This is a genomic window from Qipengyuania xiamenensis, assembly GCF_019711495.1.
In the GTDB taxonomy this organism is placed as follows: Bacteria; Pseudomonadota; Alphaproteobacteria; order Sphingomonadales; family Sphingomonadaceae; genus Qipengyuania; species Qipengyuania xiamenensis.
The window spans coordinates 54,743-280,087 of the sequence record NZ_JAIGNM010000001.1 but is presented as its reverse complement, the minus strand read 5'-3'; the positions used below and the strand labels follow the sequence as shown (position 1 = coordinate 280,087).

The window sequence follows — 225,345 nt, the reverse complement described above, 5'->3', positions numbered from 1 at the left end:
TGCGACCAGTTCCTTACCCGTTCCGCTTTCGCCGGTTACCAGCACCGTCAGGTCATTGCGCAGGACCCGCGTGATCATGCGGTAGACGTCCTGCATCGCCCGGCTGCGCCCGATGAGGGGGAGTTGTCCCCCCTCGCCCGCATCTTCCGTTTCGGCCTTGCGCGGCGATCGCTCGGCCGCCTGCCGGACGGCTTGCGAAAGCTCGTCCAGATCGAAGGGCTTGGGGAAATATTCGAAGGCTTCGCTGTCGCTTGCGCGCACTGCGGTATCAAGCGTGTTCTGTGCCGAAAGGACAATGATCGGCATGTCCGGCGCGGCCGCACGAACGGTCCCTATCGCGTCGAGGCCGTCGCCGTCTTCGAGCATGACGTCGGTCAGCATGACGTCAAAGCTGCGCTCTGCAAGCAGCCGGTCGCGCTCGCTCACCCTGCTGCAGGCGGTGACCTCATAGCCTTCTTCGCGCAGAGCCTCGGTTATGACCGTCGCAATACCGCGATCGTCTTCAACCAGCAGGATCGAATGGGTCATGGCTCAGTTCGTCCCTTGTGCGACGGGAAGGTTGATGCGGAAATGGGTCAGCCCTGCTGCGTGGTTGCGTTCGTGTGCGATACGCCCGCCCATGTCGCGCAGCAGCTTGCGGACCAGCGCAAGGCCGAGGCCCTGACCGTGCGGCTTGCCTGAAACGAAGGGTTCGAAAACGTGGTCGCTCAGTTCGGGAGGCAGGCCGGGCCCCGGGTCGATTACACTGATTTCGATCGGGAGACGTGTGGCCTTGCCCAGCCTGATTGCCGTAAAACTGAGGCCGCTCACAAATCGGGTCCGAACGACGACTTTTGCGTCTTCCTGCCCGCTACAGGCATCACAAGCATTGGCGAGCAGGTTGATGAGCACCTGTTCGAGCGCGCCTTGATCCGCCTCCACCGGCGGGAGCGAGGGATCGAATTCCTCGGCGAGTTCGCAGCCATCCTCGCGGCCAGCGCGAACTGTCGCCATGGCATTGCGAATGGCCTCGTGCAGGTTGCAGGGCCCGGTGACGACTTCCTTCCGGCTGCCGAGTTGCTGCATCCGGTCGATCAATTGCGCGATACGGTCGACCTCGCCTTCGATCATGGTCGCAAGCGGGCGATCCTTTTCCGACGCACGGCGGGCAAGAAGCTGGCTCGCCCCCCGGATAGCGGACAGGGGGTTCTTGATTTCATGGGCGAGTACTGCGGGCGCGCGCAGTTCGACACGCTCCTCGTCATCAGATTGATTGTCGTCCTGTCCGACCTCGGAAAGGGTGACTACGCGCCATCCCGGGTGGCTGTGCATCGGAGAACTGGTGATGTTCACCCGTCTCACGCCCTGGCCCGTATCGACGGCAATACCCCGCGCGATCACCTGGACTTCGCACTGCTGGATGCTGTCGCGCAGCCGATCATTGTCGAAGTCGATGATTTCACCCAGCGCTTTGCCGAGCAATCTGTGGGCACTGCGCCCAAGCAATTCCTCCGCAGCGGCATTGGCCTCGACGATCCGGTCCTGCTGGTCCAGCAGGAGCACGGCAAAAATCAGCCCGGATATCTGGGCCGCCGCATCAGGCGCGGCAGAGGGTTCATTCACGCCGCACGCCGATGGAGGAAGGGTTCGTAGAAACGCTCAAGTTCTTCAAGAACTTCAGGAGCATTGTCGACGAAGTTAACCCGGTTCCGGAATTCAGCCGACCCGTGCATTCCCTTGGTGTACCAGCCAAGGTGCTTGCGAGCGATCTTTACACCGACCTGCTCGCCATAAAGTTCGAGCATGTCGCGGTAATGTTCGACGACCACCTCGTACTGTTCATCGAAGCTCGGGCTCTCGAGCTTTTCGCCAGTACGCCACCAGTGCATGACCTGCGCGAGCAGCCATGGCTTGCCGTAGGCACCGCGTCCGATCATCAAACCGTCTGCACCCGATTGCTCGAGCGCCTTTCCGGCATCTTCGATCGTGCAGATATCGCCATTGACGATGACGGGAATGGAGACCGCGTCCTTCACCTTGCGGATGAATTCCCAGTCCGCGCTGCCCTTGTACATCTGGTTACGCGTGCGGCCGTGGACCGTGACCATCTTGACGCCAAGGTCCTCGGCAATCCGGGCCAGTTCGGGGGCGTTGAGATCAGCATGATCCCAGCCCATCCGCATCTTCACGGTTACCGGCACATCCACTGCCTTGACGGTCGCTTTCATGAGCTTGGTGGCGAGGCCTACTTCGCGCATCAGGGCCGAACCAGCGAGCTGGCCGACGACCTTGCGAACCGGACAACCGAAATTGATATCGATGATGTCGGCGCCATTCCCCTGCTGCAGCTTGGCAGCTTCCGCCATGCTTGCAGGGTCGCAACCCACCAGCTGCATGGAAACCGGCTCTTCGATCGGGTCCCACGCCGCCTTCTGGACCGACTGACGCGTTTCGCGGATGGCCGCTTCGCTGGCGATCATCTCGGTGACGTTGAGGCCCGAGCCGTATTTGCGCACCAGCTTGCGAAACGGCAGGTCCGTGACGCCCGTCATGGGCGCCAGGATAACTGGCGTATCGATGGCGACATTGCCGATCTGGATCGGCTTCGGAGGCGCCGGAGGAGTTGGTTGCTCGGTCATGACTGGAGATGTGCCTAAATATTGGGCAGGCACATAGTGCGTTGCAGCGCAAACAGCAAGCGGCTAGCGCGCGGCATAGCTATGCAGGACACCTCCCCCCTCCCCCCGTTTTCAGCGGTCGTCGTCGCTGCCGGCAAGGGTATGCGGGCAGGCCAGCCGCTGCCCAAACAGTTTGCCAAGTGGCGCGGTAAACCCGTGCTTCGCCATTCGGTGGAGGCGTTGCTGGATGCCGGTGCGGCACCGCTTGTGATAGTCATTCCCGACAACGGCGAAGAAGCCACTGCCGCCGCACTATCCGGTCTCGATGGCTGGACCTGCGTCACTGGCGGCGAGACGCGCCAGCAGTCTGTAGCCAACGGCCTGGCGGCGGTCGGCAATTGCGATCGTGTGCTGATCCACGACGCAGCGCGGCCCGTATTGCCGCGTGCGGTAATATCCCGTCTCCTGAATGCACTGGAAGATCGCCCCGGGGCGATACCGGTTCTCCCGGTCGTCGATAGCCTTGCTGTCGACAATGCAGGGGTAATGGCAGGAAGCGCCCAGCGAGATGCGCTCCGCCGCGTCCAGACTCCCCAGGCATTTCGCTTTGGAGAAATCACGGCCGCACATCGCGCGTGGCAGGGCGATCTCCTCGCAGGCGATGATGCGCAGGTGCTCGCCGCAGCGGGCGGCAGTATCGCCCTTGTCGAGGGTGACGAGCGCCTCAAGAAACTGACTTATGCGGAGGATTTCGTGTCGGAATTGCCCCCTGTCCGGATCGGGTCCGGCTATGACGTACACAAGCTGGTCTCTGGAGAAGAGCTGTGGCTCGGCGGCATCAGGATCGAGCATGACAAGGGGCTTGCTGGCCACAGCGATGCCGACGTGGCGCTGCATGCGATCGTCGACGCGCTGCTGGGTGCAATCGGTAATGGAGACATCGGCAGTCACTTCCCGCCATCGGATCCGCAATGGAAGGGAGCCAGCAGTGACAAGTTCCTCTCCCACGCGGCGAAACTGGTGGACGAAGCCGGGTATCGCACCGGTAATGTCGACCTCACCATTATCTGCGAAGCTCCTAAGATCGGCCCCCACCGCGATGCCATGCGAGACCGCATCGCGAACCTTCTGGGCGTTGACACCGGAGCCATATCGGTGAAGGCGACCACCACCGAACGGCTCGGCTTTACTGGCCGCGGCGAAGGCATTGCGGCCCAGGCGGTCGCAACCGTGATTAGAAATTGACGCTACCGAGGTGAGCATGACGCTCCAGACGCTTCTCCCGAAGGATATCGATGACCTCGCCCAGCGGGTGATCGACGAGAACAAGGCTGCGGGCCGCAAGGTTGCCGTGGCAGAAAGCTGCACTGGCGGCCTCGTCTCGGCTGCGCTTACAGAAATTCCCGGCTCGTCTGCCGTGTTCGACCGGGGTTACGTGACCTATTCGAACGAGGCCAAGATGGAGGCCCTGGACGTGCCGCTCGATATCATCGAGACCTTCGGTGCGGTTTCGATTGCCTGCGCATGGGCCATGGCAAAAGGTGCGCTCGCGAAGAGCAAGGCCGATGTGGCGGTGGCTATCAGTGGTGTGGCGGGACCAGATGGCGGCACCAAGCTCAAACCGGTTGGTACCGTCGTGTTTGCGCGTGTCGTACGCGGCGAAGAAGGCGAGCCGGAAGGCGAGCTGAAGAAGTTCGAGCCGACCTCACGCGCAGATATCAGGCGTGAAGCCACGGTATGCGCGCTTGAGCTGTTGCTACCCTAAAGATTGGCGGCGGCGTTTTCGCGGCCGTAGAGTTCGTCGGCGCGCTTCTCGAAAGCTTCGACCATTTTCCTGAATGCGCGGTCGAAATACTGGCCGGCAAGCGCTTCGAAGACAGCGTTGCGGAAACTGAATTCCACGCAAAAATCGATCTCGCACCCACCGTCGGGAAGGCAGGTGAACTTCCAGTTGTTGTCCAGGTCCTTGAGCGGTCCGTCGACGTAGAAGACCTCGATGTGCTCGGGCCGGCGCTTGATGACCTTCGAGGTGAACTTTTCGCGGATCGCCTTGAAACCGACCAGCATATCCGCGGTCATTTCAGTCTCGCTGTCGCTGCGGACGCGGGTTGCGACGACCCACGGAAGGAACTTGGGATAGCTGTCCACGTCCGCGACGAGGTCGAACATCTGCTCGCAGCTGTAGGGCAGCCGCCGTGTTTCGCGGATGCCGGGCATCAGGCGTTTTGCCTCGCCTGCTCCTTCGCCAGCTTTTCTTCGCGAGCCGCTTTCATCACCGCGAAATCGTCACCGGCGTGATAGCTTGAACGGGTGAGCGGGCTGGAGGCAACCTGCAGGAAGCCCTTCGCCCGCGCGATCGAACCGTATGCAGCGAATGCCTTCGGCGTCACGAAATCCTCGACCTTGGCGTGCTTCGGCGTCGGCTGGAGGTACTGGCCCATGGTGATAAAATCGACATCGGCGCTGCGCATGTCGTCCATGACCTGGTGCACTTCGAGGCGCTGCTCGCCGAGGCCGAGCATGATGCCCGACTTGGTGAAGATCAGCGGATCGTGGGCCTTCACTTCCTCGAGCAGGCGCAGCGAAGCGTAGTAGCGCGCTCCTGGACGGATCGTAGGATAGAGACGCGGTACGGTCTCGAGGTTGTGATTGTAGACGTCGGGTCCCGCCTCGCAGATCTTTTCGACTGCAGCGCGCATCTTTCCACGGAAATCAGGCGTGAGGATTTCGATGGTCGTGTCGGGCGTCTCCCGGCGCAGAGCCTTGATGACCTTCACGAACTGGTCGGCACCGCCATCGGGCAGATCGTCACGGTCGACGCTGGTAATGACGATGTGGTTGAGACCCATCTGTCCCGCAGCGATCGCAACGTTTTCAGGCTCCATCGGATCGACCATGCGCGGCATGCCCGTCTTCACGTTGCAGAAGGCACAGGCGCGGGTGCAAACGTCGCCGAGGATCATGACCGTGGCGTGCTTCTTGTCCCAGCATTCGCCGATGTTCGGACAGGCCGCTTCCTCGCACACCGTGTTGAGCGAGAGATCGCGCATCAGCTTGCGCGTCTCGTGATAGCCCTTGCTGACCGGCGCCTTGACGCGAATCCAGTCGGGCTTGCGCTGCCGCTTGGGCTGTTCGCCTTCGGGCTTCGGAGGGGAGGAAAGGTCGTTCATTGCGCGGCCCATCTAGGGAAAGGCGAGTATGTCTGCAATGGTGCAGCTTGCTCTTTCGCGAAGCTGCGATTACGCGGCGCGCTATGGAAACGATGGGCATCCAAGCGCTGACCTCTCCGGTCATCTTGTTTTTCGTTCTTGGACTCTTGGCGGCATTCGCAAGGTCCGATCTTGCAATCCCTGAAGCCATTGCGAAGGGCATGTCCCTTTACCTGATGGCGGCGATCGGCCTCAAAGGTGGCATCGAGGTGGCCGAATCCGGCCTCGACGGCACAGTGCTTGCCGCACTTGCAGCGGGCATCGGCGCCGGTTTCGTAATGCCGATCTATGCCTACTGGGTGCTCAAGGGATTTGGACGCCTCAGCCGAATCAATGCCGGCGCGGTTGCTGCGCACTATGGTTCGATCAGCGTGGTAACGTTCGTCACCGCTGTGGAAATCTACACTATCCAGGGCACTCCGCCCCAAGGGTACATGGTCGCCGTTATGGCTTCCATGGAAAGCCCCGCGATCCTTGCGGGCCTGCTGCTGGCACGCGGCCTGGGTTCGGAAGGGGGACAGAGCCGAAAGGAACTGGCGCATGAGGTGCTTCTCAACCCCTCGGTCGTGTTGCTGCTCGGCGCCTTCATCATCGGCATGATCGCGGGCCCCGAGGGCTTTGCCGATGTCAAACCGTTCTTTGACGGCCTCTTCAAGGGCATCCTCTGCCTGTTCCTGCTGGATATGGGTCTCATCGCGGCGCGCCGCATTCTCGATGCGCGCTCGCTCACTTGGCGACTGGTCGCCATCGCCATCGTGCTGCCGCTGGTAAACGGCGCGATCGGCACCGTCCTCGGTGTCTCGATCGGCCTCGATACCGGCTCCGCAGCGGCGCTCGGCGTGCTGTGTGCAAGCGCAAGTTATATCGCAGTACCGGCGGCCATGCGCCTCGCCCTTCCCGAAGCTGATCCGGGCATTTATCTGACGATGTCGCTGAGCATCACTTTCCCCTTCAACGTGTTGCTGAACATTGGCCTGATCGGGGCCCTTGCTGCGACGCTGACCGGCGCAGGAGCCGTGACCCCATGATCGAAACAGTTATCCGCAAGCGTATCGAAATCCTTGCCGATCAGGCGCAGGTGAAGCGCGTGACGTCCATTATCGACGAGGTCGGCATCACGGGCTGGACTGTACTCCCCGTTTCATCCGGTCGCGGTCGCGAGGGACGTTGGCGCGAAGAACGCGTCATGGGAACCGACAAGAACCTCGTGGTGACTATCGCTTCGCAGGAAAATTCGCAAGCGCTGGCCCAGGCGCTCGCTCCTATCCTGACATCACACGGACTGCTGCTTACTATGTGGGACGTCGAAGTCATCCGTGGAGAGCGTTTCTGATGCCCGAGTTTGCCGAGTTGCTGCATGGCTATCGCCGCTTTCGCAAGGAAGGTTACCCACGCCAGAAAGCCCGCTACGACGACCTCGTCAGCGAGGGCCAGAGCCCGAAGCTCATGATTATCGGCTGTTCCGATAGCCGGGTCGATCCCGCACAGATCTTCGATGTCGATCCGGGAGAAATTTTCGTGGTCCGCAACGTGGCCGCACTGGTGCCCCCGTTCGAGACATCTCCGGGGCAGCATGGCGTGTCTGCCGCGCTTGAGTTTGCGGTCCAGTTTCTAAAGGTCCGCCAGATTGTCGTCATGGGGCACGGAATGTGCGGGGGGTGCAAGGCCGCACTAACCCAGGACCTGCATGGCAATCCGCTCGGCGAAGGGGGCTTCGTCGCAAATTGGGTCCACCTTCTCGACGAGGCGCGCGAACCGATCGCGGAGAAATACGGTACCGAAAGCCGCGAGGCTGAACGTGCCATGGAAATGGCTGCGGTCGGTGTGAGCATCGAGAATTTGCGGACCTTTCCGTGCGTTCGTGAAAAGGAAGCAAGCGGCGAACTCAAGCTGCGTGGCGCCTTTTTCGCGATCTCGGATGGCGTGCTTCACGTGCGAAACGAAGATACCGGGGAGTTCGAACCGGCGGACTGACTTGCGCTCGCGGCCTGCCCGGCCCATGTGAGCGCGCATGTCAGAAAAAGAACTGAAAAACATCGCCCTGCTGATCGACGCGGACAACACCACTCCGCGCGGCATCGACCCCGTGCTCACCGTCATGGCCGAGCTGGGTCAGGTCAATATCAAACGGGCCTACGGCAATTTTACCAAGAAGAACCTGTCCGGTTGGGACAAGTATTCACACAAGTTCGGTATCCTGCCCTATCAGCAATTCGACATGACGACGGGCAAGAACGCTACCGACATGGCGATGACGATCGACGCGATCGATCTGCTCTATCAGGGCAAAGTCGACGGCTTCGGGATCATGAGCTCCGATAGCGATTTCACCCCGCTGGCCACGCGCCTGAGGCAGGACGGACTGATCGTTTACGGTTTCGGGAGCAAGAACAAGACCCCCGAGGCATTCAAGAGTGCGTGCACGCGCTTCATCGATATCGACGCGTTGATCGCCGGTGCATCCGATGATGCCGCACCCTCGAAGGACAAGAAGTCCAAGGACAGCGGCAAAATCGATGAAGATCTCGTCGAATTGCTGGGGACGGCCTGGAAGGCGGCTAACCGTGACGAAGACGGCTACGCCCAGTTGGGTGAAGTCGGGAGCCTCGCCGGCAACCGGTCGAGCTTCGATGTCCGCAACTACGGGTACAAGCGCCTGTCGGACCTCTTCCAGGCCATGGACCAGTTCAAGGTCGAGCGCCGCGACAACACGCTCTACGTCAAACGCCTCCGCTGAATACAAGAACGGCGCGGATCCCGGGGGAACCGCGCCGCCTTTTTCTTTGGTGCTCCTAGAGCTTACATCGCGCCCTTCTGAGCCGCATGGATCGCCCACAGGTTGGCGAGGTCACGACGTGCGCCTTCGACCTTGCCGAAAGTTTCGATAGCTTCGGCGTACTTGCCCTGATCGTACTGGGCGATGCCAAGACGGGTCAGGACCATCGGAGTTTCGACACCTGCCATCGTCAGCGCCTTGGCATAGAACTCTTCCGCTTCGGCCGGCTGGTCGTAGCTGAGGAAGGTGTCGCCAGCGACCACGAGGGTTTTGACGTCCGCGCTCGGCGAACGGGCTTCGCTTGCGAGGTTGGGCAGGTCGGCCTTGTCACCGGCGATACGGCCAGCGGCTTCGCTGCGCGTCTCGATCAGATAGGGATCGGTCTTGTCGGCAATGCCACTGGCGAAACCTTCGTCGATGACGGCAACGACTTCACCCGGGTAACGGCGCGGGTCGAGGACTTCGACATATTCCGAAAGCACGCGCTGGTCGTTGTAGACACCGGTGCGGCGCGACAGGCGCAGGAGGTCGAGAACTTCCGGGTTTTCGTAGTTGTTGCCGTTGAGCGTGATGATCACGGCATCGCCCCAGGCGACATCGCTCGGATACGACTCAACGAGGTAAGCCGCGTACTTGATGGCGTCCCTTGTCAGGTTATTTTCGTAAGCCTGTGCCAGTCCCTGACGCACCCAGGTTTCGGGAACCACGCCACCTTCAGCCTTGCGGGCTTCGATCAGGCCCGAAAGGTAATTGAGACCTTCGGCATAGTTGCCCTGGTCGAAGTACAGGTCCGAAATCAGCCAGCGCATGCGGTCCGGGCCGAACTGCTGGGTGCTGCCGTCGGTCATGGTCGCGTTGAAGCTGTAGTTCGCAGCGATCGCGTTCTCGAGCGAGGCGCGCGCGTTAGCGACATCGTTCATGTCGCGATAGGTCTGGTAAGCAGCGAAGGACAGCTGGCCCTGCGTTGCCGCATCGAGCTTGCCGCTTTCGATCATCATCGCAATGCCCTGAAGCTGCAGTTCATCATCGCCCATGTCGTTGGCGAGGTTGAAAATCATGCCGCCAGCAGCATTCTTCTCGTCGTCCGACTTAACGGTCGCAAGCATGGCCGGAATGAGCGACTTTGCCTTGGCGTAATCCGGGGCGTCTTCCTTCTGGATGTCGGCAATCGGCTGGTACGCAGCGAGGAACTCCTTCGAGTACTCGGCCTGCTCTTCCTTTTCCTTCTTCTTTTTCTTGTCGCGCTGCGCGTAGGCAGGCGCTTCGATTGCGGTCGCGGTCAGCATGCCACCTGCAGCAAGCGCGATGGCCATTGCGAGGGCGGATGTGGGGCGCGAGGCCCGATTGAGGCGGGTGAAGATCATTTATGAAGCTCCCAAGAGTGGATGGGGTAAAAAACGCATGAGACGTTCGAAAACGGCATAAACGGCGCCATTGCCGTGTCTGCGTTCTCATTGCAAATTCTTGTAGCCGAAAGCCGCTGAATGGCGATTGAATGCGGGTCTGTCCCGCCGTTCAGGCTTGGCAGCCCCAAAAGGGCCATCGACATGTGGAAAAAGCGCATGAAAGGGGTGTGTGGTTCCCGCTTCGAGTGGCGCGACACAGGGCTTTCGCCTACGGTGGATGCCTTGAAGTCCATAAAACACCAACAGACGGAAATACCGCGTTTTGGCTGACGAAACCGACCTGATCGACACCCCTCCCCCTGGCGGCGACGAATATACTCGCATCGACATCGTCGACGAGATGAAAACGAGCTATCTCGATTACGCGATGAGCGTGATCGTGAGCCGCGCGCTGCCCGATGTGCGTGACGGCCTGAAGCCGGTCCACCGCCGTATCCTTTTCGCCAGCAACGAAGGCGGCTTTGTAGCCGGTCGCCCGTTCCGCAAGAGCGCCAAGATCGTCGGCGACGTGATGGGTAACTACCATCCGCACGGCGACGCGGCGATCTACGATGCGCTTGCCCGCATGACCCAGAACTGGTCGCTCCGGGTTCCGCTGATCGACGGTCAGGGTAACTTCGGCTCGATGGACCCCGATCCGCCCGCATCGATGCGTTACACCGAAGCTCGTTTGGCTCGCGTGGCGAACTCGCTGCTCGACGATCTCGACAAGGATACAGTCGACTTTGCGGACAACTATGACGGTTCGCGTCGCGAACCCACTGTCCTGCCCGCACGCTTTCCCAACCTGCTGGTCAACGGCGCCGGCGGTATCGCGGTCGGCATGGCCACGAACATTCCGCCGCACAATCTCGGCGAGGTGATCGACGGCTGCTTCGCCTATATGGATAACCCGGCGATCACGAGCGAAGAGCTGTTCGAGATTATCCCTGGACCGGATTTCCCGACAGCACCGCTGATCCTCGGCAAATCGGGCGCCCGCTCGGCCTACACCACGGGTCGCGGCTCGATCCTGATGCGTGCCCGCCACGAAATCGAGGAAAGGCGCGGTGATCGCAAGTCGATCGTCCTGACCTCTATCCCCTTTCAGGTCGGCAAGAGCGGCCTTGTCGAGAAAATCGCCGAAGCCGCCAAGGACAAGCGGATCGAGGGTATCTCGGACATTCGCGACGAATCCAGCCGCCAAGGCGTGCGTGTCGTCGTCGACCTCAAGCGCGATGCCTCGCCCGAGGTCGTGCTCAACCAGATCTGGCGGTACACCCCGGCCCAGTCGAGCTTCCCGGCCAACATGCTGGCAATCAGCGGCGGTCGTCCCGAAGTCCTGACGCTGCGCGAGTTCATCCAGGCGTTCATCTCCTTCCGCGAGGAAGTGATCACCCGCCGGACTAAGTTCGAGCTCAACAAGGCCCGCGACCGCGCGCACATCTTGCTCGGCCTCGTCGTGGCGGTTTCGAACCTAGATGAAGTAGTCGCCATGATCCGAGGCGCTCCCACGCCTGCAGAAGCACGCGCTCGCCTGCTCGCCAAGGAATGGCCGATCGGCGACATCGCGAAATATATCGCGCTGGTGGAGGCGATCGAACCCTCTTCCGAGCAGGAAGGCGGCACCTACCGCCTGTCCGAACGCCAGGTGAAGGCCATCCTCGACCTGCGCCTGCACCGCCTGACGGCACTGGGCCGCGACGAGATCGGGGACGAACTCAAGGAACTGTCGCTTTCGATCGAGGAATATCTCTCGATCCTCGCCGACCGCGTAAAGCTTTACGGCGTAATGCGCGGCGAGCTGGAGGAAATCCGGGCGGCCTATGCCACTCCACGTGTTTCCGAGATCGCGCCCGCCTGGGACGGTATCGAAGACGAAGACCTGATCGTGCGCGAGGAGATGGTCGTCACCGTCACCCATGGCGGTTACATCAAGCGTACTCCGCTCGACACGTTCCGTGCACAGGCCCGCGGCGGCAAGGGGCGCAGCGGCATGGCGACGAAGGACGAAGATGCCGTCGTCGAAATGTTCGTAACTTCGACGCATAACCCTGTGTTGTTCTTCACCAATACGGGCCGCGTCTATCGCATGAAGGTCTGGAAGTTGCCCGAAGGCGGTCCGCAGACCAAGGGCCGGCCGATGGTCAACCTTCTGCCGCTTGGCGACGATGAGCGGGTCACCAACGTCCTCGCCCTCCCCGAGGACGAGAACGAATGGGCGAACCTCAACATCGTTTTCGCCACCGAACAGGGCATGGTCCGCCGCAACTCGATGGACGCATTCACCAATGTCCCTTCGAACGGCAAATACGCCATGGGCTTTGTCGAAGGCAGTGGCGACCGCCTCATCGGCGTCGAACTGCTGAACGAACAGCAGGAAATCTTCCTCGCGTCGGATTCCGGCAAGGCCATCCGCTTCTCGGCGACCGATGCTCGTGAAACCAAGAGCCGCACCGGCATCGGTGTTCGCGGCATGAAGCTGAAGGACGGCCAGAAAGTCGTTTCGATGGCGGTCCTCGACGCGGGCGAGCGCGATACCGAAATCCGTGACGCATACCTGCGTGCGGCAGACTGGAAGAACAACGAGAACGAGCACACTCTCGATGCCGAGAAGGTCACGGAGATGGACGAGGGCGAGGAGTTCATCCTGACCCTTACCGCGAACGGGTACGGCAAGATCTCGTCGGCCTACGAATACCGGACCATCGGTCGCGGCGGCATGGGTCTTACCAACATCGGTGAACCCTCGAGTAACCCCGATCGTAACGGCCCGGTGGTCGCCAGCTTCCCTGTGAAGCACGGTTCGCAGCTCATGCTCGTTACCGACCAGGCGAAGCTCATTCGCTTGCCGATCCACTTCCGCCACATGGTCGAAGGTGGGTTCGAAAACCACGAGGGTTACTCGATCTCCGGTCGTGGTTCTTCCGGTGTTCGCATCTTCAATGTGGCGACGGGCGAACAGATCGTCGGCGCTGCACTGATCGACGAAACCGAAGAACCAGAAAACGAAGCCGAAGAGCTGGTTCAGGACGAAATCGCAGCTCGTGGCGGTCTCAACCAGACCACTCCGCATACCACGGCTCATTCGGACAAGAACATCGACGGCGAGCCCGGCGGATGACGCTGAGGGTCGAGCCTAGCGATCAGGCGTGCGGTGCACGCGTGAGCGGGCTCGACCTTTCTAAACCGATCCCGGCAGAGCTGGCGGCTGAAATCCGCGAGGTCTGGCTGGAGCACAAGGTTCTGGCTTTTCCCGACCAGCACTTGGACGATGATGCGCTCGAGCGTTTCACTCTTGCCATGGGCGGGTTCGGGGAGGATCCGTTCTTCGAGCCAATCAGCGGTCGCGAGCACATCGCTGCGATCCAGCGGGAAGCGGAGGAAACCAGCCCGCTTTTCGCGGAAAACTGGCACAGTGACTGGAGCTTCCTCGAGCGTCCGCCTGCGGGCACCTGCCTGATGGCTTTCGACATCCCCCCGCGCGGCGGAGACACGCTGTTTGCCGACCAGCAATCGGCCTTTGCTGCCCTTCCCGATGATCGCAAGGACGAGCTACGCAAACTCACGGCCATACATAGCGCACAACTCGCCTATGCTCCCGAGGGCACCTATGGCGAAAAGGACGCAGGACGCTCCATGGCGATCCGCCCGAGCGAAGCTGCACGAGACTGCCGCACCCACCCCTTGATCAGGAAGCATCCCGAAACAGGGATCGAAGGATTCTTCTCGACCCTCGGCTACATCATCGGGATCGAGGGAATGGAGCAGGCCGAGGCGATTGCCCTCCTCGCGGAACTCGCCCAATGGCAGTCACGCGATGAATTCGTCTACCGCCACCAATGGGAGGACGGCATGCTCGTCATGTGGGACAATCGTGCGGTCCTGCACAAAGCGACCGGTGGCTACGAGGGCTACCGGCGCGAATTGCACAGGACCACGATCGCCGCCTGGAACGGTTAGCCCCGGCAGAATTCGCCGGGGTTGAACCACCTCGGATGCAAGCCGAACAAGCGGAATACCGCAGCGAAGGTCTGGGTGAAACCAAGGCCGTCGCTGTAATCTTCGTTCAGCCCGGAGTAGGAGCATTCCGATGCTCCGTTGGCACCGCCCGGCACATAGCTGCCGTTACCGCCGACTTCGCCTGCCGAGAGCGGGGAAGCCGCCAGCACTACTGCACCGGCCAATACGATTGCTGCCTTTTTCATGATCATCTCCTTCGTGTGTTCAAAGAACGCGGCCCGAAGGATGACTGGTGGCAGCGTATTTACACTAGGCAGCAGTATTCGGCAAATGTGACCGGTGTCGGATTGTCTGGACGACCCCCGTGGCGATCAGGAACTGTCCGCCGTAGTACATTGGCCAGACGAGCCATTCGGCAATGTCGCGCGACAGGTGTCCGGCCTCCCGGGCGAAGATCACGAGGTCGCTGACCACGAAAAGGATCGCCCCGATCCCGACACGATACCTGGGAAAACTGCTGGTCCAGGCCGATGCCCCCATCGAGCCGACGACAAGTGCGTAGATTGCCACCAGATGCCAGTTGTCCAGCGGATAGGTCAGCATCGCAGCAATCAGGGGTGTTCCCACCAACAGGGCGAGACCCGCGGCCTTCTGGCTTCCCGTTGTCCTCTCCCGGCGATTGCCGAGGTAGAGCGCGATGGCCACCAGATGCGCAACGGCAAACAGGGCACCACCTCCCATGAAGCTGAATTCCAGAATGACATCGGCCAGCGAACAAAGGAACAGGAAGACAGCGATCAACAGTCCGTCGCGGCCGCTCGCACGGTGGGCAGCATAAATCGCGAGAAATCCGACCCCTGCTCCCTTCCAGATCGACAACCAGGCGCCGCCAACCTTTCCGTCCATCGCGAAGAAATAGGTCACCGCGAACAGCAGGCTCAGCAGCAGATATGGTCGATGCTCGACAAGAGCGCGCTTGGGCATTTCGGGTTTCCCTCCTGATCCCGCTCGCATCGCGCAATTGCGCCAGCGTTGCAAGCGGCCTGCCTCGGGACTAGATGGCGCCCGTAATGACACATGACATCCAGATCATCGGTGGCGGCCTTGCCGGAAGCGAGGCCGCTTGGCAGCTGGCGCAACGCGGCTTCAAGGTTCGCCTGTCCGAAATGCGCGGCAGCGGCGAAACCACCCCTGCTCACCAGACGGACGGCCTGGCCGAACTCGTCTGTTCGAACAGCTTCCGCTCCGACGACAGCGACAAGAACGCCGTGGGCCTGCTTCACCACGAAATGCGGCGGCTCGATAGCCTTGTCATGAAGGCAGGCGAGAAAGCGCGCGTTCCGGCGGGTAGCGCAATGGCCGTCGACCGAGATGTCTTCTCGGCCGAAGTCCAGCGAACGCTCGAGGAGCATCCGAACGTTACGGTCGTTCGTGAGAAGGTCGAGGCCCTCCCTTCTTCCGGACCGACCATCGTCGCCACCGGTCCGCTGACTGCCCAGTCGCTCGCCGAGAGCATCGTTAGCGCGACCGGTCAGGACCGCCTCGCTTTTTTCGACGCGATCGCCCCGATCGTGCACCGCGACAGCATCGACATGTCGAAATGCTGGATCCAGAGTCGCTGGAACAAGCGTACCGAGGCTTCGAACGAAGACGGCGACTATATCAATTGTCCCATGACCAAGGAGCAGTACCTCGCCTTCCACCAGGGATTGATGGACGGCGAGAAGACCGAATTCCGCGAGTGGGAAGCCGATACCCCTTATTTCGACGGGTGCATGCCGATCGAGGTGATGGCGTCGCGCGGTGTCGAAACGCTTCGATACGGCCCGATGAAGGGCGTCGGACTCGACAATCCCTACGACAAAACCGAGGAGCATCCGCAGGGCCGCTGGCCCTATGCGGTCGTCCAGCTGCGGCAGGACAACAAGCTCGGCACGTTGTGGAACATGGTCGGGTTCCAGACGAAGCTCAAATACGGCGCGCAGATCGAACTTTTCCGCACCATCCCGGGTCTTGAGAACGCCGAATTCGCCCGGCTCGGCGGCTTGCACCGCAACACTTTCATCAACTCGCCGCTCGTCCTCGATCGCCAGCTGCGTCTGCGCGGCGGCGAGCATATCCGCTTCGCCGGCCAGATTACCGGATGCGAAGGCTATGTGGAAAGTTCGGCAGTCGGCCTGATGGCAGGCATGATGGCTGCCAGCGAATTGGCGGGTCGGGATTGGACACCCCCGCCCCGTACCACCGCTTTTGGCGCCCTCCTCTCCCACATCACGGGAGATGCAGAAGCCGACACGTTCCAGCCCATGAACGTCAATTTCGGCCTGTTCCCGCCGCTTCACGAAGTGAAGAAGAAGCAGCGCAAGGAAGCCTATACTTCGCGCGCCAAGCAGGAATTCGGCGATTGGCTCGAGCGGCTCGAACCGGTTCCTGCCTGATCAACAGGCGCAGCGCCGAGAATTGGATGGCTTCGGCTTGGTGGTGGCGAACTCGCCGGGAGAAAGCTCCCGGTCGCCGTTCGCATCGGCACCTTCGAACTTCTCCACGGTGGCGACCGCGCACTCCTCGAAGGTCAGCAGATTATTGCCATCCTTGTCGAGTTTGCGGAAAGCCTCGCTCCGGGTCGACAGCATTTCGCTGCGCCTGATGCGCCAGTCGCGGTTGCGATCGTAGCGGAAGAAGCGGCGCTGCTCTTTCGTAAGTTCGCTCGCTTCGGGCGGTGCGGGACCTTCCATATCGCCGGGATCTGTAATCGGCAGCGATGTGGGATCGGGTGCGTCTGCGGCAAGAGCGAGGGCCGCCGGAGGCGTAGCTGCCGCCTCGACCTCGGCCGGCTCCTGCCACCAGAACATGCCAACTCCGGCAAAAAGGAGCGCTATTACGGCGCCCAGAACGATACGGCTCATCGGCAAGTTCCCCTTCTTGCTGGACGCAATGGGTAGAACTAACTTCCTATAATTCCTAGCCTTAGTGCAGCGAATGGGCTGAAGCGATCGCCGAACAGCGGCTTTCCGCCCCTCTGCAAGGCCCTTCGGGACAGCCCACCGACAACGGCGAGAGCGCGCAAATCGCGTGGCAGGGACGGAAGCGAAGAAGCTGTCTCCAGCCCTTGATCGAGCGCTCGCCGGCCTTGCCCATCTGGCATTTGTGCGAGATCTGCATAGGCCCATGCCGCACCGTGCATTTTAGCTGACATCCTGGCTTTTGCGTGGCCTGCGAGCGATGCCAATTTCGAGAACAGCTCGCCGCGGCCAGAGGCCAGAGCGCCGGGATCACCTGGCGCCCCCTCGTCCCCCGGCAATTGTGCTTCCCACCCGTCGATCAGGAGATAGAGCGCGTCGCCATCCCCACCCCATGACTTACCGAGAGCCGCCAGGAGCGGGTCCGGCGGATTGTTTTGCTGGCCGCCGGAAACCTTCCTCAACTCTTCGCGCCACCACGCCAATTTGAGCTGGCCCAGTGCAGGTTCGCTCGCGGTCAGGACGATTCTCGATAGCCGCCGGTCCAGCAACAGCGCGTCGCGCAACGGAGCCCGCAATTTCTCGTCGGCATGGCTGAGCGCCAGATCCTGCCATTCGGCCAGCCTGTCCTGCTTTCCGTTATCCATTGTATCCCTGTTCAATGCTGGCCTTGCCGTTCCTTAAGCGTTGGACGCTTTAAGGGTGGGTGGAAACCCGAAGTTAACTCTTCACCGCCATGTTGTTGAAGGTTCTCCGTATTAATTGCGGACGATACGACTGAGTTTACCTCGGGGGCAACATGGCACTGAAGCAGTTTTCCAAGATGATGCGTCGGCTCAAGGCCGATACCAGCGGCAACGCAATGCTGCTGGTCGCATTGGGCACGCCTGTCCTGTTCGGATCGGCAGGGCTTGGTGTCGATATGGCGCAGTATTACCTGTGGAAGCGTGAAGCGCAGTACGCGGTCGACCAGGGCGCCCTTGCCGGCGCATGGGCACGCGGCAATGGTGACACTGGCTCCGCATATAAGACGCGCGCCCGCCAGGAATTCTACATCAACCTGTCTGCCACCAAGAACTACCTCCTGACCCACAACGTTGAGCTTGAGGAATGGGACGGCACGAGCAACAACAGCGTATATATGGAAGCGACCGTATCGGCCCAGCTTCCCTTCACCAAGATCGTCATCGACGAGGGAATGACCATCGCGGTCGAAGCGCAGGCGACCTGGGAAACGACCCAGCAGTTCACCGCCTGCCTCTATTCCCTCGATCCGACCTCGTATCGCACGATGTGGTTCAACGGTGGTCCAACGGTCGACGCTGCATGCGGCGTCGGGGCCCGATCCAACCATGACGAAGCGATCGTCACAAACGGCAGCAGCGGTGCCCAGAACATCAATTGGGTCGTCGCAGGTGGCGGCATCAACGACGGCATGGGCGCTTTCGACAACGCTCTCATGGTCGAAAACTACGAGGATATGATCGATCCTTGGGAAGGACTGACCCCACCTGACAATCCCACGCCGCGGACTGTGAACTGCGGTGATGCCACGGCAAACTGGCAAGCCGATGAGCGGCAGGTCGACGCCATCACCTTCAAGTACTATCGCGGGCAAAACAGGACCGAAGCCAAAGCTACAGGCGAAATCGCGTACAACGGCGCGGGGGCGCAGACGCCATTCGATATCGAATTCGCAATCAATGCAGGTGCCCTCTTCACCGCAGAGCCGGTGGATTACACGCAATCACCGGTGAAGGACAATCTAACCCAGATTGCAGGTAGTGGCCCTGACAAGATCTATATCGAGCGCATCACGACGTCTCGTTTCAGCTACAGCAACAAGGTCCAGCTTTCGGCGAACAACGACCTGCAGCCGGGAACATACACCAACTTCGACATCGCTTGTGACGTCAACCTGGCCGGTGGCGTCTATGTGATCGATGGCGGTACGCTGAAGATCAACGGCGGCGTGAACATCACCGGCACCGGTGTCATGTTTGTGCTGAAGAACGGAGCTTCGGTCGATATCAACGGCGGTGGTGGTGTTTACCTGACCCCGATGACCAAGACCGAGCTGATCGCCGTTGGCGTGTCGGCTGATGATGCCGACAAAATGGAGAACATGCTGATCTTCGAAGATCCCAATTCTCCGGGCTCTACGGGCAGCAAGATCACCGGCAACGCCAACTTCGACCTCAACGGCGTCGTCTACATGCCGAACAGCGATTTGACGATGGCTGGTACGATGAGTGCTACCGCAGAATGCCTCATGGTCGCATCGAAGACGCTACAGATCAGCGGTAGCGCCGATCTCACCACGCTGTGCCCTGCCGGCAAGACCCATGACATCGTCGTAGGTGAAGGCCGTACCCGTGTGAGGCTCGTCCTGTGAGCGGCCTCCTTCGCAAATTCGGATCGTTCGGCAAGGACGAGGCTGGCTCCGTGGTCATCGAGACCGCGATCGTGGTACCCGTGCTCGCGGTCATGGCGTTCGGCAGCTTCGAGGCGAGCCGTATCGTCTCGCGACACAACGAATTGCAGGTCGCCGTGGCAGAAGCCGCAGCAATCGTGCTTGCGAACACGCCCGACGAGCAAAGTGAAATCAATACCGTCGAGCAGGTAATCGAAACCTCGACCGGCCTGCCTGCAGGTCAGGTGCGACTGGAAATTCGCTACCGCTGCAATTCCGACGCTTCGCTCGTGACCGATATCACGCTGTGCCCGACCGGCGCCGTTATTTCCGAATTTATTCATATCAATATCTGGGACACTTACGATCCGATCTGGAAGGATTTCGGCATCGGAGACACGGTTTCCTACGATATTCGTCGAAGGGTTCAGATCTCGTGAGCGCTCTGTTGAAACAGCTCCGCCGTGACGATCAAGGCTCGACGATCATCGAGTTTGCCCTGCTCGCACCCGTCATCATCGGCATGTTCATCGGCGTAATCCAGGTCGGCATCAGCATGCAGGCCTACAATTCGATGCGAGGCGTCGCTTCGGATACTGCGCGCTATGCGGTCGTCGAGTACATGAACGAACGCACCGTCACCGATGACGCGATCAAGACCAAGGCTCTCGATATCGCCAAATCGGCGCCGTACAGTCTGCAGGATACCGTCCAGGTGACCGTCGTCCCAGTCGCAACGCCCCGCGTGCACGGAACGTTCGAGAAGACGATCACGATCACCTACACGCCGCCCGACATCCTCCCGCTGGTGGATTTCGCCAGCAAGGAACTCACCTTCTCGCGGCCGATCTTCGTTATCGACGAATAGAATCGGCAAGCACGAACAGAAAAAGGGCCGGGACTGCGATTGCAGCTCCGGCCCTTTTCTTATCGCTTTTCCGCGTCTCAGTCGCGGTAGCACACCTTCTTGACCGCCTTCACGATTTTGGGCGTGTCGATCAGCGCGAGCTTTTCGAGGTTGGCTGCATAGGGCAGCGGCACGTCCTCGTCGCAGACACGCGTGACCGGAGCGTCGAGGTGGTCGAAGCCTTCCTCCATGCAGATCGCGACGATTTCCGACGCGATCGAGCAGGTCGGCCAGCCTTCTTCGGCGATAACCATGCGGTTGGTCTTCTTGAGGCTCTCGAGCACTGCTTCCTTATCGAGCGGGCGCAGTGTGCGAAGGTCGATAACCTCCGCATCGATGCCTTCTTCCGCCAGCTGCTTTGCCGCTTCGAGAGCAAGGCCGACAGCGATCGAGTAGGCAACGATGGTCACGTCCGAGCCTTCGCGCATAGTGCGGGCCTTGCCGATCGGCAGGACGTGATCGTCGAGTTCGGGCAGTTCGAAGCTGCGGCCGTAGACGAGCTCGTTCTCGAGGAAGACCACCGGGTCCTCGCAGCGGATTGCCGCTTTCATCAGGCCCTTCGCATCCGATGCGTCGTAGGGAGCGATCACGATCAGGCCGGGGACGCTGGCGTACCATGGTCCATAGTTCTGGCTGTGCTGTGCACCGACGCGGCTTGCCGCGGCGTTCGGCCCGCGGAACACGACCGGACAACGCATCTGGCCGCCCGACATGTAATTCGTCTTTGCGGCCGAGTTGATGATGTGGTCGATCGCCTGCATGGCGAAGTTGAAAGTCATGAATTCGACGATCGGGCGTAGGCCGCCCATCGCCGCGCCCGTACCGATGCCGGCAAAGCCGTATTCGGTGATCGGCGTATCGATCACGCGCTTGGGACCGAATTCGTCGAGCAGGCCCTGCGTGACCTTGTAGGCGCCCTGGTACTGGGCGACTTCCTCGCCCATCACGAAGACACGCTCGTCGCGGCGCATTTCCTCGGCCATGCCATCGCGAAGAGCTTCGCGGACGGTGACGGTAGCTATGTTGGTGCCGTGCGGGATTTCCGGATCCTTGACGCCGGTCTTCTTCGCCGGCTTCGCGATTTCAGCTTCGCTGCCGCCGCCCGAGCTTTCGGGACGTCCGACATCCTTGCCCTCGCCCGGAACATCGTCCTTGGGGGCTGCCGAGGCGGCTTCGGAGATGTCCTCTACCTCGCCCGCAAGCATGGCGATCACGGTGCCGACAGCCACGTTCTCGGTGCCTTCGGCCACCAGGATCTTGCCGAGCGTGCCTTCGTCTACGGCTTCGAATTCCATCGTCGCCTTGTCGGTTTCGATCTCGGCAATGATGTCACCGGCGACGATCTCGTCACCTTCCTGCTTGAGCCACTTGGCGAGCGTGCCCTCCTCCATGGTGGGCGACAGCGCGGGCATCTTGAGTTCGATAGCCATGGCTCAGTACTCCTCCACCAGAACATCGGTGTAGAGTTCGCTCGGATCCGGCTCGGGCGAGTTTTCGGCGAAGTCCGCCGCTTCGCTCACAACCTTGCGGATGTCCTTGTCGATGGCTTTCAAGTCGTCCTCGCTGCTGCCCTGTTCGATCAGGGTCTTCTTCAGTCCTTCGATCGGATCGCGATGTTCGCGCATATCCTGCACTTCCTCGCGGGTACGATACTTGGCCGGGTCGGACATCGAGTGTCCGCGATAGCGATAGGTCTCGCACTCCATGAGGACGGGGCCCCTGCCCTCACGAACGTGCTTGAAGGCGATTTCGGCAGCCTGGCGCACTTCGAGCACATCCATGCCGTTGACCTTCATGCCCGGGATCCGGAACGCGGTGCCGCGGCGGTAGAATTCGGTTTCGGCAGAGGAGCGGCTGACCGCAGTGCCCATGGCGTACTGGTTGTTCTCGATCACGAAGACGATCGGGAGCTTCCAGAGCGCTGCCATGTTGAAGGTCTCGTAGACCTGACCCTGGTTGGCTGCACCGTCACCGAAATAGGCCAGGCACAGGCCGCCGTCCTCATTGTACTGGTGTGCAAGCGCCAGACCGCCGCCAAGCGCGACTTGCGCGCCGACGATGCCGTGGCCGCCGTAGAACTTATGCTCGGTCGAGAACATGTGCATCGACCCGCCCTTGCCCTTCGAAATGCCGGCTTCGCGGCCGGTGAGCTCGGCCATGATGACCTTGGGATCGATACCGTAGGCGAGCATGTGACCATGGTCGCGATAACCGGTGATCACACTGTCGAGGCCTTCGCTCAAGGCAGACTGCAGGCCGACAGCGACCGCTTCCTGTCCAATATAGAGGTGACAGAAACCGCCGATCAGGCCGAGGCCATAAAGCTGGCCAGCGCGTTCCTCGAAACGGCGGATAAGCAGCATCTGTTCGTAGAACGACTGCATCTGTTCGGTCGACGCATCGAAGCGCTTGTTCTTCTCGAACTCTTCCTGGAGCGAGTGAAGCGCGAATTCGGGGTTTTCTGCGGGGCTGCGAGCAGCGCTCTTTTTCGGGGCCTTGGCCAAGATTTCTTGTCCCTTTTCCTTACGGGGAATTCTCTCTGCCCGCGCCTATAGGCACAGGCTAGCTGGCAGCGCAACGGGGCGCGCCTCTTGCATACGAAAACCTTACGGAAAAGCGGGGTTGCGCCCGATCAGTCGTCGAGCTTGATGACGACTTCGTCGGGGTGGACGACGTTGAGCTGGCTGCGCAGCAGTTCGCCGACCATGTCCGGATCGGCATGGTCCGGATGCAGAAGCGCCACCTTGTTTTCCAAGGCCGCCTTTTCTTTCTGCAGTGCTTCGAGCTGCGCCTCACGCTGGTCGAGCAGGCGCAAGTTCTCGCTCCAGGCGAGTAATCCGGAGGGGCCGGCTATCCCGAGACCGCCAAGAACGAGCAGCACAACGAGCGCCGCATTCTGCGTCGTCTTCGCCTTCCGTCCGAGATCGAGTCTGCCCTTCCGCGCCATAAACAATACAGAATCACAGTTAACCCCCGCGTGCAAGGGGAAAACTTCTGCCTGTCGCGTGTGTGGGACCGCTTGCCCTGCCCGCCCGTTGCAACCTTGACACTCGGTGGCCTTTCCCATATTTGGTTTCCATTGAAACTATATTGAACTCAGAGGAACCCAATGCCTGATCTCTTCGAAAACCCCATCGGTCTCGACGGCTTTGAATTCGTCGAATTTTGTGCGCCCGAAAAGGGGAAGATCGAGCCGGTGTTCGAAGCCATGGGCTTTACGCATGTAGCGACGCATCGCTCGAAGGACGTGCACCTCTGGCGCCAGGGTGGCATCAATCTCATCCTCAACTACGAACCACGCAGCGCCGCATGGTTCTTCGCTCGCGAACACGGCCCCTCGGCCTGCGGCATGGGCTTCCGTGTCCGTGACGCGAAACAGGCTTACGAAGAACTTCTCAAGCGTGGCGCGGAGCCCGTCACGGTGGAAACCGGCCCGATGGAACTGCGCATTCCGGCCATCCGTGGCATTGGCGGAGCAATTGTCTACCTGATCGACCGTTATGCCGAGAAGGGCGAGGACAACCTATCGATCTACGATATCGATTTCGAGTATCTCGACGGCGTCGAAAAGTGGCCGAAGGGTGCCGGCTTCAACGTAATCGATCACCTCACCCACAACGTTTATAACGGCCGCATGAAGTACTGGGCGGATTACTACGAGACGCTCTTCAACTTCCGCGAAATCCGCTTCTTCGACATCAAGGGCGAATATACCGGCCTGACCTCCAAGGCGCTGACCGCGCCGGACGGCAAGATCCGCATCCCCCTCAACGAGGAAGGCGACGGCGGCAAGGGCCAGATCGAGGAGTTCCTCCGCGAATTCAACGGTGAAGGTATCCAGCACATTGCGCTGATCTGCGACGATCTCGTCAAGTGCTGGGACAACCTCAAGGATCTGGGCGTGCCGTTCATGACCGCCCCGCCCGAAACCTATTACGAGATGCTCGCCGAACGTCTGCCCGACCACGGCGAGCCGGTCGACGAACTAAAGATGCGCGGCATCCTGCTCGACGGCACCACCGAAGGCGGCCAGCCGCGCCTGCTGCTGCAGATCTTCGCAGAAGCGCAGGTCGGCCCGGTCTTCTTCGAGTTCATCCAGCGCAAGGGCGATGAAGGCTTCGGCGAAGGCAATTTCAAGGCCCTGTTCGAAAGCATGGAACGCGACCAGATCAAGCGCGGCGTGCTCGAAGTAGCCGAGAAGGAACCTGCCGAATGAGCAATGTTGCCGATCATCCCGTGAAGCTGGGCGGCGTCCATCACGCCGCCTACCGCTGCAAGGACGCCAAGGAAACCGTCGAATGGTACGGCAAGGTCCTCGGCATGGAATACACCACCGCCTTTGCAGAAGACCACGTGCCGTCGACCGGGGAATACGATCCCTACATGCACGTCTTTCTCGACGCGGGTAACGGAAACATCCTGGCTTTCTTCGAGCTGCCCAACCAGAAGGACATGGGCCGCGACGAGAATACGCCTGCCTGGGTCCAGCACCTCGCCTTCAAGGTCGGCAGCGAAGAGGAACTGGTCGCAGCCAAGGAGCATATCGAAAGCCTCGGCATCGACGTACTCGGCCCGACGCACCACGGCATCTTCAAATCGATCTATTTCTTCGATCCGAACGGCCACCGCGTCGAGCTCGCAGCCGACATCGGTACTGACGAACAGTATGCAGAACTGAAACGCGTAGCTCCGGTGATGCTCGATGAATGGAGCGAGACGAAGAAGGCCCCGCGCCACGCCGACTGGCTGCACGAGCTTGCCCGCAAGGAACATGGTCTCGGTTAATTCGCGCTAGGCGTGTTTTTCAGCGCTTAAGGAACCTGCTGCGGTGCACAACGTTGCCACGCAAAGGGAGTTTTGCGTGAATTACATCGATACACTGCGCGGCCAGCTGCAGGAAATGGGCGAAGGGTTCATCGCGACCCTGCCCAGCCTCGCCATTGCGCTGTTCATCGTCCTGATTACCTGGATCGTGGCGCGCTTTGCCGTCCGCATTTCGGATATGATCGTCGGTCGTACCGAAATCCGGACGAGCCTGAAGAACCTTGTCGACACGCTTGTGCGTCTGACGATCTGGATCATCGGCCTGTTCGTCGCTGCCATCGTCGTCATGCCCGACCTCACGCTCGCAAGCCTCCTTGCCGGCCTCGGTATCGGTGCAGTCGCGATCGGTTTCGCCTTTCAGGACATCTTCGAGAATTTCTTCGCCGGCATCCTCATCATGCTGCGCGAGAAAATGCGGATCGGGGACATCATCGAATGCGAGGGGATCACCGGAAAGGTGGAGCATATTACCCTGCGCGAAACCCACGTCCGCAAGCTTTCCGGCGAACTGACGGTTGTCCCGAATTCGATCCTGTTCAAGAATCCCGTCGAAATCCTGACAGATCAGGACCAGCGTCGTCACGACGTGGTGATAGGCGTTTCCTACGATACCAATCTCGATCATGCTGCCGACGTCATCCGTCGCGCAGTCGAGAATTGCGATGGCGTTCTGGCCACCAAGGGCATCGATATCTTCGCGCAGGAATTCAATTCCAGCTCGGTCGATTTCATGGTCCGCTGGTGGGCGGGTTCGACCCCGCGCTCCAAGTGGGAAACCCGCGACAAGGTCGTGCGTGCGATCAAGGCTGCCCTTGATGAGGCGGGCATCGAGATCCCGTTCCCCTACGTCACCCATACCTTCAAGGAAACTGTCCCGGTCAGCACCCTAGGTGACAGCAGCAAGCCGACGCCCTAAAGGTTGCAAACAGAAACGGAGGTACGGGGGCGTTCCCCTGCACCGCCCGATTTGCGCCGAGGGAGAGAAGGCATGGAAATTCTGCAGACACCGCCGGAACGCTTCAAGGATATTCCGGACTATCCCTTTGCCGAAAATTGGATCGAGATCGATCTCGGCAACGGGCAGACCGCACGGCAGCACTACGTCGACGAGGGCGACAAATCTGCGCCGCCGGTGCTCCTCTTCCATGGCGAACCGAGCTGGTCTTTTCTCTACCGCAAGATGATCCCGATCCTTGCCGATGCCGGTTTCCGCGTTCTCGCCCCGGACCTGATCGGTTTCGGGAAGAGCGACAAGCCCGACGACATCGAATTCTTCACCTACGCCCGCCACGTCGCCTGGCTGAAACAATGGCGCGCCGCAGTTGAACCGCGTCCGGCAGCCTTGTTCTGCCAAGACTGGGGCGGATTGCTCGGCCTGCGCATCGTTGCCCACGATCCGGACCTTTTCACCTGCGTGGTGGCGAGCAACACCTTCCTCCCGGCAGGTGGAACGCCCTCGCCCGCATTCCTCGCATGGCGGGAATTTGCGAAGACATCTCCCGACTTCAAGATCGGTCCGCTGCTCGACCGAGCAACCCAGACACCCCTGACCGAGGCGGAAATTGCCGCTTACGACGCCCCCTTCCCCGACGAACCTTCAAAGGCAGCCGCAAGGGCCTTTCCGGCCCTCGTTCCGGTGGAGGACGGAATGCCCGGCGTCGAGGACAACAAGGCGGCGTGGCCTGCCCTCGCCGCCTTTGACAAGCCGTTCCTGACCCTGTTCGGCGACGAAGACCCGATCACCAAGGGAAGCGAGAAATTCCTGATCGAGCGGATAGCCGGGGCTGCCGACCTTGATCACCGAACGCTCAGCCCTTGCGGACACTTCTGTCAGGAAGACCAGGCCGAGGCGCTTTCGCAGGGCGTGATCGACATGGCGCGCAAGGCTGGTCACCTGAAGTGAACGAACATGGACGGCTGAGCCGCACACAGGAATATCTTCTTGCTGTTGCGGCCGCGGTCGTCACTGCGAACGCGTATTACATCCATCCGATCATTGGGGATGTCGCCGACCATTTCGGCGTCACCGACACCCGGATCGGCATCGTCCCAGCCTTGAACCAGCTGGCCCTCGCGGTCGGTATCCTGCTGCTCCTTCCCTTGGGGGATCGCTATTCCAACAAGCGCCTGACCATAATTTTCGCGACCGGGCAGACAGCGTCGCTGGCCCTGATGACGGTCGCTCCGGGCTTTTCAGGGTTTACCGCAGGGTCGACCCTTCTCGGCTTCTTCACCATCGCGCCCTACCTGCTGCCTGCCTACGCATCGAAGCGGGTCGCTCCCGAGAGGCTTGGTCAGGTAACTGCGCTGCTCACGGCCGGTGTGATCCTCGGCATCCTCGTCGCACGTGTCGGAGCAGGTTGGGTGGCCGAGCATTACGGGTGGAGAACCGTTTACTGGATTGCCACCAGCCTCATGATCGCAGTCACCGTGGCACTGCCTCGCCTGATGGAAGGCGGTGAACGCGAATCCGCGCGCGTACCTTATTGGCCGCTGGTCATTTCCGTCTTCGGCATCGCGAGGAAGCACCCGGAAGTGCTCCTTTCCGGAGCAATCCAGGCGCTAAACTTCGCCCAGTTCATCGCGCTGTGGCTTGCACTCGCCCTCTATCTGACGGCGCCACCCATGAATTACGGGACGGACGTTGTCGGCTATCTCGCCGCCCTTGCCGCGGTCAGTATCCTTTCGACACCACGATTGGGACGCTGGGCCGACAAGGTCGGGCCGCGAAAGGCACGCTTCATCCTCGCCCTGGTTCAGCTGGCAGGCATTTCGTTGTTCTACCCGCTCGGTGGGTCGGTCTGGGGGCTCGTGGTTCCGCTCGTTCTCGTCAATCTCGTTGGGCCGGGCGTCGATGTTACCGGCAGGATGACGTTCCTCTCGCTGGCCCCTGATCTCAGGACCCGCCTGACCACGGCCTATGTCGTAATCATGTTTATCGGCGGGGGCATCGGGAGCTTCCTCGGCACTGCGGTTTACGACATGGCCGGTTGGGCCGGCGTTTGTGCCCTGCTCGTGATGTCCACGACAGTCCTTTCCAGCCTTTGCTGGCTGGGGACAGGGCTCGGCAGATAGGGAAAATGGTGCGCCCGACAGGATTCGAACCTGTGGCCCCCAGATTAGGAATCTGGTGCTCTATCCGACTGAGCTACGGGCGCCCCGGTCGCACGCTATAGCGGCTCGCGCCGCAGAAACAATCAGTTGAGTTTATCGGGTTCTGCGATCGGGAAAAGGATCGGCGCCACCGAAATCCCCTCGGAAGCCAGTTCCTCGGCTTCCTTCTTGGTAGCCTTGCCGTGGATCGGAGCCTCTTCCTTCTCGCCATAGTGCTGCGAGCGGGCTTCATCGGCGAACTTCTCGCCCACCCATGTGCTGCTCTCGAGCGCCTTGGCCTGCGCCTTGGCCAGCTGCTTCAATGCCTCTTCGACCTGCGGGGGCATAGGGGCATTGGAAAGCTGGGCTTCCTTACTGGCCTTGGGCGTATCCTTCGTATTGCCTTTCGCTCCCACTGCAGGCGCCATCGGTGCCTTGCCGATGGTCTTGCTGCCGCATTCCGGACAATCGACCAGCCCGCGTTCGCGCTGGCTCTCATAGTCGGCGGACGAGCCGAACCAACCTTCGAATCGATGGCCATTGTCGCAGTGGAGGTCGAACACGATCATGCTGGGCTATTTGGCGATTTTCCGGCGGTTCGCAAGGCTCGGGACCTGGCTTCGCACTTCCGAAATTCGGGACAGGTCGATGTCGACGAAACCCAATCCCGGCTCATCTCCGCCCATATCGAGAAGAACCTCGCCCCAGGGGTCGATCACCAGGCTATGCCCATAGGTCTGACGACCATCCTCATGGTCGCCCACTTGCGCTGCCGCGACTACGAAAGCGCTCGCCTCGATTGCACGGGCACGTAGCAGGGTGTGCCAATGCGCTTTGCCGGTCGGCACGGTGAAGGCTGCCGGGATGGCGATCGTATCGCAGCGCCTCGCGCCCAGTTCCTCGAACAGGGCCGGGAAACGCATGTCATAGCAAATCGCGAGCCCCAGCCTTCCGACCGGAGTATCTTCCAGCGTCACGACTTCGGTGCCTGCTTGGTAAGCATTGGATTCCCGCCAGCTTTCGCCGGTATCCAGATCGACATCGAACATGTGGATCTTGTCGTATGTCGTCGGCTCTGTCCCCTCCTCCGGCGGGAAAACGAACGAGCGGTTGGCCCATTTCCCATCCGGCAGGGCTACAGCCATTGAACCGATGGCCAGATGCAATCCGGTGTCGACCGCGAGCTGGGCAAGACGGCCGGCAAATTCGCCTTCGGCACGTTCGATCGAAGGGGCAGCGCGCTTTCGATCGCGGTCGAGGAGCAGCGACATTTCGGGCGTGAAGAGCATTTCAGCCCCGCCCTCGCTCGCCTTGCTGGCGGCATCTTTAATGGTGGCAAAGTTCCGCTCGGGATCGATGCCCGATGTCATTTGCAGAACGGCGATGCGTGTCATTCAGCCCTCAAGGAGCGGGTCGAGCTTGCCCTCGCGCTCAAGTGCGGCGAGCTCGTCGGAACCACCCACATAGGTGTCGCCGATGAAGATCTGCGGAACGGTGCGGGCATTGGGCGCTCGTTCGAGCATTTCATCACGCCTGGGGCCGCCCATGGTGATGTCATGTTCCTCGTAAAGCGCGCCCTTCTGGTCGAGCAGCGCCTTGGCGCGATAGCAAAATCCGCAGCCGAACTTGGTGTAGATATCGATATGCGGTTGGCTCATGAAATTTCCTCTGGTCTCGGCCGTGTCTGGAGCGCTTGAATGCCGTTGGCAAGCGCCTATCTTGGTCCTGTCGCCGCATGGTGCGGTGATGCGGGAGCGCCGCTTACGGGCTCCCATTACATACTCAAATTGCTCACAGGAGGATTTGTTTCGATGAACCGTTTTGACACTACCCCCTATCGTCGTTCCACCGTCGGGTTCGATCGCCTTTTCGACCTGATGGAACGCCAGGCGCGCAACGCCGGCGGCGACAACTACCCCCCTTTCAACATCGAGCGTCGTGACGAAGACCAGTACCGCATCACGCTTGCGGTCGCCGGTTTCCGTGCTGAAGACCTCGATATCACCGCGCAGCAGAACCTGCTGACGATCCAGGGACGCAAGCGCGACGACCAGCCCGATGGCGAGATGCTGCATGTCGGTATTGCCAATCGCGGGTTCGAGCGCCGCTTCGACCTTGCGGATTATGTCCGCGTCGAGAATGCAGACCTGCGCGATGGCATGCTGGTGATCGACCTCGTCCGCGAGGTTCCCGATGCCATGAAGCCCAAGAAGATCATGATCGGCGACCAGAAGCCGCTCGAAGTAATCGAGGGCGACAAGAAGGATAGTGACAGCGCCGTCGCCTAGGCCTGCACATTTCCGACAATCTGACAACGTAAAGAGGGCGGACCTCCAAGGAGATCCGCCCTCGCGACGACTAGCGCCGCCAAGCCTCGAATTCGGTCGTCCGGGTCGCAGAAGACAACCGGGTTCGAGACAAGCCCCACCGCTGGCGTGCGCAGCGAAAAATATTACGCGACTCAAGGACTTCGGCGCCCCCGAGCCAGTTGCGTTCTGCAACAGATATATCAAAAGATAAAGGGACGGCGCGGGTGGGTGCGCGCCGGTCCTGTCGCATCATTACAAGGTGCGAAAAGCCGATGTAACAATTACAATCGTTTACGGTCCGGCGCTTTGCCGAAATTTTTTTAGACGAGACGCGCCTGCTCGAGTGCAGCACCGATGAATCCGGCAAAAAGCGGGTGCGGATCAAAGGGTTTCGACTTCAGTTCCGGGTGGAACTGGACGCCGACGAACCAGGGATGATCCGATCGCTCGACGATTTCGGGCAGTAAGCCGTCCGGCGACATGCCAGAAAAGATCAGGCCCTGCTTTTCGAGCGGTTCGATGTACTTGCCGTTCACCTCGTAGCGGTGGCGGTGGCGTTCCTCGATTTCGGTCACGCCGCCATATATCGACGATACATGGCTGTTGGCAGCCAGCTTCGCGTCATAAGCACCAAGGCGCATCGTACCACCAAGGTCACCGCCCGCTTCGCGCTTCTGGAGACCTTCTTCGGTCATCCATTCGGTGATGATGCCGACAACCGGCTCGCTGGTCGCTCCGAACTCGGTCGAGCTTGCCTTGTCGAAACCGGCATTCCGGGCACCCTCGATGCAGGCCATCTGCATACCGAGACAGATACCGAGGAACGGGACCTTGCGTTCACGGGCGAAGCGGACGCTGGCAATCTTGCCTTCGCTTCCGCGCTCGCCAAAACCGCCGGGCACGAGAATACCGTGCATCGGTTCGAGCTGGGCGGCGATATCGCTATCGTCCTGCTCGAAAACTTCGGCGTCGATCCACTTGATGTTGACCTTCACACGGTGGGCCATACCGCCGTGGACAAGCGCCTCGTTGAGCGACTTGTAGGCATCCTGCAGGCCGACATATTTGCCGACTACGCCGATGGTCACTTCGCCTTCCGGATTGGAGTGACGATCAACGACATCGTACCAGCGCGACAGGTCCGGTTCGGGCGCATCGGTGATGCCGAAGCCGCGCAGGACCTCGGTATCGAGGCCTTCCGCGTGATATTGCAGCGGGACCGAATAGATCGAAGGCGCATCGAGCGCCGGGATGACGGCTTCCTTGCGCACGTTGCAGAAGTTGGCGATCTTCTGGCGCTCGCCATCGGGAATGGGATGCTCGGCGCGGCATAGGAGCACGTCGGGCTTGATACCGAGGCTCGCCAGTTCGCGCACAGAGTGCTGTGTCGGCTTGGTTTTGAGCTCACCTGCGGCCGCAATGTAGGGCACCAGCGTCACGTGGACGCTGAGCGACTGCATTGGCTCGAGTTCGTTCCTCAGCTGGCGGATGGCCTCCATGAAGGGCAAGCTCTCGATGTCGCCGACCGTGCCACCGATCTCGCACAGGATGAAATCGTGGTCGTCCTGTCCGGCGAGCGCGAATTCCTTGATCGCGTCGGTGACGTGCGGAACGACCTGCACAGTCGCGCCGAGGTAATCGCCGCGGCGTTCCTTGGCGATGATCTGCTGGTAGACCCGGCCGCTGGTGATGTTGTCGCCCTGGTGCGCCGAGACGCCGGTGAAGCGCTCGTAGTGGCCGAGGTCGAGGTCGGTTTCCGCCCCGTCATCAGTCACATAGACCTCACCATGCTGATACGGGGACATCGTACCCGGATCGACATTGAGGTAGGGATCGAACTTACGAATGCGGACCTTGTAGCCACGCGCCTGGAGGAGGGCAGCAAGCGATGCTGCCATGAGACCTTTGCCAAGCGAGGAGACCACGCCGCCGGTGATGAAAATATACCGCGCCATGGGAGTCGGGCCTTAAGCGTGGGGGTTGAGTCGGCGCAAGGGAAAAGGCGCGCAAAAAAGCACGCCATCCACAAGGCGCTTGCGAATTTGTTTGTCCGGGAGGCCTATTCGGCCAGCGGATCGTCCGACGGAGTTGCCGGTTCTGCACCGCCGGCAGGTGCAGCGGGCGCGCCGCCAAGCGGATCGTAATCCGCAGCAGGAGCTGTATCCGCGTCACCGCCGAGCGTGGTGTCCACCGTTCCGCCAGCACCCTCGACAGCCATTGCAGCCAGTACAATCGAGAGCACGACGAAAAGGACTGCCAACCACTTGGTCGAACGGGTGAGGAAGTCGGCCGCACCACGCGCGCTCATCATGCCGCTGGGGCTGCCACCGATGCCAAGGCCACCGCCTTCGCTACGCTGCATCAGGATTACCGCCACGAGTGCGGCAGCGACGATCGCCTGGAGGACGGTGAAAAAGAGGAACATGGGTGCAAACTCAATCGTGTTACTGTGTGCACCGCGCATCTAGGCGCGATGCGTCAAAACGGCAAGGTTCAGGCCTCTTCGGTTTCCGAAGCTGCGACCACGATGCCGAGGAAGCTTTCCGCGCTGAGGCTGGCGCCGCCAACAAGGGCACCGCCGACTTCTTCGGTCGAGAGGATTTCACGAGCGTTGTCGGGATTGACCGAACCGCCGTAAAGGATGCGCACCTGGGCAGAGGTTTCTTCACCATAGGTCTCGTCGAGCAGCCCACGGATGGCCTTGTGCATCGCCGCGATATCCTTGGCTGTCGCGGTGCGGCCCGTTCCGATCGCCCAGATCGGCTCGTAAGCAACGGTAAGGCGCTCGGCGGCATCGTCGATCTTGGGCAGGCTCGCCTTGAGCTGCTTGAGAACGAATGCCTCGGCCTCGCCTGCATCGCGCGTCTCGAGGCTTTCGCCGCAGCACAGGATGATGCGCAGGCCGGCTTCCAGCGCGCTTTCGATCTTCTCGTTGATGAGCTTGTTGGTTTCGCGGTGGTCGCCGCGACGCTCGCTATGGCCGAGGATCACGAACTTCGCGCCGGCGTCCGCCAGCATCGTTGCCGAAATATCGCCGGTGTGCGGGCCGTCTACGCCCGGATGGCAGTCCTGCGCGCCAACGCCGATCTGCTCGGCTTCGCGGTGCACAGCGTGGATAAGCGTATAGGGCGGCGCTACGGCAACTTCCGCCTTCATGTAACGCTGGGCCGCGCGGTCGATCGCGCGTGCTTCGGACAGCATTGCCCGCGTTCCGTGCATTTTCCAATTGCCTACGATGTAGGGCCGGTCGGACATAAAGCTTCCTGTTCGTGAATCTCAATTCAGCGGAGGGCGCTATATAGGGGCTAAGCGCGCGACCGCCAGTCGTGTTTGTTTCTGCACCAAAACCGGACGGCACCTGTTGCGGGGAGGTCGCAGGGCGGATAAAGCGCGCTGCTCAATCGCAAACGTGCAGCCTTCCATCCGGAAAGTCGTGCGCCCCTAAGCACCGAAAAGGCCTCACCGCAAGCCATGCTCACATTCTTCCGCAATTTCTTCAAATCGAAGATCGGCCTCGCCATTACCTTGGCTTTTCTGGGCCTGATCGGATTCGCTTTTGCCAGCATGGACGTTTCCAATACGGGCGCGTTCGGCGGTGTAGCGGGCGGTGACAGCGTGGCTGTCGTCGGCGACAGGAAAATCGGCACGGCCGAGTTCCAGCAGGCAGTGAATGACGCACTTGCAGAAGCGCGCCGGGAGAATCCCGATGTCACGATGGAGCAGCTCCTTGCAAACGGCGGCATCGACCGGATCCTCGATGACCTCATCGATCGCTACACGCTGATTGCCTGGGGCGAGGAAAATGGCTTTCGCGCAGGCGACAACCTCGTGAACTATCTTATTCGCGACCTCCCCGGTGTGCGCGGGCCCGAAGGTGAGTTCGACCAGGAAGCTTATGCAGCCCTGCTCCAGCAGGCCCAGCTGACCGACGCAGAGGTTCGCAGCCAGATCCGCACCAGCCTGTTCGAGCAGCAGTCAGTGGGCGCCACGGTTGCTGCCGCGAAGCTCCCCGAGAAGCTTGCCCTCGCCTACGCCCGGACTTTCAAGGAGCGTCGCAGCGGAGCGATCGCGACCATTCCTGCGCGTCTGTTTGTCCCGGCAGAGGCACCGAGCGATGAGGTGCTCGAAGAATTCTACAACGAAGAGCAGTCGCGATTCGTGCGGCCTGAACGCCGTGTCCTGCGCTACGCCACCTTTGGCAGTGAAGCGCTCGGTGACAGCATTATTCCCACCGACGAAGAAATCGCCGCATATTACGAAGACAATTCGGAACAGTTCGCGGCAAGTGAAACCCGCACATTCACCCAGCTGATCGTCGCAACCCGGCAGGGCGCTGAAGCGATTGCAGCGCGCGTGAATGCTGGTGAGACCATCGCGCAGGCCGCCTCCAGCGCCGGCTTCGCCACCACGCAAATCGAAGGCGCGACCCGCGAGGAGCTTCGCGAACAGGTCGCCGGTTCGGGCAATGTCGTCGAAGCCTATTTCGGCGCGGCCCAAGGGTCGTTGACTTCGCCCGCTCGCAGCTCGCTCGGTTGGCATATTGCCCGCGTCGACGGTGTCACCCAGATCCCGGCGCGCAACCTGGCACAAGCTCGCGACGAAATTGCCGAAATCCTTGGTCAGCAAAAGCGCGAACGCGGCATCGCCGAACTTGCCGTTTCGACCGAGGACCGTCTTGTGGACGGTGCATCGCTCCAGTCGATCGCCGAAGAATTCGGGCTGGATCTCAAGACCACCGCTCCTATTACGGCGCGCGGCGAAGTTTACGGCACCCCGGAACGCGTCGATCCGGTCCTTGCGCCTGCCCTGACACTCGCGTTTCAGATCGGCGAGGGTCAGCCCGAAATCGGCGCACTGCCCGATGGCGAAACCTTCATCCTGTATGAGGTCGCCGATATCGCCCCCTCGGCAGCAGCTCCGCTTTCCGAAATCCGTGACGAGGTGACGGCGGAATGGCGCCGTGTCCGCGGCAACGAATTGGCCGAAGCTGCCGCAGCCCGCATCGTGAAGCGCGTCGAAGAAGGACGTAGTCTCGCACAAGCCGTGGCGGCCGAAGAAGCTGCAATCCCTGCACCGGATCAGGTGGAATACACGCGTGAACAGCTCGCCCGCCTGCAGGGTCGTAATGTGCCCACGCCCGTCGCTTTGCTCTTCGGTATGGCCGAAGGCACGACCAAGAAGCTGGACGGCACCAATGATCAGGGCTGGTACGTAGTCGACCTTGAATCGATCAGTTTCGACGAGCTTGAGGAGAACGATCCTCTGATCGACGTGGCGAAAACGCAGGTCGCCCAGAACTGGAGCGGTGAATATGCCGCCCAGCTTCGTCGGGCGATGCGCGAATCGATCGGTGTCGAGCGCAATCCCGATGCGATTGCAGCCGTTCGTCGCCAGCTCCTCGGCGAAACCAACTGAGACCGCGCTTGGCTGGCCAACTCGAAGGCCGCGCAAGAGCGCAGGAGGCACTCGCTAGCGGGCGCCCCGCCCTCGTTTGGCGGCGGCTGGTTGCAGACATGGTGACCCCGGTCGGCGCTGCTGTGCAGCTGATCGAAGAAGGGCGCGGTGATTTCCTGCTCGAATCCGTCGAGGGAGGGGAAGTGCGCGGGCGCTACAGCCTGCTCGGCCTCGATCCGGACCTAGTCTTTCGCGCACAAGGCAATGCGGCGGAAATCAATCGCCAGTGGCAATATGATCGCGAGGCATTCGAAGCGCAGGACCAGCCCACCCTATCCGCCCTGCGCTCTTTGCTTGCCGACTGCCGGATCGATGTGCCGGAGGGTCTCCCCCCTGCACTTGCCTGCCTGGTGGGATATTTCGGCTACGAAACGATCGGGCTGGTGGAAAAACTGCCGCGTGCCGGGAAGCAAGCGCTCGACGTGCCCGACATGCTTTTCGCACGCCCTACCGTTCTTCTCGTCTTCGATAGCCTGAGCGACGAGCTGTATTGCATCGCCCCTCTCTGGGCCGGCAGTGATGACATGGAAGGTCAGTTGACCCTTGCCGAGGAGAGGATCGACAGCACGCTGGCGCGCCTGACCTCCCATCAAGCCGGACTCACCGCGCAGAACGAAACCTATGGCGATCCGGATCCTCAGCCGGTCATGGCCTCCGAAGACTATGCCGCGATGGTCTTGCGGGCGAAGGAATACATCGCTGCAGGCGACATCTTCCAGGTGGTCCTGTCTCAGCGCTTTACCGCTCCTTTCGCCCTACCCCCGATCGAACTGTATCGTGCGCTTCGCCGCGTGAACCCCTCGCCTTTCCTCTATTTCCTCGACCTGCCCGGATTTGCCGTGGTCGGTTCGAGCCCGGAAATCCTCGTTCGCGTTCGCGATGGTGAAGTGACCGTGCGTCCCATCGCCGGTACGCGTCCTCGCGGCGCCACACCCGAAGAGGACCGGGCTGCGGAAGCCTCGCTTCTCGCAGATCCTAAAGAGCGGGCCGAGCACCTCATGCTGCTCGATCTCGGACGTAACGACGTCGGCCGTGTTGCGAAGAGCGGCACTGTCACCGTTACGGACAGTTTCACCGTCGAGAGATACAGCCATGTCATGCACATCGTGAGCAATGTGGTTGGCGAACTCGATCCATCTCGCGACGCGCTCGACGCGCTGTTCGCTGGCTTTCCTGCCGGCACGGTGAGTGGTGCTCCCAAGGTGCGGGCCTGCGAAATCGTCGCGGAGCTGGAGCCTGCCACGCGAGGCCCATACGCCGGCGGCGTCGGCTATTTCGCACCGGACGGTTCGCTCGATAGCTGCATCGTCCTGCGAACCGCTGTCGTGAAGGATGGGACCATGCACGTACAGGCCGGCGCGGGGATCGTCGCCGACAGCGATCCCGCCTATGAACAAAGAGAATGCGAAGCCAAAGCCGGCGCGCTATTCGCCGCAGCACGCGAGGCCGTCCGCCTCGCAAGGGAACCCGGTTACGGACAATGAAATACGCTTTTCTGGCATTGCCACTTCTTGCACTTACGGCATGCGAACCCGCTCCCGAAGGCGAGCCGGTAACCCGGACCCGCATCGACGGCAAAGCGGACCCTACCCCGACAGCCACCCCCTCGCCTGAAGAGACGCAGGGCGGGACGATGCAGGTCGAAAGCGCCTGTCGATCGATCATCTTCGAGGACACGCCGCTTACGCACTGTTTGGCCGTGCCCTCTCGGCATACGATCGCGACCGATCTGTCCCCTTCCGACGGATCGCCATACCGCAGCCTGTCCGCCTTCTCGCGCAGCGAAGATGGCGAAACCATCGCCTTTGCGATGAATGCAGGCATGTATGACGACGACGGAAACCCGATCGGATATTTTGTCGAGAATTCGCAGCGCCTCCAGACCCTCAACACGAACGAGGGTTCGGGTAATTTCCACATGGACCCGAACGGTGTCTTCTACGGTTCGGACGGCAAGTGGGAGGTACGCACTACGTCGGACTTCCTCGCCAATGTGACGGAGCGCCCGGAATTCGGAACCCAGTCGGGTCCGATGCTGGTCATCGACGGAAAGCTGCATCCCGAAATTTCGCAGGATGGCGAATCCAGGCTGATCCGCAATGGTGTCGGCGTCGATGATCGCGGCCGAGCGCATTTCGTGATTTCGAACGGACCCATCAGCTTCGGAAAACTTGCCCGGTTCTTCCGCGACGAGCTTGAGGTGAAGAACGCACTCTACCTCGACGGAAACGTATCGGCCCTGTGGAACCCCGCTACCGAACGCCTCGATACCGGCGCACCCATCGGCCCCATCCTGGTGGTCAGGAAAAAGGACACGCCCGATGATTAATTACGAGCGCACTTTGTACCCCGAGATCGAGCCCTACGAAACGGGCATGCTCGACGTGGGCGAAGGACATTCGCTCTATTACGAGCGCGTCGGCACTCCCGGCGCCAAGCCCGCAGTCTTCATGCATGGCGGCCCCGGGGGCGGCATGTCTCCCGATCATCGCCGCCAGTGGGATCCTGAACTCTACGATGTCCTGCTGTTCGACCAGCGTGGCTGCGGGAAGTCGCTTCCCTTCGCGGAAATCGAGCACAACGATACCTGGCGCATCGTCGAGGACGTTGAAAAACTGCGCGAAATGTGCGGCCATGAGAAGTGGCAGGCCTTCGGCGGCAGCTGGGGCGCGACACTCGCTCTCGCCTATGCGCAGGCGCATCCCGACCGCGTTTCCGAAATCGTGCTCCGCGGCGTCTTTCTCGCCCGCCAGAAGGAAAAGGACTGGCTCTACACCTATGGCGCGAGCGAGATCATGGCCGAGCAATGGGACGACTTCTCGGGCCTCATCCCCGAAGACGAGCGCGGCAACCTCGTGAAAGCCTATTACGAGAGGCTCACGAGTGGCGATGAGCAGATCCGGCTCGCGGCAGCCAGGGAATGGTCGCTGTGGGAAGGCAACGTCGCCACCTTGCTGCCCGACGAGGACCTGCTGGACAGCTTCGCAGATCCGTCGAAGGCTGTCCCTTTCGCCCGTATATGTGCCAAATTCTTCCTTGAAGACTTCTTCCTCGAAGAAGCCCAGCTGCTCAAGAACGTCGATCGCATCAAGCACATCCCGGGCATTATCGTTCAGGGCCGACATGACATCTGCACTCCGCCGACCTCGGCTTGGGAGCTGAAGAAGGCATGGCCGGAAGCTGAACTCTGGATCGTCCACGATGCGGGCCATTCGGCAGGTGAGCCGGGCATAATCGACGGCCTGGTCCGGGCGACCGACAAGCTGGCCGGCAAGCAGGCGTGATCCGACTGGCAGCAATCCTTGCTTGAACACTGCCGATACTGACGCCACACACCCGCTCGAATGACCGACAGCCGATCCATCCTCGTAATCGACAATTACGACAGCTTTACCTTCAATCTCGTCCATTACCTGATGGAGCTGGGGGCTGAGGTGGAGGTCGTGCGCAATGACGCCATTACGGCGAGCGAGGCGATCGACCGGGATGTAGCGGGCTACCTGATTTCACCCGGCCCCTGCACACCTAACGAGGCCGGGGTCAGCCTCGATCTGGTCGCCGCCTGTGCCGAGGCGAACAAACCGCTCCTCGGTGTGTGCCTTGGACATCAGGCGATCGGCCAGCATTTCGGTGGCCGCGTGGTCCGGGGCGGACTGATGCATGGCAAGACCAGCGCCCTCGCACATGACGGCACAGGTGTGTTTACCGGCCTGCCCTCCCCTTACGAAGCCACGCGGTATCATTCGCTCGTTGTAGAGAATATCCCGGACTGCCTTGTCGTAAACGCTACCAGCGAAACGCCGGGGCTGGACGGGGCCAGCGTCATGGGTTTCCGCCACGCAGAACTTCCAATCCACGGTGTGCAATTCCATCCCGAGAGCATCGCGACCGAACACGGTCACGCCCTGCTCGCCAACTTCCTGAAAATCTGCGGCATCGAAGCCAAGGAGCCTGCGTGAAGACATTACCCTCTGCCGACACCCATCTTTCCGAGAGTGACGCGCATGAAGTCTTCGGCTGGATCCTAGATGGAGAAACCAGCGACGAGGAAATCGGCCGTTTCCTCGTCGAAATGTCTGCGCGCAGCGAGACTTCAGAGGAAATCGCCGGTGCCGCACGCGCCCTTCGTGAGCGCCTGATCCCGATCGAGGCACCCGAGGGAACCGTCGATTGCTGCGGTACGGGCGGCGATGGACATCATACGCTCAACGTCTCGACGGCAGTCAGTCTGGTGGTCGCTGCCTGCGGTGTACCCGTGGCAAAGCACGGCAATCGAGCCGCGAGCAGCAAATCGGGTGCAGCCGACACGCTAGAGGTGCTCGGGCTCGATATGGAAGCTGCGGGAAAAACCGCCGAAAAGACCTTGGCAGAACTGGGAATTTGCTTCCTGTTCGCCAAGAACCACCACCCGGCGATGGGCCGGATCCAGCCCATTCGCCAGAAGCTCGGCGTTCGCACCATTTTCAACCTGATGGGGCCGCTGTCCAATCCCGCGGGCGTGCAGCGGCAACTGATCGGGATCGCGCGTCCGGCTTACGTCCCCATTTATGCTGCAGCGAAAGCCAAGCTCGGGACCGAACGGACGTTCATCGCTTCGGGTGACGAGGGGTTGGACGAGCTGAGCCTTGCCGGCGGGAACGAGCTTGCCGATGTGACCGGCAACGATTTCGAGATGCGCCGCGTCAACGCGGTCCAGGCGAACCTTCCGCATTCTCCCGTCGAAGCGATCCGGGGCGGAGATCCGGCGCATAACGCCAAGGCCCTCGAAGCCCTGCTTTCGGGGACACCCGGCCCCTATCGTGAGGCAGTGCAGTTCAATGCGGCAGCTACCCTGATCGTAGCCGGCAAAACCGACGATTGGGCTTTGGGTGCCGAAATGGCAGCCGAAGCCATCGACTCCGGCAAGGCGAAGCAACTGCTTGCTGACTGGATTGCGTTGGCCAAATGAACAAGCTCGAACAAATATGCGCAACGAAGCGTGATGAAGTGGCGTCACGAAAGGCCGTCCGCTCGCTTGCCGATCTCGAGGCACTGGCTTCCGGGCGCGGAAAATCTCGCGGTTTCCAGAACGCTTTGGCGAAAGCTCAGTCAGGTGGCTTCGGCCTCATCGCCGAGATCAAGAAGGCTTCACCCTCGAAGGGCTTGATCCGCGAGGACTTCCACCCCGCCGATCACGCCCGCGCGTATGAGGCCGGCGGCGCCACGTGCCTCTCAGTCCTGACCGACGCGCCCTATTTCCAGGGCCACGAGGATTACCTGGTGGAGGCGCGCGCAGCCTGTGCCCTCCCCGTCCTCCGGAAAGACTTCATGGTCGATCCATGGCAGGTCGCCGAAGCACGGGCGATCGGGGCGGACGCTATCCTCATTATCGTCGCGGCGCTCGAAGATGTGCAGATGCGGGAAATCGAGGCGGCGGCGCTTGAGTACGGGATGGACGTCCTGGTCGAAGTGCACGATCGCGTCGAGCTCGAAAGGGCCCACGCCCTGACCTCACGTCTGATCGGGGTAAACAACCGTAATCTCAAGACGTTCGAAACCGATCTTGCCACGACGGAGGAGCTTGCTCAGCACGCACCCGAAGATGCCTTGCTGGTCGGAGAGAGCGGTATCTTCACCCATGCCGACTGCCTCCGGCTGAGCAAATCGGGCGTTCGCACATTCTTGGTGGGTGAAAGCCTTATGCGCCAGGCTGACGTCGCAGCGGCAACGCACAGGTTGTTGCATGGCTAAGCTCACTCATCTCGACGACAAAGGCGCCGCCCGCATGGTGGACGTTGGGTCGAAAGAAGTAACTGCACGCACAGCGGTGGCAGAAGGTCTCATTCGCATGAATGCCGCTGCACTGGAGGCTCTTTCCAACGGCAACCACCCGAAAGGCGACGCCATCGCCGCAGCCCGCATTGCCGGGATCATGGCCGCGAAAAAGACAGGCGAACTCATACCCCTCTGTCACCCCCTCGCCCTTGAAAGCGTTACCGTCGATTTCACTACCGAATCGGGCGGGATCAGGGTGCGTAGCGAAGCAACCTTGACCGGCAAGACCGGTGTCGAAATGGAAGCTATGACCGCTGTGAGCGTGGCACTGCTCACGCTTTACGACATGGGCAAGTCGCTCGACAAAGGGATGAGCATCGAGGCCATTCGCCTCCTTGAGAAGACCGGAGGCAAGTCCGGCGCCTGGCGATCGGCGGACTGAAACGGGAACACCTGTTCTCCGGAATTGCCTCGAAAATGGCGGGATTGCTTGACTTGCGAAAATTGGTTGCCTAATTGTTCCACATTCGTTCACAACCTTGTGAACAGGAACATGGGAGTGACCAGATGCTGACTGCCAAGCAGCACGAACTGATCCGCTTTATCCAGGAAAAGCTCGAGGAAACCGGGATCTCGCCTTCCTTCGAAGAGATGAAGGAAGCGCTCGACCTGAAGAGCAAGTCGGGGGTGCATCGCCTCATCTCCGCGCTCGAAGAACGCGGTTTCATCCGCCGCCTTCCCAACCGGGCACGCGCGCTGGAAATCATCAAGCTTCCCGAAGATTCGGTCTCAAGCGCCTCGAAGCCGGCACCCGCCGCAAACGATACGGTCGTCGCGGCCCATGCTGCGAAGCCGACAGCCCCCGAACCTGCCAATGACATCATCGATGTTCCGCTGCATGGCCGTATCGCAGCAGGCGCTCCGATCGAAGCGATCGAAGGCCAGTCGAGCATGCCCGTTCCGGCTGCTCTGCTTGGCCCCGGCGATCATTATGCGCTCGAGGTTTCCGGCGACTCGATGATCGAGGCGGGCATTTTCGATGGTGACTTCGCCCTTGTGAAGCGCGCCGAAACCGCCCGCGACGGCGAGATCGTGGTCGCACTCGTCGATAATGAGGAAGCGACGCTCAAGTACCTGCGCAAGGACGGTCCGATGGTCCGGCTCGACCCCGCAAACGGCGCGTACGAACCTCAGGTCTACGAGGCCGGCCGTGTGAAGGTCCAAGGCAAGCTGGCGGGATTGCTACGCCGCTACCATTGATCGCCTGGGGTCAGGCGGTAAATCTGTTGGGGCGTCTGGCGATTGGTCGGGCGCCCCAATTGTATGGAGCTAACGATCCGCAAGCGGTCGCCACCATCCGTGGGCCCCTTGGCTATCGACGACTGCATCGAAGCGTTCGTCCGAAAGATGGATGGCCAGACCGCCGCTATTCTCTAGGAAGCGGCCATCCGCTTTCATCCACTTCGGCCTACAGCTGCGGGGCAGCCACCTGTCGGCGATGACGATGTCAGCCCTTTCGCAAGCCGCGGCCAATTGCCTCTCATCGATGCGGTTGCGGGTTTTCGCCACGAGCACATGCCAGGTGCGCTCGTCCCTCTTGACAGGCAAACTGCAGAAATCTGCGCTGCAACGCGCGCCTTCCCATTCAGAGAGAAGCATCGGACTGGCCTCGGTGCCAGCCAGCTCCACGATATTGTCGCGCGCATAGGACCCTTCACTTTCGCGCAGGACATGCACCAACCCGCCTTCATCGACCACGCCGATGTCGCGGCCGTCACGCGTCACCAGAATATCCGGTGTCGGAGTAGATACGAGCATGCCGGCTCCGATGAAGACTGGCACAAAGCCCCAGAGCCGAGACCTCCCCCGCCACAAGGCTATCCAGAGAGCGCCCGCCAAAAACATGAGCAAAGTCGCCAAGCCGATATGTGCCACCATTTTGACCGCCCCTGGCTGAGCGGCCGTTACACGCGCAATCTCTAGCAGGAGATCGAGCGATACCCCCGCGAGCCACCAGAAGGGCGCGCCCGCTCCGATCAGGTCAAGGACCAGCGCGACCGCAATCAGCGGCATGGAAACGAACGTGACCAGCGGGATTGCGATCACATTGGCGAAGGCGCCGTAGAGGCCTGCCCGGTGGAAGTGGAACAGAACGATCGGCATTAGCGCGATCTCGATCACCATGCCGGTCGCGAAAAGCATCAGGACGCGACGTCCCATCCAGCGTCCCCTGCCCTCTTCGCGCGGAGCGAGAAAGTCCTTCACCGGTCGCGAATTATGCAGCGCCACGATCGCGATTACCGCAGCAAAGCTCATCTGGAAGCTCGGACCGACAAGAGATTCCGGCCAAAGGAAAAGGACTACAGCTGCCGCGACCGCGACCATCCGCATCGAGAGGGGCTCGCGCCCCAGGGCCAGCGCGATCAGGACAAGCATCGCACCGACACAGCTTCTCACCGTCGGCACCTGCGCTCCGGTAAGCAAGGTATAGGCAATCCCCGCCAGTGCAGCGATTGCTGCTGCGACAAGCGGGATACGCAACCTCAAGGCTAGCCAAGGCGATAGTGCAATGAGCTTGGAAGCGAGCAAATAGGCCGCAGCGATCACCGCACTCACGTGCAGGCCGCTGATCGACAAAAGGTGCGTCAGACCTGCATCGCGCATGGCGACTTCATCGGCCTCGGATATCGATCCCCTGTCACCGCTGGCAAAGGCAGCGGCAATTGTGCCCGATGGTCCACCCAGTTCCTCGCGCACATGTCCGGAAAGTCTCCGCTGGATACCCCCGATCAAACCGGTGGCAGGAGGAGCAGCCTCGACCAACCGGATGTCCCCCACGAGGGATCCGGTAGCGGCGTATCCCTTGAACCATGCGGCGCGAGCGAAATCATAAGCGCCCGGAAGCACAGGAGGCGAAGGCGGCATCAGTCGGGCCCGCAATCTGACGCGGGCACCTTCCCGAAAGCTCGCATTGTCCTTGGTCTCGGGTACGTTGACTCGCAATTTGAGCGGCATGGCATTTTCCGCATCGCGAACCGCCAGAACGAGCCGCACCCGACCCTCGGCAGGCTGCTCATCGCGCTCGAGGATACGGGCGTCCAAGTGCATCAGGGACGGCCGCGCGATCGGCTCGGCACCAACCATCTCGGAACGCACCCAGATCAGCGCTATCCCGAGCGCAAAAGCAATTCCGAGGACCGACCCTGCCAACCTGAGGCCTGCCCTGTCATCTCGCACCGCCCAGAATGACTGCGATGCAATCGCGACCAGGAGTCCGAGACCAATCGCGCCCATCCACTGCCAGCGTTCGCCCATGACGAACCAGCTTCCGATACCGGCAGCGAGCGCCACGACCAGCCATGGGCCGCGATCGAAGCCGGAATTGCCGAGAAAAGCCTCGATTCCGTCCCCAAATCTGGACAAGAGCGCACGCATGCTCCAAGGGCGCTGCACTGCAACATCGGCGGTATCATCCGCATCGCCGAACGGAACCCGCGATGCCCCCTGCGTCGCCATGCAAGTAGTTGAAAGGATTGAAGAGGGAATGGCAAGCGAAACCGGCAAACAGGTTGTCACACGGTTCGCCCCCTCGCCTACGGGCTTTCTCCATATCGGCGGAGCACGTACGGCGCTGTTCAACTGGCTCTACGCACGCCATCACGGCGGCCGCGCGCTGCTGCGGATCGAGGATACCGACCGCAAGCGCAGCACGCAGGACGCGATCGACAAGATCATCGAAGGCCTCGACTGGCTGGGACTCGATTTCGACGAGCCGCCCGTGTTCCAGTCCGACCGCGCCGCTCGCCACGCCGAAGTCGCGATGAAGCTGCTCGAGGCGGGCCACGCCTACAAATGCTTCGCCACCCCTGAAGAGCTCGAGGAAATGCGTGCCGAGCAGCGCGCAAACAAGCAGCCGATGCGTTACGACCGGCGCTGGCGTGATCGCGATGAGAGCGAAGCGCCCGAGGGTGCCCCTTATGTCATTCGCCTGAAGGTCCCCACTGAAGGCGAGACCGTCATCAATGACGAGGTGCAGGGCAAGGTCACGGTCAAGAATGCCGAGATCGACGATTACGTCCTTCTCCGCGCGGACGGCACCCCGACCTACATGCTCGCCGTTGTCGTAGACGATCACGACATGGGTGTGACGCACATCATCCGCGGCGACGACCATCTGAACAATGCCTTCCGCCAGCTCCCGATCATTCGGGCGATGGACGCGATCGAGGGCGGTTGGCCGGATCCTGTCTACGCACATGTCCCGCTGATCCACGGTGCCGACGGTGCCAAGCTATCGAAACGGCACGGCGCGGTCGGTGTCGAAGCCTATCGCGACGAGGAAGGCGTGCTTCCCGAAGCTCTCTTCAACTACCTGCTGCGTCTTGGATGGGGCCACGGCGACCGCGAGGAAATCACTCGCGAAGAGGCCATCGAACTGTTCGATCTCGATGGCGTCGGCAAAAGCCCTTCGCGCTTCGACATCAAGAAGCTCCAGAACCTCAATGGCCACTATATCCGCGAAGCTGACGACGCGCGCCTGGCAGGCCTGGTCGCAGCCAAGATCGGCCCCGAAGCGGACGAGAAGCTGCTGGCAGAAGCCATGCCGGTCCTGAAGACCCGCGCGCGCAGCATGGACGAACTCGCAGAGGGTGCGGCATTCCTGTTCAAGAGCCGGCCTCTTGAAATGACGGAAAAAGCCGCAGGATTGCTCGACGACGAGGCAAAGTCGCGGCTTTGCGGCCTTTCAGAGCGCCTGCACGCGCAAAATGACTGGACAATCGAGGCTCTCGAAGCCACTACGAAATCGTATGCCGAACAGCTCGAACTGGGCCTCGGCAAGCTGGCGCAGCCCATGCGGGCCGCGCTGACGGGCACCACCACATCGCCCGGAATTTTCGACGTACTGGTCCTGCTGGGCAAGGAAGAGTCACTCGCGCGTATCGACGCGCAGGCTCTGCCCGCAGGCAAGGAATAAGACGGACCAAGGAGACACGCGTGGCCGACAAGCAGGCAACTCTCAACATCGGCGATCAGGCCCAGGACTTCCCCGTGCTCGAGGGAAGCGTCGGACCCGACGTTATCGACATTCGCAAGCTGTACGGCACGACCGGCAAGTTCACCTACGATCCGGGCTACAAGTCGACGGCCAGCTGCGAAAGCGCACTGACCTACATCGACGGCGAAGAGGGCGTCCTGCTCCACCGCGGTTACCCGATTGGCCAGCTGGCCGAACATTCCAGCTTCATGGAAGTCGCCTACCTGCTGCTCAACGGCGAACTTCCGAGCGTCGATGAACTCGCGACCTTCGATGACACAATCACGCGTCACACCATGGTCCACGACCAGCTGCGCCAGTTCTACCAGGGCTTCCGCCGCGACGCGCACCCCATGGCGATCATGTGCGGTGTCGTCGGCGCGCTTTCGGCCTTCTATCACGACAGCACCGACATTTCGGACCCCGAGCATCGCAAGATCTCGAGCCACCGCCTGATCGCCAAGATGCCGACCATCGCTGCGATGGCGTACAAGTATGCAGTGGGCCAGCCCTTCCTGCAGCCAAAGAACGACCTCAGCTACACCGGCAACTTCCTGCGCATGACCTTCGGCGTTCCGGCCGAGGAATATGAAGTGCATCCCGCCATCGAAAAGGCGATGGACCGCATCTTCATCCTTCACGCCGACCACGAGCAGAACGCATCGACCTCGACCGTCCGCCTGGCCGGTTCGTCGGGTGCGAACCCCTTCGCCTGTATCGCAGCGGGCATTGCCTGCCTGTGGGGCCCGGCTCACGGCGGCGCCAACGAAGCGGCGCTCAACATGCTGCAGGAAATCGGTTCGCCCGATCGCATCCCGCATTACATCGAGCGTGCCAAGGACAAGAACGACCCGTTCCGCCTGATGGGCTTCGGTCACCGCGTCTACAAGAACTACGACCCGCGTGCGACCGTGATGCAGCAGACGCTGCGTGAAGTCTTCGAAGCGCTGAACGTGAACGATCCGGTTTTCGAGACCGCTCTCCAGCTAGAAGAACTCGCGCTCAACGACGATTACTTCAAGGAAAAGAAGCTTTTCCCGAACGTCGACTTCTACTCGGGCATCATCCTGAACTCGATCGGTTTCCCGACCACGATGTTCACCGCGCTCTTCGCCCTCGCCCGTACCGTGGGCTGGGTCGCACAGTGGAACGAGATGATCTCCGATCCCGGCCAGGTCATCGGTCGCCCGCGCCAGCTCTATACGGGCCCGACGCAGCGCGACTACGTGCCGATCGGCCAGCGCTAAGCGGCCATACAAATTTGAAGGATCAGGGGCGCTTCGGCGCCCCTTTTTCTATGCGTCCGGAACGTCGGCCTCGGCGACCGGAACCGACAGGGTGAAGCGAGCACCCTGCCCCTTCGCGCTTTCGACGGTAAGATCGCCGCCCATCGCACGAGCAATCCGGCGGGAGATGTAGAGACCGAGGCCAGAGCCTCCGTCACCCTGCTTGCCGAGCCGCTCGAACTTCTCGAACACCTTGGCCTGCTGCTCTTCGTCGAGACCATGCCCCTGATCGGCCACGGTCACCATCGCCCGTTCTCCCACTCGATCGAGCCTGACCCAGACCCTGCTCTCTTCCGGTGCGTAGCGAATAGCGTTGCCGATGAGATTGAGGAGCACCTGGAGCACACGCCGGAATTCGGCGGTGGCCATCTGCATCTCACCCTCGGCCGGAGGATCAAGCCGGATCTGCCTTTCGCTGGCCCGGACACCGAGAATTCCGCATGCCCGGCGTGCCACATCGGCGAGATCGATCAGGTCAGGCGCAGTAGAGAAATCATCGGCTTCGACCACTTCGAGATCGGACAAGTCGTCGATCAAAGCGAGGAGATGCTGCCCGGCGCTGGCAATGTCGCCTGCATAGTCGCTGTATTCCTCGGCTAGAGGGCCGGCCAGCTTGGTCCGGATCGTTTCGGCATTTGCGATAATCCGGTTGATGGGCTGGCGAAGGACCGGCGTCAGTTCACGTCCGAGAGACGGCGTCCTGCTTCCAGCGGACGCATTCACGGCTGCGAGCGGCTGTGAAGCGCTGAGATACAGAACGAAGCCCGCACTGCCCGGATCGACCTTCCCGAGAGGCTCGAGATGTGCCGACCAGCTGCGGCGCGAGCCTTCGATCCGGCAGTCTGCCCCGTCGAGCATACGCCAATGCATCGGCTGCGCGTGGGCATTGCCGGGAAATTCGACGAAATCTGTCCAGGGTTTGCCGACTGCGTTTCGCACCCTTTCGGCGAACTGTTCGAGGTCATCGGCATCGGTTTCGATGGACAGGACCCGTTGCTGTGGATCGAGGCGCGCCGAGCATTCCGCAAGGTGGCGGTTGATCTCTGTGCGACGACGAATTTCTTCCTCCGCGCTGTCCTGCGGAGCGTCGTCGACATGCCAATTGGCAATGGAGATTTCACAACCGCTGTCGCCTCCGAACGAAGGAGTGATCTCGGCCCAGGCAGTGACCTGTTTGTCACCATCGATAGCCTTGAACTGGCGGGCGAGCTTCAAGCCGTACTGGCGAGCCTTCACGACCAGCGAAAGCAGCTCCGGAATCGCGAGCGTCTTTCCAATCTCGCCGCCGCATGCGCGATTGAGATCGGCCAGCTGCTCTCCGGCCTCGATCAGGCAGTCCTCCCCATCCGTCCGGGCCCGCGTCAATGTCTGGATCGTCTCGCTCATCGTGTAGCAAATCCCTCGCTGGAGCTGGCAAGCAACGTCCGCGCTTCGCGTTCACCGATGTCGGCTAGTCCGGCAACCGGGGCACCGCTGGGATGGAGCATCAGGAGGACTTCGTCGATCTGGGCGGCTTCCATACCCGCTGCGCGCAGGCCAAGCGCGAAACGGACTGCCTGCCGGGCATGGCTCGAAAGGACCGCCAGTCCACGCGGCTGAGACGAGAGATTGGCAAGGGCAGTGAAGAACAGCCCCGAACCGGCATCCTCGATAACGAGTGCACTTTGCGCTCGTTCTCCAAGCGCCGACACCAGACGTGACAGCAAGGCGAGCCTTCCCGCCCCTTCATCGAAGCCTGCCCGCAATTTCGTTTCTGCCCGGGTCACGGCTTCCGATTGTCCCTCGCCGCAGTATTCCCGCCAATTCAGGAGGGTGCGGTGGAACAGGTCCCCGGGCAATTCCCTGATCGGCAGTTCCATCCGGCGCTGCGCCTGGACGAAACGTGCCTGAGCCGCGAGTGCCGCCATGGCTCCGGATGAAATCCATCCGTCGCTGTCGGCAATCATGCGTTGCATGAGAGGTGACAGGACCGGATCCAGCCCGAATTCCGCCTCGAGGCGTTCGGTAACCTGCCATTCGACGGCCAGCGCGTGGCAATGGGAAAGAAGCTCGGCAGACGCTTGCAGATGTTCACTCAGCGCTTCTGCGTGACGGACAGCGAAGGCATCCCGCCCGCCCTCACCGGTGCTTTCGGCCTGGGCGCGAAGAATCTGGTTGGCGAGGTCACCGATCATTCCCCTTATGCGCGCCACGATCTCGTCGCTGAAAAGCGAATGGTCTGGCGCCGACAGGAGATGGGACAGGATGGGCTGGATGCCAGCAAGCGCCGCATCCCCTCGCGCCAATGCGTCGCGAAGGCTGCTGCCGCGCTTGTTCTCGGCATCATCCATGGGAGAAATCCCGTCCATTGGATGCCCCTAGCACAGGCATGGTTAAGCCGCCGTTATCCCTCGCTGACCGGCTGGAAAAAGCGGCTTACGAGGATAAGCAAGGCGAGAACTGCCGCAACTTCGCTCGAAAACCCGAAGAAAGCCGCCAACGAAAGGATACCGGCAAGCAGGATACGATCTGCATAGGTGGATCGCCATGGCTCGCTGGCGAAACGCTCTGCCAAGCGAAGGAGGCCGATTAGCATGACCGGCACGAACCATCGAAGGTATCCGAACTCTTCTGGCGAGCCGAGATAAAGCAGGAATACGATTATCGGGTCGAGAGCCCATTCAAGCGCGCGGTGCAGCAAGCTTGGCTTCGCCTCGGGCTTGCCCAATTGGGCGACCCGTTCGACCACACGGCCCATTCTCGCAAAGAGTGCAGAGGTTGCGGCGAGACCCAACCCCAGCCACGCACCGAAGTAACTTCCAAGACCCAAGGCGGCGATTGCAAACACAGCCGATGCGACTGTGGCACTCCGCTCCGCACCTCTTCCGACAACGTCCCGGGCCAGTCTTGCGCCGGCGCGTTCCGCCACTGCAAGACCAGGTGCTGTGAATGCGATCGGCTCGCGCTGGGCATCGATCCACTTGCGTTCCCTTTGGGCCAGAGCCTTCGGATCGGGATCGATGTGCCATTCCTGCTCGTCGATCAACTTGCGATCGAGCTGGACGATGCGTGTCCCGCTTTGCAAGGCAATCCGCATGAGGGCCGAAGGTGCATCGACATCTTCGGGAAGATTTCCCAGCGTTTTTATCAGTTTGCCCGGAACCAGCATGATCCCGGCCCAGGCCAGCTCGAGGTCTATCCGTTCGAAGCCCAGCGGCACGGCAAGGTCGGCCGGGAGTGCCAAAACGCCGTGATGGTTCAGGGACTTTGCAACGGCATCGGCCTCGGGCAGCACACCCGAAGCGATAGCGAATATCTCGTCGTCTTCACCCACGAGAGAGAAAAGTCTCGCCGTCTCGCGCACGGGCACGAATTTGAGGCCCGCCTCTTCTGCCCTGCGCTGCAGTTCGATAACTTCGCGCTCGATCCTGTCGACGAAGCAGGCGACCAGTTCGCAACCCATCTGCAAGGCAAGGTCCAGCTGCCGCTCGACCACCATCGCACCGGCATAGCTCCGGAATGCCGGACGCAGCAGTCCGGGCTCGGGATTTCTCTCGAGCGTAGACAGCAATGCGATGCGCAATCGACGAACTCCCGTGGTTTTCCTGTCCGGTCATAGGGATGCAGACCACCCGCTGCCAAGCCATCTCACCGTGCAAATTGCCCATAATCACGACATTCTGGGAGCCTGCCTCCACTCCGGCGCCATCTGTTTATGGTTAAACAGGGGTTTATGCCCGTCTCGATTGTGGTAAATCGCGCAAATGGCAAAACGCTCGCACATTACCGTCGTCGAAGGTGAGGAAACCTCGCCGGAAGCTCCCGAAGCCGCAGAAACGCTGGCACCGGAGCACATCGAAGAAGTCGAATACGAAGACGCGGAATGGTTGGAGGAGGAAGCTGTCCTCCCCAAGCGCAGATGGATTGTGCCCACTCTCGCACTGCTGGCGATTGCCGGATGGACCGGATTTTTCGTCTGGACCAATCGTGCCGACATGCTCGCCGGAGCCACTGCCCAACAGGGAATTGCCTGGACCACTTCCTGGGCGATACCGGTGCTTCTGATCGTGGGCCTCTGGATGCTGGCCACGCGCAATTCCGCTCACGAAGCCAAGCGGTTCGGGGAGATTGCTTACAGCCTGTCCGAGGAATCCCGGAGGCTTGAAGAGCGCCTCGTAGTAGTCAATCGGGAGCTTAGCCTGGCCCGGGAATTTCTGGGCAGCCAGACCCGCGACCTCGAATATCTGGGTCGCAGCGCCACCGAGCGCATTTCCGAAAATGCCGATCGTTTGCAGGGTCTGATCCGCGACAATGGCGAGCAGGTCGATGCAATCGCGAGCGTCAGTGCGACAGCGCTCGAGAATATGGGCAGACTGCGTGACGACCTGCCCGTGATCGCCAGTTCCGCAAAGGACGTTACCAACCGCATCGGCGCTGTAGGCCGCACCGCGCAGGAGCAGCTCGATACATTGGTTGAAGGCTTCGCAACCCTTGAGGAGCATGGCAGCCAAAGCGAGCGCCGCATCGCAGAAGTGCGGACAAGCGTCGACGACGCGATGACTGCATTTGGCGAGCAGGCCAAGGAACTCGAGGCCATTGCCGAACAGCGTTTCGCTGCCCTGCGCGCGGAAAGCGAAGAATTCCGCAATGAGCTGAACGGCCATGAAATCGAGGCGCTTGCTGCGCTGAATGCACGCTCGATCTCGCTACGCAGTGAAATTGCAGAGGTGCACAAACAAGCCAGTGCAGACGAGGAACTCGCCCTTTCGACCATGCGTGAGCGTATCGGCTCGCTGCGTGACGAGGCGATGGCTATCGCCCGCTCGGTTCGCGAAGGTGAAGATGCGGCAATGGGAGCCTGGTCGAACCAGATCGAGAACATGCGCGCCCGCCTCACCGAAGCGGTGACCGAGATCAAGGAAATCGACGAGGCGGCAATCGAGGCCGCAAATGCGAAGCTGCGCGCGCTTTCCGAAGAGGCCGCGCGGGTCGATCAGCGGATCGCCGAACGCAACAAGGCTTTCGAAATCGAAACCCGCGAACGCACGCAGTCCCTCGCCGCCGCTCAGGACGAGATCGCCGGACAGCTCGAAGAGAAGTTCACTCTGCTCGACGCTGCGATTGCGGAGCGCCGTGAGGCGCAGCTCGCGCAGATCGCCGCCCTTACCGAAGAAGGCGAGGCACTGACCCAGCGTGTCGCGGCGCTGGGAGAGACCTTCTCCAATATCGCTGCGCACGGACACGAAGCGCGCGAAGCGGTCGCAGGCGGTATAGACGCTCTCAATGCGCAATTGCGTGACAGCCGTGAGGCCCTTGAAGGGACCGATCGCGATATCGCCCGCCTGACCGATGCCAGCGTCCGCCTGCTCGAACTTATCCAGGCAAGCGCCAAGCACAGCAGCGACGAGCTTCCCGTTGCCATGGAAGCTTCCGAGAACCGTCTGGCCGAGATCGAACGCAGGGCCGGCGAAGTCCAGAACCTCCTCGGGCAGGCGCGCGCTACTGGCGACACCCTGACCGAGAGCATGTCGGCAATCGAAAAACGCACACGCGAGGCTATGGACGGTTTCGACGCCTTCCAGGCGAATTTCGGCGAGACGGCGACAGCGCAGATCGACAGCGTCGAGCGCCTGCGCGCCGGACTTGCTGCTCTTTCGAACGAAAGCAACGAGCTGGCCGCCCATGTGCAGGGCGAACTCCGAGAAGCAATTGCCACGCTCGAGAACCGCGCCCGCGCTGCGCTCGCCTCGATCGAGGAGGAACAGGCACATCGCATCGGCCAGATCTCGACCAAGGTCGGCCAGCAGAGCGTGGAAGCGATCGACAAGGCCTTGGCCGACAAAACCCAGTCGACGCTGGCAGACCTCGAAGCGGCTCGCGAACGGTCAGACGAAGCGGCCCGCGCCATGACGCAGCAACTGCGCGATCAGCTGGGCAGGCTCAACGAACTGACCACCAATCTGGAATCGCGCATCGCCCACGCGCGCGAGAAGGCCAGCGATACGGTGGATGGCGATTTCGCCCGCCGCGTTGCGCTGATTACGGAAAGCCTCAACTCCAACGCGATCGACATCGCGAAGGCGCTTTCCAGCGAGGTCACCGACACGGCTTGGGCAAGCTATCTGCGCGGCGACCGCGGTATCTTTACGCGCCGCGCGGTGCGCCTGATCGACAACAGCGAAGCGAGGGAAATCGCCGAACTCTACGATGCAGACAGCGATTTCCGGGAACATGTGAACCGCTACATCCACGATTTCGAGGCGATGCTGCGTACGCTGCTTTCGACCCGCGATGGCAATGCGGTCAGCGTAACTCTGCTGTCGAGCGATATGGGCAAGCTGTACGTCGTACTGGCTCAGGCCCTGGAACGCCTGCGCCAGTAAGCGATCACTCGGCGCCCGGTCCCCACAGGATCAGGTCGTCGGCCGTGATCCAGCCATAGGCATAGTTCAGGACGTAAAGCGCACAGAGCACGGCGGCGAGGATCGTCGCCCTCTTTGCCAGCAGGCCCGGGCGGAAATTCACCGGGGCGCTTTCGGCCTGCCCCGGCACCTTCGCGATGCCTTCCTCGTCAGGTGTACGCACCCCGAAGGGAAGCAGCACGAACGCGCTGACGACCCAGAAAAGCGCGTAAATCGCGACGATCGAAGTCCATTCCATTGGCAATGACATGAAACCTATCCAAGTCTCGTGGGAAGCATGACGCGAACCTGCGGCCGCTTGCCGGACCAACGCTGCGCAGCCCTGCGGGCGGCCAGTCGAGCAGCTTCATGCACCGCACCGGCAGACCTTCCGTCCTTGCCCTTCAGCCGCTTGATAGCTGTCACGATATCCTGCCGGGCCTCTGCCACGAAATCTTCGTAATCCTCGTCCAGCGGCAGCCCAAGGCTGTCGATCAGGGGATTGAGCTGGTCGTCAAGGGCAACGATGACGACACCCTCGTGCATGATCCGGCGCCGCATCACGATACTGTCACCGTCTGCCGGCGCGATGATGTCACCATCGAGAACGAGACGCCCCGCCCTTACCTCGGCAATCTTGCCCGGTGCGCCGGGCGCAAGGCGAACGATGTCTCCGTTCTGCTGGAAGACTGCGTCTGGGATGCCATTCGCGATCCCGAGCCTTGCCTGTTCCTGCATATGGCGAACTTCGCCATGGACAGGGACAAGGATTTCCGGTCGCAGCCATCCATAGAGTGCTTCCAGTTCGGGGCGGCCGGGATGGCCGCTGACGTGGATCATGCTCTGGCGGTCGGTCACCATGGTGACGCCTTTTGCGGCGAGGCGATTCTGGACGGCTCCGATCGCCAGTTCGTTGCCGGGGATCTGGCGGCTGGAGAACAGGACGACGTCTCCTGAAACCAGTTCGATCGGGTGATTGTCTTCCGATACCCGGGACAGCGCTGCCCTAGGCTCGCCCTGCCCGCCGGTCGCAATGATCAGCACCTCACCGCGGGGCAGCGCCATAGCCGTGTCGAAATCGATCGTATCGGGAAAGTCCTCGAGATACCCGTTCTGCCGGGCGACATCGATTATGCGGTCGAGAGAACGCCCAGCAACGCACAATTGCCTTCCGGTCTCCCGAGCAACTTCACCCAGGGTGTGAAGCCGGGCCACATTGCTCGCGAAAGTCGTCACGAGGACGCGCTTGCCAACATGGCGTTGCACTTCCTCCAGCAGGCCCTTGAACACGGCGCCCTCGGAGCCGCTCGGCGACGGGTTGAAAACGTTCGTGCTGTCGCAAACTAGCGCAAGGATGCCCTCGTCACCAATCTCGGTAAGTTCCTCCTCGGTCGTTGGTTCGCCGATGATCGGATCCTCATCGAGCTTCCAGTCACCGGTATGAAAGATGCGCCCGTGCGGCGTATCGATCAGCAGGGCATTGCCCTCGGCGATCGAATGGGCGAGCGGGATGTAGGTGACCTCGAAAGGACCGACCTGGAAGCTGCCGTGGTCTTCCTCGATAATGTTGAGTTCGACCTCGCCTTCGAGATCTGCCTCTTCGAGCTTCCTGCGCACCAGTTCGGCAGTGAACGGTGTCGCGTAGATCGGCACGCCCAGATCGGCTGCGAAGTAAGGAACAGCGCCGATATGGTCCTCATGCGCATGAGTGAGAACGATGGCCTCGAGATCCTTTGTGCGGTCCTCGATGAACTCGAGGTCGGCGAAAACGAGATCGACACCGGGATATTGCCCGCCCGAGAAGGTCATGCCCAGGTCGACCATCAGCCAGCGGCCCTGGCAACCATAGAGATTGACGTTCATACCGATCTCGCCGGACCCGCCCAGCGCGAGGAAAAGCAGTTCGTCTTCGGGGGTAAAGTTCTTCTTCAAGAGGATGCGCGCTCCGCAAGCATGGCGAGGCCGTCGAGCGTCAGGTCGCTGTCCACCTCGTCGAATAGGTCGGTAATTTCGTCGAACAGAAGGGCCAGACCGCCAGTGGCGACCACCGTTGCAGGTCGGCCGATCTCAGCCTTCATCCGGGCGACGAGGCCCTCGATCAAGGCCACATAGCCCCAGAACACGCCGATCAACATCTGGTCTTCGGTATTGCGACCGATGACGCTTGTGCTCGAAGGCTTCTCTATCGCGATACGCGGGAGTTTTGCCGTGTTACCCACCAAAGCATCGAGAGAAAGGTTGATCCCGGGGGCGATAATGCCACCCTTGTAGGCACCGTTGAAGTCGACCGCATCGATCGTGGTTGCCGTCCCGAAGTCGATCACGACAAGATCGCCCTCGTATTTCGCATGGGCAGCAATCGCGTTGAGCGCACGGTCCGCGCCCAGCGAACGGGGCTCGTCCACGTCGACCTCGATGCCCCAGTCGGCCTCCCCTGCACCGGCAATCATGGGCTCCACATCGAAATATTTCCGCGAGAGTACGCTGAGATTGTGGATCGAACGCGGTACCACCGACCCGATGATGATCTGGTCGATATCCTCACGTTTGTAGCCTTCGATATCCAGTAGCTGGAGAAGCCAGACAGCGTATTCGTCGCCGGTGCGCCGCGCGTCTGTGGCGATCCGCCAGCGAGCCTTGATCTCGCGCCCCTCGAAAAGGGCGAAAACCACGTTGGTGTTTCCGACATCGGCAGCAAGCAACATCGCTCAACCCTCCTCGTTCGCGAGCATTACATCGCCCGCATGGATGACACGCTCTTCTCCGCCCGCCAAGCGCAGCCGCAAGGCTCCATCCTTCGTCAAGCCAGCGAACGCACCTTCGATCGGTTCCTCACCCGGCGGATGAACATGGAGCGGCGTTCCGTGGCGATGCGCAATGCTTTCCCAGCGCCGGACCAATGGTTCAAGCCCGAAGCTGCGCCAGCGCTCCAACTCGCGATCGAAAATCGACGCGAGCGACTGGGCGAAGGTATCGCGATCGGGAGCAGGCCCATAGGCCGACAGGGCTACCGTCCTCCGATCGGGCAGATCGGGGGCATCTGCGAGGTTCACTCCGATCCCGACGACAATCGCATCCTTCTCCCGTTCAAGCAGGATGCCTGCGAGTTTCGCTCCGCCGAGCATGAGGTCGTTGGGCCATTTCAGCGACAGATCGGTCGGTGCCGAAATGAGCGGCAAGACCGCTTCGTAGACGGCCAGACCAGCAACCAAGGCAAGGCTGGATGGCGCAGGATCGCGCTCGTGCGGGCGCACGATGGTCGAGCCCATGAAATTGCCGAAACCGTCGAACCACGTCCGCCCGTGCCGACCGCGACCGGAAGTCTGGCGGTCGGCAACCAGCCAGTACCCCTCGGCCAGCGCTTCTCCATCGCGCAGGCGGGCGGTCAGGTCGGTATTGGTGCTCCCGGTTTCTGGGACCGTATCGATCAAGCCGCGTAGAACAGCGCTTGCGCAGCTGCATCTGCGGCGTCGCCGAGCATCGGTCCGAGAAGGTAGCCGAGCGGCGATACGACGAGGACACACAGGCCGAGAACGGCCCAGTGCGAAACCGGTGCCTTGGCAGGTGCGGCGCCCTTCGGCTCATCGAAGAACATCACCTTGATGAACTTGATGTAGTAGAACGCGCCGATCACGCTGGCTGCGATACCGATTGCCGCAAGGGCGATCATGTCGGCCTGCACTGCGGCCTGGAAGACCACGAACTTGCCCCAGAAACCGAACAGAGGTGGGATACCGGCAAGGCTGAACATCAGCGCGAGCAGGCACCATGCCAGTAGGGGGCTGGTGGTCGAGAGGCCCGAGATATCGTCGAAGGTCGACAGGGCATTGCCGTTCTCGTCGCGCAGCATGAGCAGCGCAACGAAGCTGCCGATCGTCATGAAGACGTAGATGAACAGGTAGACCATCACACCCGACACGCCCTCTGCCGTGGCGGCAGCGAGGCCGATCAGGATGAAGCCCACATTGTTGATCGACGAGTACGCGAGCAGTCGCTTCAAGTTGTTCTGGCCGATTGCGCCCAGCGCACCGACCACGATCGAGGCGAGAGCGGCGAAGATGACGATCTGCTGCCAGGCTTCGACCTGACCGCCGAAAGGACCGGTCGCCATGCGGACGAGCATTGCCACTGCAGCCACCTTGGGCGCACTCGCGAAGAATGCGGTGACCGGCGTAGGGGCGCCTTCGTAGACGTCCGGGGTCCACATATGGAACGGGACGGCTGCGATCTTGAACGCAAGGCCGGCCAGCACGAACACGACGCCGAACATGGCCCCGGTCGAGAAGTCGGCCGTGAATGCAGCACGGATGCCGTCGTAACTGGTGGTGCCCGAGAAGCCGTACACGAGGCTCATGCCGTAGAGGATGATCCCCGAGGCCAGACCGCCCAGGATGAAGTACTTCAGGCCTGCTTCGCTGGACTTCTCGTCCTTGCGCGCAAAGCTGGCAAGCACGTAGCTCGACAGGCTCGACAGCTCGAGGCCAACGTAGAGCGCCATCAGGTCGACAGCGGACACCATGATGCCCATGCCGACTGCGTTGAAGACCATCAGGACCGCATATTCACCGCGGAACCCGCCGCGGCTCTCGAAGTAGCGCGGTGCAACGATAAGGCAGGCAATCGTGGCAAGGTAGATCAGCGACTTTGCGAACATCGCGAAGCTGTCAGCACGGATGAGGCCACCGAATGCTTCGGCCGGAACGCCGCCATTGGGAAGCGATACCGTGAAGATCAGCGCGCCGAACAGTGCCGCGACTGCCGCGATCGTGATACCGCGAGCCGCTTTGGCCCCGGTCCACGCCGTTACCAGCAGCAGGACGAGCGCGATTGCCGAAAGACCGACTTCGGTCGCCGTCAGGTGAAGGGAAGTTGCGTAGTCCATTAGTGGGCTCCCTCCCCTTCGTGGCTTCCTTCGACATGGTTCGCTGCGTGTTCGCGCGGCGTTCCTACGGCAAGTTCGCTATCGTAATGCGGAGCGACACTGGCGAGGCGTGCCTCGAGAGCGGCAATATCTTGGCGCATGGGTGCGAGGAAACTTTCCGGATAGACGCCCATCCACAGCACGGCGGCCGCGATCGGGGCAAGCATGGCCCATTCGCGGGCATTGAGATCGGGCATCGCAGCAGCATCGGCGTTCTTCTGCTCACCGAAGGCCACGCGGCGATAGAGGTAGAGCATGTAGGCCGCACCAAGGATGATGCCCGTGGTGCAGACCAGCGTCACGAAGGTCGAAACCTCGTAGATGCCGGCCAGCGCAAGGAATTCACCGATGAAGTTGCTGGTCCCCGGGAGGCCGATCGAGGCCATGGTGAACAGCAGGAAGAACAGCGCGTACTTCGGCATGTTGATGCTGAGGCCGCCATAGCGAGCGATCTCACGGGTGTGCAGGCGGTCGTAGATCACGCCGACGCACAAGAAGAGCGCACCCGATACGAGGCCGTGGCCGAGCATGACCATCATCGCGCCTTCGAGGCCCTGCACATTGAAAGCGAACAGGCCGACGGTCACGATCGCCATATGGGCGACCGAGGAGTAGGCGATCAGCTTCTTCATGTCTTCCTGCACCAGCGCGACGAGCGAGGTGTAGATCACCGCCACCATCGAAAGGCCGAACACCAGCCACGCGAGGTCGGCGCTGGCTTCGGGGAACATGGGCAGGCTGAAACGGATGAAACCGTAGCCGCCGAGCTTCAACAGGACGCCCGCAAGGATGACCGAACCGGCGGTAGGCGCCTGCACGTGGGCATCGGGAAGCCAGGTGTGGACCGGCCACATCGGCATCTTCACTGCGAAACTGGCGAAGAAGGCGAGCCAGAGCCACAGCTGGGCATCGACCGGGAAGTCGTACTGCATCAGCGTCGGAATGTCGGTCGTCCCCGCCTCGTTCACCATCCACAGCATCGCGATCAGCATCAGGACCGAGCCGAGCAGCGTGTAGAGGAAGAACTTATATGAGGCGTAGATGCGGTTATCGCCGCCCCAGACACCGATGATCAGGTACATCGGAATGAGGCCCGCTTCGAAGAAGATGTAGAACAGGAACAGGTCCTGCGCGGCGAACACGCCGATCATCAGCACTTCCATGAGCAGGAAGGCGCTCATGTATTCGCCAACGCGCTTCGTGATTGCATCCCAGCTGGCGAGAATGCAGATCGGCATCAGGAAGACGCTGAGCATAATCAGCATCAATGCGATGCCGTCGATACCGAGCGCATAGCTGAAGCCTGCGAACAGTTCGGCCCGTTCGGTGAACTGCCACTGGGCACCGCCGATGTCGTAATTGATCCACAGCAGCACGCCGAGCGCGAGGTTGATCAGCGTTGCGAACAACGCCGTCATCCGGGCAGCCGAAGCGCCGAGGAACAGGCAGGCGATGGCCGCGATGAGCGGCACGGCGAGCATGAGCGAGAGGATGGGGAACTCCATCAGAACAGCACCCAGGTGATGGCGGCGACAAGTCCGAGGAGCATCACCAACGCATAGCTATAGAGATATCCGGTCTGGAACTTCTTGGCACCCACGGCACCCTTGTCGACGAGCCAGGCCACGCCATTGGGGCCGAAGCGGTCGATCGTGCCGATGTCACCCAGTTTCCAGAACTGGCGGCCCAGCCAGAAGGCGGGGACCACGAAGAGATAATGGTAGAGCTCGTCGAAATACCACTTGTTGTAGAAGAAGCGGTAGATCGGGCCGAGCTGTTCGGCGGCCTTGCCGGGGATCGTAGTGTCCTTGATGTAGGCAAGCCACGCCACGAACAGGCCGATGAGCATCACGATGAACGCGGCGTACTTCACGAGGTACGGGACGTTGTGCATCGCATGGATCAGCGGCTCGTTGTAGAAGATCGCCCCGTTCCAGAAGCTCTCGCTATCGAGGAAGGTCGGCGCAAACAGCTGGCCTGCCAGCACTGCACCGAGCGACAGCACGCCAAGCGGGATAAGCATGGTCAGCGGGCTCTCGTGCGGATGATAGCCGCCGGTGGTGTCTTCACCTGCCTCTTCGGGCGTCTTGTGAACCGAGTGCTGGATATGCTCGCTCTCGATCCAGCGCGGTTTGCCCCAGAAGGTGAGGAACATCAGGCGCCAGCTGTAGAAGCTGGTCAGCAGCGCTGCGAGTGTACCCATCCAGAAGGCGAAATTGCCGAGCTCGGTACCGCGGCCATAAGCCACTTCGAGGATCGCATCCTTCGACCAGAAGCCCGCGAAACCTGCACCGAGGTGGTAGATACCTACGCCGGTGATCGCCAGCGTACCGGCCATCATCGCCCAGAAGGTGAGCGGGATTTCCTTACGCAGGCCGCCGTAATAGCGCATGTCCTGTTCGTGGTGCATCGCGTGGATGACCGAGCCCGCACCAAGGAACAGCAGCGCTTTGAAGAAGGCGTGCGTGAACAGGTGGAACATGGCTGCGCCATAGGCGCCAACGCCGGCAGCGAAGAACATGTAGCCCAGCTGCGAACAGGTCGAATAAGCGATGACGCGCTTGATGTCCCACTGCGTCGTGCCGACGGTCGCGGCGAAGATACAGGTGGCAGCGCCAATGAAGGTCACGAGGCCGAGGGCGACGGGAGCCGTCTCGAACATCGGCGACAGGCGGCAGACCATGAACACGCCCGCGGTTACCATGGTCGCGGCGTGGATCAGTGCCGAAACAGGGGTCGGGCCTTCCATCGCGTCCGGGAGCCAGGTGTGCAGGCCGAGCTGGGCCGACTTACCCATCGCGCCGATGAACAGCAGGATGCAGAGCACATCCATCGTGTGCACGCGCATGCCGAGGAAGCCGATGGTCGCACCGCTCATCCCCGGAGCCGCTTCGAGGATCTCGGGGATCGAGACCGTGCCGAACACCAGGAACGTGCCGAAGATACCGAGCATGAAGCCGAGATCGCCTACGCGGTTGACCACGAAGGCCTTGATCGCAGCGGCGTTCGCGCTCGGCTTCTTGAACCAGAAACCGATCAGCAGGTAGCTGGCGAGGCCCACCCCTTCCCAACCGAAGAACATCTGGACGAGGTTATCGGCCGTCACCAGCATGAGCATGGCGAAGGTGAAGAGCGAGAGATATGCGAAGAAGCGCGGCTGGTCCGGGTCTTCCTCCATATAGCCCCAGCTATAGAGATGGACGAGCGCCGAAACGGTGTTGATCACCACCAGCATGACTGCGGTGAGAGTATCGACGCGCAGCGCCCAGTCGAAAGCGAGATCGCCCGACTGCACCCAGGTGAGAACCGGAACGACGGTCGCTTCCGCGCTGCCGGTCACGAAGCCGAGGAAGATAGGCCAGCTGAGGATCGCGCTGACGAACAATGCGCCGGTCGTGATCGACTTCGCAAAGACGCTGGGTGCGCTTTTGTTGACGAGGCCTGCAACGATGCTGGCGACCAGCGGCAGGAAGACGATGGCGAGGATGGAGGTCTGCACTGGTGCTTATCCCTTCATCTGGTTGGCATCGTCGACCGCGATGGTGCCGCGGCCACGGAAGTAGATCATGAGAATGGCGAGCCCGATGGCCGCCTCTGCCGCCGCAACGGTCAGGATGAACATCGCAAAGACCTGGCCCACGAGATCGCCGAGGAAGGCGCTGAAGGCAACCATGTTGATGTTCACCGCGAGCAGGATGAGCTCGATCGCCATCAGGATGATGATGATGTTCTTGCGGTTCAGGAAGATGCCGAGAACGCCGAGCACGAAGAGAACCGTACTCACGACGATATAGTGTTCGATGCCGATCACAGCTCGACCCCCTTGCCCACTTCGGGCTGTTTCATTTGCGTGGCCTCGTCCGGATTGCGGCGGACCTGCTTGCCGATGTCCTGCTGACCGCGCTTCGACTTGGAAGGACGGTGGGTGAGGACGATCGCGCCGATCATGGCGACCAGCAGGATGATGCCTGCGATTTCGAACAGGAAAACGTATTTCGAATAGAGCATCGCGCCGATTGCAGCGGTGTTGCTCTCGACCATGGCCGGAGCCTCGCTGGCCATCGGCGTGCCGAGTTCGATGGCGCCGACGCGGTAGGCGCCGATGCCAAGCACCAGTTCAGCCAGCAGGATCAGTGCGATCGCAATGCCAAGCGGGAAGTTCTTCATGAAGCCGGCGCGCATGGCGGCAACGTCGATGTCGAGCATCATCACCACGAACAGGAACAGCACGGCAACTGCCCCGACGTAGACGATGACGAGAAGCATCGCGATGAACTCGGCGCCAACGAGCACCATCAGTCCTGCCGCGTTGAAGAACGCGAGAATGAGCCACAGCACCGAGTGCACGGGATTGCGCGCCGTGATCACCATCACGGCCGATGCAATCATGAGCACCGCGAAGAGATAGAAGACGAAGGTCTGGATCATAATGCCCCGGATTCGGTTGCGGCGCGGTTAGCGATAGGGTGCGTCGGCTTCAAGGTTCGCGGCGATTGCCCGCTCCCACTTGTCACCATTCGCGAGCAGCTTGGCCTTGTCGTAAAGCAGCTCCTCGCGGGTTTCGGTTGCGTATTCGAAGTTCGGACCCTCGACGATAGCGTCCACCGGGCATGCTTCCTGGCAGAAGCCGCAGTAGATGCACTTCGTCATGTCGATGTCGTAACGCGTGGTCCGGCGGCTGCCGTCTTCGCGCGGTTCGCTCTCGATCGTGATCGCCTGCGCGGGGCAGACGGCCTCGCACAGCTTGCAGGCGATGCAGCGCTCTTCACCGTTGGGATAACGGCGCAGCGCATGCTCGCCGCGGAAGCGCGGGCTGAGCGGGTTCTTTTCGAACGGGTAGTTGATCGTCACCTTGGGCTTGAAGAAGTACTTTAGCGTGAGGGCATGCGCCTTCACGAACTCCCACAGGGTGAACGACTTGATGTAGTGAGCGACGCTCATGCGGCGGCTCCGTAGTGGCCGGTTGCCATGAGGTAACCGGAAATGAGGACAACGAAGAGCAGGCTGATCGGAAGGAAGACCTTCCAGCCCAGGCGCATCAGCTGGTCGTAGCGATAGCGCGGAACGGTGGCCATGACCCAGCTGAACATGAAGAAGAAGAAGAACGTCTTCAGCAGCAGCCAGATGATACCCGGCACGTAGTACAGCGGGGCCCAGTCGAGCGGGGGCAGCCAGCCACCGAAGAACAGGATCGCGTTGAGCATGCACATCAGCAGGATGTTGGCATACTCACCGAGCCAGAAGAGTGCGAAGCTCATCGAGCTGTATTCGGTCTGGTAACCGGCGACGAGCTCGCTTTCCGCTTCGGTAAGGTCGAAGGGAACGCGCTGCGTTTCGGCGAGGCAGGAGATGAAGAACATCACCCACATCGGGAAGAGCAGCAGGTTGAAGACATAGCCGTTGACGATGCCGAGGCCGTGGCCCTTCTGCGCCATCACGATGTCGCTGAGATTGAAGGTGCCGGCATAGAGCACCACGCAGACGAGGATGAAGCCGATCGAGACTTCATAGCTGATCATCTGTGCCGATGCGCGCATGGCGGAGAAGAAGGGATACTTGGAGTTCGAAGCCCAGCCCGCCATGATCACGCCGTAGACCGACAGTGAACTGATCGCGAGGATGTAGAGCAGGCCGACATTGATGTCCGCCAGCACGACACCTGCATCGAAGGGGATCACCGCCCAGGCAGCCAGTGCGACGGTGAACGTCACGATCGGCGCGAGGATGAAGATGCCCTTGTTGGCAGCGCTCGGAATGATCGTTTCCTGAAGGAAGACCTTCAGACCGTCAGCGAAGGACTGCAGCAGGCCGAAGGGACCAACCACGTTCGGACCACGGCGAAGGTTGATCGCCGCCCAGACCTTGCGGTCGACGTAGATGATCATGGCCACGGCCAGCATCAGCGGCAGTGCGATGAGCAGGATGCCCGCCAGCGTGGCGACGGCCCAGGCCCATTCGTAGCTCATGCCGAGGGATTGGAAGAATTCGGTCATTCCGCGGCCTCCGCCAGTTCACCACCGTGGAGCAGTTCGCTCGAGCAACGCTGCATCACCTCGCTCGCGCGAGCGATCGGATTGGTCAGGTAGAAATCCTTTATCGGATAGGCGCTCATCGTGCCTTCGGCCTTTGCATTGGCATCGGGTTTGGGCAGCGCGCCATAGTCGGCGAGACCTTCTTCGCCCAGCGCCGGGACTTCCGCAATCATGGCCGACTGTAGCTGCGCAAAGCTGTCGAAACCGACTTCGACCTTCAGCGCATCGGCAAGAGCGCGAAGGATGGTCCAGTCTTCGCGGGCGTCGCCCGGGGCGAAGACGGCCTTCTCGGCAAATTGCACGCGGCCCTCAGTGTTGACGTAGGTCCCGTCCTTCTCGGCATAGCTGGCTGCCGGCAGGATGATGTCTGCCGCATGCGCACCGCGATCGCCGTGATGGCCGATGTAAACCTTCAGCGCGTCGGCAAAGGGTTCGAAATCCATTTCGTCCGCGCCGAGGCTGAAGACGACCTTGGGCTTGGCAGCGACGATATCCGCCATGCCGCCCTTCTGCGCGAAACCGAGCATCAGGCCGCCCATGCGCGCTGCCGAGAAGTGCAGCACGTTGAAGTCCGCACCCCACTCGCTTGCAAGAGCCAGCGCCTTGGCATGTGCGCCCTTGAGCGCGCCACCACCCACGATCACGGCGCCGCGTTCGGCACCCTTGAACGCCTCGGCAACTTCACCCGGCAAGTCATTGAGAACAGACAGGTCATTGCCGAGGAAGGTGGCGGGATAGGTCGTGTCCCACTGCGGGCCGACCACGAAGACCTTCGCGCCGCGCTTGACTGCCTTGCGGATGCGCACGTTCACCAGCGGCGCTTCCCAGCGGATGTGGCTGCCAACGATCAGGATCGCGACAGCCTGCTCCAGGCCTTCGAAAGTCGAGTTGAAGTTCACTGCCGCGAGGTTCGAAACGTCGTAGTCCATGCCGGTCTGGCGGCCTTCGATCAGGTTCGAACCGCATGCCTTGAGCAGCGCCTTGGCTGCGAACATGGTTTCACAATCGACCATGTCACCGGCGATGGCAGCGACCGACTTGCCCGGCTTGGCCTTGGCAATCGCCTTGAAAGCCTCGTCCCAGCTGGCAGCCTGCAACTTGCCGCGCTTGCGCATGAATACCTTGTCGAGACGGCGCTTGGACAGGCCGTCGACCATGTAGCGGCCCTTGTCCGACAGCCATTCCTCGTTGACCGCGTCATTGACGCGCGGGAGAGCGCGCATGACTTCGCGGCCGCGACTGTCGAGGCGGATGTTAGCGCCGACGGCGTCGGACACGTCGATGCTGAGCGTCTTCTTGAGCTCCCACGGACGCGCTTCGAAGGCATAGGGGCGCGAGGTGAGCGCGCCGACCGGACACAGGTCGATCACATTGGCCGAAAGTTCATGCTCGGCAGCCTGCTCGAGATAGGTCGTGATCTGCATGTCCTCGCCGCGGCCGACCGCACCGATTTCGTCCACGCCGGCGATTTCCTCGCTGAAGCGCACGCAGCGGGTGCAGTGGATGCAGCGGGTCATGACCGTCTTGATCAGCGGGCCCATGTATTTCTCTGTGACCGCGCGCTTGTTTTCCTCGTAGCGCGTCGCACCGCGGCCGTAGGCGACCGACTGGTCCTGCAGGTCGCATTCGCCGCCCTGATCGCAGATCGGGCAGTCGAGCGGGTGGTTGATCAGCAGGAATTCCATCACGCCTTCGCGCGCGGTCTTCACCATCTCGCTGTCGGTGCGGATTTCCTGGCCTTCGGTGGCGGGCAGCGCGCAGCTTGCCTGCGGCTTGGGCGGCCCGGGCTTCACCTCGACGAGGCACATGCGGCAGTTGCCGGCAATCGACAGCCGCTCGTGATAACAGAAGCGCGGGATTTCCTTACCCGCGAGCTCGCAGGCCTGAAGGACGGTTGCGCCCTCAGGTACTTCGAGTTCCTGGCCGTCTACTGTGACCTTAGGCATCGTCGTCCTTCGTTTCTTCTTCGGCTACCGCGACCGGCGCGGTCGGGCCGTAATGCATGCGCGCCCACATCCCGTCGGCGATGACGGTGCGCACCATGGATGTTTCGATTTCCGCATCGGCGATCCCTTCGCCAGCGCAGGTCTCGAGAGAGGGAAAGATTGCTTCGAGCGCTTCATCTTCCTCGTCGGAACCTGGACGGCTGCGAAGAAGCGCGTCGCTGTTCGCGACATCGTTGAGCGTGAGGCAATCGGAAAGCTTGGCAGTCGCGACTGCGGCCGGGTGGCGACCCGTCGCGTAGTTGCGGTTCTCCAGATATTCCGGAGCATTGGCGGGAAGCACCAACGGATCGTCCTGATCCATGAGGTAGACTTCTTCCGCCATCAGGTTCCGCAGGGTGCGGAACTGGATGTTCATCCGGATCGACAGCGTGCCGTATTTCGCGGCCCGACCGAGGCAATCGGCCACGTCGAGCTCATCGAACAGACCATCGGCGTCAACGTCGTCGAGCTTGTAGAAATCGATGCTCACGGTGTCGCTGTTCGCCAGCAATTCCCGCGACAGCTGCTTGTTGCGATACACGACGCAGCGGGCCACGGCCTTCTGCATCACGCGTGCTTCCGTCACATTCGCAGCCTCGCTCTGGCGCTTGAACCGCGAGCCGGTCTGGATGTTGTCGTTGCGAGTATCCGGATTGGAATTGTCCTGCGCGACAACCGGAGTGGCGACCATAGCTGCAGTCGCGAGAATGATGGCGAGGCGCTTCATTCTGCCCCCTCCACCTGCGGCTGCGCGTTGAGAAGGCGGTAGCTGGCCGTGGCCAGCATCGAACGCATACCGAGCGGCGAGGCTTCCAGTGCCGCACCACGGGTGCAGGCAGCGGAGACCGGCTGCAGCTCGGCCAGCGCCTCGATCTCGTCGCCCGAGTTGATCTCGGTATCGAACAGGATCGCGACGAGATGCGGAGCGCCGCGCACCATGCACTGGGCAATCGCGTCGGTGCGCGAGAAGGTCGGGACGTCCTGCACGAGGGCAGCCATCGACAGACGCTGGAGCAGCGGCTCGTCATCCATTTCGATGACCTGTTCCGCCAGACCGCCCGCAAACGGAAGGCCGCCGAGTTCGATTTTGCGATAGGAGCGCGGCATTGCATTGAAGCACTCCGAAGACACGCGGGCCTTCGCAAGCGTCTTCATCGTGTCGCGATATTCATCCGAACGGAAGTCGAGAGCGAGAACCTTGCGAACCTCGTCCGTACGCTCGTCGGCGATGCAGGCCGTCCACGCTTCGACTGCGGCGCGCTGTTTCGAGACATTGGTCTCGTTCTCGCGCGAGCGCGTCTGTGCAGTCGCAGACGTCGCTGCAACTGCCGCCAACGCAATCGAGGCTACGAGGCGCTTCATTCGGCGGCCTCGGCGAACTTGGCGTTGTGCTCTTCGATCCGGCGCTCGAGCTCGGGGCGGAAGTGACGGATAAGGCCCTGGATCGGCCATGCGGCCGCATCGCCCAGCGCGCAGATCGTGTGGCCTTCGACCTGCTTGGTGACCTGCTGCAGCATGTCGATTTCCTCGATCGCAGCATCGCCGGTACGCAGGCGTTCCATCATGCGCCACATCCAGCCCGTGCCTTCGCGGCAGGGGGTGCACTGGCCGCAGCTCTCGTGCTTGTAGAAATAGCTGAGGCGGGAAATCGCGCGGACGATATCTGTCGACTTGTCCATCACGATGACCCCTGCGGTGCCGAGGCCCGAACCGAGGTCCTTGAGACCATCAAAGTCCATCGGCGCGTCCCAGATCTGCTCTGCCGGAACCAGCGGAACCGACGAACCGCCCGGGATCACGGCGAGGAGGTTGTCCTTGCCGCCGATGATGCCGCCGCAATGCTTCTCGATCAGCTCGCTGAACGGAATGCTGAGCGCTTCCTCGACCACGCAGGGCTTGTTCACATGGCCGCTGATCTGGAAGAGCTTGGTGCCCTTGTTGTTCTCGCGTCCGAAGCTCGCGAACCAGCTTGCACCGCGGCGCAGGATGGTCGGGACGACGGCGATCGATTCCACGTTGTTGACCGTGGTCGGGCAGCCATAGAGGCCTGCACCGGCCGGGAACGGCGGCTTGAGGCGCGGCTGGCCCTTCTTGCCTTCGAGGCTTTCGATCATCGCGGTTTCTTCGCCGCAGATGTAGGCGCCCGCACCGCGATGCAGGAAGACGTCGAAGTCGTAGCCCGACTTCGATGCGTTCTTGCCGATCAGGCCTGCATCATAGGCCTCGTCGATGGCAGCCTGCAGCGTCTCGGCCTCGCGGATGTATTCGCCGCGAATGTAGATGTAGGCCGCCCTCGCCCGCATGGCGTAGCCGGCAACCAGCGCGCCTTCGATCAGCTTGTGCGGATCGTGGCGGATGATTTCGCGGTCCTTGCACGAGCCGGGCTCGGATTCGTCGGCATTGATCACGAGGAAGCTGGGACGACCGTCCTTCGATTCCTTCGGCATGAAAGACCATTTGAGACCGGTCGGGAAGCCTGCACCACCACGCCCGCGAAGACCCGAGGCCTTCACTTCTTCGATGATATTGTCGTGGCCGCGTGCGATCAGCGACTTGGTATCGTCCCAGTCGCCGCGCTGCTGCGCTGCCTTAAGGCCCCAGTCCTGGAAGCCGTAAAGGTTGGTGAAAATCCGATCCTTGTCGGCAAGGGTATTAGTCACCGTTTTCTCCCGTCGGCGTTCGGGCGAGAAGGATAGTCCCGACAATAAGCAAAAGCATACCGGTCACGAGAACGGCATCTCCGAATTTCAATTCGCCATGCACCATAATCCCGGCGCCGGAAATCGCAGCTACGCTGCCGACTGCCATGAGGGTGCGCGCGAGCTTGCGTTGTTTGACGATATCCATCAGCCCAGACCTCCGAATACGAAGGCAGCGGCTCCAATCAGGATCACGACAAGTGCGATGGTCTTGACGATCCCCTTGAAGACCTTCCACGCGATCATGACTGCGATCAGCGCGAGGATGATGGTGATGATCGAGCTATCCATTACCAGTCACCCCGGTAATCATGGTTGCCACCGACCATTTCCTTCAACGTCGTCGGACCGCCCTCAGGCTCGCTGGTCTTCTTGCCTTCGATCTGCGTACCGGTCTTGGGCTGTTTGCCCGCGGCCAGTTCGTCGAGGATTTCATCGAGACGCTCGGGCGTGAGGTCTTCGTAATTGTCGTCGTTGATCTGCACCATCGGCGCAGTGGCGCAATTGCCCATGCATTCGACTTCGGTGAGCGTCCACAGACCGTCTTCGGAGACGTGGCCCTTCTTCATGCCGCGCTTCTTGCAGGTTTCGAACAGGCCGTCCGAACCGCGCAGCATGCAGGGCGTCGTGCCGCAGACCTGCACATGGTACTTACCCACCGGCACCATGTTGTACATGAAGTAGAAGCTGGCGACTTCGAGCACGCGGATCACCGGCATGTCGAGATAGTCGGCAACATATTCGATCACCGGCAGCGGCAGCCAGCCTTGCGTATCGGTTTCCTCGCCGACCTGGCGCTGGGCAAGGTCGAGCAGCGGCATCACCGCCGAGCGCTGGCGCCCCTCGGGATAGCGTGCGATCGCCTTGTCCGCCTTGGCGCGGTAACTCTCGTTGAACTCGAAAGCACCCCAGCGCTCGCGCAGCTCGGGAGTATCGGGTGCGGGATTACGGTCAGCCATTAGCGGTCACACTCCCCGAACACGACGTCGATTGCGCCGAGGATGGCGGTGGCATCGGGCAGCATGTGGCCTTTGCTCATGAAATCCATTGCTTGCAGGTGGCTGAAGGCCGTCGGGCGGATCTTGCAGCGGTAGGGTTTGTTCGAGCCGTCGCTGACGAGGTAGACGCCGAATTCGCCCTTGGGGCTTTCGGTGGCGACATAGACTTCGCCCGCGGGCACGTGGAAGCCCTCGGTGTAGAGCTTGAAGTGGTGGATCAGCGCTTCCATCGACTGCTTCATCTCGGCGCGCTTGGGCGGCGAGACCTTGCGGTCGCTGCTGGCGACCGGCCCAGTCGGCATGTCACGCAGGCACTGCTTGATGATCTTCGCGCTCTCGTAAACTTCCTTCACGCGCACCACGAAGCGGTCGTAGCAGTCCGAATTGGTGCCTACGGGAATGTCGAATTCCATCCGCTCGTAGACATCGTAGGGTTGCGACTTGCGCAGGTCCCAGGGGATACCGGCAGCGCGGATCATCGGGCCGGAGAAGCCCCATGCCAGCGCATCTTCCTTGGAAACGACTGCGATATCGACGTTGCGCTGCTTGAAGATGCGGTTGTCGAGCACGAGGCTCATCGCGTCGCCGAACAGTTCGGGCAGGCGCGTGTCGATCCACTCGCCGATGTCGACCAGCAGCTTCTCGGGCACGTCCTGATGGACACCGCCCGGGCGCAGATATGCGTGGTGCATACGCGCACCGCTCATACGCTCGAAGAAGTTCATGCAGTCTTCGCGCAATTCGAACACCCACAGGTTCGGCGTCATCGCGCCGACGTCCATGACGTGCGCGCCGATGTTGAGCATGTGGTTGCAGATGCGGGTCAGCTCGGCAAACAGCACGCGGATATATTGCGCGCGCTCGGGCACTTCGACGTTCAGCAGCTTCTCGATCGCGAGGACGTAGCTGTATTCCTGCGCCAGCGGCGAGCAGTAGTCGAGCCGGTCGAAATACGGCAGCGCCTGCAGGTAGGTCTTGTGCTCGATCAGCTTTTCGGTGCCGCGATGCAGCAGGCCGACATGCGGGTCGATGCGTTCGATGATCTCGCCGTCGAGCTCCATCACCATGCGCAGCACGCCGTGCGCCGCGGGGTGCTGGGGCCCGAAGTTGATCGTGTAATTGGTGATCGTCTCGTCGCCGGTGGTCGGCGACTCTTCGATTTGCATTGCACTACTCATGCGCAGATCCAATTGCCGGAATAGTTTTGCGAATTGCCGCCCGCCTGACTGACGACGACATTGGCGGCGCGGCTCTGGGCCTCGCCTGCTGCGGGGGCGACCTGAACGGTGAAGCCTTCACCGGTGAAGGTCGTGCCCGATTTGATCGATGCGAGCCCGCCCGGCCCTGCATCGGCCGTCACCAGGCTACCGCCCAGGCGAACCACGGCCTTGCCGGGGATAGTAGGCTCTTTCATGCCCGCAGCCATGATCAGTTCGGTACCGTCTGCCATGAATGTGCAGCTGCCTTCGCGCGGTCCGAGGTTCACACCGCCGATATCGCCAAGCTTCTGGAGCTGGGTCAGGTCGGCATTCTGGGGCGGCACGGCGACGGCGACGCTCGGCGCGTTCGGATCGGGCTGGGCCGGATCGAGCGTGCCCGGAGCTGCCTGACCACCCTGCCCGCCGATGCGGTTGGCGAAATCGTCAGCGCTTTCCTGCTGCGCAGGCTCTCCCGAACACGCGGCAAGCGCGATCAGGGAAAAAGAGAGGACGGCGGCGCGGATCATTCGTCACCCTTCTTGGGTTCGGTCGCCTTGGCCGTATCGGTGGTCTTGCCCTTGCGCTTGGCGCGCTTGGGCTGGTCTTCGGTCGGCTCGGGAGCGGGTGCATCGACATCCGCGTCCTTTTCGGCCGGAGCCGCCTTGCTCACCTTTTCGGCTGCATGCTTGTCGGTCTTGGCGCCGGCACCGGTATCCGAGGGCTTCTCGGTGGTCTTGGGTTCGTCGACCGGCGGCATATCCGCCTTCTCGTCACCCGGGAGCACGTAGTCGGCGCCTTCCCACGGGCTCATGAAGTCGAACTGGCGCAGGTCCTGCGCGAGCTCGACCGGTTCGTAGACGACGCGCTTCTGGTCTTCCGAATAGCGCAGCTCGACATAGCCGGTCAGCGGGAAGTCCTTGCGGAAAGGATGCCCTTCGAAGCCATAGTCGGTGAGGATGCGGCGCAGGTCCGGATTGCCGTCGAACAGCACGCCGTACATGTCGAACACTTCGCGCTCGAGCCAGCCAGCGTTCGGCCACAGCGTGGTGACGGTCGGCACCGGCGTGTCTTCGGACGCGGTGCACTTCACCATGATGCGGCTGTTCTTGGTGACCGACAGAAGCATGTAGACGACTTCGAAACGCTCTGCGCGGCTCGGGTAGTCGACCCCTGCGATCTCCATGAGCTGCTGGTAGTCGAAATCGTCACGCAGGATGCGCAGCGCATCCTCGACGCTGGCACGGTGCACGGTGAACAGCAGTTCGCCATGCTCCTCGTGCGCTTCGACGAGGTGATCGCCGAGGGCGGACGAAACGCTGCCCTTGAGGCCTTCGATCAGCGTGAAGCGGGGTGCGGAATGGAGCACACTCATCAGACGAGTTCACCCTTCTTCGTGATTTTGCCAACGACCAGTTCGTCGATTTCGAGCCGCTTGATCCGTGCCGAACCGACCGACACACGCCCGAGCACGAGGCGACCGATCGCAATCGCGCCAACGGCCAGGGCCCCGGTCGCCATCGCGCCGAGGGCAAAGCCCCCCAGCTTGCGGGCAGGAACGGAAACCAGTTCGCTCATCGCTCGATCGTCCCCGAACGACGGATCTTACGCTGCAGCTGCATCACGCCGTAGAGGAGCGCTTCTGCTGTCGGCGGGCAGCCCGGAACATAGATGTCGACCGGCACGATGCGGTCGCAGCCGCGAACGACGCTGTAGCTGTAGTGGTAGTAGCCGCCGCCATTGGCGCAGCTGCCCATCGAGATGACGTACTTGGGCTCCGACATCTGGTCGTAGACCTTGCGCAGCGCCGGGGCCATCTTGTTGCACAGCGTACCGGCAACGATCATCACGTCGGACTGGCGCGGAGACGCGCGCGGGGCGACGCCGAAACGCTCCATATCGTAGCGCGGCATGTTCACGTGGATCATCTCGACCGCGCAGCAAGCGAGGCCGAAGGTCATCCACCAAAGCGAGCCCGTGCGCGCCCACTGGAACAGGTCCTCGGTCGAGGTGACGAGGAAGCCCTTGTCGTTCACTTCCGTCTGGAGCGCATTGAAATAGTCTGCGTCGGGTTGACGCACGTCGCCACCCTGCGCGGTAGGCATCGCTTGAGGCGGTGTGATGATGGTCGAATTGCTCATGTCAGTCCCACTCCAGCGCGCCCATCTTCCATTCGTAGGCAAGGCCGATGGCCAGGATGCCGAGGAAGATCACCATGGATATCCATCCGGCCCATCCGGTCACATCGAGACTGACCGCCCACGGGAAGAGGAAGGAGGCTTCGAGGTCGAAAAGGAGAAACGAAATCGCGACGAGGTAGAAACGCACGTCGAACTGGCTGCGGGAATCGTCGAATGCGGGGAAGCCGCATTCGTACTCGCTGAGCTTCTCTGCATCGGGCGCGTGGGCACCAGTCAGTCGCGATACGCCCATCGGCAGGAACACGAAGAGCGCCGAAAGACCTGCAGCGATGAACAGGAAGATCAGGATCGGAAGATATTGTTCGAGGTCGACCACGTATGATTCCGTCTGGGTAAGGTTCGCGGCCCGCCTCTAGGCCCGTAGCGTGGCAGGTGCAAGGGCAAGGGCACGCCGATTTCCCGCGAATTTTTCAATACGGGTTGAACTTGCTTTAACACCTTGCCAGCAAGAGCCTTCGGAAATCGTTCCAGGGGGATTATCAATACCATGCTGAAGAATGCCATCATGGGCTTCGTTGGCGCTGCTGCCATTCTTGCCGCAGCACCCGCAGCTGCAAAGAACATTACCGCCGACCTCGACCAGATCGCCGATGTCCTGCAGAACGAAGGATACAAGGCCAAGATCGACGAAGGCGACGGCCAGCGCTGGATCGAAAGCGCGATGTCAGGATACAACTACATCATCCTGCCCTTCGGCTGCGACGATGCAGGCAAGAACTGCAAGTCGATCCAGTTCTACGTCGCCTTCGTGCCGACGAACAAGCCGACGCTGGAAGAGATGAATACCTACGCTGCCGAAAACCGCTTCGGCCGTGTCTATCTCGACGATGAAGGAGATCCGATCATCGAGATGGATCTCGACCTCGAAGCCGGCGGCATGTCGCGCGAACTGTTCCTCGACAACCTCGCTTACTGGGACACGATCATGGTCGCGTTCGGCGATTTCGCGTTCAGCAAGGACCCCGAGTAAGCCTCTCTAATCAGTGAGGGGAAGCCGCCTGATCTGCGTGGGAGCAGGCTCCTTCCCCTCACCGAGGACACCGGCGACATATTTGTCCCACTGGCCATTGCCGACATAGTAGAGTGCGTTCTGACCGAGATAGCCGCCGAGTGGCTCGGTCCATTCGCCATGCGCCATCTCGAGGATGCGATGGCCAACAACCCTCGTCCCGTCATCCGACAGATCGAATTGCGTGATCCGCATCGGGCTGGTGCCGTTCTGAATGGCGATCAACGAGTTTCCGCGGCGGAAAAGCGCATCGGTGCCGTCTAGGATCACGGGAATATCGGAGCGCAGGCGTGAAACCTCGCGGGTTGCGAGATCGATGATCGCGATCCCGTAGCGATAATCGCTGACATAGAGCCGCTTGCCGTCTTCGCTGGTCGCCAGCCCCTGCGGAGAACGAAGTGTCCCCGGCTCAAGCAACGCCCCGATGGCCTCGCGTTCGGGACCAAGGAAATAGACTCCGCCGTTGAGCGGATCGCTCGCATACAAGGTTCCATCTTCCGCGCGATGAAGATCGGACAGGACGACATCGTCCGGTGCCTCGACCCGTGGCCCGCCCGGACCTTTCAACCCTGACATCAGGCCCGAGAAATGCTCGTCGTTGTCTTCTGACTGGTCGACATTTCCGGAAGAGACCCAGATATCGCCTGTCGCCCGATCGTAGACGATACCCGTCAGATTATCCGCGCCAGCGAGTTCGACCTGTCGCCACGAACCATCGGGTGTGGTTCCCCAGAGCGAACGCGTGGCGATCGAGGTGACGGCCAACCGTCCTTCCTCGACATCGACCAGCACGCTTTCCACCAGCCCGGCCTCGGCGGGCACGGTCCACACCACTTCACTTTTCTCGACGGGATCGGGCGGAGCGAGAAGCAACGCCGTCGCATCCTGTGCCAATTTCTCGCCGATCAGTTTGGGAATCTGCCCCCGCGCAACTTCGCTGAACACATATCCGCGCTCGTTGAGCCAGCGTAGCGTGTCGAGCATCGCGGCTCCCTCGCCCGCCTGCAATTGGGCGTTGAGCAGGCGCAGTTTCACGCTGCTGCTATCCGGGAAGGCCTCGGACAAAGCCGTCAGGCCCGCGACATCGGCGATCATGCCGGTCTCGGCATCGACGGGTCGCCAGTCCGCTGCTGGCTGTGCCGGAACTGAAACGGATGCGATTTCGCCACCGTCCACGGCGCAGCCGCTCGCGACGAGCGAGAGCGCAAGCGCCGCGAGCGATGCCCGCATCACTTCATCATCGTCTTGACGGCTTTCTCGGTCGCGGCGCCATAGGGGGGCTTGAAGCCTCCCAGCTTGGCCACGTCGATCTTGGGCTGTGTGTAGACGCTACGAGCGTGGCTGAATTCGCGGAAACCTTCGACACCGTGATAGCTGCCCATACCGCTCGGGCCGACACCGCCGAACGGCAGGTCTTCCATCGATACGTGGAAGATCACGTCATTGACCGTGACGCCGCCGCTGATGGTCTTGGTCAGCACCTGCTGACGCTCGTCGCTATCCTCGCCGAAGTAGTAGAGGCCGAGCGGACGATCGTTCTCGTTCACATAGTCGATTGCCTCTTCGATCCGGCTGTAGGTCTTCACCGGTAGGACGGGCCCGAAAATCTCTTCCTGCATCGCCTTCATGTCGTCGGTCACGCCCTTGAGGATCGTGAGCGGCATCTTGCGAGCGTTGCTGGAGCCGAAGTCTTCGTTACCGGGATTGACCTCGATCACCTCGGCGCCCTTGTCGCGCGCATCGGCAACCATGTCCTGGAGCCGGTCGAAGTGGCGATCGCTGACGAGGCTGGCGTAATCCTCGTTCTCGAGCATGGTCGGATACATATTGGCAGTGCCCTGCCAGACACCATGGATCGCCTCGTCCTGCTTGCTCTCGGGCACGTAGAGATAATCGGGCGCAAGGCAGATCTGCCCGGCATTCATCATCTTGCCGAGTGCGACCCGCTCGCCAGCCTTGGCGAAGTCTGCACTCTCACCCATGAACACGGGGCTCTTGCCGCCGAGCTCGAGCGTCACCGGCACAAGGTTCTTCGATGCGGCTTCCATCACCTTGCGGCCGGTCGCCGTGGATCCGGTGAAGACGAGATGGTCGAAAGGCAGTTCGGAGAAGGCCGCGGCAACTTCAGGACCGCCGGTGAAGACGGCACATTCGTCGGGGGTGAAATATTCCTCCACCAGTTCCCTCATCAGGAGACTGGTTTTCTCGGTGAATTCGCTCGGCTTGATCATCGCGCGGTTACCGGCCGCGAAGATCTGCATGAGCGGTCCGAAAGTGAGGTTCACGGGGAAATTCCACGGGCTGAGAATGCCGACCACGCCCTTGGGCTCGTAACGCACCTCTGCCTTGGCCCCGAGCAGGCCGAGCGGGAACTGGACGCTGCGTTTGCTCGGCTTGGACCAGCCATCCATCTTCTTCAGGCAGTATTTCCCGAAATTCACCGTTCCGGCGATATCGGTAATCATGGACTGGTGCGGCGACCGGTTGCCGAAGTCGGCGCTCATCACCTTGCACAGGTCTTTGCTGTGTTCGGTCAGCAGGCGCATGGCGCGCTTGATACGATCCTTGCGCAAATCCATCGGTTCGGGGCGCATCTGGGTGTGAGCGGAACGCTGCTTGCGGAGCACATCCTGCATTTCGATGGTCTTGTTATCTGCCATTGCCCACTCTCCAATTCGTCTTTGTTGCGCTGCAGCAGTGCAGGGCCTATCTGGGCGGCAGATATTCCAGACAACAAGGACCAGCACAAGCATGTCTCAGTTCAGCGCAACCGACCCCGTCGTAATCCTGTCCTACGCACGCACACCGATGGGCAGCATGCAAGGTGCCCTCGCCGATGTTTCCGCGACGGACCTTGGCGCGACGGCCGTCAAGGCAGCGGTCGAGCGTTCGGGCGTGCCGGTCGACAAGTTCGACCGCACCTACATGGGCTGCGTCCTTCCGGCCGGCCTCGGCCAAGCCCCTGCCCGCCAGGCATCGATCAAGGCAGGCCTGCCCAAGTCGGTACAGGCGACCACGGTGAACAAGGTCTGCGGCAGCGGCATGCAGACGGTCATCATGGGCGCAGAAGCGCTTGCCAGCGGCACGATCGACTATGTCGTTGCCGGCGGTATGGAGAGCATGACCAACGCTCCCTACCTGCTCAAGAAGCACCGCAGCGGCGCGCGCATCGGCCACGACACGGCTTACGACCACATGTTCCTCGACGGCCTCGAAGATGCCTATGAGGAAGGCCGCGCCATGGGCACCTTCGCGCAGGACACGGCGAACGAATACCAGCTCACGCGCGAGCAGATGGACGATTACTCCATCGAATCGCTGCGCCGCGCCAATGCCGCGATCGAAAGCGGTGCCTTCGCCGACGAAGTGGTCGGTGTGACCTTCGCGACCCGCAAGGGCGATGTCACCGTCGACACCGACGAGGCACCCGGCCGCGGCAACCCGGACAAGATCCCGCAGCTGCGCCCTGCCTTCGCCAAGGACGGTACGATCACCGCGGCAACCTCCTCGTCGATCTCGGACGGTGCGGCTGCAGTCGTCCTGACCCGCGAGAGTGTCGCCAAGGAAAACGGTCAGGAGCCGGTCGCCAAGATCGTCGCCATGGCCGCGCACGCACAGGAGCCGAGCGAATTCACCGTCGCTCCGGTCGGCGCGATCAACAAGGTTCTCGATAAGGCCGGCTGGTCGGCTGACGACGTCGACCTGTGGGAAGTGAACGAAGCCTTCGCCTGCGTCGCCATGTTCGCGATGCGCGACATCGGCATTCCGCACGAGAAGATCAACGTCAACGGTGGCGGCACTGCACTTGGCCACCCGATCGGTGCCAGCGGTACGCGTATCATCGTCACGCTGCTCAATGCGCTCAAGTCGCAGGGCAAGAAGCGCGGCGTGGCATCGCTATGCATCGGCGGCGGCGAAGCAACGGCGGTCGCTGTCGAACTCGTGTAAATTTCTCTGGACCCTTCGCCGCTCCCGTTGCGTTGGTGCGGCGAAGGGAGATAAAAATGAAGAAATTCCTGATCCTTGCCGCTTGCGGCGCGCTCGCTGCCTGCGGGTCGAACGATGCCGACGAGGCACCGGAAACGATCGAAACCGACGTAGCCGTGACGGATACGGCCTCTGCCGACCAGATGGCCGGCACCTACGAGGTCACGATGGAAGACGGCTCGGTCACGCGTCAGCAGGTCAATGCCGACGGCACCTATGTCGACACCGATCTCGAAGGCAATGAAACCGAACGTGGCACCTGGCGCCAAAACGGTGAAGAGCTTTGCTACGATCCCGAAGGCGCGGAAGGCGAGACCTGCTGGACCGGCGGCGTACGGAGCCCCGATGGCACCTTCTCTGCCTCGACCACCGATGGCAGCGTGACGACAACGGTCCGCAAGATCGAAGACTGATCAGTTTTCAGTTCGAAATCGGAAGAAGGGCGGCCGGAAGGTCGCCCTTTTTTCGTCAGGGTTCGCCTGCGCCCCACAAGCGGTTTTGCAGGACCCAGCCACCGCGATTGCCCACGCTGAATTCGCACCAGGTCGAATCGCAATCGCCAAGCTGGCCGACTACACCCGGCTCGAGCCGCCATTTGATCGCGGCTGCAGCTTCCGGTTCTGCGCGCAAGGCAGTTTCGCCGTCACCGATAACGATCGCACCACGGGCGGGATTGAGCTGGCGCTGCGCCACCCAGCCTTGGGTTCCATCGGGATCCTGGATGAGCCGCCAGCCTTCCATCACGCGGATGACCTTCACCGGAAGGCCCTTGCGGCGGTAGACCCAGTCGATCTTGTATTCCTGGCTCGGTCCGACGCGCATATTCGTCTCGTCGTACCGGATCGTCGCCCAATAGGGCACCTCCCGGTCCTGCGCTTGTGCAGGAACGGAGGCAGCGACAAGCGCCGAAAATACGAGACCGAAACGAACCAACATTATTCCCCCACTCTAGTGTCGTCGCGATTCCCCATCAAGCATCGCTTGACCCGTCCAATGCGAAAAGCGTAGCGCCAGTGATTGCATGGAAACGACAAGCAATCCCTCCGCAGTTCCCAACAAGCGCCTCGATCGCAAACCCCGCGTCGTGGTCACCCGCCGCCTTGGCCCCGCAGTCGAGGATCGGATGGGGGAATTATACGATGTGACCCTGAACGCGAGCGATATGCCGCTCACGCGCGACCAGCTGGTGGAAGCGATCCAGGATTGCGACGTTCTGGTGCCGACCGTGACCGACACTATCGATGCCGATCTGATCGACGCGGCAGGCAAGAATCTGGGCCTGATCGCCAACTTCGGAGCCGGTACCGAGCATATCGACCTCAAGGCCGCGGCTAATCGAAAGATCATCGTCACCAATACGCCGGGCGTCTTCACCGACGATACGGCCGACATCACCATGGCAGGCATCATCGGCGTGCCCCGCCGCGTGCGCGAGGGCGTGGAGCTTATACGAAGCGGCGAATGGACCGGCTGGGCACCGACGGCGATGCTTGGCCGCAAGCTCGGCGGGAAGGTCCTCGGCATCGTCGGGATGGGCCGGATCGGCCAGGCAGTGGCACACCGTGCTCGCGCTTTCGGGCTCGAAATCCTCTATCACAACCGCAAGCCCCTTCCGGTGGCGATCGAGCGCATGTTCGGGGCAACCTATGTCGACAATCTCGACGACCTGGTGGCCAAGGCTGATATATTGACGCTGCACTGCCCCTCGAGCCCGGATACGCGCAAGATCATCGACCAGCGTCGTATCGAATTGATGAAAGAGGGCTCGAGCATCATCAACACGGCGCGCGGCGACCTGATCGACCAGGAAGCATTGATTGCAGCGCTCGAAAGCGGCCACCTCGCCGGGGCAGGCCTCGACGTCTATCCGGACGAACCCAATGTCGACCGCCGCCTGATCGGCCATCCGAACGTCATGACCCTGCCCCATATCGGCAGCGCGACGCGCGAAGGCCGAGAGGAATCGGGCATGAAGGTCATCGCCAACATCCGCATGTGGGCCGACGGTCATCGCCCGCCGGACCAGGTTTTGAGCGGGCTGGACTGACAGCCCTTGCCCGTCGCGGCGCATGCTGTAAGCGATGCCCACCATGGATGAATTCACTTCCAAGATCGAAGCGCTCGAGCACCTGTGGATGCGCAGCTGGGTCCAGCGGGACCGCAACCAGATGAAGGCGCTCGCAACCCGCGATTTCATCTTCCTGCTGGGTTCGAAAAGTCCCGCCATCCTCGACCGCGCAAGCTGGCTCGAAGCATCGACCACGCGCTTCCGGTGCAATGGTTATCGCTTCGACGAGGTTTACGTCCGCCGCCACGGAAATGTCGCCGTATTCGCTACGCGCATGACCCTCGATGCCACCATGGGCGATCATGAATGGTCGGGAGACACGTGGCTCATGGATCTCTGGCAGAAGGGCAAGGTCAGGCGGAAGTGGCGCATGGTCGAACGCACGATCTCGCGCCCCGACGCCGACGACAAGATGCCCGAAGCAATCCGCTCGATGCAGCTCTGGCGCTAGGCGCTATCGATTGCGGACAGGCGGTCGCCCAAGGTCTCGACGACTTTCCTGACCGACCTCCTCGAACAGCCCAGTTCGAAGTGCCGGAACGGTAGTTCCACCGCCTCGTCACGTTCCGCTTCCTTGCCTCGTGCGCTCGCCGGGGCGACAATGCCGTCGACCGGAGACCAGAAGGCGATTGTATAGGCGTCCGGCTTGACCGCGGGGTCATCCGGCAGTGGCGGGGAATCCACGGCATGATCGGCGATCATCTCGTAGATGCGCCACGCGTTATTTGCCCTCCGATCGCCTGAAAACGGCGTGCCGAGCGTCGCCACCAGTTCCACTTTCGAAGGATGGCGCTGCGCCAACACGCGCGCATAGAAACCGCCGAGGCTCCATCCGACAAGGACCGCTTTCTTGCCGTCCGCCTGAACCATTTGATCGAGCATGGATTCGAGCGACGCGAACTTGGCCGGAGAAATGGTCAGGTTGCGACCGAGCGATGCTCGGTAGGTATGGAAGCCGGCCTCGGACAGGGAATTGCGGAGGAGCGCTGTCGAGCCGTCACCCGATGCCATTCCCGGCAAGACCAATGCCGGACGTCCGTTTCCGATAGGCTCCGAAGGCTCCGGCTTCCGGAAGGGAGCAACGGCAATTTTCGGTAAGGCCAGCGGTTCCGCAAGCCAGCGGATGAGAGGGGGCGCCTTGCTGTCGTCGCTGCCGCCCCCACGCATCTGATCAGTCGCCCGTGAGAATACGGTCCACGAGTTCCTTCACCGTCGGGGTGAAGTTGTTCGAGTAGAACGGATCCTGCTTGAAGCGGTAGGCCGCGTGGCCAGCGAAGGCGAGGTTCTCGTCCGGATCGCCGCCATGGGCAATGTCCTGAAGCGTCTTCTGGATGCAGAAGCTGCGCGGGTCGGCGAGGCGGCCGGTGGTGTGGTTGTCGTGATCCTTCCAGCTCGAGAACTGGCAGTGCGACAGGCAGCCCATGCAGCCCTGTTGGTCGGCGCGGATCTGCTCGGCACTTTCAGGCGTCACGAAGACGACCGTATCGTCGGGCGTCTTGAGCGCTTCGGTGAAGCCCTCGTGCATCCAGGCCTGTGCCTTGCGCTGGTCCCCGGGGTGGACGAAGAAGTACTTCGCCTTGCCATGATCCATCAGCGGGATCGTGCCCTCTTCCTCGTCGCGCTTGAAGATCGGGATCTGGCGCTCGGAGCGGTGCATGAGATCATAGAGGAACGGCGTCTTCACCGCACTCGAGTAAAAGCCCGTGGGGCTGAACTTGTGGAGCAGGACGTCACCCGGCTCGACCGTGCGCAACATGTCCTTCCAGACCTGCGGGATCGGGCTTTCGTGCGTGAGAAGCGGGCGGGTGCCGAACTGGAATGCGATCTTGCCGAGTTCGGGATTGTCGATCCAGTCGTTCCATTCGCGCAGGAACCACACACCGCCGGCCATGACGATGGCCGTTTCCTCGCTCACGCCTTCGGCACGCATGGTTTCGCGCAGAGCCTTCACGCGCGGATAGGGATCTTCCGGCTTGGTCGGGTCTTCCGCGTTGGAAAGACCATTGTGTCCCCCGGCCAGCCACGGGTCTTCATAGACAACTGCAGCCAAGAGGTCGGGAACCTTGGAATAGCTACGCTTCCACAAGGCGCGGAAAGCACGGGCCGATGACACGATGGGCAGGTAATAGACGTTATAGCGCTGGGCGATTTCGGCCAGCTTGTACGGCATACCTGCGCCGCAGGTGACGCCGGTGATCTTGTCGGCGCAATTGTCCAGCACGCCTTCCAGCACCTGCTGTGCACCGCCCTGTTCCCACAAGACATTGATGTTGATGGCGCCCTTGCCGTCTGCGATTTCATAGGCACGGTTCACCTGCTCGGTCGCACCGTCGATGGCATAGCGCACCAGCTGGTCGAAACGCTCCTTGCGGGTCGCCTGCGGATAGACCTGGGGGATCGGATTGCCGTCCTCGTCATAGCTGTCGGCATTCACCGCGCTGACCGTGCCGATACCGCCCGCAGCGGCCCATGCACCCGAACTCATATGATTCGTGGCGGACACACCCTTGCCGCCTTCGATAAGCGGCCAAACCTCGCGGCCGCCGTAATTGATTGGGCTCAGACCCTTGAAACTCATGAATTCTCTCTCTTTTCGCTCGCCGGTCTTACGGCGGTCAGCCCTGCGTCACATTGTCGCTGCGGCAGGGTTTGATCTCTCCAGGCTCGGGCCTGTTAGCCGCTGCCTTGAACTGTGCATAGTACCCCGACAATTCGGGCGCATCCTTGAAGGCCACCAGTTCGTAGCCGACGCGTTCCAGCTCGCATGACAGCAGCAGCGGATCGATGCCGTGCTGGTCGGTGGGCCGGTCCCGGTCGACGATCACGATCTGGCCGTCCTCTTTCAGCGCCGGCCACATCCGCCAGAGGAACTCGTAGGGCTGTTCGATCTCGTGGTACATGTGAACCATGAAAATCCGATCGAAGCTGTCTGCGGGAAGCCGGGGATCGGCGAATTCCCCTCGCTGGATCGAGACATTGTCGAGGCGATACCGCTCCACCCGGCGCGCGAGGCGGTCGAGCGCCTGCTGGTCGATATCCTGAGCAAGCACGCGGCCATTCGCACCTACCCGCTCTGCTAGGCGAACCGTGTAATAGCCGTTGCCCGCGCCGATATCGGCCACCGTCATTCCCGGCTCAATCTCGGCCAGGTCCATGACCTTCTGGGCTTCGCCAACGCTGTCGCGCTGGTCTTCGGTCGAAAACTGACTCGACGAGGCTTCGGAAACCGGGCGGTCAGGTTCCGGAAAACGCTGGCTGCCCTCGCCCGCACCACCGAACCCGTCGCAAGCGGCAAGCGCCAGCGGCAAGGTTGCGAGGAGGAACGGGCGCGACATCATTCGGCGTCGTCCACCTCGACCGTTTCGCCGGTCACGCGCTGCGCAAGCGCAGCCGAGATAAACGGGTCGAGCGCACCGTCGAGCACGTCGTCGGGTGTCGGCGACTGCACGCCGGTCCGCAGGTCCTTGACCATCTGGTAGGGCTGCAGGACATAGCTGCGGATCTGGTGCCCCCACCCGATGTCGCTCTTCTCCTGGTACTCGCCCGAGGCCGCTGCCTCGCGCTCTGCCATCTCGCGTTCGAACAGGCGCGCCTTGAGCATGTTCATCGCGGTGGCCTTGTTCTTGTGCTGGCTGCGATCGTTCTGGCTCGCGACCACGATGCCGGTTGGCTGGTGGGTGATGCGAACGGCACTGTCGGTCGTGTTGACGTGCTGACCACCCGCGCCCGAAGCACGGTACGTATCGATCTTGAGGTCCGACGGATTGATCTCGATGTCGATATCGTCGTCGATCACCGGATAGACCCAGACCGAGCTGAAGCTCGTGTGGCGCCGCGCCGAGCTGTCGTAGGGGCTGATGCGGACGAGGCGGTGCACACCGCTCTCCGTCTTGGCATAGCCGTAGGCATTTTCACCCTTCACCAGCAGCGTCGCGCCCTTGATCCCGGCCTGTTCGCCAGCCTGGTATTCCACGGTTTCGACCTTGAAGCCGCGGCGCTCTGCCCAGCGCGAATACATGCGGAAAAGCATTTCCGCCCAGTCCTGACTTTCCGTGCCGCCTGCTCCAGCATGGATTTCGATATAGGTGTCGTTGCCGTCGGCTTCGCCCGACAGGAGAGCCTGCACCTTGTCGCGATCGGCCCGGTCGGCAAGCTTTTCCAGCGTATCGAGACCTTCGCGCTCGATATCGGCGTCACCTTCAGCTTCGCCCATTTCGACGAACTCGATGGCATCGGCCATTTCGCTCTCGATCTCGCGAACAGTGTTGATCGCGGTTTCGAGACGCTTCTGTTCCTGCGTGATCGCCTGCGCCTGCTTGGGATCGTCCCACAGGGTCGGATCCTGGACGCGGGCATCCAGCTCGTCCAGCTGGCGCAGGGCGCGTTCCCAATCCAGCGATTGGCGCACCAACGCGAGCGCTGCTTCGATACGGTCGATATGGGCCTGCCCCTCGGCACGCATAACTCAAAGTCCTCAATTGGTTTGCAGGTCCACCTAGCGCGCAGGTGGCGATTGTAAAGGAGAGTGGATCAGTAGATCCCGCCCTGATCCTCGACGAAGTCCGTGGGTTGGTCGTCCCTGCCCTCGGTCCGGTTACCGGTGATGCCCTGACGGGCGCGGCGGATCAGTTCGAGGATTTCGCTGCGTTCGGCGGCAAGCTGGTCGGACCTGGTCGAGCGTGAAGGCTCGGTATCCGGCTTGAAGGCCTCCCAGATCACCGCTGCCTTGGGATCATCCGACGGCTCCCCGTCGAAAACGCGCTTGCCGGTGCGACGGTCGATCTTGACCATGCGGATACCCGGCGGCGCGATAAAATCGTCCGAAGTCCAGCGGTCGCGAGTGGCCTCGATAAAGCGCTTCATGATCGGTGCGGCGGTATTGCCACCCTGCACCCATCCGCCAAGGTTACGCGGCTTGTCGAAACCCACATACATACCGGCGATGATGTCGGGCGTACCGCCGACGAACCATGCATTGGTCGGGCCATTGGTCGTCCCGGTCTTGCCGAACAGCGGCAGGCCGAGGCTCCGCAGGCGGACTGCGGTCCCGCGCGTCACCACGCCCTGCAACATGTGAACCGTCTGGAACGCCGTACGGGGATCGAGAACCTGCCGTCCGCCCGGCTCGAAGCGGGGCATGGGCTGGCCGTCCCATTCGTCCATATTGCAGCCGGTGCAGTCGCGCTTGTCGCTACGGTAAATGACCTTGCCGCGGCGGTCCTGCACGTAATCGATCACGCTGCCTTCGTGCTGGCGGCCCCAGTTGGCGAGCGCCGCATAAGCGTTGACCATCTTGGCGACGGTCGTGTCGCCGGCACCGAGGGCGAAGGAGTAATAAGGCTCATAATCACCGATGCCGACGCGGCTGATCGTTTCGGTGACGTTTTCCATGCCGGTGTCATCGGCAATGTGAACGGTCATGAGGTTGCGGCTCTGCTCGAGACCCCAGCGCATGGTGTGCTCACCGCCACCGCCACCACCGAAGTTGCGGAAGCATTTTTCCCCGAGCCCCGCACCCTGCCACACGCAGAACGTCTGGTCGGGCACCATCGAAGCAGGCGTCATCCCCTGATCGAGCGCCGCTGCATAGACGAAAGGCTTGATCGTCGAGCCGGGCTGGCGAAGCGCCTGCGTCGCACGGTTGAAGCTGCCGAGGCGGCTGTCGAAACCGCCCTGCATGGCGAGCACGCGGCCCGTGCGCGGCGATGCTGCGAGGAAAGCGCCGGAAACTTCGGGGACTGCGCGCAGGCGGTAACCCGAACCCGATTTCTCGACCGCGACCACGTCGCCGACCTTGATCGACGATGGTGCGCCCGAAAGCGCGTAATTCGCGCCATCGGTCAGTCCGACCTGCGCGTCGCTCCCGCCCGAGGTTATGACACCGATGCGCCAGTTCTCGTAGTTGATGGACAGGTTGGAAGAGCGAAGCTGCGAATGCAGGTCGCCATTATCCGGGTTCAGCGTAGCGATCGCTCCCGTGTAGCCACGGTTGCCGTGATAGCTGAGCAGTTGCGCACGCAGGGCATCGCGCGCGGCATCCTGGAGCTCGACATCGAGCGAGGTCCGCACCCACAGGCCGCCTGCATAGACGCTTTTGCCGGTTTCGCCGCTCTCACCGGTGTCTTCCGCCGTTTCGCCGAACTTCTCGATCAGCTGGCGTCGTACTTCCTCGAGGAAATATCCTGCATCAGCCGAGCGTTCGCTGCGCTGCTGGACCAGCCCCAGGGGCTGGCGCTTCGCTTCCGCAGCTTCTGCCTCGGAAACGAAGTCGTTGGCGACCATCTGGTCGAGCACGAAATTGCGGCGGGTGATCGCCAGATCTTCATAGCGCGCGCGCCCGTAACGCTCGGGCGCCTTGGGCAGAATGGCGAGGAAGGCCGTCTCGTGAAGGTCGAGCTCGCCCACGTCCTTGTCGAAATAGGCGCGGGCTGCGGCCTGCACACCGAAGCTGCGGCGACCGAGCGGGATCTCGTTGAGATAGAGCTCGAGAATTTCTTCCTTCGTCAGCACCTGTTCGATGCGCTGGGCGAGGATCATTTCCTTGAGCTTGCGGGTGACAGAATATTCGTCGCCGAGCAGCAGGTTCTTGGCGACCTGCTGAGTGATGGTCGAACCGCCGACGGCACGTTCGCCCGAACCATACTTGGTCGCATAGTCGATTACGGCATTCAGCGTACCGGTCAGGTCGACGCCGCTGTGGCTGAAAAAGGTCTTGTCCTCGGCCGAAAGGTAAGCCTCGATCATCTGCTGCGGGAAATCGACATATTGCAGCTGCACGCGCCGTTCGCGGGCGTAGCTATGGACGATTTCCCCGTCGACGCCGCGCACCACGGTCGGCAGCGGCGTTTCGTAATCGAGCAGCGAATCGGCTTCGGGCAGGTTGCGGGCGAGCGAGGCCCAGGCCAGCACCAGCAGGACGAGGCCAATCCCGATCAGATAGGTCAGGACCCGCAGGCGGCGGCTTTCGTGCCAATTATCGCGCATCCACGCGAAAAACCGCGCAGGATCGCCCGTCAGGCGCTGGCGAACATAGTCGAGGCTGGGAATTGCAACCATAATCGGCGACGGCCTCTAGCACGCTCATTCTTGCAAGCGCCAGAACAAGAATCGCAGTGTGTGATTACCCGGCGGTTTCCCGCGCGAAATAGAGACGTATTGCGTTCGCCATCACCTCCGCAAACGCCGCCCGCCCTTCTTCAGAAGCAAGCCTGCGTGCATCGTCTTCGTTCGAAATGAACCCGCTCTCGAACAGGACCGATGGGGTGTCGGGCGCACGTAGGACGCGAAGGGCCGCGGAGCGCCGTGCCTGGGGATGAAAATCGAGCCGCCCTTCCCCGACCCGCTCGATAAGCTCCGCGAACTCGGTCGACTGTTCCTGCGTACGGCGCTGTGAAAGCTCGATCAGGATATCCCCGACGCTTTCGCTCTCGCTCGCAAGAATGATGCCGTTGAGCGTGTCGGAAGCATTCTCGCGGGCAGCAAAAATTGCCGCTGCCTGGCTCGATGCCCGTTCGGACAAGGTGTAGATGCTGGCACCCGCGACCTCCCCGATATCGCCGGCGCTGTCCGCATGGATCGACAGGAAGAGGTCGGCCTCCAGCCTGCGCGCAATCTCGTAACGCTCTGCATGGAGCAGGTAGCGATCGTCGTCACGTGTCAGCGCCACCCGCGCGATACCCCGCTCGCGAAGCCGGTCACGAAGCGCCAGCGCGAGATCCAGTACGAGACGTTTCTCGACGTAACCTTGCGAGGTCGCACCCGGATCATGACCACCATGGCCCGGGTCGATCACGATCAGCGGCAAACCTTCCTCACCCTCGATTTCCGGAAGGTCGAGCGGCGAATTCTCGGTGGGCAATTCGACCCTCAGCACGAAACCCGGTCCCTTGCCGACGAGGCCGGTGGCATGCGCCAGCATCACCAGCCCGGCGACAATCGCGGCCGGCAGCAGCACAAGGGCAAGGATCTGCGTGCTTCGTGACATTGCCCAATTCGTTAGGGGCTTTTCTCTGCCCGGCGCAATATAGTTGCCGAGCGATACCCACGGTGCTAGCGAATATTCAGCCGGGCAAGCGGTGCCTCCGATCGGCGCGTTGAATTCGCGACGAAGAGGGTCACTCTCCCGGCCTGCCGAAACCATCCCGGTCTCGGCACCGAATGAACAGGTTGATGCAGGAAACTTCCCTTTCCCTCCGGATCGAATCGCAGCAGGCGCCACTACGCCATGCTGCATTTGCCGGTCGGTTCGCGCATGTGTTGCGCCGGGAAATCCTCGCAGACACGAACTCCCGGCCCTTCGCAGAGGAAGAGAGCCGGCCTCTGAATGCCGCAAACCCTTATCGGGCAAGCGGATTTCCCACAATGAAGCGCGGCAGGAACGGCGGGCATGCCCCGCCCCGCTGCGCATGGAGAATTATCAATGGCAACGCGCATGCTAATCGACGCGCGCCACCAGGAAGAAACCCGGGTGGCGGTCCTCAAGGGAAACCGGATTGAGGAATTCGATTTCGAATCTGCCGACAAGCGGCAGATCAAGGGCAATATCTACCTCGCCAAGGTAACCAGGGTAGAACCTTCGCTTCAGGCGGCCTTCGTCGATTTCGGCGGTAACCGTCACGGCTTCCTCGCCTTCAGCGAAATCCACCCCGATTATTACCAGATCCCCAAGGAAGACCGCGAAGCCCTGCTGGCGGCCGAAGCCGAAGTTGCCGAAGAAGAGCAACGCCTGCGCGCCGAAGAGGAAGAGCGCGGCGAAATGCCCGGCGACGAATACGACGCCGAGGAAGAAAGCGCCGAAGCGCTTGCCGAAGACCTCGCCGAAGACGGCCTTGAGGAAGTCGACACCTCCGACAAGGACAAGGTCGCAACCATCGAGGAAGGCCAGCTCGACGGCGACGAAGACGAGGAAGACGAAGACAGCGACGATTCCGAGGAAGAGGACGATACCGATTCCAAGCCCAAGGGTCGCGGTCGCCATGGTCGCGGTCGCCGTCAGGGCAAGGGCCGCACGCGCGCCAAGGAAGTCGACGAAGCGCGCGCCAAGCGCATGGCGCTGCGTCGCAAGTACAAGATCCAGGACGTTATCCAGCGCCGCCAGGTCCTGCTCGTCCAGGTCGTGAAGGAAGAGCGCGGCAACAAGGGCGCTGCCCTCACTACTTATCTCAGCCTTGCGGGCCGCTACACGGTTCTCATGCCGAACAGCAGTCACGGCGGTGGCATCAGCCGCAAGATCAACTCGGCGAGCGACCGCAAGCGCCTGAAGCAGATCGTTGGCGATCTCAGCCTGCCCAAGACCATGGGCCTGATCGTCCGTACCGCAGGTCTCAGCCGCACCAAGACCGAGATCAAGCGTGACTTCGACTATCTTGCCCGCCTGTGGGACGAGATCCGCGAGAAGACGCTGGGTTCTGCGGCACCTGCGCTGATCCATTCGGACAGCGACCTGATCAAGCGCGCCATCCGCGACATCTACAATCGCGATATCGAGGAAGTCGTCGTCGAAGGCGAAGAAGGCTACAAGTCGGCCAAGGCCTTCATGAAGATGCTCATGCCCAGCCACGCGCGCCGGGTGAAGCAGTATGCCGACCCCGTGCCGCTGTTCCAGCGCTATGGCGCCGAAGACCAGCTAAAGGCGATGTATGATCCGGTGGTCCAGCTAAAGTCGGGCGGCTACCTCGTGATCAACCCGACCGAGGCGCTGGTCTCGATCGACATCAACTCGGGCCGCTCCACCAAGGAGCACAATATCGAGCAGACCGCGCTCCACACGAACCTGGAAGCGGCCAAGGAAATCGCCCGTCAGCTGCGCCTGCGCGACATGGCCGGCCTCGTGGTCATCGACTTCATCGACCAGGAGCATCACTCGAACACCCGCAAGGTCGAGCGCGCCATGAAGGACGCTCTGAAGACCGACCGCGCGCGTATCCAGGTGGGCCGCATCTCGAGCTTCGGCCTGATGGAAATGAGCCGCCAGCGCCTGCGCACCGGCGTGCTCGAAGCAACCACCCGCGAATGTCCGCATTGCGACGGAACGGGCCTTGTCCGCACCGCCAGCTCGGCGGGTCTCTCGGCGCTCCGCCTCATCGAAGAGGAAGCAGCCAAGGGCAAGGGAACGCGCATCCGCCTCGCAGCCAGCACCGAAGCTGCTGTCTATCTCCTCAACGAGAAGCGCCAGGAACTCATGGAAATCGAGAGCCTTTACGGTGTCTCGGTCGAAGTGGTGCCGGAAGGCGAAGACGAAGGCGCAAAGATGGCCGTGTCGAGCCATGGCCCCAAGCCCAAGGATGCGCCCAAGTTCGAAACTCTCGTCGACGATAGCGATGACGACGAGGAAGAAGACGAAGACATCGACACCTCGGACGAGGATGAGGACGATGATCGTCCGCGCAAGAAGCGTCGCCGTCGCCGCGGCGGCCGTGGCCGCAACAAGAAGCGCGAAGGTGGCGAAGACCAGGACGATGCGTCCGACGACGATGCCGACGAGGAAGCCTCCTACGAAGACGACGACGGTGAAGACAAGCCCAAGAAGCGCCGCCGCCGTGGTGGTCGCCGTCGCGGCGGTCGCGGTCGCGGGCGTGGCAATTCCGATGAGGTGACGGCGGAAGACGCCGAAAAGCTCGAGGAAGTTTCGGAACAGGTCGGTGAAGACATGGCTGTCGTTGCCGGTCCGGAGGACTCACCCGAAACCGCCGACGCCGCAGCGGAGGAAAAGCCCAAGAAGCGCGCTCCGCGTCGCAAGAAAAAGGCTGACGAGGCTCCCGCCGACGAAAAGGCGACCGACGAAGCCGAAGAGGCTCCCAAGCCGAAGCGGACGCGCAAGAAGAAGGCAGATACCGAGGCGGCGCCTGAAGAGGCAGCCGAGGAAGCTCCCAAGCCGAAACGCACTCGCAAGAAGAAGGCAGACGCCGAACCGGCCGAAGCCGAAGCTGCCGAAGAAGCGCCCAAGCCCAAGCGGACCCGCAAGAAGAAGGCCCCGGCAGCCGCCAGTGCAGATGTCGCCGAGCAGGTGAAGGACGACATGGCAGTCGTCGCCGGTCCCGATAACGCAGCTCAGACTGCGAAAGCCGAGACCTCAGAGGATGACGCCGACGGCAAGCCCAAGCGCGGCTGGTGGCAGCGCACCTTCGGCGAGTAATCAGGAAAAGCACCCTCCCCGCTCTGCCACTGGCGAGCGGGGAGCGGTAACCTCAGGCGCCCGCCCTCCGGGCCACACCCCACTCCATCCAGCCCATGACCTTCGGCGTCTTGTCGAGATAGGCTTGCCCCATCGGTTCGACCTCGAACCCGGCCGCTCGTAGCGACGAGCCGATCGGTCGGGTCAGGTGGCAACCACCCGCCATCGGTTTCCAGACAGGTTCGATCCGCTCCTGCCATCGGGCAACCGATGCTTCGGGCGATTTTCCGTGCTCGAGAAACAGCAACCTGCCGCGCGGCTTCAACACGCGGCGGAGCTCTTCCAGGACCTTGGCGGGATCTTCGACCGAACACAGCGTATAGGTGCACACAGCAGTGTCGAAGCTGCTGTCGGGAAAGGGGATATCCTCGCCGTATCCCTGCCGGATATCATGTTCCCATCCACGTGCCTCCGCACGCTCCCGGGCGCCGCTGAGCAGTTTCTCGTGTGGATCGATTCCGGCGAAGGAAGTTACCTTCTCGCCGTCATATAGCGGCTGATTGAGCCCACCGCCGCAGCCGAGTTCGAAGACCTTGCCTTGCGCCAACGGCACCACGGCGCGCCGCCTCTTCTCGATGCCCTTCTGGCCGCACGCGAAGGTAATCAGTCGCGGCATGACATGCGCATCGTAGAATCGCTTGATTCCCATCGTGCTCTCCGGCTGCGACCCGGAAAGGCAGCTTAGCGTCAAACCGGATTTGCGGAAGACCCTTAATTCCTGCGTGCAATCAATGCCCTGACGGCATCGAGATCCGCCTGCTTGTCGACATCCACCGCTGCAAGTCCGTCGTTTGCCGAGACGAGCGCAGCCCGGACACTGATCTTGTCGCCGAGGCGTGCAAGTCCCTCTGCAAGGGTCAGTCGTCCAACAAGCATCGAGAACAAAGTACCCACACCAAGCCGCGCGGCGATGCGCCAAGGACGCTTGCGGTCGGCTTCGACCATCGACCAGGTTTCGATCGCACGGTGCGCTTCGCGTGTTTGCAGGTAGAAGAGGTTGCAGCCCGACCAGTGTCCGTCGGCAAAGCGAAGATATGTGCGTTTGCTCTCGGGCATGGCTCTCTGCACAGCTTCGCGCTCGGCGAGCATGACCGACAGGTCGGCATCTTTCGGAGTGTCTTCGACCAGCTCGCGAACCCAGTCCGGTTGCAGCAGCGCATGGTCGCTGGTGGTGACGATGAGCGGCGCCCCAAGCGCCTCGAACCCCGCTGCGACACTGGCGCTGGGCCCCCTGCCGGTCGGGATCACCTCTGCGCCCAGTCCGCGTGCCAGATCCGCGACCGGCCCTTCGTCGCAGCTTACGCCGATGCGGGAAACACGGGCCTCCTGCAAAGCGCGCACGACCCGCTCCAACAAAGTGAAGCCTTCGATCTCGATCAGCGACTTGTGCGCCACGCCTTGGGCAGTGGCGAAGGGATCTCCCGCGGGACGCGTGCCAGCAAGAACCAGTGCCGCCGCTTCCAGCGTCCTGTGCGAGCTCACTGAGCCGATTCCCTGCGGACGAAGTTCTTCATCACCCGGCGAACCGTGATACTCATAACGATCCACAGGACGGCAAGCCCGCAAGCCACCGCTATGCCGACGCCGATCGGGCCGAGATGCACAAGCGACACGATGCCGACCGTCAGGACAACCAGTGCCAGCGCCCGGATCATCAGCGGATAGATCGCATGACCGGTCGAATAGAGCAGCGGCTCATAGGTAACCGATGCCAGTTCGAACGAGGCACCGATTGCCAGCGGGATGAGGATCGCCGCACCGCGCACATAATCCTCGCCGCCAATTAGCAGCAACAGGGGTTCGCCGAGGAATACCGCGAGCAGGGTTACGACGGCGCCACCCCCTGCGGCGATAAGTGTGGTCTGGCGTACGAGCCTGCGGAACAAGTCTGCAGAGTGGGTCGTCCGTGCCACGGCGAATTCCGGGAAGATTGCCCGCGCCAGCAGGCCGGAGAGCTTTCCGATGCCCTGCGCCAGCTGGTCTGCGAGACGGTAGAGACCTGCAGCGCTCGTCCCGAGGAAATAGCCGACCGCGAGAAGAGGGCCCTGCTTGTAAAGCGCATCCAGCGTCGACGAGAAATAGGTGACCGTGAAGAACTGCGGCAGTCCCTTGTTCGTCTTCAACGTGTCTCTGGCAAACCCGAAATGACGGCGCTGCATCGCCTCGGGGACGAGCCGCCACGCGACGATCCAGTACAGCAGTCCCACCAGCAGGTCGAAGAATGCCCATGCGAACAGGAAACGCTCCACCGTGGGGCCAACGATCACGATGACTAATGAGGCGAGCAGGCGCCCGGCAGGGACGACCGCTTCGACGTAAATTCCCAGATCGAAACGGTCGAGCACGCGCACGATCCCGTTCGGAGTCGTCATTCGCGACCACAGCAGCGCGCAGGCGAACCAGAACGCTACATCGATATAGCGCGGGTTGAGCTCCAGCATGCCGCCAAAACCGTAGAACACCGCCGCTGCGACGAGGCAGCCGACGATAGCTCCGGCAACGTCGATCCCGCCGCACAGCCAGATCAATCGCCCGAAGCGCGTCCAGTCCTTTTGCTGGACCGGCTCGGCACCGAATTTCACCACGGTCTGCCATGTCTGGAAGCTGGCCAAAGCAACGAGCGCCAGCGCTGTCGCGAAGATCAGCGAGAAGTGGCCGAAATCCTTGAGGCCGAGCGAACGTGACAGGATCGCGAGATAGGCAATCGAACAGACTGCACCGAAGCCCTTACCGCCCAGCAGCCATGCAACGTTTTTCAGGATGTTTGCCAAGCCGCTACGCCGGGGGCGGATCGTCTTGTCCGTCTCCATGGCTAAGGGTCCTCGCAAATGTTGCTTCGAATGGTCCGGGGGCTGGCCTCCGGCGTACTGCTTGGCCGGACCCCTAGTCGATAGTGCGGAAATGGCAAATAGCTTCGCGCGCGAAAGCCCTTGCATGCCGCGTAGCAATGCCTATCCGGTGGCTCCGCGATGCAGCGCGCCCTGTTCCTCTTCAACCACGATGCCGCTCACCAGGTTGCCCATCTGGCGCCGGTTGCCGCCGCGATGGCGCGCGAGCACGCAGACATCGAGACTGTCGTGGCGTTCGCAGGAGATGCGATCAGGCAGAGAATTCTCGGACTGATCGATGCTGCCGATGCTGCCAAGATCACCTGGACCGAGTTGGACCTTCCCCCCGTGCTGGGCGCCGCGACCCGGGTTTTGGACCGGATCTTTCCGGCATCGCGGCTCGCGAGGCTGCGCGTGCACGAAAAGCTGTTCGAAGAAAGTGACGCGGTCATTTCGACGGAGCGGACCTGTCTCAGGGTGAAAGAGCGGCTCGGCCCTTCGCGCTCTCCGCTCTTCGTACGTGTGCCGCATGGAACCGGCGATCGAAGCGTCACCTTCCACCCGGATCATCGCAAGTTCGACCTGAGCCTCGTTGCCGGGCCCAAAATGGCCGCGCAGCTTGCGGCCAACGGTGTCGATCCCGCGCGTATCGAGGTTACCGGCTATTCCAAGTTCGAACGGATCGACCTAGCTGCACGCCCGCGCTTCTTCGACAATGATCGCCCCACCTTCGTCTACAACCCGCATTTCGACCCTCATCTGTCGAGCTGGTACGAGGCAGGGCCGCAACTTCTCGAATGGTTCGCAAGCGAAGAAGGCCAGGCCTACAATCTGATTTTCGCGCCGCATGTCATGCTGTTCCGCAAGTCCATGCACGTCTCTCCCGAATACAAGCTCGCCAAGCGCCGACCGGATGTTCCGGAAGCCGCGCTTGCCGCGCCGAACGTGCTGGTGGACGTCGATGGACCGCGCCTGTTCGACATGAGCTACATGCTGGGCGCGGATGCCTATATCGGTGACGCGTCGAGCCAGCTGTACGAGTTTCTCGTCCGGCCGCGGGCAGTGTTCCTGCTCGACCCCAATGCAGCGCTGGCCGAGCAGGGTCATGAGACCCTCCCCTTCCTTGGCATGGGGCCGACTGTCCGATCGGTAGAGGCGCTCGCGACGGAATTGCCCAGCTGGACCGAAACCGCGGCCAGCTACAAATCCTCTCAGGAAGATCTGATCGCCCAGACTTTTGCCCTGTCGGAGACTCCTGCATCCACGCGTGCGGCACAGGCCATCGCCTCGGCCATCCGCTCGAAGAACGGCTGAGCGATGCGGATCGCCTACTTCATCAATTCGGTTGAAGGCGGAGGGGCCCAGTCTCCCCTCCCCATCATCGTCAATGCCTTGCAAAAGGCTGGCGCCGAGGTGCAGGTATTCGCGCTCACTCGCCGCAACGGGAAGGCAATCCCGCGCCTGGTAGCGCAGGGCGTCGAACCTGTCGTCCGCGACGGCGGAGAAGCAGATCACCTTGCTGCTCTGGGCTGGATGAAGGAACAGGCGCGTGAGTGGAAGGCTGACGCGATCTGGACATCGCTAACGCGGGCCACGTTGCTCGGCCAGATTGCGGGCGCCCAACTCGGCATTCCCGTCGTGAGCTGGCAACATAACGCCTTTCTCAAGCCATGGAACGAGCGGCTGTTGAAGTGGCGTGCCGGCAATTCGGTTTTCTGGGTGGCGGACAGCGCTCAGGTCGCAGAACTCACGCGCGAGCGTCTCGGCGTTGCTGCGGAGAATCTCGTGACATGGCCGATCTTCGCCGCCGACCCGCAGGCGCCGCAATCATCGGCGTGGGAAAGGGGCGAGGTCTTGCGGTTGGGCAGTCTCGGCCGCCTCCACCCGGCAAAGGGCTATGACATCCTGATCGATGCCCTCGCTATCCTGAAGGCGCGCGAGTTCGAGCCCCCTGTGCCATATCGGATCGAGATCGCCGGTAGCGGAGAAGACGAAGAGGCGTTGAAGCGCAAGGCGACGGATCTCGGCATCGAGAATCTCGAATTCACCGGATTCGCTGATGATCCGGCACAATTCCTCGCCGGGCTGCATCTCTATCTCCAGCCATCACGCCGCGAAGGCTTCTGCATCGCCGCGCACGAGGCGATGCAAGCGTGCCTGCCGGTCATCGTCTCGCGCACCGGGGAAATGCCATACACGGTCGACAATGCCGCCTATGGGCGCACCTTCCCTGTGAGAGACGCCACTGGTCTCGCGGACGCGCTCGCGGATTTGCTCTCGCGCCCCGACCGACTGCACGCAATGGGCATCGCCGTTCGCGACCGCGTTCGGGAGCGATTTTCCAAGGAACGCTTCGACGAAATCGGCGCGCGCTGCGTGGAAAGGCTCCGCGCGCTTTAGCCTTCGCCGTCGATGACCTTCCAGCCCTTCGCTTGGGCCCGGTCACGCTTTGCAGCGCTGGTGGTTACAAAGACCGGATCTGCAGCAAGGTCGAGCAGTGGCTCGTCAGCGAAGCTGTCGCTGACGAAGCGCATCTCGGTATCGCTTGCGGGCGATCCCAACCATTCCTCGACCCGGCATCGCTTGGCATCGCCATAGCAATTGCCGCCAGGGATGTTCGCCCCATCCCAACGGGTCGCGATCAACGTGTCTACGCCGAGCCTCTCCGCGAAGGCTTGCGCATAGAATTCGAAGGCTGCGGTGGCGATGGCGACCTTGGCTCCTGCCGACTGGTCTTCGCGCAGCATCGAGGTCACGCCATCAAGCCAACCGGCGCGCTCGATGTGTGCATCCGCGAATTGCCTGCCTGTCTCGCGCAGGTCGGCGAGGTCCTGCCTACCCAGCATCAGGCGCATGCCCATGATCTTCAGGCGCGTGCGGCTGTAGAGCCCAAGCTTGTAGCCGATCATCATCAGGACCCAGACGGGCGTGAAGGTCAGCCGGACCGGCGCCAGCCTGCGCGCTGCAAAAACAAGGAAGGGCGTAAAGGTCGCCCTTCGCACCAAGGTCTTGTCGAGATCGTAAATCGCCACTTTCATCGCGCGACCAGTGGCAGGCGCGCGCCAACGGTTCAAGAACCGGCTGACAGTGCATCCGCCCCCTTGCTTCATGCGTACCTTTCTCTAGATAGGCCCGTGAAAGCAGACAGGATCGATAGAACCGATGGCAACCTTCACTCTTCCGAAGAATTCCAAGATCAACGGCAAGGGACGTACGCACAGCGCCAACGGCGGTGCGCGCGTGAAGAAATTCAAGATCTATCGCTACGATCCCGACACGGGCGAGAACCCGCGCTACGACACCTTCGAGATCGACCTCGACGAATGCGGCCCGATGGTTCTGGACGCACTTTTCAAGATCAAGAACGAGATCGACCCGACGCTGACCTTCCGCCGTTCCTGCCGCGAAGGTATCTGCGGTTCGTGCTCGATGAACCTCAACGGCAAGAACGGTCTCGCCTGCACCACCGCGATCGACGACCTCAAGGGCGAGATCCGCATCACCCCGCTGCCGCACATGGAAGTCATCAAGGACCTCGTCCCCGACTTCACCCACTTCTATGCGCAGTACGCCAGCATCCGTCCGTGGCTGCAGACCGTTTCGCCCACGCCCAGTGGCAAGGAACGCCTCCAGTCGCCCGAACAGCGCGAGAAGCTGGACGGCCTTTACGAGTGCATCCTGTGCGCCTGCTGCTCCACCTCCTGCCCGAGCTATTGGTGGAATGGCGACAAGTTCCTCGGCCCGGCAATCCTCCTCCAGGCTTATCGCTGGCTGGCAGACAGCCGTGACGAGATGACCGGCGAGCGCCTCGACGATCTTGAAGATCCGTTCCGCCTGTATCGCTGCCACACGATCATGAATTGCGCGAATGTCTGCCCGAAGGGTCTCAGCCCGGCCAAGGCGATCGCCGAAACCAAGAAGATGATGGCCGAACGCGCCATCTGATCCGTGGCACTTCCCGACGACGTATTCGAACACGGCCCCGATCCGGACAATCCGGGCTGGCGCCACTGGAACCTGAAAGACGATACGCTGTTCAACGGCGCCGTGATGGGCAAGCTCATCACGCGCGTCGCTGACGACGGCCGCCATGCCCGCCTGCGCATGTTCCCCGAGCGCAAGCACGAGAACCTGCAGGGCATCATCCACGGTGCCGTCACGCTGTCGCTGATCGACATCTCACTGTTCACCACCATGCACACGATCGGCAGCGGCAACGCTGGCCCCTCGGTCACGCTCGAGCTTTCGACGCAATTCGTCGGCGGAGGTAAGCCCGATCAGCCGCTCGATGCGGTCACCGAGATCGTGCGCGAAACCGGCAGCATGGTTTTCGTGCGCGGCCAGGTCGAACAGGGCGACCACATCGTAGCGTCCTTCTCCGGCATCGTGAAGAAAATGCGCCCGAAATGACGGGCATGCAGGCGAGGTACGAAAAGCTCGTCTCTGCGGGGGAACTGCGCAGCGATAGCGACCAGCGCCGTGCCGTCGAGCGGCTGGACCGCCTCCAGAAAGACCTCGAGGCCGAGAGTTCGGGCGGGCTTCTGAGCCAGCTGTTCCGCCCCAAGAAGACCCGTCCGCAAGGCGTCTATATGTGGGGCGGTGTCGGGCGCGGGAAGTCGATGTTGATGGACCTCTTCATCGAGACGCTCGGCATCGCAGAGAAACGCCGCGTCCACTTCCACGAATTCATGCTCGAGGTCGATCGCCTGATCCGCGACGAACGCAAGAAGGAGGCCGGCGACCCGATTGCCCCGGTCGCGGCCCGGCTCGCGGCAGACATCCGCTGCCTCGCCTTCGACGAGATGGTGGTGAACAACACCGCCGACGCCGCGATCATGGCACGGTTGTTCACTGCGCTGATCTGCGATGAAGGCGTGACCATCGTCACAACCAGCAACCGGCCGCCCAGCGACCTCTACAAGGACGGGCTCAACCGATCGCTCTTCCTGCCTTTCATCGATCTGGTGCAGGCGGAACTGGACGTGATGCCGCTCAATGGCCCCACCGACTACCGTCTCGACCGGCTGGGCGATATCGAGACCTGGCACACGCCGCTGGGCGACGAAGCGACCGCTCAGGTGCGCGAGGCCTTCTTCCGCCTGACGGACTACAAGCCCGAAGATGCCGACAATGTCCCCAGCGGCGAGCTGGACCTTGGCGGCGGCCGCACACTCCATGTGCCCAAGAGCTTCAAGGGCGTCGGCGTATTCAGCTTCAAGCGGCTGTGCGGCGAAAATCGCGGTGCGGCGGACTATCTTGCCATCGCCCATGCCTATCACTCGGTGATCGTCGTCGGCATCCCGCAGCTTTCGCCGGAAAACCGCAACGAGGCGATCCGCTTCACCAAGCTGATCGACGCGCTTTACGAAAACAGCGTGAAGCTTTTTGCGACCGCTGCCGCAGAACCGGAAGACCTCTACCGCTCAGGTGACGGCGCGTTCGAATTCGAACGGACGGTCAGCCGCCTGAAAGAAATGCAGAGCGCGGACTACATGGCCCGCGGACACGGCCTGTCAGCCTAGGCGGCGTCGCGCGTAGCGCTGCTTTCGAAATAATCGATCATCATGCTGAGCACGTGGCGGAGCGAACGCTCCTGCTCGTCTAGGCGTGCCTCGATTTTCTCAAGACGGGCATCGACATCGCCGTCGGATACGCCTGACTGCCGTGCTTCGCCCAGATCGGCAATTTCGCGGCGCAGGGCGGCAATGGCCTTGTCGCGTTCGCCAAAGGCACTTTCGATGGCTTCGATCTGCGCTTCGAGCAGGCCGCCACCGCCATTCCGGTCGTCGGTCATCGGTTCTGCCTCCTCATGGCCCTGCGGCGCCGGTTGATCCTCTGCGAAGCTTGTCGGCTCGACCATGTGGGTCGGAGACTTGCGCTGCCGGTCAACGCTGCGCCCGTGCATTTCGGCCACGACCGCATCGAACAGATCGACATCGATACGGCTGCGCGACTGGGCGGCAGCCCGCATCAGCAGGCGTGACATCAGGCGATTGACGAGGCGCGGAATTCCGCGACTTTCCTCGTGGATGCGCGCCCATATGGCAGGGTCGAACGCAGGATTATCGGTCCATCCCACATGGGCTAGTCGATGCTTGACGTATTGCTCGACTTCCTCGGGCTGCATCGCCTCAAGATGGTGAGCGGCGATAACGCGCTGGCGGATCTGCTCCAGCTCGTCCCATTCCTCCAGCAACTGGCGGAATTCGGGCTGTCCCAGCAGCAGCATCTGGAGAAGCGGCTGAGAACCGAGGTGGAAGTTGGAGAGCATGCGCAGTTCTTCGAGCGCGCCGACAGACAGGTTCTGCGCCTCGTCGACGATCAGCATGACCTTGCGGCCCGCCCGCGCCTCCTCGTGAAGGAAGCTCTCGATAGCGGTAAGCGCTGCCGCCTTGTCACCGGACGGAGCGGAGAAGCCGAAGCTGTGCGCGGCCATGGTGATCATGGCATCGCCGTCGAGACCGCTGGTCACGACCTCACCGATGGTGACGCGCTCGGGATCGAGCTTGTTGCGCAGGTGCCCCACCAGCGTGGACTTGCCTGCCCCCACCTCGCCGGTGATGACGATGAAGCCTTCGCCCTGGTTCAGGCCGTAGCCGAGATAGCTCAGCGCCTTCTTGTGCGTCACGCTCTCGAAAAAGAACGCCGGATCGGGCGTCAGCTGGAATGGCCGCTCTGAGAAACCGTAAAATTGCTCGTACATGGTCCCGGTCCTGTCGGTCCTGTGTGTCGCCTGTCGTGTACGCGTGTTTACGCCCTAATTATGGTTAAAACGTTGATGAGTTTCTCATACCAGCATCTCGGCAGCCGGTCCCTGCCCGAGAAAGGCGCTCGGTGACGCGCTGGCGCCATAGGCTCCGGCGCAGAAAACAGCCACGATATCATCGACTTCTGCGTGCGGCAGATGCGCCTTGTCGGCAAGCCGGTCGAGAGGCGTACACAGGCAGCCGACCACATTTGCCGTTTCGACGGGTTCGGCATCGAAATGTGTGGCGATCGCGAGCGGATAATTGCGCCGCACCACCGTGCCGAAATTTCCCGAGGCAGCCAGCTGGTGGTGCAGGCCGCCATCGGTCACGAGATAGGTTTCGCCGTGGCTTTCCTTGCGGTCGACGATCCGCGTGAGGTAGACACCGGCCTCGCCGACAAGATAACGCCCGAGTTCGATGAATAGTTCAGTTTCTGCAACATCTTGCTCGCGCTTATTGAAAAGGTTTCCAAGAGCGTCGCCGACCGATGCGATGTCCAGAGGCTCGTCGCCGTTGAAATAGGGAATGCCGAAACCGCCGCCCATATTGAGCTTGGGCAGTCCCACTCCCGCCTCGTTCGCCAGGCGCAGCGCAAGCTCGAGGACATTTGCCTGTGTTTCGATCACCGCTTCGGCGGACAGGGCTTGGCTACCGGTAAAAATGTGCAATCCGCGCCATTCACAGCCCGCGTCGATGATGGTCCGCGCCAGTTCGGGTACGCGATCCGCATCGACACCGAAGGGTTTAGCTCCTCCCCCCATTTTCATACCCGAGCCCTTGAGCTCGAAATCGGGGTTCACGCGGATCGCAAGGCGAGGCTGCACGCCAAGCCGGTCGGCGATTTCCAGTGCGCGGCGTGCCTCGTTCTCGCTTTCGAGATTTAGCGTGACGCCAGCCTTGATGGCGGCCTCGAGCTCTTCGTCCCGTTTTCCCGGTCCCGCAAAGCTTACCCGCGATCCGTCGATGCCGGCATTCCGGATGAGGTCGAGTTCGCCGCCCGAGGCAATGTCCAGCCCGTCGACCAAGGGCGCGATGAAATCCAGCAGCGCGGGATAGGGATTGGCCTTGATCGCATAATTGATCTTGATGCGATCGGGCATGGCACTGCGCAGCGAGGCGATGCGACTTGCGATCCTGTCTTTCGAATAGACGAAAAGCGGCGTGCGACCAGCCATTTCCACCAGTTCGCTGCTCCTCCTGCCCCCGATCGCCAGTTCGCCATCGATGGTCTCGAAACCTTCGGGAATGGGGCCGAGGGGCTTCATGCTGCGATCTCCCTGGCGAGCGCGGTGCGATCGATCTTTCCATTGGGATTGAGCGGCATGGCATCGCGCCAATGAATCACGTGGGGCTGCATGAAATTCGGCAAATCTCGTGCGAGGGCTTTTTGCAAGTCTTTCTCGACCTCCTCGGAGCCTGCGGAAGCGCGGACGACAAGATGGATAGCGTGGCCCAGCCTTTCATCGGCAACACCCAGCGCGACGGCTTCCGCCACCAGGCCCGTCGCCAAGGCAGCGCTTTCGATCTCTTGCGGGCTGATGCGGTTACCCGAAGACTTGATCATCGCATCGCGGCGCCCAACGAAATAGAGCAGGCCGTTCTCAGCGCGCATCACGCGATCGCCCGACCAGACCGCGGTGCCTCCGTAATGCGAGGCTTTGGGCGCCGGTTTGAATCGTTCGGCCGTGCGTTTCGGGTCGTTCCAATACCCTTGCGCGACCAGCGGTCCGCAGTGGACCAGTTCCCCCTCCTCTTGCTGTCCGCAAACTCCGCCCTTGTCATCGATCACGAGAATTTCGGCGAATGGAATGGCGCGGCCCATCGAGGTTGGAAACTCGTCCACCAGTTCCGGATCGAGGTAAGTCGAGCGGAATGCCTCGGTAAGGCCATACATTGGAAAAATATCCGATTGCGGTAACTTATCCTGCAAACCGGATACGATTTCGACGGTCAGGGCGCCACCCGAATTGGTCAATCGGCGCATTGACGCCACCGCTTCTGCCGGCCATTCGACCTCGAGCAATTGCACCCAGAGCGGCGGCACAGCGGCAAGCGTCGTCACACCGTGCTTTGCGCAAGCCTTGGCGACATCGCGGGCGAACAGGTAGTCGAGAGGGACGACCGACCCTCCCGCATACCATGTGCTCAAAAGCTGGTTCTGGCCGTAGTCGAAGCTGAAGGGCAGCACACCCAGGGTCACATCATCTGCCGCAAGGCCGAGATAGTGGACGACCGATACTGCTCCCAACCAGAGATTGGCATGGCTGAGCATGACCCCCTTGGGGCTACCGGTTGAACCACTTGTGTAGAGGATTGCGACCAGATCCGCGGGGTCGTGGGAGGACGGACCGAGGTTCTCGCCCAATTCTTCAACCGACGACCAGGCTGCTTCCTCGGTAAGCAGCACGCAATCTGTCGGCGTATCGCCGTCTTCCAGCGAAGCCATCCGCGCCTTCGTGCCGATCAGCATCCGGGCACCGCAGTCGGCAAGGATATGCGCTACCTGCGCTCGCTTCAGGAGGGGGTTTACCGGAACATGGACCACCCCTGCCCGCGCGGCGGCCAGCGGCATAAGGCAGGCGAGTTCGGTCTTTGCGACCCAGCTCGCGACACGATCGCCCTTGGACAGGTTCCGGGATAGCCAAGCTGCCAGGGCGCCGACACGGTTCCTCGCCTCTTGGAAAGTCAGTACCTTGTCCCGCAGGGTGAGTGCAGGAGCTTCGGCTTCCCCCCTCTCGATCACCCAGTCCAAGGGACGGGGATCTGGATCGGGTACACTGGGCGCGCTGGTCATGATCATCGCTATCGTGCCTTGGTGGCCCCAGTGCAAGGCCGCTAGCTGCCTTGCGCCCCGCCAGAGGCGCCGCTAAGGGCAAGCCGCTTTGTCAGCAGGGGAAACCATTCTCGCATGAACGGCCAGACTGAAACCACCGGCCAGGACGAACCGGAGAACGCACTCGGCCTCAGCCGGATGGCGATCGACGAGAAGCTGCGCGCAATCCTCAGCGACGTGCTGTCGCTGGAGGCCGAGCGCGTGGAAGAGTTCGACGCCGAAACCGGCCTCTTCGGTCACCTGCCCGAACTGGACTCCATGGCCGTCGCAACGCTGTTCACCGAGATGGAAGACCGGCTCGACATCATCATCGAGGACGAAGATGTCGATGGGGAGATGCTGGAGACCTACGGCGGACTGCTGGCATTTACCGAAGCGAAGTGCATTGGCGCCTAGCTTTTTTACCGCGTGAAGTAGCTCGTCAGCTCCACATGCGATGACCAGCGGAACTGCCCCACAGGCCGCAATTTCTCCAGCTTGAAACCAGCGTCGACCAGTGCCTTGGCATCGCGCGCCCAGCTTGACGGATTGCAGCTGATATAGATGACCCGCGTGGCAGTGCTCTGCGCGATCTGGGCAATTTGCTCGCGCGCTCCGGCACGAGGCGGATCGAGGACGATTGCACCGAAGCGGCCGCATTCCTCAGCCGTGAGAGGATTACGAAACAGGTCACGATGAAGCGTATGGACCGGTACGCCCCTGCTGTTTGCAGCGCTCTTGCAGGACAGGTGCGCATCGCGCGCGGCCTCCACCGCCAGCGTCTTGGCAGGTCCTGCGAGCGAAAAGGCAAAAGTACCGAGCCCGGCGAACAGGTCGGCAATCGTTGTGGCGCCTTCTGCAAAGGCCTTTGCATCATCTACAAGAACAGCCTCGCCGTCCCGGGTGGGTTGGAGGAAGGAATTCTGCGGCAGCCCGACCGGAACCTGCCCCAGCGTTACGGTTACAGGATCCGGCTCCCACACCGTTTCCGCTCCGAAACCCTGATCAAGCGACAGCCGCGCCAGACCGTGATCGCGCGCAAAGTCGAGCAGCGCCTCCGTTGCCGCGAGCCCGTCTGCACTGAATCCCTTCAAGGAACAGTCCGCGCCCTGGTCGGCAAGCGTGAGAGAGATGTCGATCGGACCCTTGCCTGCATGAGCAGCCAGCAGCGAACGCAAGGGATCGACCAGGGCGAAGAGCGCCGGCTCTAGTATGTGACATTCCCGCATATCGACCACACGGTTGCTGCGTGCCTCGCGGAAACCCAGAACCGCGCCCTTCCCCGCCTTCAGGCCATGCAGGGTCGCGCGCCGCCGCGTCCTTGGAGGCGAAAGATGGGTGGGCAGCAATTCGCCCACTGGGATTTCCTGCGACTGCGCGGCGAAGGCCACTCTCTCGGTCACGAACTGGCGGAGCGCGGCTTCGTCCGCCTGCTGCAATTGGCAGCCGCCGCATGTGCCGAAATGGCGGCAGGGAGGCTCCACATGGTGCTCACCCGGGACGATGGAACCGTCCGATTTGACGGTATCACCCGTGACCGCACCCGCGACGTGGCGACCGCTCTCGGTAACGCCATCGCCCTTCGCCGCGATGCGAAGGATCGTTTCTTCGCTCATAGGAAGCTTTCCAGTGCCAGGTTGACGTGCTGTGCGAGTTCGCCGGCGGTGAAGGCCGCACCCGCGATACGCGCAGCTTCATGATGGATCCAGACCGCTTCTTCCAGCGCGAGCTGCAGATCGCCATTCACGACAAGGCGCGACGCCGCAATCCCGGCCAAGACATCGCCTGTCCCCGCTGCGGACAGCCAGCTTGGCCCGCGGTTGAAGAACCGGACGCCTTCTTTGCCGACAAGGATACTATCCGGCCCCTTGGCAAGGACCGTCATGCCTGTTTTCTCATGCAGGCCGCAGGCGCGGTCGATCTTGGTCTCCGCGTCAATCGCGAATGCCGCGCAAAGCTGATGCAACTCACCCTCGTGCGGTGTCACGGCGATATGCGCCGCATTGCAGCCTTCGAGTGTGGTCGGTGTCAGGAGGTGCAAGGCATCGGCGTCGAGCACCATTGGCCTGCCAGTAGCGAGAGCAATCGAGAGTTTTTCTTTCCCGGTCGTCTCTCGACCAAGGCCCGGTCCAATGAGGATCGCGGAAATGCGCCCGTCCGAAAGCCTTTTCGTAAGACCACCGCCCTCGACAACGAGCTCGGCGGGAGCGTCGGGGTGGGAATGGTCGCTCAGCAATTTAACGTAGCCGGCCCCGCTTCGCATTGCGGCCTCTGCAGCAAGGAGTGGCGCTCCGGGCATCTCGCCCGCCACCACTGCGAGCAAACCGCGACGATACTTGTGCGCGTCAGGAGCGGGCGATGAAATCTGCGGCGCTGCGCTAAGGCACGTCGCGTCGTTGTCGATATCGAGGCCGATATCGACGAGGCGCTTTTCTCCCATCGCTGCCATTGCCGGCATGATGAAATGCGCCTGCTTCCACGCGCCGAGGGCAATGGTGAGATCATATTCGACCGAGGGGCCGAGCCGTGCGCCACTGTCACTCGCTATGCTGCTCGGGATGTCGATCGCGATCTTGTAGCCACTCGCGTGCCGCAAATCCTCCAGCAAGGCGGCGAATGCGCCCTCGACCTGCCGCGACAATCCATATCCGAAGAGGCAATCGACATAAACCTCTGCTGCTGGAAACCCGTCGCTCGAAATTGCAGCGGAGCAATTGTCCTGCGCTCTTTTCGCCGTATCGGTCGCGGGAGGCTTTGGGGCCACCACCGAGACCGAAATGCCCGATCGCTGTAGGTAATCGGCGATGACATATCCGTCGCCCCCATTGTTTCCGGGGCCGCACAGCACGCCGACAGTCCGGCCGCCGGACATGCGCGCAACCCATCGAGCCGCGCCTTCGCCCGCTCGCTGCATCAGCTCCCATTCGGAAACACCGGCATCCATGGCGGCGCGCTCTGCCGCAGCCATCTGTTCGACGGTCAGGACCGCACCGGCGCTGCGAGATTTCGAACTTGGGGCCATAGGAAGCGGCTGCCACGCCGCGCGCTCCCTAGCAAGGGCTACCGACGCTTGATCTGGGAAACATCGCGAATTGCGCCGCGTGCCGCAGAGGTAGTCATCGCCGCATAGGCTTCCAGCGCCTGGCTGACCTTTCGCGGGCGCGGAGCCGACGGGGACCAAGCATTTTCACCCTTGGCGTCCATCGCAGCGCGGCGGCGGGCAAGCTCTTCGTCGCTGACCGCAAGATTGATCGTGCGCTCTGGGATCGAAATCTCGATCATGTCACCATCCTCGACAAGGCCGATCTCGCCGCCTTCCGCAGCTTCGGGAGAAACATGGCCGATCGATAGGCCCGAAGTGCCTCCGGAAAAGCGCCCGTCGGTCAGCAGGGCGCAGGCCGCACCCAACCCCTTCGATTTGAGGTAGCTGGTCGGGTAGAGCATTTCCTGCATGCCCGGGCCGCCACGCGGTCCTTCGTAGCGGATGACGACGACATCGCCTTCCTTCACCTGCTCGGTGAGGATCGCGGTGACGGCATCGTCCTGGCTCTCGTAGACCTTGGCCGGCCCGGAGAAGGTCAGGATGCTCTCGTCGACACCAGCGGTCTTCACGATGCACCCGTCGCGGGCGATATTGCCGTAGAGGACTGCGAGGCCGCCATCCTGGCTGAAGGCGTGCTCGGCGCTGCGGATCACCCCGCCCACTCTATCGAGGTCGAGCGATTCCCACCGGGCCGACTGGCTGAAGGCGGTCTGCGTGGGCACACCGCCGGGCGCTGCCGAGTAGAATTCGTGCACCTTGTTGTTCTGCGTGCGGCCGATATCCCAATCGTCCAGCGCATCGCCCATTGTCGGGCTGTGCACGGTCGGAAGCGCGGTATGAAGCAACCCGGCTTTCTCCAGTTCGCCAAGGATCGACATGATCCCGCCGGCGCGATGGACGTCTTCCATATGGACGTCGCTTTTCGCCGGGGCGACCTTCGACAGGCAGGGCACCTTGCGACTGAGGCGGTCGATATCGGCCATGGTGAAGTCGACGCCCGCCTCATGCGCAGCGGCGAGCAGGTGGAGCACGGTGTTGGTCGATCCGCCCATGGCGATATCGAGGCTCATCGCGTTCTCGAAGGCTTCGAAAGTGGCGATGGAACGCGGCAGCACTCCTTCTTCGTCTTCTTCGTAGTAGCGGCGCGCCAGCGTCACCGCGAGGCGCCCTGCGCGCTCGAACAAGCCCTGACGGTCGGCATGCGTTGCCAGTGTCGACCCATTCCCGGGCAGGGAAAGACCCAGTGCTTCGGTCAGACAGTTCATCGAGTTCGCGGTGAACATGCCCGAGCAGCTGCCGCAGGTCGGGCAAGCTGAGCGCTCGATCTCGGCCACTTCCTCGTCGGTGTAGCTCTCGTCGGCAGCGGCCACCATCGCATCGACGAGGTCGAGCGCGACTTCCTTGCCCTTCACTACCACCTTGCCCGCTTCCATCGGGCCGCCACTTACGAAGACGGTCGGAATATTGATACGCATCGATGCCATCAGCATGCCCGGCGTGATCTTGTCGCAATTGGAGATGCAGACCATCGCATCGGCGCAATGGGCGTTGACCATGTATTCGACGCTATCGGCAATGAGGTCGCGGCTGGGCAGCGAATAGAGCATGCCGTCATGGCCCATGGCGATGCCGTCATCGACCGCGATCGTGTTGAATTCCTTGGCAACCCCGCCCGCCGCCTCGATTTGGCGCGCAACCAGCTGTCCGAGATCCTTCAGGTGGACATGGCCCGGCACGAACTGGGTGAAGCTGTTCACCACCGCGATGATCGGCTTGCCGAAATCCTCGTCTTTCATCCCTGTGGCGCGCCACAGGCCTCGCGCGCCCGCCATGTTGCGGCCGTGAGTGGTTGTACGTGAACGGTATTGCGGCATCGACAGTCTCTCTTTGCGGGCCTCGTGCCTAGCAGAGAGAAACGTCGGTGCTAACGTAAGATTGTTGAAGGGCCTGCCAAGGCGGGCTTTAGACCTCGAGCGCCACCCGGCCCAGCACGTCGGCCAGCATCACGGCCCAGCGCGCCTGCCCTGCCTTGGTGTCGATCTGGTCCTGCCGGATCTCGACGGTGCAATAAGGGATGCCGTGCGCTTCAGCGTGGCGGTCCATCGTCGCATTGAGCTGCTTGCCCGAATAGGGCTCGTTGTCGCCGACGGTCAGCCCCTGCTCGCCGAACAGGCGGATCGCGTGACGGGCGGCGCGGTCGTCATTGTTGTAGAGCAGCGCGACTTCCCAAGGACGCTCTTCGTCGCTCGTCTCGAGGCTCGGCGTGAAGCTGTGCAGCGCGATCAGCATACGCGGCTTCAGCCGCTTGATCAGCTTGCCAAGCTCGTAGTGATAGGGACGATGGAACAGGTTGAGCCGCGCCTCCACATCCGCACCGATGTTGCCGGGCACGAGGCGTCCGTCGCTTTCGGTGGGCACAACTGCCGGATCATCCTCGTTGCGATGGAAATCGCAGACCAGCCGGCTGACGCAGGCAATATGTGCGGGGATACCGTGACGGCGGGCCAGCCGGTCGGCGATGCCCTCCACCCCGATATCGACTGCAATATGCTCGTTCAGCAGTGATCGATCGATCCCGAGATCGATCCCGTCGGGCACGTAATTGGATGCATGATCGGCCACGCAAAGCAGGCCTCCGGGACGGACATCATCTACGGCGACCTGTCGGTAAGGCAGGTTGTCGATCATCATCGAATTTTACCTTTCAACTGCCACCAGTCGGAATGACCGGCAGCAATGCGCGCAGCTGCATCGTCACGCGCGGATTGTGATTCATAAAGCGCAAAACAAGTTGCCCCAGAACCGGACATACGGGCGAGAAACGGCTGGGTTCCGCGCAATACGGCCAGAACATCGGCAATCTGCGGACAAAGCGAGATTGCAGGTGCTTCCAAATCGTTGCGACCTTCAAGGGCGATCGTTCGCGAATTTCCCTGCGGAAGAGCCCCGCGATCCTCACCGTCCCATGCCTTGAACACCGGACCGGTCGAAAGCGGCACGCGCGGATTCACGAGCAGGACCGCCATGCCCTCCAGGCTGTCGTCGGCCCGCTCGAGTTCGGTACCCGTGCCCCGGCCGACGCAGGTACGGCTCTCTACGCAGGCCGGCACATCCGCCCCTAGCTTGCCGGCCCGCTCGTGCCAGTCGTCTGGCAGTCCGTAGGCTTCCCGCACAATGCGGAATACGGCCCCTGCATCGGCGGATCCGCCGCCCAGTCCTGCGGCGACTGGAAGGTTCTTTTCCAGCGTCAGCGCCAGACCGTCTGCGCGGGGTAACTTTCCAAGCGCCCGCATCACAAGGTTGTCGAACGGATCGTCGAGTGCCCCGGAAAACTCGCCCACGGCCTGGAGCGTGTCTTGCTCGGCAGTACGCGCCGTCAGGATATCGCCCGCATCGACGAAGGCGAAGAGCGTCTCGAGTTCATGATAGCCGTCCTCGCGCCGCTTGCGGACATGCAGCGCGAGGTTGATCTTGGCGTAGGCTGTCTCGGTAATCGCCACCCGGCGGTTACATATTCGGGTAGTTCGGACCGCCGCCGCCTTCGGGCGTGGTCCATTCGATGTTCTGGTTCGGGTCCTTGATGTCGCAGGTCTTGCAGTGGACACAGTTTTGCGAGTTGATCTGGAACTTGGGCTCCGCGCCCTCCTCGATAATCCACTCGTAGACGCCTGCCGGGCAATAGCGGGTCGAGGGACCGCCATAGACTTCCAGTTCGCTTTCGCGCTGCAACTCGCGGTCGCAGACCTTGAGGTGGACCGGCTGGTCTTCGGCGTGGTTGGTATAGCTGAAGCTGACATTGGTAAGGCGGTCGAAGCTGAGCGTGCCGTCGGGCTTGGGATATTTGATCGGCGCATAAAGGTCCGCGCGTTCGAGCATTTCGTGGTCGCGGTGATGCTTCATGGTGATGGGCAGGCCGATTTTCAGCGTACGCATCCACATGTCGATGCCCGCGAGCACGGTGCCGAGGTCCTCGCCATATTTGGCGACGGCGGGCTGCGCGTTCTTCACCTTCTTGAGCTCGGTCGCAATCCAGCTGTCGCGCACGGCGGCGTCGTAATCCATCAGCTCGCTATGCTCGTGGCCCGCCGCGATGGCGGCAGCGATGCTCTCGGCGGCGAGCATGCCGCTCTTCATGGCAGTGTGCGTGCCCTTGATGCGCGGAACGTTCACGAAGCCTGCCGAGCAACCGATGAGTGCACCGCCCGGGAAGGCGAGTTTGGGCACGGACTGCCAGCCACCTTCGTTGATGACGCGCGCGCCATAGGCCACGCGCTTGCCGCCCTTGAGGATGGCAGCCACCTCGGGATGGTGCTTCCAGCGCTGGAATTCCTGGTAGGGCGAAACGTAGGGGTTCTTGTAATCGAGCGCTGTCACGAAGCCGAGCGCCACCTGCCCGTTCGCTTGGTGATAGATGAAGCCGCCGCCCCAGGTGCCGGTCTCGCTCAGCGGCCAGCCTTGCGTATGGATGACCTTGCCCTGTTCGTAGACTTCGGGATCGACGTCCCACAGTTCCTTGATGCCAAGGCCATAGACCTGCGGCTCGCAATCGGCCTCGAGGTCGAACTTGGCCTTCATTTTCTTGGTGAGGTTGCCGCGCGCGCCCTCTGCGAAGAGCGTGTATTTCGCGTGGATTTCCATGCCGGGCTGGTAATCGCCCTTGTGGCTGCCATCTTCGGCAATGCCCATGTCCTGCGTAACCACGCCGGAGACCGCGCCCTTGTCGTCGAAGAGAACTTCGGCGGCGGGGAAGCCGGGGAAGACCATCACGCCAAGCCCTTCGGCCTGTTCGGCCAGCCAGCGGCAGGTGTTGCCGAGCGAGGCGGTGTAATTGCCGTCATTGCTCATGAAGGGCGGCAGGAGGAATTCGGGAAGGTCCGACTTGCCGCCTTCCGACAGCACCCAGTGGTGGTTCTCGGTCACAGGCGTTTCGGCGAGCGGGCAATCCATGTTGCGCCAGTCTGGGAAGAGCTCGTTCATCGCCTTCGGGTCGACCACTGCGCCCGACAGGATGTGCGCGCCGATTTCGCTGCCCTTTTCCAGCACGACGACCTCGAGGTCCTCGTTGATTTGCTTCAACCGGATAGCCGCCGAAAGGCCGGCCGGGCCGCCGCCGATGATGACGACGTCGCAGGGCATCGATTCGCGTTCGCTCATATCTCTCTCTTTTCGTCGCTTAAGCGTTGGGATTGCCTTGATTGCTGGGCGGTTTGAGGTCAAGACCTAGGACGGACGGAAAATGATCGCAGACACACCGGAAACCCGCGAATTATCGCCTGCAGACGCTCTCGAAGCAGCGCTCGATTGGTGGCGCGAGGCCGGGGTCGAAGACGATTACCGCGACGAGGCTACAAGCTGGCTGGCCGAGCCTGAAGAAGAGCAGGCCGTAGCGTCGCCAAAGCCGCGAAAGCTGCCCGAAGAACCGAAGCAGACGCCACTCGAGCGCGCTTTCGAAGGCACTGCGGAAACCGCGCAAATCGGCGGCGCGCCCGGGAGCTTTCCGGACACGCTGGAAAAATTTCGCGAATGGTGGATGGCGGAAGCATCACTCTCCCAGGCCGGTGTGCAAAACCGCCTGCCGCCACGCGGTGTAGCAGGCGCCAAACTTATGGTGATCGTGCCCGAGCCGATGGATGGCGACACCGATGCACTGCTTTCCGGTGCTCCGGGTCGCTTCCTAGAAGCCGTCACCGGCTCCATGGGATTGCAACCGCACGAACTTTATCTGGCCAGCGCATTGCCCGCGCCTGTATCGCTGCCCGACTGGGCGGCCATCGCCCGACAGGGTATGTCGGAAGTGACCCGGCACCATATCGCGGTGGCAGCACCCCACCGGGTGCTCGTATTTGGCCGCGCGCTCGCTCCCCTGTTCGATATCTCGCCGGACATGGCGCGCGAACCGGCGGTCGTTAAGGCAGGTGAAAACACCCTTCCCCTCATGCTCGCACCGCAATTGGCGGAGCTCGCCCGATCCGCGCCGAGACGCCGCAATTTCTGGAACCGCTGGCTGGAATGGACTGCATGAAGAAACCCCTGTTCTGGATTGCCGCGGCCGGGACCGCTCTTTGCGCGACACCCGCGCTCGCCCAGTCCGACAGCGTCGCCTACTTCACCGCTTCGCATTCCTCCGCGCTGCCCACGCTGCTTTCGACAGAAGATCGCGGCTATTACGCATCCTTGTTCGACGCGATCGATGCGCAGAACTGGGACCGCGTAGAGGTCATGCTTTCACAACGCAGCGAGGGCCCCCTGCATGGCGCTGCGCTCGCAACCTATTATCTCGACCCGAACAGCCCGCGGATCGAACTCGGCCGTATCGAGGATTGGCTAAGGCGCTATCCTGACAGTTCGAGGGTCGAGGACATCGTCCGGCTCGGCGAGACCCGCGGTCTTTCCTGGCGTCCGGACCTGCCGCGCGAAAATTCTCTGACACGCCAGCAAGGCATCACCAGGCGCGTGCGACCCGCCACGGTACGCGACGGCACTTTGCCCGACAGCGTTCGCGAGGCAATCCTCGAGCGGATCACCAATGACGATCCCGACGGCGCACGCCTGCTGCTGGACGGAGTGGATGCCTCGTTGTCCGGCCAGGCCCGGGCAGAATGGCGTCAGCGCGTCGCGTGGAGCTATTACATCGAAAACCGCGATGCCGAGGCCTACGGCATGGCGCAACTCGTCGGCCAGGGAAGCGGCCCTTGGGTAGCCGAGGGCCATTGGGTCGCCGGCCTGTCGGCATGGCGTCTCGGCGATTGCGAACGTGCAGCGCAGTATTTCGCCGCGAGCGCCTCCGAAGCGGACAATGTCGAATTGCGGACCGCCGCGCACTACTGGGCCGCCCGTAGCCTGATCCGGTGCCGCCAGCCCCAGACAGCGGATGCCCACCTGCGCAGCGCCGCGCGCTATGACGAAACGCTCTATGGCATGCTGGCAAACGAACAGCTCGGTCGCGATCTACCGAGCAACCATACCGCGCCCGACCTGACGGCAGAGGATTGGCGCAAACTCTCCGGGGAAACTGCCGTGCGCGAAGCGGTCATGCTGGCCGAAGTCGGCCGCCGCGATATCGCCGACGAGGTCCTGCGCTGGCAGGTGCGCTACGGCAACTCACGCGATTTTGCCGCACTCACCAGGCTTGCCCGCGCGCTCGGTCTTGCCGGTGCTCAGACCTTCATGGCCTACAACGCACCGCGCGGAGAGCGTTCGCCCGCCAACCTGCGCTGGCCCGTGGCCTATCACACGCCGCATGGCGGATGGCGGGTCGATCCTGCGCTCGCCTTTGCGCATGCGCTGCAGGAATCGAATTTCCGCGAACGCGTGGTCAGCCCCGCCAATGCCATCGGCCTGATGCAGATCCGCCCGATCGCGGCGCGCGAATATGCCGCGTCGATCAATATGAGCGCGAGTGCCGACCTCAAGGACCCGCGCACGAACCTCGCTTTCGGGCAGCGCACGCTCGAGGCCCTTGCACAGGCCGGTTACACGCGCGGTCACCTGCCCAAAGTCATGGCTGCGTATAATGCGGGGCCCACCCCTGTCGCCCGCTGGAACGGCGAGATCAACGACCAGGGCGATCCGCTGCTCTGGATGGAATCGATCCCCTATTGGGAAACGCGCGGTTATGTCGCCATCGTGATGCGCAATTACTGGATGTATCTGCGCCAGGCCGGTGCCGAAGCGCCTAGCCGCACCGATCTGGCCGAGAACGATTGGCCGCAATTCCCCCGTACCCGCTGAGAGGAAACCGATGGCTATCGACGAGAGCCTGACCTTCAAACCGGTCAACATCGCGCTGCTCACGATCTCCGATACCCGCAAGGCGAGCGAGGATACCTCGGGAGATATTCTGGCTCAAAGGATCGCGGATGCCGGGCACACGTTGGTGGCTCGTGAGATCAGCCGCGACGACAAGAACGAGATCGCCGCGCACCTCCATCGGTGGATCGACGACGAGCAGATCGATGCGGTCATCACCACGGGCGGCACAGGCCTGACCGGGCGCGACGTGACACCCGAAGCGCTCGACCGCGTGAAGGACAAGGACATCCCCGGCTTCGGCGAACTCTTCCGCTGGCTGAGTTTCGAGTCCATCGGCACCAGCACGATCCAGAGCCGCGCTTGCGCAGTAATCGCGCGCGGGACCTATATCTTCGCCCTGCCCGGCTCGAACGGCGCAGTGAAGGACGGCTGGGACAAGATCCTCGCGCTCCAGCTCGACAGCCGCCACAAGCCCTGCAATTTCGTGGAATTGATGCCGCGCTTGCGCGAGCGATAAACCCTCTGTTCCCTCCCGTATGTTCCGTGTATGTTCTCATGCATGGAGAAAAGCAGTGAGTCGCCTGTCACCGGACGGGGTGCGCAATCGCGCGCGGTCCCGACACGCTTCGGCCTTGCCACGCGCGAGGCCGATGGCGACTGGCGCGATGATATGGAGACGCTTGACGGCCCACCGGTGAAGCTGCGCACCCATGTCACCGAGGAGAACCCGAAGACCATCCTCAGTTTCAACCAGTCGCCGGACATTATTTTCGACCGCTCGATCAACGCCTATCGCGGGTGCGAGCATGGCTGCGTTTACTGCTTTGCCCGCCCTACCCACGCCTATCACGACCTCTCGCCCGGCCTCGACTTCGAGACCCAGCTGTTCGCCAAGCCGAATGCCGCCGAACTGCTGCGCGCGACGCTGGCGAAACCGAAGTATCGCCCCAAGCCGATTGCCATGGGGACCAACACCGATCCCTACCAACCGATCGAGCGCGACTACCGCATCACGAGGGCCGTGCTGGAAGTGTGCCTGGATGCAAGGCATCCGGTGACGATCACAACCAAGTCGGACCGCGTTCTCGACGATCTCGACCTGCTCGCAGATATGGCGGAGCGGCGGCTGGTGGCAGTGGCGATTTCGGTGACGAGCCTCGATCCGAAGCTGTCGGGCAAGCTCGAACCCCGCGCAGCTTCACCCGCCAAGCGACTCGCGGCATTGGAGAAACTGGTCGAGGCAGGCGTTCCAAGCCATTGCTCGGTCGCGCCGGTCATCCCTGCGATCACCGACGAGTTCATGGAAGAGATCGTCCAGCGTGCCGCCGCGATCGGTGTCGACAGCGTGGGCTGGATCCCGTTGCGCCTGCCCCACGAAGTCGCGCCGCTGTTCCGCGAATGGCTCTCGGTCCACTACCCCGAGCGCGGCGACAAGGTGATGAGCATCGTCCAGTCGATCCGCAACGGCAAGGACAACGACCCCAACTTCTTCTCGCGCCTCAAACCTACCGGCGTCTGGGCCGATCTCTTCCGTGCAAGGTTTCGCCTTGCTTGCAAGCGCGCGGGGCTGGGGAAGGCGAAGTTCGAACTGGATTGTACGCAATTCAGACCGCCAGCGGTTGGCGGGCAGCTAAGGTTGCTTTGAACGTCCCAAAGTGGGTGGGAAGCCGACATTGTGTCCTCTCACTGAAATCAGTAGCTCCAACCAATGCGAAGTCATTTTCTCAGCGTGGCGATATTTGCCGGCTTGCTTGCTGCATGCAGCGCTAGCGAAGCGCAAACACCGCCCCGGCACGACGCGTGTGAAATCGTGACGGATTATGTTGAGCGGTTTGTGGGCGAGGCGGAGCGCTTCAGGACGCAAAATGCTGATGCTCCACAATATATCGCAGTACGAACGGAACCGTACCAATTGCGCGCTATCATCACTAAAGACGGCCCGGTCGAGGCCGCATTGCCGGACGCCATCACTGACGCCGCCGATTGGCGCAAGATCACAAAGCTTCCCGAGCAAAGTGTTCTTGAGGCATGTGTCGACCTTGGGTCTTCGCTATCCCAACAAGCCGTCATTTCCGACGACGCGAGGATCGGCACCCTGACCACTGGTGACGATTGGGAGGCGCACGTACTCTCGATTGCGATGCCCATTTTCACCAAAAACGGAAGGCACGCTGTAATCTTCTCCAGCAAGGGAATGGGAGGCCTCGCCGTGGTTGGGCTTCTGGCAGTCTATTCCAAGACAGATGATGGAGAATGGCTGCTGGTGGGAGAAGACACTCGTTGGATTAGCTAGCGCTAAACCTCCGCAATGGGGTCGTTAACGGACCTAGCCAAACCCTTCTCCCGCGGCTCCCGGTTTGAACCGCACCAGCCTGCTGTCGGCCAGCGCCGCCGTGCGGTTGACCACCGCCTTCTGGTAGTCCGGGTCCTTGATCATCTCGAAGAACGCGCCCGAGTTCGGGTATTGCGCCACGAAGCCGTCGTGCCAGCGCATCGCTTCCGGTCCCGTAACCACGGTCTGGAAAGCCCCACGCCAGACGATCTCGCCGCCGACGCGGCGGAAGATGGGGCCGCTGGTCTTGCCGTATTCCTCGTAGGCGCGGCGGCCGCTCCAGCCCTTGCCCGTATGCTCGTGGCCATCGGGGTACTGAGCCTCTTCGCGGTATTCGACGAGGTTGAGCATGTGGATCGGCTCGTCGCGTGGGAGGTCCTTGAACGCCTCGAAATTGGCGCGGCTCGGGTCGATATAGGTTTCGGTCACGGCTCTCTCCTCAAACTCGGATTTCACGGTAGGTGCCGGGCGCTATGCCGTCCACGCTCCAGTCGCCAATGCGCCAGCGGATCAGGCGCAGCGTCGGCAGGCCCGCGGCGGCGGTCATGCGGCGGACCTGGCGATTGCGTCCTTCAGTGATCTCGAGCGCAATCCAGCTGTCGGGCACACTCTTGCGATAGCGGACCGGCGGATCGCGGTCCCAGACTGGTGGCGGATCGACGCGTTTCGCGCGGGCAGGACGGGTCATCCCATCCTTGAGCTCGACGCCGCGCGCCAGTTTTTCCAGAGCCTCGTCACTCGCCTCACCCTCGACCTGCACGAGGTAGGTCTTCGCCATCTTGTAACGAGGCTCGGCAATGCGCGACTGCAACCGGCCATCGTCGGTCAGCAGGAGCAGCCCTTCGCTATCCTTGTCGAGTCTGCCAGCGGGATAGACACCCGGCACATCGATGAGATGCGCCAAGGTGTCTTCCACCCCTTCCTTGCCCCCGGTGAACTGCGAAAGCACACCGAAGGGCTTGTTGAGCAGGATCAGCCGGCTCACGCCTCAAGCTTGTAGTCGGCGAACCGGTCGCGCAGGTCCTTCTTGCTGATCTTGCCCGTAGCGGTGTGCGGGATGTCGTCGACGAATTCCACCGCATCGGGCAGCCACCACTTGGCGACCTTGTCGGACAGGAAGTTGGTCACTTCCTCGGCACTGACGTCCTGCCCAGCCTTCTTGACCACGAAAAGCACCGGGCGCTCGTCCCACTTGGGGTGGAACATGCCGATACAGGCAGCTTCGGCAACCGCCGGGTGGCCAACGGCTGCGTTTTCGAGTTCGACCGAGGAAATCCACTCCCCGCCCGACTTGATCACGTCCTTGGTGCGGTCCGTCAGTTGCAGCGTGCCGTCAGGATGAAGCATGCCGACGTCCCCGGTGTCGAACCAGCCATCCTCGGTGACCGCGTCCTTCTCGGCCTTGAAATAACGCTTCACAACCCATGGCCCGCGGATTTGCAGTGCACCGGAGGATTCGCCGTCGCGCGGCAGGACCTTGGTCGGATCATCGAGGTCGATAGTGCGCAGTTCCACACCGAAGATCGGGCGACCCTGCTTCATGGTCTTGGTGACCTTTTCTTCGAAGCTGAGCTGATCCCAGTCATGCGTCGGACCGCCGACCGTGCCGATGGGCGACGTTTCGGTCATGCCCCAAGCGTGCTGGACGCGGGTGCCGTTCTTCATCAGGCGCTCGATCATGAACCTGGGCGCAGCCGAGCCGCCGATGGTTGCGGCCTTGAGCGGAGGCAGGTCGATACCCTCGGCGTCGCAATACTGGAAGTGAGCGAGCCAGACGGTCGGCACGCCCGCGCTGTCGGTCACACCTTCCTTGAGCATCATCTCGTGCAGCACCGCCGGATCGTTCACCGCGCTGAAGACGAACTTGATGCCCGCCATGGCCCCAGCATAGGGAAGCCCCCAGCTTGCCGCGTGGAACATCGGGACGACCGGCAGCATCACCGAGGATGCGCTGAAGTTGAAAGTCGATGGCTGCAGCCCCGAGATCGCATGCAGGACAGTGCTGCGATGCTCGTACTGGACGCCTTTCGGATTGCCGGTGGTGCCGCTGGTGTAGCAGATCATGCAGGGGTCGCGCTCGTCGCCCTCGACCCATTCGAAATCGCCGTCTTCCGCGCCGATCCAGTCTTCGAACGAGGTCGTGTGCTCTCCGCTGTCGAAGCAGATGTAATGTTCGACGTTCGGCCAGCGGTCACGCATCTTGTCGACGATCGGCTGGAAGGCCGCGTCGTAGATCACCACGCGGTCGTCGGCGTGATTGACGATATATTCGAGCTGGTCCTCGAACAGGCGCGGGTTCACCGTGTGGAGCACGCCGCCCATGCCCGCCACGCCATACCAGCTGACGAGGTGGCGGGAATGGTTCATCGCGATGCTGGCGACCTTGTCTCCCGGTTTGAGGCCGAGCTTTTGCAGCGCCTGCGCCATCTTCAGCGCATCGCGGCGGATGCCAGCCCAGTTCGTACGGGTTTCGGTTCCATCCGCCCAGCGGGTGACGATTTCGCGGGTCGGTGCCTCACGTGCCGCGTGGTCGATCACATGCGTCACACGCATGGTCCAGTCCTGCATCGCTCCGAGCATTCAGCCTCTCTCCTTGCCTCTTGCGCCTCTCCCGGCGCTTGTCGGTCAGGCGACGAGGCGTAGGTGCGAGCCGCCGCGCCGCTTGTCGAGCTGCACCTTGGCAAGGCCGGGCACGCTTGCCAAGCGTTCTGCGAGCTCGCCATCGAGCGCAAACCCGCGGCCCAAGCGCATCACAGGCTCGTGGTCGCCGCCGATCCGTAGCGTCACCATGACCTCGTCCTTGCCGTTTCCGGCTTCGGACAATTCACGGCTCAATGCCTCGACTGCTGCGACATCGAGGATGTCGACCGTGAGGATCATGGGCGTCGAGCCCTTCACGTCCGCGAGCGGAGTACCGCCGCGCACGGTGATGCGGGGTGGTTCGTCGGGGCTCGGCGAATCGAGTTCGACCTGCAGGAGGACACAGGTCTGCTCCTCGGCCCATTTCATGAAGCGCTCGACCATGCCTTCCTCGAAGCAGGCGGCGCTGAACTGGCCGGTCGCATCGGAAAAGTCCGCACGGATGAAAGGCTTGCCGCGGCGCGTCGTGCCCTTGTTCACCTTCTCGACCATGGCGGCCATCACCGCGTTGGACCGGCCACCCGCAGGTGCACCGCCCGCCATCAGCGAGGCGTAGGTCCGCGCGCCATTGGCCGAAGCGATGTCTTTCCACGCGGCGACCGGATGGGCGGAGAAATAGAAACCGAAGTTCTCGCGCTCCCGCGCCATGCGCTCGGCGCGCGGCCAATCCTCGACCTCGCGCAGTCGCAGCGTTTCGCCAGGCGCGTCGTCTCCGCCGAACATGCTCGCCTGCCCGCTGGTACGCTCGCGGTCCGCCGCATCGGCCACGGCCAGCAGCATCTCGGCATTCTCGAAGACCTTGGCGCGGTTGGGCTCGAGCGCGTCGAGCCCGCCTGCACACGCAAGTGCCTCGAGCTGGCGAGAGTTCATCGAGCCCTTGGGGATGCGCTCGAACAGGTCCTGAAGGCTGTCGAACTGTCCCGAAACCTCGCGCTCGGCAACGATGGCTTCCATTGCCTTCTCGCCGACATTGCGAATGCCTGCGAGCGCATAGCGAACCGCATAGCCATCGTCGGTCTGCTCGACAGTGAACTCGGCCTCGGACTTGTTGATGCAAGGCGGTTCGACCGCAATGCCCTGCCGCCGCGCGTCGTCGACGAAGATCGTCAGCTTTTCCGATTGGTGCATGTCGAAGCACATCGAGGCAGCGAAGAACTCTTCTGGATAATGGGCCTTCAGCCACGCAGTCTGGTACGCGAGCAAGGCGTAGGCGGCGGCGTGCGATTTGTTGAAACCGTAGCCTGCGAACTTGTCGATCAAGTCGAACAGCTCGTTCGCCTTGGCTTTCTCGATGCCGCTGACTTCCTTGCACCCGATCACGAAACGTTCGCGCTGGATGTCCATTTCCGCCTGGACCTTCTTGCCCATCGCGCGGCGCAGCAAGTCTGCATCGCCGAGCGAGTAGCCGGCGAGGATCTGCGCGGCCTGCATGACCTGTTCCTGGTAGACGAAGATGCCGTACGTCTCGGCAAGGATGCCTTCGAGCTTCTCGTGCGGATACTCGATCGGCACCTCGCCCGCCTTGCGCTTGCCGAACAGCGGGATGTTGTCCATCGGACCCGGACGATAGAGCGAAACGAGCGCGATGATGTCGCCGAAATTGGTCGGTTTCACCGCGGTCAGCGTGCGGCGCATGCCTTCCGATTCCAGCTGGAACACGCCGACGGTGTTACCCGCCTTCATCAGCTCGTAGACCGCCGGATCGTCCAGCTCGAGCTGCGACAAATCGATCGTGATGTCGCGCTTCTTCAGGAGGTCGGTCGCCTTCTTGAGCACCGACAGTGTCTTCAATCCGAGGAAGTCGAATTTGACGAGGCCGCTGCTCTCGACATTCTTCATGTCGTACTGCGTCACGGGCATGTCCGAACGCGGGTCGCGATAGAGCGGGACCAACTGCGCCAGAGGACGGTCGCCGATCACAACGCCGGCGGCGTGTGTCGAGCTGTTACGCGGGAAACCCTCCAACTGCATCGCGAGGTCGATCAGACGTTTGACCTCGTTGTCGTTGTCGTATTCTGCCTTGAAATCGGCGGCCCCATTGAGCGCACGCGGGAGCGTCCAGGGATCGGTCGGATGGTTCGGCACCATCTTGCAGATCCGGTCGACATGGCCGTAGCTCATCTGGAGGATGCGGCCCGTGTCGCGCAGCACCGCGCGCGCCTTCAGCTTACCGAATGTGATGATCTGCGCGACGTGGTCGTGACCGTATTTCTGCTGGACGTAGCGGATCACCTCGCCGCGGCGGGTTTCGCAGAAGTCGATGTCGAAGTCGGGCATCGAGACGCGTTCCGGGTTGAGGAAGCGTTCGAAAAGCAGGCCCAGCTGGATCGGATCGAGATCGGTAATCGTCAGCGCCCATGCGACGAGGCTGCCCGCACCCGAGCCACGGCCCGGCCCCACGGGAATGTCGTGATCCTTCGCCCATTTGATGAAGTCGGCAACGATCAGGAAGTAACCGGGAAAGCCCATCTGGTTGATGATGCCGACTTCGTAATCGAGCCGGTCGACATAGACCTTGAGCTGCTCGTCCGACATCTCGCCATAGGGTTCGAGCCGTTTGGCGAGACCCTTGCGAGCATCCTCCTCGAGCATGCGCGCCTCTCCCTCGAGGTCGCCGGCAAGGCTGGGCAGGATCGGGTCGCGATAGGGCGGCGCAAAGGCGCAGCGCTGCGCGATCACGAGCGTGTTGGCGGTCGCCTCCGGTAGATCGTCGAACGCCTCTTCCATCATGTGGGCGGTCTTGACGTAGCTTTCCGGATTGGACTTCGGGCGTTCGTCGGCGTCGACATGGGTCGAATTTGCAATGCACAGCATGGCGTCATGCGCCTTGTACATATGCGGTTCGGCGAAGTTGGCGGGGTTTGTCGCAACAAGCGGCAGGTCGCGCTCGTAGGCGAGGTCGATCAGCGCGGCTTCCGCTGCCTCTTCCACCGGATTGCCGCGCCGAGCGAGTTCCACATAGAGCCGCCCGGGAAACAACGCTTCAAGCTTGTCGAGCATGGCCGTGGCGTGGCTCGTCTGGCCCTCTGCCAGCAGTCGCGTCACCCCGCCCTCACTCGCGCCCGTGAGCGCGATCAGGCCGTCGGTGCGACCTTCGAGGTCTTCCATGCGGATATGCGGTTCGAACTCGAGCGGACGATCGAGATGCGCTTTCGAAACGAGATGGCAAAGATTGTCATATCCCGCCTCGTCCTGCGCGTAGAGCGGGAGGTAGTCGACCGTGCGGCCTTCCTCGTCGCGCGCCACCCCCAGCAGCGTGCCGGTTATCGGCTGGATGCCCTCCGCCTTGCAGGCATTGGCGAACATGACCGCGCCATAGAGCCCGTTGCGGTCGGCCATTGCGATGGCGGGGAAACCTCGCTCCTTCGCCAGCTTGGCCATCGCCTTGGGATCGATCGCCCCTTCGAGCATCGAATAGGCAGACAGCACGCGCAGTGGGACGAAGGGCTTGTAAGGCATCCCCGCAAGGTAGGATTTCGCGCGCCAAACTCAAAGCGCCGACACGAGGTTATTCTCCACCGCTTGTGGAGAAAATTCACTCCTCGGCAGGCGCCGCAATCTTCCGGCGGGTGTCACGGATGGTCGACCATGCGCCATAGACGATGAGCGCACCAAGGAAGACCCAGACCCAGACGGGAATGTTCTCACCCGCGATCGCGAGATAGATGTAGGCCGACACGAAGAAGAAACCCGCCAGCATGGTCGGCAGCACGGTCGACTGCCCCGCCCTCGCCCGCTTCACCAGCCATGCGATGGACGCGAGGAAAAACGGGATGGCACCGATGTAGATGCCCCCGAAAATGTAAGGGTTCACGCCATATTCGGCGCCGAGCGAGAGAAACCAGTGATTGAATTCGGCAAGCATGCCCGATCTTTCGTTAGCTGAGCGCGGAAGGTTACAGCAGCTTCTCGATATCCTTGGCGATCGCCGCCGGCGCATCGGCCGGACCGTAACGCTTCACGACATTGCCTTCGCGGTCGATCAGGAATTTCGTGAAGTTCCACTTGATCGATTTCGATCCCATCAATCCGGGAGCTTCGGATTTCATCCAGTCGAACAGCGGGCTCGCGCCATCGCCATTGACTTCGACCTTCTGCATCAGCGGAAAGGTCAGGCCGAAATTGACCTTGCAGAACTGCTCGATCTCGCCCGCATCGCCAGGTTCCTGCCCGCCGAACTGGTTGCAGGGGAATGCCATGACCTCGAAGCCCTGGTCCTTGTAGTCCTGAAACAGCTTTTCGAGACCATCATACTGCGGCGTGAAACCGCATTTGCTGGCAGTGTTCACGACCAGCAGGACCTTGCCGAGTTTCTCTTTCAGGTCGAGTTCGTCGCCCTTGTTCGTGGCAACGGTGAAATCAGCGATGGTTGTCATTCGGCGGCGTCCTTGCGGCGGTAGATGAGGTCGAAATAGTCGGCCCAGGTCAGGCCCTGATTTTTGCTGGCCTGTCCGTGTTGGCGCACGCTGCCGTCTTCGCGCAAGCTATATGTCATTCGCACGAGCAAAGGCGTTCCATCCTGCGCCTTGCCCCAATAGCCGGTGAGGATCATCTTGCCCTCGACTGCGCCGCCGTCGAAGAAGACTCGGCCCGGTTGTCCGCCGACCCATAACTGGTGCCATCCCTCGGTTTCGGGATCATAGGCAGACAGGCTCGTCCCGCTGCGCCCTGTGAGAGGCATCCACGTCTCGCGGATCGCGCAGCCGGCGCTGACTTTCTCGATCCGGCTGTCGGCCACCTTGTCGGGGGTGTCTTGAGCATTGGGATAGACGTCCCACTCTCCGACCCAGAAATCGAAGGCCTCGTAGTGCGCCCCCTCGCATGAGGGCGGCGGCGCTGGCGGCGTGGCCGGTGCGTCGGCAGCGGCAGTTTGCGCTATGAGAAGTGCGATCGATGCTAACGACATGAAAAATCCTCCCGCAGCCTGCCTAAACCGGCCACGGGAGGATCGCCAATGTCATTCTGCGGGCAGCAGACAGCAGGCTACGAGCGCGGGAAATCGTCCCTTTTCGAAAGTTCTTCAATTTCGCCGACCCGGTATTCACGGTCGCCGGCTTTTTCGATGTAATAATCCTTCCGCTCTGCCTCGGGCATCAGCATCATGTGGCTGATGAGTTCGGCGAAGGTGCCGCTGCGCAGCCCCTTGGCGCCGTCTAGCACCCCGTCGCCGTCACCAACGTGATGGAGCGAGGCCCGATCGTCCCACTGAATTCCCGGGCGGTTGCAGCCCTCGCCCTTGTATGTGCTCGGATGGTCGGTCATGCAAAATCCTCCTTTTGCCTGACCAACGGTCGAAACCCCGTCCGGGTCCGCTATTCGAGCACACCATCGTGCAATCGCACGACGCGGTCCATACGCGCTGCCAGTCGCTCGTTATGGGTTGCGATCAGTGCGGCACTGCCTTCGCCCCGGACAAGCGCGAGGAACTGTTCCAGAACGCGATCCGAGGTCGCTTCGTCGAGATTGCCGGTGGGCTCGTCGGCGAGGACAAGATCGGGACGGTTGGCAAGGCCGCGGGCCACGGCAACGCGCTGCTGCTCGCCGCCGGATAGCTGGCTTGGGCGATGATCGAGCCTGTGCCCCAGCCCCAGGGCGGTAAGCAATTCTTCTGCCCGCTCTTCCGCTTCCTTGCGCGGTTTACCCGCAACCAACTGCGGAAGAACGACATTTTCGCGCGCGTCGAAGTCGGGCAGCAGATGGTGGAACTGGTATACGAAGCCAAGGTGATCTCGTCGCAGCGTTGTGCGCGCATTCGCGTCGCTCTTTTCCGCCGAATGCCCCGCAATAACGATTTCGCCGCCAAAGCCGCCTTCAAGCAAACCCACCGCCTGCAAAAGCGTGGACTTGCCCGAACCGGAGGGGCCGAGCAGAGCGACGATTTCTCCCGGCATGATGTCGAGATCGACGCCGCGCAGGACGTCGATCCGCACGCCGCCCTGTTCGAAGCTGCGGGTCAGACCGCGCAGTTCGACGACGGGGTTGAGATGTGCATTACTCATAGCGCAGCACCTGTACCGGATCGGTGCTCGCCGCCTTGAGCGCAGGATAGAGCGTGGCAAGGAAGCTCATCACGAGCGCGAGGCCAACGATCATGGCGATTTCGACGGGATCGGCCTTGGCGGGAATGGTGCTCAGGAAACGCACCTGCGGGTCCCACAGCTCGGCACCGGTTAGCCAACCGATGAACTTCACGATCTGCTCGCGGAAAGCGAGCACCAGCGCACCGAGTATCAGCCCCGCGATCGTTCCTAGCGCTCCAACGGTGAAGCCGGTCGTCACAAAGATCTTTGTGAGGCTGCGCCTCGTCGCGCCCATCGTCCGCATGATCGCGATATCCCGCGTCTTTGCGCGCACCAGCATTACAAGGCTCGAAAGAATATTAAACGCAGCAACCAGAACCATGAAACTCAAAGCAAAAGCCATTGCCGCGCGCTCGACCTCGAGAGCTTCGAACAAGGTCGAATTGATGGTCTTCCAGTCGCGGACCACCGCCCTTCCAGCCAGCTTTTGCTGGACGGGGGCAAGGATCTCGCCGACCTTGTCGGGATCGGTCACCTGGACTTCGATCATGCCGATGGTGTCGCCAGTCAGCAGCAGGGTCTGCGCGTCCTGCATGGGCATGACAACGAAAGCGCCGTCGTAATCGTAGACGCCGACCTCGAAGATTGCGGCCACTTCGTAACCGACCTGTCGCGGCACGGTGCCGAAAGGTGTCGTCCGACCTTGAGGATTGATGATCGTGATCGTGTCACCGACCCTTGCACCGATATTCTCGGCGAGGCGAATGCCGATAGCGACCTTGCTCGCGCCCGGTTGCAGGGCGTCCATATTGCCGCTCTTCACCTTCTCGCCCAGCTCGCGAATATCCTGCTGGGTGTTGCCGCGCAGCAGGATCGCCTCAACGCGGCCGTTGAAAGTGGTGAGCAGCGGCTGTTCGATCAGTGGAGAAGCCTCGGTGACACCGGGTGTCTGCTTGACCTCCTGAAGGACGTTTTCCCAGTCATCCATACGGCCACCGTAAGCCTGCACGATCGCGTGGCCGTTCAGGCCCACGATCTTGTCGAGCAATTCGGCGCGGAAGCCGTTCATCACGCTCATCACGATGACCAGCATGGCGACCGAGAGCATGACGACGGTGATGGAAATGCCGGCAACCAGCGCGATAAATGCCTCGCTCCTGCCCGGAAGCAGGTAGCGTTTCGCGATGGTCCGTTCGAAAGGTGAAAGCAGCAAGGCGACCCTTGGGTGAGAGTGTCCGTTGGGCCAAGCGTTTAGGCACGGAATTCTGGCGGCGCAATGAATGGCTGAGAAATCTCCCCCACGGCGCACCGCACAAGCCTTGTAATCGGACCGTAATATCGCCATTGGGGCGCCATTCGGTTGGCAGCGCGGACACCACCACTGTGAATAGCGACCTCGGGAATTGCACCCACCCCTTCCTCGATGAAGATGGCGACAAGCTGCGCGAAGAGTGCGGCGTCTTCGGTGCGATCAACGCAACCGATGCGGCGGCCGCCACGGCATTGGGTCTACACGCCCTCCAGCATCGCGGACAGGAAGCCGCCGGGATTATCGCCTGGGACGGCGCCGAATTCCGCGCCCGCCGTGGTCTCGGCCATGTAGCGGAAAACTTCTCGTCTTCGGAGGCGATCGCCGAGCTGCCCGGGCACATGGCTGCGGGCCACGTCCGCTATTCGACCACCGGCGGTGCCGGCTTGCGCAACGTGCAGCCGCTCTATGCCGACCTTGCGAGCGGCGGTTTCGCGGTCGCGCACAACGGCAACATCTCGAACGCGGGCACGCTGCGCCAGGAGCTTGTCCAGCGCGGTGCGATTTTCCAGTCGACCTCGGATACGGAGGTCATCATCCACCTCGTTGCGACGAGCCGGTACCCGACCATCATGGACCGCCTCATCGATGCCCTGCGCCTCCTCGAAGGTGCTTATGCGCTGATCGTGATGACGCCCGAGGGCATGATCGCTTGCCGCGACCCGCTCGGCATCCGCCCGCTGGTTATGGGCAAGTTCGGCGATGCGACTCTCTTCGCCAGCGAAAGCGTAGCTTTCGACGTAGTCGGTGCGGAAATGGTCCGCGAAGTCGAACCGGGCGAACTGATCCGCGTCGATTTCGACGGCAATGTCGATTCGCTCCATCCCTTCGGCAACCACTCGCCCCGCCCCTGCATCTTCGAGCACGTCTATTTCAGCCGTCCGGACAGCTTTTTCGCAGGCCGCAGCGTTTACGAAGCGCGCAAGGCGATCGGTGTCGAACTCGCGCGCGAAAATCCTATCGAGGCCGACCTCGTGGTGCCGGTCCCCGACAGCGGCGTACCTGCCGCCATCGGCTACGCGCAGGAAGCGGGTATCCCCTTCGAACTCGGCATCATCCGCTCGCACTATGTCGGGCGCACTTTCATCCAGCCTTCCGACGGTGCCCGCCACGCCGGAGTGAAGCGCAAGCACAACGCCAACCGCAGTCTTGTCGAAGGCAAGCGTATCGTCCTGATCGACGACTCGATCGTGCGCGGCACCACCTCGCTCCAGATCGTGGAAATGATGCGCGATGCCGGTGCCAAGGAAGTGCACTTCCGCGTCGCCAGCCCGCCGACCGCACACAGCTGCTTCTACGGTGTCGACACGCCCGAACGCAGCAAGCTGCTTGCAGCGCGGATGGACGTCGAGCCGATGCGCGAATTCATCAAGGCCGACAGCCTTGCCTTCGTCTCGATCGACGGCCTCTACCGCGCAGTCGGTGAAAAGCCTCGCAAGGCATCATGCCCGCAATTCTGCGACGCCTGTTTCACGGGCGACTACCCCACTTCCCTGACCGATCTTTCGCGGCGCGAGGACAAGCAGAAGCAACTTGCGCTGCCGGTCGACAAGGTAGCCTGACATGACCAAACCTCTCGACGGTAAACTCGCCCTGGTGACGGGCGCGAGCAAGGGCATCGGCGCCGCCACTGCCAAGGCACTGGCAGAGGCCGGTGCGCATGTCGTGCTGACCGGACGTGACGTGCGTTCGCTCGAAAAGGTCGAGGACGCGATCCACGAAGTCGGCGGTGCCTCCACCATCGCCCCTGTCGATCTCGGTGAAAGCGACGGGATCGCCCGTCTCGCATCCGCAATCGCCGGACGTTGGGACAAGCTCGATTACCTCGTGATTTCGGCAGCATACCTGCCGACGCTGAGCCCCGTGACCCAGATCGATGGCAAGCAGTTCAGCCAGGCGGTTACCACCAACCTGCTCGCCACGCAGGCGCTCCTGGCGAATTTCGATCCGCTCCTGAAGCGAGCCGAGGCTGGCCGTGTCATCGGCCTTACCAGCAGCGTAGGTAATGAACCGAGGGCGTATTGGTCGGCCTATGGCGCTACCAAGGCTGCGTTCGACAATTTGCTCGATTCCTATGCGCAGGAAGTCGAAAAGATCGGCAACGTTCGCGTTGCCAATATCGATCCCGGCGCCACGCGAACCGCGATGCGTGCAAAGGCCTATCCCGGCGAAGACCCGCAGACGGTCAAGCCGCCGGAAGATGTCGCAGCCCGCATCGTCGAGCTGCTCGTTAACGATTTCCCCACCCGCCACCGAGAGCGGGTCGAAGGGTAAGTTAACCCTACATCGTGACCAATTCTTAATCCCGAACCGCGACATTCACCCGATATCGCGCGCCCGTCCCTATGGTGCGTGATCTGATGGATCGGATCAGGGCAGAGGTCTCGAAATATGAACTACCAGACGCAGGATCGCTATCTGACGGCAGCGCAGGAAGACCGTTGCGCGCCGCGGACCAAGCTCACCATTCCCGGACAGCTGCGCGCCAGTGGCGGACGCGCTTTCCAGACCGTAGTCCACGATCTTTCGATCTCGGGTTTCTCCGCAGCAGCCATCAACCGCATGCATGAAGGCCAGATGTGCTGGCTGACCCTGCCCGGTCTCGAATCGCTGCAGGCACAGGTCGTGTGGTGGGAAAACTGCCTCGTCGGCTGCGCATTCAGCGAACTTCTCTCGCCGATCGTGCACGACAACATTCTCGCCCGCTACAGCGGCGAAGGCGCTTACCGCCCCTACTGAACCCGCGAGTTAAGGCGGCGACACCGACAGTCTTGGCGGCGGCCTGATGGGCCTGGCCTGAACCTTGTCCGGATGGCTCGTCGTCGGTGGCGGTGCGCCCTCGCGGCCTCCGCCACCACTCGTATCCGGACCTGACTATTTGGCGTTCATCGCGATCTGGCGCACCAGCGCCTGAAATGCCGCGCGGTTGTCAGAGCTGGTCGCGGTGGGCCAGTTGCTCACGGCAGCGACCACGAGATTCTGGCTCGGGACGATGGTAATCGCCTGGCCGAAAATTCCCTGCGCGCCGTAAATACCGCCCGGGTAGGTCCACCACTGATACCCGTAGCCGTAGCCCGGTGCCCTGGAACCGAACTCCACGATCGGCGAGCCTGCGGTGGAAAACCACCCGTCGGTGACCACCCCGTCACCGCCCTCGAGGACGAATTGCCCGAATCGCGCGTAGTCGGACAGGCGCAATGAAATGCAGCAACCGCCGATGTTGCGCCCCGTGAGGTCCTGCATCCAGAACATGCCGCCTTCGAAACCTGCGGGCTCGACAATTTTCTCTGCCGCATAGGCGGCCAGCGACTTGCCCGTCGCCTCTTCCACGATCAGGCCGAGAAGGTTCGTTTCGAGGGTCTTGTAGACCCACTTTTCGCCGGCAGGCGCCTCGCGCTTCAAGGTTCGGGCATAGGTGACTGCCTGCGATTCCCCGGCGACCGGGGTGATGGCGAGCATCTTGGCGACGTCGCTGCCTGGATCGGTGTAGTCCTCGTTCCAGGCGACGCCGGAAGTCATGGAAGCGATTTGCCCGACGCTGACCCCGTCGTAGGCAGTCCCCGCGAGCGCGGGAATGATCTCGGTCACGGGCTGGTCGACGCTCGCGATGTACCCATCGTCAATCGCCGCACCGAGAAGCGTCGATGTAAAGCTCTTGGCGACGGAGAAGCTCGTCCAGCGATGGTCGGCATCGAAACCGAGACCGTATTCCTCGAAAACGACATTGCCGTCCTTGAGGACCATCAGGCCCGAGACTGCCGTGTCCGCCATGAACTCGCGTGCCTGTGCGGCGCTAGCTGCATCGAGAGAAGTGCCCTCGTCCAGCGAACGCGTATGGTTTGCAGGGGCGACTTCAAGTCCCGGAAAGAGCGACTCCATGTCGCGGAATGCGGCCGAGCGGCGATCGTCGGTCCAGAACAAGACATTATCGGAAGGTTCGAGGCTCGCCGGCGTCTCCGGCATGCTCTGGGTCACTGCCGGAGCTGGGAGCGACGAGCCTTCTGCATAGCTGCCTGCGCAACCGGCCAGCGCAATCGCCAGCGTAGAGACCAAAATTGCGCGCACCCTCATTCTCCCTCTTTCACCAGTGTTACCTGGTGGACATCGATCCCGCCACCTCGGAAACCGCCTTCGCAATACATCAGATAGTAGCGCCACAGATCGCAGAACCGCGCATCGAAGCCGGGCGGCAGGCGACCACCCTTCTCCGCCGCATCGAACCTCTCACGCCAGATGCGCAGGGTTTCCGCATAGTCGAGACCGAAGTCCTTCTGCTCCTCCCATGACAGGCCGCGTTCTTCTGCCAGTTTGCGAAACTCGCTGGTGCGGATCAGTAACCCACCCGGAAAGATGTAGGCTTGGATAAAATCGGCGCTTTTCGCATATTCGTCGAACAGCTCGTCGCGCATCGAGATGTACTGGATGGCAGCGCGGCCGCCTGCGCGCAGGTTGCGCGCGATGCAGTCCATGAACGTGGGCCAGTACTCGCGACCCAGCGCCTCGACCATTTCCACGCTGGCAATGGCATCGTAACGTCCTGCGGTGTCGCGATAGTCCTGCTTGCGGAAATCGATATCGCCTGACTGGTGCGCCCTTGCCCAAGCAAGCTGCTCGTCGGACAGGCTGATGGCGGTCACGTGGCTGCCCCGACCGGCAAGATAGCCGGCAAGCGCTCCCCAACCGCAGCCGATCTCCAGAATGTTGTCGGGATCGCCGATCCGCTCGCCAAGCGCTTCCCACTTCCGGCGCTGTGCAGCTTCAAGCGGATCTTCACCAACTTCGAGAGCCGAGGAATAGCTCATCGTGGGATCGAGCCATGCCTGGTAGAAATCGTTGCCTAGGTCGTAATGCGCGGAGATGTTCTTCTGCGCGCCCTTGTGCGTATTGCGGTTGAACAGGTGCGCCAGCTTCAGCGTGCGGCGGAATGGTCCCTTGGCACGCGCCGTGTTGCCGAGACGCTCTGCGTGCTGCATGAACAGGGCGAAGAGCGGCACGGGATCGGGGCTCGACCATTCACCCGCTTCCCACCCCTGATAGAGGCCGACCGATCCGTTCGTCGCGATGCGGACCAGCGCCTTGTAGCTGTGCAGTTCGAAAACGCATTCGAAGCCTGGAGCCCGCCCGCCTAGAATGCGCGGGGTGCCGTCCGGAAGGACGCCATGGATCGTGCCGGTGACCAGCGCATCGTCGATGCGGGCAAGCATCTTCTCGACGCTCGGCGCGAACAATCGGGCAAGCAGGCCCGGCTTGCGCGCAAAGGGTTTCGAACCTTCGACAAGATCGCGTCCGCGCTGGCTGGTCTGCATGTCCATGCGACTGCCTATGCCGCGCACGAGTGAGCGCGACAAGTCCGCTACGTCTTGCTTGCCCGATATGCTTCCAGAGCCCGTTCGCGTGCTTCCTTGTGGCCGATTATCTTCACCGGATAGTCGCCGCGTTTGTCATCGGGCGGATCGTGGATGCAGTCGTCCGACAGATCGGCGAGTTCGGGCACATACTCGCGAATGTAGTCGGCAGCATCGAACTTCTCGCTCTGGGTGAGCGGCGCCATGATGCGGCTGAACATGTTGCTGTCGACCCCGGTGCCGGAGATCCACTGCCAGTTCACCCCGTTATTGCCGTAATCGGCATCGACAAGGCAGTCCCAGTACCACTGCTCTCCGAAGCGCCAGTCGATCAACAGGTGCTTCACGAGGAAGCTCGCCGCGATCATACGCACGCGGTTGTGCATCCAGCCCGTCTGCCACAGCTGACGCATGCCGGCATCGACGATCGGGTAGCCGGTCATTCCCTTCTGCCAGCACTTGAGATCTTGCTCGATCAGATGCCCGGCATTGGGGTTCCGCCAGAGCGTCCGCTCGTCATAGTCGCGATAGCTCTCGCGCGGATAATCCGGGAACTGGTCGATGACGTTCTGGGCATAGTCGCGCCAGATGATCTCCTTGGCATAGGTTTTCCACCCGTCGGAGCGCTTGTCCTTGAGCTTGTGCCAGACCTGTGCAGGGCTGATCTCACCCCAGTGGAGGTGCGGCGACAGCTGCGATGTGAGGTCTTCGGACGGCAGGTTCCTGCCCTCGTCATACTCGGCCACGCGATCGGTCCACCATTCGAGCCGGTCATGCGCAGCTGCCTCGCCGAATTCCCAGAAGTCGCGGATACCTCCGGCCCAGTCGGGCTTGCTCGGGAGCAGTTCCCAATCCTCCAGATCATCGCTTTCCGGCCACTCGTCGGGGGAAGAGAACGTCTCCGGCTCTCCCAGCACATCGCGCGGCGGCATCACCTCGAGCATCGCTTTCGAGAAAGGCGTGTAGATCTTGTATGGATCGCCGGACCCGGTGGTCACCGAACCGGGCGGAAGCAGGTAGTTGCCGTCATAGAGGCACAGCTTGCGGTCTTCCCCGAGCGCGTCCTTCAGCTCGTCTTCGGCTTCCTTCCACCATGGTTCATAGTGGCGCATCGCGTGGATGCAGGTCGCACCGACCTCGTCGGCAATGGCGGCGAGGATCTGCGGTGAATCCCCTTTGCGAAGGACGACTTTCGAACGGCGAGCGCCAAGGCTCTTGCCGAAGCTTTCAAGCGAATAGTGCAACCATACCAGCGAGGCACCGCCATAGGCGTGATCGCCTGCGCGATCCTGGTCGAGGATGAATACGGGAATGACGGGACCGGCCTTGGCCGCTGCATGAAGTGCGGGCTGGTCGGCCAAGCGAAGATCACGTCGCAACCAGACGATTTGGGGAGAACTCATGCGCACCTAACCGCTGCGCTACTCGCTCGGTTCCGTCTTGATCCCTTCGCAGACGTCCTGGGGCAGTTCGACCTCGAACTGGCCGGTTGCCCGCGGGTCGGAGAACCGCGCATCCTGCAGCCAGAGCGACCCGTCTTTCTTGGGGACGATGTAGGGCGTTCGCGCCCAGAAGAGAAACGCGTCGATTTCGCTGTCGGCCGCACGTGCCGAAGCCAGATCGCAACGGTCGAGCGGGACACCCGGGAAGGTGGTCTCGCCGTTCATCGTGTAGAGGCCGTTGCCACCCGTGATGAGATCGCGCTCCCACGACCACAGCGGCGGAGGGCTGGCGATCACGATTTCGGTGCCGGTGGGACTATCGGTCACTGCCCGTTCTGCCATGCCGGTCAGAACACCTTGGAATGCGATGTAGAGCGCGGAAACGGTCAAGGCCACGCGAGCAGGCCGCTTCCACTCCCCGCCCCGCTTCTCGCGCCGCAGCGAGAACCACGTGGCGATCCCCATCAGGGCCCACAGCCAGAGATCGATGATGAACAGCGTATCACCGTAAAACCACTGGCTGCTGAACGGTTCGAGCAGGCGGATGCCGTAGACGTTGAGCCAGTCGAGCGCCGGATGCGTCAGGCATCCGATGAAGCTCAGCAGGAAAAGCCATTTGAAGCTGACCGGCAGACGGCCTTCGGGCCGCTTGCCGCGGCTCGCCTGCCATCGGTCTAAGCCATAGAGCAAACCGGCAAGTATCAGCGGCAGCAATACAAGTGCAGGCGGACCATGTGTGATCCCGCGCCGAAAGCCGAGGTGTTCCACGCCTTCGAGCCAGAAGAGGCAAGCCGCATCCACATCGGGCAGGTTCGCCCCGATGATGAGCGCGGGCATCGCCAGCCCGGTCTTCTTCTTGAGCCCCGCCTGCCCGATCAATGCGCCGACAAGCGAATGGGTTAGATTGTCCAGGCGACCTCTCCTTCGAGGAAATATCCGCATCCCCGTGCGTTGCGTTCGAACCCTTCTAGAGGAATTTTCGTGCCACTCGCCAGCCTAAAGACATATATCCACCGCGAACAAAGACTGCTTATCGGCCTCGTGATCGGTGCTGCGCTTGCCTCTGGCTTCATCAAGCTTGCCGGCGAGATGACGGAGGGCGAGACACAAGCTTTCGACGTGGCATTCCTCAAGGCACTGCGCGTGGATGGCGATCTGGCTTCGCCACTGGGACCTAGCTGGCTCCTGTCCACCATGCGCGACCTGACGGCGCTGGGCGGCGTGACGGTACTGACGCTCGTTGCCGTACTCGCCGTCGCCTTCCTGCTGACCCGCGGGCGCATCCGGCAGGCGTTCTACACTGCGCTGGCGACCGGAGGTGGTGCGATCTTCGGCAAGATTCTCAAGAGCCTCTTCGCGCGCGAGCGGCCCGAGGTCGTGCCACATCTGGTGGAAGTCCACTCGCTCAGCTTCCCGAGCGGCGACTCGATGAACAGCGCCATCGTCTACCTGACGCTGGCCGTCATGCTGTCACGCACTTTCGAAGACCGCAGGTCGCGGATTTTCGTCATCGGCGTCGCTGCGCTGCTGGTGCTGACGATCGGCTTCACGCGGCTTTATCTTGGCGTTCACTACCCGACCGACGTCCTCGGCGGCTGGACGGTCGGTGCGACCTGGGCGCTAGCAATGGGCCTGATCGCAACCCGGCTGCAGGAAGATCGCAAGATGGAACAGCCGGTCGAGAACCCGGACTGATCTAGAAACAGACCGAACCATCGGCCTTCTCGGACCCGGAAGAAAGATCGAGACGATCTCCGTAGTGCGCGACGACAAAGCTGGGCAGGCATGGACGCCCATGGGTCATGTCTTCCTTCCACTGGACGAAAACATACCCGTTAGCGGTCGGCTCGAGGACCGCCACGAAGCGCCCCGGAAGCACACGAGATACCGAATGTCCGGCAATCATGCGGAAGCGCAGATAATCGCCGTAAACGTCCCCACCACGAGCCTTACGCAGCAGTGCGTGATTGCGTGGAGGCTCGGCGCCCAGATAGCGAACAATCTCGCCCTTCTGGATGAGGATGCTCGCGCCCAGGCAAATGGAATTTTCGTCCGGATCAGGCGGACAGTAATATCCGTCGTAATCCGCAGGGTCGTCATGCAATTCGAAGACCGCCGCGAATACTTCGGGCTCGTCGCTTTCTTCGGTGTCGGTCGCCCCGGTCGCGCTGGCAGCAAACATCGCTGCGGCGAGAACGGGGAATAACCGCATCAGACCGGATCTTGCGCCGTGCCGCTGACGGTCCAGGTCTGGCCCTTGCCGAGCAGCTTGGCGAGATTGGCCTCCTTGCCCTCGCTAGCTTTCTTGCGTTCGGCGATGACCGCATCCTCGAAGGTCGGACGCGGATCGTCGTAGAGCACACCGAGTGCCATCGGGAACGGGCCGAAGGGCATTTCGATCAGCATGTGGGCGACCGAGCGGTTGGTGACGTCGTGGACGATCACGCCGGCCGCTTCCCAGTCGCCATCGGTCACATCGACGACTTCGAGGCTGAGCGTTTCGCGGTTCAATGCGATGCCCTTGGTATCATTGGCGAACAGCATTGGCTTGCCTTCTTCCAGCCATAGCTGGCGATCCTCGGCGCCCTTCGGCGCGGCGAAGTCGTTGAAGACATCCTTGTTGTAGACGATGCAGTTCTGGAAGATCTCGATGAAGGCCGCGCCCTTGTGCGCGTGGGCCGCCTTGAGAACATCGGGCAGGTTCTTCGACACGTCGAAGCCGCGGCCGATGAAGCGCGCACCGCTGCCCAGCGCGAATGCTGCCGGGCGGGCGGGATGGTCGTAGCTGCCGATCGGGGTCGAGGGCGACTTGGTACCCTCGCGGCTGGTCGGCGAGGCCTGGCCCTTGGTGAGACCATAAATCTCGTTGTTGAACAGCATGATCTGCATGTTCACGTTGCGGCGCAGGACATGCATCAGGTGGTTGCCACCGATGGAAAGGCCATCGCCGTCACCCGTCACCAGCCACACGTCGAGGTCCGGATTGGCGAGCTTTGCGCCGGTGGCGAAAGCAGGCGCGCGGCCGTGGATCGTGTGGAAGCCGTAGCTCTCGATGTAATAGGGGAAGCGGCTCGAGCAGCCGATGCCGCTGATGAATACCGTGTTTGCAGGGTCTGCACCCAGCTGCGGCAACGTGCGCTGCACGGCCTTGAGGATCGCATAGTCCCCGCAACCCGGGCACCAGCGGACTTCCTGGTCGGTTTCCCAGTCCTTCAGAGTGGTTTCGATCTTGGCGGGAGCGTTCATTTCGCGCCTCCTTCCGTGCTGGGAAGCTGCTGGTCGTTGGCGGGTACCTGCCCGCCTTCGTTACCCGGGATGTCGTCGAAGAACTTGCCAATCTCCGCTTCGAGTTCGGCGATCTGGAACGGCTGGCCGCTGGTCTTGGTCAGCGGCTGTGCATCGACGAGGAACTGGTCGCGAAGGACAGTCTTGAACTGGCCGGTATTCATTTCCGGCACGAGCACGTGATCGAAGCTCTTGAGCAATTCGCCCATGTTCTTCGGCATCGGCCAGATGTGGCGCACGTGGATGTGGCTAACATCCATGCCCTTGGCGCGGCAATTGTCGACTGCGCGGTGGATCGGACCGAAGGTCGAGCCCCAGCCAACCACGGCCAGCTTGCCCGAAGTCTCGCCGAGGCAGACCTCCTGATCAGGCACGACGATATTGTCGACCTTCGACTTGCGCAGGTCGGTCATGCGCTGGTGGTTGTCGGGAGAGTAGTCGATATTCCCCGTCAGCTCGTGCTTCTCGATGCCGCCGATGCGGTGCATCATGCCGGGCGTGCCGGGCTTGATCCACGGACGCGCACCCTTTTCGTTGCGCTTGTAAGGAAGAAGCTGCTCGCTGCGTGGTTCGGTGAGGAACTGCGCCGGGAAAGGCTCGTAATCGGCCGGGTTGGGCACCTTCCAAGGTTCGGCGGCATTGGCGATATAGCCGTCGGTCAGCAGCATCACCGGGGTCATGTATTCGACCGCGATGCGGCAGGCTTCGATGGCCACCTCGAATGCATCCGAAGGGCTGCGCGCAGCGATCACCGGCATGGGTGCATCGCCATTGCGGCCATAGACCGCCTGGTAGAGGTCGCTCTGCTCGGTCTTGGTCGGCAGGCCGGTCGACGGCCCGCCGCGCTGCGAGTTGACGATCACAAGTGGAAGCTCGGTCATGATACCGAGGCCGATAGCTTCGGTCTTGAGCGCTATACCGGGACCCGACGAGCTGGTAACGCCCAGCTGGCCCGCATAGCTCGCACCGATCGCTGCGCAGATCGCGGCGATCTCGTCTTCCGCCTGGAAGGTCGTGACGCCGAATTCTTTCAAGCGCGCGAGGTGGTGGAGGATCGCCGAGGCCGGCGTGATCGGATAGCCACCGAAGAACATGGGCAGTTCGGCAAGCTGCGCACCGGCGACGAGGCCGAGGCTGACCGCCTCTGCGCCCGTTACGGTGCGGTAAAGGCCCGGCGCGCTGGGAACGGGGTCGACATGGACCTGCTTGAGCGGCCCTGCCAGCTCGGCAGTCTCTCCATAGGCATGACCGGCATCGAGCGCCGCGATATTCGCGTCAGCGATCTCGGGCTTGGACTTGAACTTCTGCTTCAGCCAGTCGTGGATCGGTTCGCGCGGACGGTCGAACATCCACAGCGCAAGGCCCAGCGTCCACATGTTCTTAGAACGCAACGCATCCTTGTTGCCGAGACCGAAGGGCTTCACCGCTTCGATGGTCTTTTCGCTGATATCGAAGGCAAGCACGTCGAACTTGGCGAGGCTGCCGTCTTCCAGCGGATTGGCTTCGTAATGAGCCTTGTCGAGGTTACGCTTCGTGAAGGCGCCGGTGTCGGCGATGATCAGGCCGCCGGGCTTCAGCGCGGCGAGGTTCACCTTGAGCGCCGCCGGGTTCATAGCCACGAGCACGTCGGGCGCGTCGCCAGCGGTGTTGATCTCGCGGCTGCCGAAATTGATCTGGAATGCGGAGACACCGAACAGCGTGCCTTGCGGCGCACGGATTTCGGCGGGGAAATCCGGGAAGGTCGCAAGATCGTTGCCCGCCAAGGCGGTGGAGAGGGTGAACTGCCCCCCTGTGAGCTGCATGCCGTCACCCGAGTCGCCGGCAAATCGCACGACGATCGCTTCGGGGGATGCGGGGAGGCCGTCTTGCGGCAGGCTGGCGGCTGTTGCCATCCGGTCAATTCCTTGTCGCGCGCCAATGCGGCGCTGTCTCTCGGGGAGCGCCACCTAGGACCCGCCCCTCTCTCTCGCAATGAAGTTTCTCTGCTAGCGGTAAAAAGCGCAGTGGAAAAGCGGGCGCGAGCCGGTTAGTCCCTTTTTGCAACGAAAGGGAGAGAGACCATGGCCGATACCGAACACTTCGTACGCGACGATGTACGCGCCTTTCTCGACATGCTGGAGGCCATGGGCGGCCAGGGCGTAGAGGAAGTCGGCGCCGAGGAAGGCCGCACCCAGATGAAGACTCTGGGCGCGCTTGCCGAAGCACCGGCCCGCGATCTCGCCGTGGTGAAAGACCTCACCTGCCCCGGTCCCGCAGGCGAAATCCCGCTGCGCTTCTACGATGCGAAAGAAACCCGCGAGGCAGGGCCGTGCGTGGTTTTCATCCATGGCGGCGGCTTCGTCATCGGCGATGTCGAGGTCTACAACTCGTTGTGCACCGAAATCGCCTACCGGCTCGACTTGCCGGTCGTCTCGGTCGAATACCGCCTCGCGCCCGAACACCCCTTCCCCGCCGCACCCGACGATTGCGAGGCTGCCGCGCGCTGGATTGCCTCTTCCCCCAAGGAACTGGGCCGCGAAATCAGCGGGCTCGTCATCACAGGCGATAGCGCGGGCGGCAATCTCACGATCGTCACCACCAACCAGCTGGTCAACGATCCTGCCGATGTCCCCGTCATCGTGCAGGCACCGATCTATCCGGTCGCGAGCGATGTGAGCCAGCATTCCAGCCTCAAGCATTTCGCCGAAGGATTCCTGCTGACTGCAGCCAGCATGGCGTGGTTCACCGACCAATATGGCGGTGATGCGAGCGATCCACGCCACACGCCGATGGTCGGCGATTGCTCGAATACTCCGCCGACCGTCGTGTGCACGGCCGGGCTCGATCCCCTGCGCGATTCCGGGCGCGAATATGCCGCGCACCTCATCCAGCAGGGCACCGAGGTGGTTTATCTCGAATTTCCCGGTATCATTCATGGCTTTACGACGCTTAGGAAGGCTATGCCCAGCGGGCAGAAGGATCTCGACGCCTTCCTCGATGCAGTCGAATTGATGGTGGAGCGCTATAAGTGAATGAACTCGGATACCGGCCCTGTGTCGGCGTGATGCTGGTCAACAACGAGGGCCGTGTCTTCGTCGGTCGCCGGATCGACAATCGCGAAGGCGACTGGTGGCAGATGCCCCAGGGCGGCGTCGACGAGGGCGAAGACCTCAAGGAAGCCGCGATGCGCGAACTCGCAGAGGAAACGGGCGCAAAGGCCGATCATGTCTCGCTGGTCGGCCAGACCCGCGAACCGATCCGCTACGACCTGCCCGAGGAACTGATGGGCAAGCTCTGGGGCGGGAAATACCGCGGGCAGGAGCAGATCTGGTTCCTCGCCCGCTTTTCAGGCGCGGACGCGGATATCGACCTCGAAGCGCACGATCCGCCCGAGTTCTGCGACTGGAAATGGGTCGACGCCGAGCAGCTGCCCGAACTCATCGTGCCGTTCAAGAAACGGGTGTACCGCGCGGTCCTCGAAGAGTTCCGCGAACTGGTCTGACCGGCCTTAGTTCGACTGCGGAGCGGCTGCGTCCGGCACATTTGCCTCGGCAGTCACGATTTCGGCGCGCTCGCCAACCGCAATAGCGTTGGCGAGACCGCGCGTTTCGGGGCAGCTTTCGCCACACAGCGACTGGACCTTGGCAAGGCTCAGGCGAGCTTTTTCAAGAGCGCCCTTTTCGGCCAGCGCTTCGCCCTCGCCCGCAATGGCCGCGAGGTTGTCGGGATCGCGGGCCAGAGCCTCGCGGTAATAACGGATCGCCTTGCCCTGCAGTTCGTCTTCGCGGGCAGCGTCGGCGAGATGGAGGAAGATCGGCGTGTAGCCCGGATCGACCGTCAGTGCAGCTTCGAACGCGTCGATTGCGCCCTGCGTGTCTCCGGATGCGAGAGCGGTCTTGCCTTCGGCGATCAGCATGGCTGCGCGCGGTGCCGGATCGCGTTCCTGTCCGACACTTACGCTAGCGGTCATGGCAAGAGCCAGTGAAAGGGCAGCGGCGGCAGGTGCAAAACGCATTATCGTCTCCGGTAGCGATCTCTTCGCGGAAGGCTGATCTTTAGCCATAAGCAAAAAGCTATCACGATCTACCTGCACGGGCGATGAAAAATCCGTCCGTGCCGTCATGGTACGGTGTCAGACGAGTCCCGTTCCCGCGCGGCGAACCGACCGGAAGTTCGAATTGCTGCGCAGTAAAGTCCTGATGCCGCTCGAGAAATGCATCGAACTGAGCTGCGCCCTCTTCGTCCAGAAGCGAGCAAGTCACATAGATGAGGCGTCCGCCGGGTTTCACCAGACGCGCTGCCAAGTCGAGAATTTCGGCTTGGAGTGCGGTTAATCTTGAAAGTTCACCCTCATCAAGCCGCCAGCGGGCCTCCGGGTTGCGACGCCAGGTGCCGGTGCCCGAACAGGGCGCATCGATCATGACCGCATCGGCCAGCCCTTCGAGATCGGAAAGTGCCTCGAACTCGCGCTTCGGGTCGAGCAGGCGGGTCTCGATATTGGTCGCACCGGCGCGTTCGGCACGCGGTGCGAGGCGCGAGAGCCGGTTGCGGTCGGTATCGGAAGCGACCAGCTTGCCAAGATTGTCCATTGCAGCAGCCAGTGCGAGCGTCTTGCCCCCTCCCCCGGCACACAGGTCGATCACGGTTTCACCCGGCTGAGCACCGACGGCAAGGCAGGCGAGCTGCGAACCGGTGTCCTGAACCTCGAACTTGCCTTCACGCCATTCGGGCCATTGCTCCACCTGAGTGCCAGGCTCCAGCCTGAGACCGTTAGGGGCATCGGTGTTCGCCGCTTCGACCGGCAGGACCAGCGTTCCGCGTTCGGCCTTGAGGGTGTTTACGCGCAGGTCGAGCGGTGCACGGCCCAGCAGTGCGTCGGCCTCGGGGCCAGCAATATCGGATTTGGCGAGCCGGTCACTCAGCCAGACGGGCGCTACACCGCCGTCGGCAGGCGCTTCGCCTTGCCCAATCGTCTGGGGACCATAGTTCGAACCATCGAAGAGTGGCGCAATGCTCTCGTCGGTTTCCGCGAGCCTCAGCATGGCGGCGCGGCCGCTCGGTGGGACCGGCCCGCAGGCACGGATTGCAGAGAACACCAGCTCGCGGATTGCGCGGCGATCCTTGGAGCCGGCGAAGCGGTTGTTGCGAAACCAGTCGGCGAGGATCCGGTCGGCAGGTGCGCCTTTCGACTTCGCCGCCTCGATGATCGCATCGAGCAGCTCGATCGAGGTCTGGACACGTGCAGCGGGTGTCATCGGCCCCGGCTCCGGTCAGCGCGTCGGATAGTTCGGCGCCTCGCGGGTGATCGACACATCGTGGACGTGGCTCTCGGTGAGGCCTGCGTTGGTGATGCGAACGAACTGCGCGCGCTTGCGCAGGTCTTCGATCGTGGCGCTGCCGGTATAGCCCATGGCCGCCTTGATACCGCCGACGAGCTGGTGAACGACCGCTGCTGCAGGGCCCTTGTAGGGCACCTGGCCTTCGATGCCTTCCGGCACGAGCTTCTGCTGTGACACGTCGGCCTGGAAATAGCGGTCGGCACTGCCGCGCGCCATCGCGCCCACGCTGCCCATGCCGCGGTAGCTCTTGTAGCTGCGGCCCTGATAGATGAAGGTGTCGCCCGGAGCTTCCTCGGTACCGGCAAGCATGGAGCCGACCATGATGCTGGAAGCACCTGCCGCCAGCGCCTTGGCAGCATCGCCGCTGGTACGAAGGCCGCCATCGCCGATGACCGGCACGCCATGCTTCTCGGCAGCTTCGACGCTGTCCATGATCGCGGTAAGCTGCGGCACACCGACACCTGCGACGACGCGCGTGGTGCAGATCGAGCCCGGACCGATGCCGACCTTCACTGCGTCCGCACCTGCGCCGCACAGTGCCTTGGTCGCTTCGCCGGTCGCGACGTTGCCCGCGATGACCTGCACCGAGTTCGAGAGCTTCTTGACCCGCTCGACAGCCTTGGAGACTTCCTTGTTGTGGCCGTGTGCCGTGTCGATGACGACGACGTCCACGCCCGCATCGATCAGCGCCTCGGTACGCTCGAAGCCCTTGTCCCCTACGGTCGTTGCCGCAGCAACACGCAGGCGGCCCTGCTCGTCCTTGGTGGCGTGCGGATAGGCGACGGCCTTCTCGATGTCCTTGACGGTAATGAGGCCGACGCAGCGACCGCCATCGTCGACCACCAGCAGCTTCTCGATCCGGCGCTGGTGCAGGAGGCGACGCGCTTCTTCCTGGCCGGTGCCGAGCGGCACGGTGGCAAGGTTCTCGGTCGTCATCAATTCGCTGACGGGCTGGTTCGGATTCTCGGCAAAGCGCACGTCGCGGTTGGTGAGGATGCCAGCCAGCTTGCCGCTGCGGTCGGTGACGGGAATGCCGCTGATGCGATTGGCGGTCATGATCTGCTGCGCATCGCCCAGCGTCGCATCGGGATGGATTGTAATCGGGTTCACCACCATGCCGCTTTCATAGCGTTTCACAGCGCGAACCGCAGCAGCCTGCTCGTCCACCTCAAAGTTGCGGTGAAGGACACCGATACCGCCCAGCTGCGCCATGGCGATCGCCATGTCGGCCTCGGTCACCGTGTCCATTGCAGACGAGATGACGGGAATGTTGAGCTCGATCTCGCGCGTCAGCCGCGTGGCGGTGTTCGCCATCGAGGGAAGGATATCGCTCTCGGCCGGACGCAGGAGAACGTCGTCGAAAGTAAGACCGAGGGGAATGTCGAGATGTGCCACGTGGAGAATCGCCTGCCGGGGTGAAATGTGGCGGCCCATGTAACGACGGTTTGTGAAACTAGCTAGTGCCTCTCGGAATTCCGCCGAATCCAGCCTACTCCGCAGTCCACCCGCCATCGACGCTCCAGTTGGCGCCGTTCACATTTTGCGCCTCGTCGCGGCACAGGAATGCGGCCAATGCGCCGATTTCCTCGGGCTGGACGAACTTCTTGGTCGCTTGTTTCACGAGCAGTACGTCGTTGATGACTTCCTCGCGCGTCATGCCGCGGGCTTTCATCGTGTCGGGGATCTGGCCCTCGATCAGCGGGGTCCAGACGTAGCCGGGGCTGATGCAGTTCGCGGTCACGCCGAATTCGGCGAGTTCGAGCGCGATGGTCTTGGTGAAACCGTCCACCCCGTGCTTGGTCGCATTGTAGGCGCTCTTGAAGGGCGAAGCGACCTTCGAGTGCGCGCTGGCGGTATTGATGATGCGGCCCCAGCCCCGCGCTTTCATGCCGGGCACGACGAGCCGCGTGCAATGAAACACTGCCGAGAGGTTCAGCGCGACGATCTTGTCCCATTTATCGAGCGGGAAATCCTCGACCGGCGAAACATGCTGCATGCCGGCATTGTTGACCAGAATGTCGATGTCGCCCGCCTCGGCCATCATCTGCTCGACCTGGCCCACGTCGGTAAGGTCCGCACCCGAATGCGTCGCGCCCAGTTCCTCGCACAGCGCAGCGATTTCAGCCTCGTCTCCGAAGCCGTTGAGGACGACCTTCGCGCCTTCTCCGACAAGCGACCTTGCGATGGCTAGACCAATGCCGCTGGTCGATCCGGTAACAAGTGCGCGCTTTCCTTCGAGAAACATTTGGCTCTCCGAGCGTTAGGGATACAATCGACCACGGCCATCGCGCACATGCGCGGTTCTGTAAAGCGGCCAATGATGGGGGAATACGATGCGTCTCAATCCGTTCAATAGCGATAACATCAAGGTCCGTTCGAGCGGTGGCGGGGGCGGCGTCGGTAAGGCCGGCGGGATTGGCTGCGGCACCATTGTCCTCGCTGCCATCGGATATTTCGCTTTCGGCCTCGACCCCATGCAGACGATCTCGACCGTCGAGAGTGTACAGCAGACCGGCCAACAATCCGCCCCGGCAAGCACCAACGAGCAGGAAATCTGCAATTCGAGCGAATATGCGCTCGAGGCCTGCAACGGCCTGCAGTCGCTCAACCAGACATGGGCGCGCGTTTTCCAGGAAGAGGGCCTTGGCGACCGCTTCAAGCAGCCCACACTCGATCTCTTCCGCAATGGCCGCGTAACGACCAACGGCTGCGGCAGCGCGACCTCGGCCTCGGGGCCGTTCTACTGCCCTGCCGACCAGACGATTTACATCGACACCAGCTTCTACGACCAGCTCGCTCGCATGGCCGGCAATCGCGGGGACTTCGCGCGCTATTACGTCCTCGCGCATGAATACGGTCATCATATCCAGACGATTACCGGTATTTCGGGCCAGATCCGCAGCGCCCAGCAGAGCGCCAGCAGGACGCAGGCGAACCAGCTCCAGGTCCGCATGGAACTGCAGGCCGATTGCTATGCCGGTGTCTGGGCGGGCCGGAACCGCAATTTGATCGAGCCCGGCGATATCGAGGAAGGCATGCAGGCAGCCGCCGCCATCGGCGATGACCGGCTTACGGGCGGGCGCGTATCGTCCGAGAATTTCACCCACGGCACCAGCGCCCAGCGCAGCCAGGCACTGCGCCTCGGCCTGCAGGGTAACGACAAGGCCTGCGACGAGATCACCGTGGTTCGCTAGACCCACCGCAGAAACGAAAAAAGGGGCGCGACCAGCGATGGCCGCGCCCCTTCCTTTTGACGTCCGGGAAATCAGGCTTCCGGAGCTGCCTCGTTCTGGCCGACCCGCGACCATTCGACATTGCGCGTGGCGTACATCACTCCTGCCAGCGCGAAGAACATCGTCACCGACCCGACGATCAGCGAAGCCGCTTCGAGGCTAAGCAGGACATAGAGCCCGGCATAGAGGATAGAGAGCAGCACGCCGATAAAGCCTGCGCGCTTCCATCCGCCAAGCACCGCCGCGCTGTAGGCCGTCAGCAATCCGATGATCGCGGCGCTGGCAACGACATAGGCGAGAGCGAAACCGACTACCTCGGCAAAGGCGAGCAGCAGCACGAAAAACAGCACCAGCCCTGCACCGGTCAGCAAATATTCCGCCGCCGCAACCCGCGCACCGCCGACCACGTCGAACAGCAGGAATGCAAGGAAGGTGAAGCCGATGAACAGGAAGCCGTATTTCACGCTGCGATCCACCTGCGCATAGATATCGGCAGGTTCGACCATACTTATCGTGGCAGACTTGCTGGTGCCTGCCTGGCTGTCTTCCATACGGTCGTAGCTGGCATCGCCGACGGTACCGATATCGCGCACCGGAGGCAGGTCCTCCTGCGTGACCATGGATTGGCCGAGGGCGAGATTACCGATCGACCAACTCGCGGCAAAACCTTCGGAAGAGATGTCGCTGCTGTCGGGCAGGAAGCTGCCGCCGAAGCCGGGATGCTGCCACGTGGACGATACTTTCCAGTCGGTCTGCCCGCCGCGCGGGACGAGCGTGAGCGAGCGGCTGCCACGGATCGTATAGGCATATTCGACCGGTAGCGGACGACCGTCCGACCAGTCGATCGTACCACTGAAACCGGCGCCTCCGCTGGAGCGTACGCCTTCACCCGGCTCGAGCTCGATGCGCTTTCCGCCGACGCGCACATCCGCCACGGCGCGCAGCCCCCGGGGATCGGAGGTGCCGAAGCGGATCTGCGTCTCGTCCAGCAGCAGCTGGTCACGGGTCACGCCGAAGCGCGAGAGATCCGAGGGCATGACGAAACGCGCCTCACCATCCATCTTCGCGAGGTAGATGACCGTCTCGTAGAGCGCCTTCTTCTTGCGCTCGGGCTGGAGCTCCGTCTCGATCGAGTGCCTGTCCGGCGACAGGAACAGCTGCTTGCGGATCGTCTGCGTGCGGGTGGCAGCAATGCCGTTGACCGTCTCGTTGGTCACGCGCTGCTCTTCATAGGGAATGACGAGGACCGGCCCGGAAACGACCTGCGCCCCGCCCGATCCTGCAGTGATTGCATCCTGAGCTACTCGCGCCTGGTGCTGCCTGTCGGACACCAGGCCGTAGACCATCAGCAGGGGTATCATCAGGACGAACCCGACCAGTCCGGTCAGGAGAAGTTTGAAACCGGGGGACCTTTCTTGCATCGCTCACCTCCATCGTTAGTGCGATGAAACGTGCTTTGTGAGCGACGAACTGAATGCCCATTGAATTGCGCGCAGATGAACGGAAACGGCCGGCGCATCGTTGCACCGGCCGTCGGGGTACGCAGGACCCGCAGTCCCTGCGCCAGTTATTTCTTCTTGTTGAGCTCTGCGATTTCCGCATCGAGCGACCGCAGCGCCTCGGCGCGCTCTTCAGCGCTCAGGGATTTTTCTGCGGCAATCGCGGCACGGGCCGATTTCATTGCGCTCAGTGCGAGCTTGTCGGCAGCCGTTTCGCAAACGAACAGCGTCGTCTTGCCTTTGGCGTCGGTTTTCGACGTGACCGGCGAGTTCTCGTCCTTGCAGCTCACAACGACTTCCGGAGCCATCTTGCCGGCTTCCTGGGCCTCGGCAACGGCGAGGCGGATTTCGCGGCGAAGCTCGCCCTTCTCGCCAAACTGTTCGCGGACCTTGTCCATCTCGACACGGAATTCGCCGCCTTCGGCAAACTGTTCGCGCAGCTTGGCCATCTCGGCGCGGAGCTCTGCCTTGTCGGCATCGCTCATTTCGTCCCATTCCTTGCCGTTGACGACGATGCGGCGCTTTTCGATGCGGCGTTCCTTGCCGTCCTCTTCCATCTCGCGCTCGATCTCGATGATTTCGCGCCGAGCTTCTTCCATCTCGACTTCGGCTTCGGCGAGTTCGCGCTCGGCCTCATCGAGTTCGCGCTCGATCTCCACCATTTCCTCGGTGACTTCCTCGCGCTCCTGCCATTCTTCCGCCACTTCTGCGGCAGACACGGATGCGATCAGCGACGGTGCGACGCTATCCGCGTAGCAAACCGATGCGGTGAGCGGCACGGCCAGGAAAGCCCCGGCGATTGCGGCGCGCCCGGTAAGGCGGCGACGCGGTGAAATATCGGACATGGATAAGCTCCTCAAACGATGGATTATCGACTTGTCCCCCAGAACCGGACAGGCCATCGGCGCGGCCAGCGCAGGGCGCGGCGCGATTGCCGGAAGGCGCGCGAAATCGGCGATGACACTTGCGTAGGTGGCACGTTCCTCGCGAGAACGGGCCGCCACGACGCGGGTGTCGCAGAAGGCTTCCTGGTCGCGCCGCAGCGCATTCCAGCCAAGATAGCCAAGCGGATTAAACCAGTGGATCGCGAACAACGGCTGCACCGCCATGTTGACGATCAGGTCGCCTCCGCGATGGTGTGCAAGCTCGTGAGCGATGGCGAGATCGCGGGCCTGGCGGGCGCGGCTTGTCATGAAGCCTTCGGGCAGCGCGATGACGCGATCGATCACGCCGAAAGCCATCGGGCCGGAAATGGCCGGGGTCTCGATCAGGCGGATCGAACCGACCTCACCCACAGCACGCGCTTCGGCTAGCAATTCGCGGCGCAGCGCAAAATACTGCCAGAAGCGGCGGACCAGCATCACGACGGCGCCACCCAGCCAAAGCAGGAGCAGCGGGGTGAGGAAGTCGACCGGTTCGGCCGCGGCCGCCACGACCGTGGGCGCCGCGGCACCGGGCTCTGCAATCGGCATGACGATCGTTTCGGTGGTCATCGTGAAATTCGTCTCGGCCTCGCGCACAGTCTCGGCCAGCGGGCGCATCCACGCAGGAAGCGTGAACGGCGGCACGAACAGGCGAGCCAGCGGCAGGAACCACAGCGCATAGGCAGCGCCTGCACCGAAATGCCGGGCGACGGGGCGGCGCAGCAGCATGACGAGTGCGATCAACGCACCGGTCCACAGCAAGGTGTCGAACAGGAACCAGTCCCAGTATTCCCTCAGGAGATCGGTCATTTCCGCATCTCCTTCAGCAGCGCCTCGATTTCTTCGAGGTCGGCATCGGTCAGAGCTTCGTTCTCCGCCAGATGGGCGAAGAGCGGTGCCGCCCGTCCGCCGAACAGGCGATCGACAAGGCGCCGGCTTTCGCCACCGACATAGTCGGAGCGTTCGACCAGCGGATGGTAGAGGAACTTGCGGCCCTGAGGCTCGGTGCCGACCGCGTTCTTGGCCACAAGGCGGCTGAGAAGCGTCTTCACCGTGGGGATGGACCAGTCGTTGGCAGCGCAAACGCGTTCGCAGACCTCGGCAGCGGAAAGCGGGCTCTTGTCCCACAGCGCTTCCATGACCGCGTGCTCGGCTTCACTGATGCGGTCTCCCGCTCCCTGCTTGCGCTTAGCCATCAAGAATCACTCCCACCAGAAACACGTTCGATTACGCCTGTAGACATAACGATTACGAATGTAAACATGAAGCGTCGATGAACGCTTGTTCAGGAAGCGCTCGGTGCCTGTGCTGTGCAAGGTGCGATCTGCGCGGAAGCGTCAGAATTCGATGGACGACAGGCAGCAGGCCGTTATCCTCGACCTCATGATTGCACGCTTCCTTGCTCCCCTCGTCCTGCTTGCAGCCCCGCTATCGGCCCAGGAGGAGGCTGCGCCACCGCCCGAAGCGATGGAAGAATTCGAGACCGTCCTTGTCGTGCTCGAGACCACCATGGGCGATATCACCGTGGCCCTGGAGACCGAACGCGCGCCCATCACTGCGGGCAACTTCCTGCGCTATGCTGAGGAAGACCGTTTCGACGGAACGATCTTCTACCGCGCGATGCACCTCAACTGGGGCGAACCGCCGAACGGCTTGCTGCAGGGCGGCACGCAGAACAATCCGGACCGCATTCTCGACGGCATTGCCCACGAACCCACCAACGAAACAGGCCTCAGCCACACCGATGGCGCGCTCTCCATGGCGCGGCTAGATCCGGGTACGGCGACGGGCGATTTCTCGATCATGATCAAGGACCAGAAGGGTCTCGACGCCCAGCCCGACAGCGACGATCCGAACCTGAAGGCCGGTTACGCCGTCTTCGGCTACGTTGTCGACGGCATGGACGTGGTCCACGCGATCCATGACAGCCCGCGCGATCCGGAGGCGGGCGAAGGCTGGATGAAGGGCCAGATGCTTGCCGAACCGGTGACGATTGTCGACGTTCGGCGCGTGGAGCCTGTCGAAACCGACTAGCGGCCCGCAGCTGCCATCCGCTCGTTCAGCAGTTCGAGAAACTCTTCGAACTCGTCATGCGACCTGAAGTTCTGTGATGCAGCGCGAATCTTTTCACCGCCGCGGCCGACGATCTCGACGCTGAACTTCCCCTGATATTCGTCCAGCTCGATGTCCTTGATGAGCGCATACTGGATGCGTGTCGGGGTGCGCAACAAGACACCCGAAGTGCCTTCGACCGCGTTCGCGTCCAGCGTCAGGTAGCTCTTCCCGCTTAGGCTTGCAATGAAACCCGCACCGCCGACGAGCGCCCAGCCTCCAGCCGAAAGGGCCAGCACGCCAAAAAAGATGTCCGCTCCGAGCGGGCCAAGCTCGATGATGCCGTTGAGGATCAAGCCGCGCGGATCGGTCACTTCATAAGCGAGGAACGCAGCGACCGCTCCGAAAAAGAGCAGGCAGAAAAGCATGAGCAGCGGATTGGGCGTCACATCGAATTGGCGCGCGCTCGCTGCCGGCGGGGCGGCGGCAAGGCTATGCCGAGGCGTTTGCCCGAAACCCTGCTGCATTCCCGCTGGGCCTGTTGCTATCTCACCAGGTGCGAGACCCTTGCGTCCGAAACCCATGATTGCCCCCGTCTTTCAAATACTTGAAAGCGCCGAATAGACCGGGGACGTAAACTTATCGTTGCCGCGGGTTTTTCAGCAAACCTCGGCGGTATTTTCAGGAATGGGTCCGGGCGGCACGCGCGCGGGGCTCATCCAGAAGGGATCGGACTTGAGGCGGTGGCTGTCGCCATAGGCCTTGGCGAGGGCCGCGAAGAGTTGCGGGTCGTACGCTTTCAGATCGGAATGGTTCAGGATGCGCCGACCGTCGAAGGACTGGATACGGTTCGAATTGAACCAGAACTGCGTGCCTTCCGCCCAGTATTCCTGGATCGTAGTGGTGTTGTATTCCTCGAACCACAGGCCGGTGGCCAGCGCATTGGCGTAGGCACCCTCGACTTCGGCATAAAGCTTCGGATCGGTCGCCTGGATCGCATCGAGCACGAGATGCGCCAACTCGTGGACATAGATGGTCTCGCCGTAATAGCGGCTCGACGGCAGTCCCAGCACATCTTCCGCCCCATCTGCCATCCTTTTGCCGCCGATGGCGCGGGCGCGTTCGTCCCAATACTGGCGGTCGGTCTTGGCACCGACGCGCGCATCGTAATGCTTGAGCTCGCACCGCGTCAGCCGTGGATCGTCACGAGCGGGTTTAGTCCAGCTCGCCTTGTCCGGAAGGTCCAGCAACGCCTCGTCCTCGGCGATGATGGCGATGCGGTAGTCGTTGGCGGCGAGCCATTCGGCGAGGTCAGGCCGGTGGGAGAACATACCGCGCGTCATGTCGCGCGCTGCAACCAGTGCTTCGTCCGGCACTTGTCCGGACGACAGGATAGGAATGCCGCTTGCGTCTAGGTGCTTCGCATAAAACGCTTCGGCGCCCAGCCCTGTGGGAGGCGCGCCGGGAAGTGTCGTACAGGCCGAAAGCGAAATGGCGGCGAGAACGAGGCCTCGCCGCCATTGCATCAGTAAACGCGCTTTTTCGGCTCGATGTACTTCACATCGTCGGTGAGCGTGTATTCGTGGACCGGGCGGTAGTCGATCTTCACGCCGCCGCCGTTGCCGCCCCAGCCATCGAACCAGGCGATGGTGTGCTTCATCCAGTTCTTGTCGTCGCGATCGGGGAAGTCCTCATGCGCATGGGCGCCACGGCTTTCCTTGCGGTTTTCGGCCGATGCCATGGTGACATTGGCCTGCGCCATGAGGTTGTCCAGCTCGAGCGTTTCGATGAGGTCGCTGTTCCAGATCAGCGAGCGGTCGTGGACCTTAACATCGGCCATGCGCTTGTTGACGTCCTTGAGGACCTCGACGCCTTCGGCGAGCAGCTTGCTGTCGCGGAAGACGGCAGCGTGCTTCTGCATGCCCTTCTGCATGTCGGCCCGCAGCGCCGCGGTCGGCGTGGAGCCATCGGCATAACGGAAGTGGTCGAGACGCGAAAGCGCGAGGTCCGCGCTATCCTTGGGAAGCTCGTCATGGCTGACGCCCGGCTTGACGATTTCCTTGAGGCGATGGCCGGTCGCGCGGCCGAAGACCACGAGGTCGATCAGCGAGTTCGAGCCGAGGCGGTTTGCACCGTGGACCGAGACGCAGGCCGCTTCGCCGACAGCGAACAGGCCGGGGACGATCTTTTCCGGGTCCTTCGGATCGCCTGCCATCACTTCACCGTGATAGTTACAGGGGATGCCGCCCATATTGTAGTGAACCGTCGGGGTGACCGGCAGCGGCTGCTTGGTCAGGTCGACGCCTGCGAAGATCTTTCCGCTTTCGGTGATGCCCGGCAGGCGCTCGCCCAGCACCTTGGGATCGATGTGATCGAGGTGCAGGTAGATGTGGTCGCCATCGGGACCGACGCCGCGGCCTTCGCGCATTTCCAAAGCCATCGAACGCGACACGACGTCGCGCGATGCGAGGTCCTTGGCCGACGGGGCGTAGCGTTCCATGAAACGCTCGCCTTCGGAGTTGGTGAGGTAACCGCCCTCGCCGCGCGCGCCTTCGGTGATGAGCACGCCCGCGCCGTAAATACCGGTCGGATGGAACTGGACGAATTCCATGTCCTGCAGCGGCAGGCCTGCACGCAGCACCATGCCGCCACCGTCGCCGGTGCAGGTGTGGGCGCTGGTCGCGGTGAAGTAGCAGCGGCCATAACCGCCGGTCGCAAGGACCACGGCCTGGCTGCGGAAACGGTGGATCGTGCCGTCGTCGAGGCACATGGCGATGACGCCGCGGCAAACCTTGCCGTCGGGGCCGTCTTCCATGATCAGGTCGAGCGCGAAATACTCGATGAAGAAGTCCGCGTCATACTTCAGGCTCTGCTGGTAGAGCGCGTGGAGCATCGCGTGGCCGGTACGGTCGGCAGCGGCACAGGTGCGCTGCACCGGCGGGCCTTCGCCCATGTTCTGCATGTGGCCGCCGAACGGGCGCTGGTAGATCGTGCCGTCCTTGTTGCGGCTAAAGGGCACGCCTGCGTGCTCCAGCTCGTAGACCGCCTGCGGGGCTTCGCGGACCATGTATTCGATGGCGTCCTGGTCGCCAAGCCAGTCGGAGCCCTTCACGGTATCGTACATGTGCCACGACCAGTGGTCGGGCGTGTTGTTGCCGAGGCTGGCTGCAATACCGCCCTGCGCCGCAACGGTGTGCGAACGGGTCGGGAAGACCTTGGTGATGCAGGCCGTCTTGAGGCCGGCTTCCGCGCTGCCCATGGTGGCGCGCAGGCCCGAACCACCGGCGCCGACGACGACGGTGTCATAGGTGTGGTCGACGATGGGGTAGCTGCGACCGCCGATTTCGAAAGTGTCGCTGTGTGCCATCAGGCAGCTCCTCCAAGGGCGATACGGGCGATCGAGACAAGGCCGAATGCGCCGCCGCCGATGGTTGCAAGGTTGAGAAGGGTAAGCGTGGCGAACTTCGTGCCGGCATCGTGGACATAGTCCTCGATCAGCACCTGAAGGCCGAGACGTGCGTGCCAGAAAACGCTGACGATCAGCAGTGCCAGCGCGGTAGCGGGCAGCGTCTGCGAAGCCCAGCCGGACATCGTCGCATAGTCGTAGCCCGGCAGCAGGGCGAGGCTGGTCACGAGGAACAGCATCAGCACCAGATTGCCGATGGCGGTGAAGCGCTGGACCAGCCAGTGGTGTGCGCCTTCATGCGCCGAGCCCAGCCCGCGCACGCGTTTGATGGGGGTGTCGTGTGCCATGATTGCGGCCCCTTAGCGAAGCAGGACGAGGGCCCAGAAGCCCGCCGTCAGAAGGATTGCGATGATGGGCGACAGGATCGACCAGGTCTTGTTGAGATCGAGCTCGTAACCCGCGCCGATATCCAGCACGAAGTGCCGCAGGCCACTCATCATGTGCGTGAAGAACGCCCAGCTGAGACCGACCAGCACGATCATCCCGATGGGCGAGCCCATGAACTCGGCAAAGGTCGCATAAGTGCCGGCACCGCCAGCCATCGCACCCAGCCACCAGAGCAGGACGCCGAGGCCAACGATGGCCATTCCGTCCCCGGTGACGCGGTGGAGGATCGAGACCAGCATGTGCGGGCCCCATTTCCAGATTTGCAGATGCGGTGAAAGCGGGCGGTTTGCCATGCGTTTACGTCCGTTGCCATGAATTTCTGGCGCCTACTTAGCGAAGCTGGCGTCCCACGCAAGGCGCGCGGCCTCGACATTTGACGCAAAGTTTCGAATAGCGTGATGCATGACACGCATTCTACTCACCGGCTCGTCGCGCGGGATTGGCGCAGCGGCGAAGACATCGCTCGAAGCCCGCGGCGCTACCGTGATCGGCCAGGCGACCTCCAGCGACACCACCGACACCGTTCCTGCTGACTTCTGCGAGCCCTTCGCGCCGCAGGAATTGTGGCAAGCCGCCCTCGCCCGCGCCGGCGGCAAGATCGACGTCCTCGTCAACAATGCCGGCCTGTTCGCCCCTAACCCGATCGACCGCTCCGACATCGAATGGCTCGATGCGTGGGAAGACACCATGCGCATCAACCTGACCGCTTCGGCCCAGCTCAGCCGCTTTGCCATCAAGCACTGGCGTGCGCGCGGCTGTGAAGGCCGGATCGTCCATGTCGCCAGCCGTGCAGGGCATCGCGGCGATTCGCCAGCGCATTGGCACTATGCCGCAAGCAAGGGCGGAATGCTGGCGATGCACAAGAGCATTGCGCGAGCATACGCTCACGAAGGGATCTACAGCTTCGCGATCACACCGGGCTTCACCGATACATCTATGGCAGGTGACTATCTGGAAAGCCGTGGCGGTGACGGCTTGCTCGCGGACATCCCGCTAGGCAGGGTCGCCGAGCCCGAAGAAATCGCGAAGATCATCGAATTCTGTGCATTGGACGCCCCGCCCAGCATGACGGGAGCGACGCTGGATGCGAACGGGGCGAGCTATGTACGCTAGATACCTGCTCCCCCTCTCCTTTGCGCTGACTGCTTGCGCCAGTGCACAGGTCGATGCGCCTGCTCAGGACGAGCTGGCTGGCACCACAGCCCCGCATCCGGAGGTCCCGTCGGAACGGTTTGTGGATGCCTGCGAGAAATGGGACGAATGGGCCAAGCCGGCGCAGCCGTTCCGGCTCATGGGCAATAGCTGGTATGTCGGAACCTGCGGGATATCTGCGATTCTGGTGACCGGCGAAGACGGGCACATCCTCATCGACAGCGGTGTGGACGCGGCTGCTCCGCATGTGCTTGCCAGCATCAGGTCGCTCGGTTTCGATCCGGCCGATATCCGCTACATCCTGATGAGCCACGAACATTTCGATCACGTGGGCGGTCATGCCGAATTGCAGAAGGCAACCGGCGCGCAGATCGTGGCATCCGAGCGAGCCGCCCCCGTGCTGGAAAGCGGCAAGGTCGCAGCCGACGATCCGCAAGCCGCTTCCGGGCATCCGGACATGACGCCGGTCGAGGTCGGCAAGGTCGTGTCCGAGGGCGAGACCGTTGAGCTGGGCAATCTCAGCATCACCGCGCACGAAACTCCGGGGCACACGCCGGGTGCGTTGAGCTGGAGCTGGTGGTCCTGCACCCCGCCCGATCAACCGCCGGTCTGTAGCCGGATCGTCTATGCCGACAGTCTCTCCGCTGTCTCCGCGGACGAGTACCGCTTTACCGATCACCCCGAGATGGTCCGCGCCTTCCGCACAAGTATCGACAAGGTGCGTTTCCTGCCGTGCGATATCCTGACCACGCCGCACCCGTCATCAAGCAACATGATCGAGCGTTGGCGCGAGGGCACCTACGGCAAACCGGGAGAATGCCAGCGCTATGCCGACGCCCTGAGCCAGCGGCTCGATGCGCGACTGGCCAAGGAGGCGGCCGAGTGAGCGCGTGGAAACTTTCGGGTGAGGCCGACAAAAAGACCGTCCAGGCGGCGCTGCTTGCACATGAGGATGCGTGGGACTTCCCCGATGAACTTGTCGTCTCCGGCCGCGAAATTGCTGAGGACAAGCCCGACGACTGGATCCTGGAGGTGTGGCTGGACCACAAGCCCACGGCAGCGGACAAGCGTGCGGTCGCATCGCTCTTCGTCGGGAAAGCGCCAGACTTCTCAGCCGAGAAACTTCCCGAACAGGATTGGGTCACGCTGAGCCAGCTGGGCGTCGACCCTATCCGTGCGGGCCGCTTCCATGTTCGAACGCCGGAACATCCCGCCGATCCGGATCTCGTCGACTTCGTGATACCCGCCAGCCAGGCCTTCGGCACGGGCCAACATGAGACCACCGCGGCCTGTCTCGCCATGCTCGACCAGATGAAGCGCGAAGGGCTGGTGGTTCGCAATCACGCCGATATCGGGACCGGAACGGGCCTGCTCGCCTTTGCGGCCATGCATCTCTGGCCAGACGCCAAGGCTACTGCCTCCGACATCGACCACGTCTGCGCCGGCGTGGTCGAGGACAATTGCAACCTCAACGGCATCACAATGGGCGCTGGTTCGGGCGAACTGACAATGGTCATTGCACCGGGGACCGACGACGCGCTGATACAGGCGCGCGCGCCCTATGACCTGCTGATTGCCAACATCCTTGCAGGGCCACTTGTCGGACTGGCACCCGACTTTGCCGAAGTGACGAAACGCGGCGGCAGCCTTCTGCTGGCCGGTCTGCTCCGAACGCAGGAGGCCGAAGTGCGCACCGCTTACCTGAGGCAGGGCTTTCGCCTGGCCCGGCGCGTCACGAACGGTGACTGGTCGATCCTGTGGCTCCGCCGGAGCCATACGCGGTGACCCGCAGGCGGGTGCTTGCATGGGTTGGTGGCATCATCGCCCTGCCCGTGATCGCCCTCGGCCTGTTCCTGCTTGCAGCATGGGTCGGCAGCTCCATCCCGCGAAATGCCGACTGGTCGGAGCCGGAGGACGGCATCCGCATTATGGTGGAAAGCAACGGCATCCACACCGGGATCGTCATGCCGATCGTCAGCTCCGAGAAGGATTGGCGCGAGACCTTCCCCTCCGCAGGAATGCCGCGCGAGCGTGATGGCTGGTTGCCGACCCATGTCGCGATTGGCTGGGGCGAAAAAGAGGTCTTTCTCAACACACCCACTTGGGGTGACCTCAAGGCCAGCACTGCGTTGCGCATCGCTTTCATGGGCGGTGACGGGCTGATGCGCGTCGGCCACTACGTGAACCCGCGCCCCTCCGAATATCACCGCTACCTGACCCTGCGCCCGGAAGAGTATCGCAGGCTCGTCAGCGAGATCGAGGCTGCCCTTCCCCCTTTGCCCGAGAACGAAGAACGGTTCAGTTACGAGAGCTTCGAAGTGGGTGCACGCAATTACGATGCGCGCGGCCGTTATACGCTCTCGAACACCTGCAACCAATGGGTCGGAGATGTGCTCGCGCGGTCAGGAGTACGCATGGGATACTGGACGCCGCTGGCAGGCGGCGTGATGAAATGGGTGGACGATCCGACTGCCGACTAGGCGACGTCGCCGTCCAGCCCCTCGTGATAGCTGACTACTGCGCGGGTGACCGACTGCATCATCTCGAACCGCGCTGCATAGGATGTGGTCGTGCGCCCGATGAGCACCGCGATCGTGTACGTCGTGCCGTCAGGCGCGGTGAGTATGCCTACATCGTTGTAGCCCGATTGCACCCCATCGAAATACTGGCCGGTCCCGGTCTTGTGCCCGAAGCTCCAGCCTGCGGGAACGCCGCCCTTGAGGCGCTTCGGCCCGCTCTTGGTCTCTTCCAGTGTCGCGAGCAGGAGCTTGGTCGAATTGGGAGACAAAAGGTCTCCGCGCGCCAGCCTCGCCAGTGCCATTGAGATACCCTCTGCCGTTGCGCCGTCGATCGGGTCGGAGAGGTAGTCCTCGAAGGCCTGCCGCCGCTCGTTTTCCGGCACCCTGTCGCGCGCCTCGTAAAACGCGTTGCCGGTCGAATAGGCCTGCCGCCATTCGAGGCCCGCAATTGCGCTCTGCTTGTTGCGCTCGTCAGTGCCGAACTGCACACCCTCGATGCGATTACGCCTGAGGAATCCTTCGACCGCCTGCGGACCGCCGATACGGCGCAACAGACGGTCATTCGCGGTATTGTCGCTCTTTGTGATGGCGCGGTCCAGCAGGTCACGATAGTCGCTGGTGAATGCCCCGCGACGCTTCACGATATCGCGGATCGGCTGGTGGAACACGGTCAGGTCACGCTGGCGGATCGTTACCATCTCATCGAGCGAAAGAGCGTCCTCGTCGGCAAGGTCGAGCGCGGTCATCGCAACCCACAGCTTGCTCACGCTTTGCTGCGGGAATGGCGTTTCGCCCTGATAGGAGATGGTGGCGAGATCGCTTGCCTTGGTCACGGAGATACCGGCAGCTCCCTCGAAGCCCTCACCTATGCCCTTAAGTTCTTCCTGCAATGCGAGCTGGGCATCGGTCAGCCGCGGCGGCTCGGGCGGATCTTCCACCACTTGCGGCATCACGCGCTTTTCGAAATCCTGCGGCGTTTCGGCAGGCGTACTGACGGCAGTCGCAAGAACGAGGAAAGCGCCGACAATCAGCACGGTGAGGATCAGGATCGGGGAACGGTTCACATCAACCTAACGGCAGATAAGACAATGGTTTCCCGAAGTTTTCACACGCCATTCGGTTCGTCGTCATCCTCGTCTTCGGACTTGCCATACGAGGCGCTGAAGGCGGCTGCGAATGCGACGCCCAGCGCCAGGCCGATGCCGACGTTCTTGAAAATGATCCCGAAAAGCACGCCGAAGACGAGCCCGAGCGAAATGCCTCGTGCGTTCATCTGCGCTACTCCGCTGCTGCCACGATGGCTGCCCAGCCTGCCTCGTCGATCACCTCGATCCCGAGGTCGGCAGCTTTCTTGAGCTTGCTGCCTGCTCCTGGTCCGGCAACCAGCAGGTCGGTCTTTGCGCTGACCGAGCCGCTGGCCTTGGCGCCAAGGCGTTCCGCCTGCGCCTTCGCTTCATCGCGGCTCATGGTTTCGAGCTTGCCGGTGAAAACAACCGTCTTGCCGCTTACGGGGCTTTCCTTGGTCTCGACCTCGTAACGCGGGGGCGAAACTTCGGAGAGGAGGTCGTCCCACACGGCCTTGTTGTGATCCTCGTGGAAGAAATCTCCCAACGCCTCGACCACCGCGCCGCCGATACCGTCGATCGAGGTCAGCGCCTGGGCGGCCTCCTCGTCTCCGGCATGCGCAGCCTCGGCAACCTCGCGCAAGGCGGGCAATTCGTGGAAATATTTCATCAGGTCGCGTGCCGTCACGGCGCCGACGTGGCGAATGCCGAGACCGAACAGCAGTCTCGCCGCATCCGGCTCGCGTCGCGCCTCGATGCTGTCCACAAGTTTATCCACAGACCGCTCCTGCCAGCCTTCGAGCGCCAGGATGGCGTCACGGCGCTCGCGCAGGCGGAAGATGTCAGCCGGGCTTTCCAGCCAGCCCAGCGCGAAGAATTGGTCGATTGTCTTCTCACCCAGCCCGTCGATGTCGAGCGCGCCGCGGCTGACGAAATGCTTCAGCCTTTCAGTACGTTGGGCGGGACAAATGAGGCCGCCTGTGCAGCGCACATCGACTTCGCCCTCCTCCGCCACGGCTTCGCTGTCGCATTCGGGGCAGTGATCGGGGAAGATGAAGGGCTCTCGTTCGACTTCGCGCGTCAGGTTATCCACAAGCTGTGGAATAACGTCGCCCGCGCGCTGGACGACCACGCGGTCGCCAGGCCTGACACCGAGGCGCGCAATCTCGTCACGGTTGTGCAGCGTGACATTGGTGACGGTGACACCGCCGACGAGAACGGGCGCAAGGCGGCCAACCGGTGTCAGCTTGCCAGTACGACCGACCTGGATGTCGATCGCCTCGAGCGTTGTTTCCGCCTGCTCGGCCGGGAATTTATGCGCCAGGGCCCAGCGCGGCGCCTTGGCGACGAAGCCAAGCCGCTGCTGGTAATCGAGCCGGTCGACCTTGTAGACTACACCATCGATTTCATAAGGCAGATCAGCTCTTTCCCGTCCGATCTTGTCATAATGCGCGAGCATTCCCTCGACGTCATGCACGCGCGTAAAGAGCGGTGAGACAGGAACACCCCACGCCTCGATCTTGCGGACGACCTCTTCCTGCGTCTTGCCGGGAACGTCCGAGGCCGCGCCCCATCCGTGCGCCCAGAACCTGAGCGGACGCTTCGCCGTCACGCTGGCATCCTTCTGGCGGAGCGAACCCGCAGCCGCATTGCGCGGATTGGCGAAGAGCTTGCCGCCGGCTTCTTCCTGCGCCGCGTTCAGCGCGTGGAAGTCCGCCTTGGACATGTAGACCTCGCCGCGGATTTCGAAGACTTCGGGCACGTCGCCGGAAAGCATCTGCGGAATGTCCGCAATATGCGCGACATTGGGCGTGACATCCTCGCCCACCTGCCCGTCCCCGCGCGTAGCGGCTCGGACCAGCTTGCCATTCTCGTAACGCAGCGAGCACGACAGCCCGTCGATCTTGTCTTCCGCCGTGATAGCGACCGGCTCGTCTTCGTCCAGCGACAGGAACCGCCGTACGCGCGCGACCCACTCCTCGACCTCTTCGGCCGAGAAGGCGTTGTCGAGGCTCATCATGCGAACCTCGTGCGTAACCTTTGACAGGGGCGAAGCCGCGATTTCGTGGCCGACTACCTTGGAGGGCGAATCCTCGCGCACCAAGTGCGGGAATGCCGCTTCCAGCTCCGCATTACGCCGAACCAATGCGTCGAATTCCGGATCGGTGATCTCCGGCGCATCCTTGGCATGATAGAGCTTGTTGTGCTTCGCGATTTCGCGCGCGAGGCGCATCAGCTCGTTGGCGGCGTCGGCTTCGCTTATGTCCACAGGCTTGCTCGCGGGCATTTGGTTGATTCCCCTTTCACTCGCTATGCATGAGCTAAGGCACGGGGAAAAGTGCCGTAACGGGGTCGCGGTTTCACAGGTGGGGGAAACTATGATCGACCGTAATCTCAAAGCCCTTTTCATGGTGCTGCTGGGCCTGATGGCCCTGTTCTATGTCGGCCACAACCTGATCAACCTCGCGATAGCACACGAGAATATCGGCTATGTGCTTTCGCAGAAGGATCACGAAATCTATCCGTCCAACATCATGCCCGTGATGGGTCCGGGCGTCGCGTGGATCGTGCTGATCGTGATATTCGCGAGCGAGATCGCCGCTGGTGTGGCCAGCCTTTGGGGCGGAGTGAAATTGTGGACCGGGCGGAGCGATAGCGCTGCCTATTCCAAGGCAATGACTATCGCGAAGCTCGGCTGCGGCCTCGTAATTTTCACATGGTTCGGGCTGTTCAACGTGTTCGGCGGGGCGGCATACAACATGTGGCAGACGCAGATCGGGCACGGCTCGATGGCCGATGCCTTTACCTTCGCCGCTTTCGGGTTCTTCGTGCTGATCTATCTTTGCCAGCCTGAAGCGGCCGACTAGGTTCTAGACGCCTTCGAGCAATCGATCGGCCTGCGCACGCGCTTCGGGCGTGACTTCCGCACCCGACAGCATCCGCGCGATCTCTTCCTGACGGCCTGCCTGATCCAGCAGGGCCACGCTGGTACGCGTTACCGTGCCGTCAGAGCTCTTGGCGATCATGTAATGCGTGCGCCCGCGCGCGGCGACCTGCGGGCTATGCGTGACGGCGAGCAATTGTCCGTCCGATGCCAGCCGTGCGAGGCGTTCGCCGATGGCGCTGGCCACCGCCCCGCCCACGCCGCGGTCGATCTCGTCGAAGATCACAGTTGCCGCTCCGCCCTGCTCGGCCAAAGCAACCTTAAGCGCGAGGATGAAACGCGAGAGTTCGCCCCCGCTGGCGATCTTGTTCAGCGGTGCGAAGTCCGCGCCCGGATTGGTGGCTATGAGAAATTCGACGCTGTCCATGCCGTGAGGTCCCCAGCGTTCCTCCGGCAGTTCGGCAACGGCCGTGTGGAAGCGCGCTGCATCGAGCTTCAGCGGCGCCAGTTCGCGCGCAACCGCTTCGTCTAGCCGCATCGCAGCTGCCACGCGATTGGCATGCAGTGCCTCAGCCGCTGCGCGGTAGCGATTGCCGGCATCCGTCGCTGCTGCTTCCAGCGCATCCAGTTCGGCTTCTCCACCCTCGATGGAATCGAGCTGGCTGCGCATTGTACGCATGACCTCGGGCAGCTCGTCCACCTCGCAGCGGTGCTTGCGGGCGAGAGCGCGTAGTTCGAACAGGCGCGTTTCTGCCTGCTCCAACGCAGCAGGATCGTGGACCAGCGCCTCTGCGGCAGCCTCCAGCTTTTCCTCGGCCTCGCCCGCTTCGATCACCGCGCGGTCGAGGGCTGCAAGCGCCTCGGTGAGAAGCGCATGTTCGGGAGCGATCCTGTCGAGCTTGCGGGCCGCTGCGCGAAGAGAGGCCAGCGGGGAATCCGAACCCTCCCAAAGGTGGCGCAGTTCCTCAAGATCGCCAGAAAGCCGCTCGCCCTTCTGCATGTCGGCGCGCGCTTCGGCGAGCCGTGCCTCTTCGCCCGCTTGCGGTTCGAGCGTGGTCAGTTCGGCCAGATGTGCCAGCAAAAGGTCCTGGTCGAGCTTCGCCTGTTCGAGCGCATCACGCGCTTCGCCCAGTCGTGCTTCGGCTTCGCGCCACTTGGCATGCGCCTGTTCGACACGGGCCGTGTCGGCACCTGCAAAGCGATCCAGCAGCGCGCGATGGCCGCGTGGGTTTACCAGACCGCGATCGTCATGCTGGCCGTGGAGTTCGACCAATGCGCCCGCGACCTCGCGCAGCAGAGCCACGCCCACGCCCTGGTCGTTGATGAAGGCCTTGCTGCCCCCGTCCGCCTTGAGCTGGCGGCGGATGATCAGCGGCTCGCCCTTTTCGATCTCGATATCGGCATCGTCGAGCGCCTCGGCGACTGCCTTGGGAAGCTGGGCGAACTCGAAACTGGCGGAGACGCTGGCCTTTTCCTCCCCGCCGCGGACGAGCCCGCTATCGGCGCGGTTGCCCAGTACGAGACCGAGCGAATCGAGCAGGATCGACTTGCCCGCCCCGGTCTCGCCGGTGAGCACGCCCAGACCGCGCCCGAAATCGAGGTCGAGCGCCTCGATCAGCACGATGTTGCGGATGGACAGGCGGGTCAGCATTTCAGGCTTTTCCTAGCCCAGCCGCGCCCGCCCGTCATCCTCTCGCGTGCAGTTTCAAACAGGCGGGCGCGCCGTACTCTCCTCAGGCTGTGCGGGCCAGTCCGCCTCTTCCTGTCCCTTCGTCTTCCATAGCGAGTAGAGGATACCCGCAAGGATCAGGCCGAAGGTCACGCCGAGGCTGATCCATGCGGGCAGCTTGCCGCCATCGAGCAGGAAATCGGTGACGAAGATCTTGCTGCCGATGAACACCAGCACGGCGGCCAGCGCGTACTTCAGATAGTGGAAACGGTGCACCATCGCAGCGAGCGCGAAGTAGAGCGCGCGCAGGCCGAGGATCGCGAAGATGTTCGATGTGTAGACGATGAAGGTATCGGTCGTAATCGCGAAGATCGCAGGCACGCTGTCGAGCGCGAACACGAGGTCGGCAAGGTTGATAACCACCAGCGCGAGGAACAGCGGGGTTGCCGCACGAACCAGTCTGCCGGTCTTTTCGTCCTCCACCTTCACGAAGAAGTGCTGGTCGTGGAGTTCCTTCGTCACACGCATATGCGTGCTGATCCAGCGGATCACCGGGTTCTTTCCGACGTCCATCGGCTCGTCCCCGGCGAAGAACATCTTGATGCCGGTCACGATCAGGAATGCTGCAAAGATGTACAGCACCCAGTAAGCCTGCGCGAGCAAGGCCGCACCGCCCGCAATCATCAGGCCGCGCAGGACGATCACCGCCATGATGCCCCAAAGGAGCGCGCGGTACTGGTACTTGGGCGGGATCGCGAAGTAGGTGAAGATCAGGCTGATCACGAAGACGTTGTCGATCGACAGCGCCTTCTCGATGAAGAAGCCGGTGAAATATTCCATGCCCGACTGCTCGCCGCGCGCGAACCAGACCCATACGCCGAACAGCATCGCCACACCGATGTAGAAGGCGCTGAGCTTGAGGCTTTCCGAAATCCCGAGCTCGCGGTCCTCCTTGTGCAGTATGCCGAGATCGAATGCGGTCAGCGCGATCACGATCACCATGAAGGCGGCCCAGAACCATACGGGGGTTCCGAGCCAGTCCTGTGTGAGAAGCTCCATCATTCTTTGTAGCTTTCAATGGGCGCAGCCGTTTGCGGCAGCGCGATCTTGAGGAGAAAGTATCCAGCCAGAGCCGCCATCGTTGATCCGGACAGCACGCCCAGCTTGACGGCGTCGATCTGCTCGGGCGTCGCAAAGGCGAGGTTGCCGATGAACAGGCTCATCGTGAAACCGATCGCGGCGAGGAGCGAGAGGGCGTGGATCTGGCGCCAGTTCACCTCGTCGGGCAGCTTCGCGAGACCGGTTTTCACTGCCAGCCAGGCAAAGCCGAAGATCCCGAGCTGTTTGCCAACCAGCAGGCCGAGCGCGATGCCGAGAGGCAGCGGGTCGAACAGGGCCGAAGGCTCGATGCCGACGAGGGTCACGCCCGCGTTGGCGAAGCCGAAGATCGGGATGACGAGGAAGGCAACCCATGGATGCAGCGCGTGCTCCATCCGCTCCAGCGGGCCGTGGTCGCTGTCCTTGTCGAGCGGGATGGTCATCGCCGCTGCCACACCGGCCAGCGTCGCGTGGACACCCGACTTGAGCACGAATGCCCACATCAGGATCGCCAGCAGGATGTAGGGAATTGTCGACTGGACCTTCGCACGCCCCACCGCGAGCATCAGCACGAAAACAACGGCGGCCGCGCCCAGCATGCCGGTGTCGAGCTCACCCGAATAGAACAGCGCGATGATCGCGATCGCTCCGATGTCGTCGATCACGGCAATAGCAAGCAGCAATGCCTTGAGCGCTACCGGTACGCGCGGGCCCAGCAGCGACAGGATACCAAGCGCAAAAGCGATGTCGGTCGCAGCAGGGATAGCCCAGCCCCGGATATTCTCGGGGCTATCGAGGTTGAGGCCGATGAACACGAGGGCGGGAATCGCCATGCCGCCGATTGCGGCGATCAGGGGCAGAGAGGCCTTGTTCCAGCTGGAGAGCTGGCCTTCGAGGACCTCGCGCTTCACCTCGAGGCCGACGAGGAAGAAGAACACCGCCATCAGGCCGTCGTTGATCCACAGCAGCAAAGGCTTGTCGATTACGAAGCTTCCGATTGCGGCGACGACGGGAATGTCGAGCAGGCCGGTGTAGGCGGACGCCAGCGGCGAGTTCGCCACAGCCAGCGCCAGCGCTGCTGCGAAAATAAGGACGATGCCGCCCGCCGATTCCTTCTGCAGGAAGTCGCGCAGCATGGGAGCGATTGCTCTGACCATGGAATTTTCCCTCAAGTCTTACGTTAGATGAGCGTCGCGGCACGCCGACGTTTCGGCCATGCCGCGACGTTGCGCTCGCTCAGGCGCCGGCAGGGCGGCGGAGCATACGATGCAGCGCGTCCTTGGCGCGCAGTTTCATCTTCTTGAGGCGGGATATTTCCAGCGTGTCGGGTGATCGCTTGCGCATCTCCATGCGCAGCCGCTCGTCGATCCGCTGGTGAATCTGGGTCAGTCTGAAAGTTCGGGCCGTCATCTCGGTCTCCTTGTTCGAAACGAAAAGGATCGAACAACCGATGGGCCGTCAGGCTGGGAGGGGGATGGGGAAGAGGGCCCGCCAGCACGCATCGGTTGTCCGATGCGGTCCGACATCACGTGGGCTGGAAAGCGCACGCCAGAGGGGCCCGGTCCGCATTGACTAAATGCGACAGGATCGATCCGGTTTCAAGGATTCGAAGAAAATTTTTCCGGGCCGGCTGGCCCGCCGCGGCAAATCAGCTGGCGGAAACGCCTGCCGCGTGGTCTTCGATAAGCTCGTAGGCCTTCTCGTACCATTCGTTGCCCGGATAGTTCGCACCAAGAACGGCAGCATACTTCACCGCTTCCTGTGGGATGCCGAGCGCAAGGCTGCTTTCCGTCAAGCGATAGAGCGCCTCGGGAGCATGGCTGGTGGTCTGGTAGTCGTCGACCACGTTCTGGAAACGGATCTGGGCGGCGATCCACTTGCCCGAGCGCTGGTAATAGCGACCAATTTCCATTTCCTTGCCTGCAAGGTGATCCTGCACGAGGTCGATCTTGAGGCGCGCATCGGCCGCATATTCGGTCTGCGGGAAACGGCGCACCACTTCGCGCAGGGCGAGCAGCGCCTGTTCGGTGATCTTCTGGTCGCGCTGCACGTCGCTGATCTGCTCGTAGTAGTTGAGAGCGATCAGATAATAGGCGTAGGGCGCGTCATTGTTACCCGGATGGATCGACAGGAAGCGCTGCGCCGCCTGGATCGACTTGTTGTAATCGCGCGCGACGTAATAGCTGAAGGAACTCATCAGCTGGGCGCGGCGGGCCCAGGGCGAATAGGGGTGCTGACGCTCCACTTCGTCAAACAGGGCGGCGGCGAGCGGGGCGTTGCCGCGATCCAGCCGGTCCTTCGCTTCTGCGTAGAGCGTCTCCACATCGCGCGCCACATAGGCGGTGTCCTTCGGCGCGCTGCCGGTACCGGCACAGGCCGCAGTCAGGACGGTTGCGGCGACAAGGGTGCCGAAGGCGGGCAGGCGGCGAAAGCGCGAAGTGGTCGTCATAGGGGGGAGCCTATAGCCAGCACCCTGCTGAACGCCAAGTGAAGTTCTGCGCGATTTCCCCGTGTGCGATCACGCCTCGGTAATGGCAGGAGGTGCATCCCACAGCAGGTGGCGCGTCTCGAGCATGACGAGATTGTTTCCGCGAATGATCTCGCCGCGCGTCTTGTACCCGAGCAATTGCTCAGCATCGGTATCGGGATTGTTGGTCAAAACCCGCAGCTCCTCCGAGGTGAAGTCGCTCAGTCCCCTCGCCCGCTCGATGCCCTTGCTGTCATAGATATGGAGGACGTCGCCGCGCGAGAAATCGCCATCCATCGACACGATGTCGTCACGCCGGATCGGCCTGTTGTCATTGGCGATCGCATTGGCGGTGTCTTCGCTGATGACGAGACTTCCGGCCATCTGCAGCCGGTTGGCAATCCAGCTATCCCAGCCGGACAGCGGGTTGGGGTTCGGGATGACCTTGGTCGCACGGCGGCTACCGTTGAGGACGGTGGACAGCGGACGGTCGACTTCGCCCTGTGCGATCCAGGTCGTGACGCCGGCTTCCTGCGCCATGTTGGCTGCCTGAAGCTTGGTTTCCATGCCTCCGGTACCCAGTGTGCTCTTGCCCTTGGTCGCATCCATATAGGGACCGACGTCGGTCACTTCCGGAATGAAAACGGCATCCGGATCGTCAGGGTTGCGATCGTAAAGACCGTCCACACCCGTCAGGATGATGAAATCGGTAGCGCCAACCATCTGGGCAACCTTTGCCGCGAGACGGTCGTTATCCCCGACACGGATTTCCTCGGTCGTGATCGTGTCGTTCTCGTTCACGATGGGCATCACCCCTGCTTCGAGCAGGCGCGCGACTGTGTTGCGCGTGTTGAGGAAGCGGCGATGGTCTTCGAAGTCGCCGAGCGTCAACAGCACCTGCGCGATCTCGAAACCGAATTCGTGTCCGACCTGCTTATAGGCATTGAGCAATAGCGGCATTCCGCAAGCGGCGGCGGCCTGCTTGTCGGATATTCCCGCGCTTTCGGGCGTTTCACCGATGATACGTAGCCCGAGAGCGACCGATCCGGACGAACAAAGGATCACGTCGTTACCCTCCGACCGCAGCTGGGCGACATCTTCGAGGAGGCGCTGGAGGAAACCGTAACGCGGAGTCAGCAATTCCTGATTGGCGAGGAGCGCCGAACCGATTTTGACAACAATATTACGTTTCTTGGTCATATAATGAAAATCTGTCTACCTTGAAATTTCTGTCATACAATGTAGATAGAGATGGTGCACTGCACAACCGCCTTTTTTAAAATATCGAATGCGCAAGTCTTTCTAAGTATTATATCAAGTATAATCTATAAATAGAAATTCGCTTATTTCGATTTAGACCTAATTGAAGAATTACACATAGCGCCAAGAGCGCGGAAACGGAATTCTAAGATCGTAAATTCTATTCTTATTGTCGGATGCGGAAAGATGGGCTCCGCATTACTTTCCCAGTGGATCAGCGGAAGCGAATCCATCACTGTCGTCGATCCAATGGCCAGCGATCTGCCGGAAGGCGTCACGCTCGTCAGCGACCGCAGCCAGGTCTCGGATCAACGCTTCGACTGCATTGTGGCTGCCGTAAAGCCGCAGATGATCGACGATATCATGCCCGAATACGCGGCAAACCTCGCATCCGGCGGATATGTCCTGTCGATCGCGGCGGGTTATTCCGCGACACGCCTGTCGAAACTGATGGGCGATGCCCCCGTCGTTCGCACCATGCCCAACCTGCCAGCGGCAATCGGTCGCGGCGTCAGCGGCATTTGCCCCGGCCCCCATGCCGCTGCCGGTCACATGACCCATGCCGAGGCCTTCATGCGCCGCGCCGGATCGACGATCACCGTCGACAGCGAGGAGAAACTCGATCGTGTGACTGCGGTAGCCGGCTCGGGCCCCGGCTACGTATTCGAGATCGCACGAGCCTATGCCGAAGCCGCAATCGCGCAGGGCTTCGACGAGGAAGAGGCACGCGACATGGTCCTCGGAACCATCGGCGGCGCCATCGCCATGGCCAGCGAACCGAGCGCTCCCGATCTTGAGGAATTGCGCAACTCCGTGACCAGCAAGGGCGGCACCACCGCCGCCGGTCTCAATGCCCTCAACGGCGACGATGGCCTTTCCACCCGCCTGCATGCTACATTGCAGGCTGCCTATGACCGGGCGGTAGAGCTGCGCTGACGACTGTCGCGCCTCCCGTCCCCAAGAAACATCAGAGAGATTTTATGAACGACCAGACACTTGATCCGCAGATCCACGTAGCAACGCTGGGCCGCAATGCGCGCGACGCCGCACGCGGCCTCCTGTCCGCCAGCACGGACGCCAAGAACGCTGCCCTGCGCGAAGCTGCCAAGGCCCTGCGTGACGCGACTGCCGAATTGCTCGAAGCCAATGCCGAAGACGTGAAGAGCGTCGAGGGCAAGAAACCCGAAAGCTTCATCGACCGCCTGCGCCTGACCAAAGACCGCATTGAAGGCATGGCCGGCGCGCTTGAGGAAATCGCCGAGCTGCCCGATCCTGTCGGACGCGAGCTCGCCACGTTCGAGCGGCCCAACGGTCTCACCATCCAGCGCGTCGCCGTTCCGATCGGCGTCATCGGCATGATCTACGAGAGCCGCCCCAATGTCGGCGCGGACGCCAGTGCGCTGTGCCTCAAGAGCGGTAACGCCGTGATCCTGCGCGGTGGCAGCGAAAGCCGCCATTCGACCCGCGTGATTGTCGATTGCATGCGTGCAGGCCTCAAGGCTGCAGGTCTGCCGGAAAACGCCGTGCAGACGGTCGGAACGACCGACCGTGCAGCCGTGGCAGCCCTCCTCAAGGCGGATGAGTTCGTCGATCTCGTGATCCCGCGCGGTGGCCGCGGACTGGTGGAACTGGTGCGGGACCAGGCAAGCGTCCCCACGCTCCTCCACCTCGACGGCAACTGCCATAGCTACGTCCACGAAGCAGCCGATCTCGACAAGGCCGCCGAAGTCATCCGCAACGCAAAACTGCGCCGCACCGGCGTCTGCGGCGCCACCGAAAGCATCGTGGTCGACCGGGCCGTGGCGAAGGAATTCATTCCGCGCCTCACCTCGATCATGGGCAGCGACTGTGAACTGCGCGGTGACGAGGAAGCAGTAGCTATCGATGGCAGCATCAGGCCCGCCACCGATGCCGACTGGAACACCGAGTATCTCGATCCGATCGCCAGCGTGAAGGTCGTGGATGGCCTCGACGAAGCCATCAACTGGGTCGACACGCACTCTTCGCATCACACCGACGCGATCATGACCGAGGACGACGAGGCCGCACGCCGGTTCATGACCTCGATCGACAGCGCGATCGTCATGCGCAACGCCAGCACGCAGTTTGCCGACGGCGGCGAATTCGGCATGGGCGCGGAAATCGGCATCGCGACCGGCAAGATGCACGCCCGCGGTCCTGTCGGACTCGAACAGCTGTGCAGCTTCAAATACCTTGTGCACGGTAATGGTCAGACGCGCCCGTAAGTGAGCGCAAAATCTCGTTAACCATAAGGTAAATCCCTCGCGCTAGAGCCCCCGAATGAACGAATTTGGGGGCTCTGGCCGCATGGCTGCGAATACTGGCAAGAACCGTATCGAAGTGAACGGTCGTCTCGACGCTTTCGGGATCGGTCCGGACGAGAAGCAGCTGCTCGCGCGGATCGGCGAAGAGATCGTTGGCGAGGTCGACTGGATCCTCGAGCCGCTCAAGCCTGCCCTGCTGAACATGCGCGACAGCGATCACCTTTCCGCCAGCTGCGACATCGACGGCACCTGTGCGATCTTCCGCGAGTGGATGGTCAACCGCCTCACGCAGCCGGTCGACGAAATGTGGATGAAAGCCGCTGCCACCGTCGGTAACTGGACGCATGAGAACGGCGCCGTGCCCTATCGCGTGGTTGCCGTGCTGCACCACGTGTTCTCCCGCGCATCGCAGCTTGCGAGCGCCCACGCAGCCGACAAGGAAGACCGCGAAGCCCGCATGCTCGTCCTCGGCGCGATCGACCGGATGACGGCCGAGCTCATGGTAGCCCGCCTCAATCGCATCACCCGGCGTATCGAGGAATCGCGCCGCGCAGAGATCGCTGCGCAGTTCCAGTCTTCCATCGCCGAACTCGTCGCGCAGACCACCCGCCGCTCCGCCGCCATCGGCAAGCTCGCAAGCCGCGCCAAGAGCGCCACGAAGGGCCTCGTCGACAACGCGGTCGAGATCGCCGCCGCCGCCGAACAGTCGGCGCAGGTCATGGGCAATGCCGCGCGCGAAAGCGGCGACCTCGTCCAGAGCATCGAGAACGTGCGCGGTTCCGTCGGCGAGATCAGCCGCGCAAGCCGAGATGCCGCCGGACAGGCCCAGCATGCCAGCGAAGTCATCGACGCACTCGGCAAGGACACACGCGAAGTCGCCCATGTGGTCGACGTCATCCGCGAAGTCGCCGACCTCACCCGCATGCTCGCCCTCAACGCCACCATCGAGGCCGCTCACGCAGGCGATGCCGGCCGCGGGTTCGCCGTGGTGGCAGAGGAAGTCAAAGCCCTCGCCCGCCAGACCGAAAGCGCGACCGACGACATCGTCCGCCGCATTGCCGAGATCCAGGCCTCGGGCGACCGCACGATCAAGGCCAACCGCTCGATCACCGATCACATCGGCGCCGTCAGCTCCTCGAGCGACGCCTTCGAGCGCACTATGCAGGAACAGACGGGCCAGGTCACCACGATCGCCAGCATGATCGACGAAACCGCCATGACCGCCCGCGCGATGGCCGACACGGTCAACGTCATTAAGAGCAATGCCGAGGCCGTGGACGAACAGGCGAGCCTCGTCGACAAGGCCTTCGGCAACGTCAACGAGCACCTCATCGACCTCGACAAAGCCGTCGCCAACTTCCTCCGCGACATCGCAGCCTAGGCCGGGTCCGCCGCTTCAACCATGCCGCCGTCCTACAGGGTGGAACGGATGGAACACGGTCTAGGGCGGAAAAGTTTTGCTCTTCGATTTGGGGGCCGAAGGCGCGAGATTGCGCGGTTCTTGGGGTGGAATCGATTGCCCGGACCGAGGGCGTAGCCGGTGAGGTCTCTGAAGGAAACGTGCGAAGCCCTCACACTTGCAATCGCAGCCGAGTCGCGCGCAGGTAGGCAAAGAGCCAAATCTGACCGGGATCATTGCGCAATGCCGAAAACTTCAACCCTCACGGATTCATATGCCTTTTTCGGAGCAGAGATCCGAAACCCGCGATGGTCTTGGTCAGCGGTCAGCAAAGATGGCAAGACAGTAGTCGTTACTCTCTGGGGCGATGAGATCGCTGCCGATGGGTCAGTCGACTTTTTCGGCCACCCCAAGGTCGATCGTTGGAAGACCCAGATCGGCAATCGCTTCCGCATCAAGGACCTGATCCACGCACGCGATCATTGCGATGGGGAGTTTCGGGTAGTGCGCCTGACTGCGGTCGACACAAAAGCCATTCCACGTGCGATCAAGCAGCGCGAACCTGATCCGGACGTTGTGATGCGCTTGACCCGCCTTGATGAGCAAACAGGGGAGTTCGTAGCGCAGCCGGTGAAGTAGTCTCTACTCCTCCCCCATCCGCAGCGCAGCAATAAACGCCTCCTGCGGAATGCTCACATTGCCATACTCGCGCATCCTTGCCTTGCCCTTCTTCTGCTTTTCCAACAGCTTTTTCTTGCGCGAGATGTCGCCGCCATAGCATTTGGCGGTGACGTCCTTGCGCAGGGCGGCGATGGTTTCGCGGGCGATGATCTTGCCGCCGATCGCGGCCTGGATCGGGATCTTGAACAGGTGGCGCGGGATGAGGTCTTTCAGGCGCTCGCACATGCCGCGGCCGCGCTCTTCGGCGACCGAGCGGTGGACGATCAGCGATAGCGCGTCGACCGGCTCATTGTTGACGAGGATGTTCATCTTCACGAGGTCGCCTTCGCGCAGGCCGATCTGCTCGTAATCGAAGCTGGCATAGCCGCGGCTGATGCTCTTCAACCGGTCGTAGAAGTCGAACACCACCTCGTTCAGCGGCAGCTCGTAGGTCACCTGCGCGCGGCCGCCGACATAGGTGAGGTCGGTCTGGATGCCGCGGCGGTCCTGGCACAGCTTGAGGATCGCGCCGAGGTATTCGTCGGGCGTGTAGATCACCGCCTTGATCCAAGGTTCCTCCACCGCGTCGATCCGGTTTACGTCCGGCCAGTCGGCGGGGTTGTGGATGTCGACGACGGCGGCGTCCTCGTTCTTCGTGTGGGCGAGGTGGACGCGGTAGACTACGGACGGGGCCGTGGTGATGAGGTCGAGGTCGTATTCGCGGCTGAGGCGTTCCTGGATGATCTCGAGGTGCAGCAGGCCGAGGAAGCCGGCGCGGAAGCCGAAGCCCAGCGCGGCGGAGCTTTCCATCTCGTAGCTGAAGCTGGCATCGTTGAGGCGCAGCTTGCCGATGCTTTCGCGCAGTTTCTCGAAATCGGCGGCGTCGACCGGGAAGAGGCCGCAGAAGACCACGGGCTGGACTTCCTTGTAGCCTGCCAGCGCCTTTTCCGCCCCGCCCTTCACCGTGGTGATCGTGTCACCGACGCGGGCCTGTTCGACTTCCTTGATCTGCGCGGTGATGAAGCCGATCTCGCCGGGGCCGATTTCGGGCAGGTCGACGCGCTTGGGGGTGAAGGCGCCCACACGGTCGATCAGGTGCTGCGTGCCGCCCTGCATGAACTTGACCTGGAGGCCCTTCTTGATGACCCCGTCGATCACGCGCACGAGGATGACGACGCCGAGGTAGGGGTCGTACCAGCTGTCGACGAGCATGGCCTTGAGCGGTGCATCGCGGTCGCCCTTGGGGGCGGGAATGCGGGCAACGAGGGCTTCGAGAGTGTCCTCGATGCCGATGCCGGACTTGGCGCTGGTGAGGACGGCATCCGATGCGTCGAGGCCGATGATGTCTTCGATCTCCGCCTTGACCTTGTCGGGCTCTGCGGCGGGCAGGTCGATCTTGTTGATGACGGGCACGATCTCGTGGTCATGCTCGATCGACTGGTAGACGTTGGCGAGCGTCTGGGCTTCCACGCCCTGCGCGGCGTCGACCACCAGCAGCGCGCCTTCGCAGGCGGCGAGGCTGCGGGAGACCTCATAGGCGAAGTCGACGTGGCCGGGCGTGTCCATGAGGTTCAGCTCATAGGTCTCGCCGTCGCGCGCGGTGTAGTTAAGGCGCACGGTCTGCGCCTTGATGGTGATGCCGCGCTCCTTCTCGATGTCCATGTTGTCGAGCACCTGCTCGGACATCTCGCGCTCGGTCAGGCCGCCGCAATGCTGGATCAACCGGTCGGCAAGCGTGGACTTGCCGTGGTCGATATGGGCGATAATCGAAAAGTTACGGATCTTGGAAAGGTCGGTCATTGCGACCGCCCTTTAGCCGCGCGTTTGCGCCCTGTCAGCAGCAAAGCGCGTGCGCCTATCCTTCTTGCGGACCGGTGCCCTGCTTGGGTGCATTCGACGAGAGTTTGAACTGCGCATAGCTGCCCGGCGCAGCCTCGGGTGCCTGGCTGTACTTGCCCGGCGGAAGTGCTGTGAGCGGAGCGCCGGCGGCGGCCAGTTCATACGGGCTGACACGGTGGCGGGTGCACAGTCCCCCTGCCCCGTCGTCGACCAGTTCCTGTTCGAATTCAACGCCCTGCGTGTCATCCATCGTGCGGCGCACGGTGCAGACAGCCAGCTGGCCTTGACCGAAGTCGAGCACGAACTGCGTCCCGACAGGCACGTCCTCGAGGCCCTGGATCATGGCACCCGAACGCGAGAGGTTGCGCAGGGTCACGTCGTAATAGTGATCTTCGTGGATCAGGCCGATCTTGCGGAAGACCGTGCGGCGGCTTGCGCGCTGGCTGCCCTGATCGGTCGGCTCCAGCGTCCAGTCGCCGTTCGCGATGTCTTCGAGGACCGCCTCGTGGCTGATCGCTTCGGAAAAAACGAAGCCCTGCACATGGCTCACGCCGATCTTCTTCAGCTCGGCCATCAGGTCCATCGCGTGGACGCCGTTGGCGACCGTTTCCATGCCCATGGCGCCGGCAAGTGCGACCACTGCGCGGACCAGCTCCATGTCCCCGAGATCGTTGCCCATGACGGGCTCGAAGAAGTTCGCCCCGATCTTGAGCGAATTGAACGGTGCGCGGCGCAGGTAGCTGAGCGAAGAAAGGCCCGTACCGTACTGGTCGAGCGTCAGGCGCACGCCAAGCTTGAAAAGGGCGCCAAGGGCGGCGTCGACCTTGCTGGCATCGCCGAGAAGGACGGATTCGTTGAGCTCCAGGTCGAGGCGCGCCGGATCCATCCCGGTTTCCTCTAGCACGCTCTCGACCATCTCGACGAAGCCGTTGGCCTCGAACTGGACGGGAGAGATATTCATCGAGAGGCGCAGGCTTTCGGGCCAGTCCTTGGCCTGCTCGCAGGCCTTGCGCAGGGCCCATTCGCCGATGGGAATGATGAGGCGGCTGCCCTCTGCCACCGGGACGAAGGTTTCCGGCTGCACACGACCCCGGTCCTCGTCTTCCCAGCAGAACTGTGCTTCGAGTGCGACGACCTTGTTGGAATCGAGCGCGACGCACGGTTGGTATTCAAGCTTGAAGTCGCCCGCCTCGATGGCCTGGGCGAGGTCTTCTTCCATGCGTTTGCGCAGGTTTGCCTCGTGTTCGAGGTCGGCAGCATAGAAGCGGAACTGGCCACGGCCGCCGTTCTTCGAGGCGTAAAGCGCGAGGTCGGCGGCACGCGTAAGGTCTTCGCGTTCGAGGCCGTCGTAAGGCGCGATCGCAACGCCAACCGAACATCCGATGGAGCAGCGCCCTTCTTCGACAGAATAGGGCTGCGAGAGCATCTGGATGATCTTCTTCGCGAGCTCGCCCAGTTCGCCGCGGTCGTCCATGTCGGGGATGAGGATCTGGAATTCGTCACCACCAAGTCGGCCGATTTCGCCGCGACCCGCGACGACCGAATTCAGCCGTTCGGCAACCTGCTGGAGAAGCTGGTCGCCAGCTGCATGACCGAGAGTGTCGTTGACCTGCTTGAACCGGTCGAGGTCGAGCATCATCAGCGCAGCTGCACGCTTGGCGCTACGGAAGGTCTGCAGCGTGGAATCGATGCGCTGTTCCATCCGGTGACGGTTGGCGAGGCCGGTCAGGGAATCGAACTTGGCGAGGCGGCTTGCCTCCTCCTCGGCACGGAATTCGTCGGTGATGTCGCTGGCGGTTCCGCGGAAGCCGAGGAAGTCCCCAGCCTTGTCGTACATCGGGCGACCCGAAAGGCGCACCACGAGGTCCGATGTATCGTCACCGGTTTCGACCGTAAGGCCGGAAAAGCTCTTTCGCGTACCGAGCTTCAGACCCAGCGAACGCGCATCGCCATCACCCGCCACGGGGGCGAAGACGTGTTGAAAGGGAATCTCGAAGGCATTGGCGGCCTGGCGGCCCATCGCTTCGAAAATGGCCGGGCTGAGGTAGGTAAGCATGCCCTTGGCATCGGTCGCCCAGAAACAGGCAACACCCGAGCTTTCGAGCTGTTCGACAATGGCCAGCTTCTCTTCACCCGAAAACTCGGGTGCGAGAGGCATTATCGCGTCCGGTCCATGCGAGGAATCGGACGTTTTGCGGCCTTTGAAGAATTCGGTGAAGGGCATGGCCCCCATGTTCGCTAGACCTCGTCAAAGCCAGTTTGGTTCATCTGGCCTAGCGAGAAATGGTTATTTTTAGACTAACGCCGGGCGCTTTCGGAAGCATGCCGAAGAGGTGATCAGGGCTTCACGACCTTCGCTTCGGCAAATGCCGGAATGGAGCGGCCGCCACTTTCCCCCGTAAGCATGCCATAAGCGTCCTGCGGCAGTGCAGAGAGCGGCCTTCCGGCAGCCTCGATCGCGTAGGGCGAGACGCGGTGGCGCGTGCAGAAGCCATCGGCACCGTCGCTGATGAGCGGGGTCTCGAACTCGACCCCTTGCGTTTGCTTGGACGAACGGCGCACTACCGCCACGGCCAGTTGACCGGCACCGAAGTCGAGCACGAAATTCGTTCCGACAGGTACGTCGAGCAGCCCCTCGATCCGGGCACCCGTCTTGGAGATATTGCGCAGCACCACCTGATAGCGGTGATCGTCGTGAATGGCGCCGATCGTACGGAAAACCGTCTTGCGTTCCGAACGCGAACGTTCCGGTCCGCGCGGTTCGTATTTGAGGTCTCCTTTGGAGAGGCTTTCGATCGCCTCCTCGTGCGGGATCGGGCGCGAGAAAAGGTATCCCTGGATATGCGTCGCGCCGCGAGCAGTCACGAGCTTGAGCTCGTCCTTCGTCTCGACGCCTTCGCAAACGGTTTCCATGTTCAGCGCATCGGCAAGACCAACGATGGCGCTCATGATAGCGGCGTTGTTGTTGTCCGGATCGGTAGCGCCGCGCACGAAGCTCTGGTCGATTTTGATCTTGTCGAACGGCGCGTGCTGCAGATAGCTGAGCGAAGAATAGCCGGTCCCGAAATCGTCCAGTGCCAGTCGAACGCCGAGCTCTTTCAATTCGAGGAAGGTCTTCTGGGTCTGCGCGGCATCGCCGATGAAGACGCTTTCGGTAATCTCGAGCTCCAACCGTTCGGGTTTGAGCTTCGAGGCCTGCAGCGCGCTCTTTACCTGATCGACAAAGCCCTCCTGCACGAACTGCGTGGCAGAAACATTGATGGCGACCCGAAGATCGACCGGCCATTCGACGGCCTGCATGCAGGCCTTGCGCAGAGCCCATTCACCGATCTGGTTGATGATGCCGAGATCTTCGGCAACCGCGATGAATTCCTCGGGCGAAACGAAGCCACGTTCCGGGTGCTCCCAGCGGATCAGGGATTCGAAAGCGGCAACGTTGTACGTGTCCGATTTGACGATCGGCTGGTAGTGCATCGTCAACTCGTCGCGATCCAGCGCGTCGCGCAAGTCTTCCTCGAGCAGGCGGCGCAATTTCGCGCCTTCCTCGAGGTCACTTGAATAGAAGCGGTACTGACCGCGTCCCCCGCCCTTTGCTGCATAGAGCGCAAGGTCGGCTGCCTTGACGAGATCGTCCGTCTCAAGCCCGTCGTATGGTGCGATCGCAATGCCCAGCGAAACGCCGATAATCGCGCGCGAACCGTTGATCGAATAGGGCTGCGCCAGCATCTGGATCACGCGGGCGGCGATATCGCCGAGCTCTCCGCGATCATCGATGTCCGGCAGGATCACCTGGAATTCGTCACCGCCCAGACGGCCGATTTCACCGCGAGTTTCAAGAATGGCATTGAGCCGGGCAGCCACCTGCTTGAGCAATTCATCCCCAGCCGGATGGCCGAGCGTATCGTTGACCTGCTTGAAGCGGTCCAGATCGAGCATCAGGAGCGCGCAAACGCGTTTCGAGCTGCGGTAAGCCTTGAGCTTTGCGGTCAGCTCTTTCTTCATGCGGTGGCGGTTCGAAAGACCGGTCAGCGAGTCATATTGCGACAGCCTTTCGGCGTCCTTCTGCGATTCCCGGGTGACAGTGACGTCCTTCGCGCTGCCGCGATAGCCGGTGAACTCATTGCGCTCGTCGAACTGGGGCTTCCCGGCGATCTCCCACCAGACCTCGTGATCGGGGAGCGCGAGACGGACCTGGAGCTGAGAGATCGAATTGCGCGCTGCGAGATAGAAGGTGAGCGGCCTGTCCTGCTGTTCCGCCTTCTCGTCGCGGGTAATGCGGCATGGCACGAAGAGGTCCGTCAGCGGCTTGCCCAGCGTCTCGCCCTCGTCCAGACCGAGCTTGTCGATGGCGTTTTGCGAAAGATAGATCAGGCGCCCATGAGCATCGGTCGCCCAGAACCAGCCGAGACCCGCATTCTCGAAACTGTCGAGAAGTTCGACACGGCGTTCGTGATCGGTCGGCAGGATCGGAACCAGCGGAGCCTCGCGCTGCCCGTCACCGTCACGTGAAGAGCGCGCACTCCTGTTAAAGAATCCGCCCATGGCTCCCATATTCCTCGACCCTAGCGCCCCTGATTTCGCGACCCGAATTCATGTGCCTTTTGGCACTGGGAGAGCGCATACGTGGAAACCCTTACCAAACGCATAACCATATCAATCCAGCGTATGCGGGAGTCTCTAAGCTTGCCTCGCGCAACCGGTCGCTGCATTGTGCTGGAAATTGCGGGGGAGACGCCTTTCATGCGCCATATCGCCATCGTCGGATCGGGGCCGGCCGGATACTACACGGCCGAGGCTGCGGCAAAGCTGTGGGGCGATGATGTGAGGGTCGATGTGTTCGATACCCTGCCCGTCCCCTACGGATTGATCCGCACCGGCGTCGCGCCCGATCACCAGTCGATCAAGAAGGTCTCGATGCGGTATGAAAAGACCGCCCTGACCGACAACGTGCGATTTGTCGGCAATGTCGAAGTCGGCAAGGACGTTTCGGTCGGTGACCTGCAGGAACTCTACGACGCCGTGATCTTCGCGACCGGCGCACCGCATGACCGCCAGCTCGGGCTGGAGGGCGAAGACCTCGGCAACGTCATCGGCAGCGCAGCCTTTGTCGGCTGGTACAACGGCCATCCGCAGTTTGCCTCGCTCGCGCCCGACCTATCCGGCAGGCACGCCGTGGTCGTTGGCATGGGCAATGTCGCATTGGACGTCGCGCGCATCCTCTCCAAGACGGAGGCCGAGTTCGCAGGGTCGGACATCGTGAGCCATGCGCTCGATGCGCTGAAGGGCTCCAATCTCGAGACCATCACCATCCTCGGCCGACGCGGCCCGCACCAGATCATGATGACGCCGAAGGAGCTGGGCGAGCTCATGCATCTCGAACGTGCCAGTCCGCAGGTCGAAAAGGACGACCTGCCACCCGAGGGGGATGACGCTATCCTCGAACCGGGCCTGCGCAAATCGGTCACCCTGCTGCGCGATTTCGCGGCCATTCCCGAGAGTATCCACGGCGAAACGCCGATCACCATCGGGTTCGACTTCTTCGCCAACCCCAACGCCTTCCTCGGCGATGACGGCAAGGTAAAGGCAGTCGAGGTCGAGCGGACGACCATCGAGAAGGGGCGCGCCGTCGGCACCGGCGAGACCTATCAAATTCCCGCCGATATCGTAATCACCTGTATCGGTTACCGCTCGTCGCCGATCGAGGGCGTGCCCTTCGACGAACGCGCGGGACGCTTCGCCAACGACGAGGGGCGCATCCTGCCTGGCCTCTATTGCGTCGGCTGGGCAAAGCGCGGACCGACGGGCACGATCGGCACCAACCGGCCCGATGGGTATGCAGTGATCGATCTCGTTGCTGAAGACATCGGCAACGGCTCGCGAAAGCGCGGCCGCGACGGTTTCGATGAACTGGCAGAGCAGCGCGGGCTCGACATCGTGACCTTCCGCGACTGGCAGAAGATCGAGGAGGCCGAAGCCGCCGCTGCACGCGATGGCTCGCCAAGAGAGAAATTCGTCGATATCGAAAGCATGATTGCCGCACGTGGCTGAGGCGGAACGGCCGCCCCGCGCCGCTCGTTCGATAGGCAAAGAATAGTAGTTGAGAGGAAATTCCCCGCAGATGCCCAAGCTCGAAGATGAAGCCGCCCAGCACACCAGCGCCCTCGGACCCCTCATCGGTCTGACCCGGGAGGATATCTTCGGCGCAGTCGCCGTCATGCTCCGCGAAACCGCATCCGATCCGCAGCGCCTCATGAAGCACAGCCAGGCAATGGGCGAGGACATGATCAAGATCATGACCGGCAAGAGCGATCTTGCGCCCGACCCGAAGGATCGCCGCTTCCAGGACCCGACCTGGCAGTACAATCCCTTCATGCGTGCCGGCATGCAGTATTACCTCGCGGTGCAGAAAGGCGCCTCGCGCTGGCTTGAAGATCTCGAACTGGACGAGCTGGAAAAGGACCGCGCGCGGTTCATCTCGAACATCATCATCGACAGCCTTGCCCCGACGAATACGCTGGTCGGCAACCCCAGCGCGCAGAAAATGGCCATCACCAGCGGCGGCCTCTCCCTCGTGAAGGGCCTGAAGAATGCCTATGACGACATGGTCAACAACAAGGGCATGGTCAGCCAGGTCGACAAGAAGCCCTTCAAGCTGGGCGAGAATATCGCGACCTCGAAAGGCGATGTCGTCCTGCGCACCGAGATGATGGAACTGGTGCATTACGCACCCACGACCGACGAGGTCTACGAGATCCCGCAGCTGACCATCCCGCCGCAGATCAACAAGATGTACATCAACGACCTCTCGCCGGAGAAGTCGGTCGTGAAGTACCAGCTCGACAACGGCATCCAGACCTTCGTCATCAGCTGGAAGAACCCGACCAAGGAACAGGGCAGCTGGGACATGGCCGATTATGTCCGCTCCTGCCGCGAGGCAATGGAGGCGGTCAGCAAGATCACTGGCAGCAAGAAGGTCAATGTCTCTGCCGGTTGCTCGGGCGGCCAGACCGCCTCGATGCTGGCCAGCAAGATGGCCGCCGACGGCGACGACCTGCTCGGCACGCTCACTCTGATGGTCTGCGTGCTGCACCCGAAACAGAACGACATCGAGGCAGGCTCGCTGGTGAGCGAGAACGGTCTCGAACTGGCCCGCCGCCGCGCCTCCAAGAAAGGCGTCATCAAGGGCGACGATCTTGCCCGCGGCTTCGCGTGGCTGCGCCCCAATGACCTCATCTGGAACTACGTGATCAACAACTACCTGCTTGGGCAGGACCCGCCGGCCTTCGACGTGCTGTTCTGGAATGCCGATGCGACCAATCTGTCGGGCGCGCTTATGGGCGACTTCCTGACCGTTTTCGAAACACTCGCCTTCACCAAGCAGGGCGAGGTCGAGATGGTCGACCACAAGATCGACCTGTCGAAGGTGACGAGCGACCTCTTCATACTCGGCGGCGTGACCGACCACATCACCCCGTGGAAGGCGACCTATCGCTCCACCCGCCTCTTTGGATCGAAGGACATCACCTACGTCCTGTCGCATTCCGGGCACATGCAGGCGATTTTGAACCCTCCGGGTAACCCCAAGGCAAAGTATTACATCCAGAAGGACCCGAAGAAGAAGCTGCCCGAGACCGCCGACCAATGGCTCGAGGGCACGGAAGAGGTCGCGGGCTCCTGGTGGCCCTACTGGATGAACTGGGTGCAGGAACGCTCGGGCGACAAGAAGAAGGCACCGGCAAAAACGGGGAACAAGGCATATCCGCCTCTGGACCCCGCCCCGGGCCTGTACGTTATGGAAGCCTGCTAAGGGCCATTCGGGACAAATCGCGTGAATGCAAAAACGAAGAACGACATGACCGCCACGGTCGAAATGATGGACGTTGGCGGCCGTACATTGCGGGTGGCCCATTGGCGGCTCGACATGCCGAGCGACCACCCTCCCCTGTTGTTCTTCAACGGCATCGGCGCGAATATCGAAGCGGTCGCACCGCTTGCCGAAATGCTTACCGAGCGAGCGTTCGTCATGTTCGACATGCCGGGCACGGGTGAAAGCCCCGATCCGACCATCCCCTACAATCCCTTCACTATGAGCTGGACGGCGACGCAGATCCTCGATCGTCTCGGCCTCGAAGAAGTAGACGTGATGGGTGTCAGCTGGGGCGGCGCGATGGCGCAGCACTATGCGCTCCAGTATCCGGGCCGCACCCGGCGCCTCGTGCTCGTCGCAACCACCGCAGGCATGCTGATGGTGCCGGGCAATCCGGCTGCGCTCACCAAAATGGCGAACCCGCGCCGTTACATCGACCCCAAGTTCATGAACGAGCACTTCCAGACGCTCTATGGCGGGGTCGACAAGGACGGGGCGGCACACCAGAAGGACAGCCATATCGGCCGTCTCAAGCCGCCCTCCCCGCGTGGCTATTTCTACCAGCTCATCGCCATGCTCGGCTGGACCAGCCTTCCCGCCCTGCCCTTCATGAGCAAGGAAGTTCTGATCATGATGGGCGATGACGACCAGATCGTTCCGCTGATCAATGGCAAGATCCTCAACACCGCCATCCGTAATTCGCGCCTCGAGGTGATCGAGGGCGGCGGCCACCTGTTCCTGCTGACCCACGCGGATGAAAGCGTCGCAGCGCTTCGCGAATTCCTCGATGCACCGGATGGCGAGGACCGTGCAGCAGCCTGATCACGGCATAAGCGGCTGATGGAAAGCGCCGCGCCCGACCCTCTCGTCCGTCCGCTGGCGGCGAGACCGGCTCACGGCGATGGCGGCGCGCTGGGAAAAACGGGATTTGCCTGGGCGGTCTTCGAATGGGCCCGCAATCCCTATTACATCCTCATCGTCATCTACATCTTCGCGCCCTATTTCGCGCGCGACATCATCGGTGCCGACCTCCTCGCGAGTGGAGAGCTCGATCACCTGGCGCCTAATGCGGCAAAGGCCTCTGCCAATGCGCAGGGACAGGCCACAATCGCCTCGGTCACCAAATGGGCAGGATTGATCGCCGCGCTCACGGCGCCCTTCCTCGGTGCCGCTCTGGATCGCGGAGGCAGGCTCAAACCGATCCTCGCCATTTTCCTTGGCACCATAACCCTGTGTTCGGCCATGCTGTGGTTCGCCGAGCCGGGCGGACGGGGCCTCTCGGTGCCGGTCATCATGGCGCTGCTCGTGGCCGCCTATGTAACCTTCACCTATTCTGAAGTGACGCATAATTCGATGCTGAGCGTGGCTGGCTCACCCGGTCGACTGGCCATGATCTCTGGCCTCGGCCTGGCGCTTGGCAATCTCGCTTCTTCGCTGATCTTTATCGGTCTTGCCGTGCTGTTCGTCCTGCCGGGACTGATTGGCTGGCCATTTGCCGAACCCCAGTTCGGGGTGGACCTCGCAAAGTTCGAGCACGCGAGGCTCGCCGGGCCGATTTGCGCCGTCTGGCTCGCCGGCTTCTCGATCGTATTTTTCCTCAACGCGAAGGACCCCGGGACGCCAGGAGCCAGTTGGCCCCTCGCCTTCCGGGATGGCGCACGAAGCGTCATGCAAACCCTGCGCGAGGCGGCCAAGTATCGCGAGCTGATGAAATTCCTCCTCGCGCGGATGTTCTATGCCGATGGCATGGCAGCCGCGCTCGCGCTTGGAGCGGTATATGTCGCGCTGTTTCTCGAGTGGAATTTCCTCGAGATGCTTTGCTACGCGATCTTCGCAAGTGTCTTCGCGTTTCTGGGCGGTATCATCGGTGGTTGGCTGGAAAGCAAAATCGGCGTGAAGCGTGCGCTTGCACTCGAGATAGTAGCCATCGTTCTCGTTGGTCTCTTCCAATTGTCAATCACCCAGCAGAGCCTCTTCCTCGGCCTCGTCGAAAACCGGGTGATCTGGGATAGCCTGATCTTCGAAACGCTGTCGGACCTCGTCTATCTCGCCTCGGTGAGCATCGGCGCCATGACGATTACGGCCAGCATTTCATCCGGCAGGACAATGCTCGTCGCCCTCGCACCGCCGGGCCGCAGCGGGGAATTCTTCGGCCTTTATGCCATCGCGGGCACAATCACTGTCTGGATGGGGCCGCTGTTGGTAGAGTATTTCACCTTGTGGTCGGATAGCCAGCGCATCGGCATGCTTTCGATCAACCTGCTCTTCTTCATCGGTTTGGGATTCCTGCTGACTGTCCGGATGCCGCAACGCTCCGCCTAGTCCGTACTGGACTCATAGGTTGCAATGTGGAACCTTCTCTTTCGAGAGAGGAGCCACATCATGCCAGCATTCGATCTAATCATCCGTGGCGGTACCATCGTCGACGGAACCGGTGAGCCGCGCTTCACCGGAGACATCGCAGTGAAAGACGGACTTGTCGCACAGGTCGGCAACGTTTCGGGCGATGCGGCTGAGGAGATCGATGCGAGCGGGCTGCTGGTGACGCCCGGCTTCGTCGACATCCATACGCATTACGACGGGCAGGCGACCTGGGACCAGGAAATGGCCCCGAGCAGCTGGCACGGCGTGACCACGGTCGTGATGGGCAATTGCGGTGTGGGCTTCGCGCCTGCCAAGCCCGACAAGCACGAATGGCTGATCGGCCTGATGGAAGGGGTCGAAGATATTCCCGGCACCGCGCTTGCCGAGGGCATGAGCTGGGACTGGGAGACCTTCCCCGAATATCTCGACGCCCTCGAAAAGCTGCCGCGTACCGTCGATGTCGGCACCCACGTTCCGCATGGCTCGGTGCGCGCCTATGTGCTCGGCGACCGTGAGCGCCCCGGCGCGGTCCCGACCGACGAAGATATCGAACAGATGTCCGCAATCGTCGAGGAAGGCGTGCGCGCAGGCGCGCTGGGTTTCTCGACCTCGCGCACGGTCCTCCACCGCGATGTCGATGGCGAGGTCGTGCCCGGCACGACTGCGACTGCGGAGGAACTGGTCGCCATCGGGCGCGCCATGGGCCGCGCAGGTCACGGCGTTTTCGAGATGGCCAGCGACATGATGCGCGAATGGGACGAATTCGGATGGATGGGCAAGATGAGCCGCGAAACCGGCCTACCCGTCACTTTCGCCGCACTCCAGTCGATCGCCAAGGAAATGCCGCTCGACGAGCAGATTTCCTCCATGCGTGCGGAGAACGACAACGGCGCGAACATCGTCGCCCAGATCGCCCTGCGCGGAAACGGCATCGTCATGGCGTGGCAGGGCACCGTGCATCCCTTCCGCCTCAAGCCGAGCTGGAAGGAGATCGAGGACCTGCCGTGGGAAGAGCAGAAAGCGAAGCTGTTCGATCCCGAATTCAAGGCCAAGATGCTCGCCGAACAGCACGACTTTTCCGAGGTGAACCAGGACATCATCGGCCTAATCATGGTCGTGTGTGGCGGCTGGAACATGCAGTTCGAGATGGACCCGGACTTCAACTACGAACCGACCGCGGCCGAGAGCATTCTCGAACGCGCCAAGGCAGCAGGCGTTTCGGGCGATGAATACGCCTACGACCTGCTGTGCAGCGATGATGGCAAGGGTTTCATCTACCTTCCGATCCTCAATTACGCAGACGGCAATCTCGATTTTCTCAAGGATCTCCAGCAGTCGGACGATACGGTGAACTCGCTGTCTGATGGCGGCGCGCATTGCGGCACGATCTGCGATGCGGCTTCGCCCACCTTCATGCTGCAGCACTGGGTGCGTGACCGCTCGCGCGGTACCATCAGCCTCGAGAATGCGATCAAGCGCCAGTGCGCCGATACCGCGCGGCTCTACGGCCTCGAGGATCGCGGCGTGCTCGCACCGGGCTACCTTGCCGACATCAACATCATCGATATGGAACGCCTCAAGCTCGGCAAGCCATGGCTCGCCTTCGATCTTCCGGCGGGCGGCAAACGCCTGCTGCAGAAGGCGGAGGGCTATGTCGCAACGATCAAGAACGGCGCAGTCACCTTCCGCGAGGGCGAATGGACGGGCGAGACCCCGGGCGGGCTGATCCGCGGGCCGCAGCGTGCCGAGCTGGCGGAGGCTGCCGAATGAAGGCGATCCGCACCGGCGCAACGCCCTCCACTCTCGATGCCCTTGCCTATGTCGATATCGACGATGCCGCCGCTCCCGGAGCGGGAGAAATCACGGTAGATATCAAGGCCAGCTCACTGAATTATCACGACTACGCGGTCGTGAAAGGTATGATTCCTACCACCGAAGGGCGCATTCCGATGTCCGACGGCGCGGGCGTGGTGACCGCCGTCGGCGATGGGGTGACCGAGTTCGCTGTCGGCGACCATGTCGTCAGCACCTTCTTCCCCGACTGGCTTGACGGCGAACCGCCGCAAACCGCATTTACCCGCGTGCCGGGCGACGGGATCGACGGTTACGCGCGCGAGGCAATCACCGCGCCGACGCACTGGTTCACCCGCGCGCCTGCCGGTTTCAGCCATGCCGAGGCGGCGACGCTGACCTGTGCAGGGCTGACGGCATGGCGCGCCCTCTTCGTGGATTACACGCTCAAGCCCGGAGACACGGTGCTGGTACAAGGCACAGGCGGCGTTTCGATCTTCGCGCTGCAATTCGCCAAGGCAGCGGGTGCAACGGTGATCGCCACAAGTTCTTCGGACGAAAAGCTGGAGCGTGTGAAAGCGCTCGGGGCCGACCACCTCATCAACTACAAGCAAGTCGAAGCCTGGGGACCCAAGGCGCTGGAAATCACCGGCGGCCGCGGAGTCGACTGCGTGGTCGAAATCGGCGGCGCGGGAACGCTCGACCAGTCGATGCTGGCGACCCGTGTCGGCGGCCATGTGGCGCTAATCGGCGTGCTTGCGGGCTTTGCAGGGCCGGTGCAGACCGCGCTGCTGTTCTCGAAAAACCTTACGGTCCAGGGCCTTACGGTCGGAAGCCGCAAGATGCAGCAGGACATGATCGCGGCGATCGAGGCGAACGGCATCCGCCCGGAAATCAGTGACACCTTCGCGCTCGAAAACCTCGCCGATGCCTTCCGCCATCAGGAAAGCGGCGGACACTTCGGAAAGATAGCGATCGAAATTTAAGGCTCGATCACGATCCCCTTGGCGGGATCGATCTTGCCTCCGAGCATTTCGACAAAGACGCTGCGAGCCGCTTCGAGTCCGGTGTGACGCTCGATATCGATCGAGCCACCTGCATCTTCGAGGAAGCCGTGCCAGCTCTCGGCCACCATTGCGCCTGCCTTCTCCGGCCCGTGCTCCTTGAACAGCGCAACCGCGTGGTCCGGGGCAAAGAACAACGTCGGCGTCGGTCCGGGCAGGTCGCCGCCTCCACCCATGCCCGAACCGCGCTCTTCGATATGGGTCGCGCCGACAAGGCAGGAATATTTCAGGTTGTCGCCGAGGTGGTGATGCAGCTGACCGAGCAGCTTCGCATTTCCCGCGAAATCGACCGTGACGCTCGGTTCGCCCGCGATGTCGCCCACAGCGTCATAGGCGAGCACCTCGTTATAGAGGCCGCTGTCCTTCACGAACTGGATATTGCCGGCCGAGGTCAGGCCGATGCGCTTGACCTGCGGCGAGCGGCGCTTTGCGACGCTGGCGAGACCCATGGCGGTTTTGGACGAGGCGCTGGTGAGGATTACCTGCCCTGCCCCGAACCAGTCCTCGCTGCGCATGAAGTACTCGATCAGGAAACCCGTCTTGAAAAGCGGGCCGAAGATCATCCGCTCGCCCTCGCGCGAAGGATCATGCTCGGGATCGGCGGCAAGGCGCGAATACTGGTTGTAGATCGGGCTCATCGGTTGGCGATGCTCGGCCATGTCGACGAAACCGCCCTTGGTCACCTTGCCCGGCATCACGTCGAGATGCGTCGCCATGGGGAGGTACCCGTAGACGCGCTCGCCCACCGCCAATTCGGGGTGGTTGCTTTCGACCACCTTCGCATGGCCCCACATGGGGACGATCCCCTTGCCCTCAGGTGCAGGGAAGAAATTCCAGTAGCCGAAGCCGTCACCGACGACCGCATAGGTCACATTGTTGGCCGTGACCGAAAAGCTCTCGATGGCGAGACGCACTGCGCCGTCGGCGAGTTTACCCTCGTCAACGTCGACCAGTTCGGCATTGGTCAGCTGTGATTTTTCGACATGAACCTGCTGCATAGCGTCTCTCCTCTTGCAAGGGACACTAGGTGCGCAGGCCAGCGAAAGCGAGGCCCAAATTCGCGCTTACTGGCCGGTCTTGGCCCGGCGCTTCTCGATCTGGGTAATGGCATCCCCGGCGCTGATTAGGCGCGAGCCCATGCTTTCCATCCGCGCCGCGCATGGCATCCTCAGGCGGTCGAGATCGCTTGGCTGGAATTCTTTGAAGCGTTCCACCATGGCGCCCTCGATATCATCGCCTCCGGCACCCTCGTAGCGGCCGATGAAGAAGATCATGCCGACCATCACGCCGGTCTTTTCCTCTTCGGTAGCTTGCGCCTGTTCCATGGTGCCGAGGACGTAAGCGAGGAAGATCGCGCAATCGAGATCGTCCTGCATCGTCGGCCCGGCAGGAGCAGGCGCGGTTTCCTGCGCCTGCATCGGAGTGGCCGCCAGCATGAGGCCGGTCGCAGCCGCGATTATTGCATTTTTCATCGCGATCAGACGCGCATCGGCATCAGCACGTAGAGTGCCGGGCTGTCGTCATTCTTGCGGATCAGCGTCGGAGCACCGGCGTCGGCGAGATGGATTTCCACCTGGTCGCTGTCGATCTGGCTGAGGATGTCCTTGAGGTAGCCGGCATTGAAGCCGATCTCGAACCCGTCCGAGCCGTATTCGGCAGCCAGTTCTTCCGATGCCGTGCCGTTGTCGGGCGAGGTCACGGTCAGCGTGACCTTGTCTTTGTCGAGGCCCATCTTGACCGCGCGGGTCTTCTCGGTGGCGATGGTCGCCACGCGGTCGACACCGGCGAAGAAGCTCTTCGGGTCGATCTTCAGCAGCTTGTCGTTACCGGTGGGAATGACGCGCGAGTAATCGGGGAAGGTGCCGTCGATCAGCTTGCTGGTCAGGACCACGCCACCTTCACCGCCGAGCGTGAAGCGGATCTTGCTGGCCGACAGGTCGATCTGGACGTCGCCGTCCATCTTCTCGTCGAGCAGCTTGCGCAGCTCGGCAACGGCTTTGCGCGGGACGATCACGTCGGGCATGCCCTCTGCACCCTCGGGGCGCGCCAGCGTGAAACGTGCGAGGCGATGTCCGTCGGTCGCGGCGGCCTTCAGCACCGGCTGGTCTTCATCCGATACGTGCAGGAAGATGCCGTTGAGGTAATAACGGGTTTCCTCGGTCGAGATCGCGAAACGCGTACGGTCGATCATCTCGGCGAGCGTTTTTGCCGGAAGCGAAAAGCTGGTCGGAAGGTCGCCTTCCACGATCACCGGGAAATCGTCGCGCGGCAGCGTCGGCAGCTTGAAGCGGCTGCGGCCGGCCTTCACGTCCATGCGGTTTTCGGCGGTTTCGAGGCTGACCTGGCTGCCTTCGGGCAGCTTGCGGGCAATATCGAACAACAGGTGCGCGGAAACGGTGATCGATCCCTCGCTCTCGACGCTGGCGGCATCCATGTGCTCGACGACCTGCAGGTCGAGGTCGGTCGCCATCACGCGCAGCCCGTCACCCTCGGCCTCGATCAGCACGTTCGAGAGAATGGGGATGGTGTTGCGGCGTTCGACCACCGACTGAACATGAGAGAGACAGCGCAGCAGCGTCGCGCGTTCGATTGTGGCCTTCATGGTCCTTCTTTCGTCCCTTTTGGGCGTTGTGAAGGCCGGAATCGCCCCACAAGCGCCGGAATACGGATAACGACCTTAGCCATGCTGTCATGACGGGCAAGGTTCACCCGCCAAAGCGCGGATTTCCCTTGGGGATAACCATCACTTTCGCAAAACTTCAGGGCTCGGATCGAAGCCGCTCGACGGCCATGACCGCGGAGGAATGGATTGCGAGCAGTTCGGCAGCGACTTCTTCGGCTTCCGCGCTGAGCTTACCCTGCCGGGTTTCGCTCAGGTAAAGTTCCATGAGCGCCTCGGTGTGAGCTTCACCTTCGACCCCGGACCGTTCCAGATCGAGGACACCTTCGACGAACTCATCGCTCACGCCCTTGGTCTTCAGCCTCAGCCGGCTGGAGCGGGCTATGAGCGAGTGAAGCACCAGCTCGCGGTAGTGCGTATCCTGATCTTCGCTCAATTCCAGACCAGCCGAGCACTGCGAGTAGTGCTCCGAAAAGAGAACGCTTGGATCAACTTCCTCAGTGCCCTTCCCCATCCGAGCGAGAAACGCATCCAGCAGTCTCTCGCCAGCTTCTGCCGCTTCGGGGGTCTCGATGCAGATATCCGCGATCGGCACGTCTTGCGCTTGTGCGGGCACTGCCAGCGCCATCAACGGCGCCATCAACGCTAGGATTTTGCGACCCATGACCTGGGCTTAGCCGTGCATCGCCATGCCGCCGTTCACGTGGAGCGTCTGCCCCGTGACGTATGCAGCTTCGTCGCTGGCGAGATAGGCCACTGCAGCGCCGATCTCGTCACCCTCGCCCATCCGGCCCATCGGAATGCGGCTGTTGATCGCGGCCTTCTGGTCGTCATTGAGCGCATCTGTCATCGCGGTACGGATGAAGCCCGGAGCCACGCAGTTCACGGTGATATTGCGGCTGGCCAGTTCCTGCGCGAGGCTCTTCGACATGCCGGTGAGGCCCGCCTTGGCCGCGACGTAGTTCATCTGGCCGGGGTTGCCGGTGTGGCCGACGACGCTGGTGATCGAGATGATGCGGCCGCCCTTGGCCTTCATCATCGGACGCGCACTGGCGCGCATCAGGCGGAAGCTCGCCTCGAGGTTGATGCGGATCACATCGTCCCATTCCTCGTCCTTCATGCGCATCGCGAGATTGTCGCGCGTGATGCCCGCATTGTTGACGAGGATATTCATGCTGCCGAGCGTGTCGACGGTTGCCGGGATGAGTTCCTCGACCTGCGTCGTGTCGGACAGGTTGCAGGTGATCTCGACGTGGTCGCCGCCGGTGTCCGCGTTCAGCTGTTCGCGGAAGGCACGCAGCTTGTCGCCATTGGAGCCCGAAAGCGCCAGCCGTGCACCCTGGCGGGCGAGAGCATAGGCGATCGAACTGCCGATACCGCCACTGGCGCCGGTTACGAGAGCGGTTTTACCTTCGAGGCTGAACATTATCCGTTTTCCTTCGCAAAATTCTCAAGGTCTTCCATGGTCACGAGGCTGACCGTGGTCGCTTCCTTGTCGATCCGGCCGACCATCGGTCCGAGAACCTTGCCGCCGAGTTCGACGAAGCGCTCCACGCCCGCTTCACGCATGGCGAGGACGCTTTCGCGCCATCGCACACGGCCGGTGACCTGGTCGACGAGCAATGCCTGCTCTTCTGCCGGATCGGTCACTCGCGCTGCGGTCACATTGGCGAACAGCGGTACGGTGAATGCGCTCGGCGAGGTTTCATCGAGAGCGATCTTCATGCGCTTCGCCGCTGGTTCCATGAGCGAGCAGTGGAAGGGAGCGGAAACGGGCAGTTTGATGCCGCGCTTGATGCCGTGTTCCTTGGCAAGCTCGATAGCGCGGTCGATGGCTTCGGCATGACCCGAGATGACCACCTGCGTCGGGTCGTTGTCGTTCGCCACTTCGCAAACCTGGCCCTCGGCGGCAGCTTCTGCGAGCGCCGTTGCCTTTTCGATATCCGCACCGAGCAGCGCAGCCATGGCGCCGACGCCGATGGGAACGGCATCCTGCATGGCGATACCGCGCAGGCGCAGCAGCTTGGCGGTTTCCGCAAGGCCGAAGGCACCGGCAGCGCACAGCGCGCTGTATTCGCCCAGCGAGTGGCCCGCGACGCAATCGGCCTTGTCGGCCAGCGCGATCCCGAATTCCTTCTCCAGCACGCGGAGGGTGGCAATCGAATTCGCCATGATCGCCGGCTGGGCATTGGAGGTCAGCGTGAGTTCGCTTTCGGGGCCGTCCTTCATCACCGACGACAGCTTCTGCTTCAGCGCCTCGTCGACTTCCTCGAAGACCTCACGTGCATGGACGCTGGCTTCGGCGAGATCGACGCCCATGCCGACTTTCTGGCTGCCCTGTCCGGGGAAGATGAATGCAGTCATGTAACTCTCCTTGTCGGCAGCGCGCTTAGGCGCGAGCGGCTCAAGCCTCAAGACCGAAGGGCACGATCCTGTTGGCAGAGCTATGGCCGATGGCGGCGCGGCCGAGGTAAGGAATGCCGCTCTTCTCGCACCAATACTGCACGATCTGTTCGGCATCGGCGCCGAAGGGGCGGTCGTTTTCGGGTACGGCGGTCACCTCGCCAAGCCGGATGCCGGCGACGTCGTGCAAGTGCTCCACGAGGTGAAACATGAGCCGGTCGATGGCATATTCATATTCGCCGACTTCCTCGATCAGGAGCTCGTGCCCGTCGAGTGCAGGCATGAGCCGCGTGCCGACCAGCATGGCGAGCGTATAGAGATTGAATGCGGCGGCCGGCCTGCCCGTCAGCCCCTGCTCCAGCCCTTCGGTGTCGCCGCCCATCCAGCCCAGCACGCGGCGGATCGCCTCGTCACCGCCCTCGCGCTTGATGTCGACCGGCATCGGCGCATGCACGGGACGACCAATGCGGGCGCGGTAGAGGCCGCCGAGCAGCGTGCCGCAGTCGGAATAGCCAAGGTAGGTTTTATGCCCCGCCTCGGACGACGCCTTGCCAAGAAATTCGGGCGCGATCCGGTTCGAGCCATACCCACCCTTGGCAAACCACACGGCTTCGAAATCCGGCGAATTCGCGCATTCGAGCAAGGCCTCGAGGCGGACCTCGTCCGACCCGGCAAAGTGCCCCTCCTCCACGAAGCATTGTTCGTGGAAATGCAAATCGATTTCGGGAAATTCTGTCGCAGCAAGAGTTGTGACGGCCTCTGCATATTCGCGCTTGAGCGGCGTGGCAGGTGCGCAAACGGCTACTTTTCGGATGGGTCGGTGCACGCATGGGACCATGCCCGCTTGTCATCGCGCTTACAACTGCATAGCGAGACCGCAATGACCGACTTCCCCAGCCCCGATGAACTTTTCACCCGTCCGTTCTTCTTCGTCGGTATCGGCGGATCCGGAATGCTGCCGCTCGCGCAGATCCTGAAAGGTCGCGGAGCAACCGTCGCGGGTTCGGATCGCAGCTTCGACCAGGGACGCACGCCAGAGAAATTCGCAGCGCTGGAAAAGCAGGGCTTCGAACTTCATCCGCAGGATGGCAGCGGGATCATTTCAGGCGACCAGATCGTCGTCGCCTCGGCTGCCATCGAGGACACCGTGCCGGAAATCGGCAAGGCGAACGACCTCGGCTGCCTGCGCCTCACGCGTGCAGAACTTAACTCCATCCTGTTCAACACCAGCGGCGCAGGGATCGCGGTGGCAGGGACCAGTGGCAAGTCGACCGTGACCGGAATGCTCGGCTGGATCATGGAGGCCACCGGGCGCGCACCGACCATCATGAACGGCGCGGTGATGAAGAACTTCGTCTCACCGGAACGCCCTTTCGCCAGCGCCGTGGTCGGCGGGCAAAGCCTCTACGTCAGCGAAGTCGACGAAAGCGACGGTTCCATTGCGCTCTACCGGCCTGCGGTCGGCGTTCTGCTCAACGTCAGCCTCGACCACAAGAGCATGGAAGAGCTGCGCCAGCTGTTCGGCGACTATCTTTCGCGCAGCCGAATCTCGGTCATCAATGCCGACGACGCCGAAGCGCTTGCCCTCCTGCCCCATGCGAAGGAAACGATTACCTTCGGCGTCGAGCAGGAAAAGGCGCAGATCGGCATCGTCCCCGGCAGTATCGCGGAAGGGCCGGTGCGCCAGGCTGCAATGGTCGTAGACCGGCATGACGGAAGCCAGCACGCCCTGCGCCTGAACATGCCCGGGCGGCACAATCTGTCGAATGCCCTCGCCGCGATTGCCGGTGCGGCTGCGGCGGGTGTGCCGGTATCGGCTTCGGTGGAAGCGCTGGCATCGTTCGAGGGGCTCGCACGACGCTTCGATATCGTCGGCACCAATCACGCCGCCATCACCGTAATCGACGACTTCGGGCACAATCCGGAGAAATGCGGCGCGACCCTGCGCACACTGCGCGCTCACCCCGGCCGCGTCATCGCCTTCTTCCAGCCTCATGGCTACGGTCCGCTGCGCCAGATGGGCGCGGAACTGGCCGAGGTCTTCGCCCGCGAACTCGCCGAAGACGACATCGTGCTGATGTGCGACCCGGTCTATTTCGGGGGCACGGTCGATCGCAGCGAAGGCAGCGAACGGATCGTGCGCCTGATCGAGGATGCCGGTCAGGTCGCGGAGTACATTCCGGAACGCAAGTCGATCGAGGACCGGCTCGTCAATCTCGCACGCCCCGGCGACAGGATCGTCATCATGGGTGCGCGCGACGATACGCTGTCCGAATTCGCGCGCAGGCTATTTGCGCGCCTAGCCTGAGATGACCACGCGGTTCCTGCCCGCCTGCTTGGCGCGGTAGAGAGCCTTGTCGGCTTCCTCGTAAACACGCGCCAGCGAACGGCCGCGCCCCAGCGTGCCACCGATGCTGATCGTGACATTCGGGAGGTCGCCTTCGCGGCGCCTCTTGACGCCACCGACCTTGCGGCGAACCGCTTCTGCCGTATCGCGCAGGGTCTGCTGGTCCCAGCAATCGAACACGATCGCGAATTCCTCGCCGCCGAGGCGGTATATCCGCGCCGACTTGTCATTGCTGAAGGCCCGCCGGAATGTCCCGGCCGTATCGGCAAGGACCGCATCGCCCACCGTATGGCCCATCGCATCGTTGATCGCCTTGAAGTGATCGATGTCGGCCATGATGAGTGCCTGGCCGTCTTCGATCCGTTCGAGTGCGTCGAAAGCGCGCCGGTTGGCTACGCCGGTCAGCGCGTCGCTATGCGCCATGCGCTGCATCTTGAGGGCATTGATGCGTGCACGGTCCCGTTCGACACGCAGCACCATGAAACGGTCGCCCACTGCCGCGGAAGTTCCGAGGACCAGCAGCACCATTGCCAGGAAGAGCAGATCGTCGATCGGGAATTCCTTGGAGACGACCGTGAACTCCATGAGCAGGCGTATTACTCCGCCGACCAGGATCGGGAAAAATGCCGCCAGCAGGTAGATCGCGACGCGGCTTCCCCGCCTGAACGCGCAGAAAATCGCCGCCAGGAGCGCGAGCGAAACGGGCAGGATACTGAACAGATAGAGATTGTGGTCGTTCATGCGCCAGATCTCGAGATCCAGCATCATGGCAAAGCGGATCACCAGCATGAAGGTGACCAGCGCCATGAGGGCCTTGCGGATGCGGGCCGCCACAAAGCCTTCCTCGATAATATCGAGCGCGAACATCACCGCACAGGCGGTCGCGAAGGCAAGCGTCAGCGTATTGAGCTGGTAGCGCGCATCGAGCGGGAAATCGGGGAAGGACGCGAACACCAGTCCCGAATTGGAATAGACGAAGCCAAGCAGACCGAAGGTAAGACCCATGTGCCACAGGATGAAGCGCGATCGCAGCATGCGCAGGAACAGCAGGTCGAACACCAGCGGAGCGATCAGCAGTCCGCAGATCAGCGCGTAGACAAGCGACCTCGAATATTGCTGGTCGACCGCCTCGCTCACCGCGACAAGCCTGACGTCGCGAGCGGTTGCATAGGTCCGCGGTCGCTCGATGACAGCATCGATGGCGATCAGTTCGGCGCCCACTTCGGGCACCGGCACACTGAAACGGGTGCGTACGAACCAGTTTCGTGCAGCCATCTGCGGATCGACGTCGACCAGCCGCTGCTCGCCATTGTCGTATGTGAAGAGCAGCAGCATGCTATCGAAACTCGAGGGGTCGGTCTGCCAGAACAGTGCGCCTTCCCCCGATGGGATCAGTCCGACGACATCTGCATGGGTCCGCAGGAACGGACTTCGGTTGGCAAATCTCGTATTGCTGCAGTCGAGAGCATGGGCGGGCAGGTCGAATGCCTCGCTGGCGCTCACCGCGCCGCCGACACACAGCAGGTCTTCGAGATGGTAATCGCGCGCAGACGCGGGAGTGGCGATGCCGCACAACACGACAGCCAGCATGCCCCACAGCCATGCGAACGCTCTTCGGCCCACGTCTCCCCCTGGTGACAGCCATTGCTATTGCTTCAACGGCTTATCCGCGCAAGCGAGATGGCAAACCAGCGCGCAGGGGGCAGTGGTCCCGTTTCGGGACGAGATCCTGAAAGTGCGGAACCTAGTGGGCTTCGCGATCCTCGGGCATGAATTTGTGGATCACAACGGCGAGGATCGCGCCCAGCACGAGGCCGATGATTGCCGAAATGGCCGCATAAGTGACCCAGCCGAGGAAGCCGGACAGCGCGCCGGTCGCAGATTTCACCGCATATTCGGCGCCATGCGCGATATCGTAGAACAGGTCGAAGCCCAGCTCATGCGTCCCGTGAACGATGATCCCGCCGCCGACCCAGAGCATCGCGATCGTGCCGATGAACGACAAGGCCACAAGCAAGAGAGGGACCGACTTGAGCAGGAAGCGACCGATCGATTCCGCGAATGCCGAATTCTTTTCGACCATGTGGTAGCCGATATCGTCGAGCTTCACGATGACCGCGACCGCTCCGTAGACGAACAGCGTGACCGCAAGGCCGACGATCGCGAGCACGCCTGCACGCACGATAAAACTCTCGTCAGCGACTTCGCTGAGGATGATCGCCATGATTTCGGCCGAAAGGATCAGGTCGGTGCGGATCGCGCCATTCACGCGCTGCTCTTCGAATTTGACCGGATCGACGATCTGGTCCTCCAGCGTCTTGCCGTGCTTCTTGCCGCCAAGCTTCTCCATCACCTTTTCCGCGCCTTCGTAGGAGAGGTAGGCGCCGCCCATCATCAGGATGAAGATGATCGCCTGCGGCAGGAACCAGCTCAGCAGCAATGCGCCCGGCAGCAGGATCAGGAACTTGTTCTTCAGGCTTCCGACCGTGATCTTGCCGATGATCGGCAGTTCGCGGCTGGGATCGAGCCCGGTGACATAGCTCGGCGTCACGGCAGCATCGTCGATCACGACGCCGGCGGTCTTGCTTCCGGCCCTGCTGGCAGCAACGGTGATGTCATCGACCGACGCAGCGGCAGTCCGCGCAATCACCGAAACGTCGTCGAGAAGGGCTACAAGTCCGCCGGGCACGCATTATCTCCTGTTTTGAAGGCCAACGACCCCCTGCCCCGCCCGTTCCGCCGCGGCAAGCCGGATGATCGCTTGCATTCTCGCCAAATCAGGCTATGTGCGCGCATCCCTCGCTTCGGCGTGGGGTATGAAGAAAGCCGGAGGGGCCCCGCAATCCCGCGGACAAGCCAGCGATCGGCCACATGTGAAAGGACAAGAGCATGGCTCTCTACGAGCATGTTTTCTTGGCGCGACAGGACCTGAGCCAGGCTCAGGTCGACCAGCTCGCTGCCACGGCGACCGAAATCGTCGAAAACAACGACGGCAAGGTCACCAAGACCGAGACCTGGGGTCTCAAGAACCTCGCCTACAAGATCGACCGTAACCGCAAGGCGCACTTCGTCATGCTCAACATCGAGGGCCCCGGCTCCGTTGTTTCCGAGCTCGAGCGCCAGACGCGTATCAACGAAGACGTCATCCGCTACATGACCATCCGTGTCGAAGAGCACGAAGAAGGTCCCTCGGTGATGATGCGCAAGAACGAGCGCGATTCGAAGAAGCGCAAGGATCGCGAGGAGCGTAACTGATGGCACGTCCGTTTTTCCGCCGCCGCAAGACCTGCCCGTTCTCCGCGAAGAACGCGCCGGCTATCGACTACAAAGACGTTCGTCTGCTCCAGGGCTTCATGTCCGAGCGTGGCAAGATCGTCCCCAGCCGCATCACCGCCGTAAGTGCGAAGAAGCAGCGTGAACTGGCCAAGGCCATCAAGCGCGCTCGCCACATCGGCCTGCTGCCGTACATCGTGAAGTAAGGGGAAGACATCATGGATATCATTCTCCTCCAGCGTATCGAAAAGCTCGGCACGATCGGTGACGTCGTCACCGTGAAGGACGGCTACGCTCGCAACTTCCTTCTTCCGCAGAAGAAGGCCCTGCGCGCCAACGAAGCCAACAAGAAGGTCTTCGAAGCCAACCGCGAGCGCCTCGAGAAGGAAAACGCCGAACGTCGCGCCGAAGCCGAAAAGAACGGCGAAAAGGTCGATGGCGTCGAAGTCATCCTGATCCGCGCAGCATCGAACACCGGCCAGCTTTACGGTTCGGTCAACGTTCGTGACATCGTCAACGGCCTCGCCGACAAGGGTCACGAGATCGACAAGAAGCAGGTCATCATGGGTAACCCGATCAAGACGATCGGCATGCATGACGTGCGCATCGACCTCCACCCCGAGGTTTCGGTCACCGTGAAGGCAAACGTTGCCCGTTCGGACGACGAAGCAGAACTGCAGACGCAGGGCGTCGACGTTCTTGCCCAGATGTTCGAAGAAGAGCAGGCCGAGATCGAGGAAATGGCTGCTGCCAATGCCGTCGATCCGACCCTCGAGCCGGGTGAAATCCCCGCCGACATGCTCGAAGACGGCGTCAGCACCGAAGAAGGCACCACCGAAACGGAAGCCCTCATCGAAGCGACCAAGCCGGAAGGCGACGAAGCCTGAGGCTTTTCGCACACCAGACATCAAGGGCGCGGCGACTTCGGTCCCCGCGCCCTTTTTGTAACAGGCGCCCTCCTGTGGCAGAGGGGGTCACGAAAACGAAAAGAGCCAGGAGAAAAAGGCCCATATGGATACAATCGAACAGATTCTCGACAAGCTTCAGACCGTCTATGATGCCGCGACCGCGCGGCTGCGTGACGATGTCATCGCCTTCGGGCGCGACCGCACCCTTCCCCCCGCCGAACGCCGCAAGGATGGTAGCTATGCCTATCCCGAATTGCGCATCCTGTTTCGCGGCGGGGAAATGCCCGAAGGCGCGAGCCGGGCATTCGGCCGACTGAACACGCCGGGCCTCTATTCGACGACCGTTACGAAGCCGAGCCTGTTCCGCGACTATATCCGCGAACAGATCGAGCTGATCGAAAGCAATTACGAGGTCGAGGTCGAGGTCGGTTCCTCGCGCCAGGAAATCCCGTTCCCCTATGTCCTCGACGGACAGGCCGGCGCCGAGCTGGCCGGGATCGACCCCAACGAGATTGCACGCCATTTCCCTTCGACCGACCTCGCCGATATCGGTGACGAACTGGCCGACGGTATCGAACTGGACAACCCGGACGATCCGATCCCGCTGTCGCTGTTCGACGGCCTGCGCACCGATTTCAGCCTTGCGCGCCTCGCCCACTATACCGGCACCGACGTCCAGCACTTCCAGCGCTTTATCCTGTTCACGAACTACCACCGCTATGTCGACGAATTCGTGGACTGGGCGGGTGCCCAGCTCGGCAAGAACGGCTTCACGGCACTTGCCGGTGCCGGCGGCATGATGCTGACCGAGCCGACCGAAAACGCGCGCGGCCAGCTCTCCGACACGGCATGGCGCCGCCACCAGATGCCCGCCTATCACCTCGTCGGTGAAAACCGCGGCGGCATCACGCTGGTGAACATCGGCGTCGGCCCGTCCAACGCGAAGACCATCTGCGACCACCTTGCGGTACTGCGTCCCGAGGCTTGGCTGATGATCGGCCACTGCGGCGGCCTGCGCCCGAGCCAGAAGATCGGCGACTATGTGCTCGCGCACGCTTACCTGCGTGACGATCACGTGCTCGACCCGGTCCTTCCGCCCGAGATCCCCCTTCCCGCCATCGCGGAGGTCCAGCAGGCTCTTGCCGGGGCAGCCGAAGCAGTTTCGGGCGAACACGGCAGCGACCTCAAGAAGCGCATGCGCACGGGAACGGTCGTGACCACGGACGATCGCAACTGGGAGCTTCGCTACACCAGCTCTGCCCGCCGCCTCTCGCTAAGCCGCGCTGTCGGCATCGACATGGAAAGCGCCACGATCGCCGCACAGGGCTACCGCTTCCGCGTCCCCTACGGCACGCTTCTGTGCGTTTCGGACAAGCCGCTCCACGGCGAAATCAAGCTGCCGGGCCAGGCCAACAAGTTCTACGAGGAAGCCATCGCTGCCCACTTGCAGATCGGCGTCACCGCCTGCGATCTGCTGCGCCAGGAAGGCCCCAAGCTTCACAGCCGCAAGTTGCGCGCTTTCAACGAGCCGCCGTTCAGGTAAGAACTTTCTCCCACAAGGGAGAGAACCATGGCCGAATTACCCAACCGCTCGCGTTCGATCGAGGGCCGCGTCGCCATCATTACCGGGGCCGCGAGCGGAATGGGACGCGCGATGGCGCGGCTTTTTGCCTCTGAGGGGGCAAAGGTGGCGGTCACCGATCTCGACCTTGCTGCCTACGAGGCGGTTGCGGAGGAGTGCGGCGGTGATGCCCGCGCCTATGCGCTCGATGTGTCGGACAAGGATGCGATCCAAGCGGTCGTCGGGCGGATCGCAGAGGATTTCGGCGGCGTCGATATCCTCGTGAACAATGCTGGCATCTCGGCGTTCTGCGCGCTCGATGCGGACGAGGAATACGAGGTAATCTGGCACCGTGCGCTCGCCGTGATGCTGACCTCGCACCAGCGTATGGTGCGCGCTGCCCTCCCTCACCTGCGCCAGAGCGATGCGCCCCGCATCCTCAACTTCGCCTCTACCGAAGGCCTCGGCGCGACCCCCGGCGATACGCCCTATGTCGCGGCAAAAACCGGTGTTACCGGCCTTACGCGCGGTCTCGCTGTGGATCTCGGGCCCGAGGGCATCACGGTGAACTGCATCTGCCCCGGCCCGATCCGCACCGCGATGACCGATGCCGTGCCCGAGGAGCACAAGACTATCTTCGCCAAGCGTCGCACAGCCCTGAGGCGTTATGGCGAGCCTGAGGAAGTGGCGCAGGTTGCGCTCTCGCTGGTGCTACCGGCGGCGAGCTACATTACGGGTGCTGTAATCCCGGTCGATGGCGGGCTGATGGCGCGGAATGCTTGAGGAAGGGATTACCCCTTCCCCTTCGTCTTCGTCTTTCCGACCTTCGCATTGGAGGCCATGTAATCGATGATCATTCCGGCGATGTCCTTGCCGGTCGCTTTCTCGATTCCCTCAAGGCCGGGCGATGAGTTCACCTCCATGATGACCGGGCCGTGATTGCTGCGCAACATGTCGACGCCGCATACGTTCAGGCCCATGTGCTTGGCAGCTCGAACCGCAGTGGAGCGTTCCTCCGGCGTAATCTTGATCAGCTGCGCGCTGCCGCCGCGGTGGAGGTTGCTGCGAAAATCATCTGCCGCGCCGGTCCGCTTCATCGCCGCGACGACCTTGCCGCCGACGACGAGGGCGCGGATGTCGGTGCCGCCCGCTTCCTTGATGAATTCCTGCACGAGGATGTTCACATTGGCGCCGCGGAAGGCCTCGATCACCGACTTTGCCGAAGACATGGTCTCGGCAAGCACGACGCCGATGCCCTGCGTGCCCTCGAGCAGCTTGATGACCACCGGCGGCCCCTTGACCGCCTTGATGATCTCTTCGGCCTGCTTGGGATCGTTGGCATAGGCCGTCAGCGGCAGGCCGAGACCATGCTTGGCGAGGATCTGCATGCTGCGCAACTTGTCGCGGCTGCGCCCGATGGCGACGCTCTCGTTCAAGGGCCAGCAGCCGCGCATCTCGAACTGGCGCAGGATGGCGAGGCCGTAATTGGTAATCGAAGCACCGATACGCGGAATTACCGCGTCATAACCGACGCAGGGCTCGCCATTGTAATAGACTTCGGGCCGGTGGCTCGCGATGTGCACGGTGCAACGCGTGGTGTTGAGGATATCGAGCGTATGCCCGCGCTCTTCCGCAGCCTCTACCAGACGCTTGTGCGAATAGAGATTAGGGTTGCGGGCAAGCATGGCGATTTTCATGGTTTATGGCCTTTCTTGACCTTCATTTCCGGCGTTTGCAGCCAGGAATATCCCGAATCCACGACAAACCGGCGACGCAGCGATGAGCGGCCGATCAGCATGGGAAATTTCATATCGCGGCGGTTCGCGAGGCTGATCTCGGCGCGAAATTCGACGTCGCCGATCTTGAGCGGCGTCTTGATGACATAGCGGTACTGCGTCTCGCCATTCGAACTGGTGATACCGCGCACGTCGACATGCACGGCCTCGCACACCTGGCGGACATGCTGCTGTTCGAAATCGACCGCGAAACGGACGTATTTCTGCCCGTCGCGCTCGAATTCCTCGATTACCTCGCCATGCAGCGACGAGGTGCGCGCACCGGTGTCGATCTTTGCGGGGATGGCGTGCAGGCCGAGTTCCGGCAGGTGCACGAGTTCGCGCCAGCCGACGGCGGGCAGGACTTTCGGTTCCTTGCTCATTCGATGATCGCGATCCCGTCGCCCCCGCCCTCGCCCGGCAGGCGGCGCAGCACTTCACCGGTCTCGAAATCGACTTCGGCGATGGTGTTGGCCATGGTTTCGGCGACATAGATGCGCTCGCCATCGGGCGAGAACAGGATCGTGACCTGCGTCTTGGCCTCCGCTTCATCGCGGCTCGAAACCGCGATCGAGCGGACCTTGGCGCCCGTCGCCGTGTCGATCACCGAAAGGCCGCCATCGGCGAGGTCTGAGGTCACCGCGTAGTCGCCCTGCGGGCGGAGCACGATCCGCAGCGGGAAATCGCCGACGGGCACGTCCTTGATGCGTTTCAGGCTCTGCGGGTCGAGCGCATAGGCCATGTCCGACCCGCGTGCCGAAACCCACAGGGTCTCTCCGTCGGGCGTCAGGGCGATGCCCTCCGGCTCCTCGCCGATCGTCGCCGACAGCGGTGCGCGGCGGGTCACGAGATCGATCCGCGTGACTGTCTTGTCGCCAAGGTCGGTCGTCCAGGCATGCTGCGTATCGGGCGAGACGGCGATCATGTGGCTACCGCGCTTGCCGGTCGAATATTCGAAGGTCTCGGTCTCGCCGAGGGGATCGCGGATCACGAAGACCGACTGGCGGCCTTCCGCGGTGGAATAGAGGTTACCGTTCGGATGCCAGACGATGCCATGCGGGCGCGCATTCTCGCCCAGCTCGATGCTCTTGATCTTCGCCAGCGTGTCGGTGCGGAAAATGTCGACGCTGGTCCCGCCATAACAGGCCAGCGCGACATGCTTGTCATCGGGCGAGGTCGCCAGCTCGTGCGGATTGGCGCAACTGTCCACCCGCAGCACTTCCTCGCCGGTCGACAGGTCGACCTTGGCGAGCGTGTTGCCGAACTTGCCCGCCACGAAGAGCGCACCCGACACCTTGTCCGGTGTCGGCTGCACAGATGTGTCCTCGGACACGGGTGCGCAGGCCGCCAGCAGCGGTAGCGCCAGCCAGCCTGCGCGCAATGGCATCACCAGCCCTGCTCCATGCCTTCGTTCTGTTCGTCGAGCCATTCCTTCAGCGGCGCGAAGTACTCGGCCATCGCCTTGCCACTCATCTGGCGCTCGCCGGTGAAGGCTTCGAGCGCGTCGGGCCACGGCTTGCTGGCGCCCATTTCGAGCATGGCATTGAGGTTCTTGCCGACTTCCTCATTGCCATAGAACGAGCAGCGGTGCAGCGGCCCTTCCCAGCCCGCCTGGTCGCAGGCGGCCTTGTAGAACTGGAACTGCAGGATCCGCGCAAGGAAGTAGCGCGTGTACGGCACGTTGCCCGGGATGTGATACTTCGCGCCAGCATCGAACTGGCTCTCATCACGGGCCACCGGCGGGGTGATGCCCTGGTATTCGAGGCGCAGGTCGTTCCAGCCCTGATTGAGACCGTCAGCCGGGATCGAGCCGTCGAACAGGCCCCAGCGATAACGGTCGACCATCAGGCCGAAGGGCAGGAAGGCGATCTTGTCCATCGCCTGGCGCAGCAGCAGGCCGATGTCCTTGTCCGCGCTCGGCACGTCGCTCTCGTCGAGCATGTCGATCTGGACGAGGTATTCGGGCGTGATCGACAGCGCGATCATGTCGCCGATGGCTTCGTGGAAACCGTCGTTCGCGCCGTTCAAATGCAGGTAGTCCTGCTGGTTGTAGGCGCGCTGGTAGTAGTTGTGGCCGAGCTCGTGGTGGATGGTGATGAAGTCATCCGCGTTGCGCTTGATGCACATCTTGATGCGCAGGTCGTCGACATTGTCCACGTCCCATGCACTGGCGTGGCAGACCACTTCGCGATCGGCGGGCTTGGTGAACTGGCTGCGGTCCCAGAAGGTGTCGGGCAGCGGTGCAAAGCCCAGCGAGGAGAAGAAGTCTTCGCCCACGCGAACCATCTGCTTTTCGTCGTAGCCCTTCTGCTCGATCAGCTCGGTGAGGTCATAGCCGATGTCGCCAGCCCCTTCGGGCGCGACGAGCGGATAGATATTGCCCCATTCCTGCGCCCACATATTGCCGAGCAAGTCGGCACGGATCGGGCCGGTCGCCGGCTGCACTTCGTCGCCGTACTTCTCGTTGAGCTTGCCGCGGACATAGGTGTGCAGCGCCATGTAGAGCGGCTTCACTTCCTGCCACATGCGCTCGGTCTCGGCGGCGAACTGGTCGGGGTCCATGTCGTAATTCGAACGCCACATCGCACCGAGGTCATCGAAGCCGAGCTCCTGCGCGCCTTCGTTGGCGATCGAGATCATGCGCTGGTAATCGGTGCGCATCGGGGCGCCGACATTGTTGTGCCAGCTCTCCCACATTTCCGCTTTCTGCGCAGGCGTGAGGTCGAGGTCGCCCATCGCGGCCTCGATATCCGAGCCGTTGATTTCCTCGCCGTTCAGCGTGCCGCGACCCTGCCCGTACTGCGAGCCAAGCTCGGTCGAGATGCGTGCAAGCTCTGCCGCTGCGCCATCGCGGACGGGAGCGGGCATCACGATGCCGTTGCGCAGCATGTCGAGCTTGCGAGCGACTTCGGGATCGAGCCCGTCGACGCGGGCGTATTCGGCAGCCTTGTTGGCATAGGCGACCGACTTCTCGGTCGAAACCGCGCCGTATTTCGCAGCCAGCATGTTGCTGTCGTGGACGATGTAAGTGGAATTCAGCCACAGCACGCGGCCGTATTCGACCGAGAAATCGAACAGGTCCTTCTCGACCATCGCGACCCAGTCGGCGGCACCCTGCGGCGTCATCGGATAGGGATCTTCCGCTGCAGCAGGAGCAACAGGAGTGCTGGCTACGGTCTGCGAATTGGCAGGCGAGCATGCGGCAAGCGAGATGGCGAGCGCAGACAGTGCGACTGGGGCAAATTTCATTGTGATTCCTCTTCCCGTACAGGGTTGTCCGTCAATGCGGACGGATTGCACTTGCTGGGGCGTGGAATCAAGCGCTGCGACGCGCCTTCCACCCGCCCAACAGACAGGCGATGATCGTCAGAGTCGCCAGAATCCAGCTGCCAATCTTCCACGGACGCACCGTCGCGGCGAGGCCCGCAAGCCCGTCATCACCTTCGAAGCGCCACAACTGCACGATCTGGCTGATCGTTTCGGCATAATCGGTGAGCAGGAATACCGCGCCGCTGGCCAGCGCGATGCTACCCGCGACCGTCATCCATCCTTGCGCCGACCGCCGGAAGTAAAGGCCACCGAGGACGCACCCGATGCCATAGACACCGATAAACAGGAGATCGCCCATCATCGCCAGCGTGGCCTGGTTCCAAAGCCCTGCGGCCCGCCACGCAGACTGGATACGGTCCACCTCTGCCGCAGTCCCAGCCGCCTGGTGATCGAGAATGCCTCCCGGAACCTCGGTCAGGACCAGCGGCATTCCGAGCGCGATGACGATGGCGAAGAGCACGAGGCCCCCGACCCAGGTCCAGAGGAATGCCCGGCGCAGGCTCACTTGTGCGCCGCCAGCCACTCGGCAATGGCGATTCCGAGGTCCGGCTTGGTCACGCTGCCCATATGCGTGCCGGGCACTTCGACGAAGTCCGAGTTCGCTATCAGCGCGGCGAGTTCCTCTGCCGAGCCGTTGTCGCGATCCTCGTCGCCGCACACGACCAGCGTCGGCATGGTAATGTTGGAAAGCTTGGCGAGATCGAGGTCGGGCATCGTGTCCAGCAGCAGGCGCGCCGCAACGCGATCGACACCCTGCGACTTCAGGAACTGCATCGAGAAATACGCCGGGTCGCCGCGCGGGATGTTCTCGAATTCGTCGATAACGCGCTTGAAATAGGCCGAACGCTTGGCCCATTCGCCAAGGCCCGCCGTGCCCATCCCGCCGATCACGAGGTTCTTAGGCTCCAATACGCCATGCGCCACGGCATGAAGCGAGGTCCGCGCTCCTAGCGAGAAGCCGCCGAGGTCGTAGTCTCCGAGCGCCAGATGATCGACCAGCGCCGCGACATCGCGCACCAGCACATTCTGCGGATAGGCCTCCGGCTCGCGCGGCGCCTCGCTCTGGCCGTGCACGCGGAAGTCGAGCATCAGGACCTCGAAGCCTTCCTGCGCGATGCGCTGGTCATGGCCCCACTTCACCCAGTTCATCTCGGCGCTGGAAAAGAGGCCGTGCAGCAGGACGAGCGGACGCCCCTCGCCCACACGATGCAAGGCAAGCTTCGTGCCGTCGAAGCTTTCGAAAATTTCGGTTCTCATTCGGGCATCTCGCCGGTGGATTCCCGCCACTTGGCGACAAGGGTCTCATCCTCGTCGGCGCGCTTGCGGGGAAGATGGGTGGTGTCGAGCCAGGCCTCGTGCATCCGCTCGACGCCGAAGTGCCATTGCGGTTCGATCCCGTAAGGGTCGTCGAGCGTGCCAATGGCGAGGTCCATGTTGCGGCCTTCATCGAACTGGAAGCCCAGCGGCGTGCCGCATTCCTTGCAGAACGGGCGCTTTGCGAAGCTCGAGCTGGCGTACCATTCGGGCTCGGACTTCCACGTGAGGTTGCCCTTGGCAAGGCTCAGGAAGGCGATCGAAACCCCGCCGGTCGCGCGCTGGCACATGCGACAGTGGCACAAATAGGCATTCTCGGGATCGTAGGTCGCCTCATAGCGCACGCGGCCGCACTGGCAGCCACCCTCCTGCGTGGTCCTGTCTTTCATCGCTTCGTGAGCCCCTGTTGCTCCATCCGCCATTTGGCCATTTCGATGCGGTCCTGCCCGAAAAAGGGCTCGCCGTCGAATACGAGCGTTGGCACGCCCCAGTGCCCCGCCTTTTCCAGCGCATCCTGATTGGCCGCGATTTCCGCGTCGAGCGCCTCGGCCTCGCTCTGCACTTCGGCGATGATCTCCTCGACACCGAGACCTGCCGCTTCGAGAGCGCGATCCAGATGGCCGCCCTCGTGCCAGTCTTCCTGCCCACCCCAGATCATCCGGCCTGCCTCTGCCGCGAAAACAAGGCCGGCACCGCGTCGGGCAGCCGCCTGCCCCATGCGGGTGACGCGCCGGATATAGGGCTGGTCTTCCGCGATCTTGCGCGTCGCCATGTCCTGGATGATCGGATCGGGCTTCGGCGCGCCGAAGGGAATTTGATGGAACTGCGCCACGCGGATCATGTCGCGCATGGTGTAGCCAATCCAGTTGGGATGATTGCGCTCGAAGAAATCGGGTTGGCGTATCGCAAGCGGGTAGACCGGTCTCAACGCGATATTGAGGTCATACTCCTCCGTCATGGCGCGATAACGGCCGACAGACAGATAGCTGTAGGGCGAGCGGAAGCTGAAATAGAGCTCTGCGGTCAAGGTCATGGACCGCGGTTATACATCCGACGCGGCTTAACGGAAGAAGCAGCTCATTCCCGCCTGGAGCGCGGTGATCTCGTCAGCCTCGCTGAACCCCCGGATGGTGCCGTACTGGCTGGTCGTGAATTCGAACTCTCCGGGAAGTGTGGAGTCGATTTCACGAACTTGGAATTGCTGTTTAAGTTCAGACAGCTTCGTGACACCGGGCTGCACACCGTCGATGGTCATGACATCGTCGGATGCGCGCAGGAACCAGCCCACGAACCTGTCGTCCTGATACGCGACCTGAAGCGGACCGACGCCACTGAAGTCCATCGGGCCAGCGCCGCACTCCTCGTTCGAGCTTTGCTCGGGTGCCGTCTCGAAGGCGACCTCAAGGAGTTTGTCGGCAGATTCTCTCGAATCTCCGAAATTCGCGTGCCCCACGGCATCGCCGAAACGCTTCTGCATACCGTTTTCGCCCACCACCAAAGTCGCGGAATCCCAGACTTCGTTGGTATCTGCGTTGGCATCTGCCGCAGGTTCGTCGCTCTCTTGCGGCGAACCACAAGCAGACAGAGCAAAGGGCAGAGCGAGGAGGAGTGTCTTCTTGATCATCCCTTCTTAAGGCATTCGCGCCCGAGGAGTTCCGCAATCTGCACGGCATTAAGAGCCGCACCCTTGCGAAGGTTATCCGACACGCACCACAGCGCGATGCCGTTGTCGACCGTCGGGTCGTCGCGCACGCGGCTGATGTAGGTGGCGCTGTCACCGGCGCTTTCGACCGGGGTAACGTAACCTTCGTCCTCACGCTTATCGATCAGCATGATGCCGGGCGCCTCGCGCAGGATTTCCTGTGCCTGTTCCGCCGAGAGTTCGTTCTCGAACTCGATGTTCACGCTCTCCGAATGACCCACGAAGACCGGCACGCGCACGCAGGTGGCGTTGAGCTTGATCTTCGGATCGAGGATCTTCTTGGTCTCGACCACCATCTTCCACTCTTCCTTGGTCGAGCCGTCATCCATGAAGACATCGATGTGCGGAATGACGTTGAAGGCGATCTGCTTGGTGAACTTCACCGGCTCGATCGGGTCGCCGACGAAAATCGCACGGCTCTGCTGGAAGAGCTCGTCCATGCCCGCCTTGCCTGCGCCGGAAACCGACTGGTAGGTCGAGACGACCACGCGCTTGATCGTTGCGGCATCGTGCAGCGGCTTCAACGCAACCACCAGCTGCGCAGTCGAGCAGTTGGGATTCGCGATGATGTTGCGCTTCTTGTAGTCGTGGATCGCATCCGGGTTCACCTCGGGTACGATCAGCGGCACGTCGGGGTCCATGCGGTAGAGCGAGCTGTTGTCGATCACCACGCAGCCGGCAGCGGCAGCCTTGGGCGCATATTCCTTTGCCGGACCGCTACCAGCCGCGAACAGGGCGATGTCCCAGCCGGACCAGTCGAAATGCTCGATATTCTTGCACTTGAGCATCTTGCCGGTGTCGCCGAATTCGACCTCGGTGCCGTGCGAACGGCTGCTGGCTACGGCCGCAACTTCGTCACAGGGAAACTCGCGCTCGGCAAGGACCTGCATCATTTCGCGTCCGACATTCCCGGTCGCGCCGACCACGGCAACACGATAACCCACTGCATTTCTCCAATCAGTATTCGCCGCCGAGATAGCGATTGCCGCCGCGCCCGCAAGCGCACATTCGATTGCGGGCGCTAAAGCTCAGACAAGCCCTGCGAAATGAGCGAGCAATATTGCCAAGGCTGCAAAGGCCATGACGGTTCCGGGCAAAGTGATCCAGCGCTTGCCGACATTCTCCTTCAGCGCGAGGCCGTTGAGCGTACCGAAGACCAGCAGGAAAACCACGCTTGCGCCGCTCACCAGCCCGTCCAGACCTCCGAGCACGGCGAGTGCCAGGGCCAATGCGGCCAGCGATAGAACCGCCCATTGCGGCGATCCTGCTGCATTGCGCTTTCCCAGCCGTTCCGGAAGCGCGCCGTCTTCCGCCACTTCTCGGGCTAGGCGCGCCGACGAAAACAGCGTCGCGTTGATCGCGCTGGCGGTCGATAGTGCTGCGGCGATCGTCACGGCAATCAGGCCCGGAGTACCAAGCGCCGCCTGGCCAGCCTGGCTGAGCGCCACCTCGCCATCCTCGATCACCGCCTTCGTCCCCGTCAGCATGGGTACGGCAAGGGCCACAAGGACGTAAATCAATGCCGCGCTTCCGATCGCGAGGGGCATGATGCGCGCCATGACCCGCTTGCGATCCTTCATTTCGTCGTAATCGTAGGCGACAAGTTCGAAGCCTTCATAGGCCATGAAGACGCTTGCAGCGCCGATGATCACTCCGATCAACCCCGGTTGGGAGGGTATCTCCAGCTTGGCCACATCGAACTGCGACAGGCCGAACGCCGCAAGCGCCGCAAGGATCGCCAGCTTGATTACGACGATGGCGATTTCGACACCGGCTGCCTGCCCTGCACCGCGCAGATTGATCGCCGTCATCGACAGGATCGCGAGCGCGGCCATTGCGGGCGGCAACCAGCCGGGTCCGCCAATGGCATTCCCGAGGTAAGCACCGAAAGTGTAGGCATAGACTGCGCAGGTAAGGACATAGCCCGCCAGCAGGACCCATGCGCTCCATTTTGCGAGGCGCAGGAAGCCGAGATCGCGCAGGAAACTGTAGATGCCACCAGCTTCGTCCTTGGCGATCGTCAGCGCGGCGAGGCTGTGCCCGGTGGCATATGCCACCAGCCCACCGAGGATGAAGCTCAGCGCAGCCCAGTGTCCGGCGTTGGAAATGACGACGCCAAGCGTGGAGAAAATCCCGCCGCCCACCATCCCGCCAACGGCGATGGCCCAAACGGCGGGGAGACCGAGCTCGCCCTTGTCGTCGCCCGACTTGTTCATTCCGGCGGGGTCACTCCGTGGCTTTCAAGGAACCGGAACACGGTGTTGTAGCGATGCGGCGAAATCTGTTCGCCCGACACGCGGTGCGTGTAGCCGGGATAGAGCATCATCTCGAACGGCACATTGGCTTCCTGCATCAACGAAATGATCTCGGTCGCATTCTCGAACACGACATTGTCGTCGGCCATCCCGTGGATCAGCAGCAGCGGATCGACGATCTTGGTGGCATCGGGAATGGCGGAAGCGGCTTCATAAGCCTCGGCATCATCCTGCGGCGTACCCATATAGCGTTCGGTATAGTGGGTATCGTAAAGCTCCCACTTGGTCACTGGCGCGCCGGAGATGCCGGCAGCGTAGAGCCCTGGATCGGCCTGCAGCTGCTTCAATGTCATGTAGCCGCCATAGGACCAGCCATCGATGGCGATCTTGTCCGGATCGACGAAATCGAGCGTCTTGAGGTATTCAGCGCCCGCCTTCTGGTCGCGCACCTCGACGCCGCCCATAGCGCGGTAGATAGGCTGTTCGAATGCTACGCCGCGATTGGCACTGCCGCGATTGTCGAGCGCGAACCAGATGTAGCCCTTGTCGACGATCGCCTGCCTGAGGCCGCCGTTCCAGCCCTTGTTGACGACCTGCGGACCCGGCCCGCCATAGTGGTAGAAATAGACTGGGTACTTCTTGCCCGGCTCCATCTCGGGTGTGACCATTTCCCAGTAGAGCGGCGTGCCGTCTTCTGCGGGGATCGTACCGTATTTCGTCGGCCTGTGGCTGGCGAGGAAAGGCGCATAGGGATGGTCGCCGTCGAGCGCATTTTCCTCGATCCAGGCAAGGCGCTTGCCCGTGGCATCGGCAATGTAGCTCTGCGGCGGATTATCGTCGTTGGAGCGCGAAATGAGCAGCGTCTGGCCCTTCCCGTCCATGCTGGCGGAGTGGGTATAGCCCAGCTCTGTCAGGCGGGTGATTTCGCCCGGATTGGCGAGGTCCACGGAGTAGACGTGCTGTTCCAGCACATCGTCCTTGGTGCCGGTGAAGAACACGCGGCCCGCCTGCTGGTCCACACCGACAAGCTTGGTGACGACCCACTCGCCGCTGGTGAGCTGCGTCCAGCCCGTCTTTCCCGCTTCATCGAGCAGGTAGAGGTGGCCAAAGCCGTCGCGTTCGGACCACCAGACGAGTTTGCCGTTCTCAAGCCACTTGTAGTCACTGCCGAGGTTAATCCAGTAGTCCTCGACGGCCGCGTTCTCGGTGAAGAGGACCTGGCTCTCGCCAGTCGCCGGATCGACCCGCAGGATGTCCATGACCGTCTGCTCGCGGTTCTGGCGGGTCACGTAGAGATCGTTTCCGGCCCAATCGACGCGGGCGAGATAGATGTCGGGATCATCGCCCAGATCAACCTTCACGCGGTTTTGGCCGTCGGGGTCCATAACATAGAGTTCGACCACGGCATTGTCGCTGCCGGCCACGGGATAGCGCTGGTCGAAAACCTTGGTCCCCGTCGCGCCGATCGCTGCACGCGTCACGATGCCGACGCCACTTTCGTCGAAGCGCTCGACCGCGATGCGGCTATCGTCGGGAGCCCACCAGTAACCGTCCATGCGGGCCATTTCTTCCTGAGCAACGAACTCGGCCTCGCCCCAGCGAATTGCGTCGCCTTCCTTCGGTGTGATCGGAGCGGCCTCGCCGCCGACCTCGCCGACCCACAGCTGGCGGTCGCGCACGAAGGAGACATAGGCGCCCTTCTTTGAGAGCGAGGGGTTGAGTTCGCTTTCCTCAGTATCGGTGAGCCGCAGCACATCGCCGCCGATCTGCGCAAGGTAGAGATCGCCGTCGAGCGGGACGAGGACACCGGTACCGTCGGAGGTCCACTCGTAGGAGATGATGCCCTTGAGGCTGCCGACACGCGCACGTTCGCGCTGCATTTTCTCGTCTTCCGACAATTCGCGGCCAGAACCCAATGCTTCGCTGTCGATGAGCATCGACCATTCCTCGGTCTCGCGGTCGAAGGCCCAGAGGTCGTAGCGCGCCAGGTCATCCTCGCGGTTGCGCAGCACGGTGAGATAGCGGCCATCGGGCGAAAGCTTGGCCTGCCGCGGGCTCGGCCCGTCGAGGTCGGGCGAGGCGAAGACGCGCTCGAAGGTAAGGTCCATGGCGGCAGTCTCCTGCGAATTGGCTTGATTGTCTGCCATGGCCGGCGAGACGAGGCTGGTGCCGAGCGCGAGGGCTGCGGCGAGGCGAAGCGACTTCATGTTCTCTCCCGAAAATCTTGTCGCCGCGTCCTCGCAATGCCTCGCCCCGATTGCAAGGCGGAGCGTGGCCGTAGAAGTTTTTATGCCTAATTTCGGGTTAAGTGCGCTTCCTTAAACCCCCTTAAGAACCTGCTGCCAGAACCTGTCTTGTCAACGGGAGGCCCTTTTCCGGCTCACAGGTTTCCCGGAGGCATCAAGACCGAGCCAATTTCGGCTCATCATGATCCCCACGTGACAAGGGCAGTGCGTTCAGGCGCACTGCCCTTTTTACGTTTGCGGGGTTTGGGGCAGTGCGTTCAGGCGCACCGCCCTTTTTACTTTTGCGGGGTTTGGGGCAGTGCGTTCAGGCGCACTGCCCTTTTTACGTTTCCGCACAGCACAACGAAAAAGGGCGGCCCGTGAGGACCGCCCTTCCCTTGTCTCTTGCGAGAAGCTTACGCCTTGGGCGCGTTGTCGCGGCGTTCCGCGATACGCGCGCGCTTGCCGGTGCGGCCGCGCAGGTAGTAAAGCTTCGCACGACGCACGATACCGCGGCGGACCACGGTGATGCTGTCGACGATCGGCGAATACAGCGGGAACACACGTTCCACGCCTTCACCGAACGAAAGCTTGCGGACGGTGAAGTTGCTGCCCATGCCGCGGTTCGAGCGGGCAATGACAACGCCTTCGAAATTCTGGACACGCTCGCGGGTGCCTTCGACAACCTTCACGCCGACGCGGACGGTGTCGCCTGCGCGGAATTCGGGAATGTCCTTGCCGAGGTTTTCAATAGCTTCGGCTTCGAGCTGCTGGATCAGGTTCATTTGCCTGGTCTTCCTACTTCTTTTGCCGCGCATCAGAGGCAGACTGGTCCCGATCGCCACTGTAGCGATCCCAAAGGTCCGGCCTGCGTAACCGTGTGTCTTCCTCGCTCCTTGCCTTGCGCCAAGCAGCGATTTTCGCATGATCCCCCGATCGCAGCACTTCAGGGATCGTGCGCCCTTCCCATTCCTGAGGTCGGGTGTATTGCGGATATTCGATGAGCCCGTTCTCGTAGGACTCCTCGACTCCGCTATCGGGCGCGCCCATTACTCCGGGAAGCAGCCGAATGCAAGCGTCGAGTATGGCCAGCGCGGCAGTCTCTCCGCCCGACAGGACGATATCGGCGAGGCTGACCTGTTCGATCTGCGGGAAAGCCTCGAAAATCCGCTCGTCGAAGCCCTCGAACCGACCGCACAGGATGGCCACACCGGGCCCGGCGGCAATCTCGCGAATGCGCGCCTGCGTAATGGGCTTGCCCCGCGGCGTCATGGCGAGGATTGGTAACGGCTCCCCGGTTCGGGGAGGTGGCAGATGCGCAGCATCTGACGGAGGGGATTTGCCCTCAGCGCCTGCGATTGCCGCAGAGTCCCCTCCACCGTCTTCGACGGTCCCCCTCCCCGTACCGGGGAGGATACTTGCGAGCGCACGCCCAAGCACATCCGCCTTGAGCACCATGCCCGCCCCGCCACCAGCCGGCGTATCATCGACCGTGCGATGCTTGTCGGTGGCGAAATCGCGAATCTGGACGGTCTCGCACGACCAGTCCCCCCGCTCCAACGCCTTGCCCGCAAGCGACACGCCCAGCGGCCCGGGAAACATCTCGGGATAAAGGGTCAAGATGGCGGCTTCGAAGGTCATTGTTCTTTGCCAACCCCGGTAATCCGCTTCGCTGCTTGGTAGGCTACAGGCCATGAAACTACGATGGAAAGCGACGCTACGGTGACAATCGTCGCGAAGCCAAGTCGATCAGAGTCCCGGGCCGCTTCGCTGAACATATGCGCAGTCACAAAAATTGAGAGCATCGCTAAGGCAATGGGAATCAGTCCGGTGGCCAAAAGTAGCGTCCTCCTGGACTCAGAATTTGGCCACGCGCTGCGTACTATCCCCCAGCAACATACTGCAAAAATAATGGAAAATGCACTTACAACAGCGGCGACAACTGCCGCAGGCAAGAGAATGCTTTCTAAGACGACCATTTCACCCCTCCCTTTGGCCGCGTATCTACGGTGAGCTCGAAAACATCGGGCCGAGAATAATGCCCATCGGTATCGAGGCTCGCCAGCCCTTGCCCGATTTCGCCTAGGTCAAGGTCAGCAAATAGCGTCTCTTCTCCCTCCCCCGCCTGCGCCACGATCCGCGCATCGGGTGCGATAATCATCGATCCGCCGCGATTGAGCGCGTCGCCCTCGATCGCCTCGATCAGTTCCTTCGCCGCATCATCGCCGCCAGCGCGCTCCAGTCCATCGAACAGGTCCTCCTTCGCCTGCACAAGTCCTGCTGCCAAAACGAAGCAGCGGCCCTCCATCGCGTAGTGCCGCGAGGCGAGCGCGTATTCCTCGCGCACGGTGGGCCATGCCGCGACGTGCACGCTTTCGCCGAGGTTGTGCATCGCGGCGCGCGCGAGGGGCATCCAGTGCTCCCAGCAGATCAGCGAGCCGACCTTGCCCCACTCCGCCTGGTGCACGCCCAGGGTCGAGCCATCACCGCGCATCCAGATAAGGCGCTCGCCATGCGTAGGGACGAGCTTGCGGTGGTCGAGCACCGGCAGGCCGGGCCGGAAGGTCATCTGGTTGTTGTAGAGGCTCTGCCGCACCCGCTCATGCGCGCCGATGCTGATGACCGCGCCGCTCTCGTCGCATAGCTCCTGCAAGGGCAGCAGCCGCTCGTCCTGCGCCACCACCGCCTGTTCCAGCATGATGCGGTGCAGCGCCTTGGTGCCGGGATGGTCCCACAACGCCGCGCCGGGCGCCTCGTCCAACCACAATGGATATCCGCCGAGGAAGGTTTCTCCGAAAGCTACCAGCTGCGCCCCGCCATCTATCGCCTCGCGGGCAAGGCGCACGGCCTTTTCGATCCCGTCGCCGATTGCAAGAGGAACGGGTGCGGCCTGCGCGATGGCTACCTTGAGCGTCGTCATGTCGACGCGGTTAGCGCGGGCGGCAAGGCTTGGCTATCCCGCGTTGCAGATCGCCACTCAGCGCGAGGTCAGTTTCTTCCTGTCCGAGGTGGCGGTCGGAACGAACTTGCCGACCACGCTCGATGTCACGACGCCCAGCGCCACGAGCCCGCCAGCTGACAACAGGTCCATGCCGTCAAGCGTCGTGCTCGGCCCGCCTTCGAGGCGCACGGCAAGCAGCACTGCGAGCGGCGAGGCGCCGGCGAACAGGTGGCGCAGGCGCGGACCGATGGTCGGCGAGACCTTTGCCACGAAAGCGCTCATGCTGGCGCTCATGGCGGCATAGGACCCGATTACGAATGCGGCGGTGTCGATCATCATGTGGTCCCTTGCAGTCTTCTTCGAATTCCGCCCGGAGCGTGACCGACATGGCCGGACCGGGCAAGAGGCGTTCTATATGCGTAATACAGCGATCTGCAAGCGACTTTGGCACCCTTCCCTTCCCTTGCGCGTATCTAGGCAATGAAACCTGATGACTGCATCATCGTGGGCGCGGGCCCCGCGGGCCTGACAGCGGCAATCTATCTCGCTCGCTACCATCTCGACATCCGCCTGTTCGATTGCGGAACGAGCCGGGCAAGCTGGATCCCGAAAAGCCACAACCACGCGGGCTTTCCCGAGGGAATCAACGGCGAAGAACTGCTCGACCGGATGCGCGAGCAGGCCGCGAAATACGGCGCGATGCGAGAACCGAAGCGCGTCACGAAGCTTGCCAAGCCGGACGAGTGCTTCACCATCACCTGCGATGGCGAGGAATACCGCGCGCGAACCGTCCTGCTCGCAACAGGCGTGGTCAACAACCGCCCCGAGGGCATCGACGAGCAGCTCCATGACGAGGCCCTGTCACGCGGCCTGATCCGCTATTGCCCGGTCTGCGACGGTTTCGAGGTCACCGACAAGAAGGTGGCGGTGATCGGTACGGGTGACCACGGCACCGCCGAAGCCCAGTTCATCCGCACATTCACCGATGACATCACGCTGGTCTCGCCCGAGGGCGACCACGACCTTTCGGAAGCCTGCAGCAAGGCACTCGACGGGGCAGGTATCAAGCGTGTCGTGGGGCCGTGCGGCGATTTTGCGATCGAGGAAGGACGCATCGCGTTCGATACCGCCGAGGGGCGCATGCGCTTCGATTCCATGTACCCCGCGCTCGGCAGCGTCATCCGTTCCGGCCTCGCGCAGAAATGCGGGGCCAAGGTCAGCGAGGAAGGCTGTATCGAGGTAGACGACCATCTGGAAACCAGCGTGGATGGGCTGTTTGCTGCAGGCGATGTCGTGGTGGGGCTGGACCAGATCAGCCATGCCATGGGCCAGGCCGGCGTCGCTTCGACAGCGATCCGCAACCGCTTGGCAGAGAAGAAGCCGCTTAGGCGCTGATCAGTCGACGAAGTCGGCGTTGACGGTCAGCCTTTCGCTATCCCAGCCGGGGACCGCCTGCTCGGTCAGCGGAACCATGAACTTCTTTCCATCGGGCTTTTCGATCTCGACGATCTCGGTCGCGCCGAAATTCTCGACCGCGCACACGCGGCCGACCTCGTCTCCCTTGTCGGTCACGACAGGAAGGTCGAGCAGGTCGGAATAGTAGAATTCGCCCTCGTCCAGCGACGGAAGCGCGCTGCGGGCGACGGTCAGCACGGTGCCGCGCAGGGCCTCGGCTTCGTTGCGGCCCGCGACTTCGGCAAAACGCGCGATGGCGCCGCCCTTGTTGTCGCTGCGGACCTTGGTGAGGGTAAGCTTACCCTCGTTGAAGCTCTTGTGCGGCTTCAGGGCTTCGAAACCCTCGCCGAACAGCTTCAGACGGACTTCGCCCGCCACGCCATGTGCACCGGTGACGGCGGCCAGCGTGACGGGCTTGTCCTGCATGGGAGAGATTACTCGCCCTTGTCTTCGGTAGCTTCTTCAGCAGCGGCTTCTTCAGCCGGTGCTTCTTCAGCTGCAGCTTCTTCGGCCGGAGCTTCTTCAGCGGCTGCTTCTTCAGCCGGAGCTTCGGCAGCGGCCTTGGCTTCTTCTTCAGCAGCCTTGGCAGCTTCTTCGGCTTCAGCAGCCTTTGCAGCCTTTTCTTCAGCGCGTTCCTTGGCGGCTTCGCCCGGCTCACCCTTCTTCGGGTTGTTGCGCGGTGCACGCTCGAGGATGCCGGCGGCGTCGAGGAAACGCAGGACGCGGTCCGACGGGGTCGCGCCGACCGAAAGCCAGTGACGTGCGCGGTCTTCGTCGAGCTTCACGCGCTCGCCCGAATCCTTCGGCAGCATCGGGTTGTAGGTGCCGATCTGCTCGAGATACTTGCCGTCACGCGGGCTACGCGAGTCCGACACGACGATGCGGTAGTAGGGACGCTTCTTCGCGCCACCGCGCGACAGACGAATTGCAACTGCCATTTTACTTCACCTTTCGAATGTAAATATCGGTAATTTAGATTATTTCTTGTTCAACATGTCACGCAGGTCAGCGGGCAGCGTGTCGGGATCGACCGAAGGCCCCTTCCCTCCGCCGCCGAGACCCGGCAGGCCGCCCATGCCGCCGCCCGGTCCGCCAAGTCCGGGCATCGCGGCGCCCATGCCGCCCTTGCCGAACAGCGCGCCGAGACCCTTGAGGCCGCCCATCTTCTTGATCTGCTTCATGGCCTTGGCCATTTCCTGGTGCATCTTGAGCACCTTGTTCACGTCCTGCACCTGAGTGCCCGAACCTGCCGCCACGCGCTTCTTGCGCTTGGCATTCATCAGCTTGGGCAGCTTGCGTTCCTTGGGTGTCATCGAGCCGATGATCGCGTCCATGTGGAGCAGGACCTTGTCGTCCATGCCCGAGGCCTGCATCGCGGCCTTGGCCTTCTTCATGCCCGGCATCATGCCCGCAAGCGCGCCGAGGCCACCCATGTTCTGCATCTGCTTGAGCTGCATGCGCAGGTCGTCGAGGTCGAACTCGCCCTTCGCCATCTTCTTGGCGAGAGCTTCGGCCTCTTCTTCCTTGATCGTCGCGGCGGCCTTTTCGACCAGCGATACGACATCGCCCATGCCGAGGATGCGGCCGGCGACGCGCGAAGGATCGAATGCCTCGATCGCGTCAAGCTTTTCGCCCGTACCTGCAAACTTGACCGGCTTGCCGGTGACATAGCGCATCGAGAGCGCCGCACCGCCGCGCGCATCGCCGTCCATCCGGGTGAGGACCACGCCGGTCAGCGGCACTTCACCGGTAAAGCTCTGCGCGACGTTGACCGCGTCCTGGCCGGTCAGGCTATCGACGACCAGCAGCACCTCGGTGGGCGCGGAGACGGCGTTGATCGCCTTCATCTCGGCCATCAGCGCTTCATCGACATGCAGGCGGCCTGCGGTGTCGAGCAGCAGCACGTCTGCAGCCTGCAGCTTGGCGGCTTCCATCGCGCGGCGCGCAATGTCGACCGGCTGCTGGCCGGGTACGATCGGCAGGGTCGCGACATCGACCTGCTCGCCCAGCACCTTGAGCTGTTCCTGAGCGGCCGGACGATTGACGTCGAGCGAGGCCATCATCGACTTCTTGCCGTGCTTCTCCTTGAGAAGCTTGCCCAGCTTGGCGGTGGTGGTCGTCTTACCCGAGCCCTGCAGGCCGACCATCATGATGACGACCGGCGGCTTGGCGTTGAGGTTCAGTTCGCGCGGTTCGGCATCTTCGCCGGTGCCGCCGAGCATTTCGACGAGCTCGTCATTGACGATCTTGACGACCTGCTGGCCGGGCGTGACCGACTTGAGGACTTCCGAACCGATCGCCTTTTCGGTGACCGCATCGATAAAGCGGCGCACGACGGGAAGCGCGACATCGGCTTCGAGGAGCGCGATGCGCACTTCGCGCATGGCCTCGCGCACGTCGTTCTCGGACAGCGCGCCACGGCCCTTGAGCTTGTCAAAGACGTTTCCGAGCCGGTCGGACAGATTGTCGAACATGTCTGTTCTACTCCTTCCGAACCCGATCAGGTCCGAATAAACGCGAAAAACGCCGGCGGACGAGAACTCGTCGGCCAGCGTGGGGCGTACCCCTATGGAAACCCAAGTTTTATCCCGGGTGTGGTGGAAGCAGACCGCAGCCGTCGCCACGGCCTGCTACCATCAAATCCGGGAAAATGGTGGAGCCTAGCGGGATCGAACCGCTGACCTCTACAATGCCATTGTAGCGCTCTCCCAGCTGAGCTAAGGCCCCGTGCCATTTTCGATACAGCGCATCCTGGGATGGTGCGCTGCCCTTGCGGGAGGCGCCCAATATAAGGGGCCTCGCCGCAATGCAACAGCTAAATTAGCTTTCGTCCGCGTTGTCGTCGTCGCCCTTGGACTTCGTCTCGACACCGAGGTCGTCGTCGCCGCCAAGATCGACTTCATTGTCGGGCGAATCATCGTCTTCGTCGATGTCGATATCCAGATCGTCATCATCGTCGCCGCCCAGATCGCTATCCGCCTCGGCGTCCTTCTTCTTCTTGGCTTCGTCCTCGGCGAGGATCGGCTGCTTGGACTTGAGCACGGGTTCGGGCGTCCACTCTTCACCGCATTCGATGCAGGTGACGGGATCTTCCTTGTTCAGATCGTAGAAGCGGGTGCCGCAGTTCGGGCAGGTGCGCTTGGTGCCCCATTCAGGTTTGACCATGTGTAATCCTTGGATGCTGGCCCCGCCGGACGGGCGAGGCTGGAATTCTCGAATAAAGATGGACTCCATCGCCCTAAAGTAAAGGGGGAGGAATCGATAGCGCGCGCGCCTTGCCAGAGTGCATGGGCGCTGTCAAAGCGCAGGCCATATATGGATACGCTTTCGTGACATCGCACCGATTTTCTTCCCGTGGCCCGCTGACCGGACGCATCCGCGTGCCGGGCGACAAGTCGATCAGCCATAGATCGCTCATGTTCGGCGCCCTGGCTGTAGGACGCAGCCGCATCTCGGGCCTCCTCGAAGGCGAAGACGTGCTCGCGACAGCCGCCGCACTGCGGGCCATGGGCGCGAAGATCGAGAAGGACGGGGACGACTGGGTGGTCGACGGAGTGGGTGTCGGCACGCTGCTCCAGCCGCAACAGGCGCTCGACATGGGCAATTCGGGCACATCGACCCGCCTGCTCATGGGCCTTGTCGCGAGCCACGGCATCACCGCGACTTTCACGGGCGATGCCAGCCTGTCCAAGCGCCCCATGGGACGCGTCATCGATCCCCTTTCGACGATGGGTGCGAGCTTCACCCCCTCCCCCGGCGGCACGCTCCCGCTGGTGATGCAAGGCCTCCAGCCCGCCGTCCCGATCAGCTACCGCCTGCCTGTGGCATCGGCGCAAGTGAAGAGCGCGGTGCTGCTCGCCGGTCTCAATACGCCGGGCACCACTACCGTCATCGAGCCGGTGCCCACGCGCGACCATACCGAGCGCATGCTGCGCGGCTTCGGTGTCGATGTGCAGGTCGAAGAGCAGGACGGCGAGCGGATCATCAAGCTTACCGGCCCCTGCGACCTGCAGCCCTGTGACATCACCGTGCCGGGCGATCCGTCCTCAGCAGCGTTCTTCGCCGTTGCCGCGAGCATTGTGCCGGACAGCGACCTCGTGATCGAGAATGTCGGCCTCAACCCGACGCGCGACGGCATTTTCCGCGTGCTCAGGCAAATGGGCGCCAGCATAGACTATCTCGACGAACGCGAAGTCGGCGGTGAACCGGTGGCAGACCTTCGCGTGCGCTATGCCCAGCTCAAGGGCATCGAGGTCGACCCGGCTATCGCGCCGAGCATGATCGACGAGTTTCCCGTACTCTTCGTAGCAGGCGCGCTTGCGGAAGGTGCAACCGTCACGACCGGCCTCGAGGAATTGCGCGTGAAGGAAAGCGACCGTCTCGCCGCGATGGCAGCTGCGCTCAAACTGGCTGGTGCCGATATCGAAGAACGTGACGATGGCCTCGTCATTCGCGGCAGCGGAGGCAAGGCCCTGCCCGGTGGCGGCCCTGTCACCACCCACCTCGATCACCGTATCGCGATGAGCATGGCCGTCGCCGGCCTTGCCAGCGAGGCGGGCGTGGAAGTCGACAGCACCGAACCGATCGCTACCAGCTTCCCGAACTTCACGGCCTTGCTTGCAGAGGCCGCCTCGTGACTGGTCTCGACTGGGCGAGCATGGTCGGCTTCGTCGGGACAGCCTGCATCATCGGGGCCTACGCCTACCTGACCTACAAGGACGAGCCGAACCCCTTCATCCTGCACGGCACCAACCTCACCGGCGCCGCATTGCTGACCGTCTCTTTGCTGGTCCACACCAACTGGCCGAGCCTCGTCCTCGAAGGCTTCTGGGCGGCGATCGCGATCTGGGGCTTGGCGAAGGCACTGAAAAGCCGCAGGGAGCGCACATGATCATCGCCGTCGACGGACCGACTGCCTCCGGAAAAGGCACCATTGCAAAAGCTCTGGCCGAGCATTTCGGGCTGCCGCACCTCGATACGGGGCTCCTCTATCGCGCGGTCGGCTATCAGTGCGCCCGGAACAACGGCGAGCCCAGCTCGCTCGCCGATGCGCTTGCGGCCTGCGCCTTCGACGACAGCTTGCTCGACAATCCGGAACTGCGCACCGAGGAGGTCGGCGGGCTGGCGAGCCAGGTGTCGGTCCATCCTGCCGTGCGGCAGGCTCTCTTCGAACGCCAACGCGCCTTTGCCACGCAGGAAGGCGGCGCGGTCCTGGACGGACGGGACATCGGGACGGTCATCGCGCCCGAGGCCGATGCCAAGCTCTTCATCACGGCCAGCGTCGAAGCGCGGGCGCAGCGCCGCTTCCTCGAAATGCGCGGGCGAGGCGTCAAGGTGACGCTCCTGGAAATCCAGGACGACCTGCGCCGCCGTGACGAACGCGACCGCAATCGCGAGGTCGCACCCCTTGTCCCCGCAGCGGACGCCATGGTCATCGATACCAGCGCGCTGAACAAGGAAGAGGCGATCGAGGCCGCCATCGAGGCCGTGAAGCAGGCGCTTTAACGCTCCGATCCGGTCGGACTTGCCAATTTCGCCGCAAGGGCGCAGAAGACTGCCGTTTCCAGCTTGGTCGCCAATAGGTCGCACTCGGGTCGCTGCATGACAGCGAAACGCACGATGCGACAGCGCAGGCTGCGCTTCTCTGTCGAGACAGAGGAGAGAAGCAATGAAGAAGACCCTTATCCTTGCCGCCTTGGTCGGTCTGGCCGCCACGCCGGCGCAGGCCGAACACTGGGACGTCATCGGCTCGAAGCTCAAGGACGGCTGCACGATGGGCACCTACATGGCCATCGTGAAAGACTTCAACGAATGGGGCAAAGCCCACGGGTACAAGGCGACGATCCTAACCCCGATCCAGGACCGCGATCTCGAAACCTTCTGGTGGATCGGCAAGACCAAGGATGCAGCGACCTTCGGTGCGGCCTGGGACGCGTGGCGCAATGCCATGTCCGACCCCAATTCGACCGAGGCGAAACTGCAGGCCCGGTTCGACAAGTGCTCGGTAGACACTTCGCGTAGCGGCTACGACGCCTGGTAGGGCGGCCGCCATTCGGCTGAACGGGCGCTCGCACTGCACCAAATCCCTTGCTTTCCCGCGGGGTTTGCACTAGGCGCGCGCCCGTTCACCAAATCTACGGATTCGATGGACCTTCGCGGCGGCATCCGGCCTCGCGGAGATCACGGCCCTCTTGCCCCGTACGGCCCGTGCAATGGTGCGCAGGCAGACGGAGAAAGACCCCGGTAAAACCGGTGGCCGGTAGCAAACGTTAGTCAGGACTACACAACCTATGGCAACCTCAGCCAATCCCACCCGCGACGATTTCGCCGCAATGCTCGACGAGCAGCTCGGCGGCGCCGATGACGGCGGCTTCGAAGGCCGCGTTGTAAAGGGCACCGTCACCTCCATCGAAAACGGCATGGCCCACATCGATGTCGGCCTTAAGAGCGAAGGCCGCGTCGACCTCAAGGAATTCATGCGCGGCGAAGACGAGCACGGCCTCGAAGTCGGCTCGGAAGTCGAAGTATTCGTCGACCGCATCGAAAACGCAGACGGCGAAGCAATGCTGTCGCGTGACCGCGCACGCCGCGAAGCTGCATGGGACAAGCTCGAAAGCGAATTCGGCGAAGGCAAGCGCGTCGACGGTCGCATCTTCGGCCGCGTCAAGGGCGGCTTCACCGTCGACCTCGACGGCGCAGTGGCCTTCCTCCCCGGCTCGCAGGTCGACATCCGCCCCGTGCGCGACGTCACCCCGCTGATGGACATGCCGCAGCCCTTCCAGATCCTGAAGATGGACCGCCGCCG

At 62.2% G+C, this 225,345-nt stretch carries 221 protein-coding genes, 2 tRNA genes and 1 pseudogene (2 of these 224 only partly in view); 82 read left to right on the top strand and 142 right to left on the bottom strand.

The features are described 5' to 3' along the window. The 3 genes in view from ntrC to dusB are tightly spaced (at most 3 nt apart) and all read right to left on the bottom strand, a layout consistent with a single transcriptional unit that may run on beyond the window. On the bottom strand, positions 1–528 hold the beginning of the coding sequence (gene ntrC / locus K3165_RS01420; protein ID WP_221547094.1) for a nitrogen regulation protein NR(I). The gene continues 888 nt to the left of window position 1, outside the view; the window shows 528 of its 1,416 coding nt (coding positions 1–528); the start codon lies at positions 526–528; its stop codon lies off the left edge, out of view. A gap of 3 nt (positions 529–531) precedes the next feature. After that, positions 532–1,602 carry a two-component system sensor histidine kinase NtrB gene (locus K3165_RS14135; RefSeq protein WP_221547093.1) on the bottom strand — a complete coding sequence of 357 codons (1,071 nt, stop codon included), beginning with the start codon at positions 1,600–1,602 and terminating at the stop codon, positions 532–534. Then, a complete protein-coding gene (dusB, locus tag K3165_RS01410; protein WP_221547092.1) occupies positions 1,599–2,618 on the bottom strand; it encodes a tRNA dihydrouridine synthase DusB in 1,020 nt (339 codons plus the stop codon). Before dusB ends, K3165_RS14135 begins: the two co-directional genes overlap by 4 nt. Positions 2,619–2,699: 81 nt before the next feature. Between dusB and K3165_RS01405 the strand changes: the two genes are divergently transcribed. Both K3165_RS01405 and K3165_RS01400 read left to right on the top strand, forming a co-directional pair. Further along, complete coding sequence (locus tag K3165_RS01405) at positions 2,700–3,842, top strand: bifunctional 2-C-methyl-D-erythritol 4-phosphate cytidylyltransferase/2-C-methyl-D-erythritol 2,4-cyclodiphosphate synthase (RefSeq protein ID WP_221547091.1); 1,143 nt, start codon at positions 2,700–2,702, stop codon at positions 3,840–3,842. Between the two features lie 16 nt (positions 3,843–3,858). Beyond that, positions 3,859–4,362 (top strand): CinA family protein, encoded by a 504-nt coding sequence (locus K3165_RS01400; protein ID WP_221548287.1) that lies wholly within the window; start codon positions 3,859–3,861, stop codon positions 4,360–4,362. Here the strand turns inward: K3165_RS01400 and K3165_RS01395 are convergent. Both K3165_RS01395 and lipA read right to left on the bottom strand, forming a co-directional pair. Further along, positions 4,359–4,814 (bottom strand): type II toxin-antitoxin system RatA family toxin, encoded by a 456-nt coding sequence (locus tag K3165_RS01395; RefSeq protein WP_221547090.1) that lies wholly within the window; start codon positions 4,812–4,814, stop codon positions 4,359–4,361. The two genes, K3165_RS01400 and K3165_RS01395, sit on opposite strands and share 4 nt — an antisense overlap. Continuing rightward, entirely contained in the window at positions 4,814–5,767 is a 954-nt protein-coding gene (lipA, locus tag K3165_RS01390) for a lipoyl synthase (RefSeq protein WP_221547089.1), read from the bottom strand. Before lipA ends, K3165_RS01395 begins: the two co-directional genes overlap by 1 nt. A gap of 83 nt (positions 5,768–5,850) precedes the next feature. Here lipA and K3165_RS01385 point away from each other — a divergent pair, with 83 nt between their 5' ends. From K3165_RS01385 to K3165_RS01370, 4 genes are read left to right on the top strand one after another with little or no spacing between them, the layout of a single operon-like run. After that, positions 5,851–6,834: a sodium-dependent bicarbonate transport family permease gene (locus K3165_RS01385; protein ID WP_247713851.1), complete on the top strand. Its 984-nt coding sequence runs from the start codon at positions 5,851–5,853 to the stop codon at positions 6,832–6,834. Then, positions 6,831–7,139, top strand: coding sequence for a P-II family nitrogen regulator (locus tag K3165_RS01380; RefSeq protein WP_221428427.1), 309 nt, complete (start codon positions 6,831–6,833; stop codon positions 7,137–7,139). Before K3165_RS01385 ends, K3165_RS01380 begins: the two co-directional genes overlap by 4 nt. Continuing rightward, complete coding sequence (locus K3165_RS01375) at positions 7,139–7,780, top strand: carbonic anhydrase (protein ID WP_221547088.1); 642 nt, start codon at positions 7,139–7,141, stop codon at positions 7,778–7,780. The genes K3165_RS01380 and K3165_RS01375 overlap by 1 nt, the downstream gene beginning before the upstream one ends. A 37-nt stretch (positions 7,781–7,817) precedes the next feature. Beyond that, positions 7,818–8,543, top strand: a complete 726-nt coding sequence (locus tag K3165_RS01370) for an NYN domain-containing protein (protein WP_221547087.1) — start codon at positions 7,818–7,820, stop codon at positions 8,541–8,543. A gap of 62 nt (positions 8,544–8,605) precedes the next feature. Here K3165_RS01370 and K3165_RS01365 read toward each other — a convergent pair whose 3' ends face one another. Next, positions 8,606–9,946, bottom strand: coding sequence for a tetratricopeptide repeat protein (locus K3165_RS01365; protein WP_221547086.1), 1,341 nt, complete (start codon positions 9,944–9,946; stop codon positions 8,606–8,608). Positions 9,947–10,250: 304 nt separating this feature from the next. Between K3165_RS01365 and gyrA the strand changes: the two genes are divergently transcribed. Both gyrA and K3165_RS01355 read left to right on the top strand, forming a co-directional pair. Further along, the gene (gene gyrA, locus K3165_RS01360) at positions 10,251–13,091 is read left to right on the top strand and encodes a DNA gyrase subunit A (RefSeq protein ID WP_221547085.1); all 2,841 of its coding nucleotides are present in this window, start codon (positions 10,251–10,253) and stop codon (positions 13,089–13,091) included. Beyond that, the gene (locus tag K3165_RS01355) at positions 13,088–13,930 is read left to right on the top strand and encodes a TauD/TfdA dioxygenase family protein (protein WP_221547084.1); all 843 of its coding nucleotides are present in this window, start codon (positions 13,088–13,090) and stop codon (positions 13,928–13,930) included. Before gyrA ends, K3165_RS01355 begins: the two co-directional genes overlap by 4 nt. Here K3165_RS01355 and K3165_RS01350 read toward each other — a convergent pair. Together K3165_RS01350 and K3165_RS01345 are read right to left on the bottom strand one after the other, a co-directional pair. Continuing rightward, the gene (locus K3165_RS01350; protein ID WP_221547083.1) at positions 13,927–14,175 is read right to left on the bottom strand and encodes a hypothetical protein; all 249 of its coding nucleotides are present in this window, start codon (positions 14,173–14,175) and stop codon (positions 13,927–13,929) included. The genes K3165_RS01355 and K3165_RS01350 overlap by 4 nt on opposite strands. A gap of 64 nt (positions 14,176–14,239) precedes the next feature. Further along, positions 14,240–14,914, bottom strand: a complete 675-nt coding sequence (locus tag K3165_RS01345) for a lysoplasmalogenase (protein ID WP_221547082.1) — start codon at positions 14,912–14,914, stop codon at positions 14,240–14,242. A gap of 86 nt (positions 14,915–15,000) precedes the next feature. Between K3165_RS01345 and trmFO the strand changes: the two genes are divergently transcribed. Next, positions 15,001–16,368 (top strand): methylenetetrahydrofolate--tRNA-(uracil(54)-C(5))-methyltransferase (FADH(2)-oxidizing) TrmFO, encoded by a 1,368-nt coding sequence (trmFO, locus tag K3165_RS01340; RefSeq protein WP_221547081.1) that lies wholly within the window; start codon positions 15,001–15,003, stop codon positions 16,366–16,368. Here the strand turns inward: trmFO and K3165_RS01335 are convergent, their stop codons facing one another. Together K3165_RS01335 and K3165_RS01330 are read right to left on the bottom strand one after the other, a co-directional pair. Beyond that, on the bottom strand, positions 16,369–16,836 hold the full coding sequence (locus K3165_RS01335) for an EF-hand domain-containing protein (RefSeq protein WP_221547080.1): 468 nt from the start codon (positions 16,834–16,836) through the stop codon (positions 16,369–16,371). Positions 16,837–16,874: 38 nt separating this feature from the next. Beyond that, positions 16,875–17,537, bottom strand: a complete 663-nt coding sequence (locus tag K3165_RS01330) for a squalene/phytoene synthase family protein (RefSeq protein WP_221547079.1) — start codon at positions 17,535–17,537, stop codon at positions 16,875–16,877. A 152-nt stretch (positions 17,538–17,689) separates the two neighbouring features. Between K3165_RS01330 and K3165_RS01325 the strand changes: the two genes are divergently transcribed. From K3165_RS01325 to K3165_RS01315, 3 genes are read left to right on the top strand one after another with little or no spacing between them, the layout of a single operon-like run. Then, positions 17,690–19,285 (top strand): TadE/TadG family type IV pilus assembly protein, encoded by a 1,596-nt coding sequence (locus K3165_RS01325; RefSeq protein ID WP_221547078.1) that lies wholly within the window; start codon positions 17,690–17,692, stop codon positions 19,283–19,285. Beyond that, positions 19,282–19,743 (top strand): TadE/TadG family type IV pilus assembly protein, encoded by a 462-nt coding sequence (locus tag K3165_RS01320; protein ID WP_221547077.1) that lies wholly within the window; start codon positions 19,282–19,284, stop codon positions 19,741–19,743. Before K3165_RS01325 ends, K3165_RS01320 begins: the two co-directional genes overlap by 4 nt. Before the next feature lie 8 nt (positions 19,744–19,751). After that, positions 19,752–20,171: a TadE/TadG family type IV pilus assembly protein gene (locus K3165_RS01315; RefSeq protein WP_221547076.1), complete on the top strand. Its 420-nt coding sequence runs from the start codon at positions 19,752–19,754 to the stop codon at positions 20,169–20,171. A 77-nt stretch (positions 20,172–20,248) separates the two neighbouring features. Here K3165_RS01315 and K3165_RS01310 read toward each other — a convergent pair whose 3' ends face one another. The 3 genes from K3165_RS01310 to K3165_RS01300 form a co-directional block, all read right to left on the bottom strand. Continuing rightward, a complete protein-coding gene (locus tag K3165_RS01310; protein ID WP_221547075.1) occupies positions 20,249–21,640 on the bottom strand; it encodes a pyruvate dehydrogenase complex E1 component subunit beta in 1,392 nt (463 codons plus the stop codon). Between the two features lie 3 nt (positions 21,641–21,643). Then, on the bottom strand, positions 21,644–22,714 hold the full coding sequence (gene pdhA, locus K3165_RS01305) for a pyruvate dehydrogenase (acetyl-transferring) E1 component subunit alpha (RefSeq protein ID WP_221547074.1): 1,071 nt from the start codon (positions 22,712–22,714) through the stop codon (positions 21,644–21,646). 128 nt (positions 22,715–22,842) lie between these two features. Continuing rightward, positions 22,843–23,157 carry an FtsB family cell division protein gene (locus tag K3165_RS01300; RefSeq protein ID WP_221547073.1) on the bottom strand — a complete coding sequence of 105 codons (315 nt, stop codon included), beginning with the start codon at positions 23,155–23,157 and terminating at the stop codon, positions 22,843–22,845. 162 nt (positions 23,158–23,319) lie between these two features. Between K3165_RS01300 and hppD the strand changes: the two genes are divergently transcribed. The 5 genes from hppD (at position 23,320) to K3165_RS01275 (ending at position 28,109) form a co-directional block, all read left to right on the top strand. Further along, positions 23,320–24,426: a 4-hydroxyphenylpyruvate dioxygenase gene (hppD, locus tag K3165_RS01295; RefSeq protein ID WP_221547072.1), complete on the top strand. Its 1,107-nt coding sequence runs from the start codon at positions 23,320–23,322 to the stop codon at positions 24,424–24,426. Next, entirely contained in the window at positions 24,423–24,995 is a 573-nt protein-coding gene (locus tag K3165_RS01290; protein WP_221547071.1) for a VOC family protein, read from the top strand. Before hppD ends, K3165_RS01290 begins: the two co-directional genes overlap by 4 nt. A 76-nt stretch (positions 24,996–25,071) precedes the next feature. Then, entirely contained in the window at positions 25,072–25,950 is an 879-nt protein-coding gene (locus K3165_RS01285; protein WP_221547070.1) for a mechanosensitive ion channel family protein, read from the top strand. Positions 25,951–26,022: 72 nt separating this feature from the next. Beyond that, on the top strand, positions 26,023–26,937 hold the full coding sequence (locus K3165_RS01280; RefSeq protein ID WP_221547069.1) for a haloalkane dehalogenase: 915 nt from the start codon (positions 26,023–26,025) through the stop codon (positions 26,935–26,937). After that, the gene (locus tag K3165_RS01275; protein WP_221547068.1) at positions 26,934–28,109 is read left to right on the top strand and encodes an MFS transporter; all 1,176 of its coding nucleotides are present in this window, start codon (positions 26,934–26,936) and stop codon (positions 28,107–28,109) included. The genes K3165_RS01280 and K3165_RS01275 overlap by 4 nt, the downstream gene beginning before the upstream one ends. A gap of 6 nt (positions 28,110–28,115) precedes the next feature. On the opposite strand, the gene K3165_RS01270 is transcribed toward K3165_RS01275, so the two are convergent. The 4 genes from K3165_RS01270 to grxC form a co-directional block, all read right to left on the bottom strand. Next, positions 28,116–28,192: transfer RNA gene (locus K3165_RS01270), tRNA-Arg, on the bottom strand. Between the two features lie 39 nt (positions 28,193–28,231). Next, complete coding sequence (locus tag K3165_RS01265; protein WP_221547067.1) at positions 28,232–28,696, bottom strand: DUF1178 family protein; 465 nt, start codon at positions 28,694–28,696, stop codon at positions 28,232–28,234. A gap of 6 nt (positions 28,697–28,702) precedes the next feature. Then, positions 28,703–29,521, bottom strand: coding sequence for a carbon-nitrogen hydrolase family protein (locus tag K3165_RS01260; protein ID WP_221547066.1), 819 nt, complete (start codon positions 29,519–29,521; stop codon positions 28,703–28,705). Next, positions 29,522–29,785: a glutaredoxin 3 gene (grxC, locus tag K3165_RS01255; RefSeq protein WP_221547065.1), complete on the bottom strand. Its 264-nt coding sequence runs from the start codon at positions 29,783–29,785 to the stop codon at positions 29,522–29,524. Between the two features lie 153 nt (positions 29,786–29,938). Between grxC and K3165_RS01250 the strand changes: the two genes are divergently transcribed. Then, on the top strand, positions 29,939–30,415 hold the full coding sequence (locus tag K3165_RS01250; protein ID WP_221547064.1) for an Hsp20 family protein: 477 nt from the start codon (positions 29,939–29,941) through the stop codon (positions 30,413–30,415). 341 nt (positions 30,416–30,756) lie between these two features. Here the strand turns inward: K3165_RS01250 and pyrG are convergent, their stop codons facing one another. The 3 genes from pyrG to tpiA all read right to left on the bottom strand — a co-directional run bounded on the left by pyrG (position 30,757) and on the right by tpiA (position 33,691). Further along, positions 30,757–32,391: a CTP synthase gene (gene pyrG, locus K3165_RS01245; RefSeq protein WP_221547063.1), complete on the bottom strand. Its 1,635-nt coding sequence runs from the start codon at positions 32,389–32,391 to the stop codon at positions 30,757–30,759. A 104-nt stretch (positions 32,392–32,495) separates the two neighbouring features. Next, the gene (gene secG, locus K3165_RS01240; protein ID WP_221547062.1) at positions 32,496–32,861 is read right to left on the bottom strand and encodes a preprotein translocase subunit SecG; all 366 of its coding nucleotides are present in this window, start codon (positions 32,859–32,861) and stop codon (positions 32,496–32,498) included. Between the two features lie 68 nt (positions 32,862–32,929). Beyond that, the gene (gene tpiA, locus K3165_RS01235; RefSeq protein ID WP_221547061.1) at positions 32,930–33,691 is read right to left on the bottom strand and encodes a triose-phosphate isomerase; all 762 of its coding nucleotides are present in this window, start codon (positions 33,689–33,691) and stop codon (positions 32,930–32,932) included. 216 nt (positions 33,692–33,907) lie between these two features. Between tpiA and K3165_RS01230 the strand changes: the two genes are divergently transcribed. From K3165_RS01230 to lexA, 9 genes are all read left to right on the top strand, one after another. Beyond that, positions 33,908–35,851 (top strand): peptidylprolyl isomerase, encoded by a 1,944-nt coding sequence (locus K3165_RS01230; protein ID WP_221547060.1) that lies wholly within the window; start codon positions 33,908–33,910, stop codon positions 35,849–35,851. Positions 35,852–35,859: 8 nt separating this feature from the next. Further along, positions 35,860–37,374 carry an anthranilate synthase component I gene (gene trpE, locus K3165_RS01225; protein ID WP_247713850.1) on the top strand — a complete coding sequence of 505 codons (1,515 nt, stop codon included), beginning with the start codon at positions 35,860–35,862 and terminating at the stop codon, positions 37,372–37,374. Further along, entirely contained in the window at positions 37,371–38,219 is an 849-nt protein-coding gene (locus tag K3165_RS01220; protein ID WP_221547059.1) for a phosphodiester glycosidase family protein, read from the top strand. The genes trpE and K3165_RS01220 overlap by 4 nt, the downstream gene beginning before the upstream one ends. Further along, entirely contained in the window at positions 38,212–39,174 is a 963-nt protein-coding gene (gene pip, locus K3165_RS01215) for a prolyl aminopeptidase (RefSeq protein ID WP_221547058.1), read from the top strand. Before K3165_RS01220 ends, pip begins: the two co-directional genes overlap by 8 nt. A 60-nt stretch (positions 39,175–39,234) precedes the next feature. Continuing rightward, complete coding sequence (locus tag K3165_RS01210) at positions 39,235–39,849, top strand: anthranilate synthase component II (RefSeq protein WP_221547057.1); 615 nt, start codon at positions 39,235–39,237, stop codon at positions 39,847–39,849. Next, on the top strand, positions 39,846–40,838 hold the full coding sequence (gene trpD / locus K3165_RS01205; RefSeq protein WP_221547056.1) for an anthranilate phosphoribosyltransferase: 993 nt from the start codon (positions 39,846–39,848) through the stop codon (positions 40,836–40,838). The genes K3165_RS01210 and trpD overlap by 4 nt, the downstream gene beginning before the upstream one ends. Then, positions 40,835–41,620, top strand: a complete 786-nt coding sequence (gene trpC / locus K3165_RS01200) for an indole-3-glycerol phosphate synthase TrpC (RefSeq protein WP_221547055.1) — start codon at positions 40,835–40,837, stop codon at positions 41,618–41,620. Before trpD ends, trpC begins: the two co-directional genes overlap by 4 nt. Continuing rightward, positions 41,613–42,086, top strand: coding sequence for a cyclic pyranopterin monophosphate synthase MoaC (gene moaC / locus K3165_RS01195; RefSeq protein ID WP_221547054.1), 474 nt, complete (start codon positions 41,613–41,615; stop codon positions 42,084–42,086). The genes trpC and moaC overlap by 8 nt, the downstream gene beginning before the upstream one ends. 125 nt (positions 42,087–42,211) lie before the next feature. Next, on the top strand, positions 42,212–42,904 hold the full coding sequence (gene lexA / locus K3165_RS01190; protein ID WP_221547053.1) for a transcriptional repressor LexA: 693 nt from the start codon (positions 42,212–42,214) through the stop codon (positions 42,902–42,904). Between the two features lie 69 nt (positions 42,905–42,973). On the opposite strand, the gene K3165_RS01185 is transcribed toward lexA, so the two are convergent. Continuing rightward, positions 42,974–45,160 (bottom strand): ComEC/Rec2 family competence protein, encoded by a 2,187-nt coding sequence (locus tag K3165_RS01185; RefSeq protein WP_221547052.1) that lies wholly within the window; start codon positions 45,158–45,160, stop codon positions 42,974–42,976. Positions 45,161–45,188: 28 nt separating this feature from the next. Here K3165_RS01185 and gltX point away from each other — a divergent pair, with 28 nt between their 5' ends. Both gltX and K3165_RS01175 read left to right on the top strand, forming a co-directional pair. Next, complete coding sequence (gltX, locus tag K3165_RS01180) at positions 45,189–46,619, top strand: glutamate--tRNA ligase (protein WP_221547051.1); 1,431 nt, start codon at positions 45,189–45,191, stop codon at positions 46,617–46,619. Between the two features lie 20 nt (positions 46,620–46,639). Then, positions 46,640–47,926, top strand: a complete 1,287-nt coding sequence (locus tag K3165_RS01175; RefSeq protein WP_221547050.1) for a citrate synthase — start codon at positions 46,640–46,642, stop codon at positions 47,924–47,926. A 48-nt stretch (positions 47,927–47,974) separates the two neighbouring features. Here K3165_RS01175 and K3165_RS01170 read toward each other — a convergent pair whose 3' ends face one another. The 3 genes from K3165_RS01170 to K3165_RS01160 are packed head-to-tail and all read right to left on the bottom strand — an operon-like array spanning position 47,975 to position 51,515. Continuing rightward, positions 47,975–49,351 carry a sensor histidine kinase gene (locus K3165_RS01170; protein ID WP_221547049.1) on the bottom strand — a complete coding sequence of 459 codons (1,377 nt, stop codon included), beginning with the start codon at positions 49,349–49,351 and terminating at the stop codon, positions 47,975–47,977. Further along, positions 49,348–50,313: a hypothetical protein gene (locus K3165_RS01165; RefSeq protein ID WP_221547048.1), complete on the bottom strand. Its 966-nt coding sequence runs from the start codon at positions 50,311–50,313 to the stop codon at positions 49,348–49,350. The genes K3165_RS01170 and K3165_RS01165 overlap by 4 nt, the downstream gene beginning before the upstream one ends. 35 nt (positions 50,314–50,348) lie before the next feature. Continuing rightward, positions 50,349–51,515, bottom strand: coding sequence for a hypothetical protein (locus tag K3165_RS01160; RefSeq protein ID WP_221547047.1), 1,167 nt, complete (start codon positions 51,513–51,515; stop codon positions 50,349–50,351). Positions 51,516–51,708: 193 nt separating this feature from the next. Here K3165_RS01160 and K3165_RS01155 point away from each other — a divergent pair, with 193 nt between their 5' ends. After that, positions 51,709–54,327: a coiled-coil domain-containing protein gene (locus K3165_RS01155; RefSeq protein ID WP_221547046.1), complete on the top strand. Its 2,619-nt coding sequence runs from the start codon at positions 51,709–51,711 to the stop codon at positions 54,325–54,327. Between the two features lie 4 nt (positions 54,328–54,331). Here the strand turns inward: K3165_RS01155 and K3165_RS01150 are convergent, their stop codons facing one another. Genes K3165_RS01150 through ndhC form a run of 24 tightly spaced genes read right to left on the bottom strand, consistent with a single transcriptional unit; the run spans position 54,332 to position 74,693 of the window. Further along, positions 54,332–54,604: a DUF1467 family protein gene (locus K3165_RS01150; RefSeq protein WP_221547045.1), complete on the bottom strand. Its 273-nt coding sequence runs from the start codon at positions 54,602–54,604 to the stop codon at positions 54,332–54,334. Between the two features lie 17 nt (positions 54,605–54,621). Further along, on the bottom strand, positions 54,622–56,277 hold the full coding sequence (locus K3165_RS01145; RefSeq protein ID WP_221547044.1) for a ribonuclease J: 1,656 nt from the start codon (positions 56,275–56,277) through the stop codon (positions 54,622–54,624). After that, complete coding sequence (locus tag K3165_RS01140; protein WP_221547043.1) at positions 56,274–57,050, bottom strand: type III pantothenate kinase; 777 nt, start codon at positions 57,048–57,050, stop codon at positions 56,274–56,276. The genes K3165_RS01145 and K3165_RS01140 overlap by 4 nt, the downstream gene beginning before the upstream one ends. A 3-nt stretch (positions 57,051–57,053) precedes the next feature. Beyond that, complete coding sequence (locus tag K3165_RS01135) at positions 57,054–57,776, bottom strand: biotin--[acetyl-CoA-carboxylase] ligase (protein WP_221547042.1); 723 nt, start codon at positions 57,774–57,776, stop codon at positions 57,054–57,056. After that, a complete protein-coding gene (gene nuoN / locus K3165_RS01130; RefSeq protein WP_221547041.1) occupies positions 57,773–59,227 on the bottom strand; it encodes an NADH-quinone oxidoreductase subunit NuoN in 1,455 nt (484 codons plus the stop codon). The genes K3165_RS01135 and nuoN overlap by 4 nt, the downstream gene beginning before the upstream one ends. Beyond that, the gene (locus K3165_RS01125; protein ID WP_221547040.1) at positions 59,227–60,771 is read right to left on the bottom strand and encodes an NADH-quinone oxidoreductase subunit M; all 1,545 of its coding nucleotides are present in this window, start codon (positions 60,769–60,771) and stop codon (positions 59,227–59,229) included. Before K3165_RS01125 ends, nuoN begins: the two co-directional genes overlap by 1 nt. After that, positions 60,771–62,765: an NADH-quinone oxidoreductase subunit L gene (nuoL, locus tag K3165_RS01120; RefSeq protein WP_221547039.1), complete on the bottom strand. Its 1,995-nt coding sequence runs from the start codon at positions 62,763–62,765 to the stop codon at positions 60,771–60,773. Before nuoL ends, K3165_RS01125 begins: the two co-directional genes overlap by 1 nt. A 6-nt stretch (positions 62,766–62,771) precedes the next feature. Then, positions 62,772–63,077: an NADH-quinone oxidoreductase subunit NuoK gene (gene nuoK, locus K3165_RS01115; protein ID WP_221431097.1), complete on the bottom strand. Its 306-nt coding sequence runs from the start codon at positions 63,075–63,077 to the stop codon at positions 62,772–62,774. Beyond that, on the bottom strand, positions 63,074–63,694 hold the full coding sequence (locus K3165_RS01110) for an NADH-quinone oxidoreductase subunit J (RefSeq protein WP_221547038.1): 621 nt from the start codon (positions 63,692–63,694) through the stop codon (positions 63,074–63,076). The genes nuoK and K3165_RS01110 overlap by 4 nt, the downstream gene beginning before the upstream one ends. A 27-nt stretch (positions 63,695–63,721) precedes the next feature. Then, the gene (nuoI, locus tag K3165_RS01105) at positions 63,722–64,207 is read right to left on the bottom strand and encodes an NADH-quinone oxidoreductase subunit NuoI (protein WP_221428374.1); all 486 of its coding nucleotides are present in this window, start codon (positions 64,205–64,207) and stop codon (positions 63,722–63,724) included. Beyond that, positions 64,204–65,259 carry an NADH-quinone oxidoreductase subunit NuoH gene (nuoH, locus tag K3165_RS01100; protein WP_221547037.1) on the bottom strand — a complete coding sequence of 352 codons (1,056 nt, stop codon included), beginning with the start codon at positions 65,257–65,259 and terminating at the stop codon, positions 64,204–64,206. Before nuoH ends, nuoI begins: the two co-directional genes overlap by 4 nt. Beyond that, on the bottom strand, positions 65,256–67,244 hold the full coding sequence (gene nuoG, locus K3165_RS01095) for an NADH-quinone oxidoreductase subunit NuoG (protein WP_221547036.1): 1,989 nt from the start codon (positions 67,242–67,244) through the stop codon (positions 65,256–65,258). The genes nuoH and nuoG overlap by 4 nt, the downstream gene beginning before the upstream one ends. Further along, positions 67,237–68,010, bottom strand: coding sequence for a hypothetical protein (locus K3165_RS01090; protein WP_221547035.1), 774 nt, complete (start codon positions 68,008–68,010; stop codon positions 67,237–67,239). The genes nuoG and K3165_RS01090 overlap by 8 nt, the downstream gene beginning before the upstream one ends. After that, entirely contained in the window at positions 68,007–68,645 is a 639-nt protein-coding gene (locus K3165_RS01085; protein WP_221547034.1) for a hypothetical protein, read from the bottom strand. Before K3165_RS01085 ends, K3165_RS01090 begins: the two co-directional genes overlap by 4 nt. Then, a complete protein-coding gene (nuoF, locus tag K3165_RS01080; protein WP_221547033.1) occupies positions 68,642–69,943 on the bottom strand; it encodes an NADH-quinone oxidoreductase subunit NuoF in 1,302 nt (433 codons plus the stop codon). The genes K3165_RS01085 and nuoF overlap by 4 nt, the downstream gene beginning before the upstream one ends. Next, positions 69,936–70,130, bottom strand: a complete 195-nt coding sequence (locus K3165_RS01075) for a hypothetical protein (protein WP_221547032.1) — start codon at positions 70,128–70,130, stop codon at positions 69,936–69,938. The genes nuoF and K3165_RS01075 overlap by 8 nt, the downstream gene beginning before the upstream one ends. Further along, positions 70,130–70,273 (bottom strand): hypothetical protein, encoded by a 144-nt coding sequence (locus K3165_RS01070; protein ID WP_221547031.1) that lies wholly within the window; start codon positions 70,271–70,273, stop codon positions 70,130–70,132. Before K3165_RS01070 ends, K3165_RS01075 begins: the two co-directional genes overlap by 1 nt. After that, the gene (gene nuoE / locus K3165_RS01065; RefSeq protein ID WP_221547030.1) at positions 70,273–70,941 is read right to left on the bottom strand and encodes an NADH-quinone oxidoreductase subunit NuoE; all 669 of its coding nucleotides are present in this window, start codon (positions 70,939–70,941) and stop codon (positions 70,273–70,275) included. The genes K3165_RS01070 and nuoE overlap by 1 nt, the downstream gene beginning before the upstream one ends. Continuing rightward, positions 70,941–72,146, bottom strand: a complete 1,206-nt coding sequence (locus tag K3165_RS01060) for an NADH-quinone oxidoreductase subunit D (RefSeq protein ID WP_425594389.1) — start codon at positions 72,144–72,146, stop codon at positions 70,941–70,943. The genes nuoE and K3165_RS01060 overlap by 1 nt, the downstream gene beginning before the upstream one ends. An 8-nt stretch (positions 72,147–72,154) precedes the next feature. Beyond that, complete coding sequence (locus K3165_RS01055; protein ID WP_221547028.1) at positions 72,155–72,706, bottom strand: hypothetical protein; 552 nt, start codon at positions 72,704–72,706, stop codon at positions 72,155–72,157. Continuing rightward, positions 72,703–73,551 (bottom strand): NADH-quinone oxidoreductase subunit C, encoded by an 849-nt coding sequence (locus tag K3165_RS01050; protein ID WP_221547027.1) that lies wholly within the window; start codon positions 73,549–73,551, stop codon positions 72,703–72,705. The genes K3165_RS01055 and K3165_RS01050 overlap by 4 nt, the downstream gene beginning before the upstream one ends. Then, a complete protein-coding gene (locus K3165_RS01045; protein ID WP_221547026.1) occupies positions 73,551–73,754 on the bottom strand; it encodes a hypothetical protein in 204 nt (67 codons plus the stop codon). Before K3165_RS01045 ends, K3165_RS01050 begins: the two co-directional genes overlap by 1 nt. Continuing rightward, on the bottom strand, positions 73,751–74,281 hold the full coding sequence (locus K3165_RS01040) for a NuoB/complex I 20 kDa subunit family protein (RefSeq protein ID WP_221548284.1): 531 nt from the start codon (positions 74,279–74,281) through the stop codon (positions 73,751–73,753). Before K3165_RS01040 ends, K3165_RS01045 begins: the two co-directional genes overlap by 4 nt. A gap of 37 nt (positions 74,282–74,318) precedes the next feature. After that, positions 74,319–74,693 carry an NADH-quinone oxidoreductase subunit A gene (gene ndhC / locus K3165_RS01035; protein WP_221431084.1) on the bottom strand — a complete coding sequence of 125 codons (375 nt, stop codon included), beginning with the start codon at positions 74,691–74,693 and terminating at the stop codon, positions 74,319–74,321. A gap of 171 nt (positions 74,694–74,864) precedes the next feature. On the opposite strand from ndhC, the gene K3165_RS01030 reads away from it, so the two are divergent. Next, positions 74,865–75,347, top strand: coding sequence for a YbjN domain-containing protein (locus tag K3165_RS01030; RefSeq protein ID WP_221547025.1), 483 nt, complete (start codon positions 74,865–74,867; stop codon positions 75,345–75,347). A 6-nt stretch (positions 75,348–75,353) separates the two neighbouring features. On the opposite strand, the gene K3165_RS01025 is transcribed toward K3165_RS01030, so the two are convergent. Both K3165_RS01025 and K3165_RS01020 read right to left on the bottom strand, forming a co-directional pair. After that, positions 75,354–76,616, bottom strand: coding sequence for an NHL repeat-containing protein (locus K3165_RS01025; RefSeq protein WP_221547024.1), 1,263 nt, complete (start codon positions 76,614–76,616; stop codon positions 75,354–75,356). Beyond that, positions 76,616–78,139 carry a coniferyl aldehyde dehydrogenase gene (locus K3165_RS01020; RefSeq protein WP_486659979.1) on the bottom strand — a complete coding sequence of 508 codons (1,524 nt, stop codon included), beginning with the start codon at positions 78,137–78,139 and terminating at the stop codon, positions 76,616–76,618. The genes K3165_RS01025 and K3165_RS01020 overlap by 1 nt, the downstream gene beginning before the upstream one ends. Between K3165_RS01020 and K3165_RS01015 the strand changes: the two genes are divergently transcribed. Both K3165_RS01015 and K3165_RS01010 read left to right on the top strand, forming a co-directional pair. After that, positions 78,138–79,334 carry a thiolase family protein gene (locus K3165_RS01015; protein WP_221547022.1) on the top strand — a complete coding sequence of 399 codons (1,197 nt, stop codon included), beginning with the start codon at positions 78,138–78,140 and terminating at the stop codon, positions 79,332–79,334. The genes K3165_RS01020 and K3165_RS01015 overlap by 2 nt on opposite strands. A gap of 56 nt (positions 79,335–79,390) precedes the next feature. After that, positions 79,391–79,786 carry a hypothetical protein gene (locus tag K3165_RS01010; RefSeq protein ID WP_221547021.1) on the top strand — a complete coding sequence of 132 codons (396 nt, stop codon included), beginning with the start codon at positions 79,391–79,393 and terminating at the stop codon, positions 79,784–79,786. Between the two features lie 55 nt (positions 79,787–79,841). Here the strand turns inward: K3165_RS01010 and K3165_RS01005 are convergent, their stop codons facing one another. Then, positions 79,842–80,309, bottom strand: a complete 468-nt coding sequence (locus K3165_RS01005; protein WP_221547020.1) for an SH3 domain-containing protein — start codon at positions 80,307–80,309, stop codon at positions 79,842–79,844. A gap of 85 nt (positions 80,310–80,394) precedes the next feature. On the opposite strand from K3165_RS01005, the gene K3165_RS01000 reads away from it, so the two are divergent. Together K3165_RS01000 and K3165_RS00995 are read left to right on the top strand one after the other, a co-directional pair. Beyond that, on the top strand, positions 80,395–81,420 hold the full coding sequence (locus K3165_RS01000; RefSeq protein WP_221547019.1) for a 2-hydroxyacid dehydrogenase: 1,026 nt from the start codon (positions 80,395–80,397) through the stop codon (positions 81,418–81,420). Positions 81,421–81,463: 43 nt separating this feature from the next. Continuing rightward, complete coding sequence (locus tag K3165_RS00995) at positions 81,464–81,892, top strand: nuclear transport factor 2 family protein (protein WP_221547018.1); 429 nt, start codon at positions 81,464–81,466, stop codon at positions 81,890–81,892. On the opposite strand, the gene K3165_RS00990 is transcribed toward K3165_RS00995, so the two are convergent. The 6 genes from K3165_RS00990 to K3165_RS00965 all read right to left on the bottom strand — a co-directional run bounded on the left by K3165_RS00990 (position 81,889) and on the right by K3165_RS00965 (position 89,425). Next, positions 81,889–82,452: an esterase/lipase family protein gene (locus tag K3165_RS00990; protein WP_247713849.1), complete on the bottom strand. Its 564-nt coding sequence runs from the start codon at positions 82,450–82,452 to the stop codon at positions 81,889–81,891. The genes K3165_RS00995 and K3165_RS00990 overlap by 4 nt on opposite strands. A 160-nt stretch (positions 82,453–82,612) precedes the next feature. Next, positions 82,613–84,019, bottom strand: a complete 1,407-nt coding sequence (locus K3165_RS00985) for an NAD(P)H-dependent flavin oxidoreductase (RefSeq protein WP_221547016.1) — start codon at positions 84,017–84,019, stop codon at positions 82,613–82,615. A gap of 37 nt (positions 84,020–84,056) precedes the next feature. Further along, positions 84,057–84,779 carry a class I SAM-dependent methyltransferase gene (locus tag K3165_RS00980; protein WP_221547015.1) on the bottom strand — a complete coding sequence of 241 codons (723 nt, stop codon included), beginning with the start codon at positions 84,777–84,779 and terminating at the stop codon, positions 84,057–84,059. Then, the gene (gene prfB, locus K3165_RS00975) at positions 84,776–85,903 is read right to left on the bottom strand and encodes a peptide chain release factor 2 (RefSeq protein WP_221547014.1); all 1,128 of its coding nucleotides are present in this window, start codon (positions 85,901–85,903) and stop codon (positions 84,776–84,778) included. Before prfB ends, K3165_RS00980 begins: the two co-directional genes overlap by 4 nt. Positions 85,904–85,971: 68 nt before the next feature. Next, the gene (locus K3165_RS00970; RefSeq protein WP_221547013.1) at positions 85,972–88,497 is read right to left on the bottom strand and encodes a penicillin-binding protein 1A; all 2,526 of its coding nucleotides are present in this window, start codon (positions 88,495–88,497) and stop codon (positions 85,972–85,974) included. A 64-nt stretch (positions 88,498–88,561) separates the two neighbouring features. After that, positions 88,562–89,425 (bottom strand): N-acetylmuramoyl-L-alanine amidase family protein, encoded by an 864-nt coding sequence (locus tag K3165_RS00965; protein WP_221547012.1) that lies wholly within the window; start codon positions 89,423–89,425, stop codon positions 88,562–88,564. 435 nt (positions 89,426–89,860) lie between these two features. On the opposite strand from K3165_RS00965, the gene K3165_RS00960 reads away from it, so the two are divergent. Further along, positions 89,861–92,575 (top strand): Rne/Rng family ribonuclease, encoded by a 2,715-nt coding sequence (locus tag K3165_RS00960; protein ID WP_221547011.1) that lies wholly within the window; start codon positions 89,861–89,863, stop codon positions 92,573–92,575. A 52-nt stretch (positions 92,576–92,627) separates the two neighbouring features. Here the strand turns inward: K3165_RS00960 and K3165_RS00955 are convergent, their stop codons facing one another. The 3 genes from K3165_RS00955 to K3165_RS00945 all read right to left on the bottom strand — a co-directional run bounded on the left by K3165_RS00955 (position 92,628) and on the right by K3165_RS00945 (position 95,424). Beyond that, positions 92,628–93,263 (bottom strand): class I SAM-dependent methyltransferase, encoded by a 636-nt coding sequence (locus K3165_RS00955; protein ID WP_221547010.1) that lies wholly within the window; start codon positions 93,261–93,263, stop codon positions 92,628–92,630. A gap of 62 nt (positions 93,264–93,325) precedes the next feature. Continuing rightward, a complete protein-coding gene (locus K3165_RS00950; protein ID WP_345720172.1) occupies positions 93,326–94,096 on the bottom strand; it encodes a nucleotidyltransferase family protein in 771 nt (256 codons plus the stop codon). Then, positions 94,093–95,424, bottom strand: coding sequence for a lipopolysaccharide biosynthesis protein (locus tag K3165_RS00945; RefSeq protein WP_221547009.1), 1,332 nt, complete (start codon positions 95,422–95,424; stop codon positions 94,093–94,095). Before K3165_RS00945 ends, K3165_RS00950 begins: the two co-directional genes overlap by 4 nt. A 159-nt stretch (positions 95,425–95,583) precedes the next feature. Between K3165_RS00945 and K3165_RS00940 the strand changes: the two genes are divergently transcribed. Together K3165_RS00940 and K3165_RS00935 are read left to right on the top strand one after the other, a co-directional pair. After that, a complete protein-coding gene (locus tag K3165_RS00940) occupies positions 95,584–96,756 on the top strand; it encodes a hypothetical protein (protein ID WP_221547008.1) in 1,173 nt (390 codons plus the stop codon). 3 nt (positions 96,757–96,759) lie between these two features. Beyond that, positions 96,760–97,842 carry a glycosyltransferase family 4 protein gene (locus K3165_RS00935; protein WP_221547007.1) on the top strand — a complete coding sequence of 361 codons (1,083 nt, stop codon included), beginning with the start codon at positions 96,760–96,762 and terminating at the stop codon, positions 97,840–97,842. Here the strand turns inward: K3165_RS00935 and K3165_RS00930 are convergent. After that, on the bottom strand, positions 97,839–98,480 hold the full coding sequence (locus K3165_RS00930; protein ID WP_221547006.1) for an HAD-IB family phosphatase: 642 nt from the start codon (positions 98,478–98,480) through the stop codon (positions 97,839–97,841). The two genes, K3165_RS00935 and K3165_RS00930, sit on opposite strands and share 4 nt — an antisense overlap. Before the next feature lie 124 nt (positions 98,481–98,604). Between K3165_RS00930 and K3165_RS00925 the strand changes: the two genes are divergently transcribed. The 3 genes from K3165_RS00925 to zapE are packed head-to-tail and all read left to right on the top strand — an operon-like array spanning position 98,605 to position 100,964. Beyond that, positions 98,605–99,387 (top strand): succinate dehydrogenase iron-sulfur subunit, encoded by a 783-nt coding sequence (locus tag K3165_RS00925; protein WP_221547005.1) that lies wholly within the window; start codon positions 98,605–98,607, stop codon positions 99,385–99,387. Positions 99,388–99,390: 3 nt separating this feature from the next. Then, positions 99,391–99,852: a PaaI family thioesterase gene (locus tag K3165_RS00920; protein ID WP_221547004.1), complete on the top strand. Its 462-nt coding sequence runs from the start codon at positions 99,391–99,393 to the stop codon at positions 99,850–99,852. Continuing rightward, complete coding sequence (gene zapE, locus K3165_RS00915) at positions 99,849–100,964, top strand: cell division protein ZapE (RefSeq protein ID WP_221547003.1); 1,116 nt, start codon at positions 99,849–99,851, stop codon at positions 100,962–100,964. The genes K3165_RS00920 and zapE overlap by 4 nt, the downstream gene beginning before the upstream one ends. Here the strand turns inward: zapE and K3165_RS00910 are convergent. From K3165_RS00910 to K3165_RS00900, 3 genes are all read right to left on the bottom strand, one after another. After that, complete coding sequence (locus K3165_RS00910) at positions 100,961–102,145, bottom strand: ExeA family protein (protein ID WP_221547002.1); 1,185 nt, start codon at positions 102,143–102,145, stop codon at positions 100,961–100,963. The two genes, zapE and K3165_RS00910, sit on opposite strands and share 4 nt — an antisense overlap. An 84-nt stretch (positions 102,146–102,229) precedes the next feature. Further along, complete coding sequence (locus K3165_RS00905) at positions 102,230–103,456, bottom strand: pyridoxal-dependent decarboxylase, exosortase A system-associated (RefSeq protein WP_221547001.1); 1,227 nt, start codon at positions 103,454–103,456, stop codon at positions 102,230–102,232. Continuing rightward, positions 103,453–104,985 (bottom strand): acyl-CoA ligase (AMP-forming), exosortase A system-associated, encoded by a 1,533-nt coding sequence (locus K3165_RS00900; RefSeq protein WP_247713848.1) that lies wholly within the window; start codon positions 104,983–104,985, stop codon positions 103,453–103,455. Before K3165_RS00900 ends, K3165_RS00905 begins: the two co-directional genes overlap by 4 nt. A gap of 177 nt (positions 104,986–105,162) precedes the next feature. Between K3165_RS00900 and K3165_RS00895 the strand changes: the two genes are divergently transcribed. After that, entirely contained in the window at positions 105,163–105,420 is a 258-nt protein-coding gene (locus tag K3165_RS00895) for an acyl carrier protein (RefSeq protein ID WP_221548282.1), read from the top strand. Positions 105,421–105,425: 5 nt separating this feature from the next. Here the strand turns inward: K3165_RS00895 and K3165_RS00890 are convergent, their stop codons facing one another. The 6 genes from K3165_RS00890 to K3165_RS00865 form a co-directional block, all read right to left on the bottom strand. Then, positions 105,426–106,619 carry a class I SAM-dependent RNA methyltransferase gene (locus tag K3165_RS00890; protein WP_221546999.1) on the bottom strand — a complete coding sequence of 398 codons (1,194 nt, stop codon included), beginning with the start codon at positions 106,617–106,619 and terminating at the stop codon, positions 105,426–105,428. Beyond that, the gene (locus K3165_RS00885) at positions 106,616–108,025 is read right to left on the bottom strand and encodes an NAD(P)H-hydrate epimerase (RefSeq protein ID WP_221546998.1); all 1,410 of its coding nucleotides are present in this window, start codon (positions 108,023–108,025) and stop codon (positions 106,616–106,618) included. The genes K3165_RS00890 and K3165_RS00885 overlap by 4 nt, the downstream gene beginning before the upstream one ends. A gap of 38 nt (positions 108,026–108,063) precedes the next feature. Next, a complete protein-coding gene (ilvD, locus tag K3165_RS00880) occupies positions 108,064–109,920 on the bottom strand; it encodes a dihydroxy-acid dehydratase (protein ID WP_221546997.1) in 1,857 nt (618 codons plus the stop codon). 88 nt (positions 109,921–110,008) lie between these two features. After that, a complete protein-coding gene (locus K3165_RS00875; protein ID WP_221548281.1) occupies positions 110,009–110,734 on the bottom strand; it encodes an N-formylglutamate amidohydrolase in 726 nt (241 codons plus the stop codon). Next, positions 110,734–111,546: a 4-(cytidine 5'-diphospho)-2-C-methyl-D-erythritol kinase gene (locus tag K3165_RS00870; RefSeq protein ID WP_221546996.1), complete on the bottom strand. Its 813-nt coding sequence runs from the start codon at positions 111,544–111,546 to the stop codon at positions 110,734–110,736. The genes K3165_RS00875 and K3165_RS00870 overlap by 1 nt, the downstream gene beginning before the upstream one ends. Before the next feature lie 7 nt (positions 111,547–111,553). After that, positions 111,554–113,200 carry an electron transfer flavoprotein-ubiquinone oxidoreductase gene (locus K3165_RS00865; RefSeq protein ID WP_221546995.1) on the bottom strand — a complete coding sequence of 549 codons (1,647 nt, stop codon included), beginning with the start codon at positions 113,198–113,200 and terminating at the stop codon, positions 111,554–111,556. An 82-nt stretch (positions 113,201–113,282) separates the two neighbouring features. Between K3165_RS00865 and K3165_RS00860 the strand changes: the two genes are divergently transcribed. The 5 genes from K3165_RS00860 to K3165_RS00840 all read left to right on the top strand — a co-directional run bounded on the left by K3165_RS00860 (position 113,283) and on the right by K3165_RS00840 (position 118,091). After that, positions 113,283–114,068: a hypothetical protein gene (locus tag K3165_RS00860; RefSeq protein WP_221546994.1), complete on the top strand. Its 786-nt coding sequence runs from the start codon at positions 113,283–113,285 to the stop codon at positions 114,066–114,068. Next, complete coding sequence (locus tag K3165_RS00855; protein WP_221546993.1) at positions 114,065–115,777, top strand: lytic transglycosylase domain-containing protein; 1,713 nt, start codon at positions 114,065–114,067, stop codon at positions 115,775–115,777. Before K3165_RS00860 ends, K3165_RS00855 begins: the two co-directional genes overlap by 4 nt. Before the next feature lie 10 nt (positions 115,778–115,787). Continuing rightward, a complete protein-coding gene (gene moaB / locus K3165_RS00850) occupies positions 115,788–116,315 on the top strand; it encodes a molybdenum cofactor biosynthesis protein B (protein ID WP_221546992.1) in 528 nt (175 codons plus the stop codon). A gap of 42 nt (positions 116,316–116,357) precedes the next feature. Next, complete coding sequence (locus K3165_RS00845) at positions 116,358–117,443, top strand: PA0069 family radical SAM protein (protein ID WP_221546991.1); 1,086 nt, start codon at positions 116,358–116,360, stop codon at positions 117,441–117,443. A 63-nt stretch (positions 117,444–117,506) separates the two neighbouring features. Continuing rightward, entirely contained in the window at positions 117,507–118,091 is a 585-nt protein-coding gene (locus tag K3165_RS00840) for a hypothetical protein (RefSeq protein ID WP_221546990.1), read from the top strand. 33 nt (positions 118,092–118,124) lie between these two features. On the opposite strand, the gene K3165_RS00835 is transcribed toward K3165_RS00840, so the two are convergent. From K3165_RS00835 to K3165_RS00790, 10 genes are all read right to left on the bottom strand, one after another. After that, the gene (locus K3165_RS00835) at positions 118,125–118,559 is read right to left on the bottom strand and encodes a DUF1330 domain-containing protein (RefSeq protein ID WP_221546989.1); all 435 of its coding nucleotides are present in this window, start codon (positions 118,557–118,559) and stop codon (positions 118,125–118,127) included. Positions 118,560–118,569: 10 nt separating this feature from the next. Then, positions 118,570–119,115, bottom strand: a complete 546-nt coding sequence (locus K3165_RS00830; protein WP_221546988.1) for a pseudouridine synthase — start codon at positions 119,113–119,115, stop codon at positions 118,570–118,572. Beyond that, positions 119,112–120,710: a long-chain fatty acid--CoA ligase gene (locus K3165_RS00825; RefSeq protein ID WP_221546987.1), complete on the bottom strand. Its 1,599-nt coding sequence runs from the start codon at positions 120,708–120,710 to the stop codon at positions 119,112–119,114. The genes K3165_RS00830 and K3165_RS00825 overlap by 4 nt, the downstream gene beginning before the upstream one ends. Before the next feature lie 45 nt (positions 120,711–120,755). Continuing rightward, the gene (gene dnaE, locus K3165_RS00820) at positions 120,756–124,229 is read right to left on the bottom strand and encodes a DNA polymerase III subunit alpha (RefSeq protein WP_221546986.1); all 3,474 of its coding nucleotides are present in this window, start codon (positions 124,227–124,229) and stop codon (positions 120,756–120,758) included. A 76-nt stretch (positions 124,230–124,305) separates the two neighbouring features. Next, the gene (locus tag K3165_RS00815; protein WP_221546985.1) at positions 124,306–124,635 is read right to left on the bottom strand and encodes a hypothetical protein; all 330 of its coding nucleotides are present in this window, start codon (positions 124,633–124,635) and stop codon (positions 124,306–124,308) included. Positions 124,636–124,666: 31 nt separating this feature from the next. After that, entirely contained in the window at positions 124,667–125,146 is a 480-nt protein-coding gene (locus tag K3165_RS00810) for a glutathione peroxidase (protein WP_221546984.1), read from the bottom strand. Beyond that, entirely contained in the window at positions 125,143–125,676 is a 534-nt protein-coding gene (locus tag K3165_RS00805; RefSeq protein WP_247713847.1) for a hypothetical protein, read from the bottom strand. The genes K3165_RS00810 and K3165_RS00805 overlap by 4 nt, the downstream gene beginning before the upstream one ends. Positions 125,677–125,753: 77 nt before the next feature. Then, the gene (locus K3165_RS00800; protein WP_221546983.1) at positions 125,754–126,032 is read right to left on the bottom strand and encodes a hypothetical protein; all 279 of its coding nucleotides are present in this window, start codon (positions 126,030–126,032) and stop codon (positions 125,754–125,756) included. Between the two features lie 50 nt (positions 126,033–126,082). Further along, a complete protein-coding gene (locus K3165_RS00795) occupies positions 126,083–126,769 on the bottom strand; it encodes an ABC transporter ATP-binding protein (RefSeq protein WP_221546982.1) in 687 nt (228 codons plus the stop codon). Continuing rightward, on the bottom strand, positions 126,762–128,003 hold the full coding sequence (locus tag K3165_RS00790) for a lipoprotein-releasing ABC transporter permease subunit (protein ID WP_221546981.1): 1,242 nt from the start codon (positions 128,001–128,003) through the stop codon (positions 126,762–126,764). Before K3165_RS00790 ends, K3165_RS00795 begins: the two co-directional genes overlap by 8 nt. Before the next feature lie 170 nt (positions 128,004–128,173). Between K3165_RS00790 and purF the strand changes: the two genes are divergently transcribed. From purF to K3165_RS00775, 3 genes are all read left to right on the top strand, one after another. Then, positions 128,174–129,661 carry an amidophosphoribosyltransferase gene (purF, locus tag K3165_RS00785; protein WP_221546980.1) on the top strand — a complete coding sequence of 496 codons (1,488 nt, stop codon included), beginning with the start codon at positions 128,174–128,176 and terminating at the stop codon, positions 129,659–129,661. 1 nt (position 129,662) lies between these two features. Continuing rightward, a complete protein-coding gene (locus tag K3165_RS00780; protein ID WP_221546979.1) occupies positions 129,663–130,373 on the top strand; it encodes an SDR family NAD(P)-dependent oxidoreductase in 711 nt (236 codons plus the stop codon). Between the two features lie 117 nt (positions 130,374–130,490). Continuing rightward, complete coding sequence (locus tag K3165_RS00775; RefSeq protein WP_221431037.1) at positions 130,491–130,838, top strand: PilZ domain-containing protein; 348 nt, start codon at positions 130,491–130,493, stop codon at positions 130,836–130,838. 135 nt (positions 130,839–130,973) lie between these two features. On the opposite strand, the gene K3165_RS00770 is transcribed toward K3165_RS00775, so the two are convergent. From K3165_RS00770 to K3165_RS00755, 4 genes are read right to left on the bottom strand one after another with little or no spacing between them, the layout of a single operon-like run. Then, positions 130,974–132,170 carry a serine hydrolase domain-containing protein gene (locus tag K3165_RS00770; RefSeq protein WP_221546978.1) on the bottom strand — a complete coding sequence of 399 codons (1,197 nt, stop codon included), beginning with the start codon at positions 132,168–132,170 and terminating at the stop codon, positions 130,974–130,976. Then, positions 132,167–133,411 carry an SAM-dependent methyltransferase gene (locus K3165_RS00765; protein ID WP_221546977.1) on the bottom strand — a complete coding sequence of 415 codons (1,245 nt, stop codon included), beginning with the start codon at positions 133,409–133,411 and terminating at the stop codon, positions 132,167–132,169. The genes K3165_RS00770 and K3165_RS00765 overlap by 4 nt, the downstream gene beginning before the upstream one ends. Before the next feature lie 41 nt (positions 133,412–133,452). Continuing rightward, positions 133,453–134,847: a cryptochrome/photolyase family protein gene (locus tag K3165_RS00760; protein ID WP_221546976.1), complete on the bottom strand. Its 1,395-nt coding sequence runs from the start codon at positions 134,845–134,847 to the stop codon at positions 133,453–133,455. 18 nt (positions 134,848–134,865) lie between these two features. Next, complete coding sequence (locus K3165_RS00755; RefSeq protein ID WP_282098649.1) at positions 134,866–135,828, bottom strand: metal-dependent hydrolase; 963 nt, start codon at positions 135,826–135,828, stop codon at positions 134,866–134,868. Positions 135,829–135,867: 39 nt separating this feature from the next. On the opposite strand from K3165_RS00755, the gene K3165_RS00750 reads away from it, so the two are divergent. Continuing rightward, complete coding sequence (locus K3165_RS00750; RefSeq protein ID WP_221546975.1) at positions 135,868–136,581, top strand: phosphatase PAP2 family protein; 714 nt, start codon at positions 135,868–135,870, stop codon at positions 136,579–136,581. Between the two features lies 1 nt (position 136,582). Here the strand turns inward: K3165_RS00750 and K3165_RS00745 are convergent, their stop codons facing one another. From K3165_RS00745 to K3165_RS00735, 3 genes are read right to left on the bottom strand one after another with little or no spacing between them, the layout of a single operon-like run. Then, a complete protein-coding gene (locus K3165_RS00745) occupies positions 136,583–137,098 on the bottom strand; it encodes a hypothetical protein (RefSeq protein ID WP_221546974.1) in 516 nt (171 codons plus the stop codon). Next, the gene (locus K3165_RS00740) at positions 137,098–138,132 is read right to left on the bottom strand and encodes a 2-oxoacid:ferredoxin oxidoreductase subunit beta (protein WP_221546973.1); all 1,035 of its coding nucleotides are present in this window, start codon (positions 138,130–138,132) and stop codon (positions 137,098–137,100) included. The genes K3165_RS00745 and K3165_RS00740 overlap by 1 nt, the downstream gene beginning before the upstream one ends. After that, a complete protein-coding gene (locus K3165_RS00735) occupies positions 138,129–140,063 on the bottom strand; it encodes a 2-oxoacid:acceptor oxidoreductase subunit alpha (RefSeq protein ID WP_221546972.1) in 1,935 nt (644 codons plus the stop codon). The genes K3165_RS00740 and K3165_RS00735 overlap by 4 nt, the downstream gene beginning before the upstream one ends. 168 nt (positions 140,064–140,231) lie before the next feature. On the opposite strand from K3165_RS00735, the gene K3165_RS00730 reads away from it, so the two are divergent. Further along, positions 140,232–141,182, top strand: coding sequence for an alpha/beta hydrolase (locus K3165_RS00730; protein WP_221546971.1), 951 nt, complete (start codon positions 140,232–140,234; stop codon positions 141,180–141,182). 32 nt (positions 141,183–141,214) lie between these two features. Next, complete coding sequence (locus K3165_RS00725; RefSeq protein WP_247713924.1) at positions 141,215–141,652, top strand: RNA pyrophosphohydrolase; 438 nt, start codon at positions 141,215–141,217, stop codon at positions 141,650–141,652. Between the two features lie 6 nt (positions 141,653–141,658). Here K3165_RS00725 and K3165_RS00720 read toward each other — a convergent pair whose 3' ends face one another. The 4 genes from K3165_RS00720 to K3165_RS00705 form a co-directional block, all read right to left on the bottom strand. After that, entirely contained in the window at positions 141,659–142,120 is a 462-nt protein-coding gene (locus K3165_RS00720; protein WP_247713844.1) for a tetratricopeptide repeat protein, read from the bottom strand. Positions 142,121–142,226: 106 nt separating this feature from the next. Continuing rightward, a complete protein-coding gene (locus K3165_RS00715; RefSeq protein WP_221546968.1) occupies positions 142,227–143,405 on the bottom strand; it encodes an RsmB/NOP family class I SAM-dependent RNA methyltransferase in 1,179 nt (392 codons plus the stop codon). Positions 143,406–143,420: 15 nt separating this feature from the next. Then, on the bottom strand, positions 143,421–144,923 hold the full coding sequence (gene guaB, locus K3165_RS00710; protein ID WP_221546967.1) for an IMP dehydrogenase: 1,503 nt from the start codon (positions 144,921–144,923) through the stop codon (positions 143,421–143,423). 55 nt (positions 144,924–144,978) lie between these two features. Further along, on the bottom strand, positions 144,979–145,734 hold the full coding sequence (locus K3165_RS00705; protein ID WP_221546966.1) for a 3-hydroxybutyrate dehydrogenase: 756 nt from the start codon (positions 145,732–145,734) through the stop codon (positions 144,979–144,981). 88 nt (positions 145,735–145,822) lie between these two features. Between K3165_RS00705 and ypfJ the strand changes: the two genes are divergently transcribed. Continuing rightward, positions 145,823–146,683 carry a KPN_02809 family neutral zinc metallopeptidase gene (gene ypfJ / locus K3165_RS00700; protein WP_221546965.1) on the top strand — a complete coding sequence of 287 codons (861 nt, stop codon included), beginning with the start codon at positions 145,823–145,825 and terminating at the stop codon, positions 146,681–146,683. Between the two features lie 71 nt (positions 146,684–146,754). Here ypfJ and creD read toward each other — a convergent pair whose 3' ends face one another. From creD to K3165_RS00685, 3 genes are all read right to left on the bottom strand, one after another. Then, positions 146,755–148,143, bottom strand: coding sequence for a cell envelope integrity protein CreD (gene creD, locus K3165_RS00695; RefSeq protein ID WP_221546964.1), 1,389 nt, complete (start codon positions 148,141–148,143; stop codon positions 146,755–146,757). A gap of 146 nt (positions 148,144–148,289) precedes the next feature. Then, a complete protein-coding gene (locus tag K3165_RS00690; protein WP_221546963.1) occupies positions 148,290–149,954 on the bottom strand; it encodes a M56 family metallopeptidase in 1,665 nt (554 codons plus the stop codon). Continuing rightward, on the bottom strand, positions 149,951–150,340 hold the full coding sequence (locus K3165_RS00685; RefSeq protein WP_221546962.1) for a BlaI/MecI/CopY family transcriptional regulator: 390 nt from the start codon (positions 150,338–150,340) through the stop codon (positions 149,951–149,953). The genes K3165_RS00690 and K3165_RS00685 overlap by 4 nt, the downstream gene beginning before the upstream one ends. Positions 150,341–150,491: 151 nt before the next feature. On the opposite strand from K3165_RS00685, the gene K3165_RS00680 reads away from it, so the two are divergent. Beyond that, complete coding sequence (locus K3165_RS00680; protein WP_247713843.1) at positions 150,492–151,178, top strand: peptidylprolyl isomerase; 687 nt, start codon at positions 150,492–150,494, stop codon at positions 151,176–151,178. On the opposite strand, the gene K3165_RS00675 is transcribed toward K3165_RS00680, so the two are convergent. The 5 genes from K3165_RS00675 to sdhC all read right to left on the bottom strand — a co-directional run bounded on the left by K3165_RS00675 (position 151,175) and on the right by sdhC (position 155,342). Beyond that, complete coding sequence (locus K3165_RS00675; RefSeq protein WP_221546961.1) at positions 151,175–151,723, bottom strand: YdbT family protein; 549 nt, start codon at positions 151,721–151,723, stop codon at positions 151,175–151,177. The two genes, K3165_RS00680 and K3165_RS00675, sit on opposite strands and share 4 nt — an antisense overlap. Before the next feature lie 132 nt (positions 151,724–151,855). Continuing rightward, positions 151,856–152,722: a glycoside hydrolase gene (locus K3165_RS00670; RefSeq protein ID WP_221546960.1), complete on the bottom strand. Its 867-nt coding sequence runs from the start codon at positions 152,720–152,722 to the stop codon at positions 151,856–151,858. After that, positions 152,722–154,563, bottom strand: a complete 1,842-nt coding sequence (gene sdhA / locus K3165_RS00665; RefSeq protein ID WP_221546959.1) for a succinate dehydrogenase flavoprotein subunit — start codon at positions 154,561–154,563, stop codon at positions 152,722–152,724. Before sdhA ends, K3165_RS00670 begins: the two co-directional genes overlap by 1 nt. Continuing rightward, positions 154,563–154,949 carry a succinate dehydrogenase, hydrophobic membrane anchor protein gene (gene sdhD, locus K3165_RS00660; RefSeq protein WP_221546958.1) on the bottom strand — a complete coding sequence of 129 codons (387 nt, stop codon included), beginning with the start codon at positions 154,947–154,949 and terminating at the stop codon, positions 154,563–154,565. Before sdhD ends, sdhA begins: the two co-directional genes overlap by 1 nt. 12 nt (positions 154,950–154,961) lie before the next feature. After that, the gene (sdhC, locus tag K3165_RS00655; protein WP_221546957.1) at positions 154,962–155,342 is read right to left on the bottom strand and encodes a succinate dehydrogenase, cytochrome b556 subunit; all 381 of its coding nucleotides are present in this window, start codon (positions 155,340–155,342) and stop codon (positions 154,962–154,964) included. Positions 155,343–155,451: 109 nt separating this feature from the next. On the opposite strand from sdhC, the gene K3165_RS00650 reads away from it, so the two are divergent. From K3165_RS00650 to K3165_RS00635, 4 genes are read left to right on the top strand one after another with little or no spacing between them, the layout of a single operon-like run. Further along, complete coding sequence (locus K3165_RS00650; RefSeq protein ID WP_221546956.1) at positions 155,452–156,162, top strand: SDR family NAD(P)-dependent oxidoreductase; 711 nt, start codon at positions 155,452–155,454, stop codon at positions 156,160–156,162. Then, positions 156,152–157,087: a subclass B3 metallo-beta-lactamase gene (gene bla, locus K3165_RS00645; protein WP_221546955.1), complete on the top strand. Its 936-nt coding sequence runs from the start codon at positions 156,152–156,154 to the stop codon at positions 157,085–157,087. Before K3165_RS00650 ends, bla begins: the two co-directional genes overlap by 11 nt. Beyond that, on the top strand, positions 157,084–157,986 hold the full coding sequence (locus K3165_RS00640; RefSeq protein ID WP_345720143.1) for a 50S ribosomal protein L11 methyltransferase: 903 nt from the start codon (positions 157,084–157,086) through the stop codon (positions 157,984–157,986). The genes bla and K3165_RS00640 overlap by 4 nt, the downstream gene beginning before the upstream one ends. Continuing rightward, positions 157,983–158,681 (top strand): DUF2459 domain-containing protein, encoded by a 699-nt coding sequence (locus K3165_RS00635; protein WP_345720141.1) that lies wholly within the window; start codon positions 157,983–157,985, stop codon positions 158,679–158,681. The genes K3165_RS00640 and K3165_RS00635 overlap by 4 nt, the downstream gene beginning before the upstream one ends. On the opposite strand, the gene K3165_RS00630 is transcribed toward K3165_RS00635, so the two are convergent. From K3165_RS00630 to ligA, 3 genes are read right to left on the bottom strand one after another with little or no spacing between them, the layout of a single operon-like run. Continuing rightward, on the bottom strand, positions 158,678–159,784 hold the full coding sequence (locus tag K3165_RS00630; protein WP_221546953.1) for a serine hydrolase: 1,107 nt from the start codon (positions 159,782–159,784) through the stop codon (positions 158,678–158,680). The two genes, K3165_RS00635 and K3165_RS00630, sit on opposite strands and share 4 nt — an antisense overlap. Positions 159,785–159,825: 41 nt before the next feature. Next, positions 159,826–159,993: a glycine zipper domain-containing protein gene (locus tag K3165_RS00625; RefSeq protein ID WP_221546952.1), complete on the bottom strand. Its 168-nt coding sequence runs from the start codon at positions 159,991–159,993 to the stop codon at positions 159,826–159,828. 5 nt (positions 159,994–159,998) lie between these two features. Further along, a complete protein-coding gene (ligA, locus tag K3165_RS00620; RefSeq protein ID WP_221546951.1) occupies positions 159,999–162,071 on the bottom strand; it encodes an NAD-dependent DNA ligase LigA in 2,073 nt (690 codons plus the stop codon). A gap of 91 nt (positions 162,072–162,162) precedes the next feature. Between ligA and K3165_RS00615 the strand changes: the two genes are divergently transcribed. Continuing rightward, positions 162,163–162,651, top strand: coding sequence for a DUF2165 family protein (locus K3165_RS00615; protein ID WP_221546950.1), 489 nt, complete (start codon positions 162,163–162,165; stop codon positions 162,649–162,651). Between the two features lie 3 nt (positions 162,652–162,654). On the opposite strand, the gene recN is transcribed toward K3165_RS00615, so the two are convergent. From recN to proB, 6 genes are all read right to left on the bottom strand, one after another. Continuing rightward, complete coding sequence (recN, locus tag K3165_RS00610; RefSeq protein WP_221546949.1) at positions 162,655–164,319, bottom strand: DNA repair protein RecN; 1,665 nt, start codon at positions 164,317–164,319, stop codon at positions 162,655–162,657. 54 nt (positions 164,320–164,373) lie between these two features. Then, positions 164,374–165,396, bottom strand: a complete 1,023-nt coding sequence (locus tag K3165_RS00605) for a TerC family protein (RefSeq protein ID WP_221548276.1) — start codon at positions 165,394–165,396, stop codon at positions 164,374–164,376. Continuing rightward, positions 165,396–166,592 (bottom strand): Na+/H+ antiporter NhaA, encoded by a 1,197-nt coding sequence (gene nhaA, locus K3165_RS00600; RefSeq protein WP_221546948.1) that lies wholly within the window; start codon positions 166,590–166,592, stop codon positions 165,396–165,398. Before nhaA ends, K3165_RS00605 begins: the two co-directional genes overlap by 1 nt. Before the next feature lie 79 nt (positions 166,593–166,671). Further along, the gene (locus K3165_RS00595; protein ID WP_221546947.1) at positions 166,672–166,845 is read right to left on the bottom strand and encodes an HP1242/YdcH family protein; all 174 of its coding nucleotides are present in this window, start codon (positions 166,843–166,845) and stop codon (positions 166,672–166,674) included. 238 nt (positions 166,846–167,083) lie between these two features. Beyond that, a complete protein-coding gene (locus tag K3165_RS00590; RefSeq protein WP_221546946.1) occupies positions 167,084–167,884 on the bottom strand; it encodes an outer membrane protein assembly factor BamD in 801 nt (266 codons plus the stop codon). A gap of 69 nt (positions 167,885–167,953) precedes the next feature. Further along, positions 167,954–169,102 carry a glutamate 5-kinase gene (gene proB, locus K3165_RS00585; protein WP_221546945.1) on the bottom strand — a complete coding sequence of 383 codons (1,149 nt, stop codon included), beginning with the start codon at positions 169,100–169,102 and terminating at the stop codon, positions 167,954–167,956. Positions 169,103–169,264: 162 nt separating this feature from the next. Between proB and K3165_RS14130 the strand changes: the two genes are divergently transcribed. The 4 genes from K3165_RS14130 to K3165_RS00565 all read left to right on the top strand — a co-directional run bounded on the left by K3165_RS14130 (position 169,265) and on the right by K3165_RS00565 (position 173,485). Continuing rightward, entirely contained in the window at positions 169,265–170,098 is an 834-nt protein-coding gene (locus tag K3165_RS14130) for a pyrroline-5-carboxylate reductase family protein (RefSeq protein ID WP_345720704.1), read from the top strand. Positions 170,099–170,142: 44 nt separating this feature from the next. After that, positions 170,143–171,408 (top strand): glutamate-5-semialdehyde dehydrogenase, encoded by a 1,266-nt coding sequence (locus tag K3165_RS00575; RefSeq protein WP_221546943.1) that lies wholly within the window; start codon positions 170,143–170,145, stop codon positions 171,406–171,408. Between the two features lie 82 nt (positions 171,409–171,490). Beyond that, positions 171,491–172,828 carry a methyl-accepting chemotaxis protein gene (locus tag K3165_RS00570; RefSeq protein WP_221546942.1) on the top strand — a complete coding sequence of 446 codons (1,338 nt, stop codon included), beginning with the start codon at positions 171,491–171,493 and terminating at the stop codon, positions 172,826–172,828. 261 nt (positions 172,829–173,089) lie between these two features. Further along, positions 173,090–173,485, top strand: a complete 396-nt coding sequence (locus K3165_RS00565) for a hypothetical protein (protein WP_221546941.1) — start codon at positions 173,090–173,092, stop codon at positions 173,483–173,485. 3 nt (positions 173,486–173,488) lie between these two features. Here the strand turns inward: K3165_RS00565 and lepA are convergent, their stop codons facing one another. From lepA to K3165_RS00550, 3 genes are all read right to left on the bottom strand, one after another. Continuing rightward, positions 173,489–175,306: a translation elongation factor 4 gene (gene lepA, locus K3165_RS00560; RefSeq protein ID WP_221546940.1), complete on the bottom strand. Its 1,818-nt coding sequence runs from the start codon at positions 175,304–175,306 to the stop codon at positions 173,489–173,491. 55 nt (positions 175,307–175,361) lie between these two features. Then, positions 175,362–177,503, bottom strand: coding sequence for a putative bifunctional diguanylate cyclase/phosphodiesterase (locus tag K3165_RS00555; RefSeq protein ID WP_247713842.1), 2,142 nt, complete (start codon positions 177,501–177,503; stop codon positions 175,362–175,364). Positions 177,504–177,682: 179 nt separating this feature from the next. Further along, a complete protein-coding gene (locus K3165_RS00550; protein WP_221546938.1) occupies positions 177,683–179,887 on the bottom strand; it encodes a putative bifunctional diguanylate cyclase/phosphodiesterase in 2,205 nt (734 codons plus the stop codon). A gap of 198 nt (positions 179,888–180,085) precedes the next feature. Between K3165_RS00550 and K3165_RS00545 the strand changes: the two genes are divergently transcribed. From K3165_RS00545 to K3165_RS00520, 6 genes are all read left to right on the top strand, one after another. Then, positions 180,086–181,393: an FAD-dependent oxidoreductase gene (locus K3165_RS00545; protein WP_221546937.1), complete on the top strand. Its 1,308-nt coding sequence runs from the start codon at positions 180,086–180,088 to the stop codon at positions 181,391–181,393. Positions 181,394–181,463: 70 nt separating this feature from the next. Next, positions 181,464–183,152, top strand: a complete 1,689-nt coding sequence (locus K3165_RS00540; RefSeq protein WP_221546936.1) for a PHA/PHB synthase family protein — start codon at positions 181,464–181,466, stop codon at positions 183,150–183,152. 63 nt (positions 183,153–183,215) lie between these two features. Next, the gene (locus K3165_RS00535) at positions 183,216–184,034 is read left to right on the top strand and encodes an alpha/beta fold hydrolase (protein WP_221548275.1); all 819 of its coding nucleotides are present in this window, start codon (positions 183,216–183,218) and stop codon (positions 184,032–184,034) included. An 18-nt stretch (positions 184,035–184,052) separates the two neighbouring features. Beyond that, complete coding sequence (locus K3165_RS00530) at positions 184,053–185,534, top strand: MFS transporter (protein WP_221546935.1); 1,482 nt, start codon at positions 184,053–184,055, stop codon at positions 185,532–185,534. A gap of 60 nt (positions 185,535–185,594) precedes the next feature. Next, entirely contained in the window at positions 185,595–187,346 is a 1,752-nt protein-coding gene (locus tag K3165_RS00525) for an N-acyl-D-amino-acid deacylase family protein (protein ID WP_221546934.1), read from the top strand. Next, positions 187,343–188,353, top strand: a complete 1,011-nt coding sequence (locus K3165_RS00520) for a zinc-dependent alcohol dehydrogenase family protein (RefSeq protein WP_221546933.1) — start codon at positions 187,343–187,345, stop codon at positions 188,351–188,353. Before K3165_RS00525 ends, K3165_RS00520 begins: the two co-directional genes overlap by 4 nt. Here the strand turns inward: K3165_RS00520 and K3165_RS00515 are convergent. The 7 genes from K3165_RS00515 to K3165_RS00485 all read right to left on the bottom strand — a co-directional run bounded on the left by K3165_RS00515 (position 188,350) and on the right by K3165_RS00485 (position 194,292). Then, positions 188,350–189,429, bottom strand: a complete 1,080-nt coding sequence (locus K3165_RS00515) for a DUF2855 family protein (protein WP_221546932.1) — start codon at positions 189,427–189,429, stop codon at positions 188,350–188,352. The genes K3165_RS00520 and K3165_RS00515 overlap by 4 nt on opposite strands. Before the next feature lie 66 nt (positions 189,430–189,495). Further along, positions 189,496–189,903: a hypothetical protein gene (locus K3165_RS00510; RefSeq protein WP_221546931.1), complete on the bottom strand. Its 408-nt coding sequence runs from the start codon at positions 189,901–189,903 to the stop codon at positions 189,496–189,498. A 5-nt stretch (positions 189,904–189,908) separates the two neighbouring features. Next, positions 189,909–191,033, bottom strand: a complete 1,125-nt coding sequence (dnaN, locus tag K3165_RS00505; protein ID WP_221546930.1) for a DNA polymerase III subunit beta — start codon at positions 191,031–191,033, stop codon at positions 189,909–189,911. 157 nt (positions 191,034–191,190) lie between these two features. Then, positions 191,191–191,715: a hypothetical protein gene (locus K3165_RS00500; RefSeq protein WP_221546929.1), complete on the bottom strand. Its 525-nt coding sequence runs from the start codon at positions 191,713–191,715 to the stop codon at positions 191,191–191,193. Between the two features lie 9 nt (positions 191,716–191,724). Beyond that, positions 191,725–192,477, bottom strand: a complete 753-nt coding sequence (gene fabG / locus K3165_RS00495) for a 3-oxoacyl-[acyl-carrier-protein] reductase (RefSeq protein WP_221546928.1) — start codon at positions 192,475–192,477, stop codon at positions 191,725–191,727. Further along, positions 192,477–193,415 carry an ACP S-malonyltransferase gene (fabD, locus tag K3165_RS00490; protein WP_221546927.1) on the bottom strand — a complete coding sequence of 313 codons (939 nt, stop codon included), beginning with the start codon at positions 193,413–193,415 and terminating at the stop codon, positions 192,477–192,479. The genes fabG and fabD overlap by 1 nt, the downstream gene beginning before the upstream one ends. A gap of 40 nt (positions 193,416–193,455) precedes the next feature. Beyond that, positions 193,456–194,292, bottom strand: a complete 837-nt coding sequence (locus tag K3165_RS00485) for an LD-carboxypeptidase (protein ID WP_247713841.1) — start codon at positions 194,290–194,292, stop codon at positions 193,456–193,458. A 42-nt stretch (positions 194,293–194,334) separates the two neighbouring features. On the opposite strand from K3165_RS00485, the gene K3165_RS00480 reads away from it, so the two are divergent. Continuing rightward, the gene (locus tag K3165_RS00480) at positions 194,335–195,762 is read left to right on the top strand and encodes a glutamate ligase domain-containing protein (protein ID WP_221546926.1); all 1,428 of its coding nucleotides are present in this window, start codon (positions 194,335–194,337) and stop codon (positions 195,760–195,762) included. On the opposite strand, the gene K3165_RS00475 is transcribed toward K3165_RS00480, so the two are convergent. Together K3165_RS00475 and K3165_RS00470 are read right to left on the bottom strand one after the other, a co-directional pair. Beyond that, positions 195,754–197,424: a sensor domain-containing diguanylate cyclase gene (locus K3165_RS00475; protein WP_221546925.1), complete on the bottom strand. Its 1,671-nt coding sequence runs from the start codon at positions 197,422–197,424 to the stop codon at positions 195,754–195,756. The two genes, K3165_RS00480 and K3165_RS00475, sit on opposite strands and share 9 nt — an antisense overlap. 121 nt (positions 197,425–197,545) lie before the next feature. Continuing rightward, a complete protein-coding gene (locus K3165_RS00470; RefSeq protein ID WP_221546924.1) occupies positions 197,546–198,490 on the bottom strand; it encodes a DUF808 domain-containing protein in 945 nt (314 codons plus the stop codon). Between the two features lie 200 nt (positions 198,491–198,690). Between K3165_RS00470 and rpsF the strand changes: the two genes are divergently transcribed. From rpsF to K3165_RS00445, 5 genes and pseudogenes are all read left to right on the top strand, one after another. Beyond that, complete coding sequence (gene rpsF / locus K3165_RS00465) at positions 198,691–199,056, top strand: 30S ribosomal protein S6 (RefSeq protein ID WP_221546923.1); 366 nt, start codon at positions 198,691–198,693, stop codon at positions 199,054–199,056. Then, a complete protein-coding gene (gene rpsR / locus K3165_RS00460; RefSeq protein WP_006832330.1) occupies positions 199,056–199,280 on the top strand; it encodes a 30S ribosomal protein S18 in 225 nt (74 codons plus the stop codon). The genes rpsF and rpsR overlap by 1 nt, the downstream gene beginning before the upstream one ends. A gap of 12 nt (positions 199,281–199,292) precedes the next feature. Then, positions 199,293–199,961 (top strand): 50S ribosomal protein L9, encoded by a 669-nt coding sequence (rplI, locus tag K3165_RS00455; protein ID WP_221546922.1) that lies wholly within the window; start codon positions 199,293–199,295, stop codon positions 199,959–199,961. Positions 199,962–200,049: 88 nt separating this feature from the next. Then, positions 200,050–201,525, top strand: a pseudogene (locus K3165_RS00450) (AMP nucleosidase); the annotation flags it as partial. Between the two features lie 27 nt (positions 201,526–201,552). Beyond that, positions 201,553–202,326, top strand: a complete 774-nt coding sequence (locus tag K3165_RS00445) for an SDR family NAD(P)-dependent oxidoreductase (RefSeq protein ID WP_221546920.1) — start codon at positions 201,553–201,555, stop codon at positions 202,324–202,326. Positions 202,327–202,334: 8 nt separating this feature from the next. Here the strand turns inward: K3165_RS00445 and rimK are convergent, their stop codons facing one another. From rimK to K3165_RS00360, 17 genes are all read right to left on the bottom strand, one after another. Beyond that, positions 202,335–203,240, bottom strand: coding sequence for a 30S ribosomal protein S6--L-glutamate ligase (gene rimK, locus K3165_RS00440; protein WP_221546919.1), 906 nt, complete (start codon positions 203,238–203,240; stop codon positions 202,335–202,337). After that, positions 203,237–203,701 (bottom strand): ATP-dependent zinc protease family protein, encoded by a 465-nt coding sequence (locus tag K3165_RS00435; RefSeq protein ID WP_221430974.1) that lies wholly within the window; start codon positions 203,699–203,701, stop codon positions 203,237–203,239. The genes rimK and K3165_RS00435 overlap by 4 nt, the downstream gene beginning before the upstream one ends. Further along, on the bottom strand, positions 203,698–204,705 hold the full coding sequence (locus tag K3165_RS00430; RefSeq protein ID WP_221548273.1) for a YncE family protein: 1,008 nt from the start codon (positions 204,703–204,705) through the stop codon (positions 203,698–203,700). The genes K3165_RS00435 and K3165_RS00430 overlap by 4 nt, the downstream gene beginning before the upstream one ends. Beyond that, complete coding sequence (locus K3165_RS00425; RefSeq protein WP_221546918.1) at positions 204,705–206,567, bottom strand: M2 family metallopeptidase; 1,863 nt, start codon at positions 206,565–206,567, stop codon at positions 204,705–204,707. The genes K3165_RS00430 and K3165_RS00425 overlap by 1 nt, the downstream gene beginning before the upstream one ends. Positions 206,568–206,634: 67 nt before the next feature. Then, positions 206,635–207,153 (bottom strand): hypothetical protein, encoded by a 519-nt coding sequence (locus K3165_RS00420; protein WP_221546917.1) that lies wholly within the window; start codon positions 207,151–207,153, stop codon positions 206,635–206,637. After that, positions 207,150–207,905 (bottom strand): alpha/beta fold hydrolase, encoded by a 756-nt coding sequence (locus K3165_RS00415; protein ID WP_221546916.1) that lies wholly within the window; start codon positions 207,903–207,905, stop codon positions 207,150–207,152. The genes K3165_RS00420 and K3165_RS00415 overlap by 4 nt, the downstream gene beginning before the upstream one ends. Beyond that, complete coding sequence (locus K3165_RS00410) at positions 207,902–208,351, bottom strand: GFA family protein (protein ID WP_221546915.1); 450 nt, start codon at positions 208,349–208,351, stop codon at positions 207,902–207,904. Before K3165_RS00410 ends, K3165_RS00415 begins: the two co-directional genes overlap by 4 nt. Next, positions 208,348–208,995 carry a 2-hydroxychromene-2-carboxylate isomerase gene (locus tag K3165_RS00405; RefSeq protein WP_221546914.1) on the bottom strand — a complete coding sequence of 216 codons (648 nt, stop codon included), beginning with the start codon at positions 208,993–208,995 and terminating at the stop codon, positions 208,348–208,350. Before K3165_RS00405 ends, K3165_RS00410 begins: the two co-directional genes overlap by 4 nt. 27 nt (positions 208,996–209,022) lie before the next feature. After that, on the bottom strand, positions 209,023–209,586 hold the full coding sequence (locus K3165_RS00400; protein WP_221546913.1) for a hypothetical protein: 564 nt from the start codon (positions 209,584–209,586) through the stop codon (positions 209,023–209,025). Then, a complete protein-coding gene (locus tag K3165_RS00395) occupies positions 209,583–210,608 on the bottom strand; it encodes an aspartate-semialdehyde dehydrogenase (RefSeq protein WP_221425257.1) in 1,026 nt (341 codons plus the stop codon). The genes K3165_RS00400 and K3165_RS00395 overlap by 4 nt, the downstream gene beginning before the upstream one ends. An 84-nt stretch (positions 210,609–210,692) precedes the next feature. Continuing rightward, positions 210,693–211,880 (bottom strand): APC family permease, encoded by a 1,188-nt coding sequence (locus K3165_RS00390; protein ID WP_221546912.1) that lies wholly within the window; start codon positions 211,878–211,880, stop codon positions 210,693–210,695. Continuing rightward, the gene (locus K3165_RS00385; protein WP_221546911.1) at positions 211,877–214,126 is read right to left on the bottom strand and encodes a S9 family peptidase; all 2,250 of its coding nucleotides are present in this window, start codon (positions 214,124–214,126) and stop codon (positions 211,877–211,879) included. Before K3165_RS00385 ends, K3165_RS00390 begins: the two co-directional genes overlap by 4 nt. A 434-nt stretch (positions 214,127–214,560) precedes the next feature. Further along, the gene (rplS, locus tag K3165_RS00380) at positions 214,561–214,929 is read right to left on the bottom strand and encodes a 50S ribosomal protein L19 (protein ID WP_247713840.1); all 369 of its coding nucleotides are present in this window, start codon (positions 214,927–214,929) and stop codon (positions 214,561–214,563) included. A 13-nt stretch (positions 214,930–214,942) separates the two neighbouring features. Continuing rightward, positions 214,943–215,785: a tRNA (guanosine(37)-N1)-methyltransferase TrmD gene (gene trmD / locus K3165_RS00375; protein ID WP_221546910.1), complete on the bottom strand. Its 843-nt coding sequence runs from the start codon at positions 215,783–215,785 to the stop codon at positions 214,943–214,945. Then, complete coding sequence (locus K3165_RS00370; protein WP_221546909.1) at positions 215,782–216,123, bottom strand: hypothetical protein; 342 nt, start codon at positions 216,121–216,123, stop codon at positions 215,782–215,784. The genes trmD and K3165_RS00370 overlap by 4 nt, the downstream gene beginning before the upstream one ends. Continuing rightward, on the bottom strand, positions 216,111–217,064 hold the full coding sequence (locus K3165_RS00365) for a carbon-nitrogen hydrolase family protein (protein WP_221546908.1): 954 nt from the start codon (positions 217,062–217,064) through the stop codon (positions 216,111–216,113). The genes K3165_RS00370 and K3165_RS00365 overlap by 13 nt, the downstream gene beginning before the upstream one ends. Before the next feature lie 57 nt (positions 217,065–217,121). Beyond that, a complete protein-coding gene (locus K3165_RS00360) occupies positions 217,122–217,424 on the bottom strand; it encodes a hypothetical protein (RefSeq protein ID WP_221546907.1) in 303 nt (100 codons plus the stop codon). A 141-nt stretch (positions 217,425–217,565) separates the two neighbouring features. Here K3165_RS00360 and K3165_RS00355 point away from each other — a divergent pair, with 141 nt between their 5' ends. Beyond that, entirely contained in the window at positions 217,566–218,480 is a 915-nt protein-coding gene (locus tag K3165_RS00355) for an NAD(P)/FAD-dependent oxidoreductase (RefSeq protein ID WP_221546906.1), read from the top strand. Here the strand turns inward: K3165_RS00355 and rimM are convergent, their stop codons facing one another. The 5 genes from rimM to K3165_RS00330 form a co-directional block, all read right to left on the bottom strand. Beyond that, on the bottom strand, positions 218,481–218,966 hold the full coding sequence (gene rimM / locus K3165_RS00350) for a ribosome maturation factor RimM (RefSeq protein ID WP_221546905.1): 486 nt from the start codon (positions 218,964–218,966) through the stop codon (positions 218,481–218,483). A gap of 8 nt (positions 218,967–218,974) precedes the next feature. After that, the gene (gene rpsP, locus K3165_RS00345) at positions 218,975–219,478 is read right to left on the bottom strand and encodes a 30S ribosomal protein S16 (protein ID WP_221546904.1); all 504 of its coding nucleotides are present in this window, start codon (positions 219,476–219,478) and stop codon (positions 218,975–218,977) included. Positions 219,479–219,517: 39 nt separating this feature from the next. Next, positions 219,518–221,014, bottom strand: a complete 1,497-nt coding sequence (gene ffh, locus K3165_RS00340) for a signal recognition particle protein (protein WP_221546903.1) — start codon at positions 221,012–221,014, stop codon at positions 219,518–219,520. Positions 221,015–221,191: 177 nt separating this feature from the next. Continuing rightward, positions 221,192–221,267, bottom strand: a tRNA-Ala gene (locus K3165_RS00335). A gap of 93 nt (positions 221,268–221,360) precedes the next feature. Next, positions 221,361–221,705 carry an FYDLN acid domain-containing protein gene (locus K3165_RS00330; protein WP_221546902.1) on the bottom strand — a complete coding sequence of 115 codons (345 nt, stop codon included), beginning with the start codon at positions 221,703–221,705 and terminating at the stop codon, positions 221,361–221,363. Positions 221,706–221,827: 122 nt separating this feature from the next. On the opposite strand from K3165_RS00330, the gene aroA reads away from it, so the two are divergent. The 5 genes from aroA to rpsA all read left to right on the top strand — a co-directional run. After that, positions 221,828–223,177, top strand: a complete 1,350-nt coding sequence (aroA, locus tag K3165_RS00325) for a 3-phosphoshikimate 1-carboxyvinyltransferase (protein WP_221546901.1) — start codon at positions 221,828–221,830, stop codon at positions 223,175–223,177. Positions 223,178–223,197: 20 nt separating this feature from the next. Further along, positions 223,198–223,431 carry a CBU_0592 family membrane protein gene (locus K3165_RS00320; protein ID WP_221548272.1) on the top strand — a complete coding sequence of 78 codons (234 nt, stop codon included), beginning with the start codon at positions 223,198–223,200 and terminating at the stop codon, positions 223,429–223,431. Further along, a complete protein-coding gene (gene cmk, locus K3165_RS00315; protein ID WP_221546900.1) occupies positions 223,428–224,045 on the top strand; it encodes a (d)CMP kinase in 618 nt (205 codons plus the stop codon). The genes K3165_RS00320 and cmk overlap by 4 nt, the downstream gene beginning before the upstream one ends. A gap of 163 nt (positions 224,046–224,208) precedes the next feature. After that, on the top strand, positions 224,209–224,580 hold the full coding sequence (locus K3165_RS00310) for a hypothetical protein (protein WP_221546899.1): 372 nt from the start codon (positions 224,209–224,211) through the stop codon (positions 224,578–224,580). A gap of 250 nt (positions 224,581–224,830) precedes the next feature. After that, positions 224,831–225,345, top strand: partial view of a 30S ribosomal protein S1 gene (gene rpsA, locus K3165_RS00305; protein ID WP_221430953.1) — the start only. It continues 1,189 nt past the right edge of the window; only the first 515 of its 1,704 coding nucleotides appear in the window; it begins with the start codon at positions 224,831–224,833; its stop codon lies beyond the right edge, outside the window.

What these genes read in the sequence shown, in the direction of transcription:
- dusB (WP_221547092.1), bottom strand. Translation starts at nt 2,618, where the DNA reads ATGACCGAGCAACCAACTCCTCCGGCGCCTCCGAAGCCGATCCAGATC.
- K3165_RS01405 (WP_221547091.1), top strand. Translation starts at nt 2,700, where the DNA reads ATGCAGGACACCTCCCCCCTCCCCCCGTTTTCAGCGGTCGTCGTCGCT.
- K3165_RS01400 (WP_221548287.1), top strand. Translation starts at nt 3,859, where the DNA reads ATGACGCTCCAGACGCTTCTCCCGAAGGATATCGATGACCTCGCCCAG.
- K3165_RS01395 (WP_221547090.1), bottom strand. Translation starts at nt 4,814, where the DNA reads ATGCCCGGCATCCGCGAAACACGGCGGCTGCCCTACAGCTGCGAGCAG.
- lipA (WP_221547089.1), bottom strand. Translation starts at nt 5,767, where the DNA reads ATGAACGACCTTTCCTCCCCTCCGAAGCCCGAAGGCGAACAGCCCAAG.
- K3165_RS01385 (WP_247713851.1), top strand. Translation starts at nt 5,851, where the DNA reads ATGGAAACGATGGGCATCCAAGCGCTGACCTCTCCGGTCATCTTGTTT.
- K3165_RS01380 (WP_221428427.1), top strand. Translation starts at nt 6,831, where the DNA reads ATGATCGAAACAGTTATCCGCAAGCGTATCGAAATCCTTGCCGATCAG.
- K3165_RS01375 (WP_221547088.1), top strand. Translation starts at nt 7,139, where the DNA reads ATGCCCGAGTTTGCCGAGTTGCTGCATGGCTATCGCCGCTTTCGCAAG.
- K3165_RS01370 (WP_221547087.1), top strand. Translation starts at nt 7,818, where the DNA reads ATGTCAGAAAAAGAACTGAAAAACATCGCCCTGCTGATCGACGCGGAC.
- K3165_RS01365 (WP_221547086.1), bottom strand. Translation starts at nt 9,946, where the DNA reads ATGATCTTCACCCGCCTCAATCGGGCCTCGCGCCCCACATCCGCCCTC.
- K3165_RS01355 (WP_221547084.1), top strand. Translation starts at nt 13,088, where the DNA reads ATGACGCTGAGGGTCGAGCCTAGCGATCAGGCGTGCGGTGCACGCGTG.
- K3165_RS01350 (WP_221547083.1), bottom strand. Translation starts at nt 14,175, where the DNA reads ATGAAAAAGGCAGCAATCGTATTGGCCGGTGCAGTAGTGCTGGCGGCT.
- K3165_RS01345 (WP_221547082.1), bottom strand. Translation starts at nt 14,914, where the DNA reads ATGCCCAAGCGCGCTCTTGTCGAGCATCGACCATATCTGCTGCTGAGC.
- trmFO (WP_221547081.1), top strand. Translation starts at nt 15,001, where the DNA reads ATGACACATGACATCCAGATCATCGGTGGCGGCCTTGCCGGAAGCGAG.
- K3165_RS01335 (WP_221547080.1), bottom strand. Translation starts at nt 16,836, where the DNA reads ATGAGCCGTATCGTTCTGGGCGCCGTAATAGCGCTCCTTTTTGCCGGA.
- K3165_RS01330 (WP_221547079.1), bottom strand. Translation starts at nt 17,537, where the DNA reads ATGGATAACGGAAAGCAGGACAGGCTGGCCGAATGGCAGGATCTGGCG.
- K3165_RS01325 (WP_221547078.1), top strand. Translation starts at nt 17,690, where the DNA reads ATGGCACTGAAGCAGTTTTCCAAGATGATGCGTCGGCTCAAGGCCGAT.
- K3165_RS01310 (WP_221547075.1), bottom strand. Translation starts at nt 21,640, where the DNA reads ATGGCTATCGAACTCAAGATGCCCGCGCTGTCGCCCACCATGGAGGAG.
- K3165_RS01300 (WP_221547073.1), bottom strand. Translation starts at nt 23,157, where the DNA reads ATGGCGCGGAAGGGCAGACTCGATCTCGGACGGAAGGCGAAGACGACG.
- hppD (WP_221547072.1), top strand. Translation starts at nt 23,320, where the DNA reads ATGCCTGATCTCTTCGAAAACCCCATCGGTCTCGACGGCTTTGAATTC.
- K3165_RS01290 (WP_221547071.1), top strand. Translation starts at nt 24,423, where the DNA reads ATGAGCAATGTTGCCGATCATCCCGTGAAGCTGGGCGGCGTCCATCAC.
- K3165_RS01280 (WP_221547069.1), top strand. Translation starts at nt 26,023, where the DNA reads ATGGAAATTCTGCAGACACCGCCGGAACGCTTCAAGGATATTCCGGAC.
- K3165_RS01265 (WP_221547067.1), bottom strand. Translation starts at nt 28,696, where the DNA reads ATGATCGTGTTCGACCTCCACTGCGACAATGGCCATCGATTCGAAGGT.
- K3165_RS01260 (WP_221547066.1), bottom strand. Translation starts at nt 29,521, where the DNA reads ATGACACGCATCGCCGTTCTGCAAATGACATCGGGCATCGATCCCGAG.
- grxC (WP_221547065.1), bottom strand. Translation starts at nt 29,785, where the DNA reads ATGAGCCAACCGCATATCGATATCTACACCAAGTTCGGCTGCGGATTT.
- K3165_RS01250 (WP_221547064.1), top strand. Translation starts at nt 29,939, where the DNA reads ATGAACCGTTTTGACACTACCCCCTATCGTCGTTCCACCGTCGGGTTC.
- pyrG (WP_221547063.1), bottom strand. Translation starts at nt 32,391, where the DNA reads ATGGCGCGGTATATTTTCATCACCGGCGGCGTGGTCTCCTCGCTTGGC.
- secG (WP_221547062.1), bottom strand. Translation starts at nt 32,861, where the DNA reads ATGTTCCTCTTTTTCACCGTCCTCCAGGCGATCGTCGCTGCCGCACTC.
- tpiA (WP_221547061.1), bottom strand. Translation starts at nt 33,691, where the DNA reads ATGTCCGACCGGCCCTACATCGTAGGCAATTGGAAAATGCACGGAACG.
- K3165_RS01230 (WP_221547060.1), top strand. Translation starts at nt 33,908, where the DNA reads ATGCTCACATTCTTCCGCAATTTCTTCAAATCGAAGATCGGCCTCGCC.
- K3165_RS01220 (WP_221547059.1), top strand. Translation starts at nt 37,371, where the DNA reads ATGAAATACGCTTTTCTGGCATTGCCACTTCTTGCACTTACGGCATGC.
- pip (WP_221547058.1), top strand. Translation starts at nt 38,212, where the DNA reads ATGATTAATTACGAGCGCACTTTGTACCCCGAGATCGAGCCCTACGAA.
- K3165_RS01210 (WP_221547057.1), top strand. Translation starts at nt 39,235, where the DNA reads ATGACCGACAGCCGATCCATCCTCGTAATCGACAATTACGACAGCTTT.
- trpC (WP_221547055.1), top strand. Translation starts at nt 40,835, where the DNA reads ATGAACAAGCTCGAACAAATATGCGCAACGAAGCGTGATGAAGTGGCG.
- moaC (WP_221547054.1), top strand. Translation starts at nt 41,613, where the DNA reads ATGGCTAAGCTCACTCATCTCGACGACAAAGGCGCCGCCCGCATGGTG.
- lexA (WP_221547053.1), top strand. Translation starts at nt 42,212, where the DNA reads ATGCTGACTGCCAAGCAGCACGAACTGATCCGCTTTATCCAGGAAAAG.
- K3165_RS01185 (WP_221547052.1), bottom strand. Translation starts at nt 45,160, where the DNA reads ATGGCGACGCAGGGGGCATCGCGGGTTCCGTTCGGCGATGCGGATGAT.
- gltX (WP_221547051.1), top strand. Translation starts at nt 45,189, where the DNA reads ATGGCAAGCGAAACCGGCAAACAGGTTGTCACACGGTTCGCCCCCTCG.
- K3165_RS01170 (WP_221547049.1), bottom strand. Translation starts at nt 49,351, where the DNA reads ATGAGCGAGACGATCCAGACATTGACGCGGGCCCGGACGGATGGGGAG.
- K3165_RS01165 (WP_221547048.1), bottom strand. Translation starts at nt 50,313, where the DNA reads ATGGACGGGATTTCTCCCATGGATGATGCCGAGAACAAGCGCGGCAGC.
- K3165_RS01155 (WP_221547046.1), top strand. Translation starts at nt 51,709, where the DNA reads ATGGCAAAACGCTCGCACATTACCGTCGTCGAAGGTGAGGAAACCTCG.
- K3165_RS01150 (WP_221547045.1), bottom strand. Translation starts at nt 54,604, where the DNA reads ATGGAATGGACTTCGATCGTCGCGATTTACGCGCTTTTCTGGGTCGTC.
- K3165_RS01140 (WP_221547043.1), bottom strand. Translation starts at nt 57,050, where the DNA reads ATGTTGCTTGCTGCCGATGTCGGAAACACCAACGTGGTTTTCGCCCTT.
- nuoN (WP_221547041.1), bottom strand. Translation starts at nt 59,227, where the DNA reads ATGGACTACGCAACTTCCCTTCACCTGACGGCGACCGAAGTCGGTCTT.
- K3165_RS01125 (WP_221547040.1), bottom strand. Translation starts at nt 60,771, where the DNA reads ATGGAGTTCCCCATCCTCTCGCTCATGCTCGCCGTGCCGCTCATCGCG.
- K3165_RS01110 (WP_221547038.1), bottom strand. Translation starts at nt 63,694, where the DNA reads ATGATCCAGACCTTCGTCTTCTATCTCTTCGCGGTGCTCATGATTGCA.
- nuoI (WP_221428374.1), bottom strand. Translation starts at nt 64,207, where the DNA reads ATGAGCGTCGCTCACTACATCAAGTCGTTCACCCTGTGGGAGTTCGTG.
- nuoH (WP_221547037.1), bottom strand. Translation starts at nt 65,259, where the DNA reads ATGACCGAATTCTTCCAATCCCTCGGCATGAGCTACGAATGGGCCTGG.
- nuoG (WP_221547036.1), bottom strand. Translation starts at nt 67,244, where the DNA reads ATGCCTAAGGTCACAGTAGACGGCCAGGAACTCGAAGTACCTGAGGGC.
- K3165_RS01090 (WP_221547035.1), bottom strand. Translation starts at nt 68,010, where the DNA reads ATGAAGCGCCTCGCCATCATTCTCGCGACTGCAGCTATGGTCGCCACT.
- K3165_RS01085 (WP_221547034.1), bottom strand. Translation starts at nt 68,645, where the DNA reads ATGAAGCGCCTCGTAGCCTCGATTGCGTTGGCGGCAGTTGCAGCGACG.
- K3165_RS01075 (WP_221547032.1), bottom strand. Translation starts at nt 70,130, where the DNA reads ATGGATATCGTCAAACAACGCAAGCTCGCGCGCACCCTCATGGCAGTC.
- K3165_RS01070 (WP_221547031.1), bottom strand. Translation starts at nt 70,273, where the DNA reads ATGGATAGCTCGATCATCACCATCATCCTCGCGCTGATCGCAGTCATG.
- nuoE (WP_221547030.1), bottom strand. Translation starts at nt 70,941, where the DNA reads ATGGCTGACCGTAATCCCGCACCCGATACTCCCGAGCTGCGCGAGCGC.
- K3165_RS01060 (WP_425594389.1), bottom strand. Translation starts at nt 72,146, where the DNA reads ATGCAAATCGAAGAGTCGCCGACCACCGGCGACGAGACGATCACCAAT.
- K3165_RS01055 (WP_221547028.1), bottom strand. Translation starts at nt 72,706, where the DNA reads ATGATCCGCGCCGCCGTCCTCTCTTTTTCCCTGATCGCGCTTGCCGCG.
- K3165_RS01050 (WP_221547027.1), bottom strand. Translation starts at nt 73,551, where the DNA reads ATGAGTGTGCTCCATTCCGCACCCCGCTTCACGCTGATCGAAGGCCTC.
- K3165_RS01045 (WP_221547026.1), bottom strand. Translation starts at nt 73,754, where the DNA reads ATGAGCGAACTGGTTTCCGTTCCTGCCCGCAAGCTGGGGGGCTTTGCC.
- K3165_RS01040 (WP_221548284.1), bottom strand. Translation starts at nt 74,281, where the DNA reads ATGCCTACCGCGCAGGGTGGCGACGTGCGTCAACCCGACGCAGACTAT.
- K3165_RS01030 (WP_221547025.1), top strand. Translation starts at nt 74,865, where the DNA reads ATGCTGAAGAATGCCATCATGGGCTTCGTTGGCGCTGCTGCCATTCTT.
- K3165_RS01025 (WP_221547024.1), bottom strand. Translation starts at nt 76,616, where the DNA reads ATGCGGGCATCGCTCGCGGCGCTTGCGCTCTCGCTCGTCGCGAGCGGC.
- K3165_RS01015 (WP_221547022.1), top strand. Translation starts at nt 78,138, where the DNA reads ATGTCTCAGTTCAGCGCAACCGACCCCGTCGTAATCCTGTCCTACGCA.
- K3165_RS01020 (WP_486659979.1), bottom strand. Translation starts at nt 78,139, where the DNA reads ATGCTTGTGCTGGTCCTTGTTGTCTGGAATATCTGCCGCCCAGATAGG.
- K3165_RS01010 (WP_221547021.1), top strand. Translation starts at nt 79,391, where the DNA reads ATGAAGAAATTCCTGATCCTTGCCGCTTGCGGCGCGCTCGCTGCCTGC.
- K3165_RS01005 (WP_221547020.1), bottom strand. Translation starts at nt 80,309, where the DNA reads ATGTTGGTTCGTTTCGGTCTCGTATTTTCGGCGCTTGTCGCTGCCTCC.
- K3165_RS01000 (WP_221547019.1), top strand. Translation starts at nt 80,395, where the DNA reads ATGGAAACGACAAGCAATCCCTCCGCAGTTCCCAACAAGCGCCTCGAT.
- K3165_RS00995 (WP_221547018.1), top strand. Translation starts at nt 81,464, where the DNA reads ATGGATGAATTCACTTCCAAGATCGAAGCGCTCGAGCACCTGTGGATG.
- K3165_RS00990 (WP_247713849.1), bottom strand. Translation starts at nt 82,452, where the DNA reads ATGGCATCGGGTGACGGCTCGACAGCGCTCCTCCGCAATTCCCTGTCC.
- K3165_RS00985 (WP_221547016.1), bottom strand. Translation starts at nt 84,019, where the DNA reads ATGAGTTTCAAGGGTCTGAGCCCAATCAATTACGGCGGCCGCGAGGTT.
- K3165_RS00980 (WP_221547015.1), bottom strand. Translation starts at nt 84,779, where the DNA reads ATGATGTCGCGCCCGTTCCTCCTCGCAACCTTGCCGCTGGCGCTTGCC.
- prfB (WP_221547014.1), bottom strand. Translation starts at nt 85,903, where the DNA reads ATGCGTGCCGAGGGGCAGGCCCATATCGACCGTATCGAAGCAGCGCTC.
- K3165_RS00970 (WP_221547013.1), bottom strand. Translation starts at nt 88,497, where the DNA reads ATGGTTGCAATTCCCAGCCTCGACTATGTTCGCCAGCGCCTGACGGGC.
- K3165_RS00965 (WP_221547012.1), bottom strand. Translation starts at nt 89,425, where the DNA reads ATGTCACGAAGCACGCAGATCCTTGCCCTTGTGCTGCTGCCGGCCGCG.
- K3165_RS00960 (WP_221547011.1), top strand. Translation starts at nt 89,861, where the DNA reads ATGGCAACGCGCATGCTAATCGACGCGCGCCACCAGGAAGAAACCCGG.
- K3165_RS00955 (WP_221547010.1), bottom strand. Translation starts at nt 93,263, where the DNA reads ATGGGAATCAAGCGATTCTACGATGCGCATGTCATGCCGCGACTGATT.
- K3165_RS00945 (WP_221547009.1), bottom strand. Translation starts at nt 95,424, where the DNA reads ATGGAGACGGACAAGACGATCCGCCCCCGGCGTAGCGGCTTGGCAAAC.
- K3165_RS00940 (WP_221547008.1), top strand. Translation starts at nt 95,584, where the DNA reads ATGCAGCGCGCCCTGTTCCTCTTCAACCACGATGCCGCTCACCAGGTT.
- K3165_RS00935 (WP_221547007.1), top strand. Translation starts at nt 96,760, where the DNA reads ATGCGGATCGCCTACTTCATCAATTCGGTTGAAGGCGGAGGGGCCCAG.
- K3165_RS00930 (WP_221547006.1), bottom strand. Translation starts at nt 98,480, where the DNA reads ATGAAAGTGGCGATTTACGATCTCGACAAGACCTTGGTGCGAAGGGCG.
- K3165_RS00925 (WP_221547005.1), top strand. Translation starts at nt 98,605, where the DNA reads ATGGCAACCTTCACTCTTCCGAAGAATTCCAAGATCAACGGCAAGGGA.
- zapE (WP_221547003.1), top strand. Translation starts at nt 99,849, where the DNA reads ATGACGGGCATGCAGGCGAGGTACGAAAAGCTCGTCTCTGCGGGGGAA.
- K3165_RS00910 (WP_221547002.1), bottom strand. Translation starts at nt 102,145, where the DNA reads ATGTACGAGCAATTTTACGGTTTCTCAGAGCGGCCATTCCAGCTGACG.
- K3165_RS00905 (WP_221547001.1), bottom strand. Translation starts at nt 103,456, where the DNA reads ATGAAGCCCCTCGGCCCCATTCCCGAAGGTTTCGAGACCATCGATGGC.
- K3165_RS00900 (WP_247713848.1), bottom strand. Translation starts at nt 104,985, where the DNA reads ATGACCAGCGCGCCCAGTGTACCCGATCCAGATCCCCGTCCCTTGGAC.
- K3165_RS00895 (WP_221548282.1), top strand. Translation starts at nt 105,163, where the DNA reads ATGGCGATCGACGAGAAGCTGCGCGCAATCCTCAGCGACGTGCTGTCG.
- K3165_RS00890 (WP_221546999.1), bottom strand. Translation starts at nt 106,619, where the DNA reads ATGAGCGAAGAAACGATCCTTCGCATCGCGGCGAAGGGCGATGGCGTT.
- K3165_RS00885 (WP_221546998.1), bottom strand. Translation starts at nt 108,025, where the DNA reads ATGGCCCCAAGTTCGAAATCTCGCAGCGCCGGTGCGGTCCTGACCGTC.
- ilvD (WP_221546997.1), bottom strand. Translation starts at nt 109,920, where the DNA reads ATGCCGCAATACCGTTCACGTACAACCACTCACGGCCGCAACATGGCG.
- K3165_RS00875 (WP_221548281.1), bottom strand. Translation starts at nt 110,734, where the DNA reads ATGATCGACAACCTGCCTTACCGACAGGTCGCCGTAGATGATGTCCGT.
- K3165_RS00865 (WP_221546995.1), bottom strand. Translation starts at nt 113,200, where the DNA reads ATGAGCGAACGCGAATCGATGCCCTGCGACGTCGTCATCATCGGCGGC.
- K3165_RS00860 (WP_221546994.1), top strand. Translation starts at nt 113,283, where the DNA reads ATGATCGCAGACACACCGGAAACCCGCGAATTATCGCCTGCAGACGCT.
- K3165_RS00855 (WP_221546993.1), top strand. Translation starts at nt 114,065, where the DNA reads ATGAAGAAACCCCTGTTCTGGATTGCCGCGGCCGGGACCGCTCTTTGC.
- moaB (WP_221546992.1), top strand. Translation starts at nt 115,788, where the DNA reads ATGGCTATCGACGAGAGCCTGACCTTCAAACCGGTCAACATCGCGCTG.
- K3165_RS00845 (WP_221546991.1), top strand. Translation starts at nt 116,358, where the DNA reads ATGGAGAAAAGCAGTGAGTCGCCTGTCACCGGACGGGGTGCGCAATCG.
- K3165_RS00840 (WP_221546990.1), top strand. Translation starts at nt 117,507, where the DNA reads ATGCGAAGTCATTTTCTCAGCGTGGCGATATTTGCCGGCTTGCTTGCT.
- K3165_RS00825 (WP_221546987.1), bottom strand. Translation starts at nt 120,710, where the DNA reads ATGCTCGGAGCGATGCAGGACTGGACCATGCGTGTGACGCATGTGATC.
- dnaE (WP_221546986.1), bottom strand. Translation starts at nt 124,229, where the DNA reads ATGCCTTACAAGCCCTTCGTCCCACTGCGCGTGCTGTCTGCCTATTCG.
- K3165_RS00815 (WP_221546985.1), bottom strand. Translation starts at nt 124,635, where the DNA reads ATGCTTGCCGAATTCAATCACTGGTTTCTCTCGCTCGGCGCCGAATAT.
- K3165_RS00810 (WP_221546984.1), bottom strand. Translation starts at nt 125,146, where the DNA reads ATGACAACCATCGCTGATTTCACCGTTGCCACGAACAAGGGCGACGAA.
- K3165_RS00805 (WP_247713847.1), bottom strand. Translation starts at nt 125,676, where the DNA reads ATGTCGTTAGCATCGATCGCACTTCTCATAGCGCAAACTGCCGCTGCC.
- K3165_RS00800 (WP_221546983.1), bottom strand. Translation starts at nt 126,032, where the DNA reads ATGACCGACCATCCGAGCACATACAAGGGCGAGGGCTGCAACCGCCCG.
- K3165_RS00795 (WP_221546982.1), bottom strand. Translation starts at nt 126,769, where the DNA reads ATGAGTAATGCACATCTCAACCCCGTCGTCGAACTGCGCGGTCTGACC.
- K3165_RS00780 (WP_221546979.1), top strand. Translation starts at nt 129,663, where the DNA reads ATGACCAAACCTCTCGACGGTAAACTCGCCCTGGTGACGGGCGCGAGC.
- K3165_RS00775 (WP_221431037.1), top strand. Translation starts at nt 130,491, where the DNA reads ATGAACTACCAGACGCAGGATCGCTATCTGACGGCAGCGCAGGAAGAC.
- K3165_RS00770 (WP_221546978.1), bottom strand. Translation starts at nt 132,170, where the DNA reads ATGAGGGTGCGCGCAATTTTGGTCTCTACGCTGGCGATTGCGCTGGCC.
- K3165_RS00765 (WP_221546977.1), bottom strand. Translation starts at nt 133,411, where the DNA reads ATGGACATGCAGACCAGCCAGCGCGGACGCGATCTTGTCGAAGGTTCG.
- K3165_RS00760 (WP_221546976.1), bottom strand. Translation starts at nt 134,847, where the DNA reads ATGAGTTCTCCCCAAATCGTCTGGTTGCGACGTGATCTTCGCTTGGCC.
- K3165_RS00755 (WP_282098649.1), bottom strand. Translation starts at nt 135,828, where the DNA reads ATGCGGATATTTCCTCGAAGGAGAGGTCGCCTGGACAATCTAACCCAT.
- K3165_RS00745 (WP_221546974.1), bottom strand. Translation starts at nt 137,098, where the DNA reads ATGCGGTTATTCCCCGTTCTCGCCGCAGCGATGTTTGCTGCCAGCGCG.
- K3165_RS00740 (WP_221546973.1), bottom strand. Translation starts at nt 138,132, where the DNA reads ATGAACGCTCCCGCCAAGATCGAAACCACTCTGAAGGACTGGGAAACC.
- K3165_RS00735 (WP_221546972.1), bottom strand. Translation starts at nt 140,063, where the DNA reads ATGGCAACAGCCGCCAGCCTGCCGCAAGACGGCCTCCCCGCATCCCCC.
- K3165_RS00730 (WP_221546971.1), top strand. Translation starts at nt 140,232, where the DNA reads ATGGCCGATACCGAACACTTCGTACGCGACGATGTACGCGCCTTTCTC.
- K3165_RS00725 (WP_247713924.1), top strand. Translation starts at nt 141,215, where the DNA reads ATGCTGGTCAACAACGAGGGCCGTGTCTTCGTCGGTCGCCGGATCGAC.
- K3165_RS00720 (WP_247713844.1), bottom strand. Translation starts at nt 142,120, where the DNA reads ATGACCGCTAGCGTAAGTGTCGGACAGGAACGCGATCCGGCACCGCGC.
- K3165_RS00715 (WP_221546968.1), bottom strand. Translation starts at nt 143,405, where the DNA reads ATGACACCCGCTGCACGTGTCCAGACCTCGATCGAGCTGCTCGATGCG.
- guaB (WP_221546967.1), bottom strand. Translation starts at nt 144,923, where the DNA reads ATGGGCCGCCACATTTCACCCCGGCAGGCGATTCTCCACGTGGCACAT.
- K3165_RS00705 (WP_221546966.1), bottom strand. Translation starts at nt 145,734, where the DNA reads ATGTTTCTCGAAGGAAAGCGCGCACTTGTTACCGGATCGACCAGCGGC.
- ypfJ (WP_221546965.1), top strand. Translation starts at nt 145,823, where the DNA reads ATGCGTCTCAATCCGTTCAATAGCGATAACATCAAGGTCCGTTCGAGC.
- creD (WP_221546964.1), bottom strand. Translation starts at nt 148,143, where the DNA reads ATGCAAGAAAGGTCCCCCGGTTTCAAACTTCTCCTGACCGGACTGGTC.
- K3165_RS00690 (WP_221546963.1), bottom strand. Translation starts at nt 149,954, where the DNA reads ATGACCGATCTCCTGAGGGAATACTGGGACTGGTTCCTGTTCGACACC.
- K3165_RS00685 (WP_221546962.1), bottom strand. Translation starts at nt 150,340, where the DNA reads ATGGCTAAGCGCAAGCAGGGAGCGGGAGACCGCATCAGTGAAGCCGAG.
- K3165_RS00680 (WP_247713843.1), top strand. Translation starts at nt 150,492, where the DNA reads ATGGACGACAGGCAGCAGGCCGTTATCCTCGACCTCATGATTGCACGC.
- K3165_RS00675 (WP_221546961.1), bottom strand. Translation starts at nt 151,723, where the DNA reads ATGCAGCAGGGTTTCGGGCAAACGCCTCGGCATAGCCTTGCCGCCGCC.
- K3165_RS00670 (WP_221546960.1), bottom strand. Translation starts at nt 152,722, where the DNA reads ATGCAATGGCGGCGAGGCCTCGTTCTCGCCGCCATTTCGCTTTCGGCC.
- sdhA (WP_221546959.1), bottom strand. Translation starts at nt 154,563, where the DNA reads ATGGCACACAGCGACACTTTCGAAATCGGCGGTCGCAGCTACCCCATC.
- sdhD (WP_221546958.1), bottom strand. Translation starts at nt 154,949, where the DNA reads ATGGCACACGACACCCCCATCAAACGCGTGCGCGGGCTGGGCTCGGCG.
- sdhC (WP_221546957.1), bottom strand. Translation starts at nt 155,342, where the DNA reads ATGGCAAACCGCCCGCTTTCACCGCATCTGCAAATCTGGAAATGGGGC.
- K3165_RS00650 (WP_221546956.1), top strand. Translation starts at nt 155,452, where the DNA reads ATGACACGCATTCTACTCACCGGCTCGTCGCGCGGGATTGGCGCAGCG.
- bla (WP_221546955.1), top strand. Translation starts at nt 156,152, where the DNA reads ATGTACGCTAGATACCTGCTCCCCCTCTCCTTTGCGCTGACTGCTTGC.
- K3165_RS00625 (WP_221546952.1), bottom strand. Translation starts at nt 159,993, where the DNA reads ATGAACGCACGAGGCATTTCGCTCGGGCTCGTCTTCGGCGTGCTTTTC.
- ligA (WP_221546951.1), bottom strand. Translation starts at nt 162,071, where the DNA reads ATGCCCGCGAGCAAGCCTGTGGACATAAGCGAAGCCGACGCCGCCAAC.
- K3165_RS00615 (WP_221546950.1), top strand. Translation starts at nt 162,163, where the DNA reads ATGATCGACCGTAATCTCAAAGCCCTTTTCATGGTGCTGCTGGGCCTG.
- recN (WP_221546949.1), bottom strand. Translation starts at nt 164,319, where the DNA reads ATGCTGACCCGCCTGTCCATCCGCAACATCGTGCTGATCGAGGCGCTC.
- K3165_RS00605 (WP_221548276.1), bottom strand. Translation starts at nt 165,396, where the DNA reads ATGGAGCTTCTCACACAGGACTGGCTCGGAACCCCCGTATGGTTCTGG.
- nhaA (WP_221546948.1), bottom strand. Translation starts at nt 166,592, where the DNA reads ATGGTCAGAGCAATCGCTCCCATGCTGCGCGACTTCCTGCAGAAGGAA.
- K3165_RS00595 (WP_221546947.1), bottom strand. Translation starts at nt 166,845, where the DNA reads ATGACGGCCCGAACTTTCAGACTGACCCAGATTCACCAGCGGATCGAC.
- K3165_RS00590 (WP_221546946.1), bottom strand. Translation starts at nt 167,884, where the DNA reads ATGACGACCACTTCGCGCTTTCGCCGCCTGCCCGCCTTCGGCACCCTT.
- proB (WP_221546945.1), bottom strand. Translation starts at nt 169,102, where the DNA reads ATGACCAAGAAACGTAATATTGTTGTCAAAATCGGTTCGGCGCTCCTC.
- K3165_RS00575 (WP_221546943.1), top strand. Translation starts at nt 170,143, where the DNA reads ATGAACGACCAGACACTTGATCCGCAGATCCACGTAGCAACGCTGGGC.
- K3165_RS00570 (WP_221546942.1), top strand. Translation starts at nt 171,491, where the DNA reads ATGGCTGCGAATACTGGCAAGAACCGTATCGAAGTGAACGGTCGTCTC.
- K3165_RS00565 (WP_221546941.1), top strand. Translation starts at nt 173,090, where the DNA reads ATGCCGAAAACTTCAACCCTCACGGATTCATATGCCTTTTTCGGAGCA.
- lepA (WP_221546940.1), bottom strand. Translation starts at nt 175,306, where the DNA reads ATGACCGACCTTTCCAAGATCCGTAACTTTTCGATTATCGCCCATATC.
- K3165_RS00555 (WP_247713842.1), bottom strand. Translation starts at nt 177,503, where the DNA reads ATGCCTCTCGCACCCGAGTTTTCGGGTGAAGAGAAGCTGGCCATTGTC.
- K3165_RS00550 (WP_221546938.1), bottom strand. Translation starts at nt 179,887, where the DNA reads ATGGGCGGATTCTTTAACAGGAGTGCGCGCTCTTCACGTGACGGTGAC.
- K3165_RS00545 (WP_221546937.1), top strand. Translation starts at nt 180,086, where the DNA reads ATGCGCCATATCGCCATCGTCGGATCGGGGCCGGCCGGATACTACACG.
- K3165_RS00540 (WP_221546936.1), top strand. Translation starts at nt 181,464, where the DNA reads ATGCCCAAGCTCGAAGATGAAGCCGCCCAGCACACCAGCGCCCTCGGA.
- K3165_RS00535 (WP_221548275.1), top strand. Translation starts at nt 183,216, where the DNA reads ATGATGGACGTTGGCGGCCGTACATTGCGGGTGGCCCATTGGCGGCTC.
- K3165_RS00530 (WP_221546935.1), top strand. Translation starts at nt 184,053, where the DNA reads ATGGAAAGCGCCGCGCCCGACCCTCTCGTCCGTCCGCTGGCGGCGAGA.
- K3165_RS00525 (WP_221546934.1), top strand. Translation starts at nt 185,595, where the DNA reads ATGCCAGCATTCGATCTAATCATCCGTGGCGGTACCATCGTCGACGGA.
- K3165_RS00520 (WP_221546933.1), top strand. Translation starts at nt 187,343, where the DNA reads ATGAAGGCGATCCGCACCGGCGCAACGCCCTCCACTCTCGATGCCCTT.
- K3165_RS00515 (WP_221546932.1), bottom strand. Translation starts at nt 189,429, where the DNA reads ATGCAGCAGGTTCATGTCGAAAAATCACAGCTGACCAATGCCGAACTG.
- K3165_RS00510 (WP_221546931.1), bottom strand. Translation starts at nt 189,903, where the DNA reads ATGAAAAATGCAATAATCGCGGCTGCGACCGGCCTCATGCTGGCGGCC.
- dnaN (WP_221546930.1), bottom strand. Translation starts at nt 191,033, where the DNA reads ATGAAGGCCACAATCGAACGCGCGACGCTGCTGCGCTGTCTCTCTCAT.
- K3165_RS00500 (WP_221546929.1), bottom strand. Translation starts at nt 191,715, where the DNA reads ATGGGTCGCAAAATCCTAGCGTTGATGGCGCCGTTGATGGCGCTGGCA.
- fabG (WP_221546928.1), bottom strand. Translation starts at nt 192,477, where the DNA reads ATGTTCAGCCTCGAAGGTAAAACCGCTCTCGTAACCGGCGCCAGTGGC.
- fabD (WP_221546927.1), bottom strand. Translation starts at nt 193,415, where the DNA reads ATGACTGCATTCATCTTCCCCGGACAGGGCAGCCAGAAAGTCGGCATG.
- K3165_RS00485 (WP_247713841.1), bottom strand. Translation starts at nt 194,292, where the DNA reads ATGGTCCCATGCGTGCACCGACCCATCCGAAAAGTAGCCGTTTGCGCA.
- K3165_RS00480 (WP_221546926.1), top strand. Translation starts at nt 194,335, where the DNA reads ATGACCGACTTCCCCAGCCCCGATGAACTTTTCACCCGTCCGTTCTTC.
- rpsF (WP_221546923.1), top strand. Translation starts at nt 198,691, where the DNA reads ATGGCTCTCTACGAGCATGTTTTCTTGGCGCGACAGGACCTGAGCCAG.
- rpsR (WP_006832330.1), top strand. Translation starts at nt 199,056, where the DNA reads ATGGCACGTCCGTTTTTCCGCCGCCGCAAGACCTGCCCGTTCTCCGCG.
- rplI (WP_221546922.1), top strand. Translation starts at nt 199,293, where the DNA reads ATGGATATCATTCTCCTCCAGCGTATCGAAAAGCTCGGCACGATCGGT.
- K3165_RS00445 (WP_221546920.1), top strand. Translation starts at nt 201,553, where the DNA reads ATGGCCGAATTACCCAACCGCTCGCGTTCGATCGAGGGCCGCGTCGCC.
- rimK (WP_221546919.1), bottom strand. Translation starts at nt 203,240, where the DNA reads ATGAAAATCGCCATGCTTGCCCGCAACCCTAATCTCTATTCGCACAAG.
- K3165_RS00435 (WP_221430974.1), bottom strand. Translation starts at nt 203,701, where the DNA reads ATGAGCAAGGAACCGAAAGTCCTGCCCGCCGTCGGCTGGCGCGAACTC.
- K3165_RS00430 (WP_221548273.1), bottom strand. Translation starts at nt 204,705, where the DNA reads ATGCCATTGCGCGCAGGCTGGCTGGCGCTACCGCTGCTGGCGGCCTGC.
- K3165_RS00425 (WP_221546918.1), bottom strand. Translation starts at nt 206,567, where the DNA reads ATGAAATTTGCCCCAGTCGCACTGTCTGCGCTCGCCATCTCGCTTGCC.
- K3165_RS00415 (WP_221546916.1), bottom strand. Translation starts at nt 207,905, where the DNA reads ATGAGAACCGAAATTTTCGAAAGCTTCGACGGCACGAAGCTTGCCTTG.
- K3165_RS00410 (WP_221546915.1), bottom strand. Translation starts at nt 208,351, where the DNA reads ATGAAAGACAGGACCACGCAGGAGGGTGGCTGCCAGTGCGGCCGCGTG.
- K3165_RS00405 (WP_221546914.1), bottom strand. Translation starts at nt 208,995, where the DNA reads ATGACCTTGACCGCAGAGCTCTATTTCAGCTTCCGCTCGCCCTACAGC.
- K3165_RS00400 (WP_221546913.1), bottom strand. Translation starts at nt 209,586, where the DNA reads ATGATCAAGAAGACACTCCTCCTCGCTCTGCCCTTTGCTCTGTCTGCT.
- K3165_RS00390 (WP_221546912.1), bottom strand. Translation starts at nt 211,880, where the DNA reads ATGAACAAGTCGGGCGACGACAAGGGCGAGCTCGGTCTCCCCGCCGTT.
- K3165_RS00385 (WP_221546911.1), bottom strand. Translation starts at nt 214,126, where the DNA reads ATGAAGTCGCTTCGCCTCGCCGCAGCCCTCGCGCTCGGCACCAGCCTC.
- rplS (WP_247713840.1), bottom strand. Translation starts at nt 214,929, where the DNA reads ATGAACCTGATCCAGCAGCTCGAAGCCGAAGCTATTGAAAACCTCGGC.
- trmD (WP_221546910.1), bottom strand. Translation starts at nt 215,785, where the DNA reads ATGACCTTCGAAGCCGCCATCTTGACCCTTTATCCCGAGATGTTTCCC.
- K3165_RS00370 (WP_221546909.1), bottom strand. Translation starts at nt 216,123, where the DNA reads ATGGTCGTCTTAGAAAGCATTCTCTTGCCTGCGGCAGTTGTCGCCGCT.
- K3165_RS00365 (WP_221546908.1), bottom strand. Translation starts at nt 217,064, where the DNA reads ATGACGACGCTCAAGGTAGCCATCGCGCAGGCCGCACCCGTTCCTCTT.
- K3165_RS00360 (WP_221546907.1), bottom strand. Translation starts at nt 217,424, where the DNA reads ATGATGATCGACACCGCCGCATTCGTAATCGGGTCCTATGCCGCCATG.
- K3165_RS00355 (WP_221546906.1), top strand. Translation starts at nt 217,566, where the DNA reads ATGAAACCTGATGACTGCATCATCGTGGGCGCGGGCCCCGCGGGCCTG.
- rimM (WP_221546905.1), bottom strand. Translation starts at nt 218,966, where the DNA reads ATGCAGGACAAGCCCGTCACGCTGGCCGCCGTCACCGGTGCACATGGC.
- rpsP (WP_221546904.1), bottom strand. Translation starts at nt 219,478, where the DNA reads ATGGCAGTTGCAATTCGTCTGTCGCGCGGTGGCGCGAAGAAGCGTCCC.
- ffh (WP_221546903.1), bottom strand. Translation starts at nt 221,014, where the DNA reads ATGTTCGACAATCTGTCCGACCGGCTCGGAAACGTCTTTGACAAGCTC.
- K3165_RS00330 (WP_221546902.1), bottom strand. Translation starts at nt 221,705, where the DNA reads ATGGTCAAACCTGAATGGGGCACCAAGCGCACCTGCCCGAACTGCGGC.
- aroA (WP_221546901.1), top strand. Translation starts at nt 221,828, where the DNA reads ATGGGCGCTGTCAAAGCGCAGGCCATATATGGATACGCTTTCGTGACA.
- K3165_RS00320 (WP_221548272.1), top strand. Translation starts at nt 223,198, where the DNA reads ATGGTCGGCTTCGTCGGGACAGCCTGCATCATCGGGGCCTACGCCTAC.
- cmk (WP_221546900.1), top strand. Translation starts at nt 223,428, where the DNA reads ATGATCATCGCCGTCGACGGACCGACTGCCTCCGGAAAAGGCACCATT.
- K3165_RS00310 (WP_221546899.1), top strand. Translation starts at nt 224,209, where the DNA reads ATGAAGAAGACCCTTATCCTTGCCGCCTTGGTCGGTCTGGCCGCCACG.